Here is a 230,686-nt window from a genome sequence, read left to right on the forward strand (position 1 = left end):
ATCCAACAAATAGTTTTTTAAGAGTAAAAAACTAGAAATAGAGAAATATCGTACCTTTAATTACCTATGAAAGCATATCAATTGAAATTCAGTCAGCAATTACCTGTTCCCCTAGCAACAGCCTGGGATTTTTTCTCTTCGCCGATGAATTTAGCAAAGATTACCCCGGCTAAAATGGCTTTTCAGGTCACTTCAGGTGTACAAATACAAGAAAAAATGTATCCTGGAATGATCATTACTTATAAAGTATCTCCATTATTGGGAATCAAGCTGAACTGGATGACAGAAATCACCCAGGTAAAGGATCAGGAATATTTCATAGACGAGCAGCGCTTTGGCCCTTACCGTTTCTGGCACCACCAACATCACTTCAGAGCCATCAATGGAGGCGTAGAGATGAACGACATCTTGACCTATGGTTTACCCATGGGCATTTTTGGAAGAATAGCCAATACTTTATTTGTTGCAGCAGAACTGCAACAAATCTTTAAGTTTAGAAAAAATAAGGTTATAGAATTGTTTGGCGACTATTCAGCCACCGGAACATAAGCAGACCCTTGCACGACTCCTCTGCGTTCAATTTCTTTATCAATATAGGTCTGAATAGCGGATTTGTTTAATCCCCAATTTGGCGCAATCAACAAATCCCAGTCGGAAATACCAAAAAGACGTTGGATCACTACATCCGGACGTAACAATGGAATTGCTTTACAAAGGAAATCAGTGTATTCTTCTAAACTAAAAAGTTTAAAAGGTTCTTTTTTATATTTTACCCCCATGATAGATCCTTCTACAATGTGAAGGTGGTGGAATTTTACAAATTTGATTTTTGGGAATTTATTGATTTCATGAATATAACCTAGCATCATTTCTTCTGTTTCCCATGGGAAACCAAAAATAGTATGCACACATAGGTCCAATTTAGAATTGTCCAGCAATTTAACTGCTTCCACAAATTCCGCATGACTACAGCCACGATTAATCTGATTCAAGGTTTCATCATAAATCGACTCCATTCCCATTTCCAAATCCACATCAAAACGATCAGCATAACTTTCTAAAAGCGCCACTTTTTCCGCATCAATACAATCCGGCCTGGTACCAACAGAAAAGCCGACTACATCTTCCGTGTTGATTGAAAGTGCTTCATCATACATCATTTTCAGATAATGAACCGGCGCATATGTATTGGTATTTGGCTGGAAATAAACAATAAATTTATCCGCTTTATAAAAACCTTTCCCCCTTTCCATACCTTGCTCCAGCTGTTCGCGGATTGTTGGTAGTTTTCTAGAAAGCTCTGGTGTAAATGAGTCTACATTACAATAGGTACAACCGCCATAACCTTTACTGCCATCACGATTTGGACAGGTGAAACCACCGTCAACGATTACTTTGAATACACGCTGCCCCTTATACTTCTCTTTCAAGTGCGTTCCGTAATTATTATATCCTTTTATTCCTAAGTCCAGTAGTGTTCCCAATTGCTTTAATTTTTCACAAAAGTACAGCTTTTATTTTTAATACTTTTTAATTCTTGTCGACCCTCATTCCCTCTATTTCATTCATATACTTAGAGAAAACCTGTAAATAATTCATGGCTGCATGTTCCGGACGAAAAATGAAAGCTTTAAAATCTTCCAGATCATTAACTGTAAAGCCCATTCTAACAAACAGCTCCTGATCCGCAGGCCAATCCTGTAAATTCACCTTTTTCTGTCCTATTTTCCGATATAGAACTAATCCGTAAGAGAAATCCTTATACTCAGCCGTTTTTCTGAAGTTTTGAAAAAAATCTACCAGTGTACGATAAGTAGCAGGTTTTCCTGCCCGTACCTCTTGAAGCATCAACATCCCCAACATATTACCTTTCAGAAAAGCACTATCTACCGTATTAAAATCCCCGCAGCGTTTTAAGATCTCAATATCCCGCTGCAAAGCCAAGTCTTTCTCTCCCGATTTATGCCTCACGAAATAAGGCTCCTGATCTAATATCTTTTCACAGTCAACCTTCTCCTGAGCAATAGCAGCTATCCCCATAAACACAAATACGAAGAGTAACAAACACTTATAAACCAACTGACTCAACTTCTCCATCAAGATTTTTTCTGTAAAGGTATAAAATACAACGTGGGCTAATCCTATCTGATGCTCCTATCGCGATTTTTTATAAGCATTCAACCAGCAGAGCGCAGGTATCCAGACAACAACCAAGTAGCTCAATAGGTTAATTAAAAATAATCAACAAAACATTTGCGCAACCAAATGATTGCCCTTATATTTATTATTATATTTTTCCTTATGATCATTAGAAGAGACGTATTTCAAGCCATAGCTGATCCTACCCGCAGACAGATTATTGAAAAAATTTCCGGGGGGCCTATGAACTTAAACACCATAGCAGAAAGCTTCAATAGCAGTCGCCAGGCAATTTCTAAGCACATTCAAATCCTGACAGAATGTGGCCTTATCGTAATCACACAAAAAGGAAGAGAAAGATATTGCGAGGCCCGTCTAGAACAGCTAAATGAAGTATCAGACTGGGTAGTACAATCTAAAAAACAATGGGTACATCAATTTGAAAAACTTGATCAGTATCTACAAGATTTAAAAACTAAATCCCAAAACGATGGAAATCACTAAAAGCAAAGAAAAGGAGCTGTACATCACACACCTCTTTAATGCCCCGGTAGAAATGGTATTTCGGGCCTGGACAGATCCAAATCAACTGGTTCAATGGTACGCGCCGGATGGCTGCAGCATCAGTTATAAAAGCATCAACATCGAAAAAAATGGAAGTTTTCATTCCTGTATTCATGACCCTGTTCATGGGGATTGCTGGGTAAAGGGCAAATATCTGGACATAGTCTTTCCAGAGAAATTGGTTTTCTCTATGAATTTGAGCAACGAAGCCGGCGATATTTTAGCGGCTACTGACGCCGGGAAACCTGGAGATTGGCCAATGGAAATTTTAACCACAGTTACATTTAGCCCAATTGGGACGCAAACCAAACTTTCACTTCATCAATCCGTCCCTGAGGCTTCTGCTAAGGAAAACGGTGCTTATCAAAGCTGGATTAAAATGCTGGCTAAATTATCAAGCCTCCTGGGGGCTTAAACGGCATTATTAAAGATATCAATGCATATCTATACATAGATATGTATTGATATCACTATATATAGATATAAATAAGTGCTTTCAGTCCTAAAAAATTACTTAGTTCAGATGCAAGGGCAGCTCGGTTAGTCCTGAAATTACCCGATATTTGTAAGCAATAACAAATAGCCCAATTTAACTATGCAGCATCTGAGCACCCATAAATTTGTCAATGATTTCACTGAAGCTTTTGAAGGAGATCAAAGTGGCGATCCCCAACCTCGTCAAACTCCGGGAGTTTTATATAGCAGAATTTTACCTAGTCCAGTCAATCAACCAAAACTATTGGCATGGACAACAGATCTTGCAGCCGAATTGGGCATCCAGGAACCTGATGAAAACGACCTGAGCATTCTTGGTGGCAATACTGTTAACCCGACGATGAAACCTTATGCCGCTTGTTATGCTGGGCATCAGTTTGGGAATTGGGCAGGTCAACTGGGTGATGGCCGCGCAATCACCTTAGGTGAATGGCCCTTGCCGAATGGCAAATCCTGGGAATTGCAATTAAAAGGCGCCGGTCCGACCCCCTATTCCCGTAGAGCAGATGGAAGAGCCGTACTGAGATCCTCCGTTCGGGAATACCTGATGAGTGAGGCGATGTATCACTTAGGGGTACCTACCACAAGAGCGCTAAGCCTGGTTGCTACCGGTGACCAGGTCAGGAGAGATATGTTTTATGATGGGCGCCCGGCTCTAGAACCTGGAGCAATTGTGATGCGTGCAGCACCTAGCTTTTTACGATTTGGCAATTTTGAAATGTTATCAGCCAGAAAGGAATATGAAAACCTGCAAAAGTTGGTGGATTGGACCATTGAAAAGTTCTTTCCTGAGCTTACAGGACCTGACAAAACCTTACAATGGTTTAAAAAAGTGATGGAAAGCACAGCCACTATGGTTGTAGAATGGCTTAGGGTTGGTTTCGTCCATGGGGTAATGAATACGGATAATATGTCCATTTTGGGTTTAACCATAGATTATGGCCCCTTCTCATTTCTAGATGCCTATGACCTGAATTTTAGTCCGAATACCACAGACCACCCCGGGCTCCGATATGCCTATGGCAAACAGCATTCCGTGGCTTATTGGAACCTGAGCTGTCTGGCCAATGCAATTTCGCCTTTATTTGAAGATCCTAAAGAACTGATCAGTACAGTGGAAAGTTTTGGCCCTGTTTTCTATGAAAAATTCTATTCGATGAAAGCTGCCAAAATGGGGCTAGATGAGCTAGGCAATGGTGATGTAGGGCTGGTTGATGACCTTGAAAATCTCTTAGCTGAAATCCAACCAGACATGACCATCTTCTATCAATTGCTAAGTGATCTTCCAGAGGAGTTAAGCGATATTGAAGCTATTAACAGACATTTCAAACCTTCATTTTACCATAATTTATCGGAAATCCAACTGGAATTACTCCGTAAAAATATGACTACTTATCAGGAACGCCTCTCGAAAAATACGATTACAAGAACAGCTTCCAGATCAAAAATGAAAGCAAACAACCCGAGGTTTATTTTAAGAAATTACCTATTGTATGAAGCCATACAGGATTTAGAAAAGGGAGAAGATCAGCTTTTCAGGAAACTCCAAAAAGCTTTAGAAACACCATATAGCAAGGAGCATGATGAGTTCTTCGCATTGAGACCGCAATGGGCGAATGAACAACCTGGTAGCGCAACCTTATCCTGTAGTTCTTAGTAGTTCATTCTATTCAACAGATTAACACATTACTCCCAGAATAGTCCAAATTCTGGGAGTAATGTCAAATATCAGAGCGATAATTTTCATTAACTCATAGAGGGAAAAGAAATTCCTTTGATCTTTCTAAACAATTCCACAGCATAAATATCTGTCATACCCGAGATAAAATCCAATACACTTTGAATCTTGGTATAAGTATCTGTTTCCTGGGTCAAAAACTGCTTAGGAATTAATTCCACTAATTTCTTATGGTATTTAGATTCGTTCTGCAAATAAGCAGGAATAAACTCTTCCAGCAAACCACCCATTACCTGATAACCGGCTACCTCTATCTGAACCACTGAGGAATAATTGTAAATCTTTTTATAGGAAATCCTTTCAATCTCTTTCATCACAGCAAGGAAGGGTTCTTCAATTGCATCCATCAAGCTTTGGTTAAAATCACCATTTAAAATAGCTTCCTGCTGTTCATAAAATACATTTGAGCATAGGCCGATCAGGGTGCTAATTGATTTGGCCCTCATCAGCGTGATTTTTGCATCATCATCTTCTATGGTTGCTAAACGTGCAGGCAATTTAGGGTCATTACACAAAGGTATTAATAGCGTTTCTACTTCTGTATAAGAAAGGATCTTTAGTCGGTGGGCATCTTCCAGGTCGATAATGTTATAGCAGATGTCATCAGCGGCCTCCACCAGATAGACCAGTGGGTGTCGCTTATAAACCATTGGTTCGTCTTGCACTTTTATCAATTCCATCTCCATCGCAATCTTTTCGAAACCACTTTGTTCAGATTGAAAGAAACCATATTTTTTCGTGTAGATATTCGCTTTGTTGTGTCCGGAAAGCGAAGCACAAGGGTATTTGGCGATTGCCGCGAGTGTGGCATAAGTAAGCGCAAAGCCTCCGGTACCTTTTCCAGCAAATGGATGGGTAAGAATCCGCAGCGCATTGGCATTCCCTTCAAAATTAATCAGGTCTTCCCACTCTGCCTTATTCACTTGCACCTCATATGCTTTACCAGCACCATTGGTAAAATAATGAGAAATAGCAGCTTCTCCGGAATGACCAAAAGCTGGGTTTCCTAAATCATGTGCAAGACAAGCGGAGGCTATAATGTTCCCTATTTCGCAAAGTAAAGGGCAAGTTTCGTCTACATTGGCATCTTCTGCTTTGATCCTATTATAGAAGATAGTTCCTAGGGAGCGGCCTACACTCGCCACTTCCAGACTATGCGTTAGCCTGTTGTGTACAAACACACTTCCAGGAAGCGGGAATACCTGCGTCTTATTCTGCAACCTACGGAAGGGTGAAGAAAATATAATTCTGTCATAATCTCTTTGAAATTCTGACCTTGCTTCCTTTTGATTTCCAGCAAATCTATCTTCATTTCCCCAGCGTTTTGCTGATAATAATTTTTCCCAGTTCATATCATGGATTAAATCGTTAATTTCTTTTTCCTTAAACTTGATACAAAGGTAAAGGATTAATGGTCTGATTAATGGCTATATTTACGGTTAATTTAGTTTCTTAATGACACACAGAACAAACCTAATTTTAGCTTTATTGCTTACCGTTACCCTTTCTTGCAAGACAAAAAAGACGATCGTAACTACTCCAGCTCCAGTATCGCAGACTTCTGATAAAGACCTGGATAAAATGAAAAAAGATTTACCGGATGATCAGATTGAACGTACTGACAAAGGGATCAAATTTACCTTTGGTTCGGAAGTGCTATTCCCGACCAACTCTTCTTACTTAAGTGAAGCGGCAAAAAAAAGAATTACAGCTGTAGCTAATGTGATCAAGGACGAGCAGGCGAATAACATCCTGATTGAAGGTCATTCCGATAAAACAGGAACTGCAACTTATAACAAATGGTTGTCTGAAAAACGCGCTGCATCTGTAAAAAACTTCTTGGTAAGTCAGGGAATCCCTGCAAACAAGATTAAAACGGCAGGCCTTGGCGACACGAAACCTGTAGCCGATAACAAAACACCAGAAGGAAGATTAAAAAACCGAAGGGTAGAAATCAACCTGTTAAAATCATAAGATCCTCCTGGATCCTCAACACCTTCCGCCGGGGGAATTCTCCCCCGGCTCCCAATTCACCAAAAAACATCTTCCTTATTCCCCTGAATACTTTAAGTTTACGGCTAGCACAAGGTGTTTTTCAATTTTCAAACGTTTTGTTAAAACATTTGGATTATTGATAATATGTTTATAGTTTTAAGGTAAGGAACATGAGTAAGAAAGAACTGGTAAAACAAAAGATCGGAAGATCGGCCATGCAATGCTTTGCAAAATTCGGATTAGACAAGACTACGCTAGACGATATTGCTCAGGCAGTTGGGCTAAATAAAGCATCGCTATATTATTATTACAAGAACAAAGAGGATATTTTCATTGAAGTGGCACTCAAAGAAGGAGAAGATTTCATCAACTCTTTACAGGAGACTACAGTACTTAAGGAAGGGATAGAAAACCGGATTGCTTTTTACCTGGAATCAAGGTTTAACTATTACAAGAATGTTTTAAATATGAACCGTGTATCTGTGGATACACTGAATAAAATCTTACCTCGTTTCTTTGAATTGTATAATGCCCTGATGAAAAGGGAAAAAATATTTGTTACACAATTGTTGGGGAAGGCCGTAGCAGATGGCGAGGTAGAAATGACGGATTTGGAAAATACAGCTTCTGTATTGATCAACCTTACCGATGCCTTAAAACACAGTGTGGAGCAACAGGCGATTTTAAAGGGGGAAACGGAAATTGACTATACACAGAGTCTCCAGGATATTAAGTTTCTGGTTTCGCTGATATTTAAAGGGATAAAAAAATAGAACAGCTCTAAAACAAGTTCATCAAGATTAACGCTGATCAACATGGGAGGTTCTATTTGAGTATGGGTGCTTGCACCGCATTACGTTGACTTTTTAAGACAAACAAAACCAACCAAATATGAACAAGATCATGTTACTCAGCCTGATGCTTTATTTCTTTATGCCTGATTCCGTCAGGGCACAAGGCCTGATCAAAGGGAGCATTAACAACAATGTGACAAAGGAGGCTGCATACGCGGTTTCCGTGCGCATCAAAAACGGTACTGAAGGCACTTACAGTGACGACCGGGGAAGATTTCAACTGAAGACTTCTAAAAAACTGCCCCTTACCTTACTCATTTCCTCCATAGGTTATGAGCCCAAGGAAATAACTGTTCAAAGTTTTTCTGAAAATCTGGAAATCAATCTCGAACCCGCTTCGATGCTGGGACAGGAAGTGGTAGTTTCTGCCAGCAGAACGGTGCAAAAGAAGCTGGCCTCCCCCGTTACTATTGAGCAAATCAGTAGTAAAGACATCGTCAATTCCCCGCAACTAAATTATATGGATATGATTCAAGGCCTGAAAGGCGTGGATGTAACGGTATCCAGTATCGGTTTTACCAGTATCTCTACCAGGGGATTTAATACCAGTGGCAACACGAACTTCACGCAGATTGTAGATGGCATGGATAATCAGGCGCCAGGTCTGAATTTCCCATTAGGTTCTGCGATTAGTTTAACTCAATTGGATGTAGACAATATCGAAGTCCTTTCTGGTGCTTCTTCTGCTCTTTATGGATCCAGGGGATTGAATGGCACGATGGTGATGACGGGGAAGAATCCTTTTAAATATCAGGGCCTAAGTGTACTCGTTACTCAGGGGGTAAACCATCTGAATGGTAAAAACAATGGAGACCCCGTTCCTGCATCTCCTTATTATGACTGGGCATTACGCTATGCAAAGAAAGTAAATGAAAAGTTTGCATTTAAGGTGAATATGCAATATACACAGGCAAAAGATTGGGTAGCCAACAATATGGACAATAAAAATGGCCCGGGTAATGCATTGACAGACCCCAATTATGATGGGGTCAATATGTATGGGAGTGCCACCAATACAAACATTAACCCATTTCTTGAAGCTGCATTAGCAGGCAATCCTGATCTTGCGCCATTAATCGAACCGCTGCTGGCCAAACCAAATTATGTAGCCAGAACTGGCTATCCTGAATACGGGTATCTGGATAACAAAGCCAAACTTTTTAAAGCCAATGCAGAATTAAGATATAAGTTCAATCCAAAATTAGAAGGGATTCTTTCTGGCACCTATGGTACCGGAAACATCGTATATACTAATGATACCCGTTATCAATTGAAAAACTTTAAAGTTGGTCAGTATCGTGCAGAACTGAAAAGTGACAACTGGTTTGTACGTGCCTATACGACCTCAGAAAACTCAGGCAACACCGTTATTGCAGGTCCTACGGCACAGTTAATCAATGAAGCCTGGAAGGTTAGTTATGATGGAGCGATGGGGGGATGGTACCCGCAATATACAGAAGGACTGATAACCGCTCTTGCTGGCGGCGCGTCTATGATAGATGCCAATCTTGCAGCTCGTGCACTTGCCGACCAAGGACGTCCTCTACAAGGATCAGCCCGTTTTAATCACCTGAAAGATAGTATTTCCGGCACCCCAATTTCTGAAGGAGGAACCTTGTTTTTAGACCGCAGCAAATTGTACAATGCGGAAGCACAGTATAATTTTGCAGAAGAGATCAAGTTCATGAGTGTGATTGCTGGTGTGAACTGGCGTTTATATAGCCTAAACAGTAAAAACACGCTTTTCCCAGATAAGAACAAGCCGATTAATGTAAAAGAATACAGTGCTTATGTGCAACTGGCGAAAAAAGTAATGGATGATAAACTGAGCTTAAGTACCTCCTTCCGTTATGATAAAAATACCTTATTCTCTGATCCGAAAATAACTTCGAGAGCATCAATGGTATATGAGGTTGCAAAAGAAAACTTCATTCGCTTCTCTTACCAAAATGCTTATAGCTTCCCTTCCAATATCCAAGCTTTACAAAGCACTTTGAATGGCATGAACAGTTACTCGTCTGGAGGCTCCGCTTTGCTGCTGAATGGTACTTATGAATTTGACAAATACCCTCCTTACACTTTGGAAAGTGTAAATAAATATCGGGAAACCGGTGATGCAACTGTGCTGGAGCGCTTCAAATACAACGACATTAAACCACAATCTGTGAATGCCTTTGAGTTGGGATATGCCGCGCTGATTGGTAAGCGAGTGATCTTTGATGTATTGGGTTACTTTTCAACCTGGAAAAACTTCATCGGCTATGCCAATGTAGCGAATACACCGGGTACTGATGATGTAAATGCTTTTAAAGACCAAAGCACCTATTCCGTATATAATATCGCTTTTAATGGTGGCCAAACTGTAAATACTTATGGTTATGCCGCAAGCTTAAGCGTAGACCTTGGCTATAATTTTCTAACTAAAGTAAATTATTTCTCTGATCACCTTAAGAACAAAAACAATAGCCAGGTGAACAATTTCAATACCCCAAGCTACCATGTGAATCTGGAATTTGGCAATAGTGGTTTTGGCAAGAAACAAGTATGGTCTTTCAATACCAGTCTTCGTTATAAACCAGGCTATTTATACGTGGTTTCTGGAGGTCTGGCAAAAGGTACTGTACCTAGCTCGGCAGTAATTGATGCTCAAATCAGTTACAAATTAATCAAAGCCCGTTCAGGTATCAGATTAGGCGCAACCAATATCACCAATAAATACTATTCTACTGGTATTGCTAATCCGAATATCGGAGCCGTTTATTATGTGACGTATGCTTACAACATTTTTTAATCGCTAAACACAAAAACCAAATATGAAACAATCTATCCGCGCGGTACTCCTCTTACTCCTGGCTTCCGGAGTTTGGGCCTCCTGCACTCAAAAAGCAGGCCCGCAGAACCAGTACAAAACCATGCTCACTTTTAATCCGGGAGAAGAAGCTAAAATCGAAGAAGCATTTTTATCCCTGAAAGATAGCACCAGTATTATGCTGAAAGCTGGCAATTACAAGTTTGACAACCTGAGCATTGCACAGGTCAACCATATTTTAATTCAGGGAGAAGGCCATGATAAAACGATCCTTGATTTCTCTAGCCAGAGTCAGGGTGGTGAAGGGATCCGGGTAACAGATGTGAAAGGCTTTACCATTGAGGCAATGACCATTAAGGATTCCAAAGGAGACCTTTTGAAAATCAACAAAAGCCGCGATGTAACCGTGAACAACCTTCATGCGGTTTGGAGCAAAGCAGATTCTACGAGCGGTGGCTATGCCATCTACCCGGTTATGTGCAAAAATGTGCTGATTCAAAACTGCTATACAGAGGGGTCTTCTGATGCAGGTATTTATGTGGGTCAAACCGATAGTGCTATCGTTAGAAAATGTAAAGCCGCAAAAAATGTTGCTGGTTGTGAAATCGAGAACACCTCCAATGCACAGGTTTATGACAACGAGTTTTATAACAACACTGCCGGTTTCTTAATTTTTGACTTACCAGACCTTTCAAAAAGAGGTGGTCATGTGAAGGTATACAACAATTATATCCATGATAATAATTTCAGGAATTTCGCAAAATCGGGAAGTTTTGGAACCACATGGGGTGTAGGAAATGCATCACCTGGCAGTGGGATTATCATCCTGGCCGCTTCAGATATTGAAATTTACAACAACAAAATCATCAATAACAATACATCTTCTATTACCATTGCATCCGGTTTTGCTGTAGATGAGAAAGCAGGAGAAAAAATTAATGCGAACTACTCTCCTATTCCTAAAAATGTTAATATCCATGACAATACGATAGAAATGGGTCCGGAATTTCCTAAACCAGCATATGAGCATCGTATTGGTCAGCTGTTGGTTGCTACCGAGGCTAAACTAAATGAGTTAGATCCTGCACGCAAAAACAAAAGGATCCCATTGATCATGTATGATGGCATTACCAGCAACATCCTGACTAAAGGAACCGCGCTTAACCCAGATTCCATCTGCATCAAACAGCCGGGAGACAATGTTTTTGTGAATGCAGACTTCCTAAATATTGCCAACGCAGCAAAATGGAAACCCAATACAAATTTCAGCCCATTCCAATGTAAATAACTAATGCGAAAGACCTATATTTTTGGCTCCCTAATCCTGTTCAGCATCTTCCTATCGGTGCTGACAGAGCAGGGATGCAAAAACAAAACAACCACAACCACCGCAGCAGCAGATTTCCAGTTTAAAGAGAAGTTGTCTGATTACGGATTTTTTAAAGGCAAGTTGACTAATTTGAAGCCGGATTCTGGTATCATTCACTATGAGTTGACGACACCTTTGTTTACGGACTATGCGGTTAAAGATCGTTTCATTGTCTTGCCTAAAGGTGCCAAAATCAAGTATACGGAAGATGGAGCACTGGATTTTCCAGACTCTACAATTATCGTAAAAAACTTCGCTTATACCAATGTGGCACATGAAAAGATCATGATTGAAACCAGATTGCTGGTGAAAGACCCAAAAGATAAGAACTGGAAGGTGATGAATTATTTGTGGAATAAAGAGCAGACAGATGCGTTAAAACACATTACCGGAGCAAAGGTTCCCATCACTTTATTAGATGACCAAGGGAAGAAATATTTCACCAATTATCAGGTTCCAAATACCAATGATTGTAAACGTTGTCACATTAAGGATGGTGTATTAACTCCAATTGGTCCAAAAGCCAGAAATTTGAATTTCAATATTCCCGGACAAAAAGAAAACCAATTGAGTCAATGGGCTGCTCATAAACAATTAACGGGCTTACCAGAGCTGAGTAAAGTACATCAATTACCGGTGTGGACAGACACCAAGAACTTTAGTTTAGACCAAAGAGCAAGGGCATACTTGGACATCAACTGCGCACATTGCCACACTAAGGGTGGTGATGCTTATAATACCGGCCTTTTTCTGGATTATACCGAGCAGAACCCGGATCATTTGGGCTTAAAAAAAGCGCCAGTATCTGCTGGTGGTGGTGCAGGTGGTTTGGACTATGATATTATACCAGGAAATGCAGATCAGTCGATTCTCTATTACCGCATGAACAGTACAGAACCGGGAACGGCCATGCCGGAACTTGCCCGTACCTTAACCCACAAAGAAGGGGTTCGTTTAATCAGAGATTGGATCAACAGTTTACCAAAAACCAAATAAAAAACAAAAGCCCTGACATCCATCGGGGCTTTTGTATCAACTAAACCTAAACTTATAAATACTAACCAAATATTTATAGCGCAAAACTAAGGTTGCATTGTAAAGTTCAGGTTAAGGATATATGATCTATAAAGTTTTATTTCTTTTTTGGAATTTCTTGAAGAACTTTCAACAAATAACCCCAGAATTTCTGTACAGAAGAGATTTGCACACACTCATCCGGAGAATGAGCACCATGGATGGTAGGCCCAAAAGAGATCATATCCATACCTGGAAGATGAGCTCCTAGAATTCCACACTCTAATCCCGCATGACAAGCATTTACGTTTGGTTCAGCATTAAAAGTAGTCTGATATAGTTTAGTCATTAACCTCAAGATATCAGAATCTGCATTTGGTTTCCATCCCGGATAATCTCCGCTACGGGAAACATCACAACCCATATTTTCCAATGCTGCTCTTACTGCGAAAGCCACATCATCTTTGGTACTTTCCACACTACTACGTTGTAGAGACTGCGTGATAAATTCTCCTCCTTTAATGATAACTCTTGCCAGGTTTGAAGAAGCTTCTACAAGGTCTTTAATGTCCGGACTCATTCTGAATACTCCATTTGGCAAAGCATAAACCGCATTTACAATTTTCAGGAAGTCTACTTTAGTCATTCCAAACTTAGGAAGCTCAGTTTCTTCGATGCTGATGTTCATTGCCGTTTCGATACTTTTGTACTCTTCTTTCAATACCGCACAGAAATCTGTGAAGCAGTTCAGAAAAGCCTCTTTCTGTAAGCTAGGGACAGCAACAATTGCTTTAGATTCACGAGGAATTGCATTCCTTAAACTGCCACCATCCACCATACACAATTGCAGGTCTGAAGCTTTAAGTGCCGCATTGAATATACGGTTCATCAGTTTGTTTGCATTCCCTCTTCCTTTATGGATATCCATTCCTGAGTGGCCGCCCAGCAAACCTTTGATTGTGATTTGATAAGCCAGGTGGTCATTAGTAACTGGAAGTTGTTTATAATTATAGATACTGTTGGTGTCGATGCCACCTGCACAGCCTATGGTTAATTCGTCATCTTCTTCTGTATCCAGGTTCAATAAAATGGTACCTGTAAAATTTGAAGGATCTAATTCTTTAGCACCAGTCATGCCGGTTTCCTCATCGATAGTAAACATCGCTTCAATAGCCGGATGAACAATGGTTGAAGAAGCAAGGATTGCCATTATCGTCGCTACACCGATGCCATTATCTGCACCAAGAGTCGTTCCATTGGCACGTACCCAATCGCCATCTACAAACATTTCTATGCCTTGTGTAGCGAAATCAAAGTCGCGATCTCCATTTTTTTGGTGAACCATATCCAGATGTGATTGCATGATCACCGTTTGTCTGTCCTCCATACCTGGAGTAGCCGGCTTCTTGATCACCACATTACCTGTCTTGTCCTGAATGGTCTCCAGCCCTAAGCTGTGGCCATATTGAACCATGAATTCAATCACACGTTCTTCTTTTTTTGAAGCGCGGGGCACTGCATTCAAAGCAGCAAAATTACGCCAAAGTTCCTGAGGTTCTAAATTTTTGACTTCCATTAAATCTCTTTGTTATTTGAGGCAAAGCTAGAAAAACTAGCCCGATATTCCTGCAAAGGCAGCCAATGAAATTAAATGCATAAAAAAAGACCGCACCGGTGTTTGAAACAACCGGCGCAGCCTTCAGATATTAAACAAGGTTTGTTTACATTAATAACCTGGATTTTGTACCAGGACGGTATTCTTATTCATTTCATCCCTGCTGAATGGTCTGAAATAGATTTTATCCAGCCAGATCCGATTTTCCTGCGCTGTCTCTACGGTTGGTGTATAGGTATAATCATAAATTGTAGGATCATACTTGTATTTACCTTCGAGTGTTTTACCCGGTTTAAACTTACCGGTTACCTTGATATAGTCGGTTTTTCTTCCCAACGCGACTTTACCGATCAACCATCGACGGGCATCGTGGTAGCGTTGTTCTTCATATACCATTTCAATTCTACGCTCATGACGGTAAACTGTTCTTAGTCCGGCTTGATCGGTTGCCGTTACTGCGGGCATGCCTGACCTGAAGCGGATTTTATTTAACCAGGTAATGGCTTCTCCCAATTGATTGAGTTCGATGCTTGCTTCGATATAGTTCATCACGGCTTCAGTGTACCTAAAGAAAGGCCAAGGCACAAACTGAGGCATGGAAGCGTCTACAATATTTGGATCGGGATCAGTAAATTTCTGGGTATAATAACCGGTCCAGCTGCCGTTCCAACTTTCAATTGGGCCAGATCTCGTATCCAGACCTTTATAACTAGTTAGTTTACCGTCTACGACCAGGTCGTACTCACCAGTTTGAATCTGATTGGCAGGATCAACATTTCCAACCGCCTTGTCCCTTGGTTTCCAACCCGCACCGTCATACAATACCGTCGCATAAAAGCGTGGATCACGATTCTGATAAGGATTAGATTTTTGAGCTGGATTAGACCAACTGAACTTTGTACCATCCGTCATCTCATAATCATCTACTAACAGACCGATTGGCGTATTACCTGCCCAATTTCGGTAACCATTAGGGCCATTTGCCCTTCCATAACGCATGTCACTTCGGTCAATAAAGTATCTGGCAAGAATCAGTTCTGTTGCTGCTGCTACATCCATTCCTGTTGCTTTACTTCCTCCGCCCATGGCAATACTTTTATAGTTCAAACGACCTTCTTGAGCTGTTGCCGGAGCTGATAAATCTAACTTATAACCTCTTCCAGCATCCATTACAGCTTTTGCAGCATCCTGAGCCGTTTTCCATCGTTGGGCCTGATTGTCATCCTCATAAGCCAACAATGGCAATACAGCTGCTGCAGTCGCCTGAGCACCGATTTCAAGGGATAAAAGTCCTGCTTTGGTATGTAAATCACTGGCTGCATAAATCAACACTCTAGATTTTAAAGCTAAAGCGGCCAATACACTACTTCTACCTTTATCCATGCTCTTTCCTGCTAACAATCGCTCTGCTTCTTCACAATCTTTGATGATAAAGTCAGTACATTCTTTATAGGAAGATCTTTTGATTTTAAAATCGTCCGTAAGTGCATAAACTTTAGTCACCAATGGCACACCTCCATAATACCTTAAAAGCTGATGGTAAAAGTAGGCACGCATAAAATGTGCTTCCCCCATTAACCTGTCTTTCAAGCCCTGGTCGGTTAATCCATTATTTGTACCACCTAATCTTTCGATGGTCATGTTACAGGCACGAATGCGGTTGTACATTTTCACATATTTCCAGGTATCGTCTACCCAGCCTAGTGTTGACGGATTAATCGTACTGGAATTGACCAAATCAATCCCCCTGTTTGGATGTGTAAACATGGACTCATCTGACACGGAAGAGAGCATTTGCTCTGAAAAACCGCCATCATTGAAGCCACCATAAATATCGGTTACGAAAGCTTGCGCTAAGGCACCATCTTTCCATACCAATTCGGAAGAAATCTTATCAGGTGGTTCTACCGTCAGGAAATCTTTCTTGCAACCCGATGTCAGGGCTGCTATTACTGCAATTGTAAGTATATATTTATTTCTGATTGTTGATTTCATCATTCTAAGTTTTTGTGTTCCTGATCAAGATTCCATTAAAAAGTAACTTTAACGCCTGCGCTGATTACCCTTGCCTGAGGATAATATTGTGCACTGGAATTGGTAGATTCCGGATCCCAGATTCCAATTTTATCTAAAGTTGCCAGGTTCAATCCGCTGAGGTAGAATCTGAATGCGGTTAACCCTAGTTTTTTACTCACATGATCAGACAAAGAGTAGCCCAGCTCTACGTTTTTCAAGCGCACATAATTGTTGCTACGAATCCAATAAGTATTGTTGGAAGCATTGTTTGCATCGGTATAATAGGTCTTGCCACGGTCAGATAAACGCGGGTTTTCCGAACTTGGATTGTCGATTGTCCAGCGGTTTTTATAAGACCATTCGAGGAAGTTCCCGATTTCACCAGACTCTGTTAAGCCCACAATCTGCACACCACCAGTAGCGCCTTGTATCAACACAGAAAGGTCGAAATTTTTATATTGAAGATTTAAATTGACACCACCCGTAAAGGTTGGCGTATTGGTTTGATCCAACCTGACCTTATCGTCTGCATTGATTAACCCGTCACCATTGATGTCTATAAACTTCATATCACCAGGTAATAACGTAGGTGTGATGGCGCTATAGTTGATACGATTGGCATCAATTTCTGCCTGATCTCTAAATACACCAGCAAATTTATAGGCCAATTCTGTTCCTGTTGGACGTCCGGTAGAACGTTGCCATGCCGGAGCCCCCGGAGTCTCATCCCAGTACACGATTTTATTTTTCGCATAACCTCCGTTTACACTCACTCCATATCCCAATTCCCCGATCTGGTCGTTATAGCTCAACTTAAATTCAAAACCTCTGTTGTCTACTTTTCCCAGGTTTACTGGTGGTAATTTTTCAAGAATTCCCGAACTTTCCGGAACGGACTTGTCTTTCCTGATTAGAATATTGGTTCTTTTATTGTAGAAATAATCAAATTCTAGGGACAATCTATTGTTTAAAAAGGAAGCATCTAAACCTACATTCAGGTTGTTTGCTACTTCCCAGGTAAAGTTAGGGTTGGGCACACTTGCTTCATAAAGCGTTTGGGTCTGTTTATCATTGATCACATAATTAGAAAAGCCCATTGTACTCAAGTACTGGTATTCGGCTAATGCTGAGCCAAAATAAGCCTCTGCTCCCATTTGCCCCCATGAACCTCTAAGCTTTAAGTTATTCACAAAGCTTACATTTTCTTTGAAGAATGCCTCTTCAGACATACGCCAGCCTACAGATACGCCTGGGAAGAATCCAAAACGTTTGTTTGGTGGGAAGATGTAAGAACCATCCACTCTCCAGAGAAATTCCGCAAGATATTTTTCCTTGTAATTATAGCCTACACGTCCGAAATAACTTAAACGTGCTCTTTTGAAGAGATTATTTGGTGCATCTGTTGGATTCCCAACGGTTTGCTCCTGATCACCACCAGCTAAAAGTTCTTCTAGAGCCGTTGAGATAAAATACCTTCTAGAAGCATTAAAACCATCATTATTAACCCTTTCACTAGTCACACCCGCCATCAAACCTAAACTATGGTCACCAAACTTCTTATCATAATTCAACATAGATGTTAAGTTAATGGCCAATTGTCCGCCTGCAGTTTCTGATAAGCTTGGATCTAAACGTTCAGAACTTACCGTCCCCACCAGCACTGGTGTTACCCCATCAGCTTCGAAGGACCGCTTATCCCATGAATAAAGTGTCCATGGCGTCTGCCATCTTTTTGCACGACCGGAAAATTTATCAATGGATGCCATTCCCGTAAATTTTAAGCCTTCCACGCCCGGGATTTTGATTTCCACCTTACCATTCGTTTGAAAATAATCTCTGGTGTCTTTTAAATATCCGGTTTGATCTGTTGTGGTCACAATTGGATTATAACCAAACTCAATTGCTGGGCCTGGTAGCCCATTTGGCCAAACCTCCATTTGTGTAGGTTTTCCACGCATGATCATCCTAAAGATATCACCTGCACCTACGGTAGGGAAATTTCTCAATTCCTCTCTCGCGGTAATCCCCAATGAGGTGGTGATGTACTTATTCAGGTTGGCTTCGAGGTTTATCCTCATATCGTATTGTTTATAGCCGGTAGCAGATTTTTTATAATAACCATCCTGATCCAGATAGCCCATAGAAACCAGGTACCTGATATTTTCTGCCCCTCCGGTCAGTTGCACATTGTGTCTTTGCTGAGGCGACCATTTTTTTAGCGTGGTCCCAAACCAATCTGTATTTGGATAGCGTAAAGGATCAGATCCATCACGAAAAGCCTGCATTTCTGCCGGGAGATAAGCCGCGTTAATGGTGGTACTGTTATCTGTTCTATTGTAGACACCATTGTTTTTCAGGGCTTGCCAAGCAGCATTCCACTGGTTCACCGGTAAATCAGAACCAAAAATCTTCAGTTCATTTAAAATCTCGGCATATTGAACTGAGTTAGACATTTTTGGTGTCCGTGTTGGTTGTTGCAGACCATAAGAGTAATCGTACGAGAATTGTGGCTTACCGGTTTTACCTTGTTTCGTGGTGACTAAAATCACCCCATTTGCTGCTCTGGAACCATAAATCGCGGCAGAAGCATCTTTCAAAACAGAGACACTTTCAATGTCGTTAGGATTTAAACGTTCTAAACCACCTGTTCTGTTAGGCACCCCATCAATTACAATTAATGCATCGTTATTCCCTAAGGAATTGACTCCGCGAATTCGGATGGCAGAACCATCATATCCCGGTTCCCCGCTAGATTGAACCGCAGTTACCCCCGGCATACGTCCTGCTAAGGAATTAGAAAGATTTGCTGTAGGCGATTTTGCCAGTTCAGAACCTTTCACAGAGGCAATCGCACCAGATACAACCGCTTTCTTTTGCGTACCGTAACCTACCACTACCACTTCAGAAAGGTCTTCTGCTTTTTCAGACATGGTCACATTGATCACTGGCCGGTTATTTACAGAAATTTCCTGGGTGACATATCCCATATAACTGAAAACAAGCGTACCATTGTCTGGAACCTTAATGCTATATTTTCCATTAGCATCCGTGGTGGCACCAACGGAACCGTCTTTGAGCTTAATACTCACTCCTGGAACACCACCTCCTTTTGCATCGGAAACAGTTCCCTTAACAATAATTTCCGCCATTTCCGAATGCTGTGAACGGATCACTACCAATTGATTTTCCAGCGTTTGAAATTTCAATCCTGTTCCCTCCAAAAAGATTTTCAGGGCATCCGTCACGAGGATATCATTTTGAACCACGGTAATGCTTTTATTAAAAGGAAGGTCGGCTTCACTGTATAACAGTCTGAAATTCCCTTTCTTTTGGAGGATGCTCAGGGCATCCTTTAATTTCACTTTTTTCAGGTCCAGGTCAACCTTACTATATTGTGAATAAGTAGACGCCGAAACTTGCAAACACAAGACGAACGACAAAACAAAGCTCCAGTTTAACATCAATAGAATTTTTTTTCGGGAAAATCCGGCACATAGAACTTTATTGCACAGTTCTTTTTTTTTCATAGATTTGTCAATTTCAAAGTTAAAAATCTGATAATGGTAGTTTTAACTACCGCTTGAAGGTTGGGAAAGGGGGAAAATGTTGGCGCATTTACTCCCTTTTTTTGTTAGTAAATAATTACGTCATCTGCTTTTTGTTTAAAGTGAAATGGTTTGATTAATTGCATGGCCGTTAAAGCCTCTTTAATATTTTCATTTTTCAGCACTCCGGTAAAACGATATCCTTTAGGAATGGTTGAACCGAGTTCAATATGTACATTAAACCAGCGCTCTAACCTTGGTTTTAAGTCTTCCAGCGATTCATTCTGAAACACCAACATATTGTCTTTCCAGGAGGTTTCTTCTATATATTCGGAGCCCGCAATGCGTACAGGAATGATTTGCTCAACGACTAGAGCATTTGGAACATCTTCTTTCTGGCTTCCCTTTTTGTGGAGGTCAATTTTCTTTTGCGTGCTGGTCACAAATTTTTCTGAAGGTTTCAGGATGATTTTTTGTGCTGGTTGATTATTCATAGACAATTCTATGGAACCTCTCAACAAGGTGGCCTCTGTTCCCTGCTCTTTAGCATAAGCTTTCACATTGAATGCCGTTCCTAGTACTTTTACTGACAACTGCGCTGTGCGCACTATAAAAGGCCTGTTTTGGCGGTGTGATACATCGAAAAATGCCTCACCAATCAGATAAACTACTCTTTTTTCCTCTTCATCCAGATGGGTATCATAAGAAAGACTACTTTCTGCATTTAACCACACCAAGGTACCATCAGGCAGTAAGATTTTCTTACGCATCCCCTTTCCACTGAAAACCTGTGTATCAAATTCCTTAGGATTGTTCTTAAGGTAAAAAAAAGAAGCCATGGCAATGATGAAAATTCCGCAGGCCACACCAAGAAGACGATATTGATTTTTAATCCAGGAACCGAGGTTCACACTTTTTGATAGAGAAACTTCTGAAGTTACCGGTTCTGGAGTTATTGGGCTTTCTGGCGTGATTGGACTTTCCACAGCAGCTGGCTTTGTATCCTTTATTACTGCAGCAAATGGGCGCTCCTGATCCTTAAATCCAAGCTCTTCACTGAATTTCAGTCGATGTGCCTGATAAAAAACAGCTAGTTCTCCCTCATCCATACCGACTTTATCCTCGCCCTGCCCCCATATTTCAGAGACAATTTCATCAAAATACATTGCATCGGGAAAGGAATTCATGAGTGCTTTTAACTCTTCCAATTCACGCGGCGTAGCCTCATTGGCCTGTTTACGGGCCAACAGTTCCATGATTCTGTTATTATCCATAAGGATGGTTCGTTCTGAAGTTTATATTGGTTGTAGGTATAGGACAATATTTTTCAGAAAACTCCCTAGTCGATTTTAAAAAAAATGAAAATAAATTATAGCAGATGCGTTTCCATCTGTAGAACTACCGCTAATTTCTTTAACGCGGTTACCAAATGGGCATCAACAGTTTTCACGGAAATATTCAAGAGGGTAGCCGTTTCTTTATAACTAAGGCCATCTTCTTTGATCAACTTAAACACCATTTTACACTTATCAGGCAACGATTGCGTAGCCTGTTCCAGTCTTTTCTTTAGCTCTCCGTTGATCAGCAGCTGCTCTGGATTTAAGGAATCTAACGCCACCTCTATCTCGATGTCATCAATAGAAATCAATTCATGTCTGGAATGCTTATTTAATACGTTTAACGAGAGATTTCTTGCAATCACCAAGGCATAAACCTTCACATTCTCCAGCTCTGGCAAATTTTTTCTGTTTTTCCAAAGGGTAATCATTACGTCACTAGCTACTTCTTCCGACAATTCCTTAGATTTCAACAAACAATAGCTGAAACGGTATAAAACAGGAAATAAGGATTTGAAAAATTGCTTGTATGCGCTTTCGCTATCATACAACGCAATGTGACTAATCAGGTTATTTAAGTCGGATGAATGTTTGGACATTGTGGTTCGGTTTGATTAATTCAAATGTAACAATTTAACGATACCATCCAAATATTTCTATCTTTACAAGAAATAGAACTTTCTGAGTTTAAAACTGTTACTAGTGGTAATCTATAGTGTTATTTGTACATTAACAAGGAAATAATAAATGTATAAACAAGCCATTTTATTCTATAAAACAAGCTGGCCAGGATTGATATTAACGCTCATTTTCTGTTTTTGCTTATTTTTCGGCTTCTTTAAAGCCGCCAATCCACATCTTTTTTTTGAAAAAGAAATGGGAACAATTGATACTGCAAAAATTGGGATGGGCTATTACCAAAATACCCATACCATTGCTTTAAAGCTTCGTGAAAAGGAAATGTTCCTCCAGCAAGATTATCCAATTTGGTGGTATGCCCCACATCCGACTGCGCATGACTTAAAATCGGGAACCAACCTAACTGTTTACACGAAAAAGGGATCGGATCGGTTTTATGGGATAAGTAGCGATGAAAAGAATATTCAGCCGGCTTGGTTTGATATTTTGACCCAGTATTTCAACTCCAGGCTCACGCTATTCCTCATGATCGGATGCCTGATTCTGATTGCAGTATATCACTATCAAGAACTGATTAAAAACACATACCTCTGGTTTCCGTTTGCGCTCGGAGTTTTGGTACTCATGATTTTCTGGGGCTACCTGAATCTGATCATTTTCTTAATCGTCGCCACCATTGTTTTAAAGTACATTCTTAAAAAAAGAAAAGACAATATGGCCAGTATTACGGATCCGATTGGGAGCAGTACAGCCTAGGCCATTTAATAAAACCTGGCAAAAAAATACCTAAAAACTGCAGGACAACTTATTGATTTGGAAGTATTTTGCAATTAATGTAATTTTGTATACTGCAAAGGGGGAAATAAAAACAAGCAATACTTACATGAGGACGAGGAAAGAGAAAATGTCTGTATTTATACAGGTGATGTATGGTACTGTAATCGCCTTAAGCTTTTTTCGACTGGCATTAGCAATCCCCAGCGATTTAAGATTGGTCAACTCCTATACGGAGCTGGTAAACTTTCTGGGCAGCCCTTCTTTTTTTAAGGTATTATTTTTATTCTTGACTTTATTACTACTCTTACAGGAATGGGTCATGCAGGAGCAGATAAAACAAGCTAAAACTCAAAGTCCATGGCTATATCTTCCTCAACTTTTGGCCTTATTTTGTCTTTCACAATTGTTCGTTGCCCTGGAAACCTTAAACCTAAAGTACTGGTATGCCGCTGCAATGGGCTATACACTCAGTAATGTTGCCTTCTTTTATTGGAGTAACCGGGAGAAAAACCGCGCCATCAATGCAGTTCACTATGTCAGATATCTGCTACAAATCTTCCTGCTGGAAATATTTTTCTTTATCATCCCTAATGATTTCATCTGGAAGTTTTACCTGATTGCTGTTTTACTCTGCGCTTATCTGCTGCTATTTTTCTCCTGGCTCAGCAAAGTCCTTATTTTGTATTTCCAATTACAGGAAATCCCAGTAAAACAAGCTCCTGAAAATTATCCGGTTTTAGACCATCCGGATCACATCAGTTAAAAGAAAAAGCACAATCCAATATCTCATGGCTTATAAACAGCTTTGATTAAATCAGCAGGCTAAATAATCCGGTTTAAAATCAACACCCCTAATAATCCAATTACCGCCACCAGTGTTTCCATAATTGACCAGGACCTTACCGTATCTTTAATACTCAGATTAAAGTACTCTTTAAACATCCAGAATCCTGGATCATTCACATGAGAGAACATCAGACTTCCTGCGCCAATAGAAAGTACCATGAGCTCTGGATTTACATTAGAATTAATCATTAGCGGAGCAATAATCCCCGCTGCCGTTAACCCAGCAACAGTCGCAGAGCCCAGGCAAACGCGAATAACCGCCGCAATCAGCCAGCCCAAAAATAAAGGTTCAATAGACCATCCAGCCAATACATTCCCAATTTCTACACTCACACCACTATCCGAAAGGATCTGTTTCAAAGCACCTGACCCTGCTATAATCAGTAAAATCATCGCAATATCCTTAACTGCCTCGGCATAAATCGCCATCACCTGTTTCATCCTTTTACCCATATTAATTCCCAAAGTAAAGGTGGTTAAACAGAGTGTCAGTAACATCACAATAGAGGGTTCTGCTAGAAAGCCTGCAAAGCTCGTGAGGGCAGGATTATCTTTAAATATTAAAACGCCGACCGTCGTAATGGCCATAACAATGACCGGTAATAAAGCGGAAATAAAACTGTTCCAGCCACCAGGAAGCTCCTCTTCTGGCAAATCCTCCGATTGAAACGTTTTTAAAGGGATAGCGACGATATCTTTTAATGTCCTCGCATACAATGGACCGGCGATTACAATGGCAGGAATGGCCAATAAAATACCATAAAGCATAGTCATCCCCATATTCGCATGAAACTGAAGCACCAATGCTGCAGGAGAGGGGTGTGGTGGTAAGAATCCATGAGTTACCGACAAAGCAGCCAACATAGGTAGCCCCAGGTAAACGGCAGGAAGTTTATACTTGTAAACCACCGAAAATATCAAGGGAACCATCAGTACAAAACCTACATTATAAAACAAGGGAATCCCGATAATGAAACCTGTCACCATCAATCCCCATTGGATATATTTACGGCCAAATATTTTCATCATGACCGAGGCTATTTTTTGTGCAGCTCCACTTGCAGCAACTAATTTACCCAGCATTGCACCAAACACAATGACCATCACCAAAGATCCGAGTATATCTCCTACCCCTTTTTGCAAAGATTTAGTGATCCCTGACAAGGGAATACCTAATAGCAAACCAGCAAGGATTGACACCAACAGAAAAGCAATGAAAGCGTTCACTTTACCCCAGGTGGTCAGCAAAACAAGCAACAGGATACAGCCTACAACAATAAATAAGGTCATGAATTAAGGATTTTAATTGATTATAATTTCATCTGCCATCAGCCAGGCCTTTTCTCCTTCTCCGTATGCTCCTTTCGGAATGATTCCAATATTTTCGCCAACGACTCTCACATATCTTAGCTGTTGCGTTGGAAATTGGGCGTTTACTTTATTGATCCCATTAATATCGAAATTTTCTTGAGTATATATTTCTTTAAAATTCTTCCCATCTAATGACCCCATAAAACGAAGACGCTTTGGTGCCCACATCCGCTGCCAATGATAATTGAGCAAATTGACACCAATAGCAGAAACAGGTGTTGCCTTTCCTAAATCCACTACCGCATCAAGGTCCTTTCCACTAAAACCCAACCATTGACTGTCATTAAAGCGATGATGCCCTTCCAGCCCGTTTAAGAGTAGCTTGGCTGGGAAATTGTATTTACCATTTCCTGGATTTGCGAGGGTAATTTTCTTTTGTAATCCAAGATGATGCTGGAAGTGCTGGTTAAACACCCGACCTGTAGCTCTATTTCCAACAAACAGCTGCGCATTCAGTTCCATAGATCGATCTAAGGGAATCGGTTGCTGATAAACTTTACTTTTAACTATGGGGATACTGCTATCAGTGGTATACCTGATCAGGGCATTAGGTAAAGTAGTTTTTAGAATCACCGTTATCGTGCTTTCGTTTTCATTCTTCCAATCCGCAGTCAACTCCTCAAAATAAGGGTAATAATTAACATTTCTCCTCCTGAGCAACGCTTCCTGATCGCGTAACTTTTGTAAAAACCAAGGATAATTTTTCCTTCCGCTTTGCGACCAGCCGATTTCTGACACCGCCAATGCACGCGGAAAAACCATGTACTCTAAGTGTTTTTCATCACTCATATATTCGGTCCAAACGCCGGCCTGAATTCCTTTAATAAAACCTGCTTCTTTCGCACTGAGCGCATCGGGTACAGGTTCATAGGCATATACCTTTGATAGCGGCGTGTAATTGCCGGCAGCCACAGGTTCATCTTTATTTAAACTCTGGTAATAATCAAGGTAAAGCAGGTTTTCTGGAGTCATGATCACATCATAACCGGCTTTTGCCGCAGTGATACCGCTTTGCTCCCCCCTCCAATTCATAATGGTTGTATTTTTAGAGATCCCACCTTCCAACACTTCATCCCAACCAATGGCTTTTTTATTTTTACCAGCGAGGTAACGTTCTATGCGATTCATAAAATACCCCTGAAGTTCATGCTCATCTTTAAGACCTTCAGTTTTAATGCGCTCCTGACACTTCGGGCAATGTTTCCATTTTAACTTCGGGCATTCATCGCCACCAATGTGGATATAAGCATAAGGAAACAGACTGATCACCTCATCCAGTACATCCTCCATAAATTGATAAACCTGTTCGTTACCGGCACAAAAAACATCATCAAATACGCCCCAAAACTGAGCGGTCTGATAAGGTCCACCGGTACATCCCAATTCTGGATACGCTGTCAAAGCGGCAAGCGCATGCCCGGGCATTTCAATCTCCGGCAATACATTTACATATTTAGAACGCGCATAAGCTACCACTTCTTTAATCTGGTCCTGCGTGTAATATCCGCCGTATTTTTTTCCATCAAAAGTATGAGGTGTTTCTTTTTTATGACCGATAATTGTTCCTGATCGCCATGCAGCTACTGATTGCAGCTTAGGATATTTCTTTATTTCCATACGCCAGCCCTGATCTTCTGTCAAGTGCCAGTGAAAAACATTGAATTTATAAAGAGAGAGAAGGTCAATGAATTTTTTCAGGAAATCGACAGTATATAGATGTCTACCCACATCCAGATGCATTCCCCTATAATTAAAACGGGGATAGTCTTTGATTTCGCCTTGCGGAATAGCTAAAATATTTTTTTTCGAAAGATGAAACAGCTGGATCAGTGACTGTATGCCATAAAACACGCCTGAAGGATCATGACCAATGATAGAAATTTTATCTTTTTCAATCAAAAGCTGGTAACCACTGGGCATTTTAACATTCAGCGAATCTATGGACAACACCAATTGTTGAGGATCATGCTGTTCCTTTCCTGGCACTTTAACTGCTGCTAATGATTTTTCAGGTTGCAGACTTAAAGGGAGCAGATAACCGGTATAAGAGCGGATGGCCTCATTAATTAATGCGGCATTGGCCGCCAAGGATTCGCTGTAATAGATCACTGTTTTGGGCTGGATTTCCATTTTTTGTCCAGTACTTTTAGCATAAACCGGTTCAGGAATTACCTTAAATAAGGAATCCTGGGCATATACAGCCCTGCCTGAAAAAAATAAGCCCAGCACCAGCACCAGCTTCAAGCGAAACTTTAAATAATGACCCGGGGTATTTCTATTAAATCCTAAAATCATACCTAATATTTGGTTTGCATATTTTTTGCAACAAAACACGCGTTTCAAACATAAGAATTAAATATTTAAGATTCTGCTCATCAATTAATTTATTCACAAGAACTTGTACTGTTTGCAGATTGAAGATGTAAATCATATATTAGACCAATTAATAGGTATAAAAATGAGACGATTACTGTTACAATTGCCCCTACTTTTATGGGCATTAATGACTAACGCCCAAGTCAAAAATGACGTCGTAAATGCAAAAAACATTGCAATTAATTGGCAGATAATAGAAAATAGCTATGCTGGTACAGGCCAGTTCCTATCGGTGTTAAACCTTCAAAACAACGGCCCGATTCCTTTAGGAAACAACAATTGGAAACTGTATTTCAATTTTGCCAGAAAGGTAATTGCGAAAACAGTAAGCGGGGAAGTCAACATTGTACATGTGAATGGTGATTTATATTATATCCGCCCAACTGAAAAATTCAGTCCCGTTAGCAATGGAGCTTCCGTGAATATTGAATTTGCTTCTGGTGATTGGGCAGTAAATTACACAGATGCTCCTGAAGGTTTTTACCTCATCTACGACAATAATCCTCAAAAACCGATTCCTATAACTAACGTAAAGGCCATTCCTTCTACCAGTCCAGCGCAATTTGCCAGAAATAAACAGGACCGTGTTCCTGCAATTACTCCACAGCTCATTTATGAGGAGAATAAAAATATCGTGAACCTCCCGGAAAAGGAACTTCCAAAAGTCTTTCCTACACCGGTTACCTATAAGGAAAAACCAGGTACATTTAACCTTGACCTTGGGATAAACATATCAGCAGACCCCTTATTTATAGCGGAGCGCAAATTGTTAAAGGAAAAACTAGGCCTATTATTGATTCCGAAGAAAGCGGTTACTTCCGGAAAATCTATGGTGTTAAAGCTAGATAAGTCCTTAGGAAAAGAAGCTTATGTGATCAAAATCAATCCGAATAGCCTGATCATAGCCGCTGCAGACCCTACCGGTATCTTCTATGGCATACAATCCTTATTTAGCATTTTCCCTCCACAAAAAAGAGGCGCCAAAGTGGCGAGCATCAATATTCAAAATGCATTGATTGAGGACAGCCCACGTTTCCCATTCAGAGGATTGATGATTGATGTAGCCAGAAACTTCCAGACTAAGGAGGAGATAATCAAAGTGCTGGACTTAATGGGCATGTATAAATTGAATGTTTTACACTTTCATTTGATAGATGATGAGGGCTGGAGACTCGAAATTAAGGGGCTACCTGAGCTTACTGAACTGGGTTCAAAAAGAGGACATCCGCTAGACAGCAATGCCCAGCACTTGATTCCATCATTTGGTTCAGGCCCATTTGTAGATAATCCTCATGGTACAGGGCATTACAGTACTGCGGATTTCATCGAGATTTTAAAACATGCCAATTCACGACACATCCGGGTGATCCCCGAAATTGAAGCACCTGGCCATGCCAGGGCTGCCATTCGTTCCATGGAAGCGCGCTACCATAGACTAATGAAAGCTGGCGAACCAAAAGCAGCCACTGAATACCTTTTACAAGACCTGAATGATCGCTCCACTTACCGTTCTGTACAAAACTGGAATGATAATGTGATTGATCCGGCACTTCCTTCTGCCTATCATTTTATGGAAAAAGTAAGTGATGAAATCATTGCCATGTATAAGGCCGCTAATGCGCCTTTACAGACCATACATTTTGGTGGTGATGAAGTCCCTGATGGTGCATGGGAAGGCTCTCCATCTAGCTTGGCTTTCGTCAAAACTCATCCTGAATTAAAAGATGTAAATGGATTATGGGTCTATTTCTACAACAAATTATACGAGATGTTAAAACAGCGGAATTTGTATTTATCCGGTTGGGAAGAAGTAGGAATGCAGCCCGTGCTGACTGATGGCAAGAAGTCTTATGTCATCAATCCTGGACTTGCCGATAAAAATATCCACCTCAATGTATGGAACAATATCATCGGATGGGGTGCGGAAGACCTTGCTTATCGCCTGGCCAATGTTGGTTATAAGGTGATTCTGGGTGGTGTAAGTAATTTCTATTTTGACATGGCCTACCAAAAGTCTTTCGATGAACCTGGTTATTACTGGGGAGAATATGCTGACATCGATAAAGCTTTCAACTTTATTCCATTTAATTCCTTTCTGAATTCCAATAAAGACAAATTCGGCAACACCTTAAAAGAAGGATTTTACGACGCTAAGGAACGCTTAACTGCAAAAGGGAAAGCGAATATCGTTGGCCTACAAGGGTTATTATGGAGTGAGACGATTAAAGGACCTAAAAGTCTGGAGTATATGATTATGCCTAAGCTGTTGGGACTGGCAGAAAGAGCCTGGGCTGCAGACCCTATTTGGGCAAATGAGCCTGACTCCAACAAAAGAAAACAGCTCTACAACCGCGCATGGTCAGAATTTGTCAATGTTGTAGGTAAGAAAGAACTGCCAAGAATTGACGCGGCATTTGAAACGTTGAATTATAGGCTCCCTCCTGCTGGTGCTGTGGTTAAAAACGGCATGTTACACCTGAACATACAATTTCCAGGGCTAACAGTTCGATACACCACCGATCAAACTGAACCTACAAAAGACAGTCCGATTTACACGAAGCCTATACCAATAAAAGGAACCGTTAGGTTCCGTACGTTTGATAGCAAAGGGAGAGCTGGAAAAACCAGCGTTATCCACCCTGAGGAGAACTGGAAAGCGAACCCAAATCAGTTGCCATAAGCACAAAATTGTTTATTTTTTTATAATTAAGACGTATTATTGTAATTATAACAGCAGTAATGACTACCGACCAGCAACCCGCTCCACTAACAAAAGCTCAGCGCAAGCAGCTCATTGTTAAAGAAATCAACATCCATACCCGCGCTACATTTGAACATTTGGCAGTGATCATCAATGTCTCTGAAGATACCATTAGAAGGGACATTAATGAGCTGGAAAAAGAAAATTTAGTGATTAGGGTAAAAGGTGGCGCGATGGCCAGTGCTTATCACCATACTTCAGATCAAAAGGCATATTCACAAGATGATAAAATCACGATCGCACAGAAGCTGTTGCCATTGCTAAAAAAAGATATGCTACTACTTCTTGGTGGTGGTACTACGATCAGAGAATTCATTAAGCTGATTCCAGGAAACCTTAGAATTACAATATTAACTGCCAGTGTTTTATCTGCCGTGGAATTATTAGATAAACCTAATATCAGAACAATTATGCTTGGTGGACAAATTTCCACGTATAGCCAGATGTGCTTTAGCGGGGATGTATTCAATCAGCTTTCGCACCTTAAAACTGATCTTTGCATCCTGGGTACTAATGCACTGGATATCGAAGGTGGGTTTTCGGACTCAGACTGGGATACGGTACAGGTAAAAAAAGCCATGTTAGCTTCTTCTGATAAGGTGGCAATTGTATCCATCTCAGAGAAACTAAATTCTACCATGAAAATCAAAATTGCCAACTTATCAGAAGTGGATTATATTGTAACGGAGCTTCCATCTGATGCTCCGTTATTGGATCCTTATAAAAGATCTAATCCCAACCTAACTTTTCTTTAGGTTTAAATGGAGATCTTTTTATCCCTGGCTTTAATTCTCCAGCTTTTCTCAATCCGATGATCATTAACCACCTGCGCTTCTTCATACAATGCGCAGGAAGGACATACATGGTAAGGGAGGCCGTAAATCCGGTCACCCACCTTATATTTTCTTGGCCCAATATGTTTCAAAGTCAAGTGTTCTTCAGAATGTCCAATAGGCGTTAAGTCTTCATTCCAGAGAAAAGCCACACGCTTCTCGATTGGATTCTCTGAAGAAACCGATTTATAGCCAAGATCTACACACAGAAGGCCTGGAGCAGGCAGAGAGATTACGCTGCATACCAATACCGCAGCAGGTTTAAAACTCAATTCCGGCAATAACCTGGTATAATTTTCATCCCAAAATACAAAGGTTCCCGGACTACACTCCAGTCTTTCTATTCCGGAATAATAGGAAAATGTATTGGAGCCACCCGCGACAATCTTTAGCTCAGTGCAACCTCTTTTAAGCAGTTCATCTGCATCGGCAAGCACTTTATCCATTGCTGGTTTCGCACGTGCTGCACGAACAGCCGGATCAGGATCATGGATATGGCCATCATAAATATGTAAGCCCATAAATTTCAATCCGCTGAGCTCCTTTAAAGCCATTACAAATTCAACCACATTTTCCGCTATAGGAAGACCTGTCCTATTCATTCCTGTATTGAGATCCAGGTATACCTCTACTTCTTTTCCCTCCGCCTTTGCGATCGCTGCAATTTCAGTTGCAGTTCCCAAATTATCTACCAGACAGGAGAACCTACAATTAGGGAAGGTGGAGATTAGCGCCATCATTCTATTAATCTTAAACCCAACCGGTTGGTAAGCGATCATCACATCAGTCATGCCATTTAATGCTGCCAATTCTGCTTCTGCTATGGTGGCACACTTAATTTTATGTATGCCATAACTCGAGAAAATCTCGAGTACCTCCCCCATTTTATGGGTCTTAATGTGTGGTCTGAACCTGGATACATCCCCCGAAAGCAATGTAATTGCCAATTCAATATTCTGTTTGATGCGGTCCTCATATACCACAAATAAGGGGGTATCATATTGATCCAAATTAGAGATCTCCTGCCAATTTTCCATATTCCGGTTGTTATATTTTTTATCTGTTTGATTGTAGTGGAAATTCCACCTTATATAAACATTTCTATTTACAGCACGAACACTTTGTTTCTTGAGTACTAATTTAACTTAAACAAATTCAAAAAAGCCAAGTTTACAGCTATTTTCTAAATTTCATCCAGAGGCCAAAGCTTATTTAAAGCGGAATAGAGAACAACGGAATTTCGAGTCCGGAGGCCATGACTCTGGTTTTACTACGATGCACCAAAGATGCCCAAAAACCATACTTGTTAGGGATCATAATCAGCAGGTCAGCATCGAATGCTTTAATTTCTTTTGCAATCTCCTTAATTACCGCATTAGACTTTACATTTTTATAGTAATAACTTACTCCCGCCAGGCCATTTCCAATTGCATCCTTTTCAGACAATCCCCGTTCCCCTGATTGCAATTCATCGATTGCATTGTTCACATGAAAAACTTCTACTTCTGCATCGAGGCTAATGGCCAATTCTTTAATCCGTTTCAAAATTTGCACTGGTACTCCGCGAAGCACATCACAGGCAAACAGAATCTTCTTCAATCCCTCAAATTTGGCGCCAATAGGAACTGCAATCACCGGAAATTTCAATTGCTTAATTGCAGCCGTGGTTGTGTTCCCAATCAGATCTTGTTCCAGTGTTTTAGCACCCATTCCAAGAATAAGCAGGTCAGCCTCATGCTTTTTAAGGACATCACTCAATTCATCTCCTACAAAAGAAAAACGGGTTTCAAATCCCACCTCTATTCCGTAAGTTTTGGCGATATCTAGCGCGCGTTCCTGCAAACGATTATTATTGTCATCAATTAATTTCTGGACACTTGAAGCGGGTAAAATGGTATTCGAAGCATGGTGAGGAAGGGCATAAGAATTGAATAAAATCAGTCTAGCCTTACTATGTTTTGCAGCAGCGGCAGCATAAGCTACGGCATTCTCTGCGACATCGGAAAAATCTGTTGCGACAATGATTGTAATCATAAGATATAATTAAATAGGTTACCCGTAAATTAACCAATAGTTTCTTTGATCGCCACACGAACTCCTGCTTAGAAAGTAATTTGACATTAAACAAACGCTAAACTTAATTCAGCATGACAAACTTGATGTATTAGGCAAAAAACCGATATTTGACCCTGTTTTAAATCAGTATTATGAAAAATATAGCAGTAATTGCTTTCGATGCAGATGACACCCTTTGGGTAAATGAGCCGTACTTTTTAGAAGCAGAACAAAAGTTCTGCGCTTTATTGGAAGATTACCTCCCCCACCATAGTGTTTCACAAGAGCTGTTTAAAACTGAAATGCAAAACCTGTCTTTATATGGTTATGGTGTAAAAAGCTTTATGCTTTGCATGATTGAAACCGTACTCCGCGTAACGAACAATACTGCAAATCCTGAAATTCTACATAAAACCATTCAATACGGCCAGGAATTACTCAACAAACCCATCGAATTATTAGATGAAGTACAAGCGGTATTGGAAGCTTTAAAAGGAAAATACCGACTGGTGGTGGCCACTAAAGGCGATCTTTTAGACCAGGAACGGAAACTGGAAAAATCCGGTCTGGCCACTTACTTTCATCACATTGAGATTATGAGTGATAAAAAAGAAAAAGACTATCTGAAGCTCCTCAAACATTTAGATTGTAAGCCTGAAAACTTCCTGATGCTGGGAAATTCTTTAAAATCAGATGTGATGCCTGTACTTGAAATTGGCGGTCATGCCGTGCACATTCCTTACCATACCACCTGGGCACATGAGCAGATCGACCACACATTGGAGCATGAAAACTTCCACCAAATAAAATCACTGTCTGAAATTTTACCACAACTACTTTAAGCATCAACATTTTATTATTGAGCCCAATGACACAAATTTTAGACTTAAATACCTGGTCAAGAAAAGACCATTTTCATTTCTTCAGCCAATTTGAAGAACCATTTTTTGGCGTAACCATCCATATAGATTGTACAATTGCCTATGCCAGTGCCAAAGCAAAAGGCATTTCCTTTTTTCTTCATTACCTGCATAAATCACTACAGGCGGCAAATGACATCCCTTCTTTCCGTTATCGGATTGTGGAAGATCAGGTCTGGATATTTGATCAGGTGAATGCTTCACCAACCATCGACAGACCAGATGGTTCTTTCGGCTTCTCTTTTATGGATTACCATGAGGATTTTTCTGAGTTCAAAATTATCGCTGAAAAGGAAATGGAAACGGTTAGAAAAGGAACATCGCTTTTCCCTGCTAGTTCTGGAGATTGTGTGATTCACTATTCAGCACTCCCATGGATTGATTTCACTTCCATGTCCCATGCCAGAAGCTTTACTTTTGCAGATAGTAATCCAAAAATCTCCTTTGGTAAAATGACGGAATCCGAAGGAAAAAGAACAATGCCCGTATCTATACATGTGCACCATGCTTTAATGGATGGTTATCATGTTGGCCAGTTTATTGAGCGTTTTCAGGAACTGCTAAACGAGGCTTAAATCCAATGGAAGAATTCTGGAAATACATCAACAGCTATGCGATAATTTCTACAGCCGCACAAGAGGCCTGGCAGGAATTACTGACGGAGCAAAAGCTGGCCAAACAGGCGTATTTTCTAAGGGAAGGCAGTACCCCTAAACGGGTGGCTTTTGTAAAAAAAGGACTGCTTTCCTATTTCTATACCGATAAAGATGGCGCTACCGTCATCAAAAAATTCTTCCCGGAACAAACGCTGGTGGCTTCAACCAGTGCCATGCTTTTACAGCAAGCCAGTCAGTTCACGATCCAGGCATTGGAACCTACAGAAATCATCAGCTATCCGTTTGAAGGCTTTCGCCTGCTGACCCAACAGTTCCCGGACATCTCCAGGTTTTACATTCGTTATCTGGAACAACATTGGGTGATTGAAAAGGAAATTGGAGAAATTAGTCTGAAGTATGAAACTGCCGGACAACGATACCTGGATTTCAAACACAAGCAACCGCAATTACTACAGCGTTTAAAGCTACATCATGTGGCTTCCTATCTTGGGATTACCCCAACACAGCTCAGCAGAATCCGGGCAGAATTGTAAAAGCCTCAACCTATGTAAACACTTCCTTGTTAAAAAAGAGCTTTCTTTGCAGCAGTATTAAAGAATCTGATGAAAAACAACTTAATAAAAGGAAGTATTTTTGTGGGGCTGGGCTCAGCTAGTTATGGGATGTTAGCTACATTCGTTAAAATGGCCTATAAGGAAGGTTATACCACGGCGGAAGTCACCTTGTCACAATTTACCATTGGTGTCATCGGTTTATTAATGATCAGTATGTTCAGTAATAGACAAACCGCAGCATCGAGGACTGAAGCCGCAGCAGGAATCAAACAGCCCTCCAATTGGAAAAGCCTGTTGAAACTGATGGTTGCCGGAACAGCAATGGGTCTAACCAGTACTTTCTATTATTTATCAGTTCAATATATCCCCGTAAGCGTGGGAATTGTATTGTTGATGCAAACGGTATGGATGGGCGTAATTTTAGAGATGATCCTTCATAAAAGGCGACCTGGAAACCGGAAAATCATTTCGGTGCTGATCATCATCGCCGGGACTATATTGGCTACCAACCTCTTAAAATCTTCGGTCAGCTTAGACTGGCGTGGCCTGGGTTGGGGAATGCTAGCCGCCTTATCTTACACCATCACCGTGTATGCCTCTAATGGGATAGCCCTTCATTTGCCGGTTGTCAGGAGAAGTCTGTATTTGGTATTGGGAGGATTGATCATCATTATGCTCATTTTTCATGCTTCCTTGAACACGAACTTTTCTTATGATATCTTTTGGCGATGGGGGATCCTGCTCTCTCTTTTTGGAACCATTCTTCCTCCATTACTTTTTACCATGGGGATGCCACTTACCGGGGTCGGGTTAGGTACCATTATTGCAGCGGTTGAAATACCGGTCTCCGTGCTCATGGCACATTTTCTACTCAAAGAACCGGTCAATGTGCTACAATGGACAGGAATTGTTATGATCTTATCCGCAGTAGTACTCATGAATATAGAAAAACCAAAGCGGGCTTAAGGCCCGCTTTAAACAATTATTTATCCTTTTTTAACTCGTCAAGACGCGTTTTCTGCTTCTTAATTCTATTTTCCAATCGTGCTTGCTTCTCGGCATCTTCTACTTGCTGTTCAGCAGGAGATTGGCTGATCCATTCTTCGTATTGTTTTTCCTGATGTGCATGATGGGTTTTTAACTTATCTTCCAATGCGGCACGCTTGGCTTTCAAATTTGCCAGGGTATTTTCCCAATCGGCTTTTTCCGATTCCCCTACTTCTTTCAGTTTAGCTTCAGCAACCTCAATATCAGATTGAAGTTTATCTAGTTCTGTTTTTGCTGGGACAAAAACTTTCTCATCCAAATTAAAGCGTTTCAGTTCCACACTCAATGGACCAAGTAAAGCATCAACAGGTGTTTCCCAGCTCTCCCAAACATGAGCAATCAAAACAGACTTACCATCAGGAATATTCGTAGAAATCTGATCCAGGTAATCTGAAACCCCTTCTGCTTTCAAGGTTTCCCCTGCAGAACCTGCAATTATTCCACCAGCCAGGCCAACGATAAATCCAAGTGGACCCGCCAACAGGCCAATTAACCCACCAATTACGCCACCTGTCAGTGCCCCGTTCCCTGCCGACTCATTTTTTGCCGAACGGATATTTACCTTTCCATCTTCATCACGTGTTAATATATAGGTTTCACCAACTGAAATATCGTGTGTCAGGTTAAGCTCCTGCAACGCTTTTAAACCTTTAAATGCCTCTACTTCTGTATTGAATAAGGCTTGAATCATTTTTTCCATGGAAATGTATTTTGTTCTTAATTACGTGATATAACTACAAATCAGCAGATATTTTGTTTTGATGCGGCTGCAAGTTCAGGTTTAAGCTAAAATATTTTCCACACGTTTATTCATTCCGGTTTGACAAGAAAAAAACACCTCCTGAAAAGTCCATAAAATAAAACCCAGGAGAAAGAAATAGCGAATTTGGACTAAAGACAAAGATTCAGGAGCCAGAGAACCAAACTACCGCTAAAGACCTAGAAAAGCCTATTTATAATACAGGATAAGACCTGATACCTAAAGAATAAATAATGAAATAAACAGGAGTATATTTTTTTTAAAAACTTGCAATTATTTTTTTAACAGAGTTTTGTAAATTAACTGAAAACCATATATTTATAAAAACAACGCTTAAAAAAACATCTCAAAATGGACATAGACCCGGTCGATAACATTGTTAATTACAAAATGGGATTCATCTATTGGAACCCGCAAGATTCCAGATTATTCGTGCCCAAGCGCGAAAGGTCTATGGGGCATACGCTGAACTTTGCTCACAAAATGAATATCCTCATTTTATTGACCATAAGTATCCTGTTTGTCTATACCCTTCTTTACCTCCCATAATCTAATGAGCGGAGCTAAAGAAGGGATAATTTGTCTATAGAGATTAAGCCTTTACCTCTTCGAAGAAATAAAGGATGAGCATGATTGCTTTATCCGTTCCTACATTTGTAGGGGTATGGGCTAAGCGGCCGTCAAAGAGCAACGAATCACCTGCTGACAATTCGATATCCTGATCTTCAAAATGGTATTTCACATTTCCTGCGAGAATATATTTGTATTCAAAAGCCTCGGTTCTCACCATTGGCCTGGAAGCATTTGGCTCCAATTCCAACAATACGATATCTACAGTAGCGTTCTTGATAGATTTAGTAAGGATGCGCTTGTACAAGAACCCCAGGGCTTGCTCCTTTTCAAATGATTCGTATTCCGATTTTCTTTTGACCACCACAGGTGCTTTGTTTGCACTATCCGAGATGTCTTTAAAAAACTGGTTTAAGTCCACATCAAGCGACTTAATGATGTCTATCAATACCATTAAGGAAGGTACAGTACGGTTATTTTCAATTTGAGAAATTAAGCCTTTGCTTACTCCCGCCCGATCTGCCAGCTCCTGAATGGTAATGCCTCTTTCTTTTCTTATTTCTTTTATCCGGTAACTGATCTTCAGGATTACATCCTCTTCCATAGTACTTATTATTGTCCAAAAATAATCAAATTATAGCCGTAACAGCACCCTATCCTGGTTTAATTTACAGGATCAAGATCTTTGTCCTTCTGCTTGGTGAGGTAATACACCGGGATTCCAGCCAACATGATTAACACTCCCCAGCCACAGGTACTCATTTTGGTGATCAATAAAGAAACACAAAAAACTGTCGCAAAGATGATGTAGAGCATAGGTAGTATCGGATAACCGAAAGCGCGATATGGGCGTTCTACATTAGGCATTTTTCTCCTTAAAATAAAGATGCCTAAAATCGTCAGGATATAAAAAATCATCACGATGATCATCACAAAATCAAGTAATGCCCCATATTTACCAGTCAGGCACAATGCTGATGCCCAAAAACATTGAATCCACAATGCCCAGGCAGGTACGCTCGCTTTATTTAGCGTGGCCGCTTTTTTAAAGAAAAGCCCATCCTTAGCCATTGTATAATAAACCCTTGCTCCCGCCATGATCAGTCCATTGTTACAGGCAAATGTTGAAATCATGATCATCAGGGCAATAATAATGGTTCCTGCATTTCCAAAAATATGCTGGGCAGCCACTACGGCTACGCGGTCCGATTTAGCTGTGGCAATTTCATTGATGGGAATTACGGCTACATACATCAGATTGGCCAGTACATAAATCACACTTACAATAAAGGTCCCCAGAAATAAGCTGAGCCCAACATTACGTTTCGGGTTTTTGATCTCAGCAGCAATAAAAGTAACTCCATTCCAGGCATCACTGGAAAATAAAGAACCTACTAAAGAAGCTGAAATAGCGGCAAATAGTATCGAACCTCCAATAGTCATCCAGGAACCTGTTTCTACATTCAGGGACCTCAGACTCCAGGCATCCGACCAATTTGCATTCCAGACCTCTGCTTTTGCCCCAAGGGTAAAACCAAAAACAATTAAGCCGAAAAGTGATAATATTTTAATGATCGTTAGAAAGGTTTGCAGCGTCTTGCTGTCTTTTACCCCGCGACTATTGAGATACGTTAAGAAAACAATGGTCACAATGGAGACCAGCTGTGCGGCGTTCAATGCGAAATACTCTGGTGTCCCATTGGCAGCTGTTCCAGTCTGCAATTGCCAAAGAATATTAGTATCACTTAAAGGTTCATACAAATACGCGGAAAATTTGGAAAAAGCCACGCCTACTGCGGCAATAGTTCCAGTCTGTATGACGGCAAAAAAGCTCCAGCCATATAGAAAAGCAATTAGTTTATTGTAAGCTTCTTTCAAGTACACATATTGTCCACCTGCTTTAGGAAACATCGCACTCAATTCTCCATAACTCACCGCAGCGATGACAGTGACCAGTCCAGTCAGCACCCAAATCACGATGAGCCAGCCCGCAGATCCTACTTGTCTGGCAATATCAGCACTTACAATAAAAATACCAGAGCCGATCATTGATCCTACGACCAGCATGGTACCATCTAATAATCCAAGTTCTCTTTTGAAAGAGCCATCTTGACTTTCTTTTTCCATTTTTTTATTTTAGGTTAAAATGAAGCATCCATTTATGCTGAACATCTGATGAAGATCTTCTAAAAACATCAAGGAATTTAAAGGCATACAATTAATTGTGGTTCAATTTGATGCTTTCATTTTGTTTGGTTAGTTTGTGCTAATATATTTAAAAAAATCAAAAACCGGTTACCTCCAAAGGCATTAGAACCATTAAATTATTTTTTATAAAAAAAACCTTAACAATCAGTTTATTAAAAATTTGCTTTTTAAAGGAACACTGTTAAATTTACGTAGCTCTATCTGATCTGTGAACACGCGGCTCCCCCAAAAAGGAGCAAATCTATACCCAGTAAATCAACAAATAACCAAATAACCTTAAACTAAGTATGGAGTTCTTACAAAAAAATCTAATTTACTTTATCCCCTTGCTGGGTTTAATTGGCATTCTCGTAATGGCCATAAAAAGTGCCTGGGTGAACAAACAAGATGCTGGTGATGCGAAAATGCAAGAGCTTGCAGGCTATATAGCCGATGGAGCCATGGCCTTTTTGAAAGCGGAATGGAAAGTGCTCAGCATTTTCGTGGCATTTACTGCAGCTTTACTGGCCTATTCCGGGAACATTCACGAGATCAATGGTGTTGTCCTACATTCCAGCTGGATCATCGCTGTTGCCTTCATCATTGGCGCTGTCTTTTCTGCTACCGCAGGATATATTGGGATGAAAGCTGCAACTAAAGCCAATGTAAGAACCACACAGGCTGCAAGAACCAGCTTAGCAAAAGCTTTAAAGGTTTCTTTTACCGGTGGAACAGTCATGGGATTAGGAGTTGCCGGATTGGCGATATTAGGTTTAGGAGGTTTATTCATTGTTTTCTTGCAAGTTTTCCATGTGGTTAGTGCCAACAGCACTGAGATGAAAACAGCGATTGAAGTACTGACTGGCTTCTCCTTAGGGGCAGAGTCTATCGCTTTATTTGCCCGTGTAGGTGGTGGTATTTACACCAAAGCGGCCGATGTGGGTGCTGATTTAGTAGGCAAAGTAGAAGCGGGAATTCCCGAAGATGATGTTCGAAATCCAGCCACCATTGCCGATAACGTTGGCGATAATGTGGGTGATGTAGCCGGCATGGGTGCCGATTTATTCGGTTCCTATGTAGCAACCATTCTTGCCACCATGGTATTGGGACAAGAAATTGTAGTAGAAAAACTAAATGGCGTTGCGGTAGACCAGCTGAATGGATTTTCACCGGTATTGTTACCCATGGTAATTTGTGGCCTTGGGATTCTATTCTCTATTGTAGGCACCTGGTTTGTGCGCATTAAAGGCGAAGATTCCAATGTACAAACAGCCTTAAATCTTGGCAACTGGAGTTCCATTATCCTCACTGCTATTGCCTGTTACTTTATCGTCATGTTCATGCTGCCCCCGCATTTACACCTTCGGGGGGTAAGTTTTAGTAAACTGGATGTTTATTATGCAATTTTAGTCGGTCTTGTAGTTGGTACACTGATGAGTATCATCACAGAATACTATACCGCAATGGGAAAAGGTCCCGTAAAATCAATTATTCAGCAGTCCGGAACAGGACATGCCACCAATATTATTGCCGGATTATCTGTAGGTATGAAATCCACCGTTGCCCCTATTCTGGTACTCGCAGGCGGAATTATCTTCTCTTATGCATTTGCCGGTTTATATGGCGTAGCGATTGCTGCTGCTGGTATGATGGCCACTACTGCCATGCAACTTGCCATTGATGCCTTCGGTCCGATTGCAGACAATGCTGGTGGTATCGCAGAGATGAGTCAGCTTCCTCCAAAGGTTCGTGAGCGTACAGACAACCTGGATGCCGTAGGAAACACCACCGCCGCAACGGGTAAGGGATTTGCCATTGCTTCAGCTGCGCTAACCTCACTGGCTTTGTTTGCTGCTTTTGTGGGTGTTGCCGGGATTGATGCCATTGACATTTACAAAGCACCGGTACTGGCCGCCTTATTTGTTGGAGCCATGATTCCATTTATCTTTTCTGCCTTGTGTATTGCTGCTGTAGGAAAAGCGGCTATGGAAATGGTTCAGGAAGTTCGCCGTCAGTTCCGCGAAATTCCGGGAATTATGGAATACAAAGCCAAGCCTGAGTATGAAAAATGCGTCGCCATTTCAACCAAGGCTTCCATCCGGGAAATGATGTTACCCGGAGCGATTGCATTATTGGTACCTATCCTTGTTGGATTCGGATTTAAAGATGTGTTTCCTTCTGTAAGTTCTGCAGAGATGTTGGGCGGTTTACTGGCTGGAGTTACCGTATCAGGTGTACTCATGGGGATTTTCCAAAGCAATGCCGGTGGTGCCTGGGACAATGCCAAGAAGTCTTTTGAAAAAGGAGTAGAAATCAATGGGGAGATGTTTTATAAAAAATCTGAACCACATAAAGCTTCTGTTACTGGTGATACCGTAGGTGATCCATTCAAAGATACCTCAGGCCCTTCTATGAATATTTTAATCAAATTAATGTCTATCGTCTCCCTCGTAATTGCTCCTTACATTGCCGTAGGCGTAGGAGCAGAGGTTAAATCCAGTCATGAAGTCATTAAAGAAATTCGGGTGATGAAAACAATAGATGCGAATGGCTTAGAGCGAATTGACACGCTAAAGAACCTGGTAGACACGATCACTGTCAAACCATAATATTACAATTGTTACTAATAAAAGGGATTTTGAATAAAAATCCCTTTTATTTTTAAACATCTTTATTTAGGTTTGACAATCTGATTACAAACCAAAAAGACTATAGACAACCTTTTACTAAACTTTAAACTATGAATTTTAGAAAGTCAATCGACTTACTTACAAAAGAAGCTTCCGAAAGCGGAGAAGGGGCACTGAAAAGAACCCTAGGCCCCGTAAATCTGGTTGCTTTGGGTATTGGGGCCATTATCGGTGCTGGATTATTTTCCATTACAGGTTCAGCAGCAGCCAATAATGCCGGCCCGGCCATCACCATTTCCTTTGTTATTGCAGCAATAGGATGCGGATTTGCAGGCTTATGTTATGCAGAATTTGCTTCTATGATCCCTGTTGCGGGAAGTGCATACACCTATTCCTATGCCACTATGGGCGAATTAGTTGCCTGGATTATTGGTTGGGATTTGGTATTAGAGTATGCAGTTGGTGCCGCTACCGTTTCTATTAGCTGGAGCCGATACCTGGTCAAGTTTCTCGAATACTACGACCTTCACCTACCCGCACAGGTAGTGATGTCACCATTTGATACCGCTACTCTTGCCGATGGAACGATCGTTAACGGTATGTTTAACTTACCTGCCGTGTTCATCATTGTATTGATGTCCTTGGTATTGATCAGAGGTACTAAAGAATCAGCCATCATCAATGGTGTGATTGTAGCCGTTAAAGTGGTGATCGTATTCATCTTTATCTTCTTAGGATGGAAATACATCAATGCAGACAATTACTCTCCATATTTTATCCCTGCGGATAAGCCAGGTCATGCCAGTTTCTTTGAAAACGGATGGGGTGGTGTCATCAGAGCAGCGGGTATTGTATTCTTCGCTTATATTGGTTTTGATGCGGTATCTACTGCAGCACAAGAGGCTAAAAACCCGAAGAAAGATATGCCAATCGGTATCTTGGTTTCTTTATTTATCTGTACGATTCTTTATATCTTATTTGCGCATGTAATGACAGGTGTAGCCAACTACGACTTATTCAAAGGTCAGGATGGTATTGCTCCGGTTGCTGTTGCAATTGACAATATGGGTGTTAAAAATGCGGCAGGAATTGTAACTCCAGCTTACCCATGGTTAAACAAAGCGATTATTCTGGCGATTCTAGGTGGTTATTCTTCGGTAATCCTGGTGATGTTATTGGGACAATCAAGAGTATTCTTCTCGATGAGTAAGGATGGTTTATTACCAGCTGTATTCTCTAAAGTTCACCCTAAATTCAGCACACCTGCAAAGAGCAACATCTTGTTCATGGTGTTTGTGAGTTTATTTGCCGCTTTTGTTCCGGCAAGAGTAGTAGGTGAAATGACAAGTATCGGTACCTTATTTGCCTTTATCCTGGTATGTATCGGTATCATTATCTTGAGAAAACGCATGCCTGATCTTCCAAGAGCATTTAAAGTACCAATGGTACCGCTAATCCCGATCTTAGGTGTAGTCGTATGTCTGGGAATGATGGTTTTCCTTCCATTAGATACCTGGGTTCGTTTATTGGTGTGGATGATTATCGGCGTAAACGTGTATTTATTCTACGGAATCAAAAACAGTTTATTGTCTGACAATAACCCGGTAACACTTGCCAGAAGTAATAAAGTAGTTTCTTACATTGGTTTAGCCTTAGCGGTATTGTTGATTATTGTGGCGATTGTTCACCACCATACCACCAATGGAACTGACACAGGATTATATTATTTCTCTCTGATATTTGCGATAGTACATGTATTCATCTACCTGTACCGAGCTGCTACCTCTAAAAACGTGAAAGCTAAACTATAAGCCTCCAATTACTAACGGAGTAGGCTTTTAAAGCTAAAAGGCCTGAGTTCATCTGATGAAACTCAGGCCTTTTTGTTTTAACACAGGTCACCTTCTTATGACAAAATAATTTACCTTTGCAGCATAAAACAGCTGCTATGGAATTTAATTTCAGTCAAATCCTCTCTTGTTCAATGATCATGTTCGCGATTATTGATATCCTGGGTGCCATCCCAATCGTGATAGAACTTAGAAAGAAAGCCGGTCATATTCAATCTGAAAAAGCAACTATTGTAGCTACAGCATTGATGATTATCTTTCTTTTTGCGGGAGAAACCTTATTAAAAGTAATCGGCCTGGATGTAGAATCTTTTGCGATTGCCGGTTCCTTTGTCATCTTCGTGATTGCAATGGAAATGGTCCTTGGATTGACCATTTTCAAGGAAGATGTTCCTGAAACCGTGTCTATTGTTCCATTAGCCTTCCCATTAATTGCAGGAGCAGGAACCATGACTACCCTTTTATCCTTAAAGACAGAGTATGCCACGCAGAACATCATTGCGGGTATCCTGATCAATATGGTGTTTGTCTATTTTGTATTAAAAAACACCAATCGTTTAGAACGCTTACTTGGTAAGGCTGGTTTGAATGTATTGAGAAAAGCATTTGGGGTGATCCTCCTGGCTATCGCCATTAAACTATTCAGAAACAATACAGGCTTGTAATCGCACAAATTCTCACTTCATAAAAATGCCCCGAAGATCAAACTCCGGGGCATTCTATTTTTAGACGAATCTCTTTATAGCTGCTGTTTTTGTGTTAGGCAGGTTCCGTTTTAATCAGACGGGCTACAAACATCGTATCTGCAGCATCCTTATAACCTTTAATTACTTCCATTTTCTCCAGCTTTAAGGGAAAGTTTTCTTCCAGATATCGCACTGCCTCTTCATTTTCCTGTTTAAACACAGAACAGGTAATGTAAATCAGTGGTTTTCCTGGTTTCAGATATTTAACCACATTGCTGGCAATTCCGCGCTGCAAGCGGCTGTACATAGTGATTTTATGTTCATCAAAGTAGTACAACATTTCTGGTGTACGTCCCCAGGTACCCGATCCGGAACAAGGTGCATCCAGTATAATACCGTCAAATTCATAATCATGTAAGTCCTGATCGTTATTCTGCAACAGATCTAATACTTTCTTTTGATACTTCTTGATCCCCGCTTCATGAAAACGATCATCCAGGTTGTTTAAGCTTGTTTCTCTAACATCACTCACTACGAGCTGCACGGTAGGCTCAAGGTCGTGTAGCAGCAAGGATTTCCCCCCTGAGGCAGCACAACAATCCCACCATCGGTCGTATGCTTTTGGCTCAAAGTATAAACCTGTCTTTTGAGAGGACAGATCTTGTACCTGATAAAACTTTTGGTTGGGGAATACATTTTCCAGTTTAGTTCCGTTTGGGAGCATCAGTGTCGTTTCACTGAGTTCTTTCACTGGTACTTCATGTGCTTTTAAATCGGCCAGCAAAGACTTCAAATGTCCTTTAGTTACCCTAAGAAATAAGTCTGGTTGAATGAAGAAAGACTCACAGAAATCTTCCTTTTCTACTGCCGCACTTAAATTTTGATGGAAAGAAAAAACATCCGACAATTTAAAGGCAGGAAAAGCGGATTCAATTAATGCCAATTTAGCTTTCAGTGGCAATTCGATTTGGTCGGCCAGGTTTGGTAAATGGGTATCCACCACCAAGCTCGGAGTGGTATTGCATAAAAAATCAGCAATTGCCAAACGTAAAACCTGTTGTTCCTTCATCAGGGCCTTGCCTAGCCTGAAAAAACTATATATATAACGGCTGGACCATCTTCTATCCGAAGAGCCCATCTTTTTATTCTGTTTGAAATAGAGGTGTAAAAACCGATGTAGAGGCAACAGCCCGTCGTAGCTTTTAAAAATCTGCTCAAATGCCCGGATTTGGTGTTCTATTCTCATTCTACAATATTTATAGCAAAATTCTTATAGCGTAAAAGCATTAAACTGGTATTGATATACCCCAGTTTCTCATCGTGATAAAAATCAAAGGCATTGTGTAGTCCTTCGTATTTCTCTTTGGTCAGGTATTTTAAATAATTAGCCCCGTGTTCTGCAAATAGTTTACCGAAGTAGAAACCAATATCGAAGCCTTTAAAAGAATACTCGGAAGGCTCAAATTTGAACGCTGCTCTATATTTCCTAATAAATTCTACGACTTCCGGACTACGGTAATTTACATGATAAGAAGAAGTAATACTGGTATTTAAAGCCTGTAATTTATCGACATTATAATTCTGTTTAATCCAATCCGGATGTCCAAATAGATTCAGATCATAACCTTTATTTTTAATCTTGACCAACTTATCTAAAGTTGGTATGACAAACTTACGATCGGAAGAAGTCACAATGACTACGTAGGTCTTACCCTTTTGCATTTTCGTTTCCATACTAAATACGGAAGGATATTCTTGCAGTAAAAATGCTTTCTTATTGGCTTTAAAATACTGGCGTAAAGGTAATGCGACAACCTCATCACTCGCCGATTTTGGATTGATCAACACGACTATCGTATTTTCAGGCGCATAGGTTTTGGCCACGTAGTTGACAATTTTAGCTGCATGGAGGTCGATGTTATTGACTACCGAAATCAGGTTAGGATTGTTAAACTCAGAAGGATGTGTAGCTGCTAAAGGCGATATTACAGGAATATTTCTGGCAATAGCATAAGGCGTAATTTGTTTAATGCCTTGTGGAAATACCGGCCCTACCAACAGGTTACTATAGGTTAGTGTGCCTCTGTTGACCAATGCATCGATCTGCGCATTGGAATCACGGGTATCGTAAACATTTACTTTGAAATTTAAGCCTAAGCTTGCTGCCGAATCTATTCCCAGTTTAAAACCCTGGTAAAAGTCTATGGCCATTGCTGCTTTATCGACTTCAGCTTTGCTGGCTGTCTTTAGGTTAATTTCATTTAGGCGGAAAGGGATCAGCAAAGAAATATTAGCCTGTGTAAACCGCGCTGCAGGCTTTTCAACTTCTTTCTCTTTACCCTGGCCATCGGGAGTTTTATTTGTAGACTTTCTTATTTTCGGCGAACATGCCGAAAATAAGAAAGCAATACAAAGGATCAGCCAATACTTATTCCCACTCAATTGTAGCGGGTGGTTTTGAACTGATATCATATACTACGCGGTTTATTCCTTTTACTTTGTTAATAATTTCATTAGAAATTTTAGCGAGTACGTTATAAGGTAAATGACACCAATCGGCAGTCATACCATCTACAGATTCCACTGCACGAAGACAGATGGCATTCTCATAAGTACGTTCATCGCCCATTACACCTACAGATTGTACTGGAAGGAAGATTGCTCCTGCCTGCCATACTTTATCATATAGACCTGCTTCTTTTAAGTTATTGATATAAATTGCGTCAGCTTCCTGAAGGATAGCTACTTTCTCTGGAGTTACCTCACCAAGAATTCTGATGGCTAAACCTGGACCAGGGAAAGGATGACGGCCAATGATGAAATGCTCTAAACCTAATGAAGTACCTACTCTTCTCACTTCATCTTTAAATAAAGTTTTCAATGGCTCCACTACTTTTAGTTTCATGAAATCAGGTAGTCCACCAACATTATGGTGAGATTTAATCGTAGCTGATGGACCTCCGTTTACAGAGATCGACTCAATTACATCTGGGTAGATCGTACCCTGTGCCAACCATTTCACGTCTTCTACCAGATGTGCTTCTGTATCGAAAACTTCGATAAATACACGTCCGATTGCTTTACGTTTCAACTCAGGATCAGTTACACCAGCCAATTGGCTTAAGAAACGGTCCTTAGCATCCACACCTTTGATGTTTAAACCCAGGTGTTTATATTGTTCTAATACACTTTCATATTCGTCTTTACGAAGTAATCCGTTATCTACAAAAATACAGTGTAAGTTGGTACCGATTGCTTTGTGCAATAATACCGCAGCAACGCTAGAGTCTACCCCACCTGAAAGGCCAAGTACCACTTTATCATCACCAATAGTTTCTTTTAAATCAGCAATGATGGTTTCTACAAAAGCTGCTGAAGTCCATTCTTGGTGACATCCACAGATATCTACCAGGAAGTTTTCCAACAATTGTTTTCCATCAGTACTGTGTGTCACTTCCGGATGGAACTGAATACCGTACGTTTCACTATCTTTAATCTGATAAGCTGCAACTTTTACGCTGTCCGTACTTGCAATCAGTTCAAAGTTTTCAGGGATCTTAGTGATGGTATCTCCATGAGACATCCATACCTGAGAGTCCAAATTGATGTTCTTAAATAATTTATTTCCGCTAGCAACGAAATTCAGGTTAGCCCTGCCGTATTCACGAGTTGATGAAGCCTGAACTTCACCACCAAGTTGTTGCGCCATATATTGCGCACCATAACAAACGCCCAATACTGGGTATTTAAGGTGGAATTTAGTCAGGTCAATCTGTGGAGCGTCTGCTTGACGAACCGAAAATGGACTACCTGAAAAGATGATACCTTTTACGTCTGATGTGATTTCAGGAATATTGTTGAAGGGATGAATTTCGCAATACACATTTAGTTCGCGTACCCTGCGGGCAATTAGCTGCGTGTATTGGGAACCAAAATCGAGAATAATGATTTTTTCTAGCATGGCCAAAGTTAAGAAAACTTACCTGCTGGTACAAGACAGAATGTCAATTAACCTCGATTTGGTACTTAATTACTTCCACACCGAACCTTCTTAGAAAATCTACGCCCTCATCACTAGGCAATCCTTTGTATTCCGCATAAGAATCCTGGTATAAAACTTTCTTAATTCCGGACGACAAGATCAATCTTGCACAGGCGATACAAGGGGAAAGCGTAGTATATAAGGTAGCCCCTTCGATTTTAGCGCCATTTTTTGAGGCATATAAAATTGCATTTTCTTCTGCATGCAGGGCAAGGGAACAACTGCCCCTGGAATCTCTGTCGCAGCCCGTCTCCGGCCATTCTTCATCACAATTGTGTGTTTCTGGTGGTGGCCCATTATAACCGATAGAAATAATCCTGGTATCTTTTGTCAGCACCGCACCAACATGCGCTCTTACACAATGCGAACGTGCAGCAAGATCTACTGCTAAATTCATGTAAATATGATCGAAACTCTTTTTACTCATCTGGGTATAAATAAAAAGCTTCCCATTGAATGAATGGGAAGCTTTCAGGTTAAATATAATTAGTGACCTCCTTCGGACTCAATATTTTCTACATTAATGCCCTGGCTTTTCAGCACTGCGCTCACTCTCCAGGCAAAGAATACCAGGTAAGCAAAGCCGATTGCAGGAACGATATAAGAACTGTGGATACCAATAGTATCGGCAAGTTCTCCTTGAATAGGCGGGATAATCGCACCACCTAAAATCATCATGATCAGGAAGGAAGAACCCTGACTGGTGTATTTCTTTAAACCTGTGATCGACAATGCAAAGATCGACGGCCACATGATAGAGCAGCACAATCCACCACTTACAAAAGCAAAGATCGAAATATGTCCAGTGGTTAATAAACCGATCACCATAGAAATAGCACCTAACGTACCGAAAATTGCCAATGTTTTAGCAGGTTTTTCTTGTCCAAGGTAAAAAGCAACAATCATTACAGCGATACAGATCCCATATACATATAAGTTACCCACGTCAGTTCCTGTGAAGTGGTTGACGACTAAGATCACCCCGAAGGCAACGAATGGTACCACTACAGTCAATATGTTTCTCAAAGTTTTAGACATGCTAAAGGCCGAAATTGCACCCGTCCAACGTCCGATCATCATACTTCCCCAATAAAGAGAGATGTATTGTTTGATCTCAGATTCTGCTAAACCGCCAAATTCTTTTAGGTTCAACAAGGCACCCAGGTTACTTTGAATGGTTACTTCTGTACCTACATACATGAAAATTGCCAACATACCCAATACCAATTGTGGGTATTGCATGGCACCCCATTTTTCAGGGTTATCTTTTTTAACGGTATAAGCATACAATAAAGCACCAAGAATGATGGCCAGTGCAGAGTAAACAAATACATAAGAAGGAATCCCTGTGCCATGTGCTAAAGGACCCGCAGCGGCAACCAGTAAGAAACCAAGGATCATCACTACCAGTGGACCATTAGGCTTAGGACTGGCTTCTATTTTCTCATCACTCGTTACTTTTGGTAATTTAGAAAGGGCAAAGAAGATCGCTACTGCGATAAACAAACCAGCAAGAATCAGGTACAGGTTATTGATAGAGCTGATTTCTACTGCTTTCGGAATTGCATCATTTGCGGTACCGAATAAAACCACACTCACGATAACCGGGCCCATTAAACCACCAAGGTTGTTGATACCACCAGCAAGGTTTAAACGGTGCGTACCACTTTCTGGCGCACCTAAAGCCACCACAAAAGGATTTGCTGCAGTTTGCTGAAGGGAGAAACCCAGGGCAATCACGAAAAAAGTAAATAAGATAAAGATAAAAGATCCGGAATGAACCGCGGGAATCATGATCAATGCACCAACTGCAGAGATGAGCAATCCGGCGATAATCCCCTTTTTATAACCGATTTTATTCAGAATATCTACTTTACTGGCTTGAGAGGCGAAGTACAACAACAGCGACCCAATAAAGTATCCACCGTAAAATGTAAAGTCAATAAGTTGAGACTCGAATTGAGTCAGATTAAAGTGCGCTTTGCAGAATGGTATAAAAATACCATTTGAAGCAGCAACAAAGCCCCAGAAAAAGAACACAGTGATAATTGTGTACAATGCGGTGCCATAATTTTTTTTAGATTGTTGTTCCATATAATCGTATAACTTATTTTGGTGCGCTAAACATAAATAAAAAAAACTGTTTGCTAAAGTGTAATGTTTACACACTGGCGCTTTCCTATTCCTCTGCTGAGGGGTAGATCTGTAGGGTACAGTCGGGAATCTATTAAAATAATAAGGGTGATTTTATTCATAAAATCGCATATTAGCATAATTTTAGAAGTTAGGTGAATGTTTGAAGCAATATTACAGGGGGTGGGTGCAGGTATATTATTTTCGTTTTTAACGGGTCCTGTCTTCTTTTCCATGATTAAAACGAGCATTGAGAAAGGCTTCAAAGCCGGATTTTCTCTTGCGGTAGGTGTGATTTTTAGTGACATTATCTTTATCACCCTAACCATTTTCAGTGCACAGTTTGTAGACTATAAATCAGAATACTTTCAATATATAGGCATCGTAGGAGGCCTCTTTTTATTTGGAATCGGACTGTATTACCTTTTCAACAAGGTAAAAGTAAGTTATGATGTGGGGGAAATTGCGAAGATTAAAAAGCGCGGATACATCCTTAAAGGATTCTTAATGTGCCTCTTATCTCCAACCACGCTGATGTTCTGGATTATGGTAGGTGGCATTATTTCCGTGCAACTCCACCTTACTATGGCAGAAAAGGTAGTTTTCTTTATTGTAGCCATGGCCACACAGCTGACTGTGGACGGTATAAAAACCTATTATGCGGCAAAACTCAGGTACCGCATCAAAGAGAGAACCATACAAAACCTCAACAGGATTGCAGGCGCTGTGATTATCATCTTCGCCATCCGTTTATTCATAGAGGTCTTATTAAAACATTATAAATAAAAAAATCCCCGTCAGGTATAACCAGACGGGGATTTGTATTTTATGAATTGCTTTATTAATAAGCTCTTTGGTTGCTTCCTTCTTTCCAGTTTACGAAAGCTTTAATCACAACCTTGTTACCACCTGGTGTTGGGTAATTTCCAGAGAAATACCAGTCGCCGGTATGATCAGGACAAGCTACATGTAAATTATCTAAGGTCTGATAAATCACTTCTACTTCTGCATTGATGTTTTCAGGAGTAATGATTTTTGTGATTTGTGCAGAGATCTCTTCTTGCGTGAAAGGTCTGTAAATGTCTTTCACATGGTTAACGATCTGTTCTTTTGGCAACAACAGCGAAGCTTTACATTTCTGATAAACATCTTCAATGATGTGTTCCATACCACGTGCTTTCAACAATTGAATCGCTGCTTCAAAAGCAACAAACTCTCCCATTTTAGACATGTCAATACCATAGCAATCCGGGTAACGGATTTGTGGAGCAGAAGAAACAATAATGATCTTCTTAGGATGCAACCTATCAATGATCTTAATGATACTTTGCTTCAAGGTTGTTCCCCTAACGATTGAATCATCAATCGCTACTAAGGTATCTGTATCGTTTTTGATTACACCATAAGTAGTGTCATAAACATGCGCCACCATATCTTGTCTATCGGCATCTTGCGTGATAAACGTTCTTAGTTTTACATCTTTAATGGCCAATTTCTCTACTCTTGGCTTCATGGATAACAATTCAGTTAATTCCTCATCGCTCAGTTGTGCTTTACGATTCACCAAAGTATCCATTTGTACTTCTCTGATATAGCTGTGTAAACCTTCTACCATTCCGTAGAAAGAAACCTCAGCGGTATTTGGGATAAAAGAGAATACTGTATTTTTAAGGTCTGCACTTACTGCTTTCAGAATCTGATCACACAACAATGCGCCTAAATGTTTTCTTTCTTTATAAATGTCGGCATCAGATCCTCTAGAGAAATAAATGCGTTCAAATGAACAAGCTCTTTTTTCCTGAGGCTCTCTGAAAACTTCCTGAGTTACTTTACCATTTTTCTTAACGATAAGTGCATGTCCAGGTTCGATTTCTTTCACATCTTTAAATGGAATATTGAAAGCAGTTTGAATTGCTGGTCTTTCAGAGGCAGCCACTACAATCTCATCATCTGCATAATAGAATGCCGGACGAATTCCTGAAGGGTCACGAAGGATAAAAGCATCACCATTACCAACGATACCAGAAATTGCGTATCCACCATCCCAGTTCTTTGCAGAACGACGAAGAATTTTAGCGATATCTAAACCTTCAGAGATTTTGTGGGTGATTTCTACGTTGTCTAATCCTTCTTTTTTATAAGCATCAAAAAGCTCTTGATTTTCATCGTCTAGGAAATGACCGATTTTTTCAAGTACTGTTACCGTATCCGCTTTTTCTTTCGGATGTTGTCCAAGCTCATAAAGTTGCTCTAACAACTCTTCCACATTCGTCATGTTGAAGTTACCAGCAATCACAAGATTACGGGTCATCCAGTTGTTCTGACGTAGGAAAGGGTGACAATTTTCAATACTATTCTTACCATGGGTACCATAGCGAAGGTGACCTAGTAAAACTTCTCCGATGAAACTAACATTGGTTTTCAACCATTCAGAATCTTGCATCAGCTCAGGCGTTTCATTCTGGATGTCTACAAATTTACTTTGTACATAGCCAAAAATATCTGAAACCGCATTTTGAGCCATAGACCGGTACCTGCTGATGTAGCGGTGTCCTGGTTTAACATCAAGTTTAATGGTTGCAATACCGGCGCCATCTTGTCCACGGTTGTGTTGCTTTTCCATCAATAGGTAAAGCTTATTTAGGCCGTAAAGAGTAGTACCGTATTTTTCCTGGTAGTATGAGAGAGGTTTTAAAAGGCGGATAAAGGCAATACCGCATTCGTGCTTAATCGAGTCGCTCATTCGTGTGTGATTTGAGCCGCAAATTTACCGTTAATAATTTTCAGAACCTAGAAAGAAATACAATCTTTCATTAAGATTATAATTGATTCTTCATCCTTCCATTGCAGGTAAATAGCCGCTCCCAGAAGGGAGCGGCTATTGTGTTTTCTTGATTTGATCTGAGTAGACGATTAAACCTTAAGATGCATTTTATCCGATTGAACATCCTCGCCAAAGAAAATGGAGGCATGTTGGTCAAAGGTTTCCGTATCGCCCGAAGTAAAAAATCTTCTTTTACTTTCCTGAGCAATCTTTATGGCTATTTCAGGATGTTTTTTCAAATATACATCCAGACTATTGGCCACAATATCCGCCTGTCCAAGCAATTCAATTCCGGAAGGCAAAATGGCTTGAAGTTTAGGAATGAGCAATGGGTAATGTGTACAAGCCAAAAGGATACAATCAATATCCGCATCTTTTTGCAACAGCTGATCCAGGTACTTCTGCACAAAATAATCAGCACCAGGATTGAGGTGTTCATTATTTTCTATCAGTGGCACCCACATCGGACAACTTTGCTGCTGGACTTCAATATCCGGAAAAAACTTATTAATCTCGAGCAGGTAAGAATTGGAGTTCACTGTACCCCTTGTTCCCATTACCCCAATTTTCCGATGTGAAGTATACTCCCCTACCACCTCTGCTGTTGGCCTGATTACACCCAACACCCTATGATTGGGATACTTAACCGGAAGTACCTTTTGCTGAATGCTACGCAAGGCCTTTGCTGAAGCTGTATTACAAGCGAGGATGACCAATGGGCATCCCTGCTCAAACAGCCATTCTACGCATTCTAAAGTATACTGGTAAACAGTTTCAAAAGAATGGTCTCCATAAGGAGAACGGGCATTATCACCCAGATAAATATAATTGTATTGCGGCAGCTGCTTGGCTATAGATTTAAACACGGTTAAACCACCATACCCAGAATCAAAAACGCCTATAGATTGTCCAGTATTCATTGTAAAAAAAAGCGGGATGGTTTTTATCAACCATCCCGCAATTTAAATATTTTAATTCTAATTATTTCTTTGGAGCTGCAGTTGCAGAGATACCCAATTTAGCTTTAACAGCAGCAGTGATGTCATCACCACCATCCCAGTAAACTAAAGCTTGGTTTGCAGTATCAAATACATAAGCAAAACCTTTTTCTTTAGAAACAGCTTTAATTGCTGCATCCGCTTTCACCTGAATAGGGTTAAACAATTCTGCATTTTTAGCTTCCATTTCCTGTTGTGCTTTAGCTCTTGCATCTTCAATACGTTTTTGAAGATCTTGCAATTCAGCACCCGCCGTTTGTAATTCTTTACCAACCGTTTCTTTGTTGGCTTCGCTCATGGTCTTTTGCTTTGCTTCAGCTGCAGAAAGTTTAACTTGGTATTCAGCAATCATTTTCTCTACATCCGCTTGCTTAGCTTTACCGAATGCTTCTAATTTAGTTCTTGCGTCCTTAACCTCTGGCATAGCTTCAATGATCAATGCCGAGTTCAGGTGTGCTAATTTTTGTTGTGCATTTGCTACGTTAGCAGTAAACAATAACCCCGCTGCGATAAAAAATGCGTTAATTGACTTTCTCATTTCTATTTGTCTTAATAAATTGTTTTTACTTGTTTATCTATTTGTGTTTGCTTACTTAAGAATCGTTCCTGGTTTAAAACCAAGCAATCTAATCACATCATTGCTGACATCATAATTACTGCTGGCATAAATCATCATGGTTGCTTCACTGCTTTTATCAAAGATGAAATCCAGTTGTTTCCCTTTTGCTACTTCCGTAATCGTCTTGGTTACTTTATCCTGAATCGGCCCTAACAACTTACCACGTTTCTGGAAAAGTTCTCCATCTGGTCCAAAGATTCTACGTTGAAAATCTTTAGCTTCTTTTTCCTTCTCGATGATATCATTCTCTCTTCTCTTACGCATATCTGCAGTAAGCAATACCTGATCTGCCTGGTATGCTTTATACATTTTATCGATCTCCACAAAATTCTGATCTACTTGTGTCTGCCATTGTTGTGAAGCTACATTCAGCTCATTCAATGAAGACTTGTATTCCGGAAGGTGCTTCAAAATATATTCTGTATCTACATACGCAAACTTCTGTGCAAAAGCCCCCATACAGGTAAAGCTTAAGAAGCATATTAAAAGGTATTTTTTCATAGCCTGTTTTTTATTGTTCCTCGTTAATTAAAATCCGCCTAGCTGTTGAGCAATACTAAACGTAAATGATTGCTTTCCTCCATTTTCAACTCCAGGAATTTTGTCGAAAGGAAATCCATAATCAATACCCAACAATCCAAATATCGGTAAAAATATCTTCGCACCAAAACCTGCAGAACGTCTAACGTTAAAAGGATTGAAATCTCCGAACTTGTTCCAGGTATTACCACCCTCAGCAAAAGCGACAAGGAAGGCTGTAGCAGATGGACTGGCAATTACCGGATACCTTACCTCCAACACATATTTCGTGAAGATTGGACTACCTGATTGTTGTGCAATCTGTACGTTAGATCCATTAGGAATCACTGCAGAGTTTGCATAACCACGCATCGCGATCAACTCAGATCCTTGTAAGAAGTCAAAGCCTTGCATACCGTCACCACCCAATTTGAAACGCTCGAAGGCAGGATCACCAACGTCTTTATTATACGATCCAAGGAAACCAAACTGTGCCTGTGCTTTCACGACAAACTTACCGCTAAGTCTATGGTACCATTGTGTTTCAAATTTCCATTTGTGGTATTCTGTGAATTTATAAAATTCTTTATCAGGAGCGGTCTTATAATTCAGTTTATTAATCAATGAATATGGAGGTGTTGCCTGAACAGTGAATTTAAAATAAGAACCACCTGTAGGGAAGATTGGAGAATCACGTGAATCCCTGCTCAACTCCTGTGCTAAACTGATGTTATAAGAAGTACCAGTACTGAATTTATAACCTGGATAGTTGTTTAGGATATACTGTTGGAAACTCAAAGCATGACTCAACTGGAAATAGTTGTCCGGGAAGTTTAACCTTCTACCTAAACTAACCGTTACCCCGTTCAGTCTGATTCTTTGTTGCTGACCACGACTATCTACTTCTTTCAATCCATTAGACTGTAGAGAGGTAAATGCACTCACACCAAAACTCACTGGTTTTTTACCACCTAACCATGGCTCAGAGAATGAGAAACTATAAGACTGGTAGTATTTACCATTCGTTTGTCCACGTAAGCTTAGCTTTTGACCATCACCTTTTGGTAAAGGTTTGTAAGCACTTGGATTGAATAGATTTCTCAAAGAGAAGTTATTGAAAGTAAGCCCTAAGGTACCGATGATGTTACCACCACCAAAACCACCAGACAATTCAATCTGATCAGAAGGTTTTTCTTCTACTGCATATTCAATATCTACTGTACCATCAGCCGGGTTAGGCTTAGGTGTAGGTACCGTTTTAGATTCATCAAAGTTACCCAATTGACCAATCTGACGAACCGTACGGATCAATAAGTCTTTAGAGAATTTATCACCTGGCTTAGTGTGTACCTCACGAAGTACTACCCTATCGTTAGTGATCGTATTTCCTTTTACCGTAATCCGGTTATTGGTGTATTGAGGACCTTCATAAATGCGGACTTCCACATCAACGGTATCACCATAGATTTTAGTCTGGATAGGATCAACGTTAAAAGTTAAGTAACCATCATTCAAGTACAAACTTGAGACATCATCACTGTTTGCACTACCTCTTAATTTTTTCTCTAATTTTTCTTCACTGAAAACTTCTCCTTTTTCAATCCCCAGAATACGCTCCAGGTCTTTACCTGCATATTTAGCATTTCCTACCCAGGTGATATTTCCGAAATAGTATTTAGGGCCTTCAAATAAGTCGATTTTAATCCCAATCGATTTATCGTCATATCTGTAAATGCTGTCTTTCAAAATTACCGCATCACGGTAACCTTTATCCTGCATTTTAGCGATCAGTGTTTTCTTGTCTTCGTCGTATTTTTCTTTATTGAATTTACCCGATCCGAATATTTTGTAGAAAGCCTGTTGTTTAGTTTTCTTTAAGAACTTACGCAGTTTAGCGTCCGAAAACACTTCATTACCAGTAAAATTGATCTCATGAACTTTCACCTTACGGCCTTTGTCTACAATCACTTCCAAAATCACATGGTTCTCCTGATTTGGATCTGGCTTAGTCTTATAACTTACTGTTGTGAAGAAATAACCTTTCTCCAACAAGTATTTTTTAATGATACTGGTTGTAGAATTGTATAAATTCTCGTTGATAATAGATTTCGTTGACTTCGCATTTAACTTCTCCAGGATATCTGTTTTTTGAGATTTGCTAACCCCTTGGATATCAAAAGAAGACAATCTAGGACGTTCTACTACTTCGATATCGAAGTAAACTGAATCCCCCTCAATTTTAGTAATGTCTAGTTGTACATCATCAAATAATCCTTGTTCCCAAAGGATTTTAATTGCGTTTGCTGTTGCTTCACCTGGAAGTACAATGCGTTCCCCTTTAATTAATTTTGAAAGGGTAATGATCACATCTTTGTCTAAGAATTTTGTTCCTGACAGGGTTACATCTGCGATAGTGTATTCCTTGGGATTAAAATAATCCAGATCCAGGCCATTAACTTTTAATGTAGGAGTTGCAGGATTGGACTGAGGACGGATCTGTGCCATTGTTGGTAAACCAATCAATAACAATAGTATAAGTTGATATATTCTTTTCATTTACAATCTAAAAATCGATGCTAAGTTAATTTAAACACATGTTAAAAAGTGTTAAAAGTAAAATTAGTTCAGTTGTTCGCTAATTTTACCGAAGCGGCGTTCGCGTTTTTGGTAGTCTACAATCGCTTCAAAAAGATCTTCTCTTCTGAAGTCCGGCCAAAGCGTATCGGTAAAATACAGTTCCGTATAAGCCATCTGCCACAACAGAAAATTACTAACCCTGTGTTCTCCACTGGTTCTGATCATCAGCTCCGGATCAGGAATATTAGTGGTGGTTAGCTGGGCAGAGAAAAGTTCTTCATTAATCGCATCGATTTCAATCTCCTGATCTTTAGCTTTTTGAGCCAATTTCTTGGCAGCCTCCAGGATTTCCCATTTCGCACTATAACTCAAGGCAAGCGTCAGGGTACAACGGGTATTTTTCGCTGTATTGTCCATCGCACTTTTCAAGTCATCAATACATTTTTGAGGAAGAGAGGCAATGTCTCCAATCGCATTTAACCGAATGTTATTTTTATTGAGTGTTGCGGTTTCCTGATTAATAGTAGAGATCAATAACTCCATTAAAGCATTGACTTCTTCAATGGGTCTATTCCAGTTTTCCGTAGAAAATGCGTATACGGTCAGGTATTTGATACCGATATCGGCACAACCTTCTACAATATCTTTCACAGATAGCACACCGCTTTCATGGCCAAAATGCCTGAATTTACCTTGGTTTTTTGCCCATCTCCCGTTTCCATCCATGATGATTGCGATGTGTTCAGGTAGGCGTGTAACGTCAATTTGTTCTTTAAATCCCATTTATGAATGCAAATATGCTTAAAATGTATAACATTTTTGGGACACAAAGGTATAAGATATGCCAATACCTACAAACATATAAGTATCTCTTTTTCTTAAGTCTCCTCTTTGAGTCCCGTAAAGATTAGTAACTGGTAATGAAGGGTCAGCGTTGGGGAAGCCCGACAAGTGCTGACGGATCAGCCTCAGGTCTGCCGGGTCATTGGCTGTATAATCAGCCATAGGGTATTTCCCACTCACATCATCCAGGTAATCGGTGTAAGCTGTCCGGTAACCGATCTGGGTAAATAAGCCCCAATTGTCTTTTAACCTGACTTTAAACCCTACACCGTAAGGCACTGTAACTGCAGAATTCCCGTAAGCTTCCTTTTGCCCTTCGGTACGATAAAAGCGAAGCTGATACTCTTTTTCTCCAGGATTTGAAGGAATATCATACTTCCCGATTGGGTTGAACCAAACCCCTCCTATCCCTGCAAATAGGTAAGGTGTGAAATTCTTAGTTCCACCTCCGGCAAAATATTCAAAGAAGTTGAAGTCAAGTTGCAAACTGAACTCATTCAAATTGCTCTTAAAATTAAGCCCCCTTTCTCTGAATTGTGCATTTTCAGATTCCCGGTCGTCTGCTTTGATTTTTCCATGCATATAATGCAGGCCCAGGGTCCAATAAGGATCAAAGTTAACTTTGACATTGGCTCCGGCAGAAATACCGCTGATTTTCAATGGCTTGTTTTGATTCAGATCTCCCATATATCCGGCCCCTCCACCGATCAGGCCAAATTCCAAATTCTGGGCAAAGGCGGAAGATCCAATGAAAAACAGGGCAAAAAAACAGAAGAGCTGAATTCTGAAATGCATTTTAATAATTTCGGGTATCGATCCCCCAAAGTAGTTTATTTCTCAATGTCTTCAAATAACTTTCGTCATTTAATCTGATCAGATTGACATGAAAATTAGCTTTATTGAGTGTTAATTTCACCGATCTGTCTACGGTTTCTGTCCGGGAATCACATGATACGAGAAACTTAGCGCTTCTGGCTTCGACTTCAAAAGTCAGCGTTACATCATCAGGAATGATCACCGGTCTAACATTCAGGTTATGCGGAGCAATCGGTGTGATGACAAAATTCTGTGAGCTTGGGTAGATAATCGGACCACCGCAGCTTAAGGAATAAGCGGTAGAACCGGTAGGTGTGGCAATGATTAAGCCATCTGCCCAATAAGAATTGACAAACTCGTCATTCATATAGGCATGAATGATCATCATCGCAGACTTATCTCTTCTATGAATAGTGATGTCGTTTAAGGCGAAGTTCTCCTCGCCGAAAAGGTCTAATTTAGAATCCAGATTGATCAGGGTTCTTTTGTCCAGCGCATAGGATTTACTGCGTAATGCTTCAATCGCCATGCGAATTTCATCTTTATTGATGCTGGCTAAAAAGCCCAACCTGCCAAAATTAATTCCGACTACAGGAATTCCGGAATGACGGATCAAGGATAGCGTATCGAGCAGCGTACCATCACCTCCAAGGCTGATCAACACATCTGTTTGATCCACCAATTCGGTATGGTGACTAAAAGCGACAATGCCATCAGGCAGCTTTATTTTGTCTTTAATAAAGTCAAGGTAATCTTTGTAAACAAGAATGGGTGTTTTCAACTCCCCCAACACATTGAATACTTCCTGTACGTATGGTAGAACACTATTATTGAACTCTCTACCGTATATTGCAGTTCTCATTTATGGGGTTTATACGTTTAAATAATTCATGAATGAATTATATCTGTCTTCGGTACCATCGTCTGAAATGGTGCTGTTAAACACAGCTTTTACCTGGTAATTATACCGCTCAAAAGAGGCGATAATTCCCGACAACTCAGTTTTATTGATCTTTAAAGTCACCTCTAATCTTGTGGAATCGGGAAAAGATTGCACATAAGAAGAAAGGATCTGCGCATTGTCTGCTTCCACTATTTGTGCCATATGGGAAAGGGAGTTATTGCGGTTGTTGATTTCCAGCACAATAATTCCCCCCGGCTCTTTCACAGCATAGATCTCTGCGGTATAATCCAGCAGATTATGAATAGAAATAAGCCCCAAATAGTTCTTTTTATAGTCCAGCACTGGCATTACTGATAAATTCAATTGATGAAACAGTCTGATGATGTCATAGATATGTGCATCTTCATACACAAAAGGGTTTAAAATAGACAAAGGCAAACTTCCGATTGCCTGAGTGGTATCCCTTAATTCTATCAACTCTTCCTCTGCCAGTAAGCCTAGAAACTGTGTTTCATTGACAATGGGTAAATGGTATAGCTTGAACTCAGTCATCCTCTCCAAAGCGTTCTGAACTGAATCAGAAGTCTTTAGTGGGGGGATTGAATTAGATATGAGTTCAGCTGCGTACATTATTTTAATAATATTCTATTCAAAAACTTCTCCAAATATTCATTGAAGATTTCCGGACGCTCCATCATCGGGGCATGTCCACATTGATCAACCCAATTTAACTCTGAATTAGGCAGTAGTTCATGGAACTCTTCTGCTACTTCAGGAGGAGTAATTTTATCCTGTTTCCCCCAAATTAAGGAAACCGGGATCGTGATTCTGGACAGTTCTTTAGACATATTATGGCGGATAGCAGATTTAGCTAAGGCCAGAATTCTGATCACTCTGGAACGGTCATTTACACTTTTATATACCTCATCTACCAATTCATCCGTTGCTATTGCAGGATCATAAAAGGTATACTGTACTTTTTCTTTAATATAATCACGGTTCTCTCTTTTTGGGAAAGACCCGCCAAATGCATTTTCATATAAGCCCGAACTTCCGGTCAATACCAGTGCTTTTACGTTTTCCTGATGAGCGGCAGTAAAGACTAGTCCGACATGCCCTCCCAATGAATTCCCGATTAAAACTACCTGATTAAGTTTCTTATATTTTAAAAATTTGTGAATATATTTTGATAAACTTTTTACACCTAAAGTGAGTATTGGGAGTTCATAAAGTGGTAAAATGGGTACAATAACATGATACTTTTCTTTGAAATGATCTATCGTTGGTTCCCAGTTGCTCAACTCTCCCATTAATCCATGAAGTAATACCAGGGGTTCTCCTTTTCCAGCCTCAATATATTTAAACCCGTCTTCGTCTATTACTTCGTATTTCATATTTTGTGTTAATAAGGTAATGCTACTAAGTTAGTGCAGTAAATTAAATTATATGTAATTTAAGTCATTAATTTTCGAAAAAAGTTTAAACACATAAAATCTAAGCATAATCTATGCCAATTGCGTTTTAACGATTTCAGCGATCAATTTACCGTCTGCTTTACCTGCAAGTTCTTTGTTGGCAAGGCCGATAACTTTACCCATTTCTTTTACTGAAGTTGCACCTGAATCTTTAATAATCTGTGCAACAATACTTTCGATTTCTGCCTGATTCAATTGCTTAGGTAAGAATTGACTGATCACTTCGATTTCTTCTTCTTCGATAATGCTCAAATCTTCACGACCTTGAGTTTTGTAAATGTCTGATGATTCTTTACGTTGTTTCACCAATTTTTGAAGAATCTTAGCTTCGGTTTCTTCCGTGATTTCTTCTGCTGATCCTTTTTCGGTTTTCGCCAACAAAAGTGCTGCTTTAATCGCTCTTAAGCCTCTTAATGCGGCCTGATCTTTAGCCAACATTGCTTTTTTAATTTCCTGATCTATAGTATTTGATATCATATCTTTTGAATTGAAATTTTAATCTCTTTTAATAATTGCACCTGATGCCTGTGCGGTTGGCATAATCAACATGTCATTAATATTGACATGGGCCGGTCTGCTCACTGCAAACCAGATGGCTTCGGCAATGTCATTGGCCACTAAAGGCTCCAAGCCGTCATATACTTTTTTAGCCCTACTTTCATCTCCTTTAAAACGAACTTTAGAAAACTCCGTTTCTACCATTCCAGGATTGATCGCTGTTACTTTAATGCCATGTGGCAACAAATCAATGCGCATCCCTTTGTTTAGGGCATCTACAGCATGTTTTGTGGCACAATATACGTTTCCATTTGGATATACCTCCTGTCCGGCAATAGAACCTATGTTTATAATGTGTCCGGATTTCCGGGCAATCATCCAGTTGGATACAATTTTAGTCACATACAATAAGCCTTTTACATTGGTGTCGATCATGGTGTCCCAATCGGAAATATTCCCTTTATCAATTGGATCTAAACCCTGACTTAACCCTGCATTATTGATCAGCACATCTACCTGTTTCCAGGCAGCGGGCAATGTTTCCAAGGCATAAGAAAGATCGTCATGAATCCGGACATCTGCCACCAACGTTTTGGTCTCAATGCCATATTTATCTTCCAGACGCCTGGCCACTTCTTTCAACAATTCTTCTCTTCTTGCTACAAGAATCAAATGATAACCTTGTGCAGCAAATAAATCAGCACAGGCGGCTCCAATTCCTGAAGTTGCTCCTGTAATTAATGCAGTTTTCATTGGTATATTGTTTTTTTAATGCTAATTGTTAAAAATGATTTCCTCCCTTAAAACCGGAGTAATGCGCGATTAAGCTGATAATAGTCTGAACAAAACTAAAAAAAATCTGACAAATCACTCAAAAAACAAACTGAAGGTCACATGGCGCAACATCAGCTTATCAATTGGATTAGAAAACACATGTGGTACTTCCCTTTTCATGACACTATCAAAAGAATAAGATAATTTCAGCTCAGGTGACATTTTGAAGTATTCAAAATACAAATCCATACCCAGTCCGGCTTCATAAGAAAGAAAGCTTTTTTTGTTGTTCAGAAACATCTCCATGGGATCAGTCACCTTCGTATTGTCGCTTTTTTTCTTGGAGGATATATCTGTAGAGTACTTAACTCCACCAATCATGTACGCCCTGAAGTTGTTCCTTCTGTTGGATTTTATTTTCAGTCCGAGTGGAAACTCTACCAGGGTGGATTGTACTTTCTTTTCTACATCCAAAAATGGCTGTCCCGCAGTGATTGGAATATTTTCAAAACGGTAAGTCAGTATCCGATCGTTAAACACCAAAATTGGGGTCAGGCGAACATCCACGTTTTCCAATAACTTTTGGTTCACTACAAATCCGATTCCAAATCCAGGAGAGGGCTTCGCGGAAATTGAGCTCAATCCTCTGGGCACATAATCCGGTAAATCAGTGATTAATCCTGGACTTTCCTTCCAATCTGTTTTCTTTAGTAATTTATATTCCGAAGAGATGTACTGAAAGGTAAAACCAAAATGCAGATCAGTATCGTCTATTCCCCCACCCCAATTCTGCGCATTGGCGGTACCCACCATAAGCATCAAAAGAGAAAAAAGGGATAGTTTTACTTTCATACAGCTTCTTTAATTGGAATATCGTGAATTTATCCAGCCGAACCAAGATCCGGCCAGATCATTATTATTTTACACCCGTATAAATTGCACAGACACCAAATGTCAATCTGTTATCTTTCGCTTCCTTAAAGCCAACTTTAGTCATCATTTGATTAAAGGCTTCCCCATCCGGGAATGCGGCTACAGATTCCGGCAAATACGTATATGCTTTATTATCTTTTGAAAAAACCTTGCCCAATAATGGTGTGATGTGGTTAAAGTAAAAATTATAACCTTGTTTAATTGGGAATTTTCTTGGTTTAGAGAATTCAAGGATCACGATTTTACCTCCTGGTTTTAGCACGCGGTACATATCTGCCAGTCCCTTTTCTAAATTTTCATAATTTCTTACACCAAAGGCTACGGTTACCGCATCAAAATGATTGTCTTCGAAATGTAAACCTTCAGAATCGCCCATTTGAACAGAAAAAACACCGCCCAAATTACGTTCTTTTATCTTTTTACGTGCTACTTCTAACATTCCATCAGAAATATCTACGCCAATTACCTTTTCTGGATTAAGAATTTTTATCGCTTCAAAAGCGAAATCTCCGGTACCTGTTGCGACATCAAGAATCAAGCGCGGTTGTAGCGCTTTCAGCTCTCCAATCGCCTTTTTACGCCATAGAATGTCAATTCCGAGCGACATAAAGTGATTTAAAAAATCATAAGTTTCAGATATGTTATCAAACATAGAGGCTACTTGTTCCTTTTTAGTAGCAGTTGCAGACTGGTAGGGTGTGATCTTTTCGTTCATGGTAAGCTGCAAAGATAAGTATTGTTGAAAACTAATTTTCTACCTTTGTCAAATGATTATAAAATCAGCAACATTTATTTGTAGTAATACAAAGGTTTCAGCTTTGCCTGTAGCCAATATGCCCGAATATGCATTTATCGGACGTTCCAACGTAGGGAAGTCTTCATTGATCAATATGCTGGTCAATCAGCATGGTTTAGCAAAAACGTCCCAAAGGCCGGGTAAAACCCAGTTAATTAACCACTTTCTCATCAACGAGAAATGGTATATTGTAGATTTACCAGGATATGGTTATGCCAAAGTTTCTAAGAACAGCAGAGAAAGCTGGGAGAAATTCATCCGCAACTACATCACCAAAAGAGAAAGCTTACAATGCGTTTTCGTACTGATTGACAGTAGATTGGAGCCACAAAAAATTGACCTTGAGTTTTGCTGTTGGATGGGAGAAATCCAAATTCCTTTTGTATTGGCTTTCACAAAGGCAGATAAACAATCGGCAGTAAAAACGGACAAGAACATCGCAGCCTTCAAAAAAGCCTTAGGTGGATGGTTTGAAGAAATCCCTCCATGTTTTGTGACTTCTGCCGAAAAGCACCAAGGTAGAGATCAGATCCTGGACTTTATTGAACAGACAAATCTTGATTTCGCGATGCCAATTTTAACGCCTAAAGAAGACTAAACAGGTATTGGTGATATGAAGAAATATTTTTCACTGGTTTTGTTTGCCCATTCCGTTTTTGCACTTCCTTTTGCGATGATTGGTTTTTTTCTGGGTGTAACCACAACCTCCAGTCCTTTTAATTGGATGTTATTAGTGATGGTATTGCTGTGTATGGTCTTTGCCCGCAATGCGGCGATGGCCTTTAACAGGTACCTGGACAGAAACATTGATGCCAAAAATCCACGCACCCAAATGCGTGATATTCCTGCAGGAAGGGTATCAGCTAATGAAGCACTGATCTTTGTCATTGTCAACTGTATTTTATTTATAGCGACCACTGCATTCATCAATCCGCTTTGCTTTTACCTATCACCGGTAGCTTTGTTTGTGGTGTTATTTTATAGTTACACCAAAAGATTTACCGCACTGTGCCATATGGTACTGGGCTTAGGTCTTTCTTTGGCTCCCATTGGTGCTTATATTGCAGTAACCGGACATTTCAGTCTAATTCCAGTGCTATATTCTTTTGCTGTGCTCTTTTGGGTAAGTGGCTTTGACATCATCTATGCCCTTCAAGATGAAGGTTTTGACCGGGATGAAAAACTACATTCCATTCCCGCAGCATTGGGCATCAAAAACGCCTTAAAACTTTCAGAACTGCTCCATGTACTTTCTGCATTGTGTGTCATTGTACCCATTGCTTTGGCTCCGGATAACTTTAGTTGGTTTTATTACTTGGGAGTTGCATTTTTCTGCGCAATGTTGATCTATCAACATTTATTAGTTAAGCCAAATGACATTAGTAAAGTAGATAAAGCATTCATGACGACCAACGGCTTCGCTTCTGTAATTTTTGCAGCTTGCTTCCTTGCAGATGCCTTAATGAGGACCTTACTCTACACTGCTTAAACGAACTTTAGGAAAAAAAAATCCTAATCTGTCTTCGCCTTTTTCGAGCCCTGCTTGAAAAAGGCTTTTTAATTTAAGCCTCTGCCCTGCGTTCATTATATTTGCCTTGGTAATTTAAATAAAACTATGATCAATCTTAATATACCTGTAAAGCAAAGAACTTACATTCCGCAGCAGCTCGAAATGAAATGGGACAATTTAGCGCCTATTTTAGCCGAGTTGCTGGAACGCCCAATTGCTGATGTTGCCGAACTGGAAAAATGGCTGAAAGACAAAAGCGAATTGGAAGCTGCATTGGAGGAAGATTTTGCCTGGCGTTACATTCGCATGAGCTGTGATACAGCCAATGAGAAACTGGTTGAAGATTTTCAATACTTCGCTACGGAGATTGAACCAAAAATCTCTCCGATCGCCAATCAGCTGAATAAAAAATTCAATGACAGCCCATTTATCGATGAGCTGGATCAGGAAAAGTATTTTGTTTACATCAGAGCAATCAAAAAAGCAATTGAGATCTATCGTGAAGAGAATGTAGCATTACTCACTAAATTACAGGTTGCACAACAACGCTACCAAGGGATTACCGGTGCCATGACTGTCGAAATTAATGGTCAGGAATATACACTGGAGCAAGCTTCAAACTTCATTAAAGATACAGACAGAGCAGTAAGACAACAAGCATGGGAAACCATCCAGCAACGCCGTTTGGTTGACAAAGACGATTTAAACATCCTTTTTGATGAGCTATTGGTGATGCGTCATCAAGTCGCTTTGAATGCAGGATTCGAAAACTATAGAGATTACATGTTCCAGGCTTTGGGCAGATTTGACTACAGCCCTCAGGATTGTTATCATTTCCATGAAGCCATTGAAAAGCAGGTTGTACCTATTTTAAAAGAACAGGCCCAAAAACGTGCAGATGCCTTAGGTTTAAGTATTTTGAAGCCTTGGGATATGGAAGTGAGCACTACAGGTAAACCAGCCTTAAAGCCCTTTAAAAATGGCACAGAGTTGATTGATAAAAGCATTGACTGTTTTAATGCAATTGATCCAAAGTTGGGACAAATGCTGGCCACCATGAAAGCAAATAACCTTTTTGATGTGGAGAGCAGGAAAGGTAAGGCACCTGGAGGATACAATTATCCATTGGCAGAAACTGGTGCACCATTCATCTTCATGAATTCTGCAGGTTCATTGAGAGACCTGACCACGATGGTACATGAAGGCGGTCACGCAGTCCATACTTTTATGACGGCCAACCTGGAGCTTAATGATTTTAAACATTGTCCTTCTGAAGTTGCTGAACTTGCTTCCATGAGCATGGAGCTGATTTCTATGGATTACTGGAATATTTATTTCGACAATGAGGAAGATTTATTACGCGCCAAAAAAGAGCAACTGGCAGATGTATTAAAAACCCTTCCATGGGTGGCGGTGATTGATCAGTTCCAACATTGGCTTTATACCAATCCTGGTCATAATGCGGCTGATAGAGAGGAGACTTTCAAGCAAATTTATACGCGTTTTGGTGCAGGATTCGCAAATTGGGAAGGTCAGGAAGCTGAATTTGGAAACCTATGGCAGAAGCAATTACACTTATTTGAAGTTCCTTTTTATTATATAGAGTATGCGATTGCACAATTGGGTGCTATTGCCATCTGGAAAAATTACAAAGAAAATCCACAGCAAGCATTGGAACAATATCTGGCTGCCCTTTCACTGGGTTATACCAAGCCAATCAATGAAATTTATAAAACAGCAGGCATTAAATTCGACTTCAGTCTGAGTTATATTGAGGAGCTAGCTTCCTTTGTAAAAGACGAATTACAGAAATTAGGTTAATTGTTTACAAGTAATTTATAAGTTTGAATAATACAAACTAAACTAACCACCATTCAATGTTTGAAAAACTCTTCAGAAAGAAGTCAATATCCAAGATATTAGAAGATGCAGCAAAGGGCCATGGGGAGCATGGCGACTCCTTACAAAAAACCTTAGGAGTAAGAGACCTTACTGCTTTTGGAATTGCAGCCATCATCGGCGCAGGTATCTTCAGTACCATTGGAAAAGCGAGTGCGGATGGAGGTCCGGCAGTAATCTTTCTATTCATCTTTACCGCTATTGCCTGTAGTTTTGCAGCTTTTGCTTATGCTGAATTTGCTTCTATGGTACCCGTTTCCGGTAGTGCATATACGTATTCTTATGTCGCTTTTGGCGAATTAGTGGCCTGGATCATTGGCTGGTCGCTGATTATGGAATACTCTATTGGAAACATCACTGTGGCCATTTCCTGGTCCGATTATTTTACGGGACTCCTCTCCTCCATTAATATTCCCGCCTTAGGCATCAAAGGGATTCATGTGCCTGATTGGGCCACCATGGACTACCTTTCTGCGTATAACGGACATAAACATGCGGAAGCATTGATTAATGCCGGTAAAAGTTTTGCAAACCTGGATGAGGCTACTAAATTGGCCAATAACGCCTGGATTACCGCACCAAAAATCGGCAATTTCCACATCGTTGCTGATATTCCCGCACTGGGGATCATCATCCTCATTACCTGGTTGATCTACAGGGGAATGAAAGAATCCAAAAATGCAAGTAATGCCATGGTTGTGGTGAAATTAGCCGTAATTTTATTGGTATTGGCAGTAGGTGTCTTCTATGTAGATACCGCCAACTGGGATCCTTTTGCGCCCAATGGGATATCAGGAGTGCTAAAAGGCGTATCAGCTGTATTTTTTGCTTATATCGGCTTTGATGCCATCTCTACTACTGCAGAAGAATGTAAGAACCCACAAAGAGATCTTCCAAGAGGAATGATGTGGGCGATTATCATCTGTACGATTTTATACGTTGCCATAGCGCTGGTACTTACTGGTATTGTCAACTACAGCCTTTTAGCTGTTGGTGATCCTCTTGCCTTTGTTTTTGACCACATCAACCTCAAATTGATGAGTGGAATTATTGCAGTAAGTGCGGTATTTGCCATGGCCAGTGTATTATTGGTTTTCCAAATGGGACAACCTAGGATCTGGATGAGTATGAGCCGTGACGGTCTATTGCCTAAATCTTTTTCGAAGATTCACCCGGTCTATAAAACACCATCCTTTGCAACGATTGTGGTAGGTTTTGTGGTTGCGATTCCTTCGTTGTTTATGAACCTGACGATCGTTACCGACCTTTGCTCCATAGGAACGTTATTTGCATTTGTATTGGTTTGTGCAGGTGTATTGGTGCTTCAGAACAAACCAAATATTCAGCGTGGTAAATTCAAAACGCCTTATGTGAACTCCAAATACATTATCCCGGTGGTATTAATTGGTGCCCTGGTATTTGGCTTTACGGCTTTTAAGAAAGAAACAAATGCGTTTATTTTCAATACGCCAAGGATTTATGAACCTGTTCATTTTATCACCTCTCTTAGCGGAACCGAGTTGGAATCCGTAAAAGAAGAGATTAAAAATGGCCCGGTAAAAATTACGCCAGGAAAGACATTGGATGCTGCAGCCTATTTAAGTGCCTTATCTGAATCGCAATACCAACAGTTCATTGATCAATCCGCAGTCAGCATGGAGAAGAAATATGAAGAAGGATGGGCATTGTTTAAACATAAAATTCCAATGTGGATCTTCTTTACCATCTGTCTGGTGATTACCTATTTCTGTATCACCAAAAACTTATCCCTAATCCCCGTTTTAGGGTTAATGAGTTGTTTATATATGATGTGTGAGCTAGGTATTTCCAACTGGATCGGTTTTGGGATCTGGCTGGCCGTTGGCTTGGTCGTGTATTTCCTTTACGGTTACAGACATAGTAAACTAGGAAAAGAAAGTCAGGCGATTTCATAATCCATTGATAAAATATAGCATGGGCTGCCTTTTCAGGCAGCCCATTTTTTTTGCTTCAGTTTTAGCCTATCCTCAGTTCCGATTTTAACCAGCGGTTAACAGGAGAACTACCTATATTCAGCTCTATTTTTCAACTGTTCTTCTTTTACTACGCTTTTGCTATTGTTTTGCTCCAGCAATAGCAGCGCAAAACAATAGCAAAAGAAGAGCAAAACAATAGCAAAACAGATAGCGAATCAAGCACGATTATATTTGCCTGGATAACCAGGAAAACTCCGTTAAAACTTCGGTATCAAAAAAGAAACTCCGCTGGAATTACAAGCGTTTAACCTTGATTTTGTTGAAATTTCTGAAGAAATAAAAATTTCAAAATTTAACTTTATTATTTCTTTATAAATAAACATAAAGCTAGAATTTCTAGCAACTACTTGTCTTCTTTGCTCAATAATTGCCCATTATTGCAAAAAAAATCATATCTTAGATATGGTATTCGTACCAGGTTAAATTGCCCTCCTATAATTATCCCTATAGTTGTTCGGTCAGATGGCCAACACAAAAGGCTCCTCCCCGGAGCCTTTTTTAATGATTTAAAATTCCAGAGACCTTTTTAAATTCTTTCTACCACATCATCATTAATGATATAGACCTGATTATTAAAAATTTGAACCCTAATGCCTATCCATCTTATAAACAAAAAAAGGCTGCTCATATGAATATGAGCAGCCTTGTATGAGCAATTAATCCCCTTTTAAACTGGCAATCGGGTCAATTCTATATCATCTGGAGTGACGAAGATCAAAGGAACTTTCTCCACATCGACATAACTGGAATCCAATCCAAAACTTCGCTCTTCAGAAAGACTGAAGCGTTTCAGAATAAAATAATAATCCATGACACTACGTTCATAGAAACTCAGTTTAGAGAATTTGGACAAGTGTTTTTCTAACAGCACGAATCTAAAATCTCCTGCAATTTTATGTTTATTTAAAGAGGTATACTGGCTCGTAATGTCCACTTCCCCATTTTTCACCAAGTCTTCAATTACTTTTCTATACAGCAGGTTTACACTTTGTTCTACCCTGAAACCAAGTTTAAAGTCGATACGAATCAATTTTCCAGGAATCAGGAATTCTACCTTATATTCTCTCGTATACGGCTCATCCACCACATCTACGTGCACCAGCCAATAGATATCGGCACGTTTCGGCTCTTTCTGAATGATCGAGTAAATAATTTTAGATTCAATTTCTGTTTTAAAGTTGGCACTGGTTAAGTACACCAGTTGAGAAGAATATTTAGGAACGGATTCATCTACACTCAGCTCAGAGATAATCTGGAAGTAATCTTCAATCTCTACATATTTAACAAATCTGTTTTTGATTTTTCTGGATACATACCAGCTCCACATCACTGTGAATAAGGCAGAACCGATTAATACGGTCATCCATCCACCATGGAAGAACTTCGCAAGGTTACCTACCAGGAAGGTAGATTCTATCACACCATAGATCAATAAAAAGATCACAATCACATAGACAGGAACCTTTTTACGTTTCATATAAGCGGCCACGAGTATGGTGGTCGACAGAAACGTTAAGTTGATGGCAAGACCATAAGCCCCCTCCATCCTACCGGATTCCTTAAGAATCAACACGATAGCCACACAGCCCATCCATAACAACCAGTTGATGGAAGGCACATAGATTTGACCTTTCTGAATACTAGGATAGTTGATTCTTACTTTAGGCCATAAGTTTAACCTTACTGCCTCAGAGATTAGCGTGAAAGAACCTGTAATCATCGCCTGACTGGCAATGACGGCTGCTAAAGTGGCCAGAGCTACCATAAACAACAGATATGCGGAAGGTACAATTTCGAAAAATGGGTTTAGCTCCACCTCATAATGAGGACGGTGTAATACCCACACCCCTTGTCCGAGGTAATTTAAAATCAGCATCACTTTCACAAATACCCAACTTACCCTGATGTTGTTTTTTCCGCAATGTCCCATGTCAGAATACAAGGCCTCTGCTCCGGTAGTACATAGAAAAACACCCCCTAAGATCAGTAATGCCGCGGGATTATGGATCAACAATATCACTGCATAATAAGGATTCAAAGCCTTTAAGATGGTGAAATCCTGCACGACAAACAATAAACCCAACAATCCCAATGCACTGAACCATAAAAACATGACCGGCCCAAAAAGCTTTCCAACGAGATTGGTTCCAAACTGTTGAATGACAAAAAGCCCCGTAATGATGGCGATAACGATTGGAATGGTAGGCACATCCGGGAATTTCAGCTTTAGTCCTTCAATAGCGGTAGTTACCGTGATACTGGGGGTAATAATTCCATCGGCTAACATCGCACATCCACCTATTACGGCGGGTAAAACAAGCCACTTCGCATTTTTCCTGACTAGAGAGTATAGTGAGAATATCCCTCCCTCTCCTTTATTATCGGCTTTAAGTGTAATCACGACATATTTAATCGTCGTTTGTAAGGTTAGCGTCCAGATGATACAGGAAATGGCACCAAGAACCAATTCCGGAGTCACTGCTTGTCCAGCCCCTTTTACTGCTGTAAAAATCGCTTTTAAAGTATAGAGTGGCGAGGTTCCAATATCCCCATATACAATACCTAAACTAATGAGTAACCCTCCGGCACTGAGCGCATTTAAATTTTTCTGATTTGACACTTTGTTCTAATTATGCGGTAAAATTACAGTAAATAAACAAATTTACAATCCTATAAAATCATAGAGCGTTGATTATGGTTTAAAAAGACAAACAACACAGAACGCCATAAGTTGTTAAATATTGTTAAATATTAAATTAGCGAACAAAATCATTGATTTTATTGTTTTATTATTTATATTTTTGGAACTATCCAGACATGAATAAAAAACTACAAATTAAGCAGCTCTTGAAGATTTCTTGCATTTTATGCCTGAGTGTTTTCTGCGGCTTAAATGTTTTAGCTCAAAGACAGGACAGTATCATCTCAAATGTAAGGGCGAAGAAGATCTACAAGACTCCGCAAATCAAAGCCAATGTCCCTACCTATAAGCCTAAGTCGGCTTTTGGTTATATTCCATATAATGATGTGCTGGCGAATACCAAAGGCACAACAAGCATTAAAGCCGATAAAATCCTTACCGTCATCAAAGTTTATCCGAATCCGGTAACTGATCAGATTAATCTGATTTTGAAATTAGATCGTGAGTCAAACCTTTCTGTGAAGATCATGGATTTGCTGGGAAATGAAGTAGTTACACTTGCTAATGAGCGAGTTGCTGCAGGAGAACAAACAAAAAGCTACAATATCCCCAACCGATTAAACAGTGGAATTTACTTCTTAAAGGTCGTTTCCGGATCTGAAACCATAGTAAAACGCATTTCCGTTTTATAATTCCCCCTATTCTTTAGTATTTTTGGGGAGGAAGAAACTTTCAGAGTTGAATCTTGTTAGTTCCATAATTATTAATCCCAAATCTGAAGATGAAGATCATTGCCATTGGCCGCAACTACGCTGCGCATGCCAAAGAATTAAACAACCCTGTACCAGGAGTTCCGGTTATATTTCTAAAACCGGATACTGCTGCCTTAAGAGAAAATAAACCTTTTTACATTCCTGAGTTTTCTTCCGACATACATTATGAACTGGAAGTGGTATTAAAAATCTGTAGAGAAGGAAAACATATCGCTGAGAAATTTGCAGGTAATTATTTCGAAGAAGTTGGTTTGGGAATCGACTTCACCGCAAGGGACATTCAGACGCTACACAAAGAGAAAGGCTTGCCATGGGAATTGGCAAAAGCATTTGACCACAGTGCTGCTGTTGGAACTTTTGTACCCAAAGCGCAGCTAAGCGACCTACACAAGCTTCCTTTTGAACTTCAGATCAATGGAGAGACGCGCCAGAAAGGGAATACCCAGGATATGATCTTTTCATTTGAATACCTGATCTCTTTTATATCTCAATATTTTACCCTGAAAAAGGGAGACCTGATTTTCACAGGTACGCCGGAAGGTGTAGGACAAGTACATGAAGGCGATAAACTAGAAGCCTGGATGGATGGCCAGCAATTGTTAAATTTCGAAATAAAATAGTTTAGATGATTAAAATAAACTTCTTACTGTTGACCTTGGTCTTGTTCAGTTTTGTAGCCGATGCACAACAGATTTTTAGTAATCAAAAATATCCATTAGTAGATTTCAGGTCCCCACTGGATATTGTTCCACCAGCATTGGCTGGTTCTTTTGGAGAACTCAGACCCAATCATTTTCACTCCGGCATGGATTTCCGCACCAATCAGCGAGAAGGATACCCGGTATATGCCATCGCCGATGGCTACGTTTCCCGTTTAAGAGTACAAAACAGTGGTTTCGGACTGGCAGTTTACCTGACCCATCCAAATGGATATACTTCTGTATATGGACACTTGTCGCGTTTTAACCCTAAAATCGCACAACAAGTGAAAACCCTGCAATATCAAAAGAAATCCTATGAGATTGATGATTTCCCTGCGGCCACACTCATTCCGGTTCGCAAAGGAGATGTGATTGCCTACACAGGTAATACCGGTAGCTCTGGCGGTCCTCATTTACATTTTGAGATCAGGGATACAAAGACAGAAGCAACGATCAATCCGCAATTATTTGGCTTTGATATCCCAGACAATATTCCCCCAGTGATCTATTCGATGTATGTATACCGTTTAAATCATAAACCTTTTAATGAATTTACGCCTAAACAATATTTTCAAGTCATCGGTGCAGCTGGAAATTATAAACTGAACCAGGTAAGCACAATTAATTTAGGTGGAGAAGTTGGATTTGGAATTATCAGTACAGACAAACACAATGGAGCTTCGGGCACAAATGGCGTTTACTCCATCGAATTGGAGCTGGATGGCAAAACTGTTTTCACTTCTTCCATGGAGCGATTCAAATTTGAAAATAGCAAAGCGATCAATTCCCACATCGACTACCCCACATTTATCAACACCAAAAAAAGCATTCAAAAGAGCTTCGTAGACCCTGGGAATCCATTAGGTATTTACAGCAATCTGGTGAATAATGGAAGGATAGATTTTAATGATGGTAAACTCCATGAGTTAAAATACATCATCACTGATGGAAAAGGGAATAAAAGCGTGCTGCCATTTAAGGTGCAGGCAGATGATAAAGCCGTACTTAAAACACCGGAACAAACACCTGGAATTACTTATGCGTACGACATCCAGAATGAATTTAACAATCCGGAGGTCAAAGTTATTTTACCAAAAGGAACCTTGTACAACGATCTGAATTTCCAGTATAAGACTTTCCCAAAACCTGCAGGGAATGCTTTTTCTGCCATACATCAAATCCACAATAACCTCACGCCATTACACCTGGGTTTTGATCTTTGGATTAAAGCCGACAGCAGCTTGGACAAATACAAAGAGAAGGCTTTGATCGTTAGTAGAAGTGGTGCTGGTCAGGGTGGTGCTTATGACAACGGTTACGTAAAAGCAACACCAAGAAATTTCGGCAGCTTCTATATTGCCATTGACACGCTCCCTCCTACCCTGACACCTTTAAATATCAGTGATGGAAAAAACATGGCAGGGATCAGTAAGATATCCTTTAAATTGAGAGATAACCTTTCCGGTTTGAAAAGTTTTAACGGTTATGTGGATGGTAAATGGATTTTGATGGAGTTTGATAGTAAAACCGCGAGCTTATGGCATACTTTTGACGGTAGCATTGCTCCAGGGAAACATACCCTGGAAGTTATTGTTACTGATATGAAAGGCAATAATAGAAATTATTCAATCACGTTTTATAAATAGCATTATGAGTGAATTAACAGCAGGTCAAACCGCACCTGATTTTACCGCAAATGATCAGGATGGAAATACGGTTTCCTTAAACCAGTTCAAAGGAAAAAAAGTGGTGCTTTATTTTTACCCAAAAGACAATACTCCAGGCTGTACAACGGAGGCCTGTGATTTTAGGGACAATTACCAGGGCTTAGTGGCTAAAGGGATTGTAGTATTGGGTGTAAGTGTGGATGACGAAAAATCTCACCAGAAATTTGCCAGCAAATACGACTTACCTTTTACACTGATTGCTGATCCAGATAAAAAGATCGTAGAAGCTTATGGTGTTTGGGGAGAGAAGAATATGTATGGTAAAAAATATATGGGTACCAATAGAAAAACATTTCTGATTGATGAACATGGCGTAATTACACATATTATTGCCAAAGTAGATACGAAGAATGCTACTGCCCAGGTATTGGAATTGCTAAATGCCTAATCACAGATAAATGAAAAGCCAGATTTAGGACTTGTTGACTGTAACCGTACTAGATCTGGCTTTTTCTATGATCATTTCTATCTTTTGATACAACTCCGAAGCGTTAAACGGTTTAGAGATGTAGTCATTCATTCCAATTTTGAGACATTTTTCCAATTCTCCCTCAATGGTATGGGCAGTCATTGCAACAATTGGGATTTCTCCCTTGTCGCCCTCCATCTTTCTAATGATCCGCGTCGTTTCATAACCGTCCAACTCTGGCATTTGTAAGTCCATCAAAATGACATCAAATGATTGTTTTCCATATTCTTCCAAAGCGATTCTACCGTTGCTAGCTACTGTGATCTCATAGCCCTGGTTTTCCAGCACTTTAATCACCAATAACTGATTGATCGGGTTGTCTTCTACAATCAATACTTTAATCCCTTTACCGTTCTGTACTATGGGTTGTTGGAATCTGTTACTGGTTTTCATGGTTTGTTTTTTCACCTCATCTGATACTTTTCCGAAATCTATGGTAAAATAAAAATCAGAGCCTTTCCCTAAAACACTCTCCAAAGCCACTTCTCCTCCCTGTAATTCTACAAGTCGCTTTACAATACTTAATCCTAATCCTGTTCCAGCGTATCTTCTAGAGGTATCACTCGTCACCTGCTCAAAGAAATCAAATACACTTTGTTGCTTGTTTACTGGAATTCCAATACCTGTATCATGTACCTTAAATGCGATAGTGATGCGATCTGCTTGCTCCTTCATTACTTTTAAGGAGATTTTCACTTCCCCTTTCTCCGTAAATTTAATCGCATTAGAAGTCAGGTTTAACAAAATCTGACCTAAGCGAACGGCATCACCACTCAATACTTCAGGCAACGTATCCGGGATCTCATAACTAAAATTCAGGTCTTTGCATTTTGCACCCTGCTCCATCATTCTATAAATGGAATGTACGCTATCTTTTAAGGTAAAAGGAAGCTGCTGAAAATTGATATCTCCAGCTTCCAGGCGGGAAAAATCCAGAATATCGTTGAGGATGGCCATCAACTGATCTGCAGATTTAATGATCATTTGTAGGGATTCATGGTGATCTTCATCGATCAGAGATTCCTCCAGCAACCGTGCAAAACCCATAATTCCATTCATCGGAGTTCGGATTTCGTGACTGATATTGACCAGAAAAATTTGCTTTGCCTTTTCGGAAGATCCCCGGATTTCTTGTTCTTTAATCAGGTCCTGTGCTAAGCGGCTTAACTCTTTATTTTTAAGTTCCAGCATTTGCTGAAGCCCCTCAACAGTTGTGGCCTGAAAACCCGATTTAGGGATTTTATTAGGCTTTAAGGCCTGCTTAACCTGTCTGATAAGGATATAGCCTAAAATTAGCATGATTATTCCTGAAACCATGGAGACCCAGGTACGGAGTTGTTGGTTTTCTGCAGCAAGGAGCACCCAAAAGCTGATCGCCATGCATAGCAAAATCAGGGACACTAAAAGATACAATGTCCCCAAAACAGGAACAATATTCACCCTCTTTTTAAAGGTAGAAATATCCATACAAAAAGATTAAAGTTATGCCCCCCGACAAACTACAAGAACAAAAATACTAATTTACCTAGTATTAACTTGTTCACAACAAGCATTCATTTTGTTCAGTATTAACAAGATACTTACCGTATTAGGAAAATTAGCGCAATAAAGAACAATCAGACTTCGTTTCAGGAAATTTAGCTTTTAAACAAAAAAAGGGAAAAACTTGCGCTTCTCCCTTTTTTAAATGCTGTTTTAACAGCTATAAATTTACATTATCCTTTAGAACGGACTTTATGACCCAACACGGCGAAATACCAGATGTATAAGTAACAAGGTAGCACGCTAACAAAGAATGCCAATTGGAAATCCATGTGTAGATAATCTTTTAAATAACCATAAATCAATGGCCAAACTGCACCACCGGCGATACCCATCACCATAATGGCTGATCCGGTTTTAGTGAATTTACCAAGCCCTTTGATCCCTAATGGGAAGATTGCAGGCCACATTAATGAATTCGCCAGTCCTAGTAAGCCTACGAAAATAACGGAAGTGTAACCATGCGTTAAATAAGCACCGCATACGAAAGCTACGCCTAAAATTGCGCAGATTTTTAAGGCAAACTGCTGAGTAATATATTTTGGGATCACAATAATACCAACCACATAACCTACCAACATACTCGCTAAAGTAAGGGTGGTAAAGTATTTGGCAATATCAGCGCTGATGCCTAATGCTTTTCCATATACACCGATGATATCACCTGCCATTACTTCTGCAGCTACATAAACAAAGATACAGAATGCACCAAGGAACAAGTGAGGGAATTGGAAGATAGAGGTTTTAGTTACTTTTACTCCACCATCAATTACTTCATCCTCTTTATCTACATCAACTTCCGGCAGGTTAGTAAATTTAATAAATATGGCAAATAGTGTAAAAACAATCGCCAATACGATATAAGGTGTATGAACACGTCCCAATACTTCTTCTAATAAAACTTCACGCTCTGCAAATGTAGTCGCTGCATCGGCGATTTTGGTTTCGATGGCACTTGCATTTTTAAGGAAAATAGAGCCCATGATGATGGGTACAATCACTCCTGCAAATTTATTACACAGTCCCATGATACTCATGCGTTTTGCTGCACTTTCTATTGGGCCAATGATACTGATGTATGGGTTAGAAGCGGTTTGCAATAGAGAAAGGGCTGCTCCCTGGATAAAAATACCTGTTAAGAACAATCCAAAGCTTCTCGTGTCCGCTGCAGGGATAAAGATTAAAGATCCAAATGCTAAGATCAGTAAGCCGATAATAATTCCGTTTTTAAAACCCAATTTTTTTAAAATCCATGAGGAAGGAAGGGCCAGGAAGAAATAGGCGATATAAGATGCGAAGGTCACCAAAAAGGCTTCAAAGTCTGTTTTAAGTCCGCAAGCTATTTTTAGAAAGGGAATTAAGGTACTATTGGCCCAGGTTACAAAGCCAAAAATGAAGAATAAAGCCCCAATGGTTACTATGGGAGAAATTACTGATTTTTGTGTTTGGTTTGTCATGATTTAATTTGCGTATTTTTTGTTATCAACTTTTTGAAGTTTGGTTAGTATTTTTATCAAAATCGAACATAAAAGTTCCTAAAAATATAGAATTCTACGGGATTTCAAGCTTATATTACTAATTCGATAGAAAAAATAAAACAAAAAGCAGCCAATAGTTGTATTTCATGCCTTTCTACTGAACTTTAGCTTAAGATGTTACGTCCAAAGTATTTTTAATTACATTTGTCATATTAATCAACAACCCCAATTAATGAAACATACAATCAATGAATTAGAAGATATCGCCTCTCAAGTAAGAAGAGATATTGTTAGAATGGTGCACGGTTGCCAGTCAGGCCACCCCGGAGGATCATTAGGATGTGCAGACTTTATGACTGCATTGTATTTTGATGTCATGAACCACACTACTGATTTTAAAATGGATGGAATAGGAGAAGATTTATTCTTCCTTTCTAACGGACATATTTCACCAGTTTTCTATAGTGCCCTTGCAAGATCAGGATACTTCGAAGTGAGCGAATTGGCTACTTTCAGAAAATTAAATTCAAGATTACAAGGACATCCAACTACGCATGAGCACCTTCCAGGTATCAGAATTGCTTCAGGATCTCTGGGTCAAGGCATGTCTGTAGCAATTGGGGCTGCACAAGCGAAGAAATTAAATAAAGATCACTCTTTAGTATATGTTTTACTTGGAGATGGAGAATTACAAGAAGGCCAAAATTGGGAAGCCATCATGTATGCACCACATAATAAGGTAGACAATTTAATTGCTTCCATTGATTACAATGGACAACAAATTGATGGTCCTACAGAAAAAGTACTTTCCTTAGAAAGCTTACAGGCTAAATTCGAGGCTTTCGGATGGCATGTCATCACTTCTAATGGTAATGATATGGCTGATATTGTTAAAGCTTTACATTACGCTAAAACCTTAACAGGTAAAGGTAAGCCGATCTTAAACTTAATGAGTACCATCATGGGTAATGGTGTAGATTTCATGATGGGATCACACAAATGGCATGGTATTGCTCCAAATGATGAGCAACTTGCCGCAGCCTTAGCACAATTACCTTCTACCCTAAAAGACTATTAAGCATGAAAAAGTATACATATACTGAAAAGAAAGATACCCGTTCTGGTTTTGGAGCAGGATTACTTGAAGCAGGACAGAAAAACCCGGAAGTGGTTGCACTTTGCGCGGATTTAGTAGGTTCTTTGAAAATGGATGCCTTTATTAAGGAATTTCCAGAGCGCTTTTTCCAGATTGGTATTGCCGAAGCAAATATGATCGGTATTGCTGCTGGTTTAACCATTGGTGGAAAAGTACCTTTCACAGGAACTTTCGCTAACTTCTCTACAGGAAGGGTTTATGACCAGATCAGACAGTCTGTTGCTTATTCGAATAAAAACGTAAAAATCTGTGCTTCACATGCTGGTTTAACACTAGGTGAAGATGGTGCAACACACCAGATTTTAGAAGATATCGGTTTGATGAAAATGCTTCCAGGCATGACTGTCATCAATACCTGTGATTATAACCAAACTAAAGCAGCAACCATTGCCATCGCAGAATATGAAGGCCCTGTTTACCTACGTTTCGGCAGACCAGTAATTCCTGTATTTACCGATCCTGATCAGAAATTTGAAATTGGTAAAGCCTGGATGGTGAACGAAGGTACTGATGTTACTATCGTAGCTACCGGACACATGGTTTGGAAAGCAATTGAAGCTGGTGAGCAACTGGCAGAAATGGGAATTGATGCAGAAATCATCAATATTCATACCATTAAACCTTTAGATGAAGCGGCGATTTTAAAATCGTTGAAGAAAACAGGTTGTGTGGTAACTTGTGAAGAACACAATAAATTTGGTGGTCTTGGAGAAAGTGTAGCGAGATTATTGTCTACAGAACTTCCTTCACCTCAAGAATTTGTTGCTGTAAATGATAGCTTCGGTGAAAGCGGTACTCCTGATCAATTGATGACAAAGTACGGTTTGGATACGATTAATATCGTTGAAGCTGTTCAAAAAGTAATGAAAAGAGCCAATAAATAAGCCTTAAAGGCGTTTAGTATATCTGTCCAACGCTAACAGATTAAATATTATAAATGAAGCAGGTTGAAGATTCAGAAATTTTAGAGAAATTCTCCAACAAGGAGACTCGCAATGAAGCCTTTAACCTGCTTCTTCAAAAATACCAGCAAAAGATCTATTGGCACATCCGCCGATTGGTGATTGACCATGATGATACAGACGACCTGGTTCAGGAAGTTTTCGTGAAAGTCTGGAAAAACCTGGAGAAGTTCCGCAGCGATTCTAAGCTGTATACCTGGATCTATCGCATCGCCACTAATGAATCTATTACTTTTCTGAATAAAAAGAAACAACGCAACAATACGCCATTGGATGATGTTTCTGAAGAGCTTGCCGAAAGTCTGGTTGCTTCTTCTTATTTCAATGGGGATAAAATTCAGATGAAATTACAACAGGCATTGCTCACTTTACCTGAAAAACAACGTCTGATTTTTAACATGAAGTATTTCGATGACCTTAAATACGAGGAGATTTCGGAAATCACAGGTACCAGTGTAGGAGCCTTAAAAGCCTCTTTTCATATCGCTGTGAAGAAAGTTGAAACTTTTATGCTAAATGAAGACATTACCTTTTAAACCTTTTGCCCTGAAATCTATCAATATATAGCAATGAAAAATGATTTAGAAAATAGCGAATGGATGAACGAGGCCCCCCACCTGGCCGGGCTAAGCGTGAAACATCCTTTTTCTATTCCAGAAGGTTATTTTGAAGGGTTACCATCCGATATTCATGAAGCCATATTTTTAGATGGCCTGAAAACGGACAGCCCAACATCAGGATTTAAAACCCCTGAAGGTTACTTCGATTCACTTTCTACCAAGATACAGGCAGAAGTAGTTGGCTATACTGTACCTCAGGATTATTTCCAGCAATTACAACAAAAGATTGCAGCAAAGACTACAAATGAAAAGGTCGCAAAAACCATTCGTTTATGGCATTCCAAGGCGCTAAAGTATGCTTCCGCAGCCTGTTTCGTCCTGATCAGTGGATTGGGCGTGTATTTTTATCAAAATAACAATCATCCACCCATGCTTTCTGCCGATGCAGCAACCGAACAAATGCTTTTTGATATTGACGAAAATACCATTATAGATCACATTCAAGCAAATAGTCTGAGCCAGGAACATCCTTCTGTACCAGAGGCGGATTTAGAAAACTATATCCTCAGCAACTATAGCCAAAATGATATTGCCTCGGATTTATAATTCATGAATTGTTGATTGCTGCTTAAAAAATAAAAAACTACCCCGATGAAAAATATAGTTGTTGTCGCCCTTCTTTTTATGTTACCTTTTCTTGCTTCCGCACAAAAAACGGGAGAAAGGTCTGCTGAAATTGAAGCACTAAGGATTAGCTATTTAACCCAAAAACTAGATCTTTCTGAAGATGAGGCAAAGATTTTTTGGCCAATTTATAATGAGTTCCAAAAAGAACAATCTGCTTTACGTAAGGAAAGAGCTCAAAATATGATCAGCTTCAGAAAGATTACAGAAATCGACAATTTATCAGACACCGAAGTACAGAGCCTGATTGTGAATGAGCTGAATTTTAAACAAAGGGATCTGGCAATTGAGAAAAAGTATTATTATAAACTGAAATCAAGCTTACCGATCAAAACGGTTGGAAAATATTACCGTGCTCAGGAGACTTTTAAACGGGAACTCTTATCGAGATACAAAAATGGGAGGCCTGAGCGGAATTAATTTGTATTTTTGTGTATGCTAACACAACGTCAATTATTCCTTCAACATAACGCCCAGACTACACTAGAGCCACTTCTTTTAGAATTTACTAAAGCCAGCGGTATGTATCTTTATGATACTACAGGCAAAAAACACCTGGATTTAATTGCCGGTATTGGGGTTAGTAATGTTGGCCATTGCCACCCTGCCGTAGTCAATGCGGTAAAGGAACAAGTGGAAAACTACATGCACATTATGGTTTATGGAGAGTTTGTGCAGAGTCCACAGGTGAACTTTGCTAAAGCCTTAGCAGATGTACTTCCAAGTCATTTAAACTGCACATATTTCGTTAATTCCGGCGCAGAAGCCGTTGAAGGAGCGATGAAACTGGCCAAAAGATTTACCGGTCGTTCTGAAATCATTGCCTGCTATAATTCTTACCATGGCAGTACGCAAGGCGCTTTAAGCCTAATGGGCAACGAAGAATTTAAACAAGCCTACAGACCACTCCTTCCAGATATCAGTTTTATCAATTATAATGTTTTACCAGATCTGGATTTGATTACAGACCGCACTGCGGCTGTATTTATGGAAACAGTACAAGGCGAAGCAGGAATCAGAATTGCCGACCAGCATTATTTTGAGGCTTTAAGAGCCAAATGTACCGCCACAGGAACCTTATTGGTATTGGATGAAATTCAATGTGGCTTCGGACGTACTGGAAAGATGTTTGGTTTTGAACATTTTGGGATTAGTCCGGATATACTTTTATTAGCAAAAGGTATTGGAGGTGGTATGCCAATTGGTGCATTTATCAGCTCTACAGAGATCATGAGATCTTTGGCAACGAATCCTATCCTAGGACACATAACTACGTTTGGTGGTCATCCGGTAAGCTGTGCAGCAGGTTTAGCGACGCTACAGACGATCCAGAACGAGAATATTGTGGATGGTGTTACAGAAAAAGGAGCGTTATTTAAAAAACTATTGATTCACCCAGCTATCAAAGAGGTACGTGGACAAGGTTTGATGATGGCCATTGAATTTGAAAGTTTTGAGATCAATAAAAAAATCATTGATGCTTGTATTGCAGATGGTATCATCAGCGACTGGTTCCTTCACTGCAGCAATTCTATGCGTGTAGCTCCACCATTAATTATTACGGAAGCGGAAATTGAATATGCCTGCGAGGTAATTCTAAGAAATGTAACTGCAGTAGTTGGTTTCGCTTAACTCATTTTTTGTCTTTTGATCAGATAGGCCTCCAAAATAGGTTGAAATCCAGCAGCGATATCGGCATCGATCATGTCGATTTTGTATTGGCTGCATTTCAACTGGATGGCCTGTCTGTATTTACTCATTTTGGCTAAATAATCTGCTTTCAGGTTTGCCGAATGTGCTTTAATGGTAGCCCCCGTTTCCATATCTATAAATTCATAAGGACGGTTTTCGAAGTCGAAATCTACTTCCCTTGACTTATCCGTTACATTAAAAATCACCACTTCATGTTTGTTGAATTTCAGGTGTTGAAGCGCCGAGAACAAGGTTTCCAGATGCTCATCTCCTTGATCACTGTTCAACATATCACTAAAAATAACCACCAATGAGCGCTTATGGATGAGCTCTGCCACCTGATGTAGCGCTTGTGCGACCTTAGTCTGCACATTCATAGCTGTAGTATTTAGGGCTTGCTCCAAGTGACTAAACAAGTATTTCTGGTGTGTAGTTGTCGATTTGGCAGGTGTATTTAACAACAAATGGTCGGAAAATAGGCTGAGGCCGAAAGCATCCCTTTGTCTTTTCAATAAATAAATCAAAGCCGCAGTCGCTTGCACAGAAAAATTAAGTTTGTTGTATTCTCCTGAGGGGAAATACATAGAGGAAGAAACATCCACAATAAACTGACACCTAAGATTGGTTTCTTCTTCAAAACGTTTGCTAAAGAGCTTATCTGTTTTTGCAAAAAGCTTCCAGTCGATATTCTTTACGCTATCACCTACGTTATACAGTCGATGCTCGGCAAACTCCACAGAAAAACCGTGGAATGGACTTTTATGAAGGCCGGTTATGAAGCCTTCCACAACTTGTTTGGCTAATAATTCGAGATTGCCATTAAAAAGAGGTGCTTGCTCATCGATTGGATACTCCATAGGGTAAATATAAAAAAAGCGTTCATAAATCTATGAACGCTTTTTTAACTAGTATATGTTGAGTTGATTACAACTGTGCATCTAATTTTTGTGCCAATACTGATTTTGGAACAGCACCAACTTGTTTATCTACTACTTCACCGTTTTTGAAGAACAATAACGCTGGAATGTTGCGGATACCGAATTGAGTAGAAATCTGAGGGTTGTTGTCCACATTAACTTTACCTACGATCGCTTTTCCTTCGTATTCTTTTGAGATCTCGTCTACTACTGGTCCTACCATGCGACATGGACCACACCACTCTGCCCAAAAATCAACCAAAACGGGTTTATCTGATTTTAATACAACTTCCTCGAAGTTTGCATCTGTAATTTCCAAAGCCATAATTCTTATTTTTATTTAATTAGTTTTTTTATTGTATCGTGTATTTGTTTGAATCGGCAAATCTACTCTTTAAATTCAAACTCTATGCAAAGATATAATCAATTGTAATGCCATCACCCTGACAATGCCAAAATGACATTAGTTCAACTTAGGATTTACATTCAAAGCTGTTAACTGCTCCAAAAAGTCATTATTAGGATTAATCTTCAATGATTTAGAAGGCAACTTAACATTCACGTTTTGCTCTCTATCGTAAACATCAAATAACAGTTGACAGTTCTGATGATCGGTACTTGCTTTATTCTCTTCCAAAATGGCATTGATTTTCAACATAAAATCATCTGTAATCTTATCAATGGGCACCTGTATGGTTACACTCTTGGCCAATTTATCACGCAATTCGGACAATAGATGGATAGAAGTAATCTTAAATTCCCAATCACCTTCTTTCCGGAATCGCTCCCCTACTCTACCTCGTATCTGCAAGAAATATCCATCGGTAAGGAATTGCTTAAATTTGATGAAATCATCACCAAATAGCGCGAGTTCACAGGTATCCTCATAATCTTCAAAAACGATTGTTCCAAAAGGTTTTCCGGTTTTAGTCATCCTTTGCGCAGAAATCACTACCAATCCCCCTACTACAAGTTCTTTATTTTTGATGCCTTCAAACTCTGCCAGAACCTCCTCAGTAGAATCACCAGTTCTGATTTTATTGACTACAGAAAGATGTCTAACCTTATGTTGACAAAATTCTTTTAGTTCCAGCTTGTAGTTATCGAGCGGATGACCACTCAAGAAGATCCCGATGGCATCTTTCTCAAATTTCAACCTGTCGATCAGACTCCATTCCGGAGACACCGGTAAGCTAGGTTCATAAACCATATCCGAAGAAGATCCACCAAATAAGGAAGATTGCGCGGAAGATTCATTGTTCTGGAAATCATTCGCAAACTTAATCATCTTCTCTATACCGTTCATCTTGTCGTTAATGCCAACAAAGAAATATTGCGCTCTATGATAGCCAAAACCATCAAAAGCCCCACTATAGACAAAACTTTCGTAGGCTTTCTTATTTACCGTACGGGTATTGGAACGTTTGGCAAAGTCGTAAACGCTCTTATATTGACCACTTTCATTTCGGTCTATGATGATACTTTCTACCGCTTTCTCTCCTACACCTTTAATCCCCGACAAGCCAAAACGTACTTGTCCGCTGGTATTTACGGAGAATTTAGTGCCCGACTCGTTCACATCTGGTCCCAATACAGAAACACCCATCTGTTTGCATTCTTCCATAAAGAAAGCCACCTGCTTGATGTCACTCATGTTATTGGAAAGTACCGCAGCCATATATTCTGCCGGGTAATGTGCTTTTAAATATGCCGTTTGATAAGCAATCCAGGCATAACAGGTAGAGTGAGATTTGTTGAAAGCGTAAGAGGCAAATGCTTCCCAATCTTTCCAGATCTTCTCCAGCACAGTTGGATCATGTCCTTTCTCTGCTGCCTGAGCCACAAATTTAGGTTTCATTTTATCCAATACATCCTTTTGTTTCTTACCCATTGCCTTACGTAATACGTCGGCCTCACCTTTGGTAAATCCGGCAAGTTTCTGGGAAAGTAGCATCACCTGCTCTTGGTACACCGTAATTCCGTAGGTTTCTTTTAAATATTCTTCACAGGCGTCAAGGTCGTATTTAATCTCTTCCTCACCGTTTTTCCTGCGCACAAAGCTTGGAATATATTCCAGAGGTCCTGGACGATAAAGTGCGTTCATGGCAATTAAATCCCCGAAAACGGTGGGTTTTAGTTCCTTCATGTACTTCTGCATCCCGTTAGACTCGTACTGGAAGATTCCGATAGTTTCTCCACGCTGGAACAGCTCATAAGTCTTCGCATCATCAATCGGGAAACTATCCGGATCAAGATCGATCTTATGTCTGAATTTTACCAGCTTCACAGTATCCTTAATCAGGGTCAATGTTTTTAACCCTAAAAAGTCCATTTTCAGCAAGCCCGCGCTTTCTACTACGGAGTTGTCAAATTGGGTTACATATAGATCTGAATCTTTGGCTGTAGCCACCGGCACAAAGTTCGTGATGTCACTTGGTGTAATGATTACCCCACAAGCATGAATCCCTGTATTTCTTAAAGAACCTTCCAGGATTTGCGCTTGTTCCAGTGTTTTTGCACCCAGATCATTGGCCCCTGCTAAAGACTTTAATTCTACTACTTTTTCATATTCATCTGCTCGAAGCGCCCCTCTAAGGGTCTTTTCATCCAGTGTAAATATTTTAGCCAGCTTCATATTGGGAATCAACTTGGCAATTTTCTCTGCCTCATAAAGTGGCAAATCCAATACCCTTGCAGTATCCTTCACAGAAGATTTGGCCGCCATCGTACCGTAGGTGATGATCTGTGCCACTTGGTTGGCTCCGTATTTATTAATTACGTAGTCCATTACCCTTCCACGTCCCTCATCATCAAAATCGATGTCAATATCGGGCATGGAAACACGGTCAGGATTCAGGAAACGCTCAAATAGCAAATCGTATTTAATCGGGTCAATGTTGGTAATCCACAAACAATAAGCTACTGCTGAACCAGCAGCAGATCCCCTTCCCGGACCTACAGACACATCCAATTCCCTTGCCTTGGCAATAAAATCCTGAACAATCAAAAAGTATCCCGGATACCCGGTTTTCTCAATTGTTTGTAATTCGAAGTCCAGACGTTCGGCAATATCATCCGTGATGATTCCATAACGTTTTTTAGCCCCTTCATAGGTCAGGTGGCGTAAATATTTATTTTCCCCTCTTTTCCCCCCGTCTTCTTCGTCTTCTTTGACCAGGAACTCTTCAGAAATATCGAACTTAGGTAAAAGGACTTCTCGGGCAAGTTTGTAGATTTCAATCTTATCTACAATTTCCTGTATGTTGATAATTGCCTCTGGTAAATCGGCAAAAAGGTTTTTCATTTCTTCAGGAGTTTTGAAATAATACTCCTGATTTGGTAAACCAAAACGGTATCCTCTACCACGCCCGATAGGTGTAGCTTGTTTTTCGCCGTCTTTTACACACAATAAAATATCGTGGGCATTGGCATCCTTTTTATTAATATAATAGGTATTGTTGGTGGCGATTACCTTTACATCATGTTTTTTAGCCAAAGCAACTAAAGAAACATTGACAATATCTTCATCTTCCTGACTATGACGCATCACTTCAATGTAGAAATCTTCGCCAAATTGTGATTTCCACCATAGTAATGCTTCTTCGGCTTGTTTCTCACCCAGATTCAACAATTTGCTGGAAATCTCACCGTATAAATTACCTGATAACACGATAATATCATCTTTATACTGTTCAATAACTGCTTTATCGATGCGGGGGATATAATAAAATCCTTTCGTATAAGCGATAGAAGACATTTTTGCCAGGTTGTGGTAGCCCTGTTTGTTCTTCGCCAGTAATACCACCTGGTAGCCGTCGTCTTTTCTTTTTTTATCTAAATGATCGTCACATACAAAGAATTCACAGCCTACAATAGGTTTTATGATCACTTCATCAGGTGTTTCTCCTTTTTCAATGGCTTCTTTGTTTCTAGCTTCTACTCCTTTATTATGGTTCAGAATCTGCGCCACAAAATGAAAAGCACCCATCATATTCGCATGATCGGTCATCGCTACTGCCGGCATTTTATGTGCTGCTGTAGCTTTAATTAAAGAGGGAATATTGATGGTGGATTGAAGTACAGAAAACTGCGTATGGTTGTGTAAATGAGCAAATGCGACATTGGCCAACTCCTGCTTGTTCTCTTCCAGAGTCTTTTTAGATACTTTCGGAGCTTCGGTTTTTTGCAGGCGTTTTCTGATTTCCTCAGAAGCTGATTTTAGGTTTACATGGTTTAAACCAATCCTTTCTATTGTCCCAGGATTTCTAGCGTTAAAGGATGGGATATAGTTGGCATCCGCTTGTAATTGCTCCAGCGAAAACACCTCCATTTTGATCAGTTGCAAAAAGCAACGCGTGGTTGCTTCCACATCTGCAGTGGCATTGTGAGCTTCAGAAAAAGGAGTACCAAAAAGGTATTGGTGTAATTCTGTAAGTGTTGGCAGCTTAAACTTGCCTCCACGACCTCCGGGAATGCGCAATAACTCGGCAGTCACCTCAGTACATGTATCCAGGACAGGCATCGTGGCCATCGGACTTTCTACCCCTAAACGGTGAAACTCACAGCCCATAATGTTGACATCAAAACCTACATTTTGTCCGACAACAAATTTAGACTTTGATAGCGCAAGATTAAATTTCTCTAATACCTCTGCCAAAGAAATACCTTGCTCATCCGCTAATTCAGTAGAAATACCGTGAATTCGCTCTGCATCATAAGGTATGTTGAAGCCTTCAGGCTTGACCAAATAATCCTGATGTTCGATCAGATTTCCAAGCGCATCATGTAACTGCCATGCAATTTGAATACATCTGGGCCAATTATCCGTATCGGTAATGGGCGCATTCCAATTGCGTGGCAATCCCGTCGTTTCGGTATCAAAAATCAAATACATAGCTAGGTAATTAGAAAATCGTCTTTTTAGAAATCAATATGATTGATCAAAAATACGGAAATTTCCATTCTTCCTGTAATTGACTTGGCGAATTTTTACACAGAAAGGCGGTAATCTTTACATAGAATGGACTACCGGAATCGGACCTGAAGCTTTGTGCTCCTGAGAAACCAGTTTACTGGTATCGTAACCCTTTTTATGACAGCGCTCTATAATTTCCGCGAGCAATGTTTCGGGAATATTAGGCTTTCTAGCCATAATGAAAAGGTATTTAAATTTCGGATGGCCAACCACCACATAAGAGTAATCCTCAGCAAGTTCTATCACCCAATAATCTACTTTAACGGGCCAGATAAATTCGGCTTTGAAACGGGCATTTCTACTGCCACGTACAACAAACAATTTGGACCTGAAATACTTTTGCTTATCCTCACCCATTACCTTGTAGCCCGTAAAAACAGCATAATAACCATCAGGATGGATCACGTAGGTCTCCACCGTTTGACGCCAGTGCTTATCAATGAAAGTCGGTATCGAATATAAAGAGTACCACTTCCCTGCATACAACATGATATCAACTTTTTCAACAGGTACATTATCCATAATAGGGTTCATTAGTTTGCGACTATTAAGCAAATGTAAATTCTTTATCATAAAACCAGCAAGGTTGAAGAAAGTTTTAAAAAGCATTTTTAAAACTGCCCAAATTTTATAACTTCGGCAGGAAGGCTACCCTTATCAGGTTTGCTTTAATAATTAATTATATTGTAAATTACTTTATCAATGCGCTTTTAAAAACAATAGATTTAACCCCTTTAAGTAGGTCAAAACCTGCTTATAATTAAAATAAAATTAGATTCATTATGAAAATAACGGTTGTAGGTGCCGGCGCTGTAGGTGCCACTTGTGCAGATAATATTGCCAGAAAAGAATTAGCAGAAGAGCTTGTTTTATTAGACATCAAAGAAGGTTTTGCTGAAGGCAAGGCAATAGACATGATGCAAACGGCCACTCTATTGGGCTTTGATACAAAAATAAAAGGGGTAACAAATGATTATAGTCAGACTGCAGGATCTACTGTAGCCATAATCACTTCCGGACTACCACGTAAACCTGGGATGACCCGTGAAGAATTGATCGGAATCAATGCAGGTATCGTGAAGGGTGTGGCAGAAAACATTCTTAAATACTCTCCAGAGGCCATCATTATCGTGATCAGCAATCCTATGGACACGATGACCTACCTGGCCCTAAAATCATTAGGATTACCTAAAAACAGAATCATTGGAATGGGTGGCACTTTAGATAGCGCCCGATTTAAATATTACTTAAGCGTTGCCTTAAACTGCAATTCAAATGACCTTCAAGGTTTTGTGATTGGAGGCCACGGAGATACCACCATGATCCCATTAACCCGTTATGCCACTTATCAAAGTTTACCAGTAACTGAGTTATTGGATCAAGCAGTATTGGATAAAGTAGCTGCAGATACCATGGTTGGTGGAGCTACCTTAACTGGCTTATTAGGTACTTCAGCCTGGTATGCGCCAGGAGCAGCAGGTGCTGCTTTGGTAGAAAGTATTGTACGTGATGAAAAGAAATTATTTACCTGCTGTGTAGCCCTTGATGGCGAGTACGGTCAGAAGGACATCTGTTTAGGTGTTCCGGTAATTGTTGGCCGTAATGGTTGGGAAAAGGTAATAGATTATAAATTGAATGCGGAAGAACAAGCTTCCTTTAATAAAAGTGCGGATGCTGTTCGTGCCATGAACAGCGTTCTACACGACATGAAACTAGTTTAAAATTAATGAGAACGATTACTGTTCCCTTAACCTTAATAAATCTACAAGATGACGGTTTCCACCTTTTGGTGGAAATTGTTGTTTTTGGGAAAAAACATTTTGTAGTTCTGGATACAGGGGCCTCCCGCTCCGTATTTGACATGACATTGATTAAAAATAATATTTCAGAACTGGAATATAGTGAGGAAACCCAAGCCACTACCTTGTTCACAACATCCAGTACTATTCAGGCAATCATACCCAAAATCAAAATGGGTAGATTGATCATTTCGAGTTATGAAACCGTAGCGCTGGATCTGGAAAGTGTAAATCAGGCATACGATCAAATGGGACACCCCGTAATTGCCGGGATTATTGGCAGCGATATCCTTTTAAAATATCAGGCCATTATCAACTACAAAAAACTTAAATTATTTTTATACAGCGAGTAGCAGTTCGGTAGTAGAATATAAAAGGAGGTACCTTTTGGGCACCTCCTTTTATATTTAATTGTTATTTCGACACGCTAATTAAGCGTCAATCTTAGCATATTTAGCATTTCTTTCAATGAAATCTCTTCTTGGACCAACTTCATCACCCATTAACATGGAGAAGGTATGATCACATTCAGCAGCATTTTCAATGGTTGCCTGTAGCAATGTACGCGTTGAAGGGTTTAAGGTGGTATCCCACAACTGTTCTGCGTTCATCTCTCCAAGACCTTTATAGCGTTGGATGTGTACACTTTCTTCCTTACCCGCACCTTTTAAACGTTGTACCGCCTGGTCACGTTGTTGATCATTCCAGCAATATTCATGCTCTTTACCTTTTTTAACCTGATACAATGGTGGCGCTGCGATGTACACATAACCAGCCTCAATCAGTGCTTTCATATATCTAAAGAAGAAAGTAAGGATCAATGTCGTAATGTGTGATCCATCGATGTCCGCATCCGTCATGATCACTACCTTATGGTAACGTAGCTTAGTTAGATTTAAAGCTTTATCATCTTCCGGAGTTCCTATACTTACCCCTAAAGCGGTAAACATATTCTTGATCTCGTCGTTTTCGTAGATTTTATGCTCCATTGCCTTCTCTACATTCAGGATTTTACCTTTCAGTGGAAGAATAGCCTGGAAATTACGATCTCTACCTTGTTTTGCAGTTCCACCCGCGGAATCTCCCTCGACCAGGTAAATCTCACATTTTTCCGGATCACTATCAGAACAATCGGCTAGCTTACCAGGTAAACCTGAACCGCCCATTACACTCTTACGTTGAACCATCTCGCGCGCCTTACGTGCTGCTGCACGTGCTGTAGCGGCAAGAATTACTTTATTTACGATCAGCCTTGCTTCTTTTGGATTCTCTTCCAGGTAATTGTTCAGTGCTTCACCAACAGCGATATCAACTGCACCCATCACCTCAGAGTTACCCAGCTTTGTTTTTGTCTGACCTTCAAACTGAGGCTCCTGTACTTTCACAGAAACAACAGCTGTTAATCCTTCTCTAAAGTCATCACCAGTAATCTCAAATTTAACATTTTTAAGCAATCCAGACTTATCTGCATACGCCTTTAATGTTCTGGTTAAACCTCTTCTGAAACCGGCAATGTGTGTACCACCTTCATGAGTGTTAATGTTGTTCACATAAGAGTGTACATTCTCTGCATAGCTATCATTATATTGTAAAGCAAGCTCTACCGGAATACCATTTTTGATACCTTCTACATAAATCGGCTCCGCAATTAATGAAGGACGTCCTCCATCCAAAAACTGAACAAATTCTTTCAAACCACCTTGAGAGTGGAAAAGCTCTGAAATTGGGTTTCCTTCATCATCTAATTCACGCTCATCAGTAAGCGTTAATTTGATCCCCTTATTCAGGAAAGACAATTCCCTTAACCTGCTGGCTAAAGTATCATAACGATACTCTAAAGTTTGAGTAAAAATTTCAGGATCCGGACTAAACGTAATTACCGTTCCTCTTTTATCAGTTTCACCAACGATTTTAACATCGTATTGTGGCTTTCCCTTTTCATATTCCTGCTCCCATACTTTTCCTTCACGGTGAACTTCTGCTTTTAAATGCGTTGATAATGCGTTCACGCAACTTACCCCCACACCATGCAGACCCCCAGAAACTTTATAGGTATCCTTATCAAATTTACCCCCGGCATGCAATACCGTCATTACGATTTCCAGAGCTGATTTTTGCTCTTTCTGCATAATTCCGGTAGGAATACCACGACCGTTATCTTCAACCCTGATCGAGTTGTCTTTAAGAATATTTACATATATCGTGTCAGCATGACCTGCCAACGCCTCATCAATAGAGTTATCTACTACCTCGTAAACTAAATGGTGTAATCCTTTTACTCCGGTGTCTCCTATATACATCGAAGGGCGCTTACGCACCGCTTCTAAACCTTCTAAAACCTGTATATTATCTGCCGAATAATTTGACTTTGGATCCTTTTCTTCGCTCATAATTTTTAAAAAAACAATTAGATTCAAAAATAACCATTTTAGCCCAATTAACGGCAAATGTGGATAACTATTTGGCTAAAAAAGCACTAAAAATGAGCTAAAAATCGTAGTTTTTTAGGATACTAAATTTGAAATTTTATATTTGTTGAAATTTATCATTCCAAATGGGATAAAACAACTGGAAAAAGGGGTTTTAAAATAGCTGTGACGGTGATGGATTCAAAAATTTAAAACAAAAAAATCAATTATAATCATTAGATGAAAAGATCAACATTAAAACTTGGCAGCATTGCTACTGCAGTTGCATTAGTTTCCGTTATGGCTTCTTGCCAGAACAAAGAAAACGCAGGTACCACTGCTCCAAAAACTGAGTCGGCCACAGTAACAAGCGCAGAGAAAATCGTCTATGTAAATTCTGATTCCCTGTTAACAAAATATCAGTATTTCAAAGACTTAAAAACTAAACTTGACGCGAAGTCGAAAACTGCACAAACAGATCTTGCTTCTAAACAACAAGCTTTCCAACGTGAAGTAGCTCAATATCAACAACAACAAAATACGTTACCTGCTGATCAAAGAGCTTCTACAGAAGAAAGATTAGCTCGTAAACAACAAGAATTACAAGCTTATTCTCAAAATGCAGGTGCTGCACTTCAAAATGAGCAAGCTACTGAGAACGAAAAATTATATGATAAAGTTGCTGAGTACCTAAAAACTTATGCAAAAGGTAAAGGTTTCAAAATGGTATTGACTTATTCAAAAGGAAACAGCGCAATCTTATTCGCTGACGAGTCTCTAGATGTAACCAGTGAAGTAATCGTAGGATTAAACGCAGCTTATTCAAAAGACAAAAAATAATCATCTGATGATGATCTTAAATGCTCCGGGTAATCGGGGCATTTTTTTTGTGCTATTTTTTTCGCTACCACGAAATTGAAAACTATAGCACAAAATACACTTGGTCTGAAATTGACAGCAATTCCATTTTCAGACCCAAAACATTTATATTACTAATTCATTACCATGGAAATTACTGAACAGAAACAGCACGAGAAATTTATGCGTATAGCTATAGCGCTCTCTGAGAAAAACGTAACCGCAGAACTTGGTGGTCCCTTTGGTGCAGTGGTGGTTAAAGACGGTAAAGTAGTTGCCAAAAGCGGCAATAAAGTAACCAGCACAAATGACCCTACTGCGCATGCAGAAGTGTCAGCCATTAGAATCGCCTGTAAAAAACTAAAAACATTTGACCTGAGTGGATGCGTGATTTACACCAGTTGTGAGCCTTGTCCAATGTGTCTGAGCGCAGTTTACTGGTCAAGAATTAACACCATTTATTATGGAAACACAAAGGTAGATGCCGCAAATATTGGATTCGATGACCAATTTATCTATGAAGAACTAGAAAAACCAATGGCGGAGCGCAGCTTACCAATACAGCAAATGCTAAGAGACGAAGCGCTTCAGGCTTTTAAACTCTGGGAGCAGTCGCCAATGAGAGTGGACTATTAAACTCGAATATTAAAAAAAAGCCATCCAAAAAGGAATGTTTAGCCGAATTCTACCGTCAGATATTCAGCTAAACATTCCTTTTTGGATGGCCTTTCTTTCTATAACCCTTACTTTGATTTAGCTAAACTGATCATTTGATCCAACTCTTCTACCACTCCATCCGCAGATCCTGAAAATCCCGAGGTTTTGAACTTGATATTTCCATCAGGACCAATGATAAATTTAGTAGGGATCCCAGTCACATTATAAGCAGTGATCACATCAAAAATTTCAGGATCCTGCTTGTTCTTCGTATCAAACAATACGTTAAAATCATACTTTTTCTGCGTTAAAAAATCTTTCACCAAGGTTTCTCTGTTTTCCTCTCTCTGCCAGCTATTGACAAACAGAAACACAACGTCTTTATCATTAGCATATTTTTCCTGAGCTTTCTGCATTCCCGGAAAAGAAGCCACACATGGCCCACACCAGGTAGCCCAATAATCCAGAATCACAACTTTTCCTCTAAGACTTGCTAAACTCACAGATTCGCCCTTTAAATTTTTAAGGCTAAATGCCGGTGCAGGAAGATCAATCATCTCTTTCATCCAGGCTGCGCGCTTATTTGCAAATGCAGCTTTATCAACATCCACCATATAAGTTGCAAAGGGTGTAGTTAAGTTCTTCTTTTCGTAGAGCTTTTGAAAACTTGTACGCATTGCTGCTGTTCCTTTCCCTTCTTTCAGGTAAGTATCCGCAACTTTGAATGCCTTCTCCGAATCACCCGCCAATTCCAGATACATGACATAACGGGCATTTCCATCTGCATCCGCAGCCGATCCCGCTCTTTCCTGATAAACTACAGCTTCTTTATCATTTCCTTTATGATGTAAAATCAGTGCATAAGTATCTGCATTTGTTTTGTAAGCGCGTTCGATATCCGCAAGATACTCTTCTTTTGAGCCATAATAAGATGGTATTTCTTCATTCTTTGCCTCCTCAAGCAATGTCAGTGACCTTTTTGATAATGCTTCTGCAAAGTCTATTTCCTCATTTTTCTCGGCAAGGCCCCAAGCCACAGAATTAGCCAAAGAGGCCAATGCGGTTTTATTGATAATCTTTGCTGAATATAAATCGAACTTCTCCATGTTTCTCTTTAATGCATACATGTGAACCAAAGGATAATACAAATTACTGATTCTCATGGCATCTGCTTTGTTATTCGGATCCAAGCCAAACTGCTTTACTAACGTTTCCATCTTCTGCGCAATCTGATCAGGATCTTTCTCCTTATATATTGGCTCTCTAGCTGCATTAAAAGCAAGGTTTCCTTTAGGATAACGGATAATAATGGCCGGTTTTAAAGTCTCTGCGGCAGCTTTATCCTTGAGTAAAAGATGTAATGACATTAAAGTCATCATGTCAACTTCCGTAGGATTCTTTTCTAACTGATAACTTTTAATCTGATTATTGATTAGTACTTTTCCCCGCTCCTTATCCAGTCTATACAATGTAGTCAGGTAATCACCCGTATAAGCTTTTTTTAAACCTGGTTTTGCAGAGAATGCCTTTTCATAAGATCTTATTGCTTTAGCTGGATCTGCCTTTACACCGACCCCGCTACTCATAGTAGTAAGCAGCTGCGCTTCTGCAAGGTAAGCGTTTGCCTTCACTGAGCCTTTATCGTAGAATTGTATATAATATCCTTGAGGACTAAGTTCAGTAGGTGCTTTTGCGGAAAAAACCAGACAAACTAGATCCGTGCTATCCTTAGACAGAAAAGTCCCTTTATAAACAGTGCCAACTTTTTTGAGGGTAACATTTCCAAGTTCTCGCTTAAGATTAACAAAAGACTGTACCTTACATTGAATCTCCTTTTCATTAGCTAAAGTTCCCCCAGCTGGATCGTAGGTGAAATTAAGTGCTTCGCCTCCCTTTGGGGCTTTAGTACTAAACACAAGTTGTTGTGCGCTAACATTTACTGAGCCGAACAACAAGAGTGAAAAAATAATCTTCTTTGAAATGAACATAATTTTAAATTTAGGTTTGCTTACATACAACTAAATATATAGTTTTCAGATCAAATAAGCAAATACTTAAAATTTAATCATTAAGGAATAATTATTGTAATATGCAATCGTGACTTACGAAGAAAAAACAACGATAGAACTGGAATTCTGGAAGCGAAAAATGAGGCTTAAGCCCTCTTTTTTCAATAAGATGACCAATAATATTCAGAAGAAAATCAACAGCTATATTCCTGAAAAAATTCATACAGCCATAACTGTGACCATCAAAAATATGATCAAAGGAGTACTTTACGGTTCTACTTATACTACTTCTAACACACCAGCATTGGGAATGAGCCTCTTACATAGGGAAGCTTTAGTGAAATCTAAAATTGACAATTATTGTAAAACCGGAGCCGCAGAAGGGGGAATTACTGGTGCAGGTGGCTTTCTGATGAGCATGGCAGATTTTCCAATCCTCATCGGCATAAAAATGAAACTGCTATTTGAAATTGCCGCCTTGTATGGTTTTGATGTAAAAGATTACAGAGAGCGTTTGTATTTATTGTACATATTCCAGCTCGCTTTTTCCAGTCAGCAAGGACGCACAAAAATTTTCATGCACATGGAAAATTGGCAAGAGAAACTACACATTCTACCGGAAAATGTGGACAGCTTCGACTGGAAAACCTTTCAACAAGAATACCGGGATTATATTGATCTCGCTAAACTTGCCCAGCTGCTACCGATAGTTGGTGCTGCCGTAGGTGCGATTGCCAATTATCAATTGATTAAACAACTGGGTACAACAGCCATGCAAGCCTATAGAATGAGACTGCTAAAACAATAGCTTACTGTTTTTCACCCTCTTCTTCTTCAAAAAGACCACCAGTTAAGTCATCAATTTCTCTTCTGTCTTTCTTTGTTGGCCTTCCTGCTCCACGGTCTCTGATCAATACCGGAGCATGGAACATTGATTTATACCCATGAGTTTCCTCTACTGGAGTAATATCTTTATATTTAGTCACCGCAATTTTCGCCTCTACCCTATTGTATAAAAGCTCTACTACTTCAATCACTTTTTTCTCAATTCCTTTGGATACCTGATACACATCTCCAGGTTTGACTATTGCAGAAGCTTTAAGATTATTACCATTAAATTTCACACGCCCAGCCTTACAAGCCTCTGTCGCCAAACTCCTGGTCTTAAATAATCTTATTGCCCATAAGTACTTATCTATCCGTAATTTTTCTTGCTCTGCCATAAAAAATCAAAAATACATTATAGAAAACAATGGTCTATACATAAAATTGATTTATTTTGTCAAAAAATAACTTAAAACATGATAGCACAATTAAAAAAGTTAGTAGAAGCCGCTTGGGAAGACAGAACTTTATTAGGATATAGTGAATATTGCGAGGCAATAGAAACGGTAATTATGCAACTTGATAAAGGTGAATTGCGCGTTGCTGAACCAGTATTGAACTCCTGGGCTGTGAATGAATGGATCAAAAAAGCAGTAATCCTTTATTTTCCAATCAGAGAAATGAAAGAAATTGAAGTTGGTCCTTTTGTATTTCATGATAAAATGAAATTGAAAACCAATTATAAAGAATTAGGTGTAAGAGTTGTACCTCACGGTATCGCACGTTATGGCGCTTATTTAGCCAAAGGTGTGATCATGATGCCTTCTTATGTAAATATCGGTGCTTACGTTGACGAAGGTACGATGGTTGATACATGGGCTACTGTAGGTTCATGTGCACAGATTGGTAAACACGTTCACCTAAGCGGTGGTGTTGGTATTGGTGGTGTATTAGAACCAATTCAAGCTGCCCCGGTAATCATCGAAGACAACGTTTTCATTGGTTCAAGAGCGATCGTTGTGGAAGGTGTTCGTGTAGAAAGAGAAGCTGTTTTAGGTGCCAATGTAGTTTTAACAGCCTCTACGAAAATCATCGATGTAACAGGAAACACACCAGTAGAATATAAAGGAATCGTTCCTGCACGTTCAGTGGTTATTCCAGGTAGCTATGCGAAGAAATTCCCGGCTGGAGAATTCCAGGTTCCTTGTGCCTTAATCATTGGTCAACGTAAAGAATCTACTGATAAAAAGACTTCTCTAAATGATGCATTGAGAGAAAATAATGTAGCAGTATAATATAATGAAGATTGGTTTTGACGGAAAGAGGGCAGCGAATAACTTAACAGGACTGGGAAATTACAGCAGGTCTTTGATCACCCACCTGGCAGAATTTTTTCCTCAAAACCAATACTTTGTCTATACTCCCAAAGTAAAGGAACATAAACAGATCTCCAGATTTCTGCAACTTAACGGGATCAAAATTGAGCTCCCAGACCGTCCAGGATGGTTCTGGAGAACTTCGGGAATAAAAAAACAATTACTAAAAGATCAGATTGATCTGTTTCATGGCTTGAGTCATGAAATTCCCCTGGGAATTCAACATTCCAGAATTCCAAGTGTGGTCACCATACATGACCTTATTTTTCTCAGATTCCCTCAATATTACGGAAGGATAGATCGCTTTATCTATGGACTGAAATTCCGCTATGCCTGCAAACATGCAGACAAAATAGTAGCCATCAGCGAATGTACAAAAAGAGACCTTATCCATTTTTTCGATACAGATCCTAATAAAATAGAAGTTGTTTATCAAAGCTGTGACGATAGTTTCAAGTCTGCTACTGATCAACATAAAAAACAGGAAGTCAGGATCAAACACCAGTTACCAGAAAAATACATCCTTAATGTAGGAACGATTGAAACCCGCAAAAACCTGATGACGCTCATTAAAGCCTTACCAGAAATTCACCCGGATTATCAGCTGGTTGTGGTTGGAAGAAAAACAGCATATACAGCGCTAGTCAAAAAAGAAATTGACTTACTGGGTTTGAGATCAAGAGTTACCTTTCTACAAAATGTACCTTTCGATGACCTGCCTTCCATTTATCAGCTAGCCAGTGCCTTCGTTTATCCATCTTTGTATGAAGGATTTGGTATTCCTATTATCGAAGCCATGTATTCTGGTGTTCCGGTAATTGCAGCTACTGGCTCTTGTTTAGAAGAAGCCGGAGGCGATCATAGCTTATATGTCCCCCCATTTGACCACAAAGCACTTTCCCTTTCGATAAATAAAGTATTGAACAGCCCTGGCCTTGCCACAGAAATGATCGCAAAAGGCTTGGAATATGTTAAAAAATTTGAGACCCGGGTCCTCACAGAGGAAATGATTAAAATTTATACCCAGGTACTATCCAATCACCAGAAATAACAGGTTATGCTTAGAACAGAAATTGAAAAAACCCTTCAGGTATTAAAAGACGGAGGGGTGATTCTATATCCCACAGATACGGTATGGGGATTAGGATGCGATGCTACAAACGAAGCAGCGGTAGCCAAAATAAATGAAATCAAAGTGCGTAGCGCAGATAAGAGTTTTATTGTACTGCTGGATAATGATTCAAAACTTCAAAGCTATGTAACAGAGATCCCTGACGTGGCTTACGACTTAATCGAGTATGCAGAAAATCCATTGACAATTATATTCTCCGGCGCCAAAAATCTGGCTAAGAATGTGATCAATGAAGATGGTAGTGTAGGTATTAGAATTGTAAAACATGACTTCTGTCAACAACTTATTCAACGTTTCCGTAAACCCATAACTTCTACTTCTGCCAATAAATCTGGTGAACCTTCTCCCCTTATCTTTGATGAGATTTCAGAAGAAATTAAAGCCGCAGTAGATTACGTAGTCGATTGGGAACAAGAGCTACAGAACCCGAAGAAACCATCTACCATCATGAAATTAGCTCCCGGAGGTCAATTTTCCTTTATAAGAAAGTAAGTTTTATTACTTTTGTAACTCATTAATGGAAAAACATTTACAAAATCCAATATTTAAAGTACTTGCCGATATTGCTCAAACACATCAGATTGAAGCATACGTAATAGGTGGGTATGTGCGCGATATTTTCTTAAACAGACCCTCTAAAGACATCGATATTGTGGTCTTAGGGAATGGAATTGACTTTGCTGAATTAGTAGGTAAACAACTCAAAACCAAGGTAGCGGTATTTAAAAACTTTGGCACGGCCATGATAAAAACCCGCGATCTGGAAATAGAATTTGTAGGTGCTAGAAAAGAGTCCTACCGTGCAGATTCCCGCAAACCTATTGTAGAAAATGGCACCATCAAAGATGATCAGTTGAGAAGAGATTTCACGATCAATGCCCTGGCCATCTCCCTGAATAAAGACAATTATGCACAACTTGTTGATCCCTTTAACGGAATTAATGACCTGGAGCAAAAACTCATCAGAACTCCACTTGATCCTGAAATTACATTCTCAGATGATCCATTGCGGATGATGAGGGCTATTCGTTTTGCTACCCAATTAGAGTTTAGCATTGACGAAAGCGCGATAAATGCGATAAAAAAGCAGAAAGAAAGAATCAGTATTGTATCAAAAGAGCGCATCACAGATGAACTCAACAAAATCATTCTTTCTAAAACCCCTTCTATAGGTTTCAAGTACCTGTTTGATACTGGCCTTTTACACCTGGTATTTCCACAAATGGCCAACCTTTACGGAGTGGACATCATCAATGGAAAAGGTCATAAAGACAATTTTTATCATACCTTGCAGGTGCTCGACAATATTTGTGAAGCAACTGATGACCTTTGGCTTCGCTGGGCAGCGATTCTTCATGACATTGCCAAACCGGCAACCAAGCGTTTTGAAGAAGGACATGGCTGGACTTTTCATGGCCATGAGGACAAAGGGGCGAGAATGGTGCCTCAGATTTTTAATCAATTGAAACTTCCGCTAAATGAGAAGATGAAATTGGTGCAGAAATTGGTACAACTTCACCTAAGACCTATTGTACTCGCACAAGAAGTGGTTACAGATTCTGCTGTCAGAAGGTTATTGTTTGATGCCGGTGAAGATATTGAGAGCCTAATGATGCTCTGTAATGCCGATGTCACCACAAAAAACGAGTACAAAGTGAAAAAGTACCGGAATAACTTTGAGCTCGTTAAACAAAAGCTCAAAGATGTGGAGGAACGTGACAAGCTTAGAAACTGGCAGCCACCAATTACCGGTACTCATATCATGGAAATATTCGGTTTAAGCGCAGGTAAAGAAGTAGGCCTGATCAAAAATGCCATCAGGGAAGCAATTCTGGAAGGCGATATCAAAAACAGCTACGAGGAAGCTTTACAGTTCATGCTGGAAAAAGCTAAAGAATTTGGCTTGCAGCCCGTAAAGCACTAATACAAAGTACAATAATATTTTATAATTTTATAGCTAGAAAAAAAGCTCAGATGGCAATTTATAGATTTAGAATAAGTTTCGAGGATTTCGATGAGGTAGTTAGGGAGATCGATATCAAACCAAACCAGACATTTGAAGATTTACATCGTGCGATACATCGCTCAACAGGATATTCTGCTGAAAAATCCTCTTCTTTTTATGTGAGTACTGATCATTGGATCAAAGGAGACGAAATTGCTTACCTGCCAAATCAACGTAAAACTGATAGAGGAGTAACTTTAATGGAGAAGGCTAAATTGAGCAGTTTCATAGAAGATCCACACCAGAAATTCTATTATATCTACAATTTCGATCGTCCGTTTGATTTTCATGTAGAATTGATCAAGATCATTCTGGAAACTGATCCGAACTTGGAGTACCCTGTACTGGTTAAAAGTCAGGGAGAGGCGCCTAAAATCATCGATAAAGATAATTTTAATGCCGTTGCGGTATCGGCTAACGAAGCATCATCGGACTTTGATTTTCTGAATGAGCTGGACTTTGTTCCTGAAGACACAGAAGAATTGGCCGCGATGGATGGAAGAGGTATCAACACGGAAGAAAAAACGATTGATGATGACGCTGACGATGATTCTGCTGATGCGGATGAGTATGGTAGCGATGAAGATAGCTACGAAGACGATGAATACGGTGGCAAAGACGACGATTACTAATATTTAATCATGCTATTGGATAAAACCTTAATTGTAATTGTTGGCCCTACTGGAATAGGAAAGACTTCATTGGCCATTGAATTGGCCAAACACTTTTCTACAGAAATTATTTCGGCTGATTCCCGTCAATTCTTTAAGGAGATGGAAATTGGGACTGCAAAACCTTCCGCGGAAGAGTTAAATGCAGCACCTCATCACTTCATTAATTCTCATAGCATAGAAACACTATTCAGCACCGGCGACTTTGAAATACAAGCGTTACAGCTGATGGAGGATCTTTTTAAAAAACAGGATCTGCTGATTATGGTTGGCGGATCCGGTTTATACATTGATGCCGTTTGTAATGGCCTCGATGACCTACCGGATACAGATCTCAACATCCGAGAACAATTAAAACAGCAGTTGGAAAATGAAGGTATTGAATCCATCAAACAACAACTCAAAATTCATGATCCTGAGTACTATGAAAAAGTAGATCAGGCCAATCCACAAAGGATGGTCAGAGGTCTGGAATTCTTCCTTTCCACTGGTGAGAAGCTTTCCTCCTACCAGACCAACAGCAAAAAAGAAAGACCTTTCAATATCGTTAAAATAGGGCTTAACATGGACCGTGCAGCATTATATCAGCGCATCAACCATAGAGTGGATCTGATGATGGATGCAGGCTTGCTAGAGGAGGTAAAAGGGCTTCAAAAGTACAGAAAGTATAATGCCCTAAATACCGTAGGTTATTCCGAATTATTCGATTATCTGGATGGTCACATCTCGCTGGAGACAGCAGTGGATAAGATCAAGCAAAACACACGTCGCTTTGCGAAGCGACAGCTGACCTGGTTTAGAAGGGATGACAACACTGCCTGGTTTGAACCCAATGATAGCAAAGCCGTCATCCTTCATATCAATAATGTATTAAAATCTTAAGCCTGAGCTGTTGGTCCGCCAAAGTTTATTGGAAATCCAGGAGGCTCCTCCTGCGTTTTAATCTTCCCATAAGCAGCTTCATATTTCTCCAGATTATCTTGCATTGCTGCTACTAACCTTTTAGCATGCTCTGGTGTCAGGATAATCCTTGACTTCACTCTTGCCTTAGGCACTCCTGGCATCACTCTGATGAAATCCAGAACAAACTCTGTATTAGAATGTGTGATGATGGCCAGGTTTGAAAAGATCCCTTCTGCAACCTCTTCAGAAAGTTCAATATTTAATTGGTTTTCGTTTTGCTGTTCTTCCATAACACAAAACTATTACTTTAATCCATACAGAGGTAGCAGATGATCAATTATTTTCCAAACCTAATTGCATAAAAAAGTCCCCCGACTTTAACAGAAGGGGGACTTTTCAAAAGATATTTAAATATTAAGCATCTACTTCTTCTTGTTTCGAAGCTAATAATTTATCGTATTCTTCTTGAGAACCTACAATGATACGCTCATATCCACGTACACCTGTACCTGAAGGAATTAAGTGTCCAACAATTACGTTTTCTTTTAATCCAAGCATGTTATCACGTTTACCAGCAATTGCTGCCTCGTTTAACACTTTTGTAGTTTCCTGGAAGGATGCTGCAGAGATGAACGATTTCGTTCCTAATGAAGCACGTGTGATACCTTGCAACATTGAACTCGCAGTTGCAGGTCTTGCATCACGAACTTCAATTTGTCTCAAATCTTTACGTTTTAATTGAGAATTTTCATCTCTTAATTTACGTAGAGAAAGGATTTGTCCTGGTTTCACTGTGTTCGAATCACCAGCTTCTACAACAACTTTCTTGTCATAAATCTCGTCATTCTCAATCATGAAGTCCCAACGATCTGCAAGATTATTCTCTAAGAAAGTGGTATCTCCTGGATCTTCAATGTGAACTTTTTGCATCATCTGGTGTACAATCACCTCAAAGTGTTTATCATTGATTTTCACACCTTGTAAACGGTAAACCTCTTGGATACCATTCACTAGATATTCTTGTACAGCAGCAGGGCCTTTAATCGCTAAGATATCCGCTGGAGAGATAGAACCATCTGATAGAGGCATACCCGCTTTCACAAAGTCATTATCCTGAACCAGGATGTGTTTAGACAATGGAACCAGGTATTTTTTAACTTCTCCGTCTTTAGATTCGATCGTCATTTCGCGGTTACCACGTTTAACGCCTCCTAAGGTTACCACACCATCAATCTCTGTTACTACAGCAGGGTTTGAAGGGTTACGTGCTTCGAAAAGCTCCGTTACACGTGGTAAACCACCCGTGATATCTCTTGTCTTACCAGTTGCACGAGGAATCTTAACCAAGATCTGACCAGTTTTAACTGCGTCACCTTCATCGATAGCGATGTGGGCTCCAACAGGGATGTTATATCCTCTGATCAATTCACCTTTTTTATCCACAACCCGTACAGAAGGGTTTTTAGTTTTATCACGTGTATCGATAATTACTTTCTCACGGTGACCAGTTTGCTCATCTGACTCTTCACGGAAGGTTACACCTTCAACAATTGCATCAAATTCGATTTTACCAGCGAACTCAGAGATAATTACCGCATTGTATGGATCCCATGAACAAATCTTATCACCTTTAGTGATTTTAGCGCCATCCTCAACATATAAGAATGAACCGTAAGGAATGTTATTGGTCATGATCACTTTGTTTGTACCAGGCTCAACAATTTTGAACTCACCTGAACGACCTAAAACAATTTGTTTTACGCCATCTTCAGTATCGTTCTCTACTGTACGAACATTTTCAAACTCAATGATACCATCAAATTTAGCATTGATTTGAGATTCTGCAGCGATGTTCGATGCAGTACCCCCAACGTGGAACGTACGAAGTGTTAACTGTGTACCCGGCTCACCGATTGACTGTGCAGCAATTACACCGACAGCTTCCCCTTTTTGAACACGTTTACCAGTTGCTAAGTTACGACCGTAACAAAGCGCACAAACGCCGCGTTTATTTTCGCAGGTTAATACCGAACGAATTTCAACACCTTCTAATGGTGATTCTTCAATTGCTTTTGCAATATCTTCATCAATATCCATTCCGGCTCCAACTAACAATTCACCATTCAAAGGATTGAATACATCGTGTAGAGAGATACGACCTAATAATCTGTCATATAATGGCTCAACAATATCTTCATTATCTTTCAATGCAGTAGTGTACATACCTCTTAAAGTACCACAATCTTCTGCATTAACGATCATATCCTGTGCTACATCATGTAAACGACGTGTCAAGTAACCCGCATCCGCCGTTTTTAACGCCGTATCCGCAAGACCTTTACGCGCACCGTGAGTAGAGATAAAGTATTCTAATACCGATAGACCTTCCTTAAAGTTAGATAGAATCGGATTTTCAATAATCTCACCACCTGAACCTGATTTCTGAGGCTTAGCCATCAAACCACGCATACCGCATAGCTGACGAATCTGCTCTTTCGAACCACGGGCTCCAGAGTCCAACATCATGTAAACTGAGTTGAAACCTTGGTTATCGCTCGATAACTGTGTCATCACGAATGATGTTAAACGGTTATTGATACGAGTCCAGATATCGATAATTTGGTTGTAACGCTCGTTGTTGGTAATGAATCCCATGTTATAGTTATTCCTTACTTCTTCAACTTCTGCAGAAGCTTGCTCCAATAAAGCTTGTTTCTCCACAGGAATGTTTACATCTTGTAAATTAAATGATAAACCTCCTCTGAATGCCATTTGGAAACCTAATTCTTTGATATCATCTAAGAATCTTGCAGCACGTGACATACCGGTAACTTTCACTACGTGACCAATGATATCTCTAAGAGATTTCTTAGTCAATAGTTCATTGATGTAACCAACTTCTGCCGGAACCATTTGATTAAATAGTACACGACCTACCGTTGTTTCCAACAATTTATTAACGATTGAACCATCTTCTAATTTCACATTTACCTTAACCTTGATAAACGCGTGAAGGTCAATTCTTTTCTCATTGTAAGCAATGATTACTTCTTCAGGAGAATAGAATGAAAAATCTTGACCGTTAACTACACGTTTCTCATCTGTTCTACGGCCTTTAGTAATGTAGTAAAGACCCAAAACCATATCCTGTGAAGGTACAGTAATTGGCGTTCCGTTTGCAGGGTTTAGAATGTTGTGTGCAGCAAGCATTAATACTTGTGCTTCTAAGATTGCGGCGTGTCCTAATGGTAAGTGTACTGCCATCTGGTCACCGTCAAAATCCGCGTTAAATGCGGTACATACTAATGGGTGTAATTGGATCGCTTTACCTTCCACCAATTTAGGTTGGAAAGACTGGATACCCAATCTGTGTAGCGTTGGTGCACGATTCAGTAATACCGGGTGACCTTTTAAAACATTCTCCAGAATATCCCAAACTAATGGATCTTTTCTGTCTACAATTTTCTTTGCAGATTTTACTGTCTTAACGATACCTCTTTCTATCATCTTGCGAATGATAAACGGTTTGAATAGCTCAGCAGCCATATCTTTAGGTAAACCGCATTCATGTAATTTAAGGTTTGGACCTACAACAATTACCGAACGAGCAGAATAATCCACACGTTTACCTAATAAATTCTGACGGAAACGACCTTGTTTACCTTTCAGGATGTCTGAAAGAGATTTTAGAGCACGGTTACCCTCAGTTTTAACAGCATTTACTTTACGCGAGTTATCAAATAATGAATCTACCGCTTCCTGTAACATACGTTTTTCGTTACGTAAAATTACTTCTGGCGCTTTGATCTCGATTAAACGTTTCAAACGATTGTTACGGATAATCACACGACGGTATAGATCATTTAAATCTGAAGTCGCGAAACGACCACCTTCAAGAGGTACTAACGGACGCAATTCCGGTGGAATAACTGGAACAATCTTGATGATCATCCACTCTGGGTTATTCTCAATACGGGTTCTTGCACCACGGAAAGCTTCCACTACCTGTAAACGTTTCAAAGCTTCGTTTTTACGTTGCTGAGAAGTTTCGTTTGCAGCCTGGTGGCGTAAGTTATAAGATAAAGTATCTAAGTCAATACGTTTCAATAAATCCTCTAATGCTTCAGCACCCATTTTGGCGATGAATTTATTAGGGTCTTTATCATCTAAATATTGGTTTTCTTTTGGCAACTTATCAAGAATATCTAGATATTCCTCTTCAGTTAAGAAATCCATGTATTGAATACCTTCTTCTGCCATGAAACCAGCTTGAATTACTACATAACGCTCGTAGTAAATGATCAAATCTAATCTCTTTGTAGGCAATCCTAACAGGTATCCAATTTTATTTGGTAAAGAGCGGAAATACCAGATATGCGCAACAGGAACCACCAAATTGATGTGCCCCATACGCTCTCTACGTACTTTCTTTTCCGTAACCTCCACACCACAACGGTCACACACAATACCCTTATAACGGATACGTTTGTATTTACCGCAATGACATTCGTAATCTTTTACCGGACCGAAAATACGCTCGCAGAACAAACCATCACGCTCAGGTTTGTAAGTACGGTAATTTATCGTCTCAGGTTTTAACACCTCCCCACTAGAGCGCTCTAAAATAGCCTCCGGCGATGCCAAACTAATGGTGATCGAGGTGAAATTGCTTTTTAATTTATTATCCTTTTTGTAAGACATAGCTCTTTTGTTTGAATTTGAAAATTTAAAAAGCCGGAACAGACTTCAGCTTAACTGCGGTCCGTTCCAGCATTAAAAAATTCAACATTAGTCTAACGTAATATCTAAACCTAATCCGCGTAACTCATGTACCAATACATTGAATGATTCTGGTACACCTGGCGTAGGAAGGTTTTCGCCTTTTACAATCGCCTCATAAGTTTTGGCCCTACCGATCACATCATCTGACTTAACAGTTAAGATCTCTTGTAGGATATTAGCCGCACCGAATGCCTCTAATGCCCAAACCTCCATCTCACCAAAACGCTGACCCCCGAATTGAGCTTTACCACCCAATGGTTGTTGTGTAATTAATGAATATGGTCCGATTGAACGAGCGTGCATCTTATCATCAACCATGTGTCCTAATTTCAACATGTAGATAATACCTACAGTTGTTGGTTGGTCAAATTTCTCACCCGTTAAACCGTTATGTAAGTAAGTTCTACCTGAAGCAGGTACACCAGCTTTAGCAATCCAGTCTTCTACCTCGTCATGTTTAGCACCATCAAAGATTGGAGTAGCAAATTTCACACCCAATTCTTTACCGGCCCATGCCAATACAGTTTCATAGATCTGGCCCAAGTTCATACGTGAAGGTACACCCAGTGGGTTCAACACGATATCAACAGGTGTTCCATCTTCCAAGAATGGCATATCTTCATCACGAACGATACGGGCTACAATACCCTTATTACCGTGACGACCAGCCATCTTATCACCTACTTTTAATTTACGTTTTTTAGCTACATAAACCTTAGCCATTTGTACAATACCTGATGGCAATTCATCACCAACACTGATGGCGAATTTATCACGTTTGTAAGCACCTAATTCTTCGTTCACACGAATACCATAGTTGTGCAATAGCAATTTAATCTGGTCATTTTTCTCCTCATCAGTAGTCCATTTGTATGGATTGATGTGAGCATACTCCAGATCAGCAAGACTTTTCTGCGTAAATTTAGCGCCTTTAGGGAATAATAATTCCTTGTAAACATTGAATACACCCTGAGATGTTTTACCGTTTACAATCTGGAACAATTTATCTACAAGCTCATTTTTCAGATTAGTAGTTGCAAGGTCATATCTCTTATCTAATTTCTCTATCGCTGCTTTTTCTTCAGCTTTAGTAGTTTTCTTAGCTCTAGAGAATAACTTAGTGTCAATTACCACACCTTTAATCGATGGTGGAGTTTTCAAGGATGCATCTTTCACATCACCTGCTTTATCACCAAAGATCGCACGTAGTAATTTCTCTTCCGGCGAAGGATCAGATTCTCCTTTAGGAGTGATCTTACCAATCAGGATGTCTCCTTCTTTCACTTCAGCACCTACACGGATGATACCGTTTTCATCTAAATCTTTAGTAGCTTCTTCAGAAACGTTAGGGATATCTGGTGTTAATTCCTCTTCTCCACGTTTTGTATCACGTACTTCTAATTCAAACTCTTCGATGTGTAATGAAGTAAAGATATCTTCACGAACAATACGCTCGCTAATTACGATCGCATCCTCAAAGTTGTATCCTTGCCAAGGCATGAAAGCAACTTTTAAGTTTCTTCCCAATGCCAATTCACCATTTTCAGTAGCATAACCTTCACATAGTACTTGTCCTTTTACTACTTTCTGACCTTTCTTAACGATTGGTTTCAAGTTGATACAAGTATTCTGATTGGTTTTCTTGAATTTGATTAATTTATATGTTTTGCTATCACCTTCGAATGAAACCAAACGATCTGCATCGTTTCTTACATACTTAATGGTGATCTCATTTGAATCCACATATTCTACTACACCTTCACCTTCAGCATTGATCAGTGTTCTTGAATCGCGGGCTACGCGACCTTCTAAACCTGTACCAACAATTGGTGCTTCAGGACGTAACAATGGTACCGCCTGACGTTGCATGTTGGATCCCATCAAGGCCCTGTTCGCATCATCATGCTCAAGGAACGGAATCAACGAAGCAGCGATCGATGTAATCTGATTAGGTGCCACGTCCATTAAGTCTAATTTCTCAGGCTCAATAACCGGGAAGTCACCCTCATAACGTGCTTTAACACGTGCAGTGGTGAAATTACCTTGATCATCATAAGCAGCATTCGCTTGTGCAATAGTTTTACCATCTTCATCTTCTGCAGACAGGTAAATCACATCCTCATCTACCTGAACAATTCCGTCTTTAACTTTTTTGTATGGAGTTTCAATGAAACCTAAGTTATTGATCTTCGCGTGAACGCAAAGAGAAGAGATCAAACCAATGTTTGGACCCTCCGGAGTTTCAATCGTACAAAGACGACCGTAGTGAGTATAGTGAACGTCACGTACCTCGAAACCGGCACGTTCACGTGAAAGACCACCTGGACCTAAAGCGGAAAGACGACGCTTGTGCGTAATCTCTGCCAGAGGATTGGTCTGGTCCATGAACTGCGACAACTGGTTGGTACCAAAGAATGAATTAATTACCGACGATAAAGTACGGGCATTAATCAAGTCTGTTGGTGTAAACACCTCGTTATCACGAATGTTCATACGCTCACGAATGGTACGAGCCATACGCGCTAAACCAACACCAAATTGAGCGTATAATTGCTCACCTACTGTACGAACACGACGATTCGACAAGTGATCAATATCATCCACCTCTTCTTTAGAGTTGATCAGTTTGATCAGGTATTTAACAATCGCAATAATATCTGCTTTTGTCAATACTTTAACGTGATCAGGAGTATCCATTTTCAACTTACGGTTGATGCGGTATCTACCTACATCTCCTAAGTCATAACGTTTATCCGAGAAGAACAAACGCTCAATGATACCTCTTGCAGTTTCCTCATCAGGTGGTTCTGCATTACGCAAAGCACGGTAGATGTTTTCAACAGCCTCTTTTTCAGAGTTTGAAGTATCTTTTTGTAATGTATTATAGATAATGGTATAATCAGCTTGGCTGGCACCATCATCTTTAGATAAGATGATCGTTTTAACACCTGCATCAATGATCATATCAATGTGCTCATCTTCTAAAACAGTATCTCTGTCTAAGATTACTTCGTTACGATCAATGGAAACTACCTCACCGGTATCTTCATCCACAAAATCTTCAACCCATTTTCTTAGCACTCTTGCTGCAAGTTTACGTCCGATGTATTTCTTTAAACCTGACTTGCTAACTTTTACTTCATCAGCAAGATCAAATAGTTCAAGAATGTCTTTATCAGAATCGTAACCGATAGCACGCAATAACGTAGTTACCGGGAATTTTTTCTTACGGTCGATGTAAGCATACATAACGTTATTTACGTCAGTAGCAAACTCGATCCATGAACCTTTGAAAGGAATCACACGCGCAGAATAAAGCTTAGTACCATTTGTGTGACGGCTTTGACCGAAGAACACACCTGGCGACCTGTGTAATTGCGAAACAATTACGCGCTCTGCACCGTTGATTACGAAGGTACCTTTAGGGGTCATATATGGAATGGTTCCCAGGTACACATCTTGAATGATGGTTTCAAAATCTTCGTGTTCTGCATCATTACAAGAAAGTTTCAGCTTCGCTTTTAATGGAACACTATACGTTAACCCACGGTCAATACACTCAGGTATATCATAACGCGGTGGATCAATAAAATAATCTAGGAATTCTAAAACAAAGATGTTTCTAGAATCTGTGATTGGGAAGTTTTCAGCAAACACCTTAAATAAACCTTCTGTGTGACGGTTATCTGAAGTGGTCTCGATCTGAAAAAATTCTCTGAATGATTGCAACTGTACATCTAGAAAATCCGGGTAATCTATGATGTGCTTACTACGTGCAAAATTTACTCTTTGGTCGACTTTATTTGCCAATGGACTAAAGTTAATTTAGTTTAAGAATAAACTATTTGTTTGGTTTGCCGTTAAACGTTTTCACCAGCCAAACAAGATGAAATGTTTATAAACAGGTATAGACTCCGACTATACAGTCGGAGTCTATGTTTAAAGTTATATTAAAATTAAGTGATTACTTAATTTCAACTACAGCTCCAGCTTCTTCTAATTGTTTTTTCAAAGCTTCAGCTTCGTCTTTAGAAACACCAGCTTTTAATTCTTTTGGTGCGCCATCAACTAAATCTTTAGCTTCTTTCAAACCTAGACCAGTTAAGTCTTTTACCAATTTCACAACTGCTAATTTCTGACCACCAGCTTCTTTTAAGATAACATCAAAAGTTGATTTTTCTTCAGCTGCAGGAGCAGCATCACCAGCAGGTGCAGCAACAACTGCAGCAGCAGCTGGTTCGATACCATACTCGTCTTTTAAGATTTGAGCTAATTCGTTAACTTCTTTAACTGTTAAGTTTACCAATTGCTCAGCAAACGCTTTTAAATCTGCCATATTTATAGATTTTAAAAAATTTTACGTAAAATAATAATTTATAATTTGAACTTATAAGGTGTTCCTTAACCTTCTCTCTCTTGAAGAGTTTTAACAATTCCTGCAATTTTGTTACCGCTTGACTGTAAAGCTGAAACCACATTCTTAGCTGGTGATTGTAATAATCCAATGATGTCTCCAATAAGCTCTTCTCTTGATTTCAAGCTCACTAAAGTATCTAATTGGTTATCACCAACGAATACTGTTGAATCGATATAAGCTGCTTTAAGTTGTGGTTTATCAGATCCTTTTCTCAAGGCTTTGATCAGCTTAGCTGGACCGTTACCTACTGTAGAGAATAATAATGCTGATTGACCTTTAAGTGCAACATAGATCTCAGATGCATCGCCTTCTAATCCTTCGATCGCTTTTTTGATCAAAGTATTTTTAGCTACCTGCATTTCAATCCCGCTTTCAAAACATTTGCGACGGATGTTGTTTACTTTCTCAACAGATAAGCTTGATGTATCGGCAATATAAAAGTTACCGAATTCCTGCATCTTCTCTAGAAGTGCTGAAACTACTACGTGTTTTTCTTCTCTGTTCATAATTAAATCCCCGCTACTGATTTAGTTTCGATTGCAATTCCAGGACTCATTGTAGAAGAAACATGAATGCTCTTAAAATAAGTTCCTTTTGCAGCAGATGGTTTTAGCTTAGAAATTACTTGAAGTACTTCTAATGCGTTTTCATATATTTTTTCTGCTGGGAATGATACTTTTCCTATTGAAGCGTGTATAATACCACTTTTGTCAACTTTAAAATCAATCTTTCCGCCTTTTACATCAGTTACTGCTTTACCAACTTCGTTAGTTACAGTACCTGACTTAGGGTTTGGCATAAGGTTACGTGGACCTAAAACGCGGCCCAGTTTACCTACTTTTGCCATACAAGCAGGAGTAGTGATAATAATGTCAACATCAGTCCATCCACCTTCAATCTTGGCTACATATTCGTCTAAACCTACAAAATCTGCACCTGCCGCTTTAGCCTCTTCTTCCTTATCAGGATTACAAAGAACTAATACACGTACAGTTTTACCTGTACCGTGTGGTAAAGTAGCAATACCACGTACCATTTGATTGGCTTTACGTGGATCTACTCCTAAAGCTACATCGATATCAACCGATGCATCAAATTTAGTAGTAGTGATATCTTTTACCAAAGCAGCCGCATCCTGTAAAGAATACGTTTTACCAGATTCTAGTTTAGCATGTGCCTTTTTTTGATTTTTTGTTAATTTAGCCACTGTTGTAAACTGTTTTTTGTTAATTAATTTGTCCAAGGTGCATCACCACTAACGGTGATTCCCATACTGCGTGCTGTACCTGCAACCATACTCATTGCAGATTCGATAGTGAAAGCATTTAAATCAGTCATTTTATCTTCAGCAATTGACTTAACCTGATCCCAAGTCACCGAACCAACTTTCTTACGGTTGGGCTCAGCAGAACCACTCGCTAATTTAGTAGCATCCTTTAATTGGATAGCCACAGGAGGGGTTTTGATGATAAATTCGAAAGACTTGTCAGCATAAACAGTAATTACAACTGGTAATACTTTACCTGGCTTATCTTGGGTACGAGCATTGAATTGCTTGCAAAACTCCATAATGTTCACCCCCTTAGCACCTAAAGCAGGTCCTACTGGTGGTGATGGATTTGCAGCTCCACCCTTGATTTGTAACTTAACAAGTGCACTGACTTCTTTTGCCATTTTCTGTTTTGTTAATTTTAATACTCAATGTTAAAATGTTGGAAGCAAGTAACATTTAAGATCTTATATAATATTTCTATTCTTTTTCTACCTGCATATAGTTAAGCTCCAGTGGAGTTTTTCTTCCGAAAATCTTAACCATTACTTTCAGTTTTTTCTTCTCTTCGTTCACCTCTTCGATCACGCCGGTAAAACCATTAAATGGTCCATCCATTACTTTTACGTTCTCTCCAACATAATAAGTTACATTCATGGTTTCACCTTGCTGGCTCATCTCATCAACTTTACCTAAAATGCGATTAACCTCTGCTTGACGCATAGGCACCGGGTTTCCGCCTTTATCTCCTAGAAAACCAATTACACTATTAACATTTTTAATAATGTGCTCTAGCTCTCCGTCCAAATTCGCTTCAATCAAAACATATCCAGGATAGAAGTTACGCTCTTTCGCAATCTTTTTTCCTTCTTTCATTTGATAGTATTTCTCCATTGGGATTAATACCTGAGGAACAAGGTGAGAAAAACCTAAACGGCTAATTTCAGAATCGATATACTGTTTTACCTTCTTCTCTTTACCGCTTACCGCCCTAACTACGTACCATTTCAACTGATCGTCCATTTAGCTATATTAATTAGAAAGTGATTTATAAAAAGTATCTAAAACAAAAGTAGATCCCTTATCCATTGCAAAAACGACTAATGCAATGATAAACGAAGCTACTAGAACCAGCACTGCAGAATTTTGCAATTCTCCCCATGTAGGCCAAGTAACCTTCTGGGTCATTTCTTCATACGATTCTTTAATAAACTGAACTACTTTAGCCATAATCTTTTATTAGCACGGGAACAAGGATTCGAACCCTGATCAAAGGTTTTGGAGACCTCTATTCTACCGTTGAACTATTCCCGTGTATATTATGCTTTATCTCTTCAACCAAGATTTAGCAGCTTTATTAGAAACAAAGTAGTGGGTTTTTAAAGCCCAACTACTTTGCTTTATTTGGTTATTTAATGCCTATTGGCTTTAAATTACTTTACAATTTCAGTTACCTGACCAGCACCTACTGTTCTACCACCCTCACGGATTGCGAAACGTAGACCTTTTTCCATTGCGATTGCGTTGATCAATTTAACATTGATAGTAACGTTATCACCTGGCATTACCATTTCAGTTCCTTCAACTAAGGTGATTTCACCTGTAACGTCTGTGGTACGGAAATAGAATTGTGGACGGTATTTGTTAAAGAATGGAGTGTGACGTCCACCTTCAGCTTTTGATAATACATAGATCTCAGCTTTGAAATCAGTGTGAGGAGTTACTGAACCTGGTTTACAGATTACCATACCACGACGGATATCAGTTTTCTCAATACCACGTAACAATAGACCTACGTTATCACCTGCTTCACCATAATCAAGGATCTTACGGAACATCTCAACACCTGTTACAGTTGATTTAAGATTTTCAGCACCCATACCTAAGATCTCAACTGGATCTCCAGAGTTGATTACACCACGCTCAATACGACCAGTTGCTACAGTACCACGACCAGTGATCGAGAATACATCTTCAACAGGCATTAAGAATGGAAGGTCAGTTAAACGTGGAGGGATTGGAATGTAGCTATCTACAGCATCCATTAATTCCATGATTTTAGCAACCCAAGTAGGATCTCCGTTCAAACCACCAAGAGCTGAACCTTGAATTACAGGGATATCATCACCAGGGAATTCATAGAAAGATAACAATTCACGAACTTCCATCTCTACTAATTCTAGTAATTCAGGATCGTCAACCATATCCACTTTATTCATGAATACTACCAATGAAGGAACACCAACCTGACGAGCCAATAGAATGTGCTCACGAGTTTGTGGCATTGGACCATCTGTAGCAGCTACAACGATGATAGCTCCATCCATTTGCGCAGCACCAGTAACCATGTTCTTTACATAATCCGCGTGACCTGGACAGTCAACGTGTGCATAGTGACGGTTAGCTGTTGAATACTCAACGTGTGCTGTATTGATAGTGATACCTCTTTCTTTTTCCTCTGGAGCAGAGTCAATAGAATCAAATGAACGCGCCTCAGATAAACCAGCATCAGATAACACTTTAGTGATAGCTGCTGTTAAGGTTGTTTTACCGTGGTCAACGTGACCGATTGTGCCGATGTTTAAGTGCGGCTTGCTGCGGTCAAACTTTTCTTTTGCCATGTTTTTATACTTATTAGTAGGTTATAACTTTTTTATTTATTAATTGTTTTGATACAAATTCAACACAAAAAACCTTGTTCAACTGCTATAAACGACAGATTCAACAAAGCTTGTTTTTATCTTGAGCCAAAGATGGGACTTGAACCCACGACCTCTTCCTTACCAAGGAAGTGCTCTACCGCTGAGCTACTTCGGCTTTTAATCTCAGCTTCAATCTAAATTAAATTAAGTAGTTCAATTTTGATATTCGAATTGAACTACTCAATTCCTTGCCGATTCTCCAGCTTTTCCAATTTTGAGCGAAAGACGAGGTTCGAACTCGCGACCTATAGCTTGGAAGGCTATCGCTCTACCAACTGAGCTACTTTCGCTTTTTTATTGTGGGGGGAGAAGGATTCGAACCTTCGAAGTCTTGCGACAACAGAGTTACAGTCTGTCCCATTTGGCCACTCTGGTATCCCCCCCTACCTTTAACTTGCCAACACTTTGCAGTATCGAAGTTAAAAGAGCCTCCTATCGGGATCGAACCAATGACCTACTGATTACAAGTCAGTTGCTCTACCAGCTGAGCTAAGGAGGCTAATATGATCATTGCAATGGTATGCCCAATGATTTTTTAAATTTTAATCTTTCACAGAACTAATCCGAATCTTTTAAGAGAAACGCCCTCTCTGATTGGGATTGCAAATGTACACCAATTTTAATATGATCCAAAATTATTTTAAAAAAAAAATGGCAGGACTTGATCCTGCCACCCTTTTTATTAAAAACCTTCAAAATATCAGCCTAATAATCAGATACTTCGTCAGCATTTAAAATTGCTTTATGTTCACTTAATTTTTCTCTTGTTTTATCTTTGTGTTTAGTGATTTGCTTTCTTAACGACTCAATTGCCAAATCTGTGGCCTCCTCAAAAGATTTACATTGTTCCTTTGCGAACATCGTAACTCCCGGAACGATCAGTTTGATCTCACTTATTTTGTTTGCTTCATCCTCTACATTTTCTAATTTCAAATAAACCTCCCCACTAATAATCTGGTCGAAGTACTGGTCTAACTTATCTGTTTTCTTCTGAATGAACTCCAATAATTTCTGGTCTGCATTGAAATGGATCGATTGAACTGTAATTTTCATTGTTTCCTCCTTTTTTATGCCTTTGGATGGGCTTGTTTATATATTGATTTTAATCTCTCTATAGAGTTATGTGTATACACCTGGGTAGCCGCTAGACTGGCATGCCCCAATAACTCTTTTATTGCATTCAAATCTGCCCCCCTGTTTAAAAGGCTTGTTGCATATGAATGACGCAAAACATGGGGGCTTTTTTTATCCTGTGTGGATATAAATGTCAAATAACTGGTCACGATCCTATAAATGAGTTTAGGATAAGCTGCTGCTCCTTTATCTGTAACGAATAAGGGACCCATTTTGTTATGAAAATTTTGTAATGTTTTTATATCAAGGTAAGCTTTCAGCTGATCTGCAAGGAGTTTGCTGATGGGAATAATTCTTTCCTTATTTCTTTTCCCCATCACCCGGATTGTAGACCCATAAAAATCAATGCTTTCCGCAGTCAGCGAAAGTAATTCGGCCAAACGCATACCTGTTCCAAACAAAGTTTCAATGACCACTTTATCACGAATTGAAGGGAAAGTCTCGCTAAAAAATTCGCCGGAATCTAATAAAACATCCAACTTTTGATCTTCTATGAATACAGGTAGTCTTTGGGGGATTTTTGGCGCCCTCAGCAGCGTCATTGGACTGGTGCTGATCAAACCTTCACGCAACTGATATTTATAGAAGCTACGAAGCGTAGAAAGCTTCCTTCCTATAGTACGCTCGGAAACTTCCGCTTCCATCAAAGCCACCATGTAGCTTCTAACCTGCGCATGGCCGGCTTCCAGTAGTGACAGTTCAAAAGACTGGTTCAGAAAATCACTAAACTGCAAGAGGTCCGTTTGATAAGACTTCAGGGTATGTGGAGAATAACGTTTCTCGTGCTGGAGATATAGGAGGAATTGCGCAATAACCATAGGGCATACTATTTGTAAAACACGATAAGTGAATATACAAAAGATCCCTCGTGAAACGGTCAGAAATTTCACATTTAAAATAAAAAAGCGCTATTGGGTTCACCCATAGCGCTTTAATATCATAGAAACTTTTTAGAAACTATACAGTTCCTTCAAGTTGCATGTTCTGCTTGTAAATAGCATGTTTAACTAACGTACGACGAGCTACAGATTTTTTCTCATAAGCTTGGCGGCTACGCAATTCTCTTAACACACCTGTTTTTTCAAATTTCTTTTTGAAACGTTTCAAGGCTTTATCTAGTGATTCGCCGTCTTTAATATTAATGATAATCATAACGTAATATACCCCCTCTCGTTGTTTTTAGGATTGCAAAGATAGAGCTTTGTTTTGAGAATCAAAACAATAAGTGTATTTTTATTTAAAACAAAGCCCAACTTAATTTGTCTATGATTTAATACTTACACAATCGACCTATGAAATCAAAAAAAACGCTTTTCATCGTCCTCGGCATCGTTCTGCTGATCCTGGTTAGCTTCGTCTACTTCCGCTTCTACTTTGTACTTGGAGAAGGTGTAAAGGCAGGAGAACTCAACTATGTCGTTAAAAAAGGTTATTTGTTTAAAACCTATGAAGGGAAATTAATCCAAACCGGAATAAAGTCCAAACAAACCGGAAACATCCAGTCCAATGAATTTGAGTTTTCTGTGGAAAATGCTGCAGTAGCAGAGAAGATGATGCTGAACAGCGGAAAAGTATTTGAACTACGTTACAAAGAGTACATGGGAGCCTTGCCTTGGAGAGGCTATAGTAACTATGTGGTCTACGAAATTATCTCCATCCAATAAGAATAAAAAATACGGCGACCATCACAGTCGCCGTATCCGTTCTTGGTTATATTTGGTTAGAATATGCTTGTTGTATTTAGTAAGGTATTAAATTAATCTTTTAAAAGTTCTCTTGCGATCACTATTTTTTGTATTTCGGAAGTCCCTTCCCCAATCGTACACAATTTACTATCCCTGTAAAACTTCTCTACCGGAAAATCCTTTGTGTATCCATATCCGCCAAAAATCTGTACGGATTCTGTGGCACAACGCACAGACACTTCAGAAGCAAAATATTTTGCCATAGCTGATTCCTTCGTCATTGGTAACCCACGATTCTTTAAATCAGCAGCCTGTCTGATCAATAGCTCTGCAGCCTCAATCTCTGTGGCCATATCTGCCAGTTTAAAACTGATGCCCTGAAAACTAGCAATAGGTTGTCCAAACTGATGACGTTCTTTTGCATAAGCAACAGCCGCTTCATAAGCCCCTTTAGCAATCCCTAAAGACAATGCAGCAATAGAGATCCTACCGCCATCCAAGACTTTCATCGCTTGTTTAAACCCTTCGCCTACCTTACCCAGTAAGTTTTCTTTAGGTACACGGCAATTGTCGAAAATCATTTCTGTTGTTTCTGAAGCACGCATCCCCAGTTTATTCTCCTTTTTACCGGCTGAGAAACCAGGTGTACCACGTTCTACAACAATTGCTGAAATTCCCTTTGAATCCCCTTTATCGCCAGTACGAACCATGACTACTGCGACATCGCCACTTTTACCATGAGTAATCCAGTTTTTAGCGCCATTAATGACATACTCATCCCCTTCTAATCTTGCAGTGGTCATCATTCCTAAAGCATCAGAACCGGTATTCGCTTCTGTTAGCCCCCAAGCTCCGATCCATTCCGCTGTAGCCAGTTTAGGTAGCCATTTATGTTTTTGTTCTTCTGTACCAAAAGCTAAAATATGTCCCGTACATAAAGAATTGTGTGCCGCTACGGATAAGCCGATAGAACCACAAACTTTGGCCACCTCCACAATCACATCTACATACTCCTGATAGCCGAAACCGGAGCCTCCATAAATTTCTGGAACCAATACCCCCATCAACCCCAGTCCGCCGAGCTTCTTAAAAACCTCTACAGGGAAATGTTGTGCTTCATCCCATTCCATTACGTGTGGACGAATATTTTTCTCAGCAAAATCTTTTACCATCTTCCTGATCATCTCCTGATTTTCTGAAATACTAAAGTTGTAGCCTACAGGACTATCCATCGTTTCTAACATATCTTATTGTTTGAATTTGAGCAATTATAAGGAATAAAAACTATAGCAACCACAGTTAAAAATTCGCTTCTAGATAGAACGAAACGGTATTTAGTTCATTAACCGTACCCCTTCATTTTTAACGAAAGCAATGGAACCCAATAGTAGTTTGTATTTTTTTTTAATTTAGTTTTGAAAAGACCATTAATTCAGTGCAATCATGAGATTTATTACCCGAAAAGACCTATTTCAACAATTAAAAAATGACCTGATTGGGAAGGATGCTTACCGGGGAGTAACCCTCACCTACTCCTGGATGGCCAATCAGTTTGGCCACTTTTCTCTGGGCTTTATTCCCACCTTTATCTTATACACTTTTTTAAGCACCAAAACTGAGCTATCCAGACCCGAAATCTGGGCTCCCGCGATCATCTGGGGATGCTGGATTCTATTTGAATTGTACAATTTCCTCGGCCCCCTGCTTTTTAATGTCAATTCTAAAAAACAAGACCTTCAAAATGAAGACTATATCTTTCACCCGGAATGGGGAAACATTACTTTTGATACCCTGACTGATCTTTGCTTTTTTGGATTAGGTGCATTCTCCTGTAGCTTACTCTGTACCTATAGTCTGCCGGCAATGGTCATTTTCCTAATCCTTTCTGTGTTGGTTATTTACCCATCGTATTACTGGTACGCTACAAAAATGCACCTTCAAAATGCAGGATATCCCTTTCAAATCCGACTGAGCCAATGGAAATTCAAAATTCAGGACCAGGATAAAGCCATCATTACAGATTTTGTCAAAAATCCCCAAAGCGGGAAACATTTGTTATTGTTCGGTTCTAAAGGAAGCGGAAAGACGTCTCTATCAGTAGCCATTGCGACCGAATTATCGATCAAGAACAACCGTTGCAGTTATGTAACCGCTACGAAACTCTTGTCTATGTTTTTTGAAAAGGCAGAGCGGGTGGGACTTTCCCCGGGATCCTGGGCATGGCATGACTCTTCCTTATTGATTATAGATGACATCAATCCTGGCGGTCAGATTAAAAAAGACATCCTTCGCGCGCCCTTATTTTATGAATTATTGGATAATCCAGAATATGGTCCCTTCAACAAAGAATACTTAAGAAAGATGAACACCATATGGGTGATGGGAAATGAAGAAGCGCCCGAGCAATTGGAGGAACGCTGGGAAAATTTATTTAAACAGATTGGTATTGATGAATCAAATGTTCTGCGTGTAAACCTTGACCCGGTTATGGTAAAATAGAATTGTCGTAAGCGAAGCTCACAAGGTGAGTTAGACTTTTTACATTGAAACGCTTATATAAAGGAATGATCCTTTTTTCTATCGCAGAATGTGAAACCTTAAGGTCCCGGGCAATCTCCTTAAAAGAATAACCCTTTGCCACCAACTCCAAAGCTTCCCTTTCCTTATTGGAAATGGCCAGATAGCTGAACAAAATTTTGTTCAACTCCTCTTCGAATTTCTCCTTTTCCGGTCCATAAGCAGCATAACGCATTACTTTACCGAAAATAAGACTTCTGTTGACTTGAAAACGACCAATGATTGCGGTGATTTTTCCATTTTCAGAACTATATACACCCACTCTGGCAAAAATAGGTACCGCTGTCCCATCCTTATGGATTTTCTTTAATTCTATGCTGAAACTGTATTTTTCAAGGTCTTTACTCTTTTGATGAATAAACTGGAGTGCCTTATCATTAAGTTCATGAGAAAAGGGAGCGAACTCTGGTGCCGACATGTTCACAATGGCCAGCATATTAATTTCGTTGTCTTTATAACCCAGGATCTCTTCCCATCCACCGGCATAAATCATGCGGTGCTCTTTAAAAGAGTAGATGTAAATCGCCTCATCAGGAAACCTCGGCAAAGTCCGGGCGTAAAAAATAGCCGTTTCACTTTCCAAATCTGTCGGAACATCTGTGATAAATGTTTTAGAATAATCCCCAAAGTTCTCGCTCGACTGCATTTTCATTGAAATATTTTCTTTTTTACAAAAGATAAAACGTAGAACTGCGTATTTTCTCAGTTGACATTCCCCTTATCTGGGAGTAATTTTACGGCAAAATAAATACATAAACAAAAATCTATCCCAAGAATATAGAAAACATATCAATTATCTATATAAACAATACACCATGTATCTCAAAAACATCAACAACAAATCATATGTTACCCGATATTCCATTGTCGTATTAAAGACCATTGCCATTGTGTTATTTATCTTTTGCTTTTACCAAGCCTGCAAAATCACCAGTTAGTATATAACTCCCCCCTTTTATATTTATGAATGCGCAATCCTAACCGGTTTAGGATTGCATTCATACCCTGCGCTGAAAAACTTAATAACCTGCCAGGGAATACACATTAGCCTCATAGGAGGTTAAACGGTCTTTTCCATTTAAAAAATCAAGGCTAATGATAAAGGAATAAGCGGCTACTGTTGCGCCCAACTGCATCACCAGCTTTGAAGCAGCAACTACGGTACCGCCCGTAGCCAGCAAATCATCATGAATCAAGACCTTTTGTCCTGGAAATAAAGCATCCTCATGAACTTCAATTGTTGCCGTCCCATATTCTAGTGCATAAGACTCTTTTATCGTCTTATAAGGTAGCTTACCCGCTTTACGAATAGGAATAAAAGGCACGTTTAACAATTGTGCCAATCCAGGACCGAATAAAAAGCCCCTGCTTTCAATACCTGCCACCACGTCAATTTTCTCATCGGCCAACTGTGCAGCTAAAGATTTCAAGATCTCCTGACATAAATCAGGGTCTTTTAAAATCGGCGTAATGTCTTTAAACACAATTCCAGGTTTTGGGAAATCATTTACATCTCTAACTGTCTTTTTAATTTTCTCTGCTATCATTTTTTAAAAAATAAGATAAGGCGCTAATTTCTCTATTAACTCAGGGGTCATGATAACCACTTTATTTAAGTCCGCAATATTACTATAATTTCCGTGTTGTTTTCTATAGGCAATTAAGGCATTGATCTGTTTGTACCGCAGATAAGGATGACGTTTAAAATCAGCAGCCGTAGCCGTGTTGATATTGATCTTTCTCAACTGAGTAGCATCCAGGGATATCTGACCTTTGATTTCCAAATATTTCAAACTATCGATACCGAATACCTCCATCAACTGTTCCTTTCTATAAAAACCACCTATCTTTTCCCGATAAGCGACAATCCGCTTTGCAAACACCGCTCCGATCCCATGAATCCGGTCTAACGCTAAAGTATCAGCTGTATTTAGTGCCACCATGACGATTTCCTTTGGCTTAAAACTTGGTTTAGAGCGATCCGACCGGTAGGCAACCTCTTTTTTTTCCTTACCCGGCTCCTGAATTTGAACATAAGGTTCCAGCTGACGGTATAAGTCTGGGCGAATCGTATACATCTTTTTCAAATCTGAGGGCTGACGAAATACACCACCTTTAGAACGATAGTTTAAAATCGCTGCTGCCTGCTTTTCGGATAAGCCTAGCTTTTGCCAACCTTCCTGACCCAGAACATTCGGATCAAAATAAAATAAGGAAGATTTTCTTTTTCCTGATGCCGGAGGATAAGACCGACGGTTTTCATAACTCCTTTTCAAGGTATCCGGCGCTTTGGCCAGCTCCATTTTTAGCAATGCCTGCTCTTCCGCTGCTGTTGGCGCCTTTAAAGGAACCAAGGCCCGGTAGAACGGGGGAAATACCGCAACCAAACTGATCAGTGTAATTAATACCAATAGCCCATTAAACTCCGTTTTGGAAAACTCAAAGTAGTTATTTCGCCATTTTCTGATCACCTGCACAATGTAGGTACTGTTATTTAAAAATATAAATCTTATTTTTGAAATTGCTTTATTATTCACACAAAAAATTAGATGAAGATCATAACCACCAAAGAGTTTGCAGAGGCCACAAAAATAGATAAGCTGGGCGTGCCTGGCCTGGCAGCCTTGCTTATGGAGATGATGAAACTGAATGACATCAACAAGGTTTTTTCCCAGAACAAACATTATAACGGATTAGAATTTGTTGACAAGATATTAGAGACCATTGGCGTTACGATAGACTTTGATGAAGATGACCTGAAAAGTATTCCTAAAACCGGAGGCTTTATCGCCATCGCCAATCATCCTTATGGTGGTATTGAAGGTTTAGCACTCGTAAAACTGTTATGTACAGTCAGACCAGAAGCTAAGGTAATGGTGAACTTTATTCTTAAAAAGATCCCGAACCTGAGTGAGTTCTTTGTTGCCGTAAACCCATTCGAAAACGTACAACATACTTCCAGCATCAGCGGCTTGAAAGCCACCTTTGATTTATTGCAAAGTGGAACGCCAATTGGCATCTTCCCCGCCGGCGAGGTATCTACCTTTAGTCTGGACAAACAGGAAATTACCGATCGCCTCTGGCATCCGGTAGTAGGTAAATTAATTGCCCGTGCAAAAGTTCCTGTTGTACCCATTTATTTCCATGGCAACAATGGTGTCCTGTTTAACATTTTAAGTTTCATTCACCCGACTTTAAGAACTGCCAAACTTCCTTCAGAATTCCTGAACAAGCAAGGCCTTAAAATAAAAGTAAGAATAGGAAAACCGATCAATATCCAAGACATTTCTTACAGAAACAATACCAATAAACTACTTGATTTCTTACGTGCACGTACCTATGCTTTGGGGACTGGTCTGGAAGAAGAGAAAAAACTATTCAATCCGATCAACCTTTTCAAAATCAAAAAGAAACCGGAGCCGGTAATTGAGGAAACCGATCGTTCCCTGATTGTATCAGAGATTGAGGAACTGGAAACCTTCCGGGTATGGCAGGAGAAAAACTATGAAGTTTACATCACACCAACCTCAAGTATTCCAAATATCCTGAGAGAGATCGGCCGCTTACGCGAGATCACTTTCAGAGAAGTTGGCGAAGGAACAAATAAAAAGATCGACCTGGACAACTACGACATCTACTATCACCACTTGTTTATCTGGGATAAAGAAAAGGAAAACATTGTGGGTGCATACCGCATTGGTAAAGGCGATGAGATTTTGGATACCATGGGCAGAAGAGGATTTTACCTTTCTGAACTTTTCAAAATCAAAGAACCTTTTTACCCAATCCTTAGAAAAGGAATAGAACTTGGCCGTTCCTGGATCCGCAAGGAATACCAGATGAAACCATTGCCGCTATTCCTATTGTGGAAAGGGATTTTAAAATACTTATTGGACAATCCACAATATCGTTATATGTTCGGTCCGGTAAGTATCAGTAATAACTTCTCTAAGTTCTCCAAATCACTGATTGTGGATTACATTACGAAGAACCACTTTGATTACGAACTGGCGGCTTTTGTGAAGCCTAAGAACAAGTTTAAAGCAGACTTATCTGCCATTGACAAAAACCTGTTGGTGGAAAGCAGTGAGTCTTTAAAAGACCTGGATAGTTTGATCTCAGATATTGAGAATACGCACATCAAGATTCCGGTGTTGTTAAGACAATACATGAACCTGAATGCGAAAATCATCTGTTTCAATATTGACCCTAAATTCTCCGACTGCCTGGATGGATTCCTCCTGGTAGATATGCAGAACATTCCTGCAGAAATGTTGGAGAAGGTTGGCAAGAACTTCTAAATAAACAAAAGCCCCGATAGATCTATCGGGGCTTTTGTTTATTTACCTATTGTTAAAAATATCTTTTTTATTCAGCCCTTAATTTACGGATCTCTTCGAGAGCCTGCACGTCAAGTTGATCTTTTGGACGATTGACAACTTTTTTATTTTCTATCAACTGGTTGATGTGAAGAAATGGAATATTCACGGCTTCAATATCGGCAATAGAAGCCATCTGTAAGCACTCATCAAATGTATAGCCTTCAAAACCTTTCATGTCTACTAAAATATCCAATCTTAAGCCATTATTAAGATGAAATTCAGTCCAACCAGTCACGAACTGCATATAATCTACCCACCTACCATAATATATTTAACATCACATTCCTGAAGTGCTCTCCAAAAATTTAATATTTCTTCATCAAAAACATCCACTAAGTTACTTGCTAATAAATGGTTTGTGGGAAATCGTTGCTTTGCTCATCGTTTGATGAATTTTGAACAAACGTGTGGCCATTTCAAAGCGTTATTTGTAGCTTCTCTTCAAGCCTTCTTTTAAAAGCTCTATTTCGGCCTGCTCAAATCCTTGCTTACTTTTTTCCATCACATTGATCTTTAAAATCATATCAAATTTAAATAAAAGGCATCCAATGAACAAGGCATACTTAGGATATATAAGAACCTTCCATTGGAAAAAGTTAATAACACCAAAAAACCCCTTGAAGTATTACACTCCAAGGGGTTTCTTATTTAGAATATCTACGCTACTTAGAATGTCGCACCAGTAGCTGCTACAGAACCTGCTTTCAATAAGAAGTTAGGAGCAGTTAAATTAAATGGACTTTCCAACAATGCAGCTGCAGCAGTTGCATCAATAAAGGTATTTCCGTTTGTAGTCAGGTAAGTTTTAAGCAAATCTGCAGTCGCAAAAGATGGTGTTGCACCGCTGGCCACAATATCTTTACCCACTGTAAACGATTGGTAAATGTTATTTTTGATCAATGAGTTTCCTGCGGTAGTCGCAACTAAAGCATCACCGGTTTCTTTATCACGGATATCAATACCGTATCTAAATCCGACGAAGACAGAGTTTGCCAATACCATTTTAGAACCTCTTCTCCATAAGTTAGCATATTCATGTTTTCCATCAGCAGTAGTACCAGGACCAATTAAAGTCATGTTTGAAATTACCGGACGCGTTCTTGGACTAGAATCCCAAACTTTCTCAGAGTTATCAGACTCAATACCGTTAGACTGACCAGCCTGATCTGCTAATTCTGGATTTCTTTGTGCTACTAAGTATTGTAGTTTACCAGAGAAACCATTGTCAAAATCAAACACATCATCAACATTTGCAATAGAAACAAGGTGTTTCGCGTTTACAGTACCTCCAAACCATTCGAATGAATCATCACCAGAGTAAGAAACCTGAACGTAATCTACCACAGTTTTAGAACCTACAGAACCAAAAGTAATCCCGTTGATCTCATTGTTGGTTGCATAAGCAATACCAGGGAATTCTACACGTACATATTTAAGTACACCAGAGTTGTCATCAGGAATAGTACCACCGTGATTTCCTTCAGGAAGTGTTAAACCACCTTCAATTAAACCTTCACCACCAGGGATGTTGTTGGTAGACTTACCAAGAATGATAATCCCACCCCAATCACCAGGAGCTCTGTTTCCTACGGCTTCGTTTGAAGTAAATACAATTGGTTTTGCAGCAGTTCCTTCGGCATTAATTTTACCGCCACGAGTAACTACTAATGTAGCTTTAGAAACTTTATCACCACGGATTACTGTACCAGCGGGAATCGTTAAAGTAGCCCCACTTTTAACATATACAAATCCTTTCAACAAATAAACTACTGAAGCATCTAAAGTCATGTTACCAGAAATATCACCTGATAAGGTAACTGTAGGCGTGCCATAAAACGCTGTTTTCGGTGTGAAGTTAGTCCAGCCAGCGGTCCAGTCTGTAGTACCAAATGCACCTTTATAACTTACTTTATCAAAAAACGCATCTGCCAGTGTACCAGGAACAGCTGGGTCAACAATAGGATCAATAACTGCATCGCCACCGCTTTTTTTACAGCTAGTTATTGCTGTCGCTCCTGTAACTAATAATGCTAACAGGCTTAAGTTTAATCTATTTTTCATGTCTGTTTATTGTTTGTTCAAATCTACAGCGGCTACATTAATCCAATATTAATCCGGGATTAAGTGTAGCCGCTATATGTGTTAAGTTATCGTTAAGACTATTTGATTTTGTAAGAGAAGCCAATGGAGATCGAAGAACCAAAACGGTCTGCGATGTTTATGTTATCGGTTTTCTTGTCGAAAGACGCGTTTGGATCAGATCCTTTTACTTTTTGATAGTAATAAGCTTTGTTGTTTAGGATATCACTGTAGTTCAGTTTTACTTCTGCTCTGGACTTCGCAAACTTTTTCGAAACCTGAAGATCCAATACATTTCTTGAATACTCATAAATATCAGGATCTTCTACGTTACCAATTGCCCAGATGCGTGGACCAACCCTGTTGTACAATAAAGTGACACCAGTAGGATTTGCAGAAGTACTGCTATAAGTCAATCCAGCATTAATCAAGTATGGAGACTGTCCTTGCAATGGTCTTACCCCTTTTGCATTGACTAATCTAGAAACAACTACTTCCGACTTAATATAAGAAGCATTGGTATTGAAAGTAAAGTTGTTGAATTTCTCTCCCAGGAATTTCAATGATTTTCTGAATTCCAATTCCACACCGAAGACAGTAGCAGATTCAGAATTTGTGTAGCTCAATGACCTGCCAGAGTTCCCCAATTGTAAAGTCTGCTCTATCGGCGAATCAAAGTACTTATAGAAAGTCGATACCGAGAATGTTTCTCCCGAAGCAGGGTAATAGGCATAACCTAAATCCAGATTGGTAGTTTTTGATTGTTTCAAATTAGCATTACCCCTAATGTTCATGTTTTTATTGAAGTCATAAAAAGGAAAAGGTGCAAGCTCTCTGAATTCTGCACGTCCAACAGTTTGGGAAGCAGAAACACGGATATCCGCTTTATCTGTTAAATTATAGATCAGGTTGGCAGATGGCAATAGGTTCACTGCGGTAGAATCAATATTCACAGGTTTACCATTGTCTACGCTATTCAATTTCAATTGGTAAGACTCTAACCTCGCACCAACACTAAATCTTATTTTCTTGGTCAGGTAACCATCAAACATCGCATAACCTGCATTCAGGAAGGCACTCGCATCATAATGATCGCCACCGTTGGTAATCTCATCATATACAAATCCATTTGGACGGATATTTTCCGGAGCAAAGATCTGGTCCTGCGGTAAAGTCAATAAAGAATTATCAAAATTACCGTTTCTGATGAAACCTAGAATTCTTGCATTGAAATCACGTTTTCTATACTGGCCAAAATAACCGAACTTAATTTTGTTCTTATCCTGGAACCAGGAAACCGGAATCGTAAAGTTTAAGGCACCACCATAAGCATCCTCATTCAACTTAGAGTTGAAATTACCCGCAAGTCTGGCATCAGCTGAAGCAGATTGAACTGCAGCTACCCCACCTTTAGAATATTCCATACGTTTATAACCAGGCTCTTTCCGATCCGTATTCGCATAGTTCAGGTTCCAGTCCATTTTGATTTTACTGTCTTCGCTTAGTAAATGCTCACCAGTTAATTGGTTGCTCAATAAAGAACGTTGTAATAAGTAATCACCGGTTCTGATAAACTCACCACCTGAATCGTCTTTACCTTCACGTAAAGTAAACTGGTTTTCAAGTACCCTGTTATAGATGTTTTTTAAGGTGATTTTATTGGTACCCCAAGAGTAAGCGAAGTTGGCTAAAGCACCGATATTGGTATTGAAGTTATATTGATTGTCATGAAACTGATCACCCAATGCCTGTCCGGTATAAGCCTTCTGGTCTGAGGTTTTCAATTTCTCATCATATCTGTAAGTTAATGACAATACTGTTCCGAATTTAGAATCGTCTTTAAACACTTTACTTGTACCGTAATTCAATTGAAAGATCGGCCCCAGTTTAGCGGTCACTTTGTTATAACCCCAGTTATTTTTGAATTGTCTGGATAAGTTAAATCTTTCTGCTGAATTAGGTTCCAGCGCTCTGAACACATCCGTAGATGGGAAGCCTTTTGGAATATCTCTTCCTTTATCATAAATCCCTAAAGCTTCCAGACCACCTCTTGGTGCTACATAAAAATCTTTAAAGGCCGATTGCATATTGATAGACGTTCCTAAAGATAAATTCAGGAAAGGATTATCTGGAAAGTCTTTAGTCGTGATCTGTACCACACCACCCGAGAAATCAGCTGGGATATCTGCGGATGCAGTTTTGTTGATTACAATGGCATCGATCAGGTTGGAAGGTAAGATGTCAAAAGAAAATGCTCTTTTATCTACTTCCGTATTTGGAAGCATGGAGTTGTTCAGCATGGCTGAGTTATAGCGATCAGATAATCCACGAACAATCACAAACTTGTTGTCCTGGATACTGGCACCACTCACACGTTTCAACACTTCCGAAGTATTTTTATCAGGGCTCTTTCTAATCAGCTCTGCGGAGATCCCGCTTGAAATGCTGATGCTGGATTTCTGATTCGCAAATAGCGTATTCACCGATTCCTTACTTGCACTTGCGGTAATCACCACTTCGTTTAAGTCGTTGGTAGAAGATTCAGCCAATATAAAATCTACACTGGTAGCACCACTTGCCTTAACTTCTATATCGGTAATTCTTTTTGTGGTGTAGCCAATATAAGAAGACTCCACAATATACTTACCAGCAGTCAGGCCGCTAATGATATATCTTCCTTCCACATCCGTAGAAGCCCCTTTAGTGGTACCCGCTATTTTAACAGTCACACCGATCAGTGTTTCCCCTGTTTTTTTATCAGATACTTTACCAGAAATTTTGCCGGTTTGAGCAAACACTGCGCTGCCAATAATGACGAATAAAACAGTAATTAATGCCTTTTTAAGATGTAGTTGTGATTTCACTTTTCCCTGTTATTTGTTTCAGGCAAAGCTATTACCACAATGTTAGGCCTATATTAGCTGGAAATTACCATTTGTTTACCACAGTGTTAACTTCATGTTAAATGGGGTTTGGTTTAATATTTCAACCCGATTTTTTTGCATATAAAGTGCAATAACCAAATTGGGCCGATTAACAAAAACTTAACATCTTCTAAAAATGAAGGTTTCTTGCCTTCGATCTTATGGCCGATAAACTGACCAATCCAGGCGCCTACAAAGATCACTGCACAAACCAACCAAACTGCTGGTCCGCCAGCCAATTCCCACTTTTCCAACATCACGATAAAGAAGGACATCAGACAGATCAGCAATAGCATCAGGTAAGACATGATCGGAGAAAGCTTGTAATAATAATACACAGAGAAAGCGATCAGGAAAGAAGCCCAATTCACAAATCCATTGTACTTACCCAGAAAGGCAAGATATGGAAAAGGGATCGCCCATACTAAGCCCAACAAGCTAAAAACAATTAATGGCACACATATCCAATGGATCATCTCATTGGTGTGATTTTGATGGCTTTCTGCATATTTATCAAAAAGAACATCCACTTTGCTTTGCTCTACTGCTTTCGTCTTCATGTGTTTCTTCATCTTTTGTAGCGATTCGATATTAGATTGGAGTAAAAATAAAGAAAGCGATGGATAATTCCACCGCTTTCATTTTAAATATTACTGTGCTTAATTGCTTAAGCCTTAATTGTCAATTATTTCGCAAAAGAAACAGATCTGGTTTCCCTGATTACTGTGACTTTAATCTGACCTGGGTAAGTCATCTCTGTTTGAATGCGGTTAGAGATATCGGCTGCTAACAATTCTGCCTGCTGATCCGTTACTCTTTCACTTTCTACCACTACCCTAAGTTCTCTACCTGCCTGAATCGCGAAAGTCTTCTCTACACCAGGGTAAGAAAGTGCCAGTTCTTCCAGTTCTTTCAAACGCTTGATATAGCTTTCTACGACCTCACGACGGGCACCTGGACGCGCACCAGAGATGGCATCACATGCCTGAACGATTGGTGAAATCATAGAAGTCATCTCGATCTCGTCATGGTGAGCACCAATGGCATTACAAATTTCAGGGTGTTCCTTATATTTTTCCGCCAATTGCATTCCTAAGATTGCGTGAGGCAATTCTGGATTGTCATCAGGTACTTTACCTATATCGTGTAATAATCCCGCACGTTTCGCCATTTTAGCATTTAAGCCTAATTCAGCAGCCATCGTCGCACAGAAATTAGCCACCTCACGAGAGTGATGTAATAAATTCTGTCCGTAAGAAGAACGGTAACGCATACGTCCCACCATTCTGATCAATTCCGGGTGTAAACCATGAATCTGTAAATCGATCACGGTACGTTCACCGATTTCTACGATTTCATCTTCAATTTGTTTCTTTGTTTTAGCAACGACCTCTTCGATACGTGCCGGGTGAATCCGACCATCGGTTACCAAACGGTGTAATGCCAAACGGGCAATCTCTCTTCTTACCGGGTCAAAACCTGATAAAATGATCGCTTCCGGTGTATCATCAACAATGATTTCAATTCCTGTAGCGGCTTCTAAAGCACGAATGTTACGTCCTTCTCTACCAATTACACGACCTTTAATCTCATCACTTTCAATATGGAAGATCGAAACTGTATTTTCAATCGCTGCTTCTACTGCAGTACGTTGAATCGTTTGAATCACCACCTTTTTCGCTTCTTTCGTCGCGGTTAGTTTGGCTTCATCCACGATATCTTTCACCTGAATCATCGCCTGCGTACGGGCTTCCTGCTTCATGTTTTCTACCAATTGGTTTTTCGCTTCTTCAGCGCTAAGACCGGCAATGGTTTCCAACTGTTTCACATGCTGATTTTTCAACAGGTCTACTTCTTCCTGTTTCTTGATTGCTACTTCCGTTTGCTTCTCCAGGTTCTTTTTGGTGTTGTCCAGATCCTGCTCCTTACGGTTCATGTTCTCCAAACGCTGATTTACAGACTGTTCTTTCTGCTTCATTGCGTTTTCACGCTGATTGATCTGGTTGTTTTTTGTATTTACTTCCTGCTCATGCTCAGACTTCAATTGTAAAAACTTTTCCTTTGCTTCCAGTAACTTGTCTTTCCTTAGAATTTCAGCTTTACTTTCTGCATCCTTAAGCATCTTTTTTACCTTGGTCTGTGCGGCAATCTCCTGGTTTTTAAGCAAGGTGCGCAGCAGGTATCTACCTACTACAACGCCAACAACTAGGCCGGCCAGTACATATCCAATTATTCCTACTATTTCCATTTTAATTCATCTGTATTTATATATTTCCCTTGTCTTTCGGGCAGAACAACTGATTGTATCCCTCTCCCATCCTGACAACGTAAATTTTGCCTGTAAAAAAACCGCAACTGAATTCTTAAAGTCCCACGTATTAAAAACCTCAACGAGTTATAATTAGAATTTAAGTCATTTTCAGGTACATAAATGTAGATGAAATACACCCTCTTAATTCTATAAATATTGAAGTGTTAAGTTTTTAAAATTGTGAAACTCAAAAATCTAGCTGCGGCTATATCTTTGTGCTAATCTTAACTCATATAAAGAACGATCCTATTTGGAGAAAAAATCATTTAATAAACTATCCAATTCCTCTACCTTCTCGGCGACTACAGTATCCTGATCCTGGACCTTGTTCTCTACCCTCAGTACTGCTGTTGCATAATGCAGCACTGCCATAGAAAGCAAATCCTGTTTATCCCTAACTGCATAATTTTCCTGATAGTCTTTTATGCGCTCATTGATAATCTTTGCTGCCCGCCTCACAATTTCTTCCTCTTCCGTATTTACCTTTAAAGGATAGATACGATCGGAAATAGTTATTTTTATAGAGATTTCTCCCATTTCTTAGCTTTGTTTCACTTTTTCTGTTTTTCTTACTTCTTCAGTAAGACCACGCACTTATCTATTTCACGCACAAAATCGTTAATTTTTTGCTTTATATCAAGTGTCTTTTCACTTGTACCCTCAATACTCTTCGCTAATTTGAGTACACGAAGCTTTTCTTCCAGGTCTGCACGCTGAATTTTAGCCTGATCCAGTGACACTTTTTGAGATTGATTTTCTTGCTTTAATAAATCGTTTTCTTCCTGTAAGGCATTACAAAGCTCTATTACACGAGCTGTTTTTTGCAATACGGAGTTTAATTGATCGGCAACCGAAGACATGTTATTAAAGTTTTTGTACTAATCTAAAAAATATATAAAAGCAATAAATTATTTTCTTATTTCCGCTTTTGCTGTTTGCGCTAAGTTAGAAATAATCTTTTGCATCACCGCATCAATTTGCTTGTCGGTTAAGGTCTGCTCTTCGTCTTGCAAAGTGAAGTTTAGCGCATAAGATTTCTTTCCTTCCGGCAAGCGATCTCCAACGTAAACGTCGAACACCTGTACGCTCTTAATCAGCTTCTTCTCTGTTTTAAAAGCAATAGTTTTCAATTGATCAAAGGTCACATCCAAGTCTACCAACATCGATAAATCTCTTCTTACTGCTGGGTATTTCGATACTTCCTTGTTTACAATTTTATTCTTTTTGATGATATCCAATAGCAATGCCCAGTCGAAATCTGCGTAAAACACATCTTTCTCCACATCGGCAGTTTTTTGATCAGCCGCAGTCACCGCACCAAAAGTTACAATCGCTTTATCGCCTCGGAAATATTTTAAACCATAAGCGAAGTTCTCATCACTAACCTCTTCAGACTGGTAATTGGTGATCCCCATACGTCCGATTACTGCATCGACAGCCGCTTTCAAATTATAGAAAGTTACTGGTGATGGCTTGTGATTCCATTGTTCAGATTGATTAGATCCAGACAATACAATCAATAAACGTGGGCGTTCGACATATTTTTCATTGATCAGGTGGTAAGTTTTACCAAATTCATAAAACTTAATATCTGTTGTTTTTCTATTTAGGTTGTAAGCTACACTTTCTAAAGCAGGCATCAACAAGCCCTGACGCATCACATTCAGATCCGAACTCAGTGGATTCAGGATTTGAACTGCTTCTTCCGGTACTTTAGAATAAGCACCTTTAGTGAGTGAGTTACACCAGATCTCCAGGTATCCGTTTGCAGTTAACATATCTGCAATTACATGTTGTGTTTGTTCTTTATTCGGCTTGGTACCGTATGATAAAGAAGCATTCACCTTACTTGGAATCTCAATGTTATTGTAACCGTATATCCTCAATACTTCTTCCGTAACATCACATTCACGGGTGACATCTACTTTGTAAGTTGGTACTTTTAAAGAAAGACCTTCCACCGTTTCCGCAACCACTTCCATGCTCAATGAAGTAATGATTGCTTTAATCTCTTCATGAGGAATCTCCACACCAATCAGTTTATTGATATTGTTGTAGCTTACTTCCACATCAAATGCGGCTACCGGCGTAGGGTAAATATCAGAAACAGCAGAAGAGATTTCTCCACCAGCCAATTCCTGAATTAATAATGCGGCACGTTTCAAGGCGTAAACCGTGATCTCCGGATCGGTACCACGCTCAAACCTGAAAGAGGCATCAGTCTTTAGACTGTGTCTTTTTGAAGTCTTACGTACCGATTTAGCATCGAAATAAGCACTTTCAAGGAAGATATTGGTTGTAGTTTCCCTTACCCCTGAATTTTCACCTCCAAATACACCGGCAATACACATTGGCGCTGCTGCATTACAGATCATCAGATCATCTGCTGAAAGCTTGCGTTCTACCCCGTCAAGCGTTACAAAAGGAGTACCTTCTGCACATTTCTTTACGATCACTTTCCCGCCGGTTAATTGATCGGCATCGAAAGCGTGTAAGGGTTGTCCCAATTCATGCAACACATAATTGGTGATGTCTACGATATTGTTGATCGGACGAATGCCGATAATTTTCAATTTATCCTGCAACCAATCTGGTGAAGTTTTCACCGTTACCCCAGAAATAGAAACACTGCTATATCTTGGACAGGCTTCTGTATCTTCCACAGTTACCGGAATAGTCAGACTTTCATTTGCTGTTTTAAAAGCAGCAACATCCGGCATGGTCAAGGGCAAACGTAAATAAGCCGCTAAATCTCTTGCTATACCTAAATGAGAAGCCGCATCTGCCCGGTTAGGCGTCAATCCGATTTCATACAAATAATCATCTTCCAGATTGAAATAAGCTTTGGCAGTGATACCTACTACGGTCTCTGTTGGAAGCACCATAATTCCATCATGGGAAACACCCAGTCCGATTTCATCTTCTGCACAGATCATACCTTCTGAAACTTCCCCTCTGATCTTTGATTTGTTGATCTTGAAAGGTTCACCTTCATTTGGATAAACGGTAGTACCTACGGTAGCCACAACCACTTTCTGGCCTTCGGCAACATTTGGTGCACCGCAAACTACCTGGATATTTGTTCCGGTGCCTACGTCTACTGTAGTTACGCGTAAACGATCCGCATTAGGATGTTGCACACAACTGATGACATGTCCAATCACCAATCCTTCTAAACCACCTGCAATCGGTTGTACGCTTTCCAGACTTTCTACTTCCAGCCCGATATTGGTCAGGATTAAGGAAAGTTCTTCAGGAGTTTTATCAGTTGTCAGGAATTGTGTGAGCCACTTGTATGATATCTTCATGTTATATGTTCAGTATAAAATGCAAAGATATAAAATAATGCCGTCGGTGTAAACCTCTTAGAAAGATAAACGGGCAATAATTGGTAAGTGGTCTGATGGATACCTTAAATTTTTACTATCAGACAACACACCAAACTTGAGCACCTTAAAGCCTTTGTTCACAAAGATGTAATCAATCTTATCTTTTAAAGGGCTGTCGAACTTAAAGTTATTAAAAGTTCCCTCAGGACCATAAGCCGGCTCAATAGCAGCAGTCTTAGCATCTATGAGGAAAGATTTAATCGTCGCAATGGCTTCCGTTTCAGGGGTTACATTTAAATCTCCGGTCAGCACCACTGGCAAAGTCGGCGCAATTTCCTGTATTTTCTTCTTGATTAACCTGGCAGATTCAATCCTTGCCTGCACGCCAATATGATCATAATGGGTATTAAAGACCAGAAATTCCTTTTTATTGAGGCGGTCGTACAGCCTCACCCAGGAGCAAACCCTATTCAAGGCGGCATCCCATCCTTTAGAAGGTCGATCTGGTGTTTCCGATAACCAAAAAGTACCCCCGTCTTTCCTGCTAAATCTGGATTTATCGTAATAGATAGCCGAAAATTCTCCCGCACGTTTTCCGTCTTCTCGGCCTACGCCTTCCATCGCATAATTCGTATTTTCCAACAGCTGATCTACCTGTAGCGGCAAGGCTTCCTGCACACATAGAATATCGGCATCATGAAATCTAACCAAGGCCTTAACCTCATCTTTGCGGTTTGGCCAGGCATTTACACCATCAGAAGCGACATTTAACCGGATGTTATAAGACATCACATTAAATGATTTTCCGGATTGTGCCTGAGCTGTCAGGACCAGGACCAAGCAAGCAATACTGAGTTGAATGATTTTCTTCATGAAGGCTAAATTAAGCCTTCGTCATTGAAACTAAAGAAAGATTTGTTTGTAATAATTAGGTGATCAAGGATGTAGAGATCTAATAATTTCCCTGCCGAAACCAATTTACGGGTGAGCTGAAGATCCTCCTCGCTGGGTTTTAAATTTCCGGAAGGATGGTTATGTGCCAGTACAACATAAGCCGCATTATGCTCCAATGCAATCTTAAAGATCACTTTTGGATCAGCTACCGTTCCCGTTAAACCACCTTTACTCACCTGATGTTTCGCGATCACCTGATTGGCTCTGTTGAGCAGTAGAATCCAGAATTCTTCCTGTATTAAATCGGTCATCACCGGAGAAAGTTCCTGGTGACAGTCCTGGGAACTTGTGATCTTTGTCAGTTCAGTGCTACCAGGTTTACGCCTGCGGCCGAGTTCCAATGCCCCAATAATCGAGATGGCCCTCGCTTCGCCTATCCCACGGAACTTGCACAAATCCTGAACACTCAATCGCCCTAAAGCATCCAGGTCCTGATTGCAGGAAGCCAAAATCCGCTTACTCAAATCTACAGCAGACTCTTCGGCATTCCCGGAAACAATCAATATCGCCACCAGCTCCGCATCGCTGAGGTGCCGACGTCCATGAAGCATTAGTTTCTCCCGGGGCCGATCTGCTTCTGCCCATTGTTTAATTCCTATTCTCGGTTCATATATAGCCATAAACAAAAAAACGGGACATGCTTTACGCAGTCCCGTCTATAATATTGTAAAGCTATGCTTATTTTAAGCCATTAACAAATTTAGTCAATTTAGATTTGTTGTTAGCTGCTTTATTCTTGTGAATAACATTTTTCTTAGCCAAACGATCTAACATAGAGATTACTTTCGGTAATAACTCTTTTCCTGTTTTTTGATCTTCAGCAGCACGTAACCTTTTGATAAAGGTACGAGTAGTTTTTGCCTGATATCTGTTACGTAAACGTTTAGTTGCGTTTGCTCTAATTCTTTTTAACGAAGATTTATGATTTGCCATTTTTCAATATTATAATATTCCTTTTAAAGCTTTCAAGAATATTGGGCACAAACCCAACCGCTACCAGCCTTTTGTTTTTCCTTTTTTTCGGACTGCAAATATAGAATTAATGTTTTTAATATGCAAAATGAACTCGTAAATATTTTCAATAAATCTTATTTATTGATTTATAATACTTTAGAAAGGCCAGCATATTTAAAAATTTCAATTCCTGATCAAGCATCCGCTATTGAGAATGCGACTAGCTCTACAGCTGTTTTGCATTCTGCGACAAAGGTAGCAGAAAAATCGACATAAATAGAAAAACCAGGAAAAGGGTAGTAAAGCGCCTGGTACTGCTTTGGTATGAGGTAGGAAGTGTGCTGCCTTTGCTAACAGTTGAGCAAGAGTTCGGATAGGGTCTCCTATCCTAAACACTACAGCAACCTCACAGCAACCCCTACTATCCTTGTACGGTCCCCCTTTCGAACCTGCACCACTACCCGACCACAACCCAGACACTTTCACCTGTCTGCCAGCCCAAACTTCCCTCCTTCCAGCCAAAAAAGACAAAAAGCAACAAAAAGCTTCCAATGAAGCCTTAAAATACTATTTTTGAAAAAATATGATCAGCCTTAATATGGCAGAGCCAGCTTGATTTCTCTTAAACAAATGCACCTATGAAAAAACGCATCGCAATATTCGCTTCAGGCTCGGGTTCTAATGCCCAGAAACTAATGGAGCACTTCAAACACCACCCGGAAGCTGAAATCGCATTGGTATTGACCAACAATCCAGACGCTTACGTATTACAACGTGCAGATAATTTCGAGATCCCTTCTCATATCTTCGACAGGAATGAGTTCTACCATACAGACAAGATCATTGGCTTATTGAAAAATCTGGAAATCGATTTGATCGTATTGGCCGGCTTCTTATGGTTGATCCCGAAAAACCTGATTCAGGAATATCCAGGACGTATCGTCAACATTCACCCTGCTATCCTACCTAAATTCGGTGGAAAAGGCATGTATGGTGATCACGTACACCATGCTGTAATGGCTGCAAATGAACCTGAAGGTGGCATTACCATTCATTATGTAGACGAGAACTACGATGAAGGAGAATACATTTACCAGGCAAAATACAAGATCGAAAAAGACGACAACCTGGAAATGATCAAATTCAAAGGACAGCAACTGGAACACAACCATTATCCACGCGTAGTAGAGTCGATCATCAAAAAGATCAAAAAATAGCAGTAAAACAGGCTTGATTTCTTTCTAAAAACGACGCAAAAAAGAGCATCAGGATTAGAAAGATAATCTTCCTTTAATATACTGCAAATAAGCATTTGACATTAAAAGAAAAATGGGTACTTTTGCGGCTCAAAATTTTTCTCTAATGAGTCAATCGATAAAGATCAAAAACGCTTTAATTTCAGTTTATTACAAGGATGGTTTAGAACCTTTAGTTCGCCTGTTAGCTAAACAGGGTGTCCAGTTATTTTCTACTGGTGGTACCGAACAATTTATTAAAGACCTAAATCTGCCGGTTACAGCAGTGGAAGACCTTACAGGTTATCCTTCTATTTTAGGAGGCAGGGTAAAGACATTACACCCTAAAGTTTTCGGTGGTATTCTAAACAGACGAGGCCTGACTTCAGATCAGGAGCAGATCAATGAATATGAAATCCCTGAAATCGACCTGGTTATTGTGGATTTATACCCATTCGAAGAAACACTAAAAGCTGGTGGTTCTGAAGAAGAAATCATTGAGAAAATTGACATCGGTGGTATCTCTCTAATCAGAGCAGCTGCTAAAAACTTCAATGACGTAGTGATTCTTGCTTCAAAAGACGACTACACAACCTTACAACATCAATTAGAAGAACAAGAAGGAGAAACTACAATTGCACAGCGTAAAGCTTATGCGAAAAAAGCTTTCCATACTTCTTCTCACTACGATACGGCCATCTTCAACTATTTCAATACGGAAGAGCCGCTTAATGTATTCAAACAAAGCATCAATACTGCTCAGGTATTAAGATACGGCGAAAACCCACACCAACAAGGTGTATTCTATGGCGATTTAAATGCCATGTTCACTAAATTGAATGGCAAAGAGCTTTCTTATAACAATCTGGTTGACGTAGATGCTGCTGTCGCTTTAATCGATGAATTCGAAGAACCTACATTTGCCATCTTAAAACATACCAATGCTTGTGGTGTAGCTTCAAAAGCAACCATCAAAGAAGCATGGGATACGGCATTGGCTTGTGATCCGGTAAGTGCTTTCGGTGGCGTATTGATCGCTAACCGCGAAATTGACTTAGCAACAGCTACTGAAATCAACAAATTATTCTTCGAAGTGTTAATCGCACCATCTTACCAACCGGAAGCTGTTGAGCTTTTCCGCGCGAAAAAGAACAGAGTGATCTTACAGAGAAATGAAGTAGAATTGAGCAAAAAACAATTCAAAACTTTATTGAATGGTGTGATTGAACAAGACAAAGATTTGATCATTGAAAATGCAGATCAAATGACTACAGTAACGGATAAAGCGCCTACTGCTGAAGAACTTAAAGATCTTTTCTTTGCCAATAAAATTGTTAAACATACCAAATCTAATACCATCGTATTTGTAAAAAACAACCAGTTGCTATCGAGCGGTGTGGGTCAGACGTCCAGAGTTGACGCCCTGAAACAAGCCATCGTGAAAGCAAATGCATTCAACTTCCCACTGGAAGGGTCAGTAATGGCATCAGACGCCTTCTTCCCTTTCCCGGATTGTGTTGAAATCGCAGCTGAAGCAGGTATTACTGCAGTTTTACAACCAGGTGGTTCTATTAAAGATGCTGACTCCATCAATATGGCAAATGAGAAGGGCATCGCAATGGTTACCACGGGTATTAGACATTTTAAACACTAATTTATTTAACTGCGAATACAATAAAAAGACGTAGTTTTACATTACTATAGTATACAGAATTTTTAATACTTAAATTATCACCTAATAAATGGGTTTATTTAATTGGTTTACACAAGAGGTGGCTATCGACTTAGGTACGGCTAACACTCTAATTATACATAATGACAAGGTAGTAGTGGATGAACCATCCATTGTTGCTTTCGACAGACAAACGAACAAAATCATCGCTATTGGTCGTCAGGCCATGCAAATGGAAGGGAAGACGCACGATAACATCCGTACAGTCAGACCACTGAAAGATGGTGTAATTGCCGATTTTAATGCCGCAGAAGCGATGATCAAAGGAATGATCCGCATGCTGAATGGTGGTAAAGGATGGATGTTCCCTTCGTTAAGAATGGTAATCTGTATCCCTTCTGGTATCACTGAGGTAGAGAAACGTGCAGTAAGAGACTCAGCAGAAATTGCAGGTGCGAAGGAAGTTTACCTGATTCACGAGCCAATGGCAGCTGCCGTAGGTATCGGAATTGACGTAGAAGAGCCGATGGGTAACATGATCATTGATATAGGTGGTGGTACTACTGAGATCGCGGTAATCGCGCTATCTGGTATCGTTTGCGACCAGTCGATCCGCGTTGCCGGAGACAACTTTGACTCGGACATCGTAAATTACATCCGTCGTCAGCACAACATCATGATCGGTGACCGTACTGCAGAAAAAATCAAGATTGAAGTGGGTGCGGCATTGCCGGAACTTACTGATCCACCAGCTGATTTCGCCGTTCAGGGAAGAGATCTAATGACAGGTGTACCAAAACAAATCACCGTTTCTTATACTGAAATTGCGCATTGTCTGGATAAATCTATTTCGAAAATTGAAGAAGCAATTCTTAAAGCATTAGAGATTACTCCTCCGGAGCTTTCTGCAGATATTTACCAGACAGGTATTTACCTGACAGGTGGTGGTGCGCTATTACGCGGTTTAGATAAGCGTGTAGCCGCAAAAACCAAACTTCCAGTACACGTTGCCGAAGATCCACTTCGTGCAGTAGTACGTGGAACAGGTATCGCCCTGAAAAACATTGGTGGTTATAAATTCTTAATGCAATAAAAAGTACCCTGAGTTTAAGTTTTATGTATTTCCCGGCCAAGGCCTTTAAGGATGCTTAAAACTTAAACTCAGTTTACAAACTAAAACCCCGAATCGAAAAGTATGCGTAACCTTTGGATTTTTATAAACAGATACAACGCATTTTTCTTTTTTATCATTTTCTTTACTATTGGAATTTATCTGACAGTGAGTAACAACTCCTATCAGCGTAGCGTAACTGTCAACTCCACCAATGAAGTAGTTGGTACCGCCTACAAAAACCTGAATGTATTAAAAAAATACCTCAATCTAGGGGATGTAAATGATAGCTTAGCTGCCGAAAATGCCAAGCTAAAAACAGAACTTCTTGCACTTAGCAGTATCGATAGTTCGAAAAATGTGGTCGTTAAAGACACGCTCAACAAAACTCAATACACCTACCTCTCTGCCAGGGTGATCAAAAATTCGATCACACTAAGGAATAACATCATCACAATTAACCGTGGTACTGCTGATGGCATTGCCAGTGGTATGGCGGTGATCTCTGCGGGGAAAGGCGTAGTAGGCTACATCAGAGATGTTTCAGACCACCTTGCCACCATTGAATCTTTATTACATAAAGACACTAAGGTGAGTGTAACCCTTAAGAAAAATAATGCCTTGGGTACCTTAGTATGGGGAACCAAGAATTTTGACTACAGGAAGGCCTACATCAAAGATGTACCCAACCACTTCAAAATTGCTTTGAAAGATACGGTAGTGACTTCAGGTTTCTCCCGCTTCCCTCCAGGCATTTTAGTAGGTAGAGTGAGCAATACAGGCATATCCACAGGAGATAACTTCATGACGATCGAAATCGATCTGTTCAATGATTTTAGTACCTTACAATATGTGTATGTCATCAAAGACAAATTAGCAGAGGAACAGAAAGCTTTAGAATCAAAATTGCCGAATGAACAGTAAAATAATATTGGTAAACATCTTCAGATGGTTCTTACTTCTTTTTATTCAGATCTTATTACTCAGAAACCTGAGCTTTTACAGCCTGGCCACCCCCTTTGTCTATATTCTGTTTTTACTATTACTGCCCTTTAAAATACCTAACCTCCTGTTATACCTGATTGCTTTTGCAACGGGCTTAACTTTGGATGCGTTTTATGATACATTGGGCGTGCATACCGCCGCATGTGTGGCCCTGGCATTTGTCAGGATCTCTTTTATCACAGTCACCGTAAACAAAGACAATTTCGACGAACCGGAACCTACCCTTGGAAATATGGGATTCAAATGGTTTAGCATTTATGCCATCCTTTGTACCTTTGCCCATCACCTGGTGGTGTTTTTCCTGGAAACATTCCGTTTAACAGAATTTTCATACACCTTATTGAGGTGTTTATTGAGCGCTATCTTTACTTTATTTTTAATCATACTCATAGAATTTATATTCTATAACAGGAAGGCACGCTAATGGACAATCTGTTTAACCGTAAGTACATTATTCAGGGTTTATTTATCGTGGTTGGCCTAATTTTATTAGGGACACTTTTTTATATCCAGGTGGCCAGCGACAAGTATTTCCTTTCTGCGGAAAGTAATGTACTGCGCAAGCTATATACCTTCCCTGCAAGAGGTGTAATTCTCGATAGAAATGATAAAGTATTGGTTCAGAATGAGCCTGTATATGATTTGATGGTGATTCCCAACCAGGTGAAAGAATTTGATACCCTCTCCCTGATTAACATCATTGGCATCGATATGAAACGCTTTAAGAAGAGTTTCAATAAAGCGACTGTGCAATCCAGGTACCAGCCCAGTATTTTTGAGAAACAACTTTCTGTACAAGTATATGCTTCCTTATCTGAGCAGCTTTCTCGTTTTCCAGGATTCTTTGTGCAAAGCAGAACCGTTAGGTATTATCCTGACAGTGCCGCAGGTCATTTCTTTGGCTATGTGAAAGAAGTATCCAAGAAAGATATTGAACAAAGTGACGGCTATTACCGTCCCGGTGATTATATTGGAAAAGCAGGAGTAGAAAAACAATATAATGATGTGCTTCGTGGTGAAAAAGGCATCATTAACATGCTTTATGATGCCCATAATGTACCTAAAGGCAGTTATGCCGAAGGAAAATTTGATACCCTGGCCAGATCCGGAGAAAAAGTAGTTTCTTCCCTGGATTTTCGCATTCAGAAGCTTGGTGAGCAACTCATGAAAAATAAAGTGGGTAGTATTGTCGCCATTGAACCTGCTACCGGAGAAATCCTGGCCTTTGTGAGTAGTCCCGGTTACGATCCTAACCTAATGGTAGGTCGTCAGCAGGGTAACAATTACATGGATCTGATCAATCAGGAGAAAAATCCAAACCGGGTATTTACGGTACGTCCGATACAAGGTTATTATTCACCTGGATCGTCATTTAAGCCGCTCGATGCCTTACTAGGTTTGCAAGAAGGTGTAATTGATCCCAATACCACTTTCAACTGTCCTGGCTATTATATGGCAGGAAACCATAAGGTGAAATGTGAGCACGTAGATGGAAACATCGCCCTACGTAAAGGTTTGGCAAGATCCTGCAATACTTATGCCTTGTATGTATTCCAAAGACTCATGCAGCAAAAGAAATTCAAAAACCAACGGGTCGCCTACGACGAATGGCAACAGCGGGTAAGCAAGTTTGGGCTTGGTCAGAAACTAGGTGTAGATCTTCCTGCTGAACGTCCCGGAAACTTATATACCTCTGATCATTATAACAAAAAATACGGCAACCGCTGGGGTTATACCACGGTGATTTCCTTAGGAATCGGCCAGGGAGAGATGGATGCGACTCCATTACAGATGGCAAACATCATGGCTATCATCGCCAATAGAGGTTATTATGTAAAACCCCACCTGATTAAAGCCATTGGTGAAAACAAAGTGATCAAAAAAGAATATGCCCGCAAAAACTATGTGGGTGTTGATGCCAGACATTTTGAGCCTGTAATTGATGGTATGCAGGATGCCGTAAATGCGCCATGGGGTACTGCCAGACAATCAGCGATTGATAATATTCTGATGTGTGGTAAAACAGGAACCGTTCAAAATCCTCGTGGAAAAAATCACTCGGTATTTATCGGTTTTGCACCTCGTGACAATCCAAAGATTGCCATTGCGGTAATTGTGGAAAATGCAGGTTACGGAAGTACCTATGCTGCCCCAATTGCCAGTTATATCGCAGAAAAATACCTGAAAGATAGCATTGCAGTAAATAAAAGAGCCGGTGTAGAATGGATGAAAAAACAGGTCATTCTACCTGAGCCAAAAAAGCCAAAATTAAAAGTAAAACCAATATTAACCGATTCGTTGAAAAAAGATTCGGCGCAAAAAACATTGAGCCCGGTTAAAATATTACCAGCACCTGCGCATGTGCCTATCACTGCACCTGCAACAGTAAAAACAGGAATCAGTACCGTTAAACCAATCACACCCACAAAATAAATGACGACACAACAAGGCAACCGATTCTTTTTTAATGTAGACTGGATTACGATCCTGCTCTATGTAGCCTTGTGTAGCATTGGGTTTGTCAACATTTACGCTTCCATTTTCAATGAATCTGTAGCCAATGAATTTAGCTTTGCTGCCAAATATGGTAAACAACTGATCTATATCATTACCGCACTTATCCTTGGCTTTTCCATCCTATTACTGGATGCCAAGTTTTTCAGCGTCTTTTCCCCAATAGTCTATGGCCTCACCATGTTACTGCTCGTTGCCGTGCTTGTTGTAGGAAGGAAAGTAGCAGGAAACCAGGCTTGGATTCCACTGGGAAGCTTTAGGCTCCAGCCATCCGAGCTGGCAAAATTCGGTACAGCACTATTGATTGCACGTTATGTAAGTACCTTTAATCCTAAATTCAGAGATGTAAAATCTATATTTTTTGCCGCTGTAATCGTCGGAATTCCTTTGTTTTTAATTCTATTACAACCGGATATGGGGTCCGCATTGGTATTTTTATCCTTCATGTTCCCACTCTACAGGGAAGGTCTTTCAGGTTATTTCCTACTGATCTTTTTAGGAATGATCGTCTTATTTATTGCCGATTTCCTGGTTCCTGCACAGATATTAATCCCACTCATCCTTGCCATAGGTGGACTGTTTATCTATCAAAACAGAAGAAAACACAAGGTGATGATCTCCTGTATCATCGTCACTGTAATCGCGGTTGCTTATTTGTTCCTGGTAAAAGCCACTTATGAGCGACTTTTAGAGCCTCATCAGAGAACCAGGATTGAAATCATGTTGGGTCTTAAAACGGATCCTAAAGGCGCGGGTTACAATGTGATTCAGTCTAAAATTGCCATTGGATCAGGACAGCTTACCGGAAGAGGATTTTTAGAAGGTACGCAGACCAAATATGGTTATGTACCGGAACAGAGTACCGACTTTATTTTCTCGACTATAGGAGAAGAATGGGGCTTTGTAGGCTGCTTTACCGTGATTACACTATACCTGTTTCTACTGCTGCGAATCATCAATCTTGCCGAGCGACAGCGTTCTACCTTTTCCAGAGTATACGGCTATTGTGTGGCTAGTATTCTCTTTTTCCACGTGTTCATCAATATAGGAATGACCATCGGGATCATTCCTGTGATTGGAATTCCTTTACCTTTTATCAGTTATGGTGGTTCCTCCCTATGGAGTTTCACCGTATTGTTGTTTATCTTCTTAAAGCTGGACTCTAACCGAATGGGCTTTATTTAGTAGGAAAACGCTGGTGTAACAATTCATAAAACTTAGTCACCGTTGCCGATTTTGAAGCCCAGTTGTTCTTTTCTGCATAGTTGTTTTGCAAGAAGGTATCCGCAGTCTTGAAATCAGACATCTTATTCAACAGATCTATGACTTCCGCATAAGCGAGGTTATAACCGTTAAACAGGTCTTTTATATACAGCATTTTATCATTTAGATTAATGCCGTGTTTTAAGTCGGTTAGCGTATTTCGTTGTGGGTCTGAATTGTTGGTATTGAGGTTGGTTCCCAACTGACTCGCCAAACGCTCGTTGAGCGACAATGGCTTTGCTGGTGCCTCAACTGATTCAACTTCCGCATGAGTTGTGCTTTCTGCAATGACGATCTTTTCTGTAATGATCGGTTCCGATACCAGCTGCGCTGCAATTGCTTTCTCGGCTCTTGCTTTTTCTGCTGCAATTCTTTCTGCTTCAGCTTCAGCGGCTCTTTCTGCAGCTGCCTGCTCCGCTGCAATTCTTGCTGTTGCTTGTTCGGTTGCAATTCTTTCTGCCTCAACTTCAGCGGCTCTTTCTGAAGCTGCCTGCTCCGCTGCAATTCTTGCTGTTGCTTGTTCAGTTGCGATTCTTTCCGCCTCAACTTCAGCGTCCCTTTCTGCAGCTGCCTGATCCGCTGCAATTCTCTCTGCAATCGGGTCTGGTTGCAATTCAGTACTTGCAGGGGGAACAACATCTTCCGCTTTCGCCACTAAAAATGGTTCTGGACCGAGCTCATCTTCCTCCTCAATTTCAGTGCTGGATACTGGTTGTAGTTTAGCAAATTCTTCCGCTGCTTCCTGGGCGATTAATTTTTTCTTTTCTGCAATGATCTGCTCTTCTTCCGGACTCAAAGGGCGGTCAAAAATATCATCCACAGATTTCTCTTCGAACTCAAACTTATCGGTAGCCCCAAGATCTTTCAGAATGAACTCAAAAGTAGAAGCTTCCGGACGTTCTGCAATTACTGGCACTTCAGTTTCCAACACTTCTGATAAAACCTCAGGCGTATTTTCCGTGACTGTATTAGTTTCGGAATGACTATAGTGCTGTTGAACAGCAGCTAGATTTTCCCAGCTTTTTTGATTCCCGGAATCTGAATCTTCAGCAATCGGATCCGGAGTTGCATGTGCAGGAATTTCCTTAACAGTTTTCGCACTATTTAACTTCCTGACAATCTGAACATGATCTGATAAAAAGTTGGCATTGGCCATAAAAAGTTCCAGCTCTAATTCATTTAACTGTTGCTGGTTTCTCGCCAAATAGTCATATTGATCTTGAAGCTCTTCTAAAATCAGGCCTATCTTTCTAAAAATATCTTCTTGGTTCATCATAGGTAAATAACGTCAGATTTGATGTTTTATGTTGGTAACTTGCTACTCAAAAGTACTACAAAATTTCGATATTAGTAGGCTATAAAGATCACAATCATAGATGTTATTCAGCGAACAAAATTACAGAAGAGGAGAGTTTTGCGGGAGTATAGAGGTAATTTGCGGCTCTATGTTTTCAGGTAAAACGGAAGAATTGTTAAGAAGATTAAAGCGTGCAACCATTGCTAAACTAAAAGTAGAAATCTTCAAACCTGCCACTGATACCCGATATAATGATCGTGATGTGGTTTCCCACGATAGAAATTCCATCCCTTCTACTCCGGTAGACAACTCCGCTGCCATCCTTTTATTGAATACCGATGTACAGGTTGTTGGGATTGATGAAGCTCAGTTTTTTGATGAGAACCTTCCTGAGGTTTGCAATATTTTAGCACAACGAGGGATCCGTGTGATCGTTGCTGGTTTAGATATGGATTTCAGTGGTAAACCATTCGGACCAATGCCAAATCTAATGGCCATTGCAGAACTGGTGACCAAAGTAAATGCGATCTGCGTACGTTGCGGCAGTCCGGCAGCCTATTCTTACCGCACTGTAGCCGATCAATCAAAAGTACTTCTGGGAGAGAAAGATAGCTACGAACCAAGGTGTCGCCCTTGCTTCCATGCCAGGGACTAATCTGTCTTAAATTGGCTTATCATTATATAATTCCCGACCTTTGCGGTTGGAAAGGAAAAAGATGAATATAGCCATTGATAAAAAAGACATTAAAGAAGTTTATGAGACTTCAATAGTTCAGCAAACTGCATTCTGGTCGGAAGTAAAAACCCAACAAGGCCTCCAATCTAAAGCATTCGATTTTAAAGTCAACAATGAAGACATTTATCACGATGCTTTAACGAATACTTATACGCATGCTGATTTTCTGGTATTGCTCCAGCCCTTGGATAGTGAACATAGCATTGCCTATGTTCCTTATGGTCCGGAGATCGAGCCCAACGAAGAATACCAGGGAAAATTCCTGGAAGAGTTGTCGGAAAACCTCCGCTCCCACCTTCCTCAGAAATGTATCCTGATCAGGTACGACCTGGCTTGGGAATCCCATTGGGCAAAAGAAAATGACAGTTTTGACGAATCCGGCATCTGGAACGGTCCACCGGAAAAAAAATACCAGGAGTTTCGTTTTAATTTTAACACGACCAACTGGAACCTGAAAAAGACAAATTCTGATATTCTGCCTTCGAATACCATTTTTCTGGATCTGCAAAAGGACGAGAATACCCTGTTAAATTCCATGAAAGCAAAAACCAGGTACAACATCAACCTTTCTCATCGAAAAGGGGTGAATGTGAGCCGGGTAGGGATGGAAAACCTCCAGGTATGGTATGCACTGTACCAGGAAACTGCCCTCAGGAACCGCATCCACATCAATGACATTGAGTATTTCAGAACGGTACTTTCTGCACGTGCGGAAGATACGGCCTCACCGGCAGAAGTAGAACTTTTATTGGCAGACATCGACGGACAACCGCTTGCAGCGATGTTCCTCGTTATTGCAGGGCAAAGAGGAACTTATCTTTATGGGGCTTCTTCTTCCAGCAACCGGAATTATATGGCCACCTATGCCTTGCAATGGGAAGCGATGAAGATTGCTAAAAACAAAGGATGCCTGGAATATGACTTTTTTGGCGTAGCACCGCAGCCGGATCCTGCCCATCCATTGTATGGACTATATAAGTTTAAAACCGGTTTCGGAGGAGAATTATACCATAGAATGGGATGTTGGGATTATCCATTGGATATCGAGCAATACCACCGCTTTATTGCGGCAGAAATGCAAAGTCAAGGTTACCACCTATAAAAAAGACCGGTTGGCCTTTATGAATTGTTTATAAAGGCCAACCGGTCTGAAATTATCTTTTTACTTATTGCAGCTCCCAGGTACAGGTATCTTCCAGAATTCCCGCAGCAGATTTTGCTTTTACGAGGATTACATTCTGCCCTTTATTCAGCTTTACCTGATCCCAAAGCATGGTGTTCATGGCGTTCTTCTTGCTTTTACCGATCCTTTTTCCATTGACCCATAATTCTGCCTCTGGCAAATTGCTAAACACCTTTACGGTAGTCACTGCCTTACTGCGCGCTGTGTTTCTTCGCTCAGCGATATACACCATGGGTTCCGGATTCCAGTTTGCTTTGTAAAAATAGAAAGCATCTTTCTTGATCTTACGGTCGTAGGTAACCAGGCCTTTATCATTAATGCCGTTATCGTCTCCTTCGATCCTGATGGCAGAGCCAAAATCAGCCAATACCCAAATAAATTTTCCCCATACAAAAGGGCGTTTCTTTAGTTCTTCCCAATGTTTTTCATGAAAAGCAGTTTGCCATTCTTCCGGATGAAAACGTCCTTTTGGTTCCGGAGCACTAAGTGCTTCGCTGTGTTTAAAAGGACTTGCACCTGCACCGTATTCAGAGATAGAAATCGGCTTGCCAGCTAAAGTTTTATGGGTTTGATCAGCCCATTTAGCAACCTCATCAAAACGACCACCATACCAGCCGAAATACTGGTTCCAGCCCATCAGGTCGGTCAGCTCAGTAAAGTCCTTACTGCCCAGGTTGGAGGCCAAGGTGGTTAACCTTCCCGGATCTTCCGCTTTAGCTAAAGCCGCCAATTCCTTAATAAAGGGTTGTGGATCGTCGTAATTAAGTTTCAACTCATTAAATAAACCCCAGAAGCAAACGGAAGGATGGTTGTAATTCTGACGAATCAGCTCGGTCAACATCTTCTTTGTATTTTCTTCCAACTGTGGGTCCTTCACATAGCCGGTTCCAGTGTACCCACCCGGCCCAACAAATGGAATTTCTGACCAGAGTACCAGGCCATTCTGATCACATAAATCGTAGAAATGTTTGCTGTGTGGATAATGGGTTAACCTTGCGGCTGTCGCACCCAGCTCCTTCATCAGCGCCATATCCTGATCATGGTCCGCGTCAGTCAAGGCAGAACCTTTCCCCGACCAATCTTCATGCCTGCCTGCACCATATAAATCAAGATATTTCCCATTCAGGAAAAACCCTTTATCTGGGTCTACGCGATAGTAGCGGAAACCCAGAGCTTGAGAAACCTGATCGATTACTTTTCCATCCTGAAGAAGGGCTACAGTTACACGATACAGATAAGGATCGGCTTTACCATTCCATAAATGTGGTTTTTGAATGCGCATTTCGTTTTTCATTTGCGCATCTTTCCCAGCATTTACCGGAGTGGTGATGGAGCGTACTTCCTTCCCTTCCTGGTCCAGAAGGGAAGTTTTTAAGCTTAAATTTTTAGCATCAGACAAAGATAATTTTGTCAGTATTTCCAATTCTGCTGAATTTTCAGAAACCGATTTCTGGCTCAGGTAAACCCCTGAAGAACCATAATCCAGCGGACTGATACAGTTTTTTTCTGTTACAATTAAAGAAACCGGACGGTGCAAGCCTCCATAAACATTGAAATCACCATGCAATGGAATGACATCCAAACGGTAAGCATTGCTCACCTGAACAGCAATAGAATTGTCTCCTGGCTTTACATAATCAGTAATTTCTACCGCAAAACCGGTATAACCACCTTTATGTTCGCCCACAGATTTGTTGTTCACAAATACTGTAGCCACACTATTAGCCCCTTCGAAATAAAGAAATAGCCTCTTGGCAGCCCATGCCTGCGGAACATTCAATTTGTTCTCATAGATCGCTGAAGTTCGTTTGTACTCCGCCACACCTTCCAGTACCTCATTGGCATTCCAGGTATGCGGGAGATTTACCCGCTCCTTTTTTATACCTGTTTCGAAATTGTAAGCATAATAAAATTGCCAATTGGCATTAAATGGAATGGTTTCTCTTCCATTTACGACATTAGAAACGGGTTTTGCTGTGGTCACAGCCAGCTGAAACAGAAAGAAAAGGATCGTGGCAATAATTTTTTGTCGATGCATTATGTTAATTTTTGTAAAGGCCTATTAGGAACAAAATAAATCAGGTTTAAATTACGGGATTGCAGACTCGTGTACACCGTATTTACAGGCAATTCCAGGATACTTGAATCTGTGGCGACTTCAGATTTCTTACACGCAGCAATACGGGTTGCCGTCAATAGGCAAAGGGTTAAGAATTTGGTGCTCATAAATTGGGTTTAGGGATGATTATATATTTACATATAGTTTAAATGCAATAACTTATAACAAATTTTCAAGCTTCAATACCTTTATGAAACTCCAGGGGAACTCTTTCAAATTCTTTTTCTTTACAGGAGTACCTTCTTTTACATTTAGTAGTTTATCTTTTCCTGTAATATTTCCTTTAAACACATTCCCTGTCCAGGTTAATGCGGCAAATTGCTTTGCAGATTTGTTGAAAATTCCTTGAGCCAATCCCTGATATTCAAAGATATTACCCTCAAAAACTACGTTTTTAGGCACACCATGTTCGATATCTACCAATTCCATTTTCACAGAATCCAGGCCGCTGTTGTAAAAAATATTGTCCGTGACTTTTGTGTCATCTGTCACCAATGCAAAATTGAACAAGCGTTTTCGTTTATTTCCATCATTGATGCTGAGGTTGTTTCTGATGATACTATTCGTGGTCATTCTGCTTTTCGCACTGATGTCATCAGAAATAACCAGCATAAAGCCACCGTCGTTATCATGACTGTAATTGTTCTGGATGATGGTATTGTTGCAATTCCCATCGATATCAAATGATTGTCCATCGTTAGACCAGTTCAGGTTTTTAGTATAAGCCACCTCATTGAATTGAATAACGGTGTTATCGCTGCTGTGTGGCCAGATCCCCACCGCATTGTCTTTAGCACGGTTTCTGATGCGAAACAATTTGTTATGCTCCACTAAAGAGCCGTCAAAAGCTTTGATCACAATACCGTCTCCCCCGATATCTTCCAGCGTACAACCACGAATGATTAAATTCTTATTGGGAAACCAATTGGTACGAAATCCAAAAGTCCCGTTTCCACGGATCCCGTTGCGGTCTACTTTAAGCACCTTACAATTTTCAATCAGCAGGTTTTCAATATTACTTGGTTTTGGTCCCTGACAATCCCAAAAAATCCCATGCCCTTCATTACTTCCTTTTTTATTGTCGCCGTTAACATCATGTACATATAAGTTATTCAGGCGGATATTGGTAATTGTACCGATGTTTTCTGAGAGTATCCGAACCCCGGTAGGGCCTGTTTTTTGAACTTTAACGGTCGAGTCCAGGTTAGAAATGTCCAGATTTTCCAGCGTGATGTAACTGATGTTTTTTAGCAGTACCGCGTCTTTGAATTTACCATTTGCAGCAATTGCCGGTAAATCACCTTTGCCGTATGAAGTAATCACAATTGGCTTGCCTTTACTTCCTGAACCTTTTGGTTGCAGCTGACCTTCCCATTTCCCGCCGCTCTTCAAAAACACCTGATCCCCTGGAACCAGGGTCTGCGCATTTACTTTGGCCAGAGATTTCCAGGCCAATTTTTGAGACTTACCGGAATAATCATCATTTCCATTGTGGCTATCCACATAGTACTTACTCATTCTGATCAATTTCTGAGCTTTCGTAGCGGAGATTCCTCCAACCAACAAAAACACCATCATCAAACTGCAAAACAGGGATTTACTTCTCATCATCTACTAGGTATATCAGATCAAATGATCTGTTTATTTAAAATTAAATTTATTGTCGTTAAGGTACTAAAAAGAGACGGTGCTGAGCCCGTCTCTTTTCCATTATGCTAAGCTTAAAAATCAGCTAAAAAGCAATCCTTAAATTACCACCCTGGATTCTGAAGCAATTTAGGCGACTTTGCAATTTCCGATTCCGGAATCGGGAACAGATAAAATGCAGGTCTGAAAAAATGAGGTTTCAGGTCGATCACTTCATAACTGAAATTGTTCCCCGTTTTAGTGATCTTCATTCCTTTCAACATCACATTATCCGTTACCTCTGCAATTTTCCATCTTCTCACATCCCAAACCCGGTGTTCTTCCAAGGCCAGCTCCACACGACGTTCATTCTGAATCACCAAGCGCATATCCGCTTTGCTTATTCCTGATTTAAGACCGTAATTACCATCAGTACCTGCTACAATACCAGCACGTTTTCTGATCTGGATTAAAGTGCTGTATACCTCAGGAACTGCGCCCTGATATTCATTTAATGCTTCTGCATAGTTCAACAAAATCTCTCCATATCTGATTAAAGGATAAGCACGTTCTGTATTTCCTGAACCATCTTCCACCATCATTTTTCTCCAGTAATAACCAGGAATAGTAATCGGTCCTGTAGCGATTGGACCATCCGGACTGGAGCCAAGAAAGGTATTTACCGCAACCATGGCATTGCTGCTACCCAGGAAAAACTTCGAACCATTATAAATGATGGTATTTCCGAAACGAGGATCACGTTTCACATAAGGGTCATTGGGGTTATATCCGGAAGCAGGATCAGTAATCGGCAGGCCGTTTTCCATTCCAAAAGCATCCACCAACTGTTGTGTTGGTGCGCTGGACTTGCCCGAACCTGTTCTCGAAGTTGGCAACAAATTGTTTTCATACTCACGGTTCGGCGCGTTCATCCTTCCAAACAGGTATTCTCGGTTATATCGCGTTAAAAACACCGTGTAAAAACCATAACCCATGCGGGTCACATTGTCTTCCCTTAAGGCATAAGTACCGGTATTAATGATGTCTTTAGCGGCATCAGCGGCTTTCTTCCAACGTTCGGCATCCGCATTTGCATAACCGGTAATGTTTTTCAAGGCAGCATCCGTAGCAATCCCAGCACCATTAAAAAGCGGACTGGCGGCATACAATAACATTCTCGACTTTAAGCCCATACAAGCACCTTTAGTTACGCGGCCATAATCTTGTTGCATTTGTGTATCGAAATCCGGTAAATCTGCCGCAGCAGCCTCACATTCCTTCACGATATAGTCTACACAATCACTGTAATTGGCGCGTGGTAAATCAATGTTATCTGAATTCCCAAAAGTTGCATCGCCAATCAAAGGCACACCGCCATATACTTTTACCAGCTGAAAGTAATACCAGGCACGTAAAAATCGGGTTTCAGCTTTCAATTTGGCTTTTAAACCTGCACTTATCGGACTCTTATCAACATTCAACAGGAATACATTCGCCCTGCGAATATTCTCCCATGGCGTTTTCCAATTGTTAAGTACCTGGACTTGTTTGCTCACATTGGTACTGGAGGCCGAAAGGGCACCACTAGCCATGAGAATGGCATCATTTTGCGGCCCTGTATAGCGGACTGGCACTGCTTCATCCGACAATACCGGATGGCCGCCACCTTCCCACCTGTTGGCATCAAAGTTAAATCCGACTTCGGTATATAGTCTGGTTAAAAAGGCAATCGTGCGCACACTATCGGTAAAAGTAGTGGCTTCATTCAGGTCACTGGCAATTTTTGCATCAAGGAAACCTCCCTTTTTACAAGCCCCTGCAGATAGCAGGACCACTGCCATCACCAGGTGTATAAATTTTATTTTCATGGTCTTCATGATTTTAATCGTTATAAGGAGAAAGTAACCCCAAAATTATAGATGCGTTGATTTGGATAAGCGCTGATCGCACCTGTCGTATTGATGGAACCGGAAGTATTGGTTGATTCAGGGTCTGCCTGATAAAACTTATCAACGTTAGTCCAGGTGATCAGGTTATAACCGTTCGTATACACCCTGATCCCTTTAAAGCCAATTGGTGTTACCCATGACTTTGGTAGCTGGTAACCAATTTCCATTGATTTTAAACGCAGGTATTTCGCATTTACCAACCAGAAATCTGAAAGGGATACGTTGGCACGGCTAATTGTGCTGTTGGTTCCTAACAAAGGGAACTTCGCATTGTTACCCAATTCCGGTGTCCATGCCTGATAGTGAATCGGCTGGAAATTACTAGACAATGGCTCTATCGCTTCCGAAGCAAAATACATGCTATAATCATAAGCTCCCTGAAGCAGCATATTAAAACTGAAATTTTTATAGCTAAATCCTAAGGTCAATCCCATAACTGTACTCGGTAAATTCGGACTACCAATAGCGCGTTGATCCAATGCATCAATAATCCCATCTCCATTCAGGTCTTTGTATTTTAAATCACCAGGTTTAACAGGGGTAGTTGGAACTGCACTATTGCTAATGTCTGCGGCACTTTGGTAGTAACCATCAAATACATAACCGAAGCCCTGGCCAATAGGCTGTCCCGTTCTTGCTAACCAAGGATAACGTGGATTGGCTTCATCTCTGAAAACAATCTTGTTTTTCGCATAAGAAAAAGTACCTCTGGCATAGTATTGGAAATCTTTATAATTGTTTTTATAGTTGATTTCACCATCCCAACCTCTGTTGTTTACCCGACCGATATTCATTGGAGGAAGGCCAACACCCATGGTCAGTGGTACACTGGCACGAGTGGTTAGAATATCATACCTGTTGTTGTTAAAATAATCCAGGGTAAAAGATAGCTTGCCTTCGAACATCGAAACATCTAAACCAATGTCAGTCTTGTTCTCTTTTTCCCAGGTGATGTTGTCATTACCGAGTGCACCTTCTTTAATCCCCGCAAAACTATTGTGTTGCTGACCGAAGGAATAGGAGCCGTCATTGGTATACGATTGCTCATAAACGAACTTCGAAGAACCGATGTTATCCGAGCCTACCAAACCATAAGAACCCCGGATTTTGAGCAGGTTGACAAAACGTACATTCTTTTTGAAGAAAGACTCTTCGGCGATATTCCAACCCGCAGATAAAGCAGGGAACCAACCATAACGTTTCTTACCCACAAATTTATCCGTTCCATTATAGGCGGCATTGAATTCGAAAAGGTATTTCTGCTTGAAATCATAACCAGTTCTCATGGTCATTCCTCTAAAGTTTGCAGGAATACTGGAATCGGTTACGCTATTGTCATTCTGGATATAACTGTTCTGGTTATACAATCCCAGGGCATAAACCCTGTGGTCACCAAAAGTACGGTCGTAGTTTAAGGAAGCCTGAACATTGGTTGTTCTGGAAGCCCCGTTTGCGGAACGCGTGATGACATATGGTGGAAGACGATATACGGTGGCATCTTTTGGAGTATACACACCTGTTTCCTGATTGTAGTAATACATCGGGAAATTGGTATTAGATCTCTTTAAGGATCTACCGTTGACCTGCGCACTTGCATAAGAGATCAGGGCTTTTGCCGATAATCCCGAGGTCAGCATATCCAGTTTCTGTGTACCGCCAAAAGTGATGTTCAAATCGTTATCATAACTTCTTTCGTATCCCTGTGTCGTTAAGCGGCCAATAACATTGACACCGCCTAAATTAGAACCTGTTGCAAAACTCCCATCAGGATTATAAGGTGCATAGGCGAAGGGTGGTAAGAAGTTGTAACTATAAATTTCCCCAATCAGGCCGTTTCCATTCGGACTATTGGTAATCGGATCATTGGTTTCGCCAAAACGACCAGTCATGTCTAACCTAAAGCTCAAGGTTTTTGTGGCCTGTACATCCAGGTTGGAACGGAAATTATAACGTTTATAATAATGCTTGCTGTTCACATCGCTTTTGGCACTGAAATCTTTTAGCGCCCCATTTTGCCAAAGGTATCCCATAGACACAAAGTATTTCACGCTTTCTGTACCTCCGGAAATGTCCAGGTTATTTCTGGAAATCAAAGAGCTACGATCCATTAATGTATTGTACCAATCTATATCAGGGTGCCCATAAGGATCTGTTCCGTCTTTAAAAAGCTGGAGATCCTTATCTGTAAAACGTAAACTCTGGTCAGAGTTCTTTAAAGCCTGGTTGGTCAGTACTGCAGCATCATAAGCACCTAAGAATATCGGGTCAAATGTCTTCTGTTGTAAACCAAGTTCCGTTTTAAAATTGATCACTGGTGTTCCTGTAACCCCTCTTCTGGTGGTGATTACCAATACCCCATTTGCACCTTTCACCCCATAAATGGCAGTGGTAGCCGCATCTTTCAGGATAGAGATTGACTCAATCTCATTGGGATCCAGTTGCGAAACATCAGAATAACTGTATTCGATGTCATCTACAATAATCAAAGGTCGCTGGGTGCCGGCATAACTACTCACCCCACGAATGAAGAAGTCCGCTCCGTCTTTTCCCGGTTGTCCGGACCTTTGCTGCGTAAAGAAACCCGGCAAACGACCTGCAAGGGTGTTCTGCACACTGGCACTAGGATTTTGTCTGATTTCCGAGCCACTAATCGAACTTACCGCACCGGTATTGGTGATCTTCTTTTGTTTACCAAAACCAACTACAACCACTTCTTCTAATCCTTTGGCATCTACCACAAGGTTTACCGTAACCTCTTGTTTATTGGCAACATTTACCTCCTGACTGATATAACCGAGACTCTTCACCACAAGGATATTCCCCTTGCCTTTTAAAGTCAATTGAAAACGCCCATCAGAACTTGTTTGAGTCCCACTACCGGCAACTCCTTTCTCTGTAATGGTTGCTCCGGGAAGCGGCCCGCCGCTATCCTTTACCAAGCCTTTAATCACTTTGCCTTGTGCAAAAATGAGCCCTGGCAGGAAAAAAACCATTGCAAGTGTTATATATATAATTCTTTGCATAACCTGTTTATGTATATTTTAAATGAACCGGAAGGGTTTACCAACCTGGGTTTTGTGTTAAGTTTATGTTTTTGGTGATCTCCGAATATGGAATCGGATAACTGTACATCTTTGCTTGGTCGAAAGTCACCGATGCTGCCTCAAAAGGAGCATAAGTAAATACCCCAGGCGTGGTTTGCGTGATCTTGATGCCATGCAATTTTCCATTGAGCACCTGTTCCGCAATTTTCCACCTTCTGATGTCCCAGAAACGTTGCTCTTCAAAAGCCATTTCTACCCTTCTCTCATTTCTGATGGCTACCCTCAATTCGTCTTTAGAAAGACCTGCTGGCAAAGCAAAAGGAACCAAACCTGCACGTTGTCTGATGTCTTCAACCGCTTTTCGTACTTCCGTAGAAGGCCCGCTATATTCATTTTGTGCTTCCGCGAAGTTCAACAGGATTTCTGCATAACGGAAAATCACCGGATTGTGCGTCTGATTGCTATAAGTGGTTGAGTTAGAAAAGTCAGCCATAAACTTGCGCATATAGTAACCGGTACGCGTTTGGGTAACAATACCTCCGGGTTTATCTAATCCGCCATCAAAAGTTTGTACGGCACGTTTTACCCACATCATGCCATTGTGGAAAATGGTATTGTAAAAGCGTGGATCACGATTCACATAAGGATTGGCAGCGTTATAACCAGAACCTGGATCGGTAATTGCCTTTCCGTTTTTCATGCCAAAAGCATCTACCAGTTCTTGCGTCGGACTGGTTAATCCTTTGCTCGCTACCGCATCTGTATAGCCAATCGGCGCATTGTCTACTTCTACACTAGTGTTCACATCTTTTTGAAAAGCAAGGATCACCTCTTTATTCTTACGGTTCAGAAACGTACTCTGGAAGCTGCTTTCCAGGCCAAGGGTACTCGTTAAATTCATCAGCTCTTTTGCCGCATTTGCCGCAGCAAGCCATTTTGCAGGATCATTATTTGGGTTGTAAAGCGGACTAGCCAGATACAATAGCAGACGTGATTTTAAAGCCAGTGCTGCTGCTTTTGAAGCCCTGCCAATATCTGAATCCTGGATTGGATTAGGTCTCAACTGATCTTTTACGACTTCCAACTCCGATAAAATATAAGCTGCCACCTCATCGCGGGTATTTCTTTTCAGGGCAAGATCATCCTGTAAAGTCAGTATCCGATCTCCCAATAAAGGCACACCACCGTAACGTTTAAGCAGTTCAAAATAGAACATCGCTCTTAAAAAGCGGATCTCTGCATTCCAGTAGTTCTTCTCTACCACCATCGACTGCTTAAAAGGAACCTTGTAGATGTTCGCCAGGTAGTAATTTGCCCTCCTGATTCCCCCGTAATTCCTTGCCCAGGCATCATCAATAGGGTTGAAACTACTGATTCGTCCATTGGTAAAGGATTCCACATTACTCGCATTTCTTGAAGAAATGGCATCATCACTTGCCGCATCTAAAACATCACTATTAGCGACACTACTAAAAGTAGTTGAGATGCGGTTAATGCCTGTTGGCAACTGGGTATAGGTATCATTCAGGAAGTTCTTTGCATAATTTCCTAAAGAATCCGTAGGATCAAAAATGACGTCCTCAGTCCATTTCTCCAGTGGTATTTGTTCAATATTATTCTTCTTACACGCGGTTAAACACAGTAATCCGCCGAATATGATGTATATATAATGTTTCATAAGATTATAGTTTAATGTTAATACCGGCATTGAAAATTCTAAGTGCAGGATAGCCTGTACCGTAAACTTCAGGGTCGATACCCTTATTGTCAGAAATGGTAAACAGGTTCATTCCATTGGCAAAAACCCGGATGGAAGCCAGTTTAATCCTTGCCGCCAGTCTTTGTGGAATGGTGTAACCTACTTCCATGTTCTTTAACCTCATGTAGTTTCCAGAGCGCAACCAGAAGGAAGAATTCACCTGATTGTTCGGGTTAGCACCAATCGAAAGACGTGGATAAGTAGCTGTAGCCGCAGTTTCAGGCGTCCATCTGTTCAGGTGTTGCTCAAATGCCTGCCCTTTTCCATCATTTTGGAATTCCCATTGTGTCGCACCAGTTAGATTGATCATCCGGTTTTGTGCACCCTGCAGTAAAGCACTGAAATCAAAGCCTTTGAAATCAAAGCCAAATGAAAGACCGTAATAGATGATCGGCTTATTATTCTTTAAACCTTTTACATCGAATTGGTTGATAATGCCATCACCATTCAGGTCTTTGTATTTCAAATCACCAGGAACTGGATTATAACCTTCTGTTTTAGGACTGCTGGCAATGTCTGCCGCATTTTGGTAAAAACCATCTGCTTCATAACCAAAAACCTGATCTGTACGCTGTCCGGTACGTTTCATCCAATCGTACTGGCGAAACACCTCATCCTGATATTTGATGATTTTATTGTTGGCAGTGAAATTTCCTGAAACATAATAGTTGAAATTGTTCAGGTGATTGCGGTAGCTGGCCGTAAAATCCAGACCGCTATAATTGGTGGTTCCAATATTCTCTAAAGGAAAAGTGTTCCCGATAATAGCACTGTTTTTACCTCTGATCTGTAACAGATCGAAATATTTATTGTGGTAATATTCGGTTGTTAAAGTCAGCTTGTCATTGAACAAGCCCAGGTCTAAGCCCAGATTAAATTTATCCGCTTTCTCCCAGGTGATATTGGCATTGGCTAGTGTCTGCTCTCTGACAGAATACACAAAAGTACCTGAGCCACCGCCGAAATAATAACCATCGCCATCCGCAAAATACTGGTTGTATACAAAGTATCCTGCATTTGCGTTACCTGTACGACCATAAGAAGTACGAAGTTTCAAGGTATTCAGCCATTTCACATGGTCGGCAATAAAGCTTTCTTTAGCAATATTCCATCCCAGTCCAGCCACAGGAAAAAAGCCGAATCTTTTGTTATCCGCATAACGATTTAAGCCACTATAGCTCATCACTACCTCTGCAAGGTACTTTTCCTTATAGTCATAAGCCAGCGAAGTAGCCAAAGTCTTGTAGTTTAAAGGTAAGTCTGCGGAAATATAAATGCTCTGAATGTTCGCATTAGCCAAAGCTTTCACATGGTGATCGCCAAAGGTTCTGTCATAACCCGCAGAAAGCTCTGAATAGAAGTTTTTATATTGATAAGTGTTCAAACTGGTACCGGCCACAATGGTTCCATCTGTACCAAAACGCTGGTATTTTACACCTGTAGGCGTATTTTGTCCTTGGTATACGGCAAATGTTTTACCCCTGGAAGTCACTTCCGATAAGTTTGTATTGAAAGAGATCAATCCTTTCAGCCATAACCCTTTGGTTACGTCATCCAATGTCCGCTTAAAGGACACGTCTGCAGACATTTCTCTGCCATAGCTTAAGGTGTATCCAGACTGTGTGCTCTGTCCATAAATATTATTCACAAAGTCCTTATTCCCTCCTAAAGATCCATCTGGATTCCTTAAAGGATAAGCGCCATTAGGGGTGGTAGCCAAACCGTAGAAAATATCATTCACCCTCAGGTTCACATCACGCCCGTTAAAAGTGCTCACGCTTCTACTTCCTGGCGAGTTTCCATTTTCTATTCGCCCAAACAGGTTTAAATTCACGGTTAGATTCTTTGATAAATCCACATCAATATTGGTTCTTACGATGTACCTTTTAAAGTCTGAATTGGTATTGTAACTGTTTTTATCAGCAGTTTTGAGCAAACCTTGCTGATCCAGGTAATCTACTGCCAAGAAGTATCTGGCATTATTTCCACCACCAGAAGTATTCAGGTTATAGCGCGTAAATGGCGCATTGTCTCTTAATATTTCTTTGTACCAGTCCACATTAGGGTGACCCATCGGATCAGATCCTGTTCTATAAGCTTCCAGGTCGGCGGCCGAGTAAACAGGTGCTTTGCCATCATTCAATAAAGCCTCATTGTATAGACTCGCATAATTGAAAGCATCTAATGGTTTAGGTAAATTAACAGGCGTCTGCAGGCCTGTCTGTGCGGTAAAAGAGATTTTCTGCTTTCCTACTTCCCCTTTTCTGGTGGTAATGAGGATGGCACCATTTGCACTGCGCATCCCCAGCATTGCGGTAGCCAAAGCATCTTTAAGTACCGTTACAGACTCAATTTCATCAAAATCGATGGAAGTCAGTTCTCTGGGAATTCCGTTCACAATAACCGTTGGGTCTTGCCCTCTTAACGAATATCCCGCAGCATCTAATCCCGGAAGTCCGGTAGATTGTAAGGTTGATAAGCCTGAAAGTCTACCAGAAATCGCATTATTTAAGGCGGTTACCGGCGAGCTCAGCAGGTCTTTTGTATAGATACTTTCCGAGGAAAGAATGCTGTTTGACTTTTTCTGCGTATCATAAAGTCTTTGCACCACGGTCTGTTGTTTTTCAGACTCGGCCAATACCACATTTAATTTACTGCCGGTTACCGTCATTTCCTGGCTCAGGTACCCTTTCAAAGTAAAAACGGCAACTTCTCCTGAATCAATCAAAAGTGCATAATCGCCATTCTTATCTGAGGTCACTACCGTACCGCTGGTCTTATCCTTTACAGATACACCAAAGAGTGGTTCGCCATAAATCGTTCTGATCTTTCCCTTGAGAACTCCAGGGATTTCAGCATTGCTGTGGGTTTCTTTAACAGCCTTCTGGTTCTGGGCAGATAAAGAGAGCGGGAATAACAAGAGCATCATCAATCCCTTAAACAGAGATTTCCCATACCCTTGCATTCCCTTAATTTTTAAGTAAGGTTTCTTCATATTTGGTTTTTTTATTGAACTGTTGTCGGGGAGACAACCAGCCTTTTGGTTTATCGTAAAGTTGTAAGCAATCCAAAAAGTAAGGGGGTGAAAAATGATTGTATATGGGGTGAAAATCCCGTTAACCCGTATATTACGGGCAATAAACCATTTTTTGATAAGATCTTCACCACAACCAGAACTAACCAGATTTATTATAGGGGTATGATAAAGCAAACTATTTCCATCATTTTCCTGCTGCTGATGCAATTATGCAGTATGGCGCAGGAGCTCAATTTCAATCACCTGAAGACAGAAAACGGACTGTCACAGAACTCGATATTCGCCATTACACAGGACGAACGTGGCTTTATGTGGTTCGGCTCCAGATTTGGGCTCAACCGTTACGATGGCAATCAATTTCAGTTGTATAAAAGCAATGCAAATGACTCCAGCACCTTATCTGACGATTACATCACCGCTTTACATAGTGATTCCAAAAAAGTATTTTGGATAGGTACCGCCAATGGCCTCAACAGATTTGACCCTAAAAAGAATACTTTTGAAAGGATCTATTTAGATGGCAATAAACATAATAAACAGTATGCTCCTGTGAATGCGATCTATGAAGACCGAAAAGGGAATTTATGGGTGGCCGGAAGAACCGGACTCTACCTACTGACCAACCGCAATCGTAACAACTTTACCCCCACTTATCAGTTAGGTCTTGAAAGCGCCGTAGCCAATTCGGAAGTCCTTAGTATTTTTGAAGATCATCAGGGATATTTATGGATAGGCACCAATTCAGGACTGATCAAGCTTAGTTTTAACGGCAGGCTAAAACAACTGGCCAGCTTTAACCATGACCCAGGAAACGACAATAGTCTGAGTGACAATTCGGTGACCGCCATTACCGAAGATCCCCAGCATCATTTATGGGTTGCCACAGAAAATGCTGGTATTAACCTGTTCCAACCAGTCAGCAACACCTTCAGCAGATTTTCCCATGAAGATGGCAATAAAAACTCTCTGGTTCACAATTCCGTTCGCCGGATGTCCATTAACCAAGCGGGGAAACTATGTATTGGTACACAGGAAGGATTAAGCATCCTGGATCCGATCAGTAAAAAATTCAAAACCTACCAACATTTAAAATCTGTTAGCCGTAGTTTAAATCAGAACTCCATTTATAGCATTTATGAAGATGGCAATGGCTCGCTTTGGATTGGCACTTATTATGGCGGTGTAAACGTAAGTATGGCACATGACACCGATTTTAAGACCATTCAGTACAATGAGCAGCTGGCAGGGATTAGTCACAATGTAGTCAGCTCCATCATTGCCGACAAAAATGACAACTTATGGATCGGAACTGAAGGTGGCGGGCTCAACTACCTTGACCTTCGGACACAACGTTTTACCAATTATAAATTAAAAGCCAGTGATCCGGGCAGTCTGGGTTCAGATCTAGTAAAAGTCATTTACAAGGATAGAGGAGGCGATATCTGGGTAGGAACTCATGGTGGTGGCCTGAATCTTTTTGATCCACACACCCGTACTTTCAAGCGCTTTTTCATCAACGGAGATAACATCAAAGTGACGCGTTCAGAATTGGTTGCCTTACTTGAAGATCATAAAGGGGCATTCTGGACCGGCAGCCAGACCGGTATCCGCATCTTTACGAAAGCATCCGGCCAGTTAAAACCTTATCCTGAGCTTCCTGTTTTGCGAAGCATCCAGAACAACAACATTAAGGTACTCTTCGAAGATTCAAAACAAAACATCTGGATTGCCAGTACCAAAGGCTTATTCCTGCTTTCCAAAAACCGCCAGCAACTACAATCTTTCAAACTACCTCAAGGAAGTAACAGTGTAAATAACAATGCCAACTACATCAATTGTATTCAGGAAGATGCGAAAGGAAACATTTGGGTTGGACTTTATTATGGTGGACTGAGCAAATACGATGGCGAAAAGAAGCGATTTATTAAAACTTATACTACAGCAGATGGCTTACCAAATAACAATGTGGTAGGCATCCTGGAGGATGTTGACCAGCTACTTTGGATCAGTACCTCTAATGGTTTAGCCCGATTTAACCCGAAATCACAAGTATTCCTCACCTATACAACCAGTGATGGCCTTGCCGGAGATGAGTTCAACTATAACTCTTTTTTTAAAGCTAAAAACGGAGACCTATACTTTGGCGGCTATAATGGCCTCAGTTACTTCTCCCCAAAAGAGATAGAAAAGAACAGCTTCCATGCCCCACTGGTATTTACCGGTCTAAAACTTTTCAATGAACCTGTACGGATTAATGCAGATAATGGTCTGCTGAAACAAGACATCAGTTTCACGGATCAGCTAACCTTCCCTTACCAGCAAAACATATTCACCATTGAATTTGCCTTGCTGAACTACATCAAGTCTAATAAGAACAAATATGCATACCGACTGGAGGGTGTAAATGGCGAATGGATAGAAAGCACTGTTCCCGCAGCAACCTATACAAATCTGGCTGCAGGAAATTATACCTTATGGGTAAAAGGAGCCAACAATGATGGAATCTGGAGCAAACCAGTACCTATGAAAATCAAGATATTACCCCCGCTCTGGAAAAGTTGGTGGGCTTACGGGATCTATGTGATCATTTTTGGCATGATGCTATTTTTTATCACCCGCTTTTTTTACCTGCGTGGTTTATTACTCAAAGACGAGGAGCTACACCAGATTAAGCTGAATTTCTTCACTAACATCTCCCATGAGATCCGTACCCACCTCACGCTGATCATGGCGCCCATAGAAAAACTCTTAGAAGGGCAACAAGGCGATAGTTCGTTGAAACAGCAGTTGGATAAGGTAAAAAACAATGCCGATCGACTGTTAAAGCTGGTTAACGAATTGATGGATTTCAGGAAAGCGGAAACAAAGAATTTAAAACTAAAAGTGACTGCTCATGATTTCATTCCTTTCATCAAAGAGATTTACAGCAGTTTTGAGGAGTTGTCCGCCAAAAAGAACATTGATTTTTCAGTAAAATATGAAGGGTTGCCCATCCTTGATCAATCCTCCATCATTCTTTACTTTGATCAAGAGCAGCTGGAAAAAGTATTTTTCAATCTACTTTCTAATGCGTTCAAATTTACCCCGGAAGGTGGCCGGATTGGAATCGATATCAAAAACACGCCAAAAGCCTTAAAAATAAGCGTTAGTGACACAGGCAGAGGAATAGCCCCGAAATACCTGGAACAACTGTTTGAGAACTATTTTCAGGTGGAAGACCACCACATCCAAAATACCGGTTATGGCATCGGACTGGCACTATCCAAACATATTGTCGCATTGCATAAAGGAAATCTTGAAGTGAGCAGTCTACCAGGATCGGATCATCAAGCCGGTTTCACCTGCTTTGAACTGACTTTATTATTGGGTAACGCTCATTTTTCAGCTGAGCAGCAAAAACCGGTGATAAGCCCAGTTAAAAAATCAGGATTACCTATGGAAACTCCTCCTCAGCCTCAGTCTCCGCTTCCGGCAGTATCCTTAAGCGTATCGGAAACTACTGTGCTAGCCGATCAGCAAAAGAAAGCGACCATCCTTGTGGTGGAAGACCATGCAGAACTGCGCAACCTCATCAAGGAGTCATTAGAAAACACTTATCAGGTCCTTTTAGCAGAAAACGGGAAGCAAGGATGGGAAACCGCCATCGTAGAAATCCCTGACCTGATCATCAGCGACGTCATGATGCCAGAAATGGACGGTTTTACGCTCTGTAATCAATTGAAAACTGACGAACGGACAAATCATATCCCTGTGTTCTTGCTCACCGCTAAGAGCAGCCAAACGGATCAGATCAGCGGACTCAGTCAGGGGGCAGACCTTTACCTGAGTAAACCTTTCAGCACAAAAATCCTACAGCTACAAGTGCGCAACTTTTTAATGGCAAGGGAGCAGATGCGCAAAAAATATAGTCAGGAACTCATTGAGGAATCAAATCAGCAGATCTCAGATCCTAAAGACGACTTATTTTTATCCCGTTTGATCGGAATTATTGAGTCACACATGGAGCAAGAAAATTTCGGTGTAGACCTCATGGCCGAAAAAATAGGCATGAGTCAATCCGTCCTGTATAAAAAGCTGAAAGCATTAACGGATTTATCGGTGAATGATTTTGCCAAGTCCATCAGATTGAAAAAGGCTGCGCAACTGTTATTACAAAACAGGTATACGGTATATGAAGTAGGTTACATGGTCGGATTTTCCGACCGCAAGTATTTCAGCAGGGAGTTTAAAAAACAATTTTCCAAAACTCCATCTGAATATATTGAATCGACTAAACGGGCTGCCAATTAGGAAGCAGCCCCTCCCGAAAACAAATAATCTAGCCATTAGGACAGTTTTTGCAGCGTTTCCCTCTCAGGTATTTTTCGCAGCATTCCTTTTTCTTCTTGTCTTTTTTATCGTGTTTGTCGTGTTTGTCGCCTTTTTTCTTGTTTTTTCCCTTCTTAGACATCCCCCGGATTTTTAATAATAACAAAAAAGCACATACGATGTTTTACATCGGTATGTGCTTTATAAATTTATTTTAAAGCTAATCTATGGAGATTACCCTTCAGTGTAAACGATCTGACCAACGTGTTTGTCAATCTGCCATCTTCCTGTTCCTTCTTCACCGATTACGTCGAACAATTCTACAGCACGTCTTGCTTTAAATTCTTCTTCACGTTGTTCTTTGAAGAACCAGTTTAAGAACTCTAAAGTTACATAATCATGTTCTTTATGACAACGTGCAGCAATGTTTTTAATCGACTGCGTCACGCTGATTTCTTGCTCTAATGCTTCTTCAAACACTTCACGGAAAGAGTTATATTCTAACTTGATATTGGTTACTTCAGGAGAAATTGCCATTCCGCCCATATCAAGAACATATTTGTAAAATTTAAGCTGGTGCATTCTTTCTTCTTCAGCTTGTTTAAAGAAGTAATCTGCTGAATTGTCATATCCATTACGACCACACCATGATGCCATAGAAAGATAAATGGAAGAGGAAAGGGCTTCTTTTTTGATCTGTTGGTTTAAAAGTGTCTCTATATCTGAAGAGATTAAACTTTTTACGCGCATGATATCTTTCATAATATTGTAGATTTAATTCCTATTGTTGATAACAAAAATAAGGCTAAAATTGAACAATACTGCATTTAAAGGCAATATGGAAAGATTCTAATTCTAATTAGATCAGGCAGCTAGCCTAAAAAGACGGTCTTGAATGATGTGGTTCAGCTCCAGCATTACAAAGGCTCCTTGTAAAAGTTCCTTTAAAGCGATGATTTCGATTAAAGACAATACATAACAATGGTCACAAGCACAAATGAAGATAATTTCTACGTCTGCAGACTTATCGCTGGTCAACAAAATATGCTCGATGTCAATCGCATAAACTGCTTTCTGTAATTTCAAAAGATTGCGGTAATCAAAACGGGCAAGTTTTCCGGCAAAATCTACATACCAGCAGTATTCACTGTCTGATTGATAAATGGAACCTTTCTTTGTACTAAATACTTCTTCAAAATGGATTGGAGATGCGATAGCTGTCTTTTGCATGTATTGAACCTTGTTGATATACAAAGGTTGTTATTATTTAGATTTAATCCAAATGAATGTTCAAAAAAAATAACCGGTATTTCAAGAAATTAATGCTGGCCTCCACCGCTTTTAAAATTTTATTATTTTGTCATAAAAATCAGTGTTTTTGTCAAAAACCTCTTTAACAGGCTAAAAAGCCCCAATTGATATATTGCCAAACCTTTTAGGGCTATGTATCTCGTCCTCAAATTGTAATCTCAATTCAATAATTTAAATTCCAATTTTCTAAATCTAGAATTATTTCTACATTTGTCCTTGAGAGCGTTAATTTAAACGGGGGTAAGTCGGAGGACTTGCTCCCGTTTTCCTTTTTAACAGCTTTTTTTTAGCAAAACGCTTAAAACAAAAAATCCCCGCCGAAGCAGGGATTTCAGATCGCGTTTGATGAATCCGATGATTACTTATCCCACCATACTCTGGAAGTCAATAAATCTCCTCCAGGAATATTAGCGATTGCTGCATTGTAGTTCACAGCATTAGAAGCTGCTTCCGTTACCGGATAAGGAAAGCGTCTTGGAATTGTACCATTTGTTGCATTACCTGGGTACACTACCGGAGTCAACACCGGAAAACCTGTTCTTCTCCAATTTGCCCATGACTCATAAAAATCTAGTTTGGTATTGTTTAACACCCAATACTGTGTATTGATCATTTCCAAACCATTTGCGATCTCTAAAAGTATCTTGTAGTCAATATCAATTTCCGAAGCGGCATTCGCGGTTAATAATCCCACGATATTTTCCTGTTGTTTGGAGCGTTTCTCTTTGGAGAGGTAACGGAAAACCGCATAACGAGTCATCGCCGCAAGATAAGCCGAAATACATTCCATATTTAAACCTGCTCTCTTTTTCCAAATCATTAGAAAAACATCCTGAACAATCCCTTCCGCAGCTTCCTGATCTTTTAAAAGCTTATGTGCGATGTAATAGAGTTTATCCCAGTACCGGTTGTAGATTTCTGTAAAAGCCAGCTCATCGCCTTGTCTAAGGCGCAGCATAAGTCCATCGTCCGAAGTTGAATGGTTAGCGTTCACAGTTTGGTTAGAAGTTTGGTTAGTTGTCGAAAAACGAAGCTAACATAAAAATAACAAAAAGTGTAGTCAAAAAATAAATATTTCGTGTTGCCTATAATAGATTACGCATACGGTGCAACTAATTTTATCTGTGATCAATTAAATCGCGGGTTTCCCCGCGATTTAAAGAAATATTTAAACAAAAACCTATGGTTTCTCACCCTCTTTCAGCTCTTCGGTTCCTTTTTTGAAGACCTGATCATTGACGTTTAGGTCACCAAAAACTTCCATTGATGCACCTTTACGTGTGCCAATCATCACTGGTACTCTTTTAATTACCTGGTCTTGGAGCTTCAGAATAAAGACACCAGATTGTGCTTGCACCACCGCAGAAGCAGGCAACCAAAAAGTAGGTTCCGGTCTGCGCATATCCAGGTTAACCTGTGCATACTCACCGCCCCCCAGTTGCCCCTCTTTGTTGGCGACATCAAATTCGGCGGTAACTGACCTCAGCTTTTGCTGTAAAAAAGCTGCGTTTCTAGATAATGAAGCATGAAAAACTTTACCCGGTAAGGCGCTCACAGTAAAAGAAGCTTTGGTTTCTTTAGAGACTGCGCGACTGTGTTTCTCAGGAATTGCTACTGTTAATCTAAGGCGATCATTCTGAACAATCGAAAATAAAGGAATCGTACTGTTCTCTCCCACCAATGCACCAACAGAAACATTTTTATCCATTACCGTTCCATCAAATGGCGCTCTCAGGTTTAAATACTGCTGTAATTGATCAGAAACAAGGGTATTAGATTTTATGGCGGCATAGGCGGCACTATCACTTCTCAGTTTACTCCAGGCCTTGTCTAATTCAATAGCGGCAACTGCCCCGGATTTAGCCGCAGCTCTCTTTAAACGGTCATAGCTCTGGCGACTGTACAGGTAATCCTCATAAGATTTTCGCTCATCAGATTTTGCCGAAAGGTACCGCTGGGCGATCTCAGGAGCTTCCAGAACAGCTAATAACTGTCCTTTTTTTACTTTTGAACCGCGGTCTACGAAGATTTTCTTCACAAACCCTTTTACTTTAGGATACACCAATACTTCCTCATATGGTTTTAGTTCTCCTGGCAGCGAAAGCTGATACACCGGTTGTTCCAAAACAGGTTTTACAAAATCAGGTTCCTTTCCATGAGCACCGCTACCTCCTTCTTTACCCGCGCCATCACCTTTGCCAGAGGCCTGATTAGCACCTTTTTTTTCGATACCGGCCTTCCCCCCATCCGCTTTTGATGATCCGGAAGAACATGCTGCTAAAAACATAGGGACGAACAGCAAGAGGGTATATTTATAGTTTTTTAAAGAAATACTTTTCATTGGAGTACATTTATTTATCAATCGTTATGAAGCCATCATGAACCTATTTATTGCTTTTTTAAGCAGTATGCTGATGAGGGCTTCCCATTTGAGAATTATAAAGAAGACGTTATTAGGTTTTTATTCATGGGATCATCAGGATCAAGGCTGAGGCTGTCTGTGCTTTTGTTTTTCATCACCAATACAAAAAGCTGCGGTAAAACAAGTAATGCAGTCAGCGTAGATAAAATTAAGCCTCCAATTACGGCTTGCCCCAATGGCGCAATTTGTTCTCCACCTTCTCCCATACCAATGGCCATAGGCACCATTCCGGCAATCATTGCCATTGTGGTCATCATGATCGGACGTAGACGCGAGGAAGCAGCCAATAATGCAGCCTGTTTTGCAGTCATCCTGTGCTTAAGGCGGTTTACTTCTGCCTGATTGATCATCAGTACGGCATTCGATACCGAAACCCCGACTGACATAATTATTCCCATATAAGATTGCAAATTGAGTGTACTTCCGGAGGCCAGCAACATCAATAAACTACCACCAATCACAGCTGGGACTACCGCTAGGATCAATCCTGACAAAGCGAAGGACTGATAATAAGCCGTCAACATCAGGAAAATCACCACAATGGCGACAGCCAATCCGGTTTGTAGTCCAGATAATGTTTCTTCCAATAATGGCATCAAACCTTCTGAGCACACGATCACACCTCTGGGTGCCTCTCCTACCTTATTTAAAACATCTGCAACAGCTTTGGAGGCTGCACCTAAATCTGCCTCATGCATATTTGCCAATACTGTTACATACCTGTTTGGACCTTCACGGTTCACCTGTGCGGGTAATTTTACCAGCTCAAGTGTGGCCACATCTTCCAATACCGGACGCGGTTGTCCTGATTTAAGTGGTAATGATCGAAGTTTATCCAAGGATTCCATATCCGGCTCAGGTACCTGAACCTGTACCTGGAACACCAAACCAGACTTCGGATCTACCCAAAGATTTTTATTTGTGAATCTGGTCGAGGAGGTCGCCATGGTCAAAGCCTTACTTACATCATCCATACTCAAACCAAATTGCGCAGCCAACTCCCGGTTTACATTAATTTGGACACTCGGATAATTGAGCGGTTCTGCAATACGTACATCTCTTAAGAAAGGAATGGTTTTCAGTTCTTTTTCAATCTTTCTCGCATATTTCTCTGCACCTTTTATTTGTCCGGCGGCAACCTTTATCTGCACAGGGCTCATCGCCCCCTGACTCATAATTTTCTCCACCAATTCCATCGGTTCGAAACTAATGCGAAGCTCCGGCAATTGCTTGCCTACTTCCTTTCTAATCTTTTCTTTCAATCCGGCAATTGCCTGATCGTAGATCTTTTGATCAATTGACAACTGCAATACTGCTTCATGCGAAGCACTACTGAAAAGGAAGATCGGATTAATAGCCATGGCAGAAGGCTGCATGCCCACAAATGCGGAACTAATTTTTACGGCACCCTCCGGCATTTGTGCTTTGATTATTTTCGTCAGTTTCGCTAAGTAATCTTCGGTCATTTCTAGTCTACTACCTTCTGGAGCTAACATACGCAGCTGAATGTCTCCACTATTACTGACTGGCATAATATCCGTACCAATCTGTTTCCCGGAAATTCCAATCATCACCAATACCAAGAGCGCATAAATGCCAATTACTGCAACCATCCGCTTTTGCCCTGAACGAATCAGGATTAAATAACGACGCTTAAATTGTTCAAACCTGGTTAGCTTCTTCTGATGAAGGCTGATTTTATGGTGTTGAAATAACTCCGGCTTCATCAACCAGTTCGCAAGAATAGGCACAAAAGTCTGAGACGCAATAAAAGAAGCAATCATCGCAAAAGCAACCGCCAGCGACAACGGCATAAACATATCCTTTGGAATCCCTGTCATCATAAAAGAAGGGATCAATACGGCCAGGATACAGAAAAGAATCAGGATTTTAGGAACAGAGATTTCCAATAAAGCATCTAAAATAGCACGCTGTTTGGGTTTCTCCATTTCAAAATGCTGGTGTATATTCTCGATGGTCACGGTCGCTTCATCCACTAATATTCCGATGGCAAGTGCCAGTCCACTGAGCGTCATCACATTGATGGTTTGCCCAAACATATACAGCATAATCACTGCAGAAAGGATAGCAATAGGAATCGTCAATACCACAATTAAAGCACCTCTGGAATCTCCAAGAAAAAGAAACACCATTAATCCGGTAAGAATGGCCCCTAAAACCCCTTCATGGATCAGATTTTCTAAAGAGCGCTCAATGTAGCCCGATTGGTCAAATACGTATTTTACGGCTACATCTTCCGGCAAGGCGGCTTTCAACTTAGGGATAGAAGACTTTAAGTTTTCTACCACTTTAAGCGTGGAAGCATCCGCCTTTTTAATGACTGGCAGGTATACAGAACGTTTACCATTGATCACTGCATATCCTGTGGTCACATCTGCCGCATCTTCTACACTGCCGATATCTTTCACAAACACATTGGTTCCGGAACCGGTCCTAATCGGGATATTCAAGAATTCCTCTGGCCCTGTAGCCATGGTATTGGAGGGACTCATCAGGTTCTGATCACCGATTCTAATATTCCCGGCAGGAGCAGGGAAATTGTTCTTAGCAATGGCCATGGTCACTTCTTCTGCGGATAAACCGTAAGAAAGCATGAGTTCAGGATTTACCTTAACCACCATCGTACGGGCATTTCCACCAAAGGGCGCTGGTGCCGTAACACCTGGAATGGTCACAAACATTGGTCTGATTTTAGTGAGTGCTAGGGTTTGTAACTCCGTGATCGAGCGTTGAGAACTTTCAAACACCAATTGTCCGATGGGCAGCGAACTGCCATCAAATCGGACCACCTGCGGAGGCACTGCCCCTGGTGGTAGGAAGCCCATAGCCCTGGCCACTTGCGCGGCCAATTCTCCCGATGCCTGTGCCATATCCGTTCCCGGATAAAAAGTCAGCTTCATCAGAGTAAAGCCCTGTACACTTTTAAAATCAATTCCTTTTACCCCTGAAACAAAGATGAGGACCTTTTGAAACTCATTGGCCATAAATCCGTCCATGTAAGCAGGAGTTAATCCGCCATAAGGCATGGCGATGTAAATCACCGGCAACTCCACCTTTGGAAAAATATCTACATTGATATTCTTGATGGCTGTAAAGGAAAAGTAGGCGATCGCCAATACGGCGACCATTATTGTTAAAGGTTTTTTTAACGCAAACCTGATCATATTCATAATGTCTTATTTAAGTTGGTTGAACAGAAAACTGTAATCCCCGCTCAGCTCTGCTTTGGTATTTAGCTGAGTCCACAGCTCCTGATGAACTTCAATATTGCTTTTTTCCACCTGTTGTAGTAAAGATTGAATTTGCAGGAGCTCTGTCAGGTTAATCAATCCGGCTTCATATCTGGACAAATAAAGCGCGTAGGCATTGGTGGTTTTATGTACTGCCGATCCTGTTTTCTCCACCTGTTTCAGCTGTGCCTGAATTCTGGAAGACAGTGCTTGCAAACTGGTATTCATTTGGATTTTTTGCAACTGATATCTGGATTCTGCGGCATCAACTTGCTTTTGAGCACGTTTCTTTTCCACCGAACCGGTATATAGGCCAGTAAGGCTCCAGGTCAATCCAACACCAACGAGGTAATTCTGTGCCCCGTTATTAAATCCGGAAGCATAATTATTTTGCACGGTACCATCAGTATTAATTCCTGTGCCCCGGGCAGAATACCCAGCCAGCAATGAAATTGAAGGCAATTGTTTCTTTCCAATCACCTCCTTTTGTAACTGCTGCACCATCAATTGCTTGTCCAGTGTTTGTAAAAAGGGATGGCTAGCGGCAACACTGTCTGAGTTTTCTATGGCAAATACCTTTCCCATATACTGCTGAAGCGGTAAAATCTGTTCTCCAACCAGTGTAGGTGCCAATTCTTTAATGTTTATTTGTCCGGCTTGATACTTTCCATTCCAATCTTCTTGTTGTGCCTGTGCTTGTAAATAAGCCGCTGCAGCCAATGCCGTATCCGCCCCTGGCTTTAGTCCGGCTTCAGCCAGACTCACCGATAGGTCAAGAATTTCTTTTACACGATCTGCATTTCTATCGGCCCAGCTTCTACCAGAACTGGTATATAGCAGGTCAAGATAACGGCGGGTAGTTTTAGCACGAAGTGACAGCTTAGCTGCTTCGAGGCTACTTTGCGCTTCCTGAACTTCATATCCTGCAGCTTCGATCTGTTTCTGCTGCTTACCAAACTGGGATACTTTCCAGTCCATCAATACAGATCCGAAACTATTCATAGTGGTATGATTACCACTTTGCTGACCGGCTGCAGCATTTCCACTCACATTAAACACACCTGGAACCGGAAAGAAAGCACCATTTGTACCTTCAAAAGTGCCCAATGAGTTTTGCAGTTGTAATTGAACTTGTGGGATGGCTAGATTGCGCAATTCCTTTTTCCGGTATTCAGATTCCCCAATCTTCGCTTGCTTTTCAGTAAGCGATGGGTATTGTTCCGCTGTCAATTCCCATAAATGGGAAAGAGAGAGTTCTTTATGCTGTTGCGAATATCCGCTGATACCTGATAGCATCAGCAACATACCCGTCAAATAAAGAGGGGTCTTCATCATCATCAATAATTAAAATTTTAGAAAATAAGTAATGGGGTGTAGCTCAGAATGAGTTACACCTGCTAGATGAACAGCGGGATTCTATATTAGTAAAAGCCTGTTTTTGATAAACAGGGGAACCGGGGAACCCGAAAGCACCAAGCCTGAGGGTACACTTGAAAGTTTATCTTTCTTAAGTGACAATACCGACAAAAGGAAGGCTGGTAACAGAAAAAACAGCATCAGGGCCGAGGACGACTTCTGGATTATGCTCTGTTTAAAAAAGTATTTTCCATTTTCGGAAGGTAAGGCCACAGCACAAGAGAAAGCGATATCTGTAGTCAAGATATCTCTTGACGATACGACTTTATTGAGCTTCATCGCTGTCTGACTGACCGGGCTAACTTCCGTAAAAAAAGATTGAAGACCTTTTCTCACAGCACACGCAGAAAGTAGCAAACAGCCCATCAGTACAAATAGCAGCAAAGACTTCGCTATGCCGGCATTTTGATAGATCATGGGTTTTATTAATTTTTGCATGTGCTGCAAACATAGCCTTTTTTAGGCTTAAAATAATATTAAGGGTGAACAATTGCCCAACCTTCTGCCTGACGAATGATAATCTCACCGTTTCCAGAAGGCACGAAATTGATGAAATCAAACAGTTCCGATTTCTCAATTTTTCGCTCTCTTAGTGTATTTTCACATTGTGCTAAAACCACTCCCTTAGCTTGTAAAGCTTTTAATGTAGCTTCATAACTGCTGTTCTTATTGTAAACAGCTACGCCATCACCGAACACGATCAGTTCTACTTCCAGTTTACCTTTCAGACGAGGATCTTCCAGTGCATTTTTTATATTACGCAAACAGCCGTTAATTCTTTTTTCTTCTCCATTATTTAAAACATATAAAGCTTTATAATGCTTTTTTGTCGCTTTTGCACCCGTAAAAACCGGAGTATCTTGAGCCATAACAGGACTAAAAAACGCGCTACATACAAATAAGGACAGGATCAGAAGGAAATTTCTCATGTTAATTTTGGTTAAGTATTTAGAATTGCAATATATGTTTTTTAATGGGGCAGATCAAAATCCAGAGCTAGGGAGATTTTATATCTTTGAGTCGTTCTACAAGAAACCAATAGGTTATGACCCGAAAAATAAATATCCTGGCTACTAAAACCCTAAAAACCTTTTCCTTTACGTTCTTTCTGTCCTGTATATCACTTTTCCTACATTCCTGCAGCAATGAAAGCAATCCCGATAAACACCCAGAAATAAAATACTTTCCTGAATTCAATGCTTCAAATACCGGGATTCAATTACAAGCACTCAGTACAGCAGGTGAAGATGTGAAAAGGGTCTATGTTTCCAGAGATAAAAAAAAATTGATCCTGCTTGTCAAAGCAGTAGAAAAATCACCACTGAACAATTATCATTTTAGGGTTTACGATGAACAACTTAACCTCATTAAAGAAATCACTGCAGCTGATTTAGACGGACTATTTGGTCAGGATGACCTGGAAAACATCTATGCCGGCAAAGGTTATTTTGAGCATAGTACTTTTCAATACCGCCCCATACAACAATTACTGGTGACAGATGATCCCGCAGCGAAGGCCCTTAACCAGCCTGGTCTTCAGCCTGACACTACAAATAACACCCCATCCTCAAAAAGTAATGTTCTTTTAGTGCAGAGCATGAAGCGTTTTGAACAAATGTCAGATCGATATGACACCCTACTTAGTTTCCAACGAAAAGACTATAAAGGAAGTTTCTATTTCCTCAAAAAATCAGGAAAAGTATATCAGTTTTTTTTCAAAGACTGTGCCTATTGTGAAAGTAAATTCAACGCTGCGGAGTCTATTTCAGAATATCGTGCCGCCGATAATGGTGCGGATCAGGTGTTAAAACCTTCAGAGAGAACCTTACGCGGCTTAATTCAAAAAGAACCTTTATTTTTTTACCATTTAAAAATTGGTCATGAAACCGCCGATTTTAAAATTAGTTATCGTAACGAAAATCTATCTGATCAGATTAAAAGAATTGAATTCGCTGGCAAGCCCCTCCTATTGTACCAATTGCCAGGAAAAGCATTCTCAACCCTTTATTTTTTCAAGAACAGCAATTAAAGCCTTCTTGTAAATCAAGGACTAAACTTTGGCTGACAAAAAGTGCTGTAAGCTTCCTATTTAAAGAAAAACCCGTTAAAAATAGGATAAACTATTTTTAACGGGTGCAAACCAGTAGCAACGCAAACCTGATGTGGGCGTATAAAACTTAATTCTGAATTAAATCCCTTTAAATACTTCCGAAAGCAATTTATAAGAAGTTAGCCTTGCCTGATGGTCATATATATGAGAAGTAGCCATAATTTCATCTACCTGCGTTTGGTCTAAAAACTGTTGAAGATCCTTCGCAATCGTTTCTTTAGTACCAGTAAAAGTACAGGCTAACATTTGTCCGGCTTGTTCTTCCTCGTATTCCGTCCAGACATCGTCCATATTATCTACCGGAGGCTGTAACAGCATACGTTTTCCAGTTACAATTCCCCTGAACAACTGATACAGAGAAGTCGCAATTTTATTCGCTTCAGCATCAGTCTCTGCAGCCACCACATTGACGCAAGCCAATACATAAGGTGTTTTCAAATGCTCCGAAGGTTTAAAGTTTTGTCTATAAATTTGAATGGCCGTTAGGAACTGCGCCGGTGCAAAATGACTGGCAAAAGCATAGGGTAAACCCAATGCAGCAGCTAAACGTGCGCTATCCGTACTAGAACCAAGGATCCAGATGGGAATATCCAAGCCTTCTCCAGGAATTGCCCTAACAGGGCTATTGGAATTTTCTGCAGAGAAATAGGCCTGCAGTTTCAATACATCCTGAGGGAAGCTATTGGCCGCATTCATTCTTTCTCCCCGAATGGCCATTGCCGTCACTTGATCCGTACCTGGTGCTCTCCCTAATCCAAGGTCAATTCTGCCTGGATATAAAGATTCCAAGGTACCAAATTGCTCAGCAATCACCAATGGAGAATGATTAGGCAGCATTATCCCACCAGAGCCTACTCTGATGGTCTTGGTCGCACCGGCAATATGTCCGATCACGACAGAAGTGGCAGAACTTGCTACACTTATCATATTGTGATGCTCGGCTAACCAGTATCGATGATAACCCCAGCTTTCTGCATGTTGCGCAAGGTCTGCACTATTTTTAAAAGTATCAGCAGGAGTTTTCCCCTCTATAACAGTAGCCAGATCCAATACTGAATATGGAATGGAAGTCAGTTCTTTCTTCATGTGAATTAAATAAACACAAAAGTACGACCAAATTACTTCCCATATTAGCTCGCTTGTGTGTTATGACTTTCAATTCACAAGTCGGAATTAAGTGCGTTTTTAGCCAACGTAGAGCCCCTTTCAATTAAATTTGAAGCAATCTGTAATTTCGTTGCCGATTTCATGTCTGCTGAATTTCCTTTTATTTGAGAAAGTAAGAGGTCAATCCCATATTTTGCAATTTGATATACTGGCTGTTGAATGGTGGTAATTCCCGGAGGATAAAGGCTGAAAATCTCTGTATCATCAAAGCTGATGAAGGCCAGATCCTGAGGAATTCGCAGTCCCAACTCTTTAACACTGATAATCCCCATTACCCCTAGATAATTAGTATTGAAAAGAATCGCATCCATTTCTGGATGTTCTTTTATAAATGTTTTAATCTGCTCAATCCCTTCTTGTTTCTCTGCCAGATAAGGCACTTTAAAAATCAACGCTTCATCATCAGCAATCCCATTCCTTCTCAATGCACCCTGATAGCCCATTAAGCGTTCCTCCAATTGCACCAAATCTAAATCTGAAGTTACAAAACCTATCTTTTTATAGCCCCCCTCCAGGAAACAGTGGACTGCTTTATCCACACTATTGTAGTTGTCGACCAATACATGAGGAATGTTGAGACCTGGGAAATAGCCATCCACCAAAACCACAGGTTTCCCTTGTTCCATGAGTTTTTGTACTTCTTCTTCCAACCCTTTTAGAGGAGTAATGATATAACCGTCTACCAATTGTTGTGTCAGCATCCGAATCACATCCTTTCCTTTCTGCACATTATTATCTGTACTGCAATAAATAATCCGGTATCCTGATTTTTCTGCCTCCGCTTCAATAACTTTACTCATTTCACCGAAAAAAGGCCCGCCAATGTTTTCCACCACCAGACCAATCACCTTAGACACGCCAGTGCGCAGCCCAATGGCCATCCGATTGGGCTCATAGCCGATTTCTTTAGCGGTGTCAAGAATTTTCTTGCTGATCTCTTTACTGATATGCCCTTTGCCATTTAAAACAAAGGAAACCGTTGTAATAGAAGTGTTGGTCAGTTTAGCGATGTCTTTAATAGAAACCTTTTTGCTCATCCTATTTTTATTAAAAATCCTTATTGTTGGTTATCATGAAAAATTTCAGGGATGAAAAGAATGATAATGCTAAGGTTACGATAAATAACGCAAAAAAAAGCCATAAAACAAGAAAGCTCCAGATTTCTCTGAAGCTTTTGAAGTGGTGTGGGCCGGGATCGAACCGGCGACACAAGGATTTTCAGTCCTTTGCTCTACCGACTGAGCTACCGCACCGTTTTTATTATCTTGTCCCGTTGTTTGGGATTGCAAATGTAGGGTCTTTTTTTGAAAAACAAAATATTTTTTGAAAATACTTAAACAAGTATCCGCCTTGAATTAAAAAATTGAGGCTAATCAACTATAAACTAACGAAATCCGTTGACCAATAAATTTTCAAAAAAAATATCATCACAGCCATTTTCCCAAGGTATTTCAAGATTACAAATTGATCCAATGAGCAAAGTCTTTCCTTCAAGATGCCTTCGGGTTGATACTGACTTGGGCTTAGACTTACAAAATGGTTAGAAGGAGGTTGGATAAGGGTTGGATGATCCTTGCAATATCCCTTTGACCTTCTAACGATGTTCTGAGGATCATGCAAATCTGAAGCAATTAGGAACTCAACTGGACTACAACAGGAAGGGATCTCGAACTCATCTCAATCTTTCCTAAGATTTAGAAATGATCCCTAAAAAGATTTAAATGAATTTTAAAAATGCTATAAAACAAGAAAGCTCCAGATTTCTCTGAAGCTTTTGAAGTGGTGTGGGCCGGGATCGAACCGGCGACACAAGGATTTTCAGTCCTTTGCTCTACCGACTGAGCTACCGCACCATTTAATAATCTTGTCCCTTATTTGGGATTGCAAATGTAGCATCTTTTTTTGTAAAACAAATATAAATCTTCTTTTTTTATTTAAAAAGTGAATAAACGTACTTTTTATGCTTGCATAGTAATTTGTTTTACGGGATTTCTTTTAACTTAGCAACACTATAATCAGAAGCAGAAAAATGGTGTTACAAATCCTATTTATAGCAATTACGCTGGCAGCAATAGCCTTGTTCAGTTTTAATTTAAAGAAAGTGATCCGCAACATCCGAATAGGAAAAGCGGCCGACAGAACTGATCAACCTCAAAAAAGGTTCATGACGATGGTCAAGGTTGCCCTCGGACAAACGAAAATGTTCTTTCGCCCTATCCCTGCTTTTCTCCATTTGATTGTTTATGCAGGCTTTATCATCATCAATATTGAGGTTTTAGAGATTATGATCGATGGTATTTTCGGTACACATCGGATTTTTGGTGGCCTTGGTCCTATCTATAACTTCTTAATCGGATCCTTTGAAATTCTGGCTTTAGGCGTATGGCTCGGCTGTGCAGTATTCCTCATCAGAAGAAATGTAATCAAATTAAAAAGGTTTAGCGGTGTTGAAATGACCAGCTGGCCTAGATCTGATGCCAATTATATTCTAATCACTGAGATCTTACTGATGACTGCCTTCTTAATCATGAACGCAGCAGATGCAAAATTACAGGCCATGGGTGCCTCACATTATACCCTAGCAGGATCCTTTCCGGTAAGCCAACACCTGGCTAACCTATTACCAAATTCAGAAGGTGCCTTGATGGCCATAGAAAGAGGTTGCTGGTGGTTCCATATCATTGGAATTTTAGCCTTCCTGAATTACTTACCTTACTCGAAACATTTTCACATTCTATTCGCTTTTCCAAATACCTATTTCTCCAACCTGGAGCCGAAGGGAGAATTTACCAATATGCAGAGTGTAACCAATGAGGTAAAAGCGATGTTGGACCCTTCATTTAGTCCACCAGAAGCAGAACCAGGTAAGTTTGGCGCCAAAGATGTGAACGACTTAAGTTGGGTTAACCTAATGAATGCTTATACCTGTACGGAATGCGGCAGGTGTACTTCGGTATGTCCGGCAAATATTACCGGAAAGCTATTGTCCCCAAGAAAAATTATGATGGATACCCGTGACCGTTTAGAGGAAGTGGGAAAAAATATTGATAAAACCGGAAATGGCTTTGATGATGGAAAGTCATTGATAGACTCTTACATCAGCAGAGAAGAAATATGGGCTTGTACCAGCTGTAATGCCTGTACGGATGCTTGTCCGATCAACATTGATCCATTGGCTATCATTACAGAACTGAGAAGATACGCCGTGATGGAGGAGTCCCAGGCTCCTGCCAGTATCAATGCCATGTTGGGCAACATTGAAAACAATGGTGCACCATGGAAATATTCTCCGGCCGACAGGTTGAACTGGGCCAAAGAAAGTTAATAAAAATATTAAATCTGATATTTAGCGAAGATGAGCGAGCAACTAAATTTTGAAGTGCCAACAATGGCAGAAATGATAGCGAAAGGCGAAGAACCGGAAATCCTTTTTTGGGTAGGTTGTGCTGGAAGTTATGATGAAAGGGCCCAAAAGACCACTCGTGATATATGTAAAATCCTACACCATGTAGGCATCAAATATGCCGTTCTTGGAACGGAAGAAAGTTGTACGGGAGATCCTGCAAAACGCGCAGGAAATGAATTCCTGTTCCAGATGCAGGCCATGACCAATATAGAAGTCTTGAATGGCTACAATATTAAAAAGATTGTAACCGGATGCCCACATTGCTTCAATACCATTAAAAACGAATATCCAGGATTAGGTGGCAGTTACGATGTGATTCACCATACTCAACTGATACAGGATTTGATCAACGATGGAAAACTTAAAGCAGAAGGCGGAGAGAGTTTCAAAGGTAAAAAGATCACTTACCATGATCCATGCTATTTAGGTCGTGGAAACGACGTATATGAAGCGCCACGTAAAGCCCTTGAGGTACTTGATGCCCAGTTGGTAGAAATGAAACGTTGTAAGTCTAACGGATTATGCTGTGGTGCTGGTGGCGCACAAATGTTCAAAGAGCCTGAAAAAGGAAATAAAGACATCAATATCGAAAGAATTGAAGAGGCATTGGATACCCAACCACAGGTAATTGCCGCTTCTTGTCCTTTCTGTATGACGATGCTTAGTGATGGTGTTAAGATGAAGGATCAGGATAAAAATGTTCAGGTGTTAGACATTGCAGAAATTACAGCCAGAGCGAATGGCTTATAACCAACTTTCTATTGCCGCTTTAAATTCAGGTAGTAACGGCAATTGTTATTATGTGGGCAATGAGGAGCATGCGATCCTTGTGGATGCCGGGCTATCTTGTCGGGAGACAGAAAAAAGAATGTCAAGATTGGGTTTGAGTATGGATAAAGTGAGGGCGGTTTTTATTTCTCATGAACATACAGACCACATCAAGGGTCTATCAGTACTGTCAAAAAAGTTTAATTTACCTGTATACATTACTACAGGTACTTTAAATGGATGCAAGTTTGACCTTAGGCCAGATTTGATCAAGCCTTTACCTGCTCATGAAGCCATTATTGTGGGAAACCTATCTATCACTGGTTTCCCTAAAATACATGATGCTTCAGAGCCTTACAGCTTTATGATTTCCTCTGGAGCGACTAACATTGGTGTATTTACTGATCTTGGCGCCGTTTGTGAACAGTTGACTCATTATTTCCAACAGTGTCATGCTGCTTTTCTGGAAGCAAATTATGATGATGAGCTACTGAGCAAAAGTGCTTACCCCTATTTTTTAAAGCAAAGAATTAGTGGAGGAAGAGGTCACTTGTCTAATAACCAGGCATTGGAATTATTTAAAGCGCATAAACCTGTCTTCATGAGTCACCTGCTACTTTCTCACCTTTCGAAAGACAACAATTGTCCAGATCTGGTAGCCAACCTATTTAAAGAACATGCTTCTGGAACAGAGATCATTGTTGCCTCCAGGTACGTAGAAACCGCAGTATATACTATTTCTGAACCTGTAGCTGTCCATTCATCTTAACCAATCGTTCGGAGAGCTCAGACAAATCTTTTGGTTCAATTTTCTTGGTGGGGATGACCATGAAGGAAGCCATGCTATCCACATCTCCATCCTTTTTATCATTATAAGTTTGTACGATCACATCTTCCCCTTTGGTGAGGAAAAACAACCTCCCGGTAGTATCTGTTCCAGCATAATCTAATGCTTTAAATTTCACGAGGTTAAAGGAAAAATACTCCACCTTTCCGTTAGAGAAAAACCGTTTATACCGACAAAAGCCACTGTTGGTAACATTAAGTTCGTACCTCGTGACTTCCTGATTTTCGGCCGTATGGTCATACAATTCTGCGAGTCTCTTCTGAAGATAAACAAGTTCTTCATCTATAAAAGATTGCACCTTAAAAGCCATAAAAATCAGGCATGACAATACCCAGAGGCATATTTTCAAGTTTAATGTAAACTTTTTCATCATGATCACGTTTTAGAGAAATCAATTTAAATAAATTACTAAATTTGAAGTATGTCTTTTTCTCCACAATCAAAAGTTTGGGTATACCAAAGCAACCGTGCATTTACGGAAACTGAAGCCAGTGGCATTCAGCAAAAACTGAATGATTTTACAGCACAATGGAAAGCCCATGGCCATCAATTAGATGCCAAAGCAACCATACTTTACAACTTCTTTATTGTCTTTACAGTAGATGAAGCCAGTGCCGGCGTAACAGGATGTTCTATAGATGCTTCCGTAAGGGTGGTCAAAGAAATTGAACAGGAATATGGGGTTGATCTTTTCAACAGATTCAATATGGCCTATAAGATCGATGATCAGGTTATTGTAACAAATAAAGAAGATTTCGAAACCCTGGTGAGTATTAAAAAAGTAAACCCGGAAACGGTTGTTTTTAACAATATGGTACAGACACTGGAGGAATTCCAAACGAAATGGGAAGTTCCTTTTGAGCAAAGTTGGCATAGCAAAGTGTTTGCACACTTGCTATAAAAACAACCAACGCTTTATCGCTTATAAGCAGCCATTCTTGAACGAATGGCTGCTTTTTTATTTATAAATGAATACTTCTATTTTACCATCCGCAGTAACTGTCCCACGGTACATCCCTGCGGTATTGAAAGGCATGGCAACATGTCCTTGCTGGTCCATTGCAATTAGACCACCATCACCTCCCATTTTACCGACCTTTTCCAATGCTGCTTTTGAAGCTGCTGCTACAGTCATCTTTTTATATTCCATCATGGCTGAAATGTCATAAGCCACCACGTTTCTAATGTAGAACTCCCCCCAGCCGGTACATGAAATTCCTGCAGTTGCATTATTGGCGTAAGTACCAGCACCTATAATCGGAGAATCCCCTACTCTTCCATATTTCTTATTCGTCATACCACCTGTAGAAGTTCCTGCAGCAAGATTTCCAGCTTTATCCAAGGCAACAGCACCAACTGTTCCAAATTTATAATCTCTGTTCTGAGTTCCAAATTTTTCAGTTTTCTTACTACCATGGTCCAGCACTGTTTTCACCGAATCTTGTTGAATTGCCTTTTGCAAACCTTCCCATCGTTCTTTGCTGAAGAAATATTTAGGATCTACAATTTCCAGTTTCGCCTGTTTTGCGAAAGCTTCAGCACCTGGCCCTACCATCATGACATGCTCAGATTTTTCCATTACTGCTCTTGCGGCACTGATGGGATTTTTAATCACAGTGACTCCGGCAACCGCTCCAGCCATCAATGTCTTCCCATCCATCACCGCAGCATCCATTTCATTTCTACCGTCATGAGTAAACACGGCACCTTTTCCTGCATTGAATAAGGGGGAATCTTCCATGACATGGATTGCGGCTTCTACCGCATCAAGACTTGATTTTCCTGCTTTAATAACCTCATATCCGGCTTGCAAAGATTTGGTTAGTTCATCGATATACGCCGCTTCCTTTTCAGGAGTCATATTCTTTTTTAAAATGGTACCGGCACCGCCATGTATCACCATTACATATTTTTGTTGTCCATAAACTGTACTGCACAAAAGAAGCAATAAGCAGGATAAAAGGTGGTTCATTTTAAATTTCATCATCATTCTTCAGGTGTTAAACAGGAAATTCCTCTTATTAATTTATAGAAATCTGGCAAGCAGGTGATCTCAGCTCTTTAGAAATCAAGCGGACCTAACCTACGCATATTTTTCATGATCAGGTATTGTCTGTGGCGAATATATGGAGTCGCATTTTTCGGCGACCAGCGGATTGGATTAGGGAAGCAAGCAGCAATTAGTGCGGCTTGGGCTTTACTCAATTTGCGACAAGATTTCCCGTAATACGCTTGTGAAGCTGCCTCGGCACCATAAATCCCATCCCCCATCTCTATTACATTGAGGTAAACTTCCAAAATACGTTCCTTGCTCCAAAAGATTTCGATCAACAGTGTAAAATATGCTTCAAAACCTTTGCGAATCCAGGAACGACCTGGCCATAGAAATACATTTTTCGCGGTTTGCTGGGAAATGGTACTTCCTCCTTTAATCTTATTCCCTTTCTGATTGGCGGCAAAGGCTTTTTCTATGGCCTTCACATCAAAGCCGATGTGTTTTAGGAAGAGCTGATCTTCTGCGGACACCGCCGCTCTTTTCATATTGTCGGAAATCTCCTCAAAGTCTACCCATTTCTTTTCCATTTTATAAGGCTTACCATCAGCTTTACGCTCAATATTCCTTTGGACCATCAACAAGGTGATTGGAGGGTTCACGAAACGATAAAACAATACCCAAAGCACGGAAACCATCAAAAACCAAAGAAATACTTTGGTGACAATATTGGTAATTTTCTTAAATAAAGGGGTTTGAGTTTTTCGAGGGTTGCGTTTCTTTGTTGCCATTACTCAAAGGTAAGAAGATTGAGGAATTCCATATCTGTTGAACGGCAAAAAAGGCAATAAAAAAAGGGCTCTGATAAATCAGAACCCTTTTTTATATCGTGTAGATAAGATTACTCAGCTACAACTTCGAAAGGAACTTTAACTTTCACTTCTTTGTGTAAGTTTAAGTTGGCTACGTATTCACCAACAAATTTAGGTTCAGTTTCGAAAGTGATACGGCGACGGTCAACATCAAAACCTTGTTGTTTCAATGCGTCAGAAATCATAATAGTGTTTACTGCACCAAAAATCTTTCCTGTTTCACCAGCTTTAGCACCGATAGTTAACTTCACATCTACTAAACGTGCAGCGATACCATCAGCATCTTTCTTAATTTTATCTTGTTTAAAAGCAGCTTGTTTTAAGTTTTCTGCTAATACTTTTTTCGCTGAAGGAGTAGCCAACTGACCAAATCCTTGTGGGATTAAGTAGTTACGACCGTATCCTGGCTTTACATTAACGATATCGTCTTTCTCCCCTAGGGATTTGATATCTTGTTTTAAAATAATTTCCATTTCTCAGCTCCTATTTTAATTGGTCAGCAACAAAAGGTAACAAACCAATATGACGTGAACGTTTTACCGCTTGTGCCACTTTGCGTTGGAATTTCAATGAAGTACCAGTTAAACGGCGAGGTAAAATTTTACCTTGATCATTGATGAACTTTAACAAAAAGTTTGCGTCTTTGTAATCAATATATTTAATTCCGTTCTTTTTGAAACGGCAATATTTTTTTCTGTTATCGTCCACTTTTGGAGCAGTAACATATTGTATTTGATCTTTAGCCATTATCCTGCAACCTCCTCTTTCTTAGGTTTTTTGTTAAAAGCACCACTGCGTTTCTTCTCATTATACGCAACCGCATGACGATCTAATCTAATGGTAAGGAAACGTAGAACACGCTCATCACGTTTTAGTTCTAATTCCAATTTACTTACTAATTCACCTGAAGATTTATACTCTGTAAGGTGGAAGAATCCGCTTGCTTTTTTCTCAATCGGATACGCTAATTTTCTCAAACCCCAATTGTCCTCTTGAACAATCTCGGCTCCGCTATCAGTGATGATTTTGCTGAATTTGGCTAATGCCTCTTTAGCAACCTCTTCTGATAACAACGGGGTTAGAACGATAACAGTTTCGTACTGATTCATTGTTATGATTAATTTATGTTTATTTCCCGCATTAAATACGGGGATGCAAATGTAGCAATAAATTATTAAAAATCAAATCATCTTAGTGTTTACCAAACAGATAGTTAAGGCCTAAGCGGAATCTTTCCCGTTCTACACTATAATAAACATAGCTGGTCATCGAAGTAGGAACAGTATAGCCGGCCAAGAGTTCGATTCTTTTATTCATTACTACCCCTACAGTAACAGGAATTGTCAGGTAAAATTTATTCAGTTCCATTGGTTCATCAACTTTTCTTAAATCATCCGTTAGGATTTCCTTTTCATATTTAAAATTCACCAGATTATTGATTTTCGAATAATTTAGTCCCGGTCCGGCGCTCAAAAAAACTTTAAATTGATCAGCATTATAAATATGATAAAGTAAGGAAGGTGTGAACACAGCATTCAATTGATCAAAAGAATTTCCTCCTGCAGCACTAGTCACCTCACTTTTACTCTTAACAAAAGCCAGTTCAACACGCATGACCAATCTACGGATTGCAGGATTGATAAATAAATCGACACCCCCACTAAACATTGGTGAAACGGACATTTTTGATTTTGCATCAGCTCCGGCAAGTGGATTTTTCCCACGAAACTTCGTATTAGCCATATCCACACTAAGTCCGGCAAACCACCTGGATTGCTTAAACTTAGGCTTCAGCTTCTGCTGTCCATTAATTAATGCTACCACCTGGACAAGCTCATCTTCCTTATATTTTAGATTTGCCAGCCTTCTTTCATTTACGAGGTTTGATTTTTCATATTTTTTCATCAGGAAGGATAGCTGACGCGCATACTTGATATTTGTGATTAACCTCCCTGATTCCCCTTCCTTATAATACAATTGCATCACTAATTCATCTGGAACCATAGCCTCCTTATCTAAGATGTAAAACCTATTTTTAATGCGATCTGCATAGGAGTATAAAGTCACATTTGGCCCGGCCTCCAACACCTGTAGAAAGACAGCCTCTCTTTTTGAAGTCGTATCCACCTGAGTTGTCAGGTTAGAAATTTGATCTGAGCCCAAACTGATATTCACTAAAAAACGCTGGTAACTTGCCCTGTCATCAATATGGCAGGCTACACAATCATTTAAAGTATAAATTTTAGGTATTGAATTAGGTTCCGCTTTATAGACGAATGAACTGGGACTTTTCTGTCCTTCCCTATAATCAATGTATCCCTTAAGGGTATCTTTTGCATTGGTAACTACATATCCTTTTTGGAAATTAGACTGAGCAATTGCAAAGGCAGGAGAAGCCATAAGCAAGAAAAGAAGAAAGCGTTTCATTATTTTGGTTTATTTGATTTGCGCAAAGCTATGATTAATCTCGATCTATGAAAATTCTAAAGATCTTAAAGTCAGAACCTCATCATTTTATTTTCCAACAAATCCCTTCTGCTCCATAAAAAATTTATAATTTCGTTGGCGAATGGAAAATTTTATAGTTTCAGCCCGTAAATACCGTCCGGCAACGTTTGAAACCGTTGTTGGCCAACATCACATTACAGGTACACTTAAAAATGCCATCAAGAATAATCAATTGGCTCAGGCTTTTTTATTCTGTGGGCCAAGGGGAGTAGGTAAAACAACTTGCGCAAGGATTCTTGCCAAGACGATCAATTGTACCAATCTTACTCCTGAACAGGAAGCTTGCGGAACCTGTGATTCCTGCGTTTCTTTTCAAACCGGCCATTCTTTTAACTTTCATGAATTAGATGCGGCATCCAACAACTCTGTTGATGATATCCGAAGTCTGATTGAACAAGTACGTATTCCGCCACAGGCTGGAAAATATAAGATTTATATCATTGATGAGGTTCACATGCTTTCGGCAAATGCGTTTAACGCTTTCCTGAAAACATTAGAGGAGCCACCATCTTATGCTATATTTATATTAGCGACTACAGAAAAACATAAAATCTTACCAACGATTCTCTCGCGTTGTCAAATCTTTGACTTCAATAGAATTCAGGTAGATGATATTTCCAGCTTACTGAATAAAATCGCGGTACGTGAAAATATCAGTGTAGAAGCAGATGGCCTACACATTATTGCGCAAAAGGCAGACGGTGGTTTAAGGGATGCCCTTTCCATGTTTGACCAGATTGTGAGTTATACCAATAAGAACCTAACTTATAAATCGGTAATTGATAACCTGAACATCCTGGATTATGATTACTATTTTAAGCTGACTCAATATTTGCTAAGTGCGGATGTGAGTAATGCATTGATTCTTTTTGACGAAATCCTGAACCATGGTTTCGATGGAAACAACTTCATTAATGGACTAGCCAGCCACCTTAGAAACCTACTGGTAGCAAAAGATCCACAAACCACAAAATTACTTGAGGTTAGTGAGAACATAAAACAAAAATACATCAGTCAAAGTCAGCAGACACCGGTTTCTTTTGTACTCACCGCATTAAACCTTGCCAATCAATGTGACCTGATTTACAAGAACAGCAAGAACCAACGGCTCCAGGTTGAACTGGCACTGATCAAAATGTGTCATATTCCATCAGTCCTGCAACTTGCCCAACAACCTTTCCAAAACGCTGCAACTGATCAAAATCAGATTAAAAAAAAAACTAATGTAAGTTCGCCTCCAGCTCCAAATATTGCTGCAGCAGCTACAACGCCAAGCACTGGAACTGCAACAAATCATGTTGCCCCTGCCAGTATCTCTACTCCAGCAACGGACAGTCCAGCTGTGCTTACTGAAGCTCAGCCAAAACCAATCCCGGCGGCAGCGATAAGTTCACCAGTAAAGTCGACAACCGCCCCTACTGCAAAGATAGCCTTAACACAAAAAATCAACCTGAATGGAAGCAACACTGCAGGAACATTCATCCCTTCTCTAACCGATCTGAATGCCAAATCTGGTGCTGCAGATAGTGATGAGCCAAAATATATCAGTGGAGATGCTAGGGATTCCTTTTCGCAGGAGCAGTTATTGAGCTTATGGAATCAGTATGCAGAAAGTGCAAAAGATGCAGGAAAGATCAACATCTATACACTGATGATTGGTGCAGAACCACAATTAGAAGGTACAGATCTAATCGTTGCCAAAGTAGAACATAAACTTCAGGAAGGACTTCTACAGGAAGAAATGGTTGATTTAATGAATTTCCTAAGACCTAGACTGAAAAACTTTAACGTTTCCGTGAAAACTATTCAGGCCGCAAGAGAAGTGGTTAACCGTCTTTATACCAGCACAGAAAAGTATCAGTTTTTACTCGATAAAAACCCTAAACTAGAAGAACTCCGTCGTAAGTTTAACCTTGACGTAAACCCTTAATTTTCCTTGTTGTTTCTGGTGTATCATTGATGGGATAACCCTCTTCATCCAGATCTTCACGTTCATCTTCTGCGGTTCTTCCCAACAATTCGTCTTCGGCGGCAAGGGCAACGATATCCCCGTTATCGATGTGCATACCCGCTTCCTCCAGGTTTTCACCAATCTGTTCCTCGTCATTATACTCGCTTCCGATATAAGGATTGGCCTCATCATAAGAAGAAATACTATCTTCACCATTGGGTGCCGAAGTATCATATGGTAAAGGATGATCGTATTCTTTTTCTGGACTTTTCACATCAAACACAAAACTATTTTTGTCCTTATCGTAAGCTAAATTTTCAAAATCTTTGGTCTCGCCCAAATCTGTCGGATGAAGTTTATCCTTTTTCTCGGTACTCATAGTGATCAGGTTATACCATCATAACGTTATAAAATCTTTAATTGTTTTTGGATATTTCTATAATATTATAGAAGAACCATCTTCAATTCTTTGGCTTGAGTGTCAAGATCGCATATAAATTAGCCATTGCCGCGTCGTTTTCTTTGGGGATAAATTATAGCTTTGTTTAGGATGAGAATACTTTTAACCGCATCGCTGATATTACTTTCTTTTTCTGTTATCGCACAACAGCCTGATACTGCAAACAGATTAAAAGAGGTAGAAATCAGACCTTATTTTTCTACACAACCTTTGCTCAGAGCCACAGGATCCATTGGTTTGATTGACCATTCTCTATTGGAAAAGCAAGCGGGAGGTGCTTTGGTATCTGCTATGAATACTGTTCCAGGAATACGTATGGAAGAACGTTCTCCCGGTAGTTACCGTTTATCCATTCGCGGAAGTTTACTCCGCTCCCCTTTCGGAATCAGAAATGTAAAAATCTATTTTGACGAATTCCCTTTAACAGATGCAGGAGGGAATAGTTACCTGAATGCCTTAGATGTTGCTGCACTAAATCGCATCCAAATTCTGAAAGGGCCACAAGGAAGTCTATTTGGTGCAAACTCAGGAGGGGTGGTACTCATTCAATCACAAACACCTAGTACAGACAGCACCCTCGCAAAATTAAGACTGGAAGCTGGCTCCTATGGCGGCTTTCGACAAAGCCTTTCTGCCGGAAAACAATTCAAGAACTACAGTATCAACATTACCCAGGCTTACCAGCGCAGCGATGGTTACCGTGACCATAGCGCAATGGACCGCAAGTACTTCCAGGTATCACAACAACTTAACTACAGTAAGCAAAACAAGCTGAAAGCAATGATCTTCTACTCAGATCTTCATTACAACACCCCTGGAGGATTAAATTTACAACAATACCTGGATCGCCCGACTGCTTCCAGACCCGCTTCCGGGCCAATAAAAAGTGCTATTGAGCAAAAAGCAGGCATTTACAGCAATACCTTATTCGGTGGCATTTCCAACGACTGGGTTATCAATGATCATTTTAAACATATCGTTTCTGTTTTCTCTTCCTATACCGATTTCAAGAACCCTTTTATCACCAATTACGAAAAAAGGAAAGAATTGACTTTAGGTATGCGCTCCTATTTGGAGTGCCAAAAAAAAACCAGCAAGCTTGATTACAGGTTCAACATCGGATTTGAAAGCACACAAACCGCATCAGACATTTTCAACTATAACAATAACCTAGGCCAAGCTACCGAGCTTAAAACCAGTGACAAGTTGAAAGCTGCTTCAAACTTTGCCTTTATTCATTTGAACATCGATTTTTTAAACAAATGGCTCCTGGAATTATCCAGCAGTGGAAATTTATACCAATACACTTATCAGCGCATTGCTCCAGTAGCTACAGGCAGACAGACCAACCGATTTGACTTCCAGTTGATGCCAAGAATTGCCTTATCCTACTTACTAAGCCCTGAGCTTTCTTTGCGTACGGCAATCAGCAAAGGCTATTCTCCACCAACCATAGCAGAGATCAGGGCCTCCGACCAGGTTATCAATGTGAACTTACAGCCAGAGTCCGGATGGAATCATGAAATAGGTATTCGTTATCAAAGTCCTGACCATCGATTCCAAATTGACCTGACTGGTTTTTATTACCGTCTTCAAAATGCGATCGTTAGGCGAATGGACGAAAATGAGAATGAATATTTCATCAATGCCGGTGGAACTAAACAATGGGGATTAGAAAATTCCATTTCTTTTTGGATTGTTCCAGTAAACCCCTCTAAATTTATCCGTGGCTTACAATTTTATCATGCATTGACCTTAAGCAATTTCAAGTTTGACCATTATGCCGACAATACGGCTGACTATTCCGGAAATCAATTGACAGGGGTTCCAAAGCAGGTGTTGATCAACAGTATTGACCTACAATTTCCTGGAAAATGGTCTTTATTTGCACAGCACAATTACACTTCTAGTATCCCCTTAAATGATGCCAATACGGCTTACGCAAAAAAATACCATTTAGTTCAAGCCAGACTAAGCTGGAAACCTTTAAAGTCTGTTCATGCTCCTATGGAGATATTTGTCGGAGTCGATAACCTTTTAAACGAAAAATACAGTCTTGGCAATGACTTAAATGCAGTAGCTGGACGTTACTATAATCCCGCAGCAGGCAGAAATTACAATATTGGACTTTCCCTGCAGTTGAGAAGAAAATAAACATTTCGAGCGATTGCCAGCCCTTGCCCGAAATGTTATTTGTAATTAAGCCTCTATTGGTGTGACCAGCTCCAAATGATTGACAAAGATCTCTGTACTGGACCGTTGGTCTCCCAATTTATCAGTGTAACTTTGCACTTTTAGGGTCCCTTCAATACTCAGACCTACCCCTTTCTTGATCAGTAATTCTGCAAGCTCTGCTTTCTTATTCCAAAAAACCAGGCTAAACCATTGTGTCTGGCAAACGGCCTCTCCACTTTGGTTCTTATAAAACTCATTAATGGCCATACTTACCTTTGCCACTTTTTTCTCTCCGGCAAAATTAACGACTACAGGATCTGCACCTGCAAGACCTGTAAGAAAAACACTGTTTTTAAAATTCTTCATCTTCTTCTGATTAAGCTATGTTAACGAACAGTAATCACGCTGATTACCGACATGACGAACTACCGTATTATTTAGAAGATAACCAAGTTTTCTTACTAAAATTTAAATCATTATTAATATATTCTCTTTTAAACACCAACAAAATACTAAAAATACGAGCAAAAACCCGGGTCACAACGTGATATTCATACTTATAAATTCAAGAGATAAATGATATATTAGTCTACAAAGCGATTAATTTATGTATAAACACCTCCTCCTTCTTCTCCTATTCGTATGCGCTTGTAGCTACAATACCTTTGCAAAGGAAAAAAAGATCCTGGTTTTCTCTAAAACCGCTGGTTTTCACCATTCTTCTATTAAAGAGGGAATTATAGCCATACAAAAACTTGCAGTAGCCAAGAAATTCAGCGCTGATACCACTACGGATGCGGAGAAATTCAACCTCAGTAATTTAAAACAATATGCTGCGGTAATATTTCTAAATACTACCGGAGATGTATTGAATCCCGAGCAAGAAAAAGCTTTTCAAGCTTACATCAGATCTGGTGGTGGTTTTGTAGGCGTACATGCGGCTACAGATACAGAATTCGACTGGCCATGGTATGGAAAGCTGGTAGGCGCTTATTTTGTGAAACATCCTGCCCAACAGTTCGCGGACCTAAAAGTCATTGATTCTAACACAATATCTACCCACCATTTGCCCAAAATATGGAATAGAAAGGATGAGTGGTATAATTTCAAAGACATTTCCCCGGATATCCATATCCTCCTAAATATTGATGAAAACAGCTATCAGGGTGGCACCAATGGTGCAAAGCATCCCATGGCCTGGTACCAGGATTTTGAAGGCGGAAGGGCTTTTTATACCGGACTGGGACATACTGAAGCTTCTTACACCGACCCTTTATTCTTAGAACATCTATGGGGTGGCCTACAATATGCCATGGGAATCAAAAAGATGAAATAAGCACTCCTATTTTAAATTGACTGGCGCTGTATGTTTAGGATGCTTTCTTTTTCTAAAAAGTGGCTTTGCCGGATAATGGCGATGTCTCATATTATTGAAAACTAAAGCGACTAAAAACAAGATCATCACTCCGGTAAATACAGGAGACAAAACATATAGATACCCCATTTCCTTGATTTTCGCACCGCCGGTTACCGCGATTAGCGCAGTAGCTCCACCAGGGGGATGTAGCGTCTTGGTAATCTGCATGGCTACAATAGAAAGAGAAACCGCCAATGCACCTGCAATCCAAACCTCATTGGGAATAACTTTTAACACGGTCACCCCTATAATTGCACAGATCACATGACCGCCAATTAAGTTTCTAGGCTGTGCAAGCGGGCTATTGATAATTCCGTAAATCAATACCGAAGAAGCGCCAAATGATCCAATCATAAATAAATTATCATTTGCAACCATATATTGGCTGTTCAATAGTCCAATTAAACCAATTCCTACAAAGGAGCCGATAAAAGTGAGTACATGCTCTTTCGCATCAATTAAAGTTTCGCGATACAGTACATATCTCGCTCTTCGATAATGTTTTCTTAAAATTTGTCTTGCCATCTTAATCTAAATTCGCCACAAAAATACCACAATCTCATTTGAAAATCCAGTAATCGAATAGTCATCATTTCTTCCCTACTTATCAGCAAAAAAAATCCCTGACTCTAGCCAGAGCTAAAACCAGGGATTAACAAAAAGAGTTATCTCAACTTAATAAGCTGCCGTAAATCTTTGTTTCAAATATTTAGGTTGCTCTAATTCATCAACGATTGCTACGGCCAAATCCTGTACAGAAAGTGAGCTTCTTCCAGCTTCATCAAATACTGGGTTTTCGTTACCTACCCGATAATGGCCTGTACGGCCAGTGGTAATCCCTGGGTGCATTTCAATGGCTGGACTAAAGAAGGTCCAGTCCAATTCCGTTTCATTTTTAATGGTATTCAGGTAATCTCTTGCTGCTGTTGCGCCGGCTTTATAATCTGCAGGAAAATCCGGTCCGTCTACCAGTTGCTGGCCGTTAATAAATAAGCTCCCTGCCCCACCGATCACAATTAAACGGGGTACACCGGCATCTTTTACTGCTTTCTGAATGGCTTCTGATCCAGCAATAAAATCATCATAAAGATTTGGGTTGGTCCAGCCCGCATTAAAAGCGCTGATCACTGCGTCAGATCCTTTGATTGCCTCCGCTAATTCAGTCGTATTTAATACATCCACTTCTTTCACTGTCAGCAGGGCATTGCTTTCTTTTACATGAGCCGCTGTCCTGACAATTCCTGTTACCTGGTGACCACGATTTAACAGTTCCGTTAACAAATGTGAGCCTACAAAACCGCTTGCTCCAATTAATGATACTTTCATGTTTTTCTATTTTATTTGATATATAATGTTATTTCTTTTTTAATATTGTAATGTTATTTGTTACAGTTATGGTCAAAAAAAATCAAATGAACTGTTTGCTGAAGTCAGCCAACGTTTTCTTAGCCAATTCCTGAATTAAAACCTGTTCTGTACTATCATATAAAGCATTCAAGTGATGGTTTATTTGTTTACCTACCGGGCAATGTGGATTAGGATCATTTTTAGAAGTCCCTAACAAGTTATTTTGCCTAACGGCAGTATAAACCTGATCTAAGGTAATGCTATCTGCGGATTTTGACAAGAAACTTCCGCCATTTTTACCTTCTTTACTTTCTACAAAACCTTGATTTCTAAGGTTAATTAATTCCTTTCTAACCAGAACAGGGTTGATATTGATGCTTCCCGCGATATAATCCGACGACAACAACTCCCCCTTTGCTTTTTCCAGCAAAGTCAGGATGTGTAAAGAAATGGCGAATCTTGCGTTGTTCATTCTGTAATTATTTTTATTACAGTACAAAGGTAACGGAATAATTGTTATTTCCAAAAAATATTTTGGAACCATACATAAGTTTAACTTTGCGGCATTCACCAGAACGAATCATGAAACACCACTTTTCTCCGTTATATCTTTTACGTTTCTTCTTGCTATTGTTTAGTATGATCGTTTTCGCTGCTTGTCAAAAAGCAGGCAAGGCCGATACTGCATTTTACTACTGGAAGCAAACTTTCTCCCTCAACAAACCACAACAGGAAATACTGGAAAAAGCAGCAGGACATAAATTGTACCTTCGTTTTTTTGATATAAAATGGGATACACGGTCAAACCGTGCTTACCCGGAGGCAGTCATTAATTACCAGCAAAAAACAAATACGGCGCAGATTACTCCGGTAATTTTCATTACCAATCAGACTTTTGAAAAATTAAGTGTGCCGGGAGTCGACAGCTTGGCGCTGAATACGCACAAATTAATAAATCAGTTAGCCAACACACACAACATCCCTTACCAAGGCTTACAATTTGACTGTGACTGGAACTTGAGTACAAAAGATAAGTACTTTCATTTTCTAAAAACTTTCAAAGCCATCAGCAACAAACGGCTGGAAGCTACCATTAGACTACATCAGATCAAATATCAGGTCAAAACGGGTGTTCCTCCTGTAGATCGCGGTATCCTGATGTTTTACAATATGGGCAAAATCTCTCCAAAACCAGAGGATCCAAACTCTATTTACAATGAGAAAGATGCGGACACCTATGTCAGTCACCTCTCTAAATACCTACTCCCCCTGGATATCGCCCTGCCCCTATTCTCCTGGTCAATCCACATTAGAAACGGTACCGTGATCCAGGTCTATGGAAAAATTGGGAAATCCATCCTGTCTGATCAAAGCAATTTCCAAGCTACTGCCCATAAAAATGTCTTTAAGGCACGTAGAAGTTTCTTTACAGCGGGTGTTTATGTGAAGACTGATGATCTCTTCAAATTGGAAGAGACAGATAAAAATCTTTTAGATCAAGCGGCAACACAATTGGCCAGACATTTGAGTAGGGATGAGAAACGAACGATCATCTACTATGAAATCGGAAACCTTGACCCCAGCGAGTTTAACATCAAAGATCTTCAAGAAATTTCTGGAAGATTTTAAGTGTGGTTTATCTTCCCTTCGTACCTTTATCCCAGTAGCTCTTAAAAAATAGTAACCGCTGAAGAACATGATGATTAAAAGCGAGCATTATCAACATTAACAACAACAGGATTCTACATTGAAGACAGAAAAACTTTTATAATCACAACACAACAGCACTACACTACACTACACTACACTACACTACACTACACTACACTACACGACCTCCTATGAAATTGCTAAATTCCACAACCCAATTGTTAAAGCGCTACCTTCCAAAAAAGTTCTTAATCATTTTACTATCCAGTCTATCTCTTGCCGGGGTAGTATGGGCCTGTGCCGACTATGGTTATGACGACGATTATTCGAGCTTCAGCCCAGAATCCTTTGTTGACAAAGCGTATACCCCCTTTTTCTACTCAGATTTTTCTACTTATTACACAAAGGAGTATTCTTATGACAATGACAACTCCAACACCCGTTTCAATGATCAAATTGTAAAAGAATGGTATGATTACTTCGGGCAAAAATTAAGCAGAGCTGACCTTCAATATTTATTATTACGTGCCTCTGAGAAAGGAGTTGATTCTGTTTACCAGCATTACAAAGGTAAAATTAAAGTCCTGCCCGATAGTCTGCCTCAATTGAAAGCCTTGAAAATAAATAAAAAGCAATTGAATGCTTTCTTCGAATACCTACTGCTTGCTAAGAAAAGCGAGACCTATGCTGCTGGCTATAGAAGCTATTACTATTGGGATGAGAAACAGGAATTCAGTGTTCCCGAAGCTTTTGAAGCCGATTTACTTTTGGCTTTAAAGAAAGCGAAAGACCCTTTCATCAAGCAAAGATTATGGTTCCAATTGGTTCGTTATTACTATTTTTCAGAAAGAAGTTCCGCTGAAAAATCCTTAAAAGATGCCGCTAGTATCCATTCATTTAACCAATATAAAGACGTTTTTCCGAAGAACATGATGTACTACAGAACCTTGGGTTATGTAGCCGGAAGATATCATTTTGCGGGTGATTATGCCACTTCAAACTACCTATTCAGCCTTTGTTACAACTATTCTAATGAGATGAAGATTCCTGCAAAATGGTCTTTCCGTCCAAATGCGGATGCCGATTGGAAACAAAGTCTGGAAATGGCTAAGACAAAAGAGGAAAAAATCACGCTGTGGCAGCTAATGGGTATCTACTACGATACAGAAAGAGCCATTCCTGAAATTTACGCTTTAGATCCTAAATCAGAAAAGCTAGACCTATTACTCAGCAGAGCGATCAACATTACCGAAGCTGGATTCCGCAATTACTACGGTGCAAAAGAAGATTCTGCCTCTGTTTTAAAGAAAAACATCACCTTAATCAGCGGAATCGCTTTAAAAAATAATACCGGGAAACCTTATATCTGGAACCTTGCTGCAGGGTATCTGAACTTCATGGGTAAAAACTATGATGCCGCAGCTAAGTTCTACCAAACTGCAAAAACGCAGATGCCGACAGACAACAAGCTCTTAATGGCCCAATATAAAATACTAGATTGGGGTCTGTATGTAAGACAACTTAAAAAAATTGACGCCGCGGCAGAAGCGAAAATGGTAGAGCCATTAAATTGGTTTGCTGATCTGAAAGAAGGTAAAGACACCATACCTGATCTTAGATTTTACCAATCGCTGAACGAAAGTCTGGGTGTCATTTCCAACCTGTATAAAAAACAGGGGAATCCACTTAAAGCCACTATTTTCAGCAGTTACCATGAGTTTTATACCAAGAACCAACAGGTAGAGCAATTGAAAAGCCTGTTATTGAAGGACAATCAGACGGCTTTTGAAAAAGCCATCTTGCGTTATTATCCTTATCAACTGGATGACCTTAATTTTTATCAGGCTACTGTTCTGGTTTTTCAAGACGATCCGGAAGCAGCCATTCCTTTTTTATCAAAAACGATTCATCAAAAAGATACGCTGCAGGCCAACCCATTCAATATGCGTTTAAATGATTGCCATGATTGTGACCAGCAAATGGCTCAGTCTAAAAAATTCACTTCCATGGAATTACTGAGGATGATGAGAAACATGAAAGCCGAGATCAAAGCTGGCAGAAATGTATACAACAACGCTTATCTTTTGGCCAATGCTTATTATAACATCAGCTATTATGGCAATAACCGCGGTTTTTATATTTCCAGCCTCACCGATACTTATGGTAGCAGTGCCTTCAGCATCCCAGCGCCATTCAGACCAGTATATCTGAACGGAAAACTCGCCGAAAAGTATTACCTGATGGCAAGAATGGCAACAAAAAATAAAGAACAGCAAGCGCGTTGCACCTTTATGGCCAGCAAATGTGAACGCAATGAAAGTTATAATCGTTCTTATGAGCTTCCGGAAAATAAAACAGCGAACTACTGGAGCGTAGAAACCAATCCGATCTATTACGGAAGGAACTTCTCCCTCCTGGAAAAACAATATGCCGACACCAGATTTTATCAGGAAGTAATTGCAGAATGTGGTTATTTCCGCCAATACTTAAATTCGCAACACTAGTTTTTTAAAGAAATTTGATGGCTATAAAACCAATTGTTGAACTGATCACGGCATGGGCCGATTATGAGAGCAAGAATCCCGCTGCCAATGCAGCGGAATTCTGCAGTCATTTCTTGATGGACCATAAAGGCCCGGACATTGCGAAAAAAACACCCGTTGCCGTACAAGATAAAGACGTCGACCAGGAGCTGGCCACCCTTATCGGACAACTCAATGCCATTCATGTCATCTATGCCAAAGCCGTATTGAAAGAATTCCCAGGGATTGAGCTGGAATGGTTCTACTTCATGAAGGCAATAAACAGCCATCAGGAGGCCAGAAAATCTGATGTCATTGCTGCGGTATTTTTTGAACAATCTACCGGCATTGACATCCTAAACAGGATCAAAAAAGCAGGTTTTCTGACCGAGAGAAGCGATCCTGCGGATAAAAGAGCCAAGCTGATCAGGTTGAGCACAAAAGGAGAAAAGCTATTGCAATTGTTGCAACAAAGCTTATTTAAGGCCGATCAATTGTTATTTCATGACCTTTCTGCCGCCAACAAAAAGCTCCTGATCAATCTGTTAAGTGATACTCAGAAAAAGCACCAGCTCTTAATTTCGGAAAACAAACATAAACAACTGGAAGAACTTAGTCTACCGGTTCCAGAAGCATAATTGTAAAACCTGGAACAAAGATGAATAGCGCAAGTTTCGGGTTTTCTACTTGCGGTACAACTGGTAATTTTGGGGTATAAATTTCAAACCATGGAAACATCAAGTCAAATCGATTACCAGAGAATTGAAAAGGCCATTGACTATTTAAAGACTAATTTTAAGCTACAGCCTTCCTTAGAAGAAATCGCTGATCATATCCATTTAAGTCCTTTCCACTTTCAGCGAATGTTTAGCGAATGGGCAGGTGTAAGTCCGAAACAATTCTTACAATACCTGAGCATAGAATATGCGAAGGAAATCTTAAAAAAACAAAACGGCAACTTAGCGGAGGCAGCCTATGAGACCGGTTTATCGGGAACGAGCAGACTGCACGATCTTTTCATCAAAATTGAAGGGATGACACCCGGAGAATATAAAAATGGTGGTCAGCAATTAGAGATTAATTATAGCTATGCAGAAAGCCCTTTTGGGCCAATATTGGTCGCATCTACCGCTAAAGGAATCTGCTACATGGCCTTTTCGGATGATCCGGATCAGGCATTCCTGGAATTACAACAGCTTTTCCCCAATGCCAGCTACCAACAGCTACTGGATCAGATTCAACAAAATGCGCTTTATATTTTTAATACAGACTGGAACAGGCTATCTGAAGTAAAGCTACATCTAAAAGGAACGGATTTCCAGATCAAGGTATGGGAAACCTTATTAAAGGTACCTACAGGAAATCTGGCTTCCTACGCTGACATTGCAAATGCGATTGCACATCCAAAGGCCAACCGTGCAGTGGGAACCGCAGTTGGCCACAACCCGATAGCATTTTTGATTCCTTGTCATAGGGTGATCAAATCTACAGGGGAATTGGGGCAATACCATTGGGGGATTGCTAGAAAAACGGCTATGATCGGCTGGGAAGCGGCGAGAAGAGAGACTAAGTAACCTATACCCGTTTAGAAAGTGTTCGCCAAAGGTAAAACACCAGGTAACTTTCCCATCCTTCATAATCAGTAAAAAAAGCCTCGATTCCGGCAACATCCTTTTTATCCTTGATGATGTCCAAATTGATCAAGGCATTCAGGAGCCCGGCATCGCCATGAGGAATACAGGACCGTTCTTTCAAACTCTTCATTAAGGCATAGTTAGCGGTCCAAACCCCTACTCCTTTTATACTGATTAATGCTTTTTGACGGGCAGAAAGATCTGGCATCAAGCGTAATCCTTCTTTACTGAGGCGCTGATCAGCAAAAGCAGCTGCAATCTGCAACACATAATTGGCCTTACTTCTGGAGAACTGCATGGCCTGTAAATCTGCTGTATCTGCCTTAGCCAGGACTGCAGGCTCTGGGAATATTAAATAGCGATTATCTTGGAAATCCATTTGCGATCCATATCGTTCCACCAGTTTTCTTTTTAGCTTATAAGCAAAGGTTAAATTGATCTGTTGTCCGATAATTGCCCAGCAGATGGCTTCAAACAAATCTGGAATTCCGATCAGGCGAAGGCCAAAATAATCCGCTTTCATAAAAGATAATCGGGGATCTTGGATGATCCGAGCATAAAAAGGATTCAAATCCAGTTGCAGATCAAACCAGTCCGCTATATACTGCTTCAATTCTCTTTCTTCTTCGAGTGATAAAGCCCTGTTCACAGATACTTTTAAGCATTGCCCCTCTTGAATCAAATTTGACTCCCCAGCCTCCTCAACTACAGCATTTCCTCCTTTTTCAATTTGAACCACAGCGGGGCCTTCCTTTAACCGAATCGCTCTTTTTACCTTGCTGCGATCCACTTGATACAAGCAATCGTCAAAACCCCGGTCTAAAAACCAAAGGCATTCTCCGAAATTAAAATCATCGGGAACAGGAAGAAGGAAACACACCGGCAGCATCTCACAAAAATAGTCATTTGACTATAAAATTAAATCCGATTCTTGCTAAATCAACCTACTGAAACTGAGTAGAACAGCGTCTCTGTTGTAGGTTAAGATTATTAACCCCACCTTTGCGCCATAATTTAAATTGCGGTACTTAACCATGTCTTCAAAATTCTTATTTCTGTATAAAGCGATTTTCCTGATTACTGTTCTTTCCTTTTCGGTCAAAAATTTGAAGGCTCAGGAGGTCGTAGAAATAAACGATAAGATTGACCAGCATATCTTTTCTTTTAAACAGATTGAGCTGCTTTCGGACACTTCCGGAAAGCTCAGCTTTGATCAGATCCGTAGCAAAGTCATCTCTGAACAGTTTAAACCCAGTAAAACAAGTACCCCTCAAACCACTAAACTCAATTCCATTTACTGGTTCAGGATCAAGATTAAAAATAACAGCAAGGCAGAAAAATATTTCCTATTAGAATTTTTCGACCAGACACTTGACCATGTGACAGCTTATGTCCCGCAGAAAGACGGCAGCTATAAAGCATTAGAATTTGGCGACAAATTTCCTTTCCGCAACCGGGAATTGCAACATAAAAACTTCGAGCTCTACCTGTCCAATGACAATGATGCTGTACAAACCTATTATTTCAAGATCCAATCCTCACAGATTGGTGATGCCATTATCGTACTGCGCTCCGTTGACTGGTTTATCTCTTATGCCCTGGATGAGTACTTTTACTTTGGTATTTTCTATGGAATGATCCTCGTGTTCAGTTTTTACAACCTGATCATGTTCATTGCCATGCGCCAAAAGCAATACTTATACTACGTGCTATACAACCTGAGTGTAGGCTTCTTTGAGATGAGCACCGATGGCATAGCCTACCAATATTTATGGCCTAACCAACCGGGATGGAACCAAACTGCCTACGCCGTAGCCTTATATGCCGTCAGTATTTTCGCGCTACTATTTACCCGAGAACTGCTATTTGTAAAATCCAAAGCACCAAAATTAAACCGCCTCATTATAGGGGTCATTATCCTAAGAACCCTCTGGTTTTTATACTGCTTACTGTTCAATCAAAACCTGTTCAGTTATAAATTTATTGATGCCATCCCATTGTTGGTGGCTTTCTTTACGGGCATATACATCTACAGACAGGGTTACCTTCCTGCTCGATTCTTTGTACTGGGTTACAGTTTCTTGTTTTTAGGCTTCTTGCTCAAGTTCTTAATCATGCTCCACTTCTCCTTTTTAAACTTCGGAGCAATCAGTTATTACAGCCTCAGCTTCTGCTTTATCCTGGAGATGGTATTCCTCTCTTTTGCCATTGGTGATAAGGTGAGTATCCTGAGAAAGAAAAAAGACATTGTGCACCGGCAGATGATCCGTCAGATGGCGGAGAACGTAAAGCTTAAAGACACCTTAAATCAGGAACTAGAAGAAAAAGTAGAAGAGCGTACCAGAGAGGTTTACCATAAATCCCTGATCATTGAGGCTAAGAACGCGGAATTATCGGATGCAAATGATCGGTTAAAACAGCAGGCGGAAGAAATTTCGAGGATGAATACCTTATTGGAGCAAGACAATCAGGAGCTCCAAACCAATGTAGAAAAGGTAACGAGAGACAGAGTCATGTCTACAGATGTAGATTTTGAGGAATTCAGTAAAATCTATCCAGATAAAGAAAGTTGTAATCTATTCCTATCCGACTTGAAATGGAAAAATGGCTACCATTGTAGAAAATGTAAGAACGACCATTTCTATACCGGACATATTGCCTATAGCAGAAGATGTAGCAAATGTGGCTATGAAGAATCCGTGACCAGTTTCACTATTTTCCACAATACACGCATCCCGATTATCAAAGCTTTTTATATGGTCTTCCTGGTTTATTCTTCGAAAGGAAAGATCTCTTCCCACAAGCTATCAGAGCTATTGGGCATCCGACAAAGTACCTGCTGGACTTATGGATCTGGCATTAAACAACGGATGGACGAACGAAAATCACAACTCAAAAAAGCCAGTAAAAACGACTGGAGTCAGTTGGTTTTAGACTAAACACAGTCGATAATTCTGATTATTCACGCTTCCACAAGATACAATCTTGTGATTTGACATTTTTTTTACTTGTTTAAGACAAGGGTACTCAAGCGTATCAGACCGGGAAAAAGCCAGGACTGACCCTGGTTCCCTATGCACTGTATATCAGGGATTAAGCCCATTTATACCTTAGGGTACTGAAGCGTATCAAACTGAACACAACAATCTAATTATCAGTAGTTTAGGTAAAATAAAACATTCCAAACACTAGGAATTAACATAAAATCAACCTTAACTTTATCACATCAAATTCATTAAACAAAGCAAAAATTATGAGAAAAAAGTTTACTCTTTTTATCCTTAGCTTACTCTGTAGCATCTCTGTGAGTATGGCGCAGGAGCTTAACGTTAAGGGAGAGGTGAAAGACGAAAATGGTCTGCCACTTCCAGGTGTTTCTGTTAAGATCAAAGGAAGTACCAAGGGTGCAATGACTGCTGGAAATGGCAAGTACACACTGACTGCTCCAGGCAATGCCACTTTAGTTTTTTCCTTCATTGGCTATAAAACTATTGAACAGGCGATAAACAATAAAACTACTGTTAACGTCAACTTAACCGAAGACAATAATGAACTGAATGAAGTAGTCGTTATCGGTTACGGTACCACTACAAAAAAAGACCTGACTACAGCGGTGACGACCATATCTTCTAAAGATTTGAAAAATCAGCCGATCACCAATCCTTTACAAGCGGTACAAGGTAGAGCAGCAGGTGTACAAGTAACATCAGAATCTGGTAAACCAGGTGCAGAGATTGCGATCAGCATTCGTGGAAATACTTCCATTACCGCATCTAACAGTCCACTGTATGTCATTGACGGAGTAACTTCAAGAAGTGCTGCTTTCTTAAACCCTAATGATATCGAGTCCCTAACCATTTTAAAGGACGCTTCAGCAGCAGCGATTTACGGATCAAGCGGTGCGAATGGTGTCGTTTTAATCACCACTAAAAAAGGGGTTTCCGGTCAGGTAAAAGTTGAATTCAATGCTTTTACAGGAATTTCAAACTTCTGGCGCAAGCAAGATGTATTGTCAGCGGATCAATACATTGATCTAATGAAAGAATTGGGTTATACCTCATTTGGCGACGGTAGCAATACCGATTGGCAGAAAGAAACTTTCGGCACAGGGACGCAGAACCAATATCAGGTATCCCTATCTGGTGGTGGCAAAGGTGGAAACTTTTACCTGTCTACCGGATATCAACGCGACAAAGGAATTGTAGCTCCAGCAGAACTGGACAGATACACCGTTAACTTTAACGGTTCACAAGCTGCCACTTCCTGGTTAAAATTCACAACGACTGCAGCTTTAACGGCAAGAAACTCTATTGATGTGAGTGACAATGCAGGTGTGGCACGTGGAGGTACCATTTTATCGGCCTTAACTACGCCTTCAACGATTGGTATTTACAACCCTAATGGCAGTTATACTACGATTCCAAACTCTGGTGGATGGGACAACCCTATTGGTCAGGCTTTCGGTCCTAAAAACAAAACTAAAAACCTACGTTTTATCGGATCATTCGGTGGAGAAATCAAGTTTACTAAAGATTTAATCTTCAAATCTACCATCAGTACCAATATCAACAAAAACGACTATAACTACGATCTTGATGCATTCAAGACAACTTACGGTCGCCAAGAAGGTGGTATCTATAGAAACAACATCACCAATGACAATGTATGGTTGAATGAAAACATTTTGACTTACACCAAGAACGTTGGTAAAAATGCATTTTCAGCAACCGGTGGTTATACCCTACAATCTTCAGATTATAAACTGAATGAGTATGAAGAAAACAGATTCTACAAGCCACAAACAGATCAGAAAAATGATAAACCAGTTGTGGTTCCTAAAGTACCACAAAGAGCACAATGGTCAAAACAGTCTTACTTAACCAGAGTGACTTATGCTTACGACAGCAAATATTTGTTCAGTGCAAACTTTAGAGCCGATGGTTCTTCCCGTTTCAGTGATGAACAACGTTTTGGTTATTTCCCTTCTGCTTCCGCAGGATGGAGAATCTCTGGAGAGAACTTTTTGAAAGACAGCAAAACTATCAATGATTTAAAAATCAGAGGTAGCTGGGGTAAAGTTGGTAACGACGAAGGAATTGGTGATTATGCCTGGAGAAAACTTTATCAGGAAAATGCACAAGGTGATTATAACCTAACCAACTTAAAAAATACTGGCTTATCCTGGGAAACTACTACCCAGAGCAATATTGGTTTAGATTTAACCCTATTCAACAACAGAATAACTTTCACTGCTGATGCTTACCTGAAAAAAACGAACGATCTATTGATCAAAGTACAATTGCCTCCAACTTCAGGATTTGCTGAACAAGCTTATAATGTAGGTTCGATGGAAAACAAAGGGATGGAATTCACGCTATCCACTAAAAACATCGAAAGAGAGAAATTCAGCTGGTCTACAGACATGAACATCTCCTTCAATAGAAACAAAGTAACCAGCTTAGGTGCTTCTACCCCATCTCTTGATTTCGGTGGTATTTACTCCCGTACTTCAGCGGTACGCGTAGTAGAAGGCAAACCACTGGGTAGCTTTTATGGCTTCCAATATACCGGTGTAGATCCAACTACAGGTCTGGCTACCTATGCAGATCTAGATGGCAACAACAAGATTGACAATAACGACAGAACCTTTATCGGCTCTGCACAACCTGATTTCATCTATGGAATGACCAATAACTTCCGTTATGGCAATTTCGGATTAAACATCTTCTTCCAGGGTGTTCAGGGTAACCAAATGTTCAATGCTTCGAGAATTGATTTAGAAGGTCTTTATGACTCAAAAAACCAAAGTGCAGCAGTATTAAACCGTTGGACGCCACAAAACACCAATACAGATATCCCAAGAGCAGTAAAAGGAAATACCGACAATACCCGTACTTCCAGCAGATTTGTAGAGAATGCTTCTTACCTACGTTTAAAAACAGCGACCCTTTCTTACAACTTCGGAGAAGCTTTCTTAGGCCGTATGAAAATGAGCAAGCTGACTGTATTTGCAACTGGTTACAACATTCTAACCTTCACAAAATACAAAGGTTTAGATCCTGAAGTGAGCCAATATGGCGCAAACGGCCCTCAAATGGGTGTGGATTACGGTACCTACCCACAAAGCAGAAGCTTCCTATTAGGTGTAAACGTTGGATTTTAATAACAAAGAGACATGAGAATTAAATTATATTCAATTTTAGCAGCCGCAGCCCTTACCATGGGTTTACAAACCAGTTGCAAAAAAGATTTTTTAGATAAGAACCCATTTAATCAAGTAACGCCAGAAGAAGCTTTTGTTGACCTTAAAGGAGCAGAAAAGTTACTTTCAGGTGCCTATGGAGGCATGTACAACAATACCCACATCTGGGATTTCATGTTGAATGGTGATGTGATCGCAGACAACTCCTATGCTGGTGGTGATAACCCTGCAATGTTCCAGATGGATGAATTTCGCGTAAACTCTACCAATGAAGTATTGGAAAGAGATTGGTCGGAGCTATATTCACAAATCAAAAATGCAAATGAGGTACTAGAAAATGTACCTAACATCCAAGATCCTGAATTGGATAAAGGCGACAGAAGAAACCAGATTCTTGGCGAAGCGGCAGGGATCAGAGCCTACTTATATCTATACCTGGTACGCTTATGGGGTCCGGTACCAATCGTACTGAAATCTCCAGGAAAGCTGGAAGACATGCAAGTTCCAAGATCAAGTGTTGATGCTGTTTATGAGCAGATCATTAAAGACCTGGAATATGCACTGGCAAACACCAGAACCACGGCTCCTAACAAAGGTATATTCACTAAAGGAGTAGCTAATGCTTTATTGGCTAAAGTATATGCGACTAAACCAAATCCAGATTGGAATAAAGTAAACCAATATGCGGATGCGGTAATCGGAGGTGGATACTCACTTTTCGGTAGCTATGATGGCTTATTTTCTGGTAGCAACAAAAACAACTCAGAATCAATCTGGGAAATGCAGTTTGATGGTGGCAATGGCGCAAACAAACGCTCCAACTGGATGCCAAGTGTGATTGTAGGTGCAGGATGGAAAAAATTCTGTACGCCAACAAATGATCTTGCAGCAGCATTTGATGCAGAAGGTGACCAGATCCGTAAAAATTCAAGCATCAAATTCCTAAATGTGGCAACTGAGGGCTGGAGCGATACTTTCTGGCCAAAAACACGGTATCCATACATCAACAAATATAGAAACGACGACCAGACCAATATCTATATCCTTCGTTTGGCGGATATCATTTTATTGAAAGCAGAAGCTTTAAATGAAATTAGTGCTGGAGGATGGGCCCAGGCAAAACCATTGGTAGAACGCATCAGAAACAGGGTAAACCTTGGGGCTACTCCTGCAGCGGATCAGCCTGCAATGCGTTTAGCGATCGAAAAAGAACGTCGTCTGGAGCTTGCTTTTGAGGGGCATCGCTGGTATGACCTGGTACGTACTAACCGTGCGATCCCAGTAATGAACGCACAGAAAGACGGAAATGGCGCTTCATTAAACTACAACCTAAGCGCTGATAAGATCTTATTGCCAATGTCGCAGAAAGAGATCGATAGAAATACAAGTATCAACAAATAGTTTTTTACCGGAAGTATCACCTCTGGTGGTACTTCCTATTTAAATACACCTAATGACACTAAAAAGAACGCTATCCTTATTGCTGCTTTCCAGCACTTTCGGTACCGCTATCGCTCAGAATAATAACCAGGCAAAAGCAGAAGCATTGTTAAAAAAGATGACGATTGAAGAGAAAGTCGGACAAATGGCGCAAATCACACTTGACGTAATTGGTAAAGGAAAAGGCCGTTATGAGAGTGATGAACCATTCGGTTTAGACGAAAAAGAACTACAAAGAGTATTGGTAAAATACCATGTTGGTTCTGTACTAAACACCTCAAACAACAGAGCAAGAACCCCACAGGTTTGGTACAACATCATCAGCAAAATTCAGAATGTGGCGATGAAACAAACACCAAATAAAATCCCTGTGATTTATGGTGTGGATGAAATCCATGGTGCTACTTATACCGTAGGTGCAACGATGTTCCCACAGCAAATCGGTCAGGCTGCAACATTTAACCGTTCATTGGTGAAAAACGGCGCTTCGATCACTGCTTATGAAACCCGCGCAAGCTCTATTCCATGGAACTTTGCCCCACTATTGGATATCGGTTCAGATCCTCGTTTCCCTCGTCAGTGGGAGAGTTTTGGTGAAGATCCATACCTGATCAAAGAACTTGGTGTAGCCGCAGTAAAAGGTTACGAAGGTGAAGATGGTAAAGTGTCACATCCGGAAAAAGTAGCTTCTTCTATCAAGCACTTCCTGGGTTACCAGGTATCGGTTTCAGGAAAAGACAGAACGCCAGCCTTCATTTCTGATCAAGCTTTAAGAGAGTATCATTTACCTCCTTTTAAAGCGGCAATTGATGCAGGTGCGAAAACCATTATGATCAACTCTGGTATCATTAACGGTATCCCTGTACATGCCAATTACCATATCCTAACGGAATTATTGAAAGAAGAATTAAACTTCAAAGGTTTGGTAGTTACCGATTGGGGAGATATTGAGAACCTATACAAGAGAGATCGCATTGCAAAAGACGACAAAGAAGCCATCATGTTGGCCATCAATGCCGGTATTGATATGTCGATGATCGCTTATAACTATGAGACTTTTTGCGATAACCTACTTGCTTTAGTGAAAGAAGGAAAAGTAAAAGAATCTCGTATTGATGATGCAGTAAGAAGAATTTTATGGGTGAAATATGAATTGAACCTTTTTGAGAAACCGACAACAAATCCTAAAGACTACCCAAAATTTGGGAGCAAGGAATTTGAACATGCTGCTTATCAAACCGCAGCAGAGTCGATCACCTTGTTAAAAAACACGGATCAAATTCTTCCATTGGCAAAAGGCACAAAAATTCTGGTTACAGGTCCAAATGCGAATTCTATGAGAACCCTAAACGGTGCATGGACTTACTCTTGGCAAGGAGAAAAAGTAGAGGAATTTGCGGCTAAATACAATACGATCCTGGAAGCTTTACAAAATAAAGCAGGAAAAGATCAAGTAACCTACTTCCCTGGTGTGAGCTATAAAATGGATGGTAAGTATTATGATGACTATGCCGACAAAATGGACGAAACCATTGCTGCTGCAAAAGATGCAGACGTGATCGTACTTTGTCTTGGTGAGAACTCGTATACAGAATCTCCAGGAAATATGAACGATTTATACCTCTCGGATTTGCAAACGGAATTGGCGCAAAAATTAGCGGCAACCGGTAAAAAAATAATCCTGGTATTAAACGAGGGTCGCCCACGTGTGATCAGCAAGTTTGAAAAGAAAATGACTGCAGTGGTACAAACGTACCTTCCAGGTAACTTCGGTGGTGATGCCCTTGCTGATGTGTTATATGGCGTGGTAAATCCTTCAGGAAAACTACCTTATACTTACCCTCAGTACCCGAATGCCCTGTTTACTTATTACCATAAACCATCAGAAAATAAAGGCACTACAGAAGGTGTGTACAATTATGATGCGGACTACAACCCTCAATATGTATTCGGTGCAGGTTTAAGTTACACAACTTTCAAATATGATCAGCTAAAACTGAGCAGCAACACCCTGAAAAAAGGAGAAACGCTGACTGTTACTGTCAACGTCAGTAACACTGGTAAAGTAGCTGGTAAAGAAAGTGTATTGCTATTTACTTCAGATTTATATGCTACCTTAATTACTCCGGATGTGAAACGTTTGAGAGGATTTGAGAAAATTGACTTGAAATCTGGTGAGACAAAAACGGTAACGTTTAAAATCCAGCCGGAAGACCTTGCTTTCATTAATACGGAAAACAAAGCGATCACTGAAGAAGGAGAATTTACCCTTCAGATTGCAGATCAAAAAATCAACTTTAACTACATCCCTTAGAAGCCAGATATCCATTATCCTATGAGATTACTAAATATAAGCGCGATAGCAGCCCTTGCCTTACTAGGTTCATGTGCAAGTCAGAAAGAAGTACCGGTAAGCACAGGCGTATCGGCATGGATTACCAATGGTGATCGCTCTGCCCTATTGCAAAAGCAAAATACACCTTTACATTTTTCTACCGCAATGAACAACAATATCAATATTGTGGTGGATGACCAGACAAGTTTTCAAACGATGGATGGTTTTGGCTATACTTTAACTGGTGGTAGTGCGAGTCTGATGAACGGACTTCCAACAGCAGAAAAAAAGGCGATGTTAAAAGAGATTTTCTCTACCGCCGGAAATGGCATTGGCATTAGCTACCTGCGTTTAAGTGTTGGTGCCTCAGATTTAAGTGCAGAAACCTTTACTTATAATGAAATGCCTGCCGGACAAACGGATCCAGAACTAAAAAACTTCTCAATTGAAAAAGAGATGAAAGACTTGGTACCGATGTTAAAAGAAATCATTGCCATCAATCCAAAGATCAAGATCATGGGTTCTCCATGGACTGCTCCAACCTGGATGAAAGACAATCAGGCGTACCGTGGTGGTAGCTTAAAGCCAGAATATTATCAGGCATATGCCAAATATTTTGTCAAATATATTGAGGCTATGAAAGCACAAGGTATCGTAATTGACGCAGTAACGATTCAAAATGAGCCCCTGCATCCTGGAAACAATCCCAGTATGTATATGAAGCCTGAGGATCAGGCAAACTTCATCAAGACTGCTTTAGGCCCGGTATTTAAAGCTGCGGGCATCAAAACCAAGATCATTATTTATGACCATAATGCTGACCGTCCGGATTACCCGATTACTATTTTGAATGATCCGGAAGCCAATCCATATATTGATGGTTCTGCATTCCATTTGTATGGCGGACAAATTTCTGCGTTATCAAAAGTACATGAAGCCTTCCCTAATAAAAACCTGTATTTTACAGAGCAATGGGTAGGTGGCCCAGGTAATTTCGCGGAGGACTTAAAATGGCATGTGTCTACCTTAATGACTGGCGCGCCAAGAAATTGGAGTAAAACAGTATTGGAATGGAACCTGGCAGCAGATCCACAGTACCGTCCATTTACACCCGATGGTGGCTGTACCAGCTGTTTAGGCGCAATTACGATCGATGGTAAAACATGGAGTAAGAACATCGCTTACTATTCAATCGGCCATACCTCGAAATTTGTAAGCCCGGGTTCTGTGCGCATCGCTTCAAATCAACATGATAAAATCCAGAATGTGGCTTATAAAACACCTGAAGGAAAGTTAGTATTGGTGACGATGAACAACAGTCCTGAAGCACAAACATTCAACATTAAATACAATGGTCAGGTGGTAACGACTACACTTGCCGCCGGATCTGCTGGAACTTATACCTGGAACAGCAAAACAAGAGCTAAATAATTTAGATGGTTGGCCTAAGGCCAGCGCAACAATAGCTAACTTTAGGGGCTGCATCATTTAATTATGGTCAGCCCCTTTCTGTTTCCCATCCTTTATACCTGGATTTTTTGGCAGGCCAATTGCAGTCTCCCAACCGAATCAATTTATAAAACAATGAAAAAGCATCTTTTGCTATTTGCAGGATTGGCTGTTATGATGGCATCCTGTACCAGTAATCAGGCAGAAAAGAAAGGAAGAGACTCTTCGATGATCGCTGTTGACACCACTTTTAGCCCAACAAATAGGGCCCCAGAAAATTCGGTCAGCTGTTATCAATACGTTAAAAATAAAGATACCGCCAACATGCAATTGCGCATCAACGGGGAAGAAATCACCGGAACTCTGGACTACTATATCCATGAAAAAGACGCCAATAAAGGGACATTTTCCGGAGAAATGAAAGGGGACACCTTAATTGCTGATTACACTTTTGACTCAGAAGGTCTAAGGTCTGTCCGGGAAGTAGTGTTCCTGAAAAAGGACGGCAAATTTTACGAAGGCTATGGTCCGGTAAAAGAAGATAAAGGAAAGGTCATGTTTGAACACCGGGGTAGCTTGAAGTTCGATAATAACCTCATTTTTAGCCCTATCCCCTGTCCATAGTCAGCATCCGGCTTAAATCCTGACACCGGCAATTGGTTCAGGCATCGGACATAAAAAACCCCAATAAGCGGTTCTGAATAGAAACCAGCTTATTGGGGTCATATAATTGCTGAATACTCAGCTTACATATTTTCGAATTTTTCCCAGAAGCCGTCCACAGGAAGCTTTGCGAAAATGTTTACCGGTTCTTTTTTTACCGGATGAATAAACTGCAGTCGGCGGGCATGTAAACAAATACTGCCTTTTCTACTCCCCCTTGGGTAACCATATTTGTTATCCCCTACTATCGGACAACCTAAAGTAGAAAGTTGCACCCTTATCTGGTGGGATCTGCCTGTAAGCGGATCTACTTCGATCAGGTAATAACCATTTAGTTCCCCAATCAGGCGATAGCTCAATTCTGCACGCTGACTGCCTGGTACTTCTACATTGTGTGGCGTCACTACGTTCTTCTGTGGATTCTTGATCAACCAATGCACCAAAGTCCCTGAAGCCTTAGCTGGTTTATTTCTCACCACAGCCCAATAGGTTTTCTTTACTTCTCTATTTTTGAAAATCGCATTCATCCGCTCCAGCGCTTTACTCGTTTTTGCGAATAAAATTACGCCACTTACCGGACGGTCTAAACGATGTACTACGCCCAAAAACGCAGTATTGGGCTTGTTGTAGGTTTTAGCCAGGTATTTCTTGACCTGTTCATCCAGAGGCTCATCCCCTGTTTCATCTACCTGTACAATATCACCTGCACGCTTACAAATCGCAATCAGGTGGTTGTCTTCATAAAGTATATCTTTTGCTGTTATTGGCATCTGTTGGTGTGGAGCTTGTTAAAGCCCTGCTTATAAAACTTAATCTTGTTCTAATCTTAATACTGCTCTTTTTCGTTCGGGAAATCACTCGACTTCACATCTTTAATATAAGATTGTGCCGCATTTAAAATACCATCGTACAAATTCACATACTGACGTAGGAAGCGAGGTTTAAAACCTTTTGTTAAACCAATCATGTCATTCACAACCAATACTTGTCCATCACAATCCGGACCTGCACCGATTCCTATCGTAGGGATGATTAAAGATTCTGAGACCTCTTTACCCAATTTCGCAGGAATTTTTTCCAGTACCACTGCAAAACAACCCGCTTCCTGTAAGGCCAGCGCATCTGTTTTCAGTTTCAATGCTTCCGCTTCATCTTTAGCTCTTACCGTGTAAGTACCAAACTTATATATAGACTGAGGAGTTAAACCCAAATGTCCCATCACAGGAATCCCTGCAGTAATGATTCTTTGTACCGATTCTACGATCTCTGTTCCACCTTCCAGTTTCACGGCATGTGCGCCGGATTCTTTCATAATTCTGATGGCAGAAATTAAGGCTTCTTTAGAGTTGCCCTGGTAAGATCCAAAAGGAAGATCCACGACTACTAAAGCACGTGATGCACCTCTAACTACCGATTGCGCATGATAGATCATTTGATCTAAAGTAATTGGCAAGGTGGTTTCATGACCTGCCATTACGTTGGAAGCTGAATCTCCAACCAATAAAACATCTAAACCAGCATCATCAAGGATGGTTGCCATCGAGTAGTCGTAAGCAGTTAACATCGCGATCTTTTCTCCATTTTGCTTCATTGCTTGCAAAATGTGGGTCGTGATCCGTTTTACTTCTTTATTTACAGACATCTTTTTTTATATTTTAGTTTGGGCAAAATTACTTTTTACATCCGAAATAAAGCGAGTTTTATTGTTTTTGTGACAGAATCCGGGAAGCTAGCGAGCCCTTAAAATCCCCTTACCTTAAATTCTAAAAAAAATCCTTGATTTAAAACCTCAAAAATGTATCTTTGTATCCCGAAATGAAGGGGTTACTTAACAGCACATTTGTTAACTACAGAAGTGATATCAATATCACGCATGATCCATCGTTTTTCTCTTTTTTCACCATAATTTCTCATTTTTATACACACAATGACTAACTACACCAAGTTACCTGCAATCTTGTTATTGGCTGATGGCACCGTTTACTACGGAAAAGCTGCGGGAAAAATCGGCACAACAACCGGAGAAATCTGTTTCAATACAGGAATGACTGGATATCAGGAAATTTTCACTGACCCTTCTTACTTCGGACAGATCATGGTTACCACCAATGCACATATTGGGAATTATGGAATCCACAAAGAAGAAATTGAGTCTGACAGCATCAAAATCGCTGGTTTAGTTTGTAAAAACTACAGCGTCGGATATAGCCGTAAAGAAGCATCAGAGTCAATTCAGGACTATTTTCAAGATGAAAACATTGTAGGAATTTCGGATATTGACACCCGTTCATTAGTACGTCACATCAGAAATAAAGGTGCAATGAATGGTATCATCTCTTCAGAGATCACTGATCTTGAAGAATTGAAAGCTAAATTAGCAGCAGTTCCATCTATGGACGGTTTAGAATTGTCTTCTCAGGTATCTACTAAAGAAGCTTACTTCTACGGAAACCCGGATGCAACTTATAAAGTTGCAGCTTTAGACCTTGGAATTAAAAAGAACATCCTTCGCAATTTCGAAGCAAGAGATATGTATGTTCAGGTATTCCCAGCTAAAACCACCTTCGAAGAAATGAACAAATGGAATGCTGACGGATACTTTATCTCTAATGGTCCTGGTGATCCATCGGCAATGCCTTACGCTATTGAAACTGTAAAACAAATTCTAGCTGCCGACAAACCATTGTTCGGAATCTGCTTAGGTCACCAGTTATTGGCGGAAGCCAATGGTATTGGTACCATGAAAATGTTTAATGGACACCGAGGATTAAACCACCCGGTTAAAAATATCATCAAAAACCACTGTGAAGTAACTTCTCAGAACCATGGCTTCGGTGTGATTGCCGAAGAAGTAAAAAAATCTGATAAAGTAGAGATTACTCACCTTAACCTGAATGACCAGAGTATCGAAGGTATCCGTGTGAAAGGTAAAAAAGCATTCTCTGTACAATACCACCCGGAGTCTTCTCCAGGTCCACATGACTCACGTTACTTATTTGATGATTTCATCGATATGATCAAAAACGATTTGGCTTGGTAATCAAGACCATTTATCTATAAAACATCATTTTACCGTTATATTCGAAGGTTTAGCAGCAATAGGTTTTCTATTCTTCTAAACCTTCTTACATTTATAGTATGGACAACACCAATGCCATCATTAGTGTAAAGAACCTCGTAAAAAAATACGACGACTTTACCGCAGTACAAGGCATCAGCTTTGATGTGTATGAAAACGAAATCTTCGGACTCTTAGGTCCGAATGGAGCCGGAAAAACCACCACTTTAGAAATCATAGAAACCCTTCGCGAGAAAACCTCAGGAGAAATCCTGGTAGATGGTTATGATGTCGATAAAGATGCCAATAAGATCAAAAGAATCATTGGTGTACAACTTCAGGCCGCAGGATACTATCCGAATTTAAACCTGGTAGAGTTAATGGAATTGTTCTCCGGACTTTATGGCGTAGACATCAATCCGATGGAAATGCTGGAAAAAGTAAACCTGCAAGATAAGGCGAAAGCCAAATATAAAGCACTTTCCGGCGGACAAAAACAGCGTTTTTCCATTGCAACCACACTGATCAATGCCCCAAAAATCATCTTTCTGGATGAGCCAACTACAGGTTTGGATCCTCAGGCCAGACGTAACCTTTGGGACCTGATCATTGAAATCAGAAAAAACGGGACTACCGTAGTGATTACCACCCATTATATGGATGAAGCGGAGCAGCTTTGCGACCGTGTTGCCTTCGTAGAACGCGGAGAAATCATTGCACTGGACACGCCAGACAATCTGATAGACCAGCTGATCAGCACTGGCTTTGAAAGAAAAAAAGAAGTTAAAAAAGCCAATCTGGAAGATGTTTTCATCCAACTGACCGGCAAAGAATGGCGCGAGGATAATTAATAGAAACAAATGAACAAACCTTACAATCATACGAAAGCGACCATGGCACTTGCGAAAGCAAGTTTTCGATCCATCATGCGTAGCCCATCGGCCGTAGTATTTACACTGGCCTTCCCATTGGTATTTATCCTGGTATTTGGATTTCTAGGCAAAGGGGGATTAAAAGTGGACCTGGCTATTGCGCCTGGCTCTGACCTTCACAATCCAATCATCATGGCACTGGAAGAAAACCCAGTGGTACATTTGGTGAGGGACAAAGATGCAGCAGAAATAAAAACAGGACTGGAGAAAGGAAATATTGACGGGCTCATCAATGTTCAAAAGAATACAACGGAAAAACCGGCTTACAAGGCCAATGTAGCATATACCTCCGCTTCTATGGATAAAGGCAATGTCTTGAAATCGGTTATCCATAACCTGATGTACAGCTTAAATTCTAAAGATGTGATGCCTACCGTGGCTGAGCTGAATGAAAGTACTGTTCAAGGCCGGATTTACCGCACCATCGACTTTATCTTACCCGGACAGCTTGGGTTTTCCTTGCTAAGTACCGGCGTATTCGGAACCGCATTTGTCTTTTTTAATTTACGTCAAACCCTGGTGATTAAACGTTTCTTTGCTACACCAGTGAGGAAATCCAGCATTGTCTTCGGAGAAGGAATCGCAAGAATCGGCTTTGCCTTATTAGGTGCTGTCTTTATTATCCTGATTGGTCATTTCTTCTTCCATTTTACCTTGGTCCATGGTGCAGTTACCGTAATCAATATGTTATTACTGGCCATCATCGGACTGATCGTGTTTATGGGTTTTGGATTCGTCGTTTCTGGTATTGCTAAAAGCGAGAGTACCATTCCTCCTATCTCCAACATCATCACCTTACCACAATTTTTATTGTCTGGCACATTTTTCTCTATCGATGCTTTCCCTTCCTGGTTACAGCCAATTAGCCGAGCATTGCCACTTACGTATCTAAATGATGCGATGAGGAAAGTTGCTTTTGAAGGTGCAGGATTATGGGATGTAAAACACCAAATCCTAATTATGGTGATCTGGGGCATCTGTATTTATGCAGTAGCCGTGAAAGTATTTAAATGGGAATAACCTATTTTCCAATCAGCTTAAGATAGAATATTTAAAGCGTTCTTCCGAAAGGGGGAACGCTTTTTTATTAAAACCAACCTTTCGATGCGAAAATCTCAACGAATATCGGAGTCCTAATAGCTAGGACTCCGAGGTAAAACATTCCAAAATGCTCCGGTAAAAAAACGGTAACCAGCTAAAAAAACCGCCTTGTTTCCACAAAAAAACAAGTACCACAGTAGACTGACATTCAAGTAAATAGACCCAAATACCCACATTAGGAATATTAAAAATATCTTGGTAAATTTCAGTATACAACATCTAAAATCTAAACCTCTAGAAAATGAAAAAACTTGCTGCAGAATTTATTGGAACCTTTTGGTTGGTTCTTGGCGGTTGCGGAAGCGCCGTATTGGCCTGTAATTTCCCAGGTGCGGGAATCGGCTTTCTGGGCGTTGCCCTTGCCTTTGGTCTAACGGTAGTCACGATGGCCTATGCTGTTGGACACATCTCTGGCGCCCACTTTAACCCGGCGGTATCTGTCGGACTTTGGATGGGCGGCCGTCTTGATGGCAAAGACCTTATCCCCTATATCATTTCCCAGGTTTTAGGTGGGATTTTAGCGGCGGCTGTACTCTATGTCATCGCTACAGGCAATGGCAGTGCCATAGGCAGTTTTGCCAGTAATGGCTATGGTGACCACTCTCCCGGCAAGTACAGCATGACCGCAGCATTGGTTTGCGAAGTTGTGATGACCTTCATCTTTTTACTTGTTATTCTGGGTGCTACAGACGAAAGAGCCCCTAAAGGCTTTGCAGGTTTAGCCATTGGATTGAGCTTAACACTGATCCACCTGATCAGCATCCCGGTGACCAATACTTCCGTAAATCCAGCAAGAAGCACCAGTCAGGCCTTATTTGCAGGCGGAGAAGCCATGGGTCAATTGTGGTTGTTCTGGGTAGCCCCAATTGCAGGTGCGATACTCGCCGGATTGGTCTACAAAGCAGTTTTCGCGAGTAAATCATAGCAAGCCCCTTCTTTAAGTCGCTATAAACTAATTATATAACATTTAAAAAGTCGTAATTAAATTAATTACGACTTTTTTGTGTTTAATTTTTAACTTTGGATATCGCCATAGTAATTGTAAGATTTACACTAAGGCTGACTAACAAAATAAAATCCAATAAAAATGAGTTTAATAATTGATGTTCATGCCCGACAAATCCTCGATTCAAGAGGAAACCCTACTATTGAAGTAGATGTAATGACCGAAAATGGTGTTCTTGGTCGTGCTGCAGTGCCTTCTGGTGCTTCAACAGGTATGCATGAAGCGGTAGAGCTTCGTGATAACGACAAGTCTGTGTACTTAGGTAAAGGTGTTTTGAAGGCCGTTGCCAATGTAAATGATAAAATTGCTGATGAATTAAGAGGTGTTGATGTATTTGAACAAAATGCAATTGACAACTTAATGATCAAACTTGACGGAACAGATAACAAAGCAAACTTAGGCGCAAATGCGATTTTAGGTGTTTCTTTAGCAGTTGCTAAAGCTGCAGCTCAAGAGAGCCGTCAGCCTTTATACCGTTATATCGGTGGTGTTAATGCGAACATCTTACCTATCCCGATGATGAACATCGTGAATGGTGGTTCTCACTCTGATGCACCTATCGCTTTCCAGGAATTTATGATCATGCCAGTAGGCGCATCTTCTTTCTCTGAAGCATTGAGATGGGGAACAGAAGTTTTCCATAACTTAAAAGCAATCTTACATAGCCGTGGTCTTTCTACTGCTGTAGGTGATGAAGGTGGTTTTGCACCAACATTCGACAGCACAGAAGATGCAGTTGAAACGATCATCCAGGCGATTGAAAAAGCTGGTTACAAAGCAGGAGAGCAAATTTTCTTAGCATTTGACTGTGCAGCGTCTGAGTTCTTTGTGAACGGTAAATATGACTATACTAAATTTGAAGGTGAAAAAGGTGCGATCCGTACAAGTGCTGAGCAAGCAGAATACCTTGCACAGTTAACGGAAAAATACCCGATTATCTCTATTGAAGATGGTATGGATGAAAATGACTGGGATGGATGGAAAATGTTAACAGACAGAGTTGGCGATAAAGTTCAATTGGTTGGTGACGATTTATTCGTAACTAATGTAACTCGTTTACAAGACGGTATCGACAAGAAAACTGCAAACTCTATCTTAGTAAAAGTTAACCAAATCGGTACTTTGACGGAAACGATCAATGCGGTTAGCTTGGCACAAACCAATGGCTATACTTCTGTAATGAGCCATAGAAGTGGAGAAACTGAAGATACTACGATTGCTGATTTAGCGGTAGCGCTAAACTGTGGTCAGATCAAAACAGGTTCTGCTTCACGTTCAGACAGGATTGCAAAATATAACCAATTGTTACGTATTGAAGAAGAATTAGGTTCTGCAGCACGTTTCATTGGTAAAGACTTCAAATATTTCAAAAAATAATTGATGCTTTGCTTCACAAAATAAAGTCTTTTCGTCCTCAAATCTTTTGAAGAGAAGATTTACAGGTACTCAAATGACGTTTATTTTTGCGCATATAAAAAACATCCGGAGCTTAAAACTTCGGATGTTTTTTGGTTTAAAGCAGACCTGTGTTGGTTTGCAATCCCTTGGTTTTTAAGTGTAAGTATTTCTCTTTGAACATATGTTCAAATTTTCATAGGTTTATACTTTTATATGTTTATATATTTGTAACATGGAACGTTTGCTGGAACTTATACGTAATAAATACTTTCTGTCTGTCGCAGCTTTCATTGTATGGATGCTGTTTTTCGATAGAAATGACATGGTATCTCAATATGAATTTCGCTCTGAGGTGAACAAGCTTCAGGAGGAAAAGGATTTCTATGAAAAAGAAACAGCGAAGGTAAAGAAAGACCTGAATGAGCTGAGTACCAATCTAAACATGGCGGAGAAATTCGCACGCGAGAAATACTTCATGAAAAAAGACAATGAGGATGTTTTTGTGATAGTAAAGGAAGCACCTAAAAATTAATAACCAAACTTAGGTAGGGTCAGTCTATATTTGACCACCACAATTCTCAATACAAAGATAAAGGCGATTACTGCAATGTTAGCCATATCATCTCCCAGCTTATAATGTTTAAGTCCAAAATAAAGGGAGCCGCCAAGAATACAGGCAGTGGCATAGATCTCCTTCCGGAAGATCAATGGGATCGTGTTTAAGAGCGTATCTCTGATCACCCCACCAAAGCAACCGGTAATAGTCCCTAGTGCAATACAGATGCCCGGACTAAGTCCGAAATTAATTCCTTTCTGGATCCCCAACATGGTGAACAAGCCCAATCCGAGGGAGTCAAACAAGAACAGTGTGATTTTAAACTTTTTGATGTGTGTTTTAAAGAAAATGGTCGCGACTGAAGTCGCGAGGATCAGCAGGCAGTAGTTCACATCGCGCATCCAGGCCACTGGCGTATCCCCCAGCAACATATCCCTTACCGTACCACCGCCAATGGAAGTCACAAATGCTATGATCAGCACGCCAAAAGGATCCAGCCTTCTTTGCATGGCGGCAAAAGAGCCTGAGATTGCAAAGGCAACCGTACCCAATACCTCAATGGTTTCCATTGTACCAATCTGCATGTGTTTGAGAATTAAATTTCGCCGTTTCTCTTTCTGAAAAACCACTCCAAGCTAAGCAATAAGATGATCATCGCAAACAACCATTTAAAATTTATCAGCGCTTCATATTTCAGGTCTTCATAACTTAGCGTTTTGACATTTTCATTCTTTTCAATATCCTCTTGAATTTTCAACAAGTTGGCAGGCATATATAGCTTACCATTAGTCTGTAAAGCCATATTATGGAGCAATTGATGGTTCGCAATGGTTTGCTGATACTCTGCAATCATCGCATTCACGTAGAATGCGCCTTGTGCCTGATACTTTTTATCACCAAGTGTGGTATTTGCTGTAAATGTATAATTCCCAGCAGGCAACATTCCGGCATCTAGTTGATAAGTAGTACCTGTTCTTGAGAAAAGAAAATTGTACAATTTTCCAGCTTCATTTTTGAGTTGCAAACTCACATCCGGAGTGTTTACAGCTACATAGCTATCATTATACAACACTGCATTGATCAATACATTTTCATTTTCCTCGAAAGTGTTCTTGGAAGGCGCAGCCTTAAACTTACGCTTATCATCCTTTACGGCGAGATATTGCACTGTTTTAGCAATCAGGTCATGCAATACTGGATTGCTCAGGCCATCTTTTGCTTCCGACAATTTCCAGCGCCATAACCCCTCTCCAATCAGATAACCAGATTTCCGACCATTGTCATTCACAAAAAACAATTGTGCGGCATCCGTCTTAACCTTTCCGATCCGCTGCTTCAGTGCGACAAAACCCGGTCCATTAACCACTACCTTTCCAAAAGGAGCCAGGAGCGGATCAAAATCATTGATAATTTTTGCTGCTGCAGGATCGATATCAAAAGCGGTAAAATCGGTATTCACTGTCGGAAAAGCTTCTTGAATATTGCTGCTTGCGCCATTTATACTGACCATTTTTTGCAGGGCATTGAACCGGTTCACATCCGTTTGAGCGCCAACAATATACCAAACCGGAACATTTACCTGCCCCAGTTTCCCCATAAAGGCTGCACCGGTCCGCTGTAAGTCCGGCAATTGATATAAAATAAGCAAGCCATAATCATTCAGGTTCAGGGCATTTAACTCTTCCCCTAAAACCACCTTTAAATCATAATTTTTATTGGCACTCAGGGCTTGTTTGATCACCGAAATGTCCGGGTGTGGCCCTCCGGCAGCAATTAACACTTGCTGACGGGCATCAATCACCTCTATAAAAACCTCCTGTGTATTGTTTTTTTCCGACACCTCATTGGCCATAGGAACTAATTGTACGGTATATTTTTGCAGACCGATCTTGTTCGCCTTTAATTTCACAGGAATTGTAGCCGAAAAAGCATGGCTGTTGACCGGAATTAAATGTTCAGCCATGACCTTCCCATTTTCAAATACCTTCAATTTAGCCTGCTCCCCTTTACTTTCAAAAGCTTCTACCTGCACTTCAATTGTAAAATCATTATTCAGGTATACGAGATTATTATGGTTTACATTGACCACCCTCAGGTCGCGCTTGGGAATGGTATCCCCTAATGCAATGGTATATACTGGCGCCTTTAATTTGTTTAAATCATACAAGGGACTTCCACCACGGTTAAAGATGCCATCTGAGGCCATAATAACCGCACCGATATTCCTATTCAGGTATTCGTCATTTAAGCGATTAAACAGCGCCGTAGCATTACTCAGCTTGCCCTGATTGCTAAAATCAAAGCCTTTGTTTACACTATCACTAAAATGATAAACTTTTAAATCATATTTATCAGAAAGCTGAGCGCTTAATTGCTGTAGATCCGCTTCATATTTTTTCTGGTCAAAACCCGCCGGATGTACATGCCCAATAGACAAAGAATTGTCCTGCGCAATAATGATCACTGGCTTCTCCAGCTGATAGCTTAAATTTTTCACCAGCGGAAAGCAAAGTAAACCAGCAATCACCGCCACTACTAAGGCCCTCAATGAGGCTAAAAACCATCGAAGTTTAGGCGTTAAATGTGAGGTTTTACGATAAGCAACATAGGCAAAAAGTAGCCCTAATAGCAGACAACCAATCAAAGTCATTATCGTATAAAAATTAAAAGAGTTGTCCATATGTACATGGCTAAGATGCTAAATTTTAAAAAATAAAATCAAATTATTTCGATAAAACCCGCGAGAACCCATATTGCGCATCGACATATTCGGTAAGCAGCAATAAAATCAGCCCCTTGTCCTTTTTTACGCATAAAAAAGGAGTACCTGTGTGAAGACCTAGGAAATTTGCCCCTTCAGGCAAAGATTCCAGTCTGAACACCGATACTCCTTTTTAAAAGTATTTATTTTAAAGCGGTTCTAAAAGTTTCAATATACTTCAAAAACGCTTCTTTACTTTTAGAATGTTACAACATACCTCCGCAAACTGACAATACCTGTCCAGTCACATAAGCACTCATATCAGAAGCTAAAAACACACAAACATTTGCCACATCTTCCGGCTCTCCTGCCCTTTTCAAAGGAATTCCTTCTTCCCATCCTTTAACCACTTTCGGATCTAACACATCTGTCATTTCAGTACGGATAAAACCTGGTGCTACCACATTCGTACGAATGTTACGAGAACCCAATTCTTTCGCTAAAGACTTAGAAAAACCAATGATACCTGCTTTAGACGCAGCATAATTCGCTTGTCCGGCGTTTCCTTGAACACCTACAACTGAACTCATATTGATGATAGAACCTTTACGGGCTTTCATCATTACTTTAGAAGCAGCTTTAGAAATGTTAAACACGGATTTAAGGTTCACATTGATTACATCATCCCAGTTTTCTTCGCTCATACGCATTAGCAAACCGTCTTTAGTAATCCCTGCATTGTTCACTACGATATCCAGTGTACCGAAATCAGCAACGATGTCATTGATCAATTGATCTGCCTGATCGAATTTCGAAGCATCTGAGCGGTAACCTTTAACTTTGGTACCAAAGCTTTGCAGCTCTTGCTCTAATGCCTCTCCTTTTTCAACAGAAGACAGGTAAGTAAAAGCAACGTTAGCACCTTGCTCCGCAAATTTCTCTGCAATCTTACGGCCGATTCCTTTTGAAGCACCGGTGATCAATGCTGTTTTTCCTTCTAATAATTTCATTATAAATATGTTTGGTTAATATTTTGTACTTAATTAAATCGCTGGTTCCTGCTGACTCAAGCAATGGAAGCTACCCAATCCCCAGATGATATCTGTAGAATCGATACCTACCACTTTTCTATCCGGGAATACCTCTTGAATAATTTTCAATGCTTTCTCATCATTCACATCTCTGAAAGTCGGAAC

Annotated in this window: 195 protein-coding genes and 7 tRNA genes (1 of these 202 running past the window's edge); 85 read left to right on the plus strand and 117 right to left on the minus strand. The window is 40.2% G+C overall.

Annotated elements, in window-relative coordinates; genetic code table 11:
- Positions 1-66 precede the first annotated feature (66 nt).
- The gene (locus tag GM920_RS10430) at positions 67-549 is read left to right on the plus strand and encodes an SRPBCC family protein (RefSeq protein ID WP_182956744.1); all 483 of its coding nucleotides are present in this window, start codon (positions 67-69) and stop codon (positions 547-549) included.
- Here GM920_RS10430 and GM920_RS10435 read toward each other — a convergent pair.
- Positions 528-1,484 (minus strand): TIGR01212 family radical SAM protein, encoded by a 957-nt coding sequence (locus tag GM920_RS10435; RefSeq protein WP_182956746.1) that lies wholly within the window; start codon positions 1,482-1,484, stop codon positions 528-530. The two genes, GM920_RS10430 and GM920_RS10435, sit on opposite strands and share 22 nt — an antisense overlap.
- A 46-nt stretch (positions 1,485-1,530) precedes the next feature.
- The gene (locus tag GM920_RS10440) at positions 1,531-2,097 is read right to left on the minus strand and encodes a hypothetical protein (protein ID WP_182956749.1); all 567 of its coding nucleotides are present in this window, start codon (positions 2,095-2,097) and stop codon (positions 1,531-1,533) included.
- A gap of 204 nt (positions 2,098-2,301) precedes the next feature.
- Between GM920_RS10440 and GM920_RS10445 the strand changes: the two genes are divergently transcribed.
- From GM920_RS10445 to GM920_RS10455, 3 genes are all read left to right on the plus strand, one after another.
- Positions 2,302-2,643: an ArsR/SmtB family transcription factor gene (locus tag GM920_RS10445; protein ID WP_182956752.1), complete on the plus strand. Its 342-nt coding sequence runs from the start codon at positions 2,302-2,304 to the stop codon at positions 2,641-2,643.
- On the plus strand, positions 2,630-3,118 hold the full coding sequence (locus GM920_RS10450; protein ID WP_182956755.1) for an SRPBCC family protein: 489 nt from the start codon (positions 2,630-2,632) through the stop codon (positions 3,116-3,118). The genes GM920_RS10445 and GM920_RS10450 overlap by 14 nt, the downstream gene beginning before the upstream one ends.
- Positions 3,119-3,298: 180 nt before the next feature.
- On the plus strand, positions 3,299-4,855 hold the full coding sequence (locus tag GM920_RS10455) for a protein adenylyltransferase SelO (RefSeq protein ID WP_182956757.1): 1,557 nt from the start codon (positions 3,299-3,301) through the stop codon (positions 4,853-4,855).
- Between the two features lie 89 nt (positions 4,856-4,944).
- Here GM920_RS10455 and GM920_RS10460 read toward each other — a convergent pair whose 3' ends face one another.
- Positions 4,945-6,288, minus strand: a complete 1,344-nt coding sequence (locus tag GM920_RS10460; protein ID WP_182956760.1) for a deoxyguanosinetriphosphate triphosphohydrolase — start codon at positions 6,286-6,288, stop codon at positions 4,945-4,947.
- 103 nt (positions 6,289-6,391) lie between these two features.
- On the opposite strand from GM920_RS10460, the gene GM920_RS10465 reads away from it, so the two are divergent.
- The 5 genes from GM920_RS10465 to GM920_RS10485 all read left to right on the plus strand — a co-directional run bounded on the left by GM920_RS10465 (position 6,392) and on the right by GM920_RS10485 (position 12,959).
- On the plus strand, positions 6,392-6,910 hold the full coding sequence (locus GM920_RS10465; RefSeq protein ID WP_182956763.1) for an OmpA family protein: 519 nt from the start codon (positions 6,392-6,394) through the stop codon (positions 6,908-6,910).
- Positions 6,911-7,101: 191 nt separating this feature from the next.
- Complete coding sequence (locus tag GM920_RS10470) at positions 7,102-7,704, plus strand: TetR/AcrR family transcriptional regulator (protein ID WP_182956766.1); 603 nt, start codon at positions 7,102-7,104, stop codon at positions 7,702-7,704.
- A gap of 118 nt (positions 7,705-7,822) precedes the next feature.
- Positions 7,823-10,576: a TonB-dependent receptor gene (locus tag GM920_RS10475; protein ID WP_182956769.1), complete on the plus strand. Its 2,754-nt coding sequence runs from the start codon at positions 7,823-7,825 to the stop codon at positions 10,574-10,576.
- Positions 10,577-10,598: 22 nt separating this feature from the next.
- Positions 10,599-11,882 carry a parallel beta-helix domain-containing protein gene (locus GM920_RS10480; protein WP_182956772.1) on the plus strand — a complete coding sequence of 428 codons (1,284 nt, stop codon included), beginning with the start codon at positions 10,599-10,601 and terminating at the stop codon, positions 11,880-11,882.
- Between the two features lie 3 nt (positions 11,883-11,885).
- On the plus strand, positions 11,886-12,959 hold the full coding sequence (locus GM920_RS10485; RefSeq protein ID WP_182956775.1) for an SO2930 family diheme c-type cytochrome: 1,074 nt from the start codon (positions 11,886-11,888) through the stop codon (positions 12,957-12,959).
- 136 nt (positions 12,960-13,095) lie between these two features.
- Here GM920_RS10485 and GM920_RS10490 read toward each other — a convergent pair whose 3' ends face one another.
- The 5 genes from GM920_RS10490 to GM920_RS10510 form a co-directional block, all read right to left on the minus strand.
- Positions 13,096-14,553 (minus strand): aminoacyl-histidine dipeptidase, encoded by a 1,458-nt coding sequence (locus GM920_RS10490; RefSeq protein ID WP_182956778.1) that lies wholly within the window; start codon positions 14,551-14,553, stop codon positions 13,096-13,098.
- Positions 14,554-14,703: 150 nt separating this feature from the next.
- Positions 14,704-16,590 carry a RagB/SusD family nutrient uptake outer membrane protein gene (locus GM920_RS10495; RefSeq protein ID WP_235964497.1) on the minus strand — a complete coding sequence of 629 codons (1,887 nt, stop codon included), beginning with the start codon at positions 16,588-16,590 and terminating at the stop codon, positions 14,704-14,706.
- 32 nt (positions 16,591-16,622) lie between these two features.
- Complete coding sequence (locus GM920_RS10500; protein ID WP_202986088.1) at positions 16,623-20,135, minus strand: SusC/RagA family TonB-linked outer membrane protein; 3,513 nt, start codon at positions 20,133-20,135, stop codon at positions 16,623-16,625.
- A gap of 104 nt (positions 20,136-20,239) precedes the next feature.
- Positions 20,240-21,427: a FecR family protein gene (locus tag GM920_RS10505; protein WP_182956783.1), complete on the minus strand. Its 1,188-nt coding sequence runs from the start codon at positions 21,425-21,427 to the stop codon at positions 20,240-20,242.
- A 95-nt stretch (positions 21,428-21,522) separates the two neighbouring features.
- Positions 21,523-22,089 (minus strand): RNA polymerase sigma-70 factor, encoded by a 567-nt coding sequence (locus tag GM920_RS10510; protein ID WP_182956785.1) that lies wholly within the window; start codon positions 22,087-22,089, stop codon positions 21,523-21,525.
- Positions 22,090-22,237: 148 nt separating this feature from the next.
- Between GM920_RS10510 and GM920_RS10515 the strand changes: the two genes are divergently transcribed.
- Together GM920_RS10515 and GM920_RS10520 are read left to right on the plus strand one after the other, a co-directional pair.
- Positions 22,238-22,885 carry a hypothetical protein gene (locus GM920_RS10515; RefSeq protein WP_182956788.1) on the plus strand — a complete coding sequence of 216 codons (648 nt, stop codon included), beginning with the start codon at positions 22,238-22,240 and terminating at the stop codon, positions 22,883-22,885.
- 127 nt (positions 22,886-23,012) lie between these two features.
- Positions 23,013-23,669, plus strand: coding sequence for a hypothetical protein (locus tag GM920_RS10520; RefSeq protein ID WP_182956791.1), 657 nt, complete (start codon positions 23,013-23,015; stop codon positions 23,667-23,669).
- Between the two features lie 59 nt (positions 23,670-23,728).
- Here GM920_RS10520 and GM920_RS10525 read toward each other — a convergent pair whose 3' ends face one another.
- Both GM920_RS10525 and GM920_RS10530 read right to left on the minus strand, forming a co-directional pair.
- Positions 23,729-25,042 (minus strand): gluconate:H+ symporter, encoded by a 1,314-nt coding sequence (locus GM920_RS10525; protein ID WP_182956794.1) that lies wholly within the window; start codon positions 25,040-25,042, stop codon positions 23,729-23,731.
- A 12-nt stretch (positions 25,043-25,054) separates the two neighbouring features.
- Entirely contained in the window at positions 25,055-27,418 is a 2,364-nt protein-coding gene (locus tag GM920_RS10530) for a glycoside hydrolase family 20 protein (RefSeq protein WP_182956797.1), read from the minus strand.
- A 163-nt stretch (positions 27,419-27,581) separates the two neighbouring features.
- Between GM920_RS10530 and GM920_RS10535 the strand changes: the two genes are divergently transcribed.
- Positions 27,582-30,179 carry a family 20 glycosylhydrolase gene (locus tag GM920_RS10535; RefSeq protein ID WP_182956800.1) on the plus strand — a complete coding sequence of 866 codons (2,598 nt, stop codon included), beginning with the start codon at positions 27,582-27,584 and terminating at the stop codon, positions 30,177-30,179.
- A 59-nt stretch (positions 30,180-30,238) separates the two neighbouring features.
- Positions 30,239-31,015: a DeoR/GlpR family DNA-binding transcription regulator gene (locus GM920_RS10540; RefSeq protein ID WP_182956802.1), complete on the plus strand. Its 777-nt coding sequence runs from the start codon at positions 30,239-30,241 to the stop codon at positions 31,013-31,015.
- A gap of 2 nt (positions 31,016-31,017) precedes the next feature.
- On the opposite strand, the gene GM920_RS10545 is transcribed toward GM920_RS10540, so the two are convergent.
- Both GM920_RS10545 and GM920_RS10550 read right to left on the minus strand, forming a co-directional pair.
- On the minus strand, positions 31,018-32,130 hold the full coding sequence (locus GM920_RS10545) for a D-TA family PLP-dependent enzyme (RefSeq protein WP_182956804.1): 1,113 nt from the start codon (positions 32,128-32,130) through the stop codon (positions 31,018-31,020).
- Between the two features lie 175 nt (positions 32,131-32,305).
- Positions 32,306-33,127: a universal stress protein gene (locus tag GM920_RS10550; RefSeq protein WP_182956807.1), complete on the minus strand. Its 822-nt coding sequence runs from the start codon at positions 33,125-33,127 to the stop codon at positions 32,306-32,308.
- Positions 33,128-33,300: 173 nt separating this feature from the next.
- Between GM920_RS10550 and GM920_RS10555 the strand changes: the two genes are divergently transcribed.
- The 4 genes from GM920_RS10555 to GM920_RS10570 all read left to right on the plus strand — a co-directional run bounded on the left by GM920_RS10555 (position 33,301) and on the right by GM920_RS10570 (position 36,205).
- Positions 33,301-33,990: an HAD family hydrolase gene (locus GM920_RS10555; protein ID WP_182956810.1), complete on the plus strand. Its 690-nt coding sequence runs from the start codon at positions 33,301-33,303 to the stop codon at positions 33,988-33,990.
- A gap of 26 nt (positions 33,991-34,016) precedes the next feature.
- A complete protein-coding gene (locus GM920_RS10560) occupies positions 34,017-34,643 on the plus strand; it encodes a chloramphenicol acetyltransferase (RefSeq protein WP_182956813.1) in 627 nt (208 codons plus the stop codon).
- 5 nt (positions 34,644-34,648) lie between these two features.
- The gene (locus tag GM920_RS10565) at positions 34,649-35,218 is read left to right on the plus strand and encodes a Crp/Fnr family transcriptional regulator (protein ID WP_182956815.1); all 570 of its coding nucleotides are present in this window, start codon (positions 34,649-34,651) and stop codon (positions 35,216-35,218) included.
- A 69-nt stretch (positions 35,219-35,287) separates the two neighbouring features.
- Positions 35,288-36,205 carry a DMT family transporter gene (locus GM920_RS10570; RefSeq protein ID WP_182956819.1) on the plus strand — a complete coding sequence of 306 codons (918 nt, stop codon included), beginning with the start codon at positions 35,288-35,290 and terminating at the stop codon, positions 36,203-36,205.
- Between the two features lie 16 nt (positions 36,206-36,221).
- On the opposite strand, the gene GM920_RS10575 is transcribed toward GM920_RS10570, so the two are convergent.
- Positions 36,222-36,986 carry a DUF1269 domain-containing protein gene (locus tag GM920_RS10575; protein ID WP_182956822.1) on the minus strand — a complete coding sequence of 255 codons (765 nt, stop codon included), beginning with the start codon at positions 36,984-36,986 and terminating at the stop codon, positions 36,222-36,224.
- A gap of 450 nt (positions 36,987-37,436) precedes the next feature.
- On the opposite strand from GM920_RS10575, the gene GM920_RS23715 reads away from it, so the two are divergent.
- Entirely contained in the window at positions 37,437-37,595 is a 159-nt protein-coding gene (locus GM920_RS23715; RefSeq protein ID WP_235964510.1) for a DUF5808 domain-containing protein, read from the plus strand.
- Between the two features lie 43 nt (positions 37,596-37,638).
- On the opposite strand, the gene GM920_RS10580 is transcribed toward GM920_RS23715, so the two are convergent.
- Together GM920_RS10580 and GM920_RS10585 are read right to left on the minus strand one after the other, a co-directional pair.
- Positions 37,639-38,220 carry a helix-turn-helix domain-containing protein gene (locus GM920_RS10580; protein ID WP_182956825.1) on the minus strand — a complete coding sequence of 194 codons (582 nt, stop codon included), beginning with the start codon at positions 38,218-38,220 and terminating at the stop codon, positions 37,639-37,641.
- 59 nt (positions 38,221-38,279) lie between these two features.
- Positions 38,280-39,743 carry an APC family permease gene (locus GM920_RS10585; protein ID WP_182956828.1) on the minus strand — a complete coding sequence of 488 codons (1,464 nt, stop codon included), beginning with the start codon at positions 39,741-39,743 and terminating at the stop codon, positions 38,280-38,282.
- A 368-nt stretch (positions 39,744-40,111) separates the two neighbouring features.
- On the opposite strand from GM920_RS10585, the gene GM920_RS10590 reads away from it, so the two are divergent.
- The 3 genes from GM920_RS10590 (at position 40,112) to GM920_RS10600 (ending at position 44,948) form a co-directional block, all read left to right on the plus strand.
- The gene (locus GM920_RS10590; protein WP_182956831.1) at positions 40,112-42,412 is read left to right on the plus strand and encodes a sodium-translocating pyrophosphatase; all 2,301 of its coding nucleotides are present in this window, start codon (positions 40,112-40,114) and stop codon (positions 42,410-42,412) included.
- A gap of 131 nt (positions 42,413-42,543) precedes the next feature.
- Positions 42,544-44,244 carry an amino acid permease gene (locus tag GM920_RS10595; protein WP_182956834.1) on the plus strand — a complete coding sequence of 567 codons (1,701 nt, stop codon included), beginning with the start codon at positions 42,544-42,546 and terminating at the stop codon, positions 44,242-44,244.
- Between the two features lie 137 nt (positions 44,245-44,381).
- Complete coding sequence (locus tag GM920_RS10600; protein ID WP_182956837.1) at positions 44,382-44,948, plus strand: MarC family protein; 567 nt, start codon at positions 44,382-44,384, stop codon at positions 44,946-44,948.
- A 94-nt stretch (positions 44,949-45,042) separates the two neighbouring features.
- Here GM920_RS10600 and GM920_RS10605 read toward each other — a convergent pair whose 3' ends face one another.
- From GM920_RS10605 to GM920_RS10625, 5 genes are read right to left on the minus strand one after another with little or no spacing between them, the layout of a single operon-like run.
- The gene (locus GM920_RS10605) at positions 45,043-46,215 is read right to left on the minus strand and encodes an RsmB/NOP family class I SAM-dependent RNA methyltransferase (RefSeq protein WP_182956839.1); all 1,173 of its coding nucleotides are present in this window, start codon (positions 46,213-46,215) and stop codon (positions 45,043-45,045) included.
- A complete protein-coding gene (locus GM920_RS10610) occupies positions 46,212-47,441 on the minus strand; it encodes an ABC transporter substrate-binding protein (protein WP_182956842.1) in 1,230 nt (409 codons plus the stop codon). The genes GM920_RS10605 and GM920_RS10610 overlap by 4 nt, the downstream gene beginning before the upstream one ends.
- Positions 47,398-48,930 carry a glutamine-hydrolyzing GMP synthase gene (gene guaA, locus GM920_RS10615; RefSeq protein WP_182956845.1) on the minus strand — a complete coding sequence of 511 codons (1,533 nt, stop codon included), beginning with the start codon at positions 48,928-48,930 and terminating at the stop codon, positions 47,398-47,400. The genes GM920_RS10610 and guaA overlap by 44 nt, the downstream gene beginning before the upstream one ends.
- A gap of 43 nt (positions 48,931-48,973) precedes the next feature.
- Positions 48,974-49,438: a deoxycytidylate deaminase gene (locus tag GM920_RS10620; RefSeq protein ID WP_182956849.1), complete on the minus strand. Its 465-nt coding sequence runs from the start codon at positions 49,436-49,438 to the stop codon at positions 48,974-48,976.
- 59 nt (positions 49,439-49,497) lie between these two features.
- Positions 49,498-51,105, minus strand: a complete 1,608-nt coding sequence (locus GM920_RS10625) for an MFS transporter (RefSeq protein WP_182956852.1) — start codon at positions 51,103-51,105, stop codon at positions 49,498-49,500.
- A 198-nt stretch (positions 51,106-51,303) separates the two neighbouring features.
- Between GM920_RS10625 and GM920_RS10630 the strand changes: the two genes are divergently transcribed.
- The gene (locus tag GM920_RS10630) at positions 51,304-51,930 is read left to right on the plus strand and encodes a LysE family translocator (RefSeq protein WP_182956855.1); all 627 of its coding nucleotides are present in this window, start codon (positions 51,304-51,306) and stop codon (positions 51,928-51,930) included.
- A 55-nt stretch (positions 51,931-51,985) separates the two neighbouring features.
- Here GM920_RS10630 and GM920_RS10635 read toward each other — a convergent pair whose 3' ends face one another.
- The 14 genes from GM920_RS10635 to ubiE all read right to left on the minus strand — a co-directional run bounded on the left by GM920_RS10635 (position 51,986) and on the right by ubiE (position 65,639).
- Complete coding sequence (locus tag GM920_RS10635) at positions 51,986-53,887, minus strand: amidophosphoribosyltransferase (RefSeq protein ID WP_182956858.1); 1,902 nt, start codon at positions 53,885-53,887, stop codon at positions 51,986-51,988.
- A gap of 170 nt (positions 53,888-54,057) precedes the next feature.
- Positions 54,058-54,888: a glutamate racemase gene (gene murI / locus GM920_RS10640; RefSeq protein ID WP_182956860.1), complete on the minus strand. Its 831-nt coding sequence runs from the start codon at positions 54,886-54,888 to the stop codon at positions 54,058-54,060.
- A 61-nt stretch (positions 54,889-54,949) separates the two neighbouring features.
- Complete coding sequence (locus tag GM920_RS10645; RefSeq protein ID WP_182956864.1) at positions 54,950-55,504, minus strand: OmpH family outer membrane protein; 555 nt, start codon at positions 55,502-55,504, stop codon at positions 54,950-54,952.
- A 51-nt stretch (positions 55,505-55,555) separates the two neighbouring features.
- Entirely contained in the window at positions 55,556-56,086 is a 531-nt protein-coding gene (locus GM920_RS10650) for an OmpH family outer membrane protein (protein WP_182956867.1), read from the minus strand.
- Between the two features lie 27 nt (positions 56,087-56,113).
- Positions 56,114-58,660: an outer membrane protein assembly factor BamA gene (gene bamA, locus GM920_RS10655; protein WP_394367960.1), complete on the minus strand. Its 2,547-nt coding sequence runs from the start codon at positions 58,658-58,660 to the stop codon at positions 56,114-56,116.
- Between the two features lie 63 nt (positions 58,661-58,723).
- Positions 58,724-59,464: an isoprenyl transferase gene (locus GM920_RS10660; protein ID WP_182956870.1), complete on the minus strand. Its 741-nt coding sequence runs from the start codon at positions 59,462-59,464 to the stop codon at positions 58,724-58,726.
- 18 nt (positions 59,465-59,482) lie between these two features.
- Positions 59,483-60,319: a type IX secretion system protein PorG gene (gene porG / locus GM920_RS10665; protein WP_182956873.1), complete on the minus strand. Its 837-nt coding sequence runs from the start codon at positions 60,317-60,319 to the stop codon at positions 59,483-59,485.
- A 1-nt stretch (position 60,320) separates the two neighbouring features.
- Positions 60,321-61,202: an NAD kinase gene (locus GM920_RS10670; RefSeq protein ID WP_182956875.1), complete on the minus strand. Its 882-nt coding sequence runs from the start codon at positions 61,200-61,202 to the stop codon at positions 60,321-60,323.
- A gap of 9 nt (positions 61,203-61,211) precedes the next feature.
- On the minus strand, positions 61,212-61,874 hold the full coding sequence (locus tag GM920_RS10675; protein WP_182956878.1) for a CBS domain-containing protein: 663 nt from the start codon (positions 61,872-61,874) through the stop codon (positions 61,212-61,214).
- Complete coding sequence (locus tag GM920_RS10680) at positions 61,874-62,638, minus strand: alpha/beta fold hydrolase (RefSeq protein WP_182956881.1); 765 nt, start codon at positions 62,636-62,638, stop codon at positions 61,874-61,876. Before GM920_RS10680 ends, GM920_RS10675 begins: the two co-directional genes overlap by 1 nt.
- A 111-nt stretch (positions 62,639-62,749) precedes the next feature.
- Entirely contained in the window at positions 62,750-63,196 is a 447-nt protein-coding gene (locus GM920_RS10685; protein WP_182956883.1) for a GatB/YqeY domain-containing protein, read from the minus strand.
- An 18-nt stretch (positions 63,197-63,214) separates the two neighbouring features.
- The gene (locus tag GM920_RS10690) at positions 63,215-63,970 is read right to left on the minus strand and encodes an SDR family NAD(P)-dependent oxidoreductase (protein ID WP_182956885.1); all 756 of its coding nucleotides are present in this window, start codon (positions 63,968-63,970) and stop codon (positions 63,215-63,217) included.
- 114 nt (positions 63,971-64,084) lie between these two features.
- Entirely contained in the window at positions 64,085-64,843 is a 759-nt protein-coding gene (gene porT, locus GM920_RS10695) for a type IX secretion/gliding motility protein PorT/SprT (protein WP_182956888.1), read from the minus strand.
- Between the two features lie 64 nt (positions 64,844-64,907).
- Positions 64,908-65,639 carry a bifunctional demethylmenaquinone methyltransferase/2-methoxy-6-polyprenyl-1,4-benzoquinol methylase UbiE gene (gene ubiE, locus GM920_RS10700; RefSeq protein WP_182956891.1) on the minus strand — a complete coding sequence of 244 codons (732 nt, stop codon included), beginning with the start codon at positions 65,637-65,639 and terminating at the stop codon, positions 64,908-64,910.
- 52 nt (positions 65,640-65,691) lie between these two features.
- Between ubiE and yihA the strand changes: the two genes are divergently transcribed.
- The 4 genes from yihA to GM920_RS10720 all read left to right on the plus strand — a co-directional run bounded on the left by yihA (position 65,692) and on the right by GM920_RS10720 (position 71,063).
- Positions 65,692-66,318, plus strand: a complete 627-nt coding sequence (yihA, locus tag GM920_RS10705) for a ribosome biogenesis GTP-binding protein YihA/YsxC (RefSeq protein WP_182956894.1) — start codon at positions 65,692-65,694, stop codon at positions 66,316-66,318.
- A 15-nt stretch (positions 66,319-66,333) separates the two neighbouring features.
- Positions 66,334-67,209, plus strand: coding sequence for a UbiA-like polyprenyltransferase (locus tag GM920_RS10710; RefSeq protein WP_182956896.1), 876 nt, complete (start codon positions 66,334-66,336; stop codon positions 67,207-67,209).
- 126 nt (positions 67,210-67,335) lie between these two features.
- Positions 67,336-69,051, plus strand: a complete 1,716-nt coding sequence (locus tag GM920_RS10715; RefSeq protein WP_182956899.1) for a M3 family oligoendopeptidase — start codon at positions 67,336-67,338, stop codon at positions 69,049-69,051.
- Between the two features lie 56 nt (positions 69,052-69,107).
- Positions 69,108-71,063, plus strand: coding sequence for an amino acid permease (locus GM920_RS10720; protein ID WP_182956901.1), 1,956 nt, complete (start codon positions 69,108-69,110; stop codon positions 71,061-71,063).
- 748 nt (positions 71,064-71,811) lie between these two features.
- On the opposite strand, the gene GM920_RS10725 is transcribed toward GM920_RS10720, so the two are convergent.
- A complete protein-coding gene (locus tag GM920_RS10725; RefSeq protein WP_182956903.1) occupies positions 71,812-73,764 on the minus strand; it encodes a KUP/HAK/KT family potassium transporter in 1,953 nt (650 codons plus the stop codon).
- Positions 73,765-73,961: 197 nt separating this feature from the next.
- Between GM920_RS10725 and GM920_RS10730 the strand changes: the two genes are divergently transcribed.
- The 4 genes from GM920_RS10730 to bcp all read left to right on the plus strand — a co-directional run bounded on the left by GM920_RS10730 (position 73,962) and on the right by bcp (position 77,374).
- Positions 73,962-74,477 carry a T9SS type A sorting domain-containing protein gene (locus GM920_RS10730; RefSeq protein WP_235964498.1) on the plus strand — a complete coding sequence of 172 codons (516 nt, stop codon included), beginning with the start codon at positions 73,962-73,964 and terminating at the stop codon, positions 74,475-74,477.
- Between the two features lie 89 nt (positions 74,478-74,566).
- On the plus strand, positions 74,567-75,178 hold the full coding sequence (locus GM920_RS10735; protein WP_182956906.1) for a fumarylacetoacetate hydrolase family protein: 612 nt from the start codon (positions 74,567-74,569) through the stop codon (positions 75,176-75,178).
- A 5-nt stretch (positions 75,179-75,183) separates the two neighbouring features.
- Complete coding sequence (locus tag GM920_RS10740; protein ID WP_182956909.1) at positions 75,184-76,905, plus strand: M23 family metallopeptidase; 1,722 nt, start codon at positions 75,184-75,186, stop codon at positions 76,903-76,905.
- A gap of 4 nt (positions 76,906-76,909) precedes the next feature.
- Positions 76,910-77,374, plus strand: coding sequence for a thioredoxin-dependent thiol peroxidase (gene bcp, locus GM920_RS10745; RefSeq protein ID WP_182956912.1), 465 nt, complete (start codon positions 76,910-76,912; stop codon positions 77,372-77,374).
- A 24-nt stretch (positions 77,375-77,398) separates the two neighbouring features.
- On the opposite strand, the gene GM920_RS10750 is transcribed toward bcp, so the two are convergent.
- Together GM920_RS10750 and GM920_RS10755 are read right to left on the minus strand one after the other, a co-directional pair.
- A complete protein-coding gene (locus GM920_RS10750; protein WP_182956915.1) occupies positions 77,399-78,922 on the minus strand; it encodes a response regulator in 1,524 nt (507 codons plus the stop codon).
- A gap of 248 nt (positions 78,923-79,170) precedes the next feature.
- Positions 79,171-80,454 carry a sugar MFS transporter gene (locus tag GM920_RS10755; protein ID WP_182956918.1) on the minus strand — a complete coding sequence of 428 codons (1,284 nt, stop codon included), beginning with the start codon at positions 80,452-80,454 and terminating at the stop codon, positions 79,171-79,173.
- A 253-nt stretch (positions 80,455-80,707) separates the two neighbouring features.
- Here GM920_RS10755 and GM920_RS10760 point away from each other — a divergent pair, with 253 nt between their 5' ends.
- Genes GM920_RS10760 through GM920_RS10785 form a run of 6 tightly spaced genes read left to right on the plus strand, consistent with a single transcriptional unit; the run spans position 80,708 to position 85,469 of the window.
- Positions 80,708-81,553, plus strand: a complete 846-nt coding sequence (locus GM920_RS10760) for a transketolase (protein ID WP_182956921.1) — start codon at positions 80,708-80,710, stop codon at positions 81,551-81,553.
- A gap of 2 nt (positions 81,554-81,555) precedes the next feature.
- Positions 81,556-82,515 carry a transketolase family protein gene (locus tag GM920_RS10765; RefSeq protein ID WP_182956923.1) on the plus strand — a complete coding sequence of 320 codons (960 nt, stop codon included), beginning with the start codon at positions 81,556-81,558 and terminating at the stop codon, positions 82,513-82,515.
- A gap of 53 nt (positions 82,516-82,568) precedes the next feature.
- The gene (locus GM920_RS10770) at positions 82,569-83,129 is read left to right on the plus strand and encodes an RNA polymerase sigma factor (protein ID WP_182956926.1); all 561 of its coding nucleotides are present in this window, start codon (positions 82,569-82,571) and stop codon (positions 83,127-83,129) included.
- Between the two features lie 33 nt (positions 83,130-83,162).
- Positions 83,163-83,759, plus strand: a complete 597-nt coding sequence (locus GM920_RS10775; RefSeq protein ID WP_182956929.1) for a hypothetical protein — start codon at positions 83,163-83,165, stop codon at positions 83,757-83,759.
- 45 nt (positions 83,760-83,804) lie between these two features.
- Positions 83,805-84,257 carry a hypothetical protein gene (locus GM920_RS10780; protein ID WP_182956931.1) on the plus strand — a complete coding sequence of 151 codons (453 nt, stop codon included), beginning with the start codon at positions 83,805-83,807 and terminating at the stop codon, positions 84,255-84,257.
- A gap of 15 nt (positions 84,258-84,272) precedes the next feature.
- Positions 84,273-85,469: an aspartate aminotransferase family protein gene (locus GM920_RS10785; RefSeq protein ID WP_182956934.1), complete on the plus strand. Its 1,197-nt coding sequence runs from the start codon at positions 84,273-84,275 to the stop codon at positions 85,467-85,469.
- Here GM920_RS10785 and GM920_RS10790 read toward each other — a convergent pair.
- The 4 genes from GM920_RS10790 to GM920_RS10805 all read right to left on the minus strand — a co-directional run bounded on the left by GM920_RS10790 (position 85,466) and on the right by GM920_RS10805 (position 91,955).
- Positions 85,466-86,386: a DUF58 domain-containing protein gene (locus GM920_RS10790; protein ID WP_182956937.1), complete on the minus strand. Its 921-nt coding sequence runs from the start codon at positions 86,384-86,386 to the stop codon at positions 85,466-85,468. The two genes, GM920_RS10785 and GM920_RS10790, sit on opposite strands and share 4 nt — an antisense overlap.
- 67 nt (positions 86,387-86,453) lie before the next feature.
- Positions 86,454-86,771, minus strand: coding sequence for a thioredoxin (gene trxA, locus GM920_RS10795; protein WP_062550270.1), 318 nt, complete (start codon positions 86,769-86,771; stop codon positions 86,454-86,456).
- A 138-nt stretch (positions 86,772-86,909) separates the two neighbouring features.
- A complete protein-coding gene (gene dnaE / locus GM920_RS10800; RefSeq protein ID WP_182956940.1) occupies positions 86,910-91,340 on the minus strand; it encodes a DNA polymerase III subunit alpha in 4,431 nt (1,476 codons plus the stop codon).
- 117 nt (positions 91,341-91,457) lie between these two features.
- Positions 91,458-91,955, minus strand: coding sequence for a lipocalin family protein (locus tag GM920_RS10805; protein WP_235964499.1), 498 nt, complete (start codon positions 91,953-91,955; stop codon positions 91,458-91,460).
- A 248-nt stretch (positions 91,956-92,203) separates the two neighbouring features.
- Between GM920_RS10805 and GM920_RS10810 the strand changes: the two genes are divergently transcribed.
- Together GM920_RS10810 and GM920_RS10815 are read left to right on the plus strand one after the other, a co-directional pair.
- On the plus strand, positions 92,204-93,142 hold the full coding sequence (locus GM920_RS10810) for a malate dehydrogenase (protein ID WP_182956943.1): 939 nt from the start codon (positions 92,204-92,206) through the stop codon (positions 93,140-93,142).
- Between the two features lie 5 nt (positions 93,143-93,147).
- A complete protein-coding gene (locus GM920_RS10815; RefSeq protein ID WP_182956946.1) occupies positions 93,148-93,573 on the plus strand; it encodes an aspartyl protease family protein in 426 nt (141 codons plus the stop codon).
- Positions 93,574-93,651: 78 nt separating this feature from the next.
- Here the strand turns inward: GM920_RS10815 and gyrB are convergent, their stop codons facing one another.
- Positions 93,652-95,610 (minus strand): DNA topoisomerase (ATP-hydrolyzing) subunit B, encoded by a 1,959-nt coding sequence (gene gyrB, locus GM920_RS10820; RefSeq protein ID WP_182956948.1) that lies wholly within the window; start codon positions 95,608-95,610, stop codon positions 93,652-93,654.
- Positions 95,611-95,868: 258 nt separating this feature from the next.
- Between gyrB and GM920_RS10825 the strand changes: the two genes are divergently transcribed.
- Both GM920_RS10825 and GM920_RS10830 read left to right on the plus strand, forming a co-directional pair.
- Positions 95,869-96,468, plus strand: coding sequence for an OmpH family outer membrane protein (locus tag GM920_RS10825; RefSeq protein ID WP_182956950.1), 600 nt, complete (start codon positions 95,869-95,871; stop codon positions 96,466-96,468).
- A 165-nt stretch (positions 96,469-96,633) separates the two neighbouring features.
- Positions 96,634-97,122 (plus strand): nucleoside deaminase, encoded by a 489-nt coding sequence (locus tag GM920_RS10830; protein WP_182956953.1) that lies wholly within the window; start codon positions 96,634-96,636, stop codon positions 97,120-97,122.
- A gap of 107 nt (positions 97,123-97,229) precedes the next feature.
- On the opposite strand, the gene GM920_RS10835 is transcribed toward GM920_RS10830, so the two are convergent.
- The gene (locus GM920_RS10835) at positions 97,230-99,131 is read right to left on the minus strand and encodes a TlpA family protein disulfide reductase (RefSeq protein ID WP_182956956.1); all 1,902 of its coding nucleotides are present in this window, start codon (positions 99,129-99,131) and stop codon (positions 97,230-97,232) included.
- Between the two features lie 109 nt (positions 99,132-99,240).
- Between GM920_RS10835 and GM920_RS10840 the strand changes: the two genes are divergently transcribed.
- The gene (locus GM920_RS10840) at positions 99,241-99,960 is read left to right on the plus strand and encodes an EcsC family protein (RefSeq protein ID WP_182956959.1); all 720 of its coding nucleotides are present in this window, start codon (positions 99,241-99,243) and stop codon (positions 99,958-99,960) included.
- 1 nt (position 99,961) lies between these two features.
- On the opposite strand, the gene GM920_RS10845 is transcribed toward GM920_RS10840, so the two are convergent.
- Entirely contained in the window at positions 99,962-100,375 is a 414-nt protein-coding gene (locus tag GM920_RS10845; protein WP_182956960.1) for an RNA-binding S4 domain-containing protein, read from the minus strand.
- Between the two features lie 78 nt (positions 100,376-100,453).
- On the opposite strand from GM920_RS10845, the gene GM920_RS10850 reads away from it, so the two are divergent.
- From GM920_RS10850 to miaA, 6 genes are read left to right on the plus strand one after another with little or no spacing between them, the layout of a single operon-like run.
- Positions 100,454-101,272 (plus strand): 2,3,4,5-tetrahydropyridine-2,6-dicarboxylate N-succinyltransferase, encoded by an 819-nt coding sequence (locus GM920_RS10850; protein ID WP_062550280.1) that lies wholly within the window; start codon positions 100,454-100,456, stop codon positions 101,270-101,272.
- Positions 101,273-101,276: 4 nt separating this feature from the next.
- The gene (locus tag GM920_RS10855; RefSeq protein WP_182956963.1) at positions 101,277-102,404 is read left to right on the plus strand and encodes a glycosyltransferase family 4 protein; all 1,128 of its coding nucleotides are present in this window, start codon (positions 101,277-101,279) and stop codon (positions 102,402-102,404) included.
- Between the two features lie 6 nt (positions 102,405-102,410).
- Complete coding sequence (locus GM920_RS10860; RefSeq protein ID WP_182956966.1) at positions 102,411-102,977, plus strand: L-threonylcarbamoyladenylate synthase; 567 nt, start codon at positions 102,411-102,413, stop codon at positions 102,975-102,977.
- A gap of 25 nt (positions 102,978-103,002) precedes the next feature.
- Entirely contained in the window at positions 103,003-104,409 is a 1,407-nt protein-coding gene (locus GM920_RS10865; RefSeq protein ID WP_182956969.1) for a CCA tRNA nucleotidyltransferase, read from the plus strand.
- A 50-nt stretch (positions 104,410-104,459) separates the two neighbouring features.
- On the plus strand, positions 104,460-105,122 hold the full coding sequence (locus tag GM920_RS10870) for an IS1096 element passenger TnpR family protein (RefSeq protein WP_182956971.1): 663 nt from the start codon (positions 104,460-104,462) through the stop codon (positions 105,120-105,122).
- Positions 105,123-105,131: 9 nt separating this feature from the next.
- Positions 105,132-106,043: a tRNA (adenosine(37)-N6)-dimethylallyltransferase MiaA gene (gene miaA, locus GM920_RS10875; protein ID WP_182956973.1), complete on the plus strand. Its 912-nt coding sequence runs from the start codon at positions 105,132-105,134 to the stop codon at positions 106,041-106,043.
- Here the strand turns inward: miaA and GM920_RS10880 are convergent.
- The 18 genes from GM920_RS10880 to rpsU all read right to left on the minus strand — a co-directional run bounded on the left by GM920_RS10880 (position 106,040) and on the right by rpsU (position 121,521).
- Positions 106,040-106,354, minus strand: a complete 315-nt coding sequence (locus GM920_RS10880; RefSeq protein ID WP_182956976.1) for a DUF3467 domain-containing protein — start codon at positions 106,352-106,354, stop codon at positions 106,040-106,042. The genes miaA and GM920_RS10880 overlap by 4 nt on opposite strands.
- A 124-nt stretch (positions 106,355-106,478) precedes the next feature.
- On the minus strand, positions 106,479-110,765 hold the full coding sequence (gene rpoC / locus GM920_RS10885) for a DNA-directed RNA polymerase subunit beta' (RefSeq protein WP_182956979.1): 4,287 nt from the start codon (positions 110,763-110,765) through the stop codon (positions 106,479-106,481).
- An 87-nt stretch (positions 110,766-110,852) separates the two neighbouring features.
- Entirely contained in the window at positions 110,853-114,656 is a 3,804-nt protein-coding gene (gene rpoB, locus GM920_RS10890; protein WP_062550288.1) for a DNA-directed RNA polymerase subunit beta, read from the minus strand.
- A 154-nt stretch (positions 114,657-114,810) separates the two neighbouring features.
- A complete protein-coding gene (gene rplL / locus GM920_RS10895; RefSeq protein ID WP_182956980.1) occupies positions 114,811-115,182 on the minus strand; it encodes a 50S ribosomal protein L7/L12 in 372 nt (123 codons plus the stop codon).
- Between the two features lie 65 nt (positions 115,183-115,247).
- Positions 115,248-115,769, minus strand: coding sequence for a 50S ribosomal protein L10 (gene rplJ, locus GM920_RS10900; protein ID WP_182956983.1), 522 nt, complete (start codon positions 115,767-115,769; stop codon positions 115,248-115,250).
- Positions 115,770-115,771: 2 nt separating this feature from the next.
- Complete coding sequence (gene rplA / locus GM920_RS10905; RefSeq protein ID WP_062551168.1) at positions 115,772-116,470, minus strand: 50S ribosomal protein L1; 699 nt, start codon at positions 116,468-116,470, stop codon at positions 115,772-115,774.
- A gap of 23 nt (positions 116,471-116,493) precedes the next feature.
- Complete coding sequence (gene rplK / locus GM920_RS10910; RefSeq protein WP_037443979.1) at positions 116,494-116,937, minus strand: 50S ribosomal protein L11; 444 nt, start codon at positions 116,935-116,937, stop codon at positions 116,494-116,496.
- 76 nt (positions 116,938-117,013) lie between these two features.
- Entirely contained in the window at positions 117,014-117,556 is a 543-nt protein-coding gene (nusG, locus tag GM920_RS10915; RefSeq protein ID WP_062550291.1) for a transcription termination/antitermination protein NusG, read from the minus strand.
- 9 nt (positions 117,557-117,565) lie between these two features.
- Complete coding sequence (gene secE / locus GM920_RS10920; protein WP_062550292.1) at positions 117,566-117,763, minus strand: preprotein translocase subunit SecE; 198 nt, start codon at positions 117,761-117,763, stop codon at positions 117,566-117,568.
- A 13-nt stretch (positions 117,764-117,776) separates the two neighbouring features.
- Positions 117,777-117,847 (minus strand) — tRNA-Trp (locus GM920_RS10925).
- A 119-nt stretch (positions 117,848-117,966) separates the two neighbouring features.
- On the minus strand, positions 117,967-119,154 hold the full coding sequence (tuf, locus tag GM920_RS10930) for an elongation factor Tu (protein WP_182956986.1): 1,188 nt from the start codon (positions 119,152-119,154) through the stop codon (positions 117,967-117,969).
- Between the two features lie 124 nt (positions 119,155-119,278).
- Positions 119,279-119,350: transfer RNA gene (locus GM920_RS10935), tRNA-Thr, on the minus strand.
- A 102-nt stretch (positions 119,351-119,452) separates the two neighbouring features.
- A tRNA-Gly gene (locus GM920_RS10940) sits at positions 119,453-119,525 on the minus strand.
- Between the two features lie 10 nt (positions 119,526-119,535).
- Positions 119,536-119,618 (minus strand) — tRNA-Tyr (locus GM920_RS10945).
- Positions 119,619-119,661: 43 nt separating this feature from the next.
- A tRNA-Thr gene (locus GM920_RS10950) sits at positions 119,662-119,734 on the minus strand.
- Between the two features lie 206 nt (positions 119,735-119,940).
- A complete protein-coding gene (gene hpf, locus GM920_RS10955; RefSeq protein ID WP_182956989.1) occupies positions 119,941-120,288 on the minus strand; it encodes a ribosome hibernation-promoting factor, HPF/YfiA family in 348 nt (115 codons plus the stop codon).
- Positions 120,289-120,302: 14 nt separating this feature from the next.
- On the minus strand, positions 120,303-121,187 hold the full coding sequence (locus tag GM920_RS10960; RefSeq protein ID WP_182956992.1) for a tyrosine-type recombinase/integrase: 885 nt from the start codon (positions 121,185-121,187) through the stop codon (positions 120,303-120,305).
- 139 nt (positions 121,188-121,326) lie between these two features.
- Entirely contained in the window at positions 121,327-121,521 is a 195-nt protein-coding gene (rpsU, locus tag GM920_RS10965) for a 30S ribosomal protein S21 (RefSeq protein WP_062551169.1), read from the minus strand.
- 140 nt (positions 121,522-121,661) lie between these two features.
- On the opposite strand from rpsU, the gene GM920_RS10970 reads away from it, so the two are divergent.
- Positions 121,662-122,033: a hypothetical protein gene (locus GM920_RS10970; RefSeq protein WP_182956995.1), complete on the plus strand. Its 372-nt coding sequence runs from the start codon at positions 121,662-121,664 to the stop codon at positions 122,031-122,033.
- A gap of 92 nt (positions 122,034-122,125) precedes the next feature.
- Here GM920_RS10970 and GM920_RS10975 read toward each other — a convergent pair whose 3' ends face one another.
- On the minus strand, positions 122,126-123,298 hold the full coding sequence (locus GM920_RS10975) for an acyl-CoA dehydrogenase family protein (RefSeq protein WP_182956997.1): 1,173 nt from the start codon (positions 123,296-123,298) through the stop codon (positions 122,126-122,128).
- A gap of 199 nt (positions 123,299-123,497) precedes the next feature.
- Here GM920_RS10975 and GM920_RS10980 point away from each other — a divergent pair, with 199 nt between their 5' ends.
- On the plus strand, positions 123,498-124,553 hold the full coding sequence (locus tag GM920_RS10980) for an ATP-binding protein (RefSeq protein ID WP_182956999.1): 1,056 nt from the start codon (positions 123,498-123,500) through the stop codon (positions 124,551-124,553).
- Here the strand turns inward: GM920_RS10980 and GM920_RS10985 are convergent.
- The 3 genes from GM920_RS10985 to GM920_RS10995 all read right to left on the minus strand — a co-directional run bounded on the left by GM920_RS10985 (position 124,540) and on the right by GM920_RS10995 (position 127,168).
- A complete protein-coding gene (locus GM920_RS10985; protein ID WP_235964500.1) occupies positions 124,540-125,283 on the minus strand; it encodes a LuxR C-terminal-related transcriptional regulator in 744 nt (247 codons plus the stop codon). The genes GM920_RS10980 and GM920_RS10985 overlap by 14 nt on opposite strands.
- 367 nt (positions 125,284-125,650) lie before the next feature.
- Positions 125,651-126,178, minus strand: a complete 528-nt coding sequence (locus tag GM920_RS10990; RefSeq protein WP_182957001.1) for an adenine phosphoribosyltransferase — start codon at positions 126,176-126,178, stop codon at positions 125,651-125,653.
- A gap of 3 nt (positions 126,179-126,181) precedes the next feature.
- A complete protein-coding gene (locus GM920_RS10995; protein ID WP_182957003.1) occupies positions 126,182-127,168 on the minus strand; it encodes a ComEA family DNA-binding protein in 987 nt (328 codons plus the stop codon).
- Between the two features lie 12 nt (positions 127,169-127,180).
- Here GM920_RS10995 and GM920_RS11000 point away from each other — a divergent pair, with 12 nt between their 5' ends.
- Complete coding sequence (locus GM920_RS11000; protein WP_182957005.1) at positions 127,181-128,932, plus strand: lysophospholipid acyltransferase family protein; 1,752 nt, start codon at positions 127,181-127,183, stop codon at positions 128,930-128,932.
- 67 nt (positions 128,933-128,999) lie between these two features.
- Here the strand turns inward: GM920_RS11000 and GM920_RS23610 are convergent, their stop codons facing one another.
- From GM920_RS23610 to rpsT, 11 genes are all read right to left on the minus strand, one after another.
- Positions 129,000-129,206: a hypothetical protein gene (locus GM920_RS23610; protein WP_235964501.1), complete on the minus strand. Its 207-nt coding sequence runs from the start codon at positions 129,204-129,206 to the stop codon at positions 129,000-129,002.
- A gap of 473 nt (positions 129,207-129,679) precedes the next feature.
- Positions 129,680-131,074, minus strand: a complete 1,395-nt coding sequence (locus tag GM920_RS11010) for a hypothetical protein (protein WP_182957007.1) — start codon at positions 131,072-131,074, stop codon at positions 129,680-129,682.
- A 98-nt stretch (positions 131,075-131,172) separates the two neighbouring features.
- Positions 131,173-133,956: a TonB-dependent receptor gene (locus GM920_RS23930; protein ID WP_182957009.1), complete on the minus strand. Its 2,784-nt coding sequence runs from the start codon at positions 133,954-133,956 to the stop codon at positions 131,173-131,175.
- 113 nt (positions 133,957-134,069) lie between these two features.
- Positions 134,070-134,588, minus strand: coding sequence for an Mpo1 family 2-hydroxy fatty acid dioxygenase (locus GM920_RS11020; RefSeq protein ID WP_182957012.1), 519 nt, complete (start codon positions 134,586-134,588; stop codon positions 134,070-134,072).
- Between the two features lie 113 nt (positions 134,589-134,701).
- The gene (rny, locus tag GM920_RS11025; RefSeq protein ID WP_182957015.1) at positions 134,702-136,264 is read right to left on the minus strand and encodes a ribonuclease Y; all 1,563 of its coding nucleotides are present in this window, start codon (positions 136,262-136,264) and stop codon (positions 134,702-134,704) included.
- A 309-nt stretch (positions 136,265-136,573) separates the two neighbouring features.
- Positions 136,574-136,864, minus strand: a complete 291-nt coding sequence (locus tag GM920_RS11030; protein WP_062550307.1) for a cell division protein ZapA — start codon at positions 136,862-136,864, stop codon at positions 136,574-136,576.
- Between the two features lie 32 nt (positions 136,865-136,896).
- Positions 136,897-137,187 (minus strand): hypothetical protein, encoded by a 291-nt coding sequence (locus GM920_RS11035; RefSeq protein ID WP_182957018.1) that lies wholly within the window; start codon positions 137,185-137,187, stop codon positions 136,897-136,899.
- A gap of 48 nt (positions 137,188-137,235) precedes the next feature.
- Entirely contained in the window at positions 137,236-139,635 is a 2,400-nt protein-coding gene (gene pheT, locus GM920_RS11040; protein ID WP_182957021.1) for a phenylalanine--tRNA ligase subunit beta, read from the minus strand.
- A 57-nt stretch (positions 139,636-139,692) separates the two neighbouring features.
- On the minus strand, positions 139,693-140,529 hold the full coding sequence (locus GM920_RS11045; protein WP_182957024.1) for an endonuclease/exonuclease/phosphatase family protein: 837 nt from the start codon (positions 140,527-140,529) through the stop codon (positions 139,693-139,695).
- Positions 140,530-140,534: 5 nt separating this feature from the next.
- Entirely contained in the window at positions 140,535-141,230 is a 696-nt protein-coding gene (radC, locus tag GM920_RS11050) for a RadC family protein (protein ID WP_182957026.1), read from the minus strand.
- A gap of 58 nt (positions 141,231-141,288) precedes the next feature.
- The gene (gene rpsT, locus GM920_RS11055) at positions 141,289-141,543 is read right to left on the minus strand and encodes a 30S ribosomal protein S20 (protein WP_062550312.1); all 255 of its coding nucleotides are present in this window, start codon (positions 141,541-141,543) and stop codon (positions 141,289-141,291) included.
- A gap of 120 nt (positions 141,544-141,663) precedes the next feature.
- Here rpsT and GM920_RS11060 point away from each other — a divergent pair, with 120 nt between their 5' ends.
- From GM920_RS11060 to rodA, 8 genes are all read left to right on the plus strand, one after another.
- Positions 141,664-141,840 carry a hypothetical protein gene (locus GM920_RS11060; protein WP_182957027.1) on the plus strand — a complete coding sequence of 59 codons (177 nt, stop codon included), beginning with the start codon at positions 141,664-141,666 and terminating at the stop codon, positions 141,838-141,840.
- A gap of 362 nt (positions 141,841-142,202) precedes the next feature.
- Positions 142,203-142,781, plus strand: a complete 579-nt coding sequence (gene purN, locus GM920_RS11065) for a phosphoribosylglycinamide formyltransferase (protein WP_182957029.1) — start codon at positions 142,203-142,205, stop codon at positions 142,779-142,781.
- A 145-nt stretch (positions 142,782-142,926) separates the two neighbouring features.
- Entirely contained in the window at positions 142,927-144,453 is a 1,527-nt protein-coding gene (gene purH, locus GM920_RS11070) for a bifunctional phosphoribosylaminoimidazolecarboxamide formyltransferase/IMP cyclohydrolase (RefSeq protein WP_182957031.1), read from the plus strand.
- An 88-nt stretch (positions 144,454-144,541) separates the two neighbouring features.
- Positions 144,542-145,564: a rod shape-determining protein gene (locus GM920_RS11075; protein ID WP_008246482.1), complete on the plus strand. Its 1,023-nt coding sequence runs from the start codon at positions 144,542-144,544 to the stop codon at positions 145,562-145,564.
- A 102-nt stretch (positions 145,565-145,666) separates the two neighbouring features.
- Positions 145,667-146,506: a rod shape-determining protein MreC gene (mreC, locus tag GM920_RS11080; RefSeq protein WP_182957033.1), complete on the plus strand. Its 840-nt coding sequence runs from the start codon at positions 145,667-145,669 to the stop codon at positions 146,504-146,506.
- Positions 146,496-147,011: a rod shape-determining protein MreD gene (locus GM920_RS11085; RefSeq protein WP_182957035.1), complete on the plus strand. Its 516-nt coding sequence runs from the start codon at positions 146,496-146,498 to the stop codon at positions 147,009-147,011. The genes mreC and GM920_RS11085 overlap by 11 nt, the downstream gene beginning before the upstream one ends.
- Positions 147,011-149,020: a penicillin-binding protein 2 gene (gene mrdA, locus GM920_RS11090; protein ID WP_182957038.1), complete on the plus strand. Its 2,010-nt coding sequence runs from the start codon at positions 147,011-147,013 to the stop codon at positions 149,018-149,020. The genes GM920_RS11085 and mrdA overlap by 1 nt, the downstream gene beginning before the upstream one ends.
- Positions 149,021-150,286: a rod shape-determining protein RodA gene (rodA, locus tag GM920_RS11095; protein WP_182957041.1), complete on the plus strand. Its 1,266-nt coding sequence runs from the start codon at positions 149,021-149,023 to the stop codon at positions 150,284-150,286.
- On the opposite strand, the gene GM920_RS11100 is transcribed toward rodA, so the two are convergent.
- Positions 150,279-151,640: a hypothetical protein gene (locus tag GM920_RS11100; RefSeq protein ID WP_182957043.1), complete on the minus strand. Its 1,362-nt coding sequence runs from the start codon at positions 151,638-151,640 to the stop codon at positions 150,279-150,281. The two genes, rodA and GM920_RS11100, sit on opposite strands and share 8 nt — an antisense overlap.
- A 100-nt stretch (positions 151,641-151,740) precedes the next feature.
- On the opposite strand from GM920_RS11100, the gene GM920_RS11105 reads away from it, so the two are divergent.
- Both GM920_RS11105 and GM920_RS11110 read left to right on the plus strand, forming a co-directional pair.
- Positions 151,741-152,316 (plus strand): thymidine kinase, encoded by a 576-nt coding sequence (locus tag GM920_RS11105; RefSeq protein WP_182957046.1) that lies wholly within the window; start codon positions 151,741-151,743, stop codon positions 152,314-152,316.
- A gap of 61 nt (positions 152,317-152,377) precedes the next feature.
- On the plus strand, positions 152,378-153,499 hold the full coding sequence (locus GM920_RS11110; protein ID WP_182957049.1) for a lipid II:glycine glycyltransferase FemX: 1,122 nt from the start codon (positions 152,378-152,380) through the stop codon (positions 153,497-153,499).
- 64 nt (positions 153,500-153,563) lie between these two features.
- Here GM920_RS11110 and GM920_RS11115 read toward each other — a convergent pair whose 3' ends face one another.
- From GM920_RS11115 to GM920_RS11145, 7 genes are all read right to left on the minus strand, one after another.
- A complete protein-coding gene (locus GM920_RS11115; RefSeq protein ID WP_182957052.1) occupies positions 153,564-155,618 on the minus strand; it encodes a glycoside hydrolase family 2 protein in 2,055 nt (684 codons plus the stop codon).
- Entirely contained in the window at positions 155,618-155,806 is a 189-nt protein-coding gene (locus tag GM920_RS11120) for a hypothetical protein (protein WP_182957055.1), read from the minus strand. Before GM920_RS11120 ends, GM920_RS11115 begins: the two co-directional genes overlap by 1 nt.
- 52 nt (positions 155,807-155,858) lie before the next feature.
- Complete coding sequence (locus GM920_RS11125) at positions 155,859-157,310, minus strand: right-handed parallel beta-helix repeat-containing protein (protein WP_182957058.1); 1,452 nt, start codon at positions 157,308-157,310, stop codon at positions 155,859-155,861.
- Between the two features lie 140 nt (positions 157,311-157,450).
- A complete protein-coding gene (locus GM920_RS11130) occupies positions 157,451-159,193 on the minus strand; it encodes a RagB/SusD family nutrient uptake outer membrane protein (RefSeq protein WP_182957061.1) in 1,743 nt (580 codons plus the stop codon).
- Between the two features lie 20 nt (positions 159,194-159,213).
- A complete protein-coding gene (locus GM920_RS11135) occupies positions 159,214-162,297 on the minus strand; it encodes a SusC/RagA family TonB-linked outer membrane protein (protein ID WP_182957063.1) in 3,084 nt (1,027 codons plus the stop codon).
- A gap of 37 nt (positions 162,298-162,334) precedes the next feature.
- Positions 162,335-163,996: a RagB/SusD family nutrient uptake outer membrane protein gene (locus tag GM920_RS11140; RefSeq protein WP_182957066.1), complete on the minus strand. Its 1,662-nt coding sequence runs from the start codon at positions 163,994-163,996 to the stop codon at positions 162,335-162,337.
- 4 nt (positions 163,997-164,000) lie between these two features.
- Complete coding sequence (locus tag GM920_RS11145) at positions 164,001-167,072, minus strand: SusC/RagA family TonB-linked outer membrane protein (RefSeq protein WP_182957069.1); 3,072 nt, start codon at positions 167,070-167,072, stop codon at positions 164,001-164,003.
- A 204-nt stretch (positions 167,073-167,276) separates the two neighbouring features.
- Here GM920_RS11145 and GM920_RS11150 point away from each other — a divergent pair, with 204 nt between their 5' ends.
- Positions 167,277-171,404 carry a hybrid sensor histidine kinase/response regulator transcription factor gene (locus tag GM920_RS11150; RefSeq protein ID WP_182957072.1) on the plus strand — a complete coding sequence of 1,376 codons (4,128 nt, stop codon included), beginning with the start codon at positions 167,277-167,279 and terminating at the stop codon, positions 171,402-171,404.
- A 28-nt stretch (positions 171,405-171,432) separates the two neighbouring features.
- Here the strand turns inward: GM920_RS11150 and GM920_RS23840 are convergent, their stop codons facing one another.
- From GM920_RS23840 to GM920_RS11190, 9 genes are all read right to left on the minus strand, one after another.
- The gene (locus GM920_RS23840) at positions 171,433-171,564 is read right to left on the minus strand and encodes a hypothetical protein (RefSeq protein ID WP_262891068.1); all 132 of its coding nucleotides are present in this window, start codon (positions 171,562-171,564) and stop codon (positions 171,433-171,435) included.
- Between the two features lie 92 nt (positions 171,565-171,656).
- Entirely contained in the window at positions 171,657-172,184 is a 528-nt protein-coding gene (locus tag GM920_RS11155) for a ferritin (protein WP_182957075.1), read from the minus strand.
- Between the two features lie 102 nt (positions 172,185-172,286).
- Positions 172,287-172,652, minus strand: a complete 366-nt coding sequence (locus GM920_RS11160; protein WP_182957078.1) for a hypothetical protein — start codon at positions 172,650-172,652, stop codon at positions 172,287-172,289.
- A 439-nt stretch (positions 172,653-173,091) separates the two neighbouring features.
- On the minus strand, positions 173,092-173,727 hold the full coding sequence (locus tag GM920_RS11165; RefSeq protein ID WP_182957081.1) for an RNA polymerase sigma factor: 636 nt from the start codon (positions 173,725-173,727) through the stop codon (positions 173,092-173,094).
- Positions 173,728-173,913: 186 nt separating this feature from the next.
- Positions 173,914-175,074, minus strand: a complete 1,161-nt coding sequence (locus GM920_RS11170) for an efflux RND transporter periplasmic adaptor subunit (RefSeq protein ID WP_182957085.1) — start codon at positions 175,072-175,074, stop codon at positions 173,914-173,916.
- 95 nt (positions 175,075-175,169) lie between these two features.
- Entirely contained in the window at positions 175,170-178,346 is a 3,177-nt protein-coding gene (locus tag GM920_RS11175; protein WP_182957088.1) for an efflux RND transporter permease subunit, read from the minus strand.
- Between the two features lie 6 nt (positions 178,347-178,352).
- Positions 178,353-179,744, minus strand: coding sequence for a TolC family protein (locus GM920_RS11180; protein ID WP_182957091.1), 1,392 nt, complete (start codon positions 179,742-179,744; stop codon positions 178,353-178,355).
- Positions 179,745-179,822: 78 nt separating this feature from the next.
- On the minus strand, positions 179,823-180,260 hold the full coding sequence (locus GM920_RS11185; RefSeq protein ID WP_182957092.1) for a hypothetical protein: 438 nt from the start codon (positions 180,258-180,260) through the stop codon (positions 179,823-179,825).
- 38 nt (positions 180,261-180,298) lie between these two features.
- Positions 180,299-180,751 (minus strand): DsrE family protein, encoded by a 453-nt coding sequence (locus GM920_RS11190; RefSeq protein ID WP_182957094.1) that lies wholly within the window; start codon positions 180,749-180,751, stop codon positions 180,299-180,301.
- 116 nt (positions 180,752-180,867) lie between these two features.
- Here GM920_RS11190 and GM920_RS11195 point away from each other — a divergent pair, with 116 nt between their 5' ends.
- Complete coding sequence (locus tag GM920_RS11195) at positions 180,868-181,851, plus strand: hypothetical protein (protein WP_182957096.1); 984 nt, start codon at positions 180,868-180,870, stop codon at positions 181,849-181,851.
- Between the two features lie 159 nt (positions 181,852-182,010).
- Here the strand turns inward: GM920_RS11195 and GM920_RS11200 are convergent, their stop codons facing one another.
- From GM920_RS11200 to GM920_RS11215, 4 genes are all read right to left on the minus strand, one after another.
- Positions 182,011-183,018 (minus strand): LLM class flavin-dependent oxidoreductase, encoded by a 1,008-nt coding sequence (locus tag GM920_RS11200; RefSeq protein WP_182957098.1) that lies wholly within the window; start codon positions 183,016-183,018, stop codon positions 182,011-182,013.
- Between the two features lie 74 nt (positions 183,019-183,092).
- Positions 183,093-184,136 carry a LacI family DNA-binding transcriptional regulator gene (locus GM920_RS11205; RefSeq protein ID WP_182957100.1) on the minus strand — a complete coding sequence of 348 codons (1,044 nt, stop codon included), beginning with the start codon at positions 184,134-184,136 and terminating at the stop codon, positions 183,093-183,095.
- Positions 184,137-184,279: 143 nt separating this feature from the next.
- Positions 184,280-184,352: transfer RNA gene (locus GM920_RS11210), tRNA-Phe, on the minus strand.
- Positions 184,353-184,879: 527 nt separating this feature from the next.
- Positions 184,880-184,952, minus strand: a tRNA-Phe gene (locus GM920_RS11215).
- Between the two features lie 176 nt (positions 184,953-185,128).
- On the opposite strand from GM920_RS11215, the gene GM920_RS11220 reads away from it, so the two are divergent.
- Genes GM920_RS11220 through GM920_RS11230 form a run of 3 tightly spaced genes read left to right on the plus strand, consistent with a single transcriptional unit; the run spans position 185,129 to position 188,042 of the window.
- Positions 185,129-186,424, plus strand: a complete 1,296-nt coding sequence (locus GM920_RS11220; RefSeq protein ID WP_182957103.1) for a 4Fe-4S dicluster domain-containing protein — start codon at positions 185,129-185,131, stop codon at positions 186,422-186,424.
- 30 nt (positions 186,425-186,454) lie between these two features.
- Positions 186,455-187,255 carry a (Fe-S)-binding protein gene (locus GM920_RS11225; RefSeq protein ID WP_182957105.1) on the plus strand — a complete coding sequence of 267 codons (801 nt, stop codon included), beginning with the start codon at positions 186,455-186,457 and terminating at the stop codon, positions 187,253-187,255.
- The gene (locus GM920_RS11230) at positions 187,245-188,042 is read left to right on the plus strand and encodes an MBL fold metallo-hydrolase (RefSeq protein WP_182957108.1); all 798 of its coding nucleotides are present in this window, start codon (positions 187,245-187,247) and stop codon (positions 188,040-188,042) included. Before GM920_RS11225 ends, GM920_RS11230 begins: the two co-directional genes overlap by 11 nt.
- Here the strand turns inward: GM920_RS11230 and GM920_RS11235 are convergent.
- Positions 188,008-188,493: a hypothetical protein gene (locus tag GM920_RS11235; protein WP_235964502.1), complete on the minus strand. Its 486-nt coding sequence runs from the start codon at positions 188,491-188,493 to the stop codon at positions 188,008-188,010. The genes GM920_RS11230 and GM920_RS11235 overlap by 35 nt on opposite strands.
- A gap of 48 nt (positions 188,494-188,541) precedes the next feature.
- On the opposite strand from GM920_RS11235, the gene GM920_RS11240 reads away from it, so the two are divergent.
- A complete protein-coding gene (locus GM920_RS11240) occupies positions 188,542-189,021 on the plus strand; it encodes an ABC transporter ATPase (protein ID WP_182957111.1) in 480 nt (159 codons plus the stop codon).
- A 57-nt stretch (positions 189,022-189,078) separates the two neighbouring features.
- On the opposite strand, the gene GM920_RS11245 is transcribed toward GM920_RS11240, so the two are convergent.
- The 6 genes from GM920_RS11245 to GM920_RS11270 form a co-directional block, all read right to left on the minus strand.
- Positions 189,079-190,110: an isoaspartyl peptidase/L-asparaginase family protein gene (locus tag GM920_RS11245; protein ID WP_202986091.1), complete on the minus strand. Its 1,032-nt coding sequence runs from the start codon at positions 190,108-190,110 to the stop codon at positions 189,079-189,081.
- Positions 190,111-190,181: 71 nt separating this feature from the next.
- Positions 190,182-190,904, minus strand: coding sequence for a monofunctional biosynthetic peptidoglycan transglycosylase (gene mtgA, locus GM920_RS11250; protein ID WP_182957113.1), 723 nt, complete (start codon positions 190,902-190,904; stop codon positions 190,182-190,184).
- Between the two features lie 110 nt (positions 190,905-191,014).
- On the minus strand, positions 191,015-191,458 hold the full coding sequence (gene rplI / locus GM920_RS11255) for a 50S ribosomal protein L9 (protein WP_062550347.1): 444 nt from the start codon (positions 191,456-191,458) through the stop codon (positions 191,015-191,017).
- Between the two features lie 10 nt (positions 191,459-191,468).
- Positions 191,469-191,732 carry a 30S ribosomal protein S18 gene (gene rpsR, locus GM920_RS11260; protein WP_008244392.1) on the minus strand — a complete coding sequence of 88 codons (264 nt, stop codon included), beginning with the start codon at positions 191,730-191,732 and terminating at the stop codon, positions 191,469-191,471.
- Positions 191,732-192,094, minus strand: a complete 363-nt coding sequence (gene rpsF, locus GM920_RS11265; RefSeq protein ID WP_062550348.1) for a 30S ribosomal protein S6 — start codon at positions 192,092-192,094, stop codon at positions 191,732-191,734. The genes rpsR and rpsF overlap by 1 nt, the downstream gene beginning before the upstream one ends.
- A gap of 82 nt (positions 192,095-192,176) precedes the next feature.
- Complete coding sequence (locus tag GM920_RS11270; RefSeq protein ID WP_182957116.1) at positions 192,177-193,412, minus strand: porin family protein; 1,236 nt, start codon at positions 193,410-193,412, stop codon at positions 192,177-192,179.
- Between the two features lie 142 nt (positions 193,413-193,554).
- Here GM920_RS11270 and GM920_RS11275 point away from each other — a divergent pair, with 142 nt between their 5' ends.
- On the plus strand, positions 193,555-195,423 hold the full coding sequence (locus GM920_RS11275; RefSeq protein WP_182957119.1) for a DNA polymerase III subunit gamma/tau: 1,869 nt from the start codon (positions 193,555-193,557) through the stop codon (positions 195,421-195,423).
- On the opposite strand, the gene GM920_RS11280 is transcribed toward GM920_RS11275, so the two are convergent.
- Entirely contained in the window at positions 195,401-195,823 is a 423-nt protein-coding gene (locus GM920_RS11280; protein ID WP_182957122.1) for a hypothetical protein, read from the minus strand. The two genes, GM920_RS11275 and GM920_RS11280, sit on opposite strands and share 23 nt — an antisense overlap.
- 171 nt (positions 195,824-195,994) lie before the next feature.
- Between GM920_RS11280 and GM920_RS11285 the strand changes: the two genes are divergently transcribed.
- Positions 195,995-198,058 (plus strand): TonB-dependent receptor, encoded by a 2,064-nt coding sequence (locus GM920_RS11285; protein WP_182957125.1) that lies wholly within the window; start codon positions 195,995-195,997, stop codon positions 198,056-198,058.
- Between the two features lie 45 nt (positions 198,059-198,103).
- Here the strand turns inward: GM920_RS11285 and GM920_RS11290 are convergent, their stop codons facing one another.
- Positions 198,104-198,445 (minus strand): single-stranded DNA-binding protein, encoded by a 342-nt coding sequence (locus tag GM920_RS11290; protein WP_182957128.1) that lies wholly within the window; start codon positions 198,443-198,445, stop codon positions 198,104-198,106.
- A gap of 241 nt (positions 198,446-198,686) precedes the next feature.
- Between GM920_RS11290 and GM920_RS11295 the strand changes: the two genes are divergently transcribed.
- On the plus strand, positions 198,687-199,415 hold the full coding sequence (locus GM920_RS11295; protein ID WP_182957131.1) for a ThuA domain-containing protein: 729 nt from the start codon (positions 198,687-198,689) through the stop codon (positions 199,413-199,415).
- Positions 199,416-199,421: 6 nt separating this feature from the next.
- On the opposite strand, the gene GM920_RS11300 is transcribed toward GM920_RS11295, so the two are convergent.
- From GM920_RS11300 to GM920_RS11310, 3 genes are all read right to left on the minus strand, one after another.
- Positions 199,422-200,021, minus strand: coding sequence for an HPP family protein (locus GM920_RS11300; protein WP_182957134.1), 600 nt, complete (start codon positions 200,019-200,021; stop codon positions 199,422-199,424).
- 150 nt (positions 200,022-200,171) lie between these two features.
- On the minus strand, positions 200,172-200,822 hold the full coding sequence (locus tag GM920_RS11305; RefSeq protein WP_182957137.1) for an NAD(P)-dependent oxidoreductase: 651 nt from the start codon (positions 200,820-200,822) through the stop codon (positions 200,172-200,174).
- 82 nt (positions 200,823-200,904) lie between these two features.
- Positions 200,905-201,315 (minus strand): RrF2 family transcriptional regulator, encoded by a 411-nt coding sequence (locus tag GM920_RS11310; protein ID WP_182957139.1) that lies wholly within the window; start codon positions 201,313-201,315, stop codon positions 200,905-200,907.
- Positions 201,316-201,425: 110 nt separating this feature from the next.
- Here GM920_RS11310 and GM920_RS11315 point away from each other — a divergent pair, with 110 nt between their 5' ends.
- The 4 genes from GM920_RS11315 (at position 201,426) to GM920_RS11330 (ending at position 206,589) form a co-directional block, all read left to right on the plus strand.
- Positions 201,426-202,472, plus strand: a complete 1,047-nt coding sequence (locus GM920_RS11315; RefSeq protein WP_182957142.1) for a hypothetical protein — start codon at positions 201,426-201,428, stop codon at positions 202,470-202,472.
- Positions 202,473-202,684: 212 nt separating this feature from the next.
- Positions 202,685-204,997 carry a hypothetical protein gene (locus GM920_RS11320; RefSeq protein WP_182957145.1) on the plus strand — a complete coding sequence of 771 codons (2,313 nt, stop codon included), beginning with the start codon at positions 202,685-202,687 and terminating at the stop codon, positions 204,995-204,997.
- Between the two features lie 17 nt (positions 204,998-205,014).
- Positions 205,015-205,653, plus strand: coding sequence for a MarR family winged helix-turn-helix transcriptional regulator (locus GM920_RS11325; protein WP_182957146.1), 639 nt, complete (start codon positions 205,015-205,017; stop codon positions 205,651-205,653).
- A 90-nt stretch (positions 205,654-205,743) separates the two neighbouring features.
- Positions 205,744-206,589: a methylated-DNA--[protein]-cysteine S-methyltransferase gene (locus GM920_RS11330; RefSeq protein WP_182957149.1), complete on the plus strand. Its 846-nt coding sequence runs from the start codon at positions 205,744-205,746 to the stop codon at positions 206,587-206,589.
- A gap of 1 nt (position 206,590) precedes the next feature.
- On the opposite strand, the gene GM920_RS11335 is transcribed toward GM920_RS11330, so the two are convergent.
- Positions 206,591-207,538 carry a DNA-3-methyladenine glycosylase family protein gene (locus tag GM920_RS11335; RefSeq protein ID WP_182957152.1) on the minus strand — a complete coding sequence of 316 codons (948 nt, stop codon included), beginning with the start codon at positions 207,536-207,538 and terminating at the stop codon, positions 206,591-206,593.
- 145 nt (positions 207,539-207,683) lie between these two features.
- Between GM920_RS11335 and GM920_RS11340 the strand changes: the two genes are divergently transcribed.
- The 6 genes from GM920_RS11340 (at position 207,684) to GM920_RS11365 (ending at position 218,699) form a co-directional block, all read left to right on the plus strand.
- Positions 207,684-209,588, plus strand: coding sequence for a 7TM diverse intracellular signaling domain-containing protein (locus GM920_RS11340; protein ID WP_182957155.1), 1,905 nt, complete (start codon positions 207,684-207,686; stop codon positions 209,586-209,588).
- Positions 209,589-209,902: 314 nt separating this feature from the next.
- Entirely contained in the window at positions 209,903-212,812 is a 2,910-nt protein-coding gene (locus GM920_RS11345) for a SusC/RagA family TonB-linked outer membrane protein (RefSeq protein WP_182957158.1), read from the plus strand.
- 12 nt (positions 212,813-212,824) lie between these two features.
- Positions 212,825-214,252, plus strand: a complete 1,428-nt coding sequence (locus GM920_RS11350) for a RagB/SusD family nutrient uptake outer membrane protein (protein ID WP_182957160.1) — start codon at positions 212,825-212,827, stop codon at positions 214,250-214,252.
- Between the two features lie 52 nt (positions 214,253-214,304).
- A complete protein-coding gene (locus GM920_RS11355) occupies positions 214,305-216,605 on the plus strand; it encodes a glycoside hydrolase family 3 N-terminal domain-containing protein (protein ID WP_182957163.1) in 2,301 nt (766 codons plus the stop codon).
- Between the two features lie 21 nt (positions 216,606-216,626).
- The gene (locus GM920_RS11360; protein WP_182957166.1) at positions 216,627-218,057 is read left to right on the plus strand and encodes a glycoside hydrolase family 30 protein; all 1,431 of its coding nucleotides are present in this window, start codon (positions 216,627-216,629) and stop codon (positions 218,055-218,057) included.
- Positions 218,058-218,210: 153 nt separating this feature from the next.
- Entirely contained in the window at positions 218,211-218,699 is a 489-nt protein-coding gene (locus GM920_RS11365) for a hypothetical protein (RefSeq protein ID WP_182957169.1), read from the plus strand.
- A 122-nt stretch (positions 218,700-218,821) separates the two neighbouring features.
- On the opposite strand, the gene GM920_RS11370 is transcribed toward GM920_RS11365, so the two are convergent.
- Positions 218,822-219,508: an RluA family pseudouridine synthase gene (locus GM920_RS11370; protein ID WP_182957172.1), complete on the minus strand. Its 687-nt coding sequence runs from the start codon at positions 219,506-219,508 to the stop codon at positions 218,822-218,824.
- 56 nt (positions 219,509-219,564) lie between these two features.
- Positions 219,565-220,380: a 3-methyl-2-oxobutanoate hydroxymethyltransferase gene (gene panB, locus GM920_RS11375; RefSeq protein ID WP_182957175.1), complete on the minus strand. Its 816-nt coding sequence runs from the start codon at positions 220,378-220,380 to the stop codon at positions 219,565-219,567.
- Positions 220,381-220,665: 285 nt separating this feature from the next.
- Here panB and carA point away from each other — a divergent pair, with 285 nt between their 5' ends.
- The 6 genes from carA (at position 220,666) to GM920_RS11405 (ending at position 226,765) form a co-directional block, all read left to right on the plus strand.
- A complete protein-coding gene (carA, locus tag GM920_RS11380) occupies positions 220,666-221,778 on the plus strand; it encodes a glutamine-hydrolyzing carbamoyl-phosphate synthase small subunit (RefSeq protein ID WP_182957178.1) in 1,113 nt (370 codons plus the stop codon).
- A 98-nt stretch (positions 221,779-221,876) separates the two neighbouring features.
- Complete coding sequence (locus GM920_RS11385; RefSeq protein ID WP_182957180.1) at positions 221,877-222,647, plus strand: ABC transporter ATP-binding protein; 771 nt, start codon at positions 221,877-221,879, stop codon at positions 222,645-222,647.
- 9 nt (positions 222,648-222,656) lie between these two features.
- Positions 222,657-223,748, plus strand: a complete 1,092-nt coding sequence (locus GM920_RS11390; protein ID WP_182957183.1) for an ABC transporter permease — start codon at positions 222,657-222,659, stop codon at positions 223,746-223,748.
- Positions 223,749-224,070: 322 nt separating this feature from the next.
- The gene (gene aqpZ, locus GM920_RS11395; RefSeq protein ID WP_182957186.1) at positions 224,071-224,754 is read left to right on the plus strand and encodes an aquaporin Z; all 684 of its coding nucleotides are present in this window, start codon (positions 224,071-224,073) and stop codon (positions 224,752-224,754) included.
- Between the two features lie 162 nt (positions 224,755-224,916).
- Positions 224,917-226,212 (plus strand): phosphopyruvate hydratase, encoded by a 1,296-nt coding sequence (gene eno, locus GM920_RS11400; protein ID WP_062550375.1) that lies wholly within the window; start codon positions 224,917-224,919, stop codon positions 226,210-226,212.
- Positions 226,213-226,465: 253 nt separating this feature from the next.
- On the plus strand, positions 226,466-226,765 hold the full coding sequence (locus GM920_RS11405; RefSeq protein ID WP_182957188.1) for an FtsB family cell division protein: 300 nt from the start codon (positions 226,466-226,468) through the stop codon (positions 226,763-226,765).
- Here GM920_RS11405 and GM920_RS11410 read toward each other — a convergent pair.
- The 4 genes from GM920_RS11410 to GM920_RS11425 form a co-directional block, all read right to left on the minus strand.
- Complete coding sequence (locus GM920_RS11410) at positions 226,762-227,373, minus strand: trimeric intracellular cation channel family protein (RefSeq protein ID WP_182957191.1); 612 nt, start codon at positions 227,371-227,373, stop codon at positions 226,762-226,764. The genes GM920_RS11405 and GM920_RS11410 overlap by 4 nt on opposite strands.
- 11 nt (positions 227,374-227,384) lie before the next feature.
- Positions 227,385-229,439, minus strand: coding sequence for a hypothetical protein (locus tag GM920_RS11415; RefSeq protein WP_235964503.1), 2,055 nt, complete (start codon positions 229,437-229,439; stop codon positions 227,385-227,387).
- A 317-nt stretch (positions 229,440-229,756) separates the two neighbouring features.
- Positions 229,757-230,500 (minus strand): 3-oxoacyl-[acyl-carrier-protein] reductase, encoded by a 744-nt coding sequence (fabG, locus tag GM920_RS11420; RefSeq protein ID WP_182957196.1) that lies wholly within the window; start codon positions 230,498-230,500, stop codon positions 229,757-229,759.
- A gap of 33 nt (positions 230,501-230,533) precedes the next feature.
- Positions 230,534-230,686 carry the final stretch of an agmatine deiminase family protein gene (locus tag GM920_RS11425; RefSeq protein ID WP_182957199.1) on the minus strand. Its footprint extends 900 nt past the window's final position, so 153 of the gene's 1,053 nt are visible here — the last part of the coding sequence; its start codon lies beyond the right edge, outside the window; its stop codon occupies positions 230,534-230,536.

The organism is Pedobacter gandavensis, from assembly GCF_014172405.1.
GTDB lineage: Bacteria > Bacteroidota > Bacteroidia > Sphingobacteriales > Sphingobacteriaceae > Pedobacter > Pedobacter gandavensis.

What these genes read in the sequence shown, in the direction of transcription:
- GM920_RS10430 (WP_182956744.1), top strand. Translation starts at nt 67, where the DNA reads ATGAAAGCATATCAATTGAAATTCAGTCAGCAATTACCTGTTCCCCTA.
- GM920_RS10440 (WP_182956749.1), bottom strand. Translation starts at nt 2,097, where the DNA reads ATGGAGAAGTTGAGTCAGTTGGTTTATAAGTGTTTGTTACTCTTCGTA.
- GM920_RS10445 (WP_182956752.1), top strand. Translation starts at nt 2,302, where the DNA reads ATGATCATTAGAAGAGACGTATTTCAAGCCATAGCTGATCCTACCCGC.
- GM920_RS10450 (WP_182956755.1), top strand. Translation starts at nt 2,630, where the DNA reads ATGGAAATCACTAAAAGCAAAGAAAAGGAGCTGTACATCACACACCTC.
- GM920_RS10455 (WP_182956757.1), top strand. Translation starts at nt 3,299, where the DNA reads ATGCAGCATCTGAGCACCCATAAATTTGTCAATGATTTCACTGAAGCT.
- GM920_RS10460 (WP_182956760.1), bottom strand. Translation starts at nt 6,288, where the DNA reads ATGAACTGGGAAAAATTATTATCAGCAAAACGCTGGGGAAATGAAGAT.
- GM920_RS10465 (WP_182956763.1), top strand. Translation starts at nt 6,392, where the DNA reads ATGACACACAGAACAAACCTAATTTTAGCTTTATTGCTTACCGTTACC.
- GM920_RS10470 (WP_182956766.1), top strand. Translation starts at nt 7,102, where the DNA reads ATGAGTAAGAAAGAACTGGTAAAACAAAAGATCGGAAGATCGGCCATG.
- GM920_RS10475 (WP_182956769.1), top strand. Translation starts at nt 7,823, where the DNA reads ATGAACAAGATCATGTTACTCAGCCTGATGCTTTATTTCTTTATGCCT.
- GM920_RS10480 (WP_182956772.1), top strand. Translation starts at nt 10,599, where the DNA reads ATGAAACAATCTATCCGCGCGGTACTCCTCTTACTCCTGGCTTCCGGA.
- GM920_RS10485 (WP_182956775.1), top strand. Translation starts at nt 11,886, where the DNA reads ATGCGAAAGACCTATATTTTTGGCTCCCTAATCCTGTTCAGCATCTTC.
- GM920_RS10490 (WP_182956778.1), bottom strand. Translation starts at nt 14,553, where the DNA reads ATGGAAGTCAAAAATTTAGAACCTCAGGAACTTTGGCGTAATTTTGCT.
- GM920_RS10495 (WP_235964497.1), bottom strand. Translation starts at nt 16,590, where the DNA reads ATGATGAAATCAACAATCAGAAATAAATATATACTTACAATTGCAGTA.
- GM920_RS10500 (WP_202986088.1), bottom strand. Translation starts at nt 20,135, where the DNA reads ATGAAAAAAAAAGAACTGTGCAATAAAGTTCTATGTGCCGGATTTTCC.
- GM920_RS10505 (WP_182956783.1), bottom strand. Translation starts at nt 21,427, where the DNA reads ATGGATAATAACAGAATCATGGAACTGTTGGCCCGTAAACAGGCCAAT.
- GM920_RS10510 (WP_182956785.1), bottom strand. Translation starts at nt 22,089, where the DNA reads ATGTCCAAACATTCATCCGACTTAAATAACCTGATTAGTCACATTGCG.
- GM920_RS10515 (WP_182956788.1), top strand. Translation starts at nt 22,238, where the DNA reads ATGTATAAACAAGCCATTTTATTCTATAAAACAAGCTGGCCAGGATTG.
- GM920_RS10520 (WP_182956791.1), top strand. Translation starts at nt 23,013, where the DNA reads ATGAGGACGAGGAAAGAGAAAATGTCTGTATTTATACAGGTGATGTAT.
- GM920_RS10525 (WP_182956794.1), bottom strand. Translation starts at nt 25,042, where the DNA reads ATGACCTTATTTATTGTTGTAGGCTGTATCCTGTTGCTTGTTTTGCTG.
- GM920_RS10530 (WP_182956797.1), bottom strand. Translation starts at nt 27,418, where the DNA reads ATGATTTTAGGATTTAATAGAAATACCCCGGGTCATTATTTAAAGTTT.
- GM920_RS10535 (WP_182956800.1), top strand. Translation starts at nt 27,582, where the DNA reads ATGAGACGATTACTGTTACAATTGCCCCTACTTTTATGGGCATTAATG.
- GM920_RS10540 (WP_182956802.1), top strand. Translation starts at nt 30,239, where the DNA reads ATGACTACCGACCAGCAACCCGCTCCACTAACAAAAGCTCAGCGCAAG.
- GM920_RS10545 (WP_182956804.1), bottom strand. Translation starts at nt 32,130, where the DNA reads ATGGAAAATTGGCAGGAGATCTCTAATTTGGATCAATATGATACCCCC.
- GM920_RS10550 (WP_182956807.1), bottom strand. Translation starts at nt 33,127, where the DNA reads ATGATTACAATCATTGTCGCAACAGATTTTTCCGATGTCGCAGAGAAT.
- GM920_RS10555 (WP_182956810.1), top strand. Translation starts at nt 33,301, where the DNA reads ATGAAAAATATAGCAGTAATTGCTTTCGATGCAGATGACACCCTTTGG.
- GM920_RS10560 (WP_182956813.1), top strand. Translation starts at nt 34,017, where the DNA reads ATGACACAAATTTTAGACTTAAATACCTGGTCAAGAAAAGACCATTTT.
- GM920_RS10565 (WP_182956815.1), top strand. Translation starts at nt 34,649, where the DNA reads ATGGAAGAATTCTGGAAATACATCAACAGCTATGCGATAATTTCTACA.
- GM920_RS10570 (WP_182956819.1), top strand. Translation starts at nt 35,288, where the DNA reads ATGAAAAACAACTTAATAAAAGGAAGTATTTTTGTGGGGCTGGGCTCA.
- GM920_RS10575 (WP_182956822.1), bottom strand. Translation starts at nt 36,986, where the DNA reads ATGGAAAAAATGATTCAAGCCTTATTCAATACAGAAGTAGAGGCATTT.
- GM920_RS23715 (WP_235964510.1), top strand. Translation starts at nt 37,437, where the DNA reads ATGGGATTCATCTATTGGAACCCGCAAGATTCCAGATTATTCGTGCCC.
- GM920_RS10580 (WP_182956825.1), bottom strand. Translation starts at nt 38,220, where the DNA reads ATGGAAGAGGATGTAATCCTGAAGATCAGTTACCGGATAAAAGAAATA.
- GM920_RS10585 (WP_182956828.1), bottom strand. Translation starts at nt 39,743, where the DNA reads ATGGAAAAAGAAAGTCAAGATGGCTCTTTCAAAAGAGAACTTGGATTA.
- GM920_RS10590 (WP_182956831.1), top strand. Translation starts at nt 40,112, where the DNA reads ATGGAGTTCTTACAAAAAAATCTAATTTACTTTATCCCCTTGCTGGGT.
- GM920_RS10595 (WP_182956834.1), top strand. Translation starts at nt 42,544, where the DNA reads ATGAATTTTAGAAAGTCAATCGACTTACTTACAAAAGAAGCTTCCGAA.
- GM920_RS10600 (WP_182956837.1), top strand. Translation starts at nt 44,382, where the DNA reads ATGGAATTTAATTTCAGTCAAATCCTCTCTTGTTCAATGATCATGTTC.
- GM920_RS10605 (WP_182956839.1), bottom strand. Translation starts at nt 46,215, where the DNA reads ATGAGAATAGAACACCAAATCCGGGCATTTGAGCAGATTTTTAAAAGC.
- GM920_RS10610 (WP_182956842.1), bottom strand. Translation starts at nt 47,441, where the DNA reads ATGATATCAGTTCAAAACCACCCGCTACAATTGAGTGGGAATAAGTAT.
- guaA (WP_182956845.1), bottom strand. Translation starts at nt 48,930, where the DNA reads ATGCTAGAAAAAATCATTATTCTCGATTTTGGTTCCCAATACACGCAG.
- GM920_RS10620 (WP_182956849.1), bottom strand. Translation starts at nt 49,438, where the DNA reads ATGAGTAAAAAGAGTTTCGATCATATTTACATGAATTTAGCAGTAGAT.
- GM920_RS10625 (WP_182956852.1), bottom strand. Translation starts at nt 51,105, where the DNA reads ATGGAACAACAATCTAAAAAAAATTATGGCACCGCATTGTACACAATT.
- GM920_RS10630 (WP_182956855.1), top strand. Translation starts at nt 51,304, where the DNA reads ATGTTTGAAGCAATATTACAGGGGGTGGGTGCAGGTATATTATTTTCG.
- GM920_RS10635 (WP_182956858.1), bottom strand. Translation starts at nt 53,887, where the DNA reads ATGAGCGACTCGATTAAGCACGAATGCGGTATTGCCTTTATCCGCCTT.
- murI (WP_182956860.1), bottom strand. Translation starts at nt 54,888, where the DNA reads ATGAATACTGGACAATCTATAGGCGTTTTTGATTCTGGGTATGGTGGT.
- GM920_RS10645 (WP_182956864.1), bottom strand. Translation starts at nt 55,504, where the DNA reads ATGAGAAAGTCAATTAACGCATTTTTTATCGCAGCGGGGTTATTGTTT.
- GM920_RS10650 (WP_182956867.1), bottom strand. Translation starts at nt 56,086, where the DNA reads ATGAAAAAATACCTTTTAATATGCTTCTTAAGCTTTACCTGTATGGGG.
- bamA (WP_394367960.1), bottom strand. Translation starts at nt 58,660, where the DNA reads ATGAAAAGAATATATCAACTTATACTATTGTTATTGATTGGTTTACCA.
- GM920_RS10660 (WP_182956870.1), bottom strand. Translation starts at nt 59,464, where the DNA reads ATGGGATTTAAAGAACAAATTGACGTTACACGCCTACCTGAACACATC.
- porG (WP_182956873.1), bottom strand. Translation starts at nt 60,319, where the DNA reads ATGCATTTCAGAATTCAGCTCTTCTGTTTTTTTGCCCTGTTTTTCATT.
- GM920_RS10670 (WP_182956875.1), bottom strand. Translation starts at nt 61,202, where the DNA reads ATGAGAACTGCAATATACGGTAGAGAGTTCAATAATAGTGTTCTACCA.
- GM920_RS10675 (WP_182956878.1), bottom strand. Translation starts at nt 61,874, where the DNA reads ATGTACGCAGCTGAACTCATATCTAATTCAATCCCCCCACTAAAGACT.
- GM920_RS10680 (WP_182956881.1), bottom strand. Translation starts at nt 62,638, where the DNA reads ATGAAATACGAAGTAATAGACGAAGACGGGTTTAAATATATTGAGGCT.
- GM920_RS10685 (WP_182956883.1), bottom strand. Translation starts at nt 63,196, where the DNA reads ATGATATCAAATACTATAGATCAGGAAATTAAAAAAGCAATGTTGGCT.
- GM920_RS10690 (WP_182956885.1), bottom strand. Translation starts at nt 63,970, where the DNA reads ATGAAAACTGCATTAATTACAGGAGCAACTTCAGGAATTGGAGCCGCC.
- porT (WP_182956888.1), bottom strand. Translation starts at nt 64,843, where the DNA reads ATGAAAGTAAAACTATCCCTTTTTTCTCTTTTGATGCTTATGGTGGGT.
- ubiE (WP_182956891.1), bottom strand. Translation starts at nt 65,639, where the DNA reads ATGAACGAAAAGATCACACCCTACCAGTCTGCAACTGCTACTAAAAAG.
- yihA (WP_182956894.1), top strand. Translation starts at nt 65,692, where the DNA reads ATGATTATAAAATCAGCAACATTTATTTGTAGTAATACAAAGGTTTCA.
- GM920_RS10710 (WP_182956896.1), top strand. Translation starts at nt 66,334, where the DNA reads ATGAAGAAATATTTTTCACTGGTTTTGTTTGCCCATTCCGTTTTTGCA.
- GM920_RS10715 (WP_182956899.1), top strand. Translation starts at nt 67,336, where the DNA reads ATGATCAATCTTAATATACCTGTAAAGCAAAGAACTTACATTCCGCAG.
- GM920_RS10720 (WP_182956901.1), top strand. Translation starts at nt 69,108, where the DNA reads ATGTTTGAAAAACTCTTCAGAAAGAAGTCAATATCCAAGATATTAGAA.
- GM920_RS10730 (WP_235964498.1), top strand. Translation starts at nt 73,962, where the DNA reads ATGAATAAAAAACTACAAATTAAGCAGCTCTTGAAGATTTCTTGCATT.
- GM920_RS10735 (WP_182956906.1), top strand. Translation starts at nt 74,567, where the DNA reads ATGAAGATCATTGCCATTGGCCGCAACTACGCTGCGCATGCCAAAGAA.
- GM920_RS10740 (WP_182956909.1), top strand. Translation starts at nt 75,184, where the DNA reads ATGATTAAAATAAACTTCTTACTGTTGACCTTGGTCTTGTTCAGTTTT.
- bcp (WP_182956912.1), top strand. Translation starts at nt 76,910, where the DNA reads ATGAGTGAATTAACAGCAGGTCAAACCGCACCTGATTTTACCGCAAAT.
- GM920_RS10750 (WP_182956915.1), bottom strand. Translation starts at nt 78,922, where the DNA reads ATGGATATTTCTACCTTTAAAAAGAGGGTGAATATTGTTCCTGTTTTG.
- GM920_RS10755 (WP_182956918.1), bottom strand. Translation starts at nt 80,454, where the DNA reads ATGACAAACCAAACACAAAAATCAGTAATTTCTCCCATAGTAACCATT.
- GM920_RS10760 (WP_182956921.1), top strand. Translation starts at nt 80,708, where the DNA reads ATGAAACATACAATCAATGAATTAGAAGATATCGCCTCTCAAGTAAGA.
- GM920_RS10765 (WP_182956923.1), top strand. Translation starts at nt 81,556, where the DNA reads ATGAAAAAGTATACATATACTGAAAAGAAAGATACCCGTTCTGGTTTT.
- GM920_RS10770 (WP_182956926.1), top strand. Translation starts at nt 82,569, where the DNA reads ATGAAGCAGGTTGAAGATTCAGAAATTTTAGAGAAATTCTCCAACAAG.
- GM920_RS10775 (WP_182956929.1), top strand. Translation starts at nt 83,163, where the DNA reads ATGAAAAATGATTTAGAAAATAGCGAATGGATGAACGAGGCCCCCCAC.
- GM920_RS10780 (WP_182956931.1), top strand. Translation starts at nt 83,805, where the DNA reads ATGAAAAATATAGTTGTTGTCGCCCTTCTTTTTATGTTACCTTTTCTT.
- GM920_RS10785 (WP_182956934.1), top strand. Translation starts at nt 84,273, where the DNA reads ATGCTAACACAACGTCAATTATTCCTTCAACATAACGCCCAGACTACA.
- GM920_RS10790 (WP_182956937.1), bottom strand. Translation starts at nt 86,386, where the DNA reads ATGGAGTATCCAATCGATGAGCAAGCACCTCTTTTTAATGGCAATCTC.
- trxA (WP_062550270.1), bottom strand. Translation starts at nt 86,771, where the DNA reads ATGGCTTTGGAAATTACAGATGCAAACTTCGAGGAAGTTGTATTAAAA.
- dnaE (WP_182956940.1), bottom strand. Translation starts at nt 91,340, where the DNA reads ATGTATTTGATTTTTGATACCGAAACGACGGGATTGCCACGCAATTGG.
- GM920_RS10805 (WP_235964499.1), bottom strand. Translation starts at nt 91,955, where the DNA reads ATGAACCCTATTATGGATAATGTACCTGTTGAAAAAGTTGATATCATG.
- GM920_RS10810 (WP_182956943.1), top strand. Translation starts at nt 92,204, where the DNA reads ATGAAAATAACGGTTGTAGGTGCCGGCGCTGTAGGTGCCACTTGTGCA.
- GM920_RS10815 (WP_182956946.1), top strand. Translation starts at nt 93,148, where the DNA reads ATGAGAACGATTACTGTTCCCTTAACCTTAATAAATCTACAAGATGAC.
- gyrB (WP_182956948.1), bottom strand. Translation starts at nt 95,610, where the DNA reads ATGAGCGAAGAAAAGGATCCAAAGTCAAATTATTCGGCAGATAATATA.
- GM920_RS10825 (WP_182956950.1), top strand. Translation starts at nt 95,869, where the DNA reads ATGAAAAGATCAACATTAAAACTTGGCAGCATTGCTACTGCAGTTGCA.
- GM920_RS10830 (WP_182956953.1), top strand. Translation starts at nt 96,634, where the DNA reads ATGGAAATTACTGAACAGAAACAGCACGAGAAATTTATGCGTATAGCT.
- GM920_RS10835 (WP_182956956.1), bottom strand. Translation starts at nt 99,131, where the DNA reads ATGTTCATTTCAAAGAAGATTATTTTTTCACTCTTGTTGTTCGGCTCA.
- GM920_RS10845 (WP_182956960.1), bottom strand. Translation starts at nt 100,375, where the DNA reads ATGGCAGAGCAAGAAAAATTACGGATAGATAAGTACTTATGGGCAATA.
- GM920_RS10850 (WP_062550280.1), top strand. Translation starts at nt 100,454, where the DNA reads ATGATAGCACAATTAAAAAAGTTAGTAGAAGCCGCTTGGGAAGACAGA.
- GM920_RS10855 (WP_182956963.1), top strand. Translation starts at nt 101,277, where the DNA reads ATGAAGATTGGTTTTGACGGAAAGAGGGCAGCGAATAACTTAACAGGA.
- GM920_RS10860 (WP_182956966.1), top strand. Translation starts at nt 102,411, where the DNA reads ATGCTTAGAACAGAAATTGAAAAAACCCTTCAGGTATTAAAAGACGGA.
- GM920_RS10865 (WP_182956969.1), top strand. Translation starts at nt 103,003, where the DNA reads ATGGAAAAACATTTACAAAATCCAATATTTAAAGTACTTGCCGATATT.
- GM920_RS10870 (WP_182956971.1), top strand. Translation starts at nt 104,460, where the DNA reads ATGGCAATTTATAGATTTAGAATAAGTTTCGAGGATTTCGATGAGGTA.
- miaA (WP_182956973.1), top strand. Translation starts at nt 105,132, where the DNA reads ATGCTATTGGATAAAACCTTAATTGTAATTGTTGGCCCTACTGGAATA.
- GM920_RS10880 (WP_182956976.1), bottom strand. Translation starts at nt 106,354, where the DNA reads ATGGAAGAACAGCAAAACGAAAACCAATTAAATATTGAACTTTCTGAA.
- rpoC (WP_182956979.1), bottom strand. Translation starts at nt 110,765, where the DNA reads ATGTCTTACAAAAAGGATAATAAATTAAAAAGCAATTTCACCTCGATC.
- rplL (WP_182956980.1), bottom strand. Translation starts at nt 115,182, where the DNA reads ATGGCAGATTTAAAAGCGTTTGCTGAGCAATTGGTAAACTTAACAGTT.
- rplJ (WP_182956983.1), bottom strand. Translation starts at nt 115,769, where the DNA reads ATGAACAGAGAAGAAAAACACGTAGTAGTTTCAGCACTTCTAGAGAAG.
- rplK (WP_037443979.1), bottom strand. Translation starts at nt 116,937, where the DNA reads ATGGCAAAAGAAGTCAGTGCACTTGTTAAGTTACAAATCAAGGGTGGA.
- nusG (WP_062550291.1), bottom strand. Translation starts at nt 117,556, where the DNA reads ATGGACGATCAGTTGAAATGGTACGTAGTTAGGGCGGTAAGCGGTAAA.
- secE (WP_062550292.1), bottom strand. Translation starts at nt 117,763, where the DNA reads ATGGCTAAAGTAGTTCAGTTTATTAAAGAATCGTATGAAGAAATGACC.
- tuf (WP_182956986.1), bottom strand. Translation starts at nt 119,154, where the DNA reads ATGGCAAAAGAAAAGTTTGACCGCAGCAAGCCGCACTTAAACATCGGC.
- hpf (WP_182956989.1), bottom strand. Translation starts at nt 120,288, where the DNA reads ATGAAAATTACAGTTCAATCGATCCATTTCAATGCAGACCAGAAATTA.
- GM920_RS10960 (WP_182956992.1), bottom strand. Translation starts at nt 121,187, where the DNA reads ATGGTTATTGCGCAATTCCTCCTATATCTCCAGCACGAGAAACGTTAT.
- rpsU (WP_062551169.1), bottom strand. Translation starts at nt 121,521, where the DNA reads ATGATTATCATTAATATTAAAGACGGCGAATCACTAGATAAAGCCTTG.
- GM920_RS10970 (WP_182956995.1), top strand. Translation starts at nt 121,662, where the DNA reads ATGAAATCAAAAAAAACGCTTTTCATCGTCCTCGGCATCGTTCTGCTG.
- GM920_RS10975 (WP_182956997.1), bottom strand. Translation starts at nt 123,298, where the DNA reads ATGTTAGAAACGATGGATAGTCCTGTAGGCTACAACTTTAGTATTTCA.
- GM920_RS10980 (WP_182956999.1), top strand. Translation starts at nt 123,498, where the DNA reads ATGAGATTTATTACCCGAAAAGACCTATTTCAACAATTAAAAAATGAC.
- GM920_RS10985 (WP_235964500.1), bottom strand. Translation starts at nt 125,283, where the DNA reads ATGAAAATGCAGTCGAGCGAGAACTTTGGGGATTATTCTAAAACATTT.
- GM920_RS10990 (WP_182957001.1), bottom strand. Translation starts at nt 126,178, where the DNA reads ATGATAGCAGAGAAAATTAAAAAGACAGTTAGAGATGTAAATGATTTC.
- GM920_RS11000 (WP_182957005.1), top strand. Translation starts at nt 127,181, where the DNA reads ATGAAGATCATAACCACCAAAGAGTTTGCAGAGGCCACAAAAATAGAT.
- GM920_RS11010 (WP_182957007.1), bottom strand. Translation starts at nt 131,074, where the DNA reads ATGAAAAATAGATTAAACTTAAGCCTGTTAGCATTATTAGTTACAGGA.
- GM920_RS11020 (WP_182957012.1), bottom strand. Translation starts at nt 134,588, where the DNA reads ATGAAGAAACACATGAAGACGAAAGCAGTAGAGCAAAGCAAAGTGGAT.
- rny (WP_182957015.1), bottom strand. Translation starts at nt 136,264, where the DNA reads ATGGAAATAGTAGGAATAATTGGATATGTACTGGCCGGCCTAGTTGTT.
- GM920_RS11030 (WP_062550307.1), bottom strand. Translation starts at nt 136,864, where the DNA reads ATGGGAGAAATCTCTATAAAAATAACTATTTCCGATCGTATCTATCCT.
- GM920_RS11035 (WP_182957018.1), bottom strand. Translation starts at nt 137,187, where the DNA reads ATGTCTTCGGTTGCCGATCAATTAAACTCCGTATTGCAAAAAACAGCT.
- pheT (WP_182957021.1), bottom strand. Translation starts at nt 139,635, where the DNA reads ATGAAGATATCATACAAGTGGCTCACACAATTCCTGACAACTGATAAA.
- GM920_RS11045 (WP_182957024.1), bottom strand. Translation starts at nt 140,529, where the DNA reads ATGAAGAAAATCATTCAACTCAGTATTGCTTGCTTGGTCCTGGTCCTG.
- radC (WP_182957026.1), bottom strand. Translation starts at nt 141,230, where the DNA reads ATGGCTATATATGAACCGAGAATAGGAATTAAACAATGGGCAGAAGCA.
- rpsT (WP_062550312.1), bottom strand. Translation starts at nt 141,543, where the DNA reads ATGGCAAATCATAAATCTTCGTTAAAAAGAATTAGAGCAAACGCAACT.
- GM920_RS11060 (WP_182957027.1), top strand. Translation starts at nt 141,664, where the DNA reads ATGCAAAATGAACTCGTAAATATTTTCAATAAATCTTATTTATTGATT.
- purN (WP_182957029.1), top strand. Translation starts at nt 142,203, where the DNA reads ATGAAAAAACGCATCGCAATATTCGCTTCAGGCTCGGGTTCTAATGCC.
- purH (WP_182957031.1), top strand. Translation starts at nt 142,927, where the DNA reads ATGAGTCAATCGATAAAGATCAAAAACGCTTTAATTTCAGTTTATTAC.
- GM920_RS11075 (WP_008246482.1), top strand. Translation starts at nt 144,542, where the DNA reads ATGGGTTTATTTAATTGGTTTACACAAGAGGTGGCTATCGACTTAGGT.
- mreC (WP_182957033.1), top strand. Translation starts at nt 145,667, where the DNA reads ATGCGTAACCTTTGGATTTTTATAAACAGATACAACGCATTTTTCTTT.
- GM920_RS11085 (WP_182957035.1), top strand. Translation starts at nt 146,496, where the DNA reads ATGAACAGTAAAATAATATTGGTAAACATCTTCAGATGGTTCTTACTT.
- mrdA (WP_182957038.1), top strand. Translation starts at nt 147,011, where the DNA reads ATGGACAATCTGTTTAACCGTAAGTACATTATTCAGGGTTTATTTATC.
- rodA (WP_182957041.1), top strand. Translation starts at nt 149,021, where the DNA reads ATGACGACACAACAAGGCAACCGATTCTTTTTTAATGTAGACTGGATT.
- GM920_RS11100 (WP_182957043.1), bottom strand. Translation starts at nt 151,640, where the DNA reads ATGATGAACCAAGAAGATATTTTTAGAAAGATAGGCCTGATTTTAGAA.
- GM920_RS11105 (WP_182957046.1), top strand. Translation starts at nt 151,741, where the DNA reads ATGTTATTCAGCGAACAAAATTACAGAAGAGGAGAGTTTTGCGGGAGT.
- GM920_RS11110 (WP_182957049.1), top strand. Translation starts at nt 152,378, where the DNA reads ATGAATATAGCCATTGATAAAAAAGACATTAAAGAAGTTTATGAGACT.
- GM920_RS11115 (WP_182957052.1), bottom strand. Translation starts at nt 155,618, where the DNA reads ATGCATCGACAAAAAATTATTGCCACGATCCTTTTCTTTCTGTTTCAG.
- GM920_RS11120 (WP_182957055.1), bottom strand. Translation starts at nt 155,806, where the DNA reads ATGAGCACCAAATTCTTAACCCTTTGCCTATTGACGGCAACCCGTATT.
- GM920_RS11125 (WP_182957058.1), bottom strand. Translation starts at nt 157,310, where the DNA reads ATGATGAGAAGTAAATCCCTGTTTTGCAGTTTGATGATGGTGTTTTTG.
- GM920_RS11130 (WP_182957061.1), bottom strand. Translation starts at nt 159,193, where the DNA reads ATGAAAATAAAATTTATACACCTGGTGATGGCAGTGGTCCTGCTATCT.
- GM920_RS11135 (WP_182957063.1), bottom strand. Translation starts at nt 162,297, where the DNA reads ATGCAAAGAATTATATATATAACACTTGCAATGGTTTTTTTCCTGCCA.
- GM920_RS11140 (WP_182957066.1), bottom strand. Translation starts at nt 163,996, where the DNA reads ATGAAACATTATATATACATCATATTCGGCGGATTACTGTGTTTAACC.
- GM920_RS11145 (WP_182957069.1), bottom strand. Translation starts at nt 167,072, where the DNA reads ATGAAGAAACCTTACTTAAAAATTAAGGGAATGCAAGGGTATGGGAAA.
- GM920_RS11150 (WP_182957072.1), top strand. Translation starts at nt 167,277, where the DNA reads ATGATAAAGCAAACTATTTCCATCATTTTCCTGCTGCTGATGCAATTA.
- GM920_RS23840 (WP_262891068.1), bottom strand. Translation starts at nt 171,564, where the DNA reads ATGTCTAAGAAGGGAAAAAACAAGAAAAAAGGCGACAAACACGACAAA.
- GM920_RS11155 (WP_182957075.1), bottom strand. Translation starts at nt 172,184, where the DNA reads ATGAAAGATATCATGCGCGTAAAAAGTTTAATCTCTTCAGATATAGAG.
- GM920_RS11160 (WP_182957078.1), bottom strand. Translation starts at nt 172,652, where the DNA reads ATGCAAAAGACAGCTATCGCATCTCCAATCCATTTTGAAGAAGTATTT.
- GM920_RS11170 (WP_182957085.1), bottom strand. Translation starts at nt 175,074, where the DNA reads ATGAAAAGTATTTCTTTAAAAAACTATAAATATACCCTCTTGCTGTTC.
- GM920_RS11175 (WP_182957088.1), bottom strand. Translation starts at nt 178,346, where the DNA reads ATGAATATGATCAGGTTTGCGTTAAAAAAACCTTTAACAATAATGGTC.
- GM920_RS11180 (WP_182957091.1), bottom strand. Translation starts at nt 179,744, where the DNA reads ATGATGATGAAGACCCCTCTTTATTTGACGGGTATGTTGCTGATGCTA.
- GM920_RS11185 (WP_182957092.1), bottom strand. Translation starts at nt 180,260, where the DNA reads ATGCAAAAATTAATAAAACCCATGATCTATCAAAATGCCGGCATAGCG.
- GM920_RS11190 (WP_182957094.1), bottom strand. Translation starts at nt 180,751, where the DNA reads ATGAGAAATTTCCTTCTGATCCTGTCCTTATTTGTATGTAGCGCGTTT.
- GM920_RS11195 (WP_182957096.1), top strand. Translation starts at nt 180,868, where the DNA reads ATGACCCGAAAAATAAATATCCTGGCTACTAAAACCCTAAAAACCTTT.
- GM920_RS11200 (WP_182957098.1), bottom strand. Translation starts at nt 183,018, where the DNA reads ATGAAGAAAGAACTGACTTCCATTCCATATTCAGTATTGGATCTGGCT.
- GM920_RS11205 (WP_182957100.1), bottom strand. Translation starts at nt 184,136, where the DNA reads ATGAGCAAAAAGGTTTCTATTAAAGACATCGCTAAACTGACCAACACT.
- GM920_RS11220 (WP_182957103.1), top strand. Translation starts at nt 185,129, where the DNA reads ATGGTGTTACAAATCCTATTTATAGCAATTACGCTGGCAGCAATAGCC.
- GM920_RS11225 (WP_182957105.1), top strand. Translation starts at nt 186,455, where the DNA reads ATGAGCGAGCAACTAAATTTTGAAGTGCCAACAATGGCAGAAATGATA.
- GM920_RS11230 (WP_182957108.1), top strand. Translation starts at nt 187,245, where the DNA reads ATGGCTTATAACCAACTTTCTATTGCCGCTTTAAATTCAGGTAGTAAC.
- GM920_RS11235 (WP_235964502.1), bottom strand. Translation starts at nt 188,493, where the DNA reads ATGATGAAAAAGTTTACATTAAACTTGAAAATATGCCTCTGGGTATTG.
- GM920_RS11240 (WP_182957111.1), top strand. Translation starts at nt 188,542, where the DNA reads ATGTCTTTTTCTCCACAATCAAAAGTTTGGGTATACCAAAGCAACCGT.
- GM920_RS11245 (WP_202986091.1), bottom strand. Translation starts at nt 190,110, where the DNA reads ATGATGATGAAATTTAAAATGAACCACCTTTTATCCTGCTTATTGCTT.
- mtgA (WP_182957113.1), bottom strand. Translation starts at nt 190,904, where the DNA reads ATGGCAACAAAGAAACGCAACCCTCGAAAAACTCAAACCCCTTTATTT.
- rplI (WP_062550347.1), bottom strand. Translation starts at nt 191,458, where the DNA reads ATGGAAATTATTTTAAAACAAGATATCAAATCCCTAGGGGAGAAAGAC.
- rpsR (WP_008244392.1), bottom strand. Translation starts at nt 191,732, where the DNA reads ATGGCTAAAGATCAAATACAATATGTTACTGCTCCAAAAGTGGACGAT.
- rpsF (WP_062550348.1), bottom strand. Translation starts at nt 192,094, where the DNA reads ATGAATCAGTACGAAACTGTTATCGTTCTAACCCCGTTGTTATCAGAA.
- GM920_RS11270 (WP_182957116.1), bottom strand. Translation starts at nt 193,412, where the DNA reads ATGAAACGCTTTCTTCTTTTCTTGCTTATGGCTTCTCCTGCCTTTGCA.
- GM920_RS11275 (WP_182957119.1), top strand. Translation starts at nt 193,555, where the DNA reads ATGGAAAATTTTATAGTTTCAGCCCGTAAATACCGTCCGGCAACGTTT.
- GM920_RS11280 (WP_182957122.1), bottom strand. Translation starts at nt 195,823, where the DNA reads ATGAGTACCGAGAAAAAGGATAAACTTCATCCGACAGATTTGGGCGAG.
- GM920_RS11285 (WP_182957125.1), top strand. Translation starts at nt 195,995, where the DNA reads ATGAGAATACTTTTAACCGCATCGCTGATATTACTTTCTTTTTCTGTT.
- GM920_RS11290 (WP_182957128.1), bottom strand. Translation starts at nt 198,445, where the DNA reads ATGAAGAATTTTAAAAACAGTGTTTTTCTTACAGGTCTTGCAGGTGCA.
- GM920_RS11295 (WP_182957131.1), top strand. Translation starts at nt 198,687, where the DNA reads ATGTATAAACACCTCCTCCTTCTTCTCCTATTCGTATGCGCTTGTAGC.
- GM920_RS11300 (WP_182957134.1), bottom strand. Translation starts at nt 200,021, where the DNA reads ATGGCAAGACAAATTTTAAGAAAACATTATCGAAGAGCGAGATATGTA.
- GM920_RS11305 (WP_182957137.1), bottom strand. Translation starts at nt 200,822, where the DNA reads ATGAAAGTATCATTAATTGGAGCAAGCGGTTTTGTAGGCTCACATTTG.
- GM920_RS11310 (WP_182957139.1), bottom strand. Translation starts at nt 201,315, where the DNA reads ATGAACAACGCAAGATTCGCCATTTCTTTACACATCCTGACTTTGCTG.
- GM920_RS11315 (WP_182957142.1), top strand. Translation starts at nt 201,426, where the DNA reads ATGAAACACCACTTTTCTCCGTTATATCTTTTACGTTTCTTCTTGCTA.
- GM920_RS11320 (WP_182957145.1), top strand. Translation starts at nt 202,685, where the DNA reads ATGAAATTGCTAAATTCCACAACCCAATTGTTAAAGCGCTACCTTCCA.
- GM920_RS11325 (WP_182957146.1), top strand. Translation starts at nt 205,015, where the DNA reads ATGGCTATAAAACCAATTGTTGAACTGATCACGGCATGGGCCGATTAT.
- GM920_RS11330 (WP_182957149.1), top strand. Translation starts at nt 205,744, where the DNA reads ATGGAAACATCAAGTCAAATCGATTACCAGAGAATTGAAAAGGCCATT.
- GM920_RS11335 (WP_182957152.1), bottom strand. Translation starts at nt 207,538, where the DNA reads ATGCTGCCGGTGTGTTTCCTTCTTCCTGTTCCCGATGATTTTAATTTC.
- GM920_RS11340 (WP_182957155.1), top strand. Translation starts at nt 207,684, where the DNA reads ATGTCTTCAAAATTCTTATTTCTGTATAAAGCGATTTTCCTGATTACT.
- GM920_RS11345 (WP_182957158.1), top strand. Translation starts at nt 209,903, where the DNA reads ATGAGAAAAAAGTTTACTCTTTTTATCCTTAGCTTACTCTGTAGCATC.
- GM920_RS11350 (WP_182957160.1), top strand. Translation starts at nt 212,825, where the DNA reads ATGAGAATTAAATTATATTCAATTTTAGCAGCCGCAGCCCTTACCATG.
- GM920_RS11355 (WP_182957163.1), top strand. Translation starts at nt 214,305, where the DNA reads ATGACACTAAAAAGAACGCTATCCTTATTGCTGCTTTCCAGCACTTTC.
- GM920_RS11360 (WP_182957166.1), top strand. Translation starts at nt 216,627, where the DNA reads ATGAGATTACTAAATATAAGCGCGATAGCAGCCCTTGCCTTACTAGGT.
- GM920_RS11365 (WP_182957169.1), top strand. Translation starts at nt 218,211, where the DNA reads ATGAAAAAGCATCTTTTGCTATTTGCAGGATTGGCTGTTATGATGGCA.
- GM920_RS11370 (WP_182957172.1), bottom strand. Translation starts at nt 219,508, where the DNA reads ATGCCAATAACAGCAAAAGATATACTTTATGAAGACAACCACCTGATT.
- panB (WP_182957175.1), bottom strand. Translation starts at nt 220,380, where the DNA reads ATGTCTGTAAATAAAGAAGTAAAACGGATCACGACCCACATTTTGCAA.
- carA (WP_182957178.1), top strand. Translation starts at nt 220,666, where the DNA reads ATGACTAACTACACCAAGTTACCTGCAATCTTGTTATTGGCTGATGGC.
- GM920_RS11385 (WP_182957180.1), top strand. Translation starts at nt 221,877, where the DNA reads ATGGACAACACCAATGCCATCATTAGTGTAAAGAACCTCGTAAAAAAA.
- GM920_RS11390 (WP_182957183.1), top strand. Translation starts at nt 222,657, where the DNA reads ATGAACAAACCTTACAATCATACGAAAGCGACCATGGCACTTGCGAAA.
- aqpZ (WP_182957186.1), top strand. Translation starts at nt 224,071, where the DNA reads ATGAAAAAACTTGCTGCAGAATTTATTGGAACCTTTTGGTTGGTTCTT.
- eno (WP_062550375.1), top strand. Translation starts at nt 224,917, where the DNA reads ATGAGTTTAATAATTGATGTTCATGCCCGACAAATCCTCGATTCAAGA.
- GM920_RS11405 (WP_182957188.1), top strand. Translation starts at nt 226,466, where the DNA reads ATGGAACGTTTGCTGGAACTTATACGTAATAAATACTTTCTGTCTGTC.
- GM920_RS11410 (WP_182957191.1), bottom strand. Translation starts at nt 227,373, where the DNA reads ATGCAGATTGGTACAATGGAAACCATTGAGGTATTGGGTACGGTTGCC.
- GM920_RS11415 (WP_235964503.1), bottom strand. Translation starts at nt 229,439, where the DNA reads ATGACTTTGATTGGTTGTCTGCTATTAGGGCTACTTTTTGCCTATGTT.
- fabG (WP_182957196.1), bottom strand. Translation starts at nt 230,500, where the DNA reads ATGAAATTATTAGAAGGAAAAACAGCATTGATCACCGGTGCTTCAAAA.